This is a genomic window from Filomicrobium insigne (assembly GCF_900104305.1).
Classification (GTDB): domain Bacteria; phylum Pseudomonadota; class Alphaproteobacteria; order Rhizobiales; family Hyphomicrobiaceae; genus Filomicrobium; species Filomicrobium insigne.
Map to the genome: position 1 here is coordinate 1 of NZ_FNJC01000004.1, position 221,243 is coordinate 221,243.

The following is a 221,243-nucleotide window of genomic DNA, read 5'->3' on the forward strand; positions in this document are numbered from 1 at the left end:
ACATCCCGGCTTTCTCGCTGACACTTTACGTGATCGCATTTGCTACTCTGCTGGCCAGACGCCGCTCGACTCTCGATATCTGGATGTGCGTCGTTCTCTTCTCGCTCTGCGTGGAGCTCCTTCTGATCTCCTATTTGGGCGGAGCGGTCAGGTTGAGCGTCGGATGGTGGTCGGGCAGATTCTTCGGTCTCGCCGCGGTGGGGACCGTGCTGTTCGTCCTTCTGGCGGAAACGACCGGCAATTACATGCGGCTGGCGCGTGCTGCGGCGAATGAGCGGCGCGCCCGGCTCAATAGGTTGACATCCATGGAGATCCTATCAGCGTCGTTTTCCCATGAGATCAACCAGCCGTTGTCCAGCATTGTGAACAATGCCAATGCGGGTTTGCGGTGGTTGTCACGGGAGGATCCGCGGATGGACAAGGTGCAAGCGGCGCTCCAGATGATCGCCGACGATGGGCATCGCGCCGGCAAGGTCGTGTCCGGGATCAGGCAAATGTTTCTCAAGAGCGGGCGAGAGCGGGTGCTCGTGGATTTGAGACAGGTTATAGATGATGTCATCATCCGGGGCTGGCAGGAGCGCCTCCTCGTCGATGTGCAGGTCGAACGACATTTCCCGCCGGACGCCAGGTTTGTGGAGTGTAACGCCGTTCAAATGGGTCAAGCCGTTTCCAACATTCTCGACAATGCCGTCGATGCAATGAAAGATGGCGGTGCACGAGTACAGAGGATCACTGTTCGGATTGACGATTCCGAGCCTGGAGAAATAGAAGTTTCATTCGCCGACACCGGGCCCGGAATAGAACCGGACATCGCCGATCGAGTCTTTCTGCCGTTTGTGTCCGGTAAACGTGAAGGGATGGGTATGGGGCTGATGCTCTGCCAATCCGTGATTGAGGCCCACGGGGGACGCATTTGGATCGCATCGAACGGGCCGACTGGCCTGGATCTGCGCTTCACGCTTCCCGTCGGTACTTTCCGTGTGGGGGACGCAATCTCATGAGCCGCGATCCGATCGTCTATGTGCTGGACGACGATGGTGCTGTCCGCACGTCGTTAGAGAGCCTGCTCGAGTCGGCTGGCTACACGGTGCAGACGTTTTCCTCCGCAGACGATTATCTGGCGCGAGACCGGGTCGATGCGCCGAGCTGTCTCATCCTCGATGTTCGTCTCAAAGGAAAGAGCGGGCTTGAAATTCACCGGGAGCTCGTACGTGACGGAGATATGCAGCCGATAATCTTTATCACCGGGCATGGCGATATTCCGATGTCCGTCGCTGCCATGAAGGCTGGTGCCGTCGAGTTTCTCACCAAGCCGTTCCGGGACCAGGACCTTCTCGACGCAGTGTGTTCCGCCATTTCGCAGGATGAACGGCAAAAAGAAGCGGCGCGTCAGATCGAGTCGATTCTTCGGCGCTACAATACGCTCTCGCCGCGAGAGCGGGAGGTCATGGACCTTTTGGCGTCAGGCCTGTTGAGCAAACAGATCGCAGAGCGCCTCGGGCTCAGCCAGGTCACGGTCAAAATGCATCGCGCTCAGATCATGCAGAAGCTGGAAGCCGAAACTCTCGCCGATCTGATCCGGATGTCCGAACGTCTTAAGACGATCCCCACGATCAACTGATCGCTCCGGCATTTCAGCCTTCCTGTGGCCGGTGCTGCTGCGGCGACGCACCTAGCCCTCGGGCTATGTCGACCTATCTCCACGTACGATTGATGCCATCCGGTCCCCGGCGGTAGCGTTCGCTCATGTTTGTAATTGCGACTGCACAGACCGCAGCACGCGGTGCACAGGCTAAACGGCCAAGTATAGGCCGGAGGATACGATCGAAATGGCCTGCCTGCCGAGAGCGCGGCACCAGCAACGGAGATGGCGATGAAAGTTCTCATAGTTCTCACCTCTCACGACAAGCTCGGCGACACGGGCAAGAAGACCGGCTTCTGGCTCGAGGAGCTCGCCGCCCCCTATTACGTCTTCAAGGATACGGGAGCGGACATCACGCTCGCCTCGCCCAAGGGCGGCCAGCCGCCGCTCGATCCGAAGAGCGACGAACCGATGTTCCAGACGGACCTGACGCGGCGCTTCAATGCCGACAAGGAGGCGAACGCCCAGCTGGCTCAGACCGTGCGTCTCGACAGCATCGATCAGAAGGATTTCGACACGGTCTTCTATCCAGGCGGTCATGGTCCGATGTGGGACCTGGCCGAAGACCCGGATTCCATCCGGCTGATCCAGGCCTTCATCGCTTCCGGCAAGACGATTGCGCTCGTCTGCCACGCGCCGGGGGTTCTGCATCGCGTCATGAATTCCGATGGTTCTCCGTTCGTGCAGGGCCGCTACGTCACAGGTTTCACCAACAGCGAGGAGGAGGCTGTGGGTCTTACCAAAGTGGTGCCCTTTCTGGTCGAGGACGAACTCCTGAGCCTGGGCGCGGTGTTCTCCAAGGTTAAGGACTGGGGCGTGCATACGGTCGTGGACGGCCAGCTCATCACCGGACAGAACCCGGCATCTTCGGCCGAGGCAGCGGAGACGCTGGTCGCCGCCTTGAGGCAGAAGCGGGCCAAGGCCGGTTGAATTGTCACTCCCCCCGTCGTGAGCGGTCTCCGGCCGAGGCCGGCGGCCGCTTGCGATCGGATCGAATGACGCTGTGACCCATCTCAGGAGGCCACCATGAAAGTCCTCATCATCGGTGCGGCCGGGGGCGTCGGAGTCCGCGCCGCCGCGCGATTGATCGCTCGCGGCCATCAGGCAACAGGACTGGTCCGCCGCCGCGAGCAAGTGGCATTGCTCTCAAGCCAAGGTATCGGGACGGTCGTTGGCGATGTCGTCAAGGACAGCATAGAAACTCTCGCAGGGCACATCCGCGGCCATGATGCCCTCTTGTTCACGGCAGGCGCAGGCGGACGGGATGGCTCTGAGGCCACTATCGCGGTCGATGGCGACGGCCCGGGAAAGGTCGCGCAAGCCATGCGGCTCGCGGGTGTCTCCCGCTTCTATCTTGTCTCGGTCTTTCCGGAGGCCTGGCGCGAGCGGCGGATGGACGACGACTTCGAGCAGTACATGGTCGAGAAGAAGAAAGCCGAAACTCAGATCGTGCTCACCGAGCTCGACTGGGTCGTCCTTCGGCCATCTGCTCTCACCGACGAGCCTGGTGTCGGAAGAGTCGATCTCGGACTGGCGAAGGTGCACGAGGAAATCCGTCGCGATGACGTTGCAGGCACGCTGGTCGCGTTGATGGAGCGCTCCGAGATCCGCCGTTGCATCCTGGAGGTAACGGGAGGGGATACGCCGATCGCGGAGGCTGTCGATGACCTGCGCACGCGCTAGCCCTTCCATTGCTCGGATAACCGCTTGTTGTGCAACCATGCGAGGCAGCCATGATCAACTTCAAACTGAATGGCAAGGATACGTCGGTCGATGTGGCCGATGATATGCCCGTACTATGGGTTATTAGGGATGTGCTGGGGATGACCGGCACGAAGTTTGGTTGCGGGGTGGGGCTGTGCGGCGCCTGCACCATCCATGTGGATGGCGAGCCGCTCCGCTCGTGCATCGCGCAGGCCGCCGACATTGCGGGCGCCAACATCACGACCATCGAGGCAATCGGTGAGACGCCATCGGGCCAGGCAGTCCAGGAAGCCTGGCTCCACCTGGAGGTCGTCCAATGCGGTTACTGTCAGTCTGGGCAGATCATGTCCGCTGCCGCCCTTATCGCTGCAGTCCCCGAACCGTCCGACACGGACATCGATGAGGGCATGTCAGGCAACATCTGCCGTTGCGGCACGTACGTGCGTGTTCGCGAAGCCATCAAAGAGGCAGCGAAGTCCGCCGCTGCCAAGCGTGCGGAGTGATCCATGACCAAGTTGCTTGAAACCCGTCTTTCCAAGTTATCACGCCGCGCCTTCCTGAAGGCAGGAGCGGCCGCAGGGGGCGGCTTCATGATCGGCTGGGTGCCGCACGCCGCCAAAGCGGGAGGTGACGCGGTCTTCGCGCCCGACGCATTCATCCGCCTGGACAGCACCGGTAAGGTCGCCGTCGTGATGCCCGTCATTGAGATGGGACAGGGCACGTACACATCGCTGCCGATGGTGATCGCCGAGGAGATGGATCTCGACATGGGCAACGTCACATTCGAGCACTCCCCGGCCGGAAACGCATACGGCAACCCCATGCTCGGCGGCGTTCAGATCACTGGCGGCTCCAATTCCATCAGGGGCTTCTACATGCCCTTCCGCCAAGCCGGAGCGACCGCACGACGAATGTTGATGACTGCTGCGGCACAAGAGCTCGGCGTGGAGGAAGGAACGCTAACAACGGAGCCAGGATTCGTCGTCCACGTGCGGAGCGGGCGCAAAACACCATACGGCGAACTCGCTCAGGCGGCGTCCGCGCTTTCGGTTCCGGCCGGCGTGGCGCTCAAGGACCCGTCGACGTTTCGCATCATCGGTAATTCGGTAAAGCGCCTGGATACGGCGAAGAAGGTCAACGGCGCCGCGAAGTTCGGCATCGATGTGCAGATCCCCGGCATGAAGGTCGCGGTCGTTGCCGCATCCCCGGTGTTCGGCGGAACGCTAACGTCGGTGGACGAGGCATCTGCGCTCCAAGTTGCCGGCGTGCGTCAGATAGCAAAACTTGGAAATGCGGTCGCGGTCATCGCCGACCACTATTGGGCGGCACGGCAAGGACTCGACGCTGCAGCGCCTGAGTTCGACGACGGGCCGCATGCATCGGTCTCAACGGCGGATATCGTCGCTGCTCTTGCCAAGGCGTCCGAGAAGCAGGGCGCGGTGGCAAAGAGCGAAGGCGATGCGGCAAGCGTCCTCGCGGCGTCGAGCAGGAAGGCCGAGGCAACGTACGAGCAGCCCTTCTTGGCGCATGCGACGATGGAGCCGATCAACTGCACGGTGCACGTAAAGCCTGACAGCTGCGACATCTGGGTTGGCACGCAGGTGCAAGGTCGCGCCCAGGCCATAGCTGCCGAAGCGCTCGGCATGCAGCCCGAACAGGTGACAATCCACAATCATCTGCTGGGTGGCGGGTTCGGGCGTCGCCTGGAAGTGGACTTCATCCAGCAAGCCGCCTTGATCGCGCGGCAGTCCCCCGATCCCGTGAAGGTCGTCTGGAGCCGCGAAGAAGACATCCAGCACGACATGTATCGCCCCTACTATTACGACAGGATCAGTGCCGCACTGGGCGAGGACGACATGCCGGCCGCTTGGACCCACCGCATCGTTGGGTCATCCATCGTTGCGCGCTATTTTCCCGACTTTATGAAAGACGGAGTCGATCCCGACGCCGTCGATGGTGCCGCCGAGAACGTCTACGGGATTAAGAACTTCTTCGTCGACTACGTGCGAGAGGAGCCGCCCGGCATCCCGACCGCATTCTGGCGCGGCGTCGGGCCGACGCGGAACATCTTCGTGATCGAGAGCTTTCTCGACGAACTCGCAGCGCTCGCCGGCAAGGACCCCATTGCGTATCGCCGCGCCTTGCTCGCCGGTAATTCACGCGCGCTCGGCGTCATCGACAAGGCCGCGGAGATGTCCGATTGGGGCACGCCGCTCGGGCCGCACCGCGGTAGGGGTGTATCCTTCCAGCACGTCTTCGGAACGTTCATGGCACAGGTTGCCGAGGTTACGGTCTCAGAGCGAGGCGAGGTTCACGTCGATCGTGTCCTCGCCGCCGTCGATTGTGGTCTTCCGATAAACCCCGATACGATCGAGGCGCAACTTCAGAGCGGCATCATTTTTGGTATCACGGCCGTTCTCCATGGCGAGATTACACTCCAGGACGGCCGCGTCGAACAGTCGAACTTCCACGACTACGAGATACTTCGCATCGACAAATCGCCGAAAATTGAAGTCGCGGTCATCCAGAGCTCGGAGGCACCTGGTGGTATCGGAGAGCCTGGCACATCGGGCATTATACCAGCCGTTGCGAACGCGGTGTTCGCAGCGACGGGCGTACGCGGGCGCAAGCTGCCCTTTAAGGCCGAGGATTTAAGATCGAGGTGAGTGTTGTGCGGGCCAGCGACGACTTCGGCTCAGCCGGTTGGCCCTCACCGGACTGCTTTATACTACGTTTGACGACCTTTTGAACCTGATCGAGCAATCGTTACTAAGAAAATGCCGGCCGCCGCTCCGCGCATTCTTCAACGCGTGCGCAGAGCGGCCAGGTGCTCTATCCGGTCCGATGCTGCTGGCGCGCCGCCAGATATACATCCAACGCATTTTATTCTGCTCCGACCAGAAGCGAGATCGATTGGCGCGAAGCCTCCCATATTTCGCGTCCGCGTTGTGGCGAAGGTCGACGCTGTCATTGAAGGTCAGCACCCCGAATCTGTGGTCAACGGATGGCTTTGGAAGTCTGTCGAAAAAGCGCAATACGATCCCATGTGCGACGTTGGTGGGGTTTGGCCCCCAAAAAAAGGTTTCAGAGTGACAGCGGACGTCAGGCGCGGCAACGACGATGTCCATTGTAATCGGCCACGGGACTTCCGCTTCCTCGGCATCGCTACTACCGCGGCATAGCCGCAGCGTCCCAGTAGCTGACATCTGCTTCGCTATGATCGTCAACGCGCAACTCATCGCCGACCACGTCTGCGGGCGCCCCCAATCGTCGGAGGCGTGTCAATACCGCGCTATCGCTGCGTCCTCCGCGGCGGTTCAGACGTGAATGCGGGGGGGCGTCGCGGGTAGGCGGGCCTTGGTCTACGGACCCACGCATCGGACACTTAGTTTGACCCGTTGTCCATCTAAGTGTGCGTTTAAGTGCGCTGTCACGCTAAACTGCTTGCTCTGCGAGCGGTGCCACAAGTCCCTGCCGCATGCATAAGTAAACAAGTTCAATATCTGAGCGGACACCGAGCTTGGATTTGATTTCATAATGGTAGTTGGCCACGGTTTTCGGGCTGAGATTGAACGCCGCTGCGATTTCGTCGGTCGATTTCGCCTCCAGGATCATGCGGAGGATCTCGAATGCTCTGGGCGATAGCTCATCCACAACCGACATGCCATCGCTCAAGCTGCTCGCAGCGATGATCTCGTTGATTTCCGCACAGAGTGCCGGACGACCTGAGTAGATACTGCGGATAGCAGATACCAATACATCGGGCGGGCTGCTTTTCGTGACATAGCCGCGCGCGCCAGCACGAAAGGCCTGTTGTGCATAGGTCGCGCTCGCATGCATCGTAAAGATGAGAATGCGAGCGTCACAGTCCAGCTGTCGGATCTGCCGAACCAGATCGATGCCACCGCGCCCGGGCATCGATACGTCGACTACGACCACATCCGGACCATGGCACTTGAACGCCTGATAGCCCGATGCGGCATCTTCCGCTTCAGCGACGACACTGATGCCTTGATGCTTCTCGATCAGCCGGCGATAGCCCTCCCGGACCACGGCATGATCGTCAACCAGCAACACTCGGATCGTCATGAGTTCACGCTCCCTGCTGCAACGTAGAGAACTCAACTTGAAGCCCGAAGCCACCGCTCGGGAGTGGCCCTGCCGTGAATTTCCCGCTCAGCGCAAAGACGCGCTCGCGCATGCCTATCAGGCCCGACCCCGCAAGTGATGTCCTCTCATCGTGCATGGGCCCCGTTCCGTCGTCGATCACCGAAAGCCTGACGCCCTCCTGACCATTCCCGCCGACACGACTCAACAGCACTTTGACCATTCGCGCATTTGCGTGCTTGGACGCGTTTGTGAGGGCCTCTTGAATAATCCGGTAGACGTGAGCGCTGGTCTCGGCCCTGAGGTTTTCGACGTCTCCGTCCGTCTCGATCGAATACTTCGTGCGGCCCAGTGCGCTTCTATTGTGCTGTTCGACAAGCGCTCTCAAACTTTGAATCAACCCGAGATCGTCGATCTCCTGTGGTCGAAGATAAGTGAGCGTGAGGCGCACGGACTTCATCAAGCCGGAAGCCATCTCCTCGAGTTTCTTGGCTTCCTCGACAAGCACAGGCGCATCATTTTGGGCGCTCGTTCGAATGCTCGCCGCCAGCGCGTTGAATGCAGCAAGCTTCTGGGCGATTTCATCGTGCAGCTCACGAGCTATGTGACGCCGCTCTTGCTCCTGCGCGTCGACGAGCCGCCGCGCGAGTTCGGCGCGATCGGAGGTCGCCTTGCTGAGCTCTTCTGAAAGAGTGTTGAAGACCTCGCTGATGCGATCGAGTTCTGCCAAGCGGAACGACGGTAGACGGCACGTAAGATCGCCGCGCCCCAAGCGGTTCAAACCCGCAAGGATCTCCTTCGCCGGGCGCAGGGCGCGGCCGACGACAAGATACGTGACGAGGCAAAGAACTGCTATGAGAGCGGCCGAAAGGCTCAGAAGGGGTGCGATGGTCGACCAGGCATTGGCAGCCATTGCCACCGGATCGTAAGCTACGACGATAGTTCCCCGGTGGGTGCCGCGATAAGTGACCGACCGCGAACCCGTCAGCTGATCGCTTGTCAGGAACTTGTAGAAATTATTGAACCACTTCGGAGCACGGATCGAGGTGGAGTCGAAGCCCGCGCAGCTTGAGCGCTGAACCGATCCATCCGGCCCTTGGAATTCGACACACTGGCCTGGCCTGAGCGCATAACTCGTTACGACATTCCAATCAGGGAAACGCTTGGGAATGTCCGTGGATCTGTCGATGCGGGAAAGCTGCAAATCAAGCTGCCGGCTGGTCAACTCCACCAGATGCTGATTCTGCCGTCCTGCCTCTCGCGCCGTCGTGTAGAGCGCAAGCGCCGACCCCGCGCAAAAACAGGCGAGTGCGACCATCGTGATTTGCCTGACCAGCAGCCACTTCAAATCCATGACGTTCCCCGACCGATGCCTCCTTCGCAAGCTAGAGGACGCCGTCGGGGCTGTGAAGGTCAGCAGGTTTTCCTCGGGAAATTTGCCCAGGAGCCTTCAGGCAAATCACTCTTATTTACCGGCACCCCGCCGCCTACGCTCCGCCATGGACCGACGCCGGGGGTGCGAATGGAAGGCATTTCAGGGGATCAATCAGGTGAGGGGCGCAGAAGCCGCCTGCGTTGGCACGACGTTCTTCTTGCCGTTTCCCTGCTGATCGCAGTGGCTGGAATCACGTCAGTTCTCGCCGATCATCGACAAGAGCTGACGGAAGGTCCTGAGCCGAAACAAGCAGAAAACTTCGGCTGGACAGGCGCATCCAACGCCCTGTCGGAAGGCTTGGAAGCGCTCTGCTCGGCTCAATCCGTGCAGAGCATTACCCCGAATTGAAAAAACAAGGAGCCAACATAATGAAGCGCCTAGTCGCAGCAATTCTGATCGCACTCGCAGGTCCTGCCTACGCCGAAAACACTGCGCACGACGCAAAAGAACTGGTTCCGACCGACATTAAATTCGAGGACAATCCGGCCTTCCCAAAAGGCGCCCAAACAGTGGTGGTGTACGGCGATCCGTCGAAACCCGGAATGTTCATTCTGCGCCTGAAGATGCCCCCTAACTACATCGTGCCACCGCACATTCATCCCGTTTTTGAATCTGTGACAGTACTGAGCGGCACCATGGGAAGCGGCATGGGAAAGACAGTTGAAAAGTCAAAGGGCAAGTTGCTCGGCCCAGGTTCCCTCCTGCTATTGCCCGCGGATCACCCACACTACGTCTGGTCCGAAGAGCAGGAGACGATCATCCAGGTTACAGCCATCGGTCCATTCGACCTGATTTACGTGAATCCGGAAGACGATCCACGAAACAAGTGATCTCCAGTACCCGTCGTCCCGTCGGTCACGATCTTGAATTGGTGGCAAGCTCGCGGGCCAAGTCGATGAAAGCCTTAAAGGCGGCCGAAGGATTGCGGCGTCCCGGATAGTAAAGGCAGAGCCCGTCAAAGGGCTCCGTCCAATCCTCCAATATACGGACGAGGCGTCCTGCCTCGATGTCGGAGCGAACATCCTGTTCCAGGAAAAAGCCGAGGCCGATGCCGTCCAGCACCGCGGTCCGCGCTACACCTACCTCATCCAAAGTGATCGGTCCGCCGACATCGATCTGCGCGGTCTGTCCGCCTCTCGCGAATTGCCAACGATATAGGGCGCCGTTGGGCAGGCGGACACGAATACAACGGTGCTTGAGCAGGTCCGGCGGAACGTGCGGTATGTCATGCTTCTCGAAATAGCCCGGCGAACCGACGACGGCGTACCTCTGTGGACGTCCCAGCGATACCGAAATCATGTCGCTGGGCACAAGGCCGGCCATCCGAACACCGAGATCGAAACCCTCGGCCACGATGTCGATCAATCGGCCTTCCGTGACGATGTCGATATGTACCTCCGGATAGCGGCGAAGGTATTCGAACACCAGCGGCGAAAGTATCTCGCGCGCCGCCGTGGCGAACGCGTTGATGCGGAGCGTCCCCGAGGGGGTTGTCTGCTGCGAGCGCACTGTTTCCATGGCGCCGTGGATGGCCTGCAGCGCCGGGCTCACCTGTTCGACGAACAGCCGGCCGGCGTCGGTCAGCGAAACGCTGCGCGTCGTGCGATTGAACAGGCGAACCCCAATGCTCGCCTCCAACTTGGCGATAGCGTTGCTCAGCGCGGTCGTCGACATGCCGAGTTCCAGCGCGGCGGAGCGAAACGAGCCCCTGCGCGCAATGGCCATGACCGCGTCAAGGTCGTTCAGACCGGGTCGATACATTGTCCTGATTTCCGCAACGTCTCATCCGCATTTGTCCCGCTATTTGAAACGAATGTCTACACTTAGATTGGGTGGAACAGAGACGATCATCGAAGGAAAGGAGCAGCGCCGTGCATTTACCTCCAGCGATCCAAGCCTACTTCGACGCGGACAAAGCCCACGACGGCGAGAGCCTGATTCAAGCCTTCGCACCCGATGCGGTTGTGAGGGATGAAGGCCAGCTTTATGCCGGCCACCAAGCCATTGTCGCGTGGTGGCGGCATGCAAAGGCGAAATATCAGCACACGGCCGAACCAATAGATATGGACCGGAAAAGTGATGTCACCGAAGTTCGCGCAAGGGTGACAGGCCAATTCCCGGGAAGCCCTGCCACACTCAAATTCGCGTTTCGGATTGAAGGCGATCGGGTCGTCGATCTGGAGATAGGCGCATGACCGGGTTCATCACGCTGGAAGGAAAACGCGCCCTCATCACCTCGGGCACAAGAGGCGCGGGGGCCGCGACCGTCAACCTTTTCCGGGAACTCGGAGCAAGGGTGCTGACGACGGCTCGCTCTCGGCCGGAGTCAATGCCGGAGGAACTTTTCGTCGCCGCCGACCTCACCACGAAGGAGGGCTGCAAACTGGTGGCTCAGGTTACGCACGAACAGTTAGGGGGCGTCGATATCATCGTGCATATGCTGGGCGGTTCATCGGCTCCGGGAGGAGGTTTCGCGGCGCTGAGTGATACCGAATGGAACAAGGAACTCCACTTAAATCTGTTTCCTGCCGTTCGTCTGGACCGGCTACTGATCCCGCACCTGATCTCACAGGGAAGCGGGACAGTGATACACGTCTCATCCATTCAGCGGCAACTTCCCCTGCCGGATGCGACCACCGCCTATGCCGCGGCCAAGGCTGCACTGTCCACCTACAGCAAAAGCTTGTCCAAGGAAGTCGCTCCTCGAGGTGTCCGGGTTGTGCGGGTCTCGCCTGGCTGGATCGAAACGGAATCTTCTATCGAACTCGCGAAGCGCCTCGCAATAGAAGCGGGAACGGACATCGAGGGTGGCAAGAAGATCATCATGGACTCCCTCGGCGGCATTCCGATCGGCCGTCCATCGAAGCCCTCCGAGATCGCAAGTCTAGTCGCCTTCCTCGCCTCCGACCGTGCGGCGACAATTACGGGCACCGAGTACGTCATAGACGGAGGAACCGTTCCAACGGTTTAGGCGAAGCCGGGCCGCTCCCTCGGAGCGTCCATTGACCTGCAAATTGAGCCGGCTCCTGGTGAGGTCGTGATGCTGCCGCTCTGGATAAACGCGCTGTCAGAACGCCAGGAGAGCGTTCTCCTTTACCTCCTTCATGACGAAGAAGGTCCGGGTTTGTCTGACACCGGGAAGAGCGATCAGCATCTGTCCATGAAGTTTGTTGAAGTCCTCCATGTCTCGCACACGGACTTTCAACAGGTAGTCGAAGTCTCCCGCCACCAAACTGCAGTCCAGAATGTCTTTCACCTTGAGCACAGCTCCCTCGAAGGCCGCGAAACTCTCAGGAGTCGACCTGTCGAGCACAACGCCGACCATCACGAGAGCGCCCAAGCCCACCATCGCCGGCGCCAGCTGCGCTCGAACCCCCGTGATGAATCCCTCGTCGAACAGACGCTGTGTCCGCCTGTGGCAGGTCGCAGCGCTAACGTTCACCCGCACGGCGAGTTCGGCGTTTGTCAGTCTTCCCTCGGCCTGCAGGGCGCGCAGGATCTTCATGTCTATGCGATCCAGCTGGGGACCGGAAGATTCTTCCATTTTTCACTCACATAATGACGGATAATAATCAATGCTAGCAGATTATGCCTGAAATAACAGAAAAACAAATCCAGTATTCGAGAGCACCTTCCGCTGAATATTGGCTACTTTGTGCAGCGTACAAAGTGACTGAAGGAGGTCGCATCATGCTAACGAAATAGCTTTCGCACTCTCGAGCCAGGGCTACATCTTTTGCGCCTGCCGAGCTCGTGCCGGCTCACACACTTCCCAATCGAAAACATCGAAATAGCTCACAGCGCCTTAGCGGCTTGCTCTGGCGGAGCTTCTGCTCGCGCGCTTCACGCAGCGGTCTCGATATCTCGTTGCCGATGCCCGTCTCACAACTTGCTTTTGACGCTCTCAACCAGAAAGGAACTTTAAGATGACCATGAAGACGAATGGCCTTGTGTTGGCCACGGCCGCTGCTGCAGGGCTTGCGTCGGCGACGCTCGCGCAATCGGCGGAGCGCATCCCCGAGACTCAGGCTGTCCGGAATGTCGTGCTAGTGCACGGCGCCTTCGCCGACGGTTCGGGCTGGCGCGGGGTCTATGACGAGCTGATCCAGCGTGGTTACCGCGTCACCATCGTGCAGAACCCGCTGACCTCGCTGGCCGATGATGTGACCGCTACAAGGCGCATCCTCGACCGCCAGGACGGCCCGACGATACTTGTCGGTCACTCCTACGGCGGTACCGTGATCACGGAGGCTGGCGGCCACCCGAAGGTTAGCGGTCTCGTCTATGTCTCGGCGCTCGCTCCCGATGTCGGCGAGTCGACTGGAGATCAATTTGCCGAAATTCCTGCGCCCTCTGAATTCGTTATCGAGAAACAGGACGACGGCTTCGGCTTCGTGAATCTCGAAAAGTTCAAGATCGGTTTTGCCGGCGACACGAGTGATGCGGACGCAGCATTCCTTCGGGATTCCCAGGTTCCGATCAACATGTCGATCTTCGCCACGAAAGTCACTCACGCCGCCTGGCGGAGCAAGCCGAGTTGGGCGGTGATTGCGACCGAAGATAAAGCGATCGACCCGAAGCTTCTGCGCCAAACGGCTAACCGGATCGGAGCCAAGATCGAGGAAGTGAAGGCCAGCCACGTCCCCTTCCTCACTCAGCCCAAAGCTGTCGCCGATACGATCGATGGCGCGGCGCGCGCGGCCTCGCGCTGAGAGGTCAGCAATGTCTCAACGTCAAAAAGAAACTTCGCATGATCATGAAGTGCTGGACAATCAGGCGCGGCTGCGACGTCAGCTGAGAGCTGACTTCGATTTCATCGTCTGCGGCGCTGGCTCCAGTGGTTCGGTTGTTGCTGGGCGACTGGCCGAAGAGAGAGGAGCACACGTGCTCCTCATCGAGGCTGGCGGCGATGACTTGGCGCCCACGATCATGGATCCTGGCCAATGGCCGATGAATCTGGGCTCTTCCCACGACTGGGCATTTGAAGGCCAGCCATCGCCGCACCTCAACGGCCGCCGGCTGCCGCTCAGCATGGGTAAGGTCCTGGGAGGCGGATCGAGCATAAATGTCATGGTCTGGGCTCGGGGTCACAGATCAGATTGGGAGCACTTTGCCGATGAGGCAGGTGATCCTGCTTGGGGCTACGAATCTGTTCTCGGGTATTACCGCCGCATCGAGGATTGGCAGGGCAAGGCGGACCCCGCTCGCCGCGGGACCGGCGGGCCGGTCTATGTCGCCCAGCCACGCTCACCGAAGCCACTCGCTGAAGCGACGGTTGAAGCCGCCAAACTCGCCGGCGTCACTAGGTTCGAAAGCGCGAACGGCGAGATGATGGAGGGCCCTGGCGGGGCGGCAATAGCTGAGCTGCGCATTCGTGACGGCAAACGGCAATCTATTTTTAGATCCTATACCTATCCCCGCATGCACCAGTCTAACCTGACTGTGTTGACGAACGCCGTTGTCACGCGGGTGATCTTGGAAGGGAAGAAGGCGATCGGCGTCGAGGCTATCGTGGACGGCAGGCCTTTGCGCTTCGGTGCTGCTCGCGAAGTCATTCTCTCGCTCGGGGCAGTTCATACGCTTAAGGTGCTCATGCAGTCTGGTATCGGACCAGAATCTCAACTGAGGCAACACGGGATTGCGGTTGTCCAGGATCTGCCCGGTGTCGGCCAGAACCATCAGGATCATATCGCATTCGGCTGTACCTGGGAGAATCGGAAGCCGCAGGAAGTAGGCGGTGGGGGCTGCGAAGCCGTGCTCTACTGGAAGAGCGACGCACGTTTAGACGCGCCCGATCTCCTGCACTGCCAGCTTGAGTTCGCCGTGCCTTTGCCGCCGGAGGTAGGAATCCAAGTACCTGAGCATGGCTGGTCTATGTTCGCTGGCCTGGCACGGCCGAAAAGTCGTGGCCGGCTGAGGCTGTCAGGCGCTAATCCGGACGATCCGATATTGATCGAGCCGAACGCGCTCAGCGAGCCGGAGGACTTGGCTGCCGCATTTCGGACGATCGAGCTGTGTCGCGAAGTTGGCAACAGCGCGCGCTTGGACTCGCTGGTGAAACGCGAGGTCGCCCCACTTCCGCGTGATCGGCACAGTATGGAGCGGTTCATTCGCAACTCGGCCGTTACATACTGGCATCAGTCCTGCACCGCCAGGATGGGCAGAGATGCGATGGCAGTGGTCGACAGCCAGCTCCGTGTCTACGGCATAGACAATCTTCGCATCGCAGACGCATCGATCATGCCGAGGATCACGGCTGGCAACACCATGGCGCCGTGCGTCGTGATCGGCGAGCGCGCCGCTGACATGATCAGAGCCGCACACAGGATGGCGGGGCTCGACCCCCGTCCAGGTATAGAGATTTAGTTCGCCCCCAATCCTTCGCCTTCGCCCGCGTTGGGACAATTCCGTCCAGACACCTGGATGGATCCCTTCGACGCGGGCGATCCCCGAGTCTTCATGAGCTCACAGCTCCCATCGACGGCGATGTTCTACGCTCATGGAAAGGAAGATGATGCACATGGATTTTGAGAAAGAGCGGAGATTCGCTCATATCGACGGCTCCACGATGTCATATCTTGATATCGGGGCAGGCCAGACAGTCGTATTGGGTCACAGCTATCTATGGTCAGCTGAAATGTGGGAGCCGCAAATTATCGCGCTTTCCAAGCAGTACCGCGTGATCGTGCCGGAGCTTTGGGGACATGGCAAAAGCGGCGAGCTGCCAGCCAACACCCGCAATCTCCGGCAGGTGGCTCAGCGGCATCTCTCACTTCTCGACTGCATCGGCATTGAGAACTTTGCCGTCGCGAGGCTTTCCGTGGGAGACATGCGGGCTGTCGAGCTCGCGCTGCTGGCCCCTCAACGTGTTGCTGGCCTCGCGCTTCTGGGCACCTTCGTCGGAAGTGAGCCCGCGCATTCGAAAGAGCTCTACTTTTCCATGATCGAGACGGTCCAATCGCTGGGGGCAGTGCCGGATCCTGTCATCGATGCCATGCTTCCGATGTTCTTCAGCTCAGACGCTCTGACCCACCGCCAGGATCTGGTTGACGGCTTTCGTAAGCGGCTCCGTGAGGCCGAGCGTCGGAAGCTTCTGGAGAGCATCCTTCCTCTGGGCCGGATGATCTTCGGCCGACGGGATGCACTCGCCGATCTGCGCCAGCTTCGGATACTTTCGCTTGTCATCACCGGCGAACAGGATCTCTCGCGACCACCCGAGGAGGGGCGGCAAATGGCCAGCGCACTCGGGTGCACGTTCGTCGAGATTGCCGGTACGGGCCATATATCTTCTCTCGAAGCGCCCAGCGAGGTGACGGAGTACCTGCTCTCGCTTCTCGGCGAAGCATTCTAGGCTGGCTCAGCCCCTGCTCTCCACGCGATGCCGGCGGCGGTCCGTTCTCAAAGCGTCCACGGCATCGAGAAGCGGCCGTCGGGCAGATGCGCGAGTTCGCATCCCCGAAAATCAGAGCGAGGCATTGGCGAATGGCCGACACAATACGGCAAGCTATTACGACGTCTCATGGCACTATCGCCGTGGAGATGACGCAGCGCGACGGAGGTCGTGCTCATCCATGGCAATTCATCTTGTCGTGGCGTCTTCCGGAACCAGATCCACACTCCTCTCTTCTCGCATTACCGGCTGATCTGTTTTGATTTGCCCGGTCATGGAGAGTCGGATGACGCCACTAACAATACGGGGACGTACTCGCGACTGGGGCTCGACGATGCTTGCGTGGAGCTTCTGGATCGCCTGCACGTGAAGAGGCCGGTAGTCGTAGGCTGGTCCTTGGGCGGCCCGTCGTGATCGAGATGCTTTCCCGTTCAAGCACGATATCCGGGCTGTTCATCTTAGGTGCACCTCCAGTGGGGACGGACATCTTGGAAGGATTCCGCGGCAAGCCCCTCGGCGGCCTGGCTCGCCAAGGCGCGCTCACAGACGAGCAGATATCGCAGTTTGTCCGAGGTGTTTTTGAAAGCGCCGCCGAGCCCTTTATGGAAGACGCGCTGAGAAGGGCCGACAAGGAATTCCGTCCCTCGCTCTTCGCGGGGGCGGATCGAGGTGGTGGCTGCAACGAAAGTGAGGTCGTGAGCTCAACCAAAGTTCCCACGGCCGTCGTCAATCGTGCCGACGATGCGATCATCAATCTCGAATACATTGATCGAGTCCGCTACGCTAATCTCTGGAAGAAGCAATGCTTCGGAATAGTGAACGCGGCGCACGCGCCATTTTTGTAAGCACCAGGTGCGTTAAATGCCCTCTTGCGCCAGTTTTCGGTTGAGCTGGCGGCGTGACGTCACAGAAGTGGTTGTGGGTTAACTGCTCACTGGTGATTTAGCCCGAAGCCAAGTCCGCTTCCGAGGCGATGCTGAAGTGACATGTGTTCAGAACGTCGCAGAGTTTGCTGTCGACCAGCAGTCCGCTTTCTCGGCAAAGCGGACTAAGCCAGCTTAGATTGGTAGCGGACTGGCGTGCGAGGCGACCGTCTAGCTACTCCCCTAGCGTCTCACCCGCGGATCGGTTGTGCATTTACCCGCAAGATGAGTGAACTCGGCCATGTCACGCCACCCATCGGCGGGATCATTCGGCGAGGCTGGGGCAGCAAGGTAATGCCGCTCATAACCCATGCCCGCAACCGTGATCGGGGCACCAGCGTTGAGGGTTCCGCCGACCGTGTAACAAACTCCCGTTGCGGGCAATGCTGTGGCCTATCCACACCCGGAACGTCAGCAGATGAAACGCCGACCGAGCAGCAGACTCTGCACCACTGCAACCGCGCACCTGGTTTCGGCCCCTTTTCTAAGACTTCCCGTATCCCCCCTTAGAGACGGGTATACACCTTGCTATAGGGGGGCATCTGGTATCTCTAATAATATAACCGGCTACAGTGGTTACACAGGTTTCAAGCATTGGAAATAAAGACTTTTTCAGCGCCACCGGTTGTTTCGACAGCCGGTGACACCGGTCGTCAGGACTGCAACCGGGATCAGAATGTGCACCCGACTCCCCTTCCGTTTTTGCGTTAGAAATCACCATCGAAGCGATGAGGATCGGCTGGCGGCGGATCGCCGGGTGCCCACCAAGGCGCTGCATGATTCCCGCGCACCCACGCCTTCGTTACCTTCCCATGCTTGCGCAGCCCGCTATCTCTCTTCTCGAAACCGAGCCCTGCCATCGCAGCTCGCATGTGGGCATGGTGCTGCTTCGTGAGCTTGTTGATGTGCTCTGCACCGTTGATGCCCACCAGACGCCAAACATCGGCGGTCGCAATCTTCAGCGACCCTTCCGGCAGCTGACTGTCGATTGCCTCGGCCCACGGTCCGAAGTCCGTAGCTTCGCGCACGACGCCTTCCGCCGCCGCTTTCAATTCAGGTTCATCGAGCCATAGGTTCTCATTGGGCTCGGTCTGCACCGCCTCGGCCCATAGCTGATCCCGCGTGGTCGCGATTCCTGCGGGGTCCGCCTTGGAAACTTGGACGATCCAGAAGCGGCGGTTACCGGTGGGGTCGGACAGGTAGGCGCTCTCGTTTGTCGTGCCGAACAACACGAATTGCCGAGGCCTCGTTACAGGAAATCGCCCGTAAGCTAGGCGAGCACGATCATGCGTTGTGGTGATGAATGACTTTACGCGGTTGGCATCCTGCTTGCCCATCCCATCTAGCTCCGCCATTTCAACAATCCAGATTCCAGACGTTTTCTCGATGGTCACCTTCGGGTCCGCACCAACCTCGAGCTGATCGGTGAACCATCCGGGATCAGGGCAGAGCGCTTTGATGGCGGACGACTTTCCTAAATCCTGCGCTCCCTGCAAAACCAGCATATGGTCGAACTTGGCTCCTGGCTGCTTTACTCGGCGTACCGCGGCGCAAAGAATTTTCCGACCGATTGCGCGGTTTAGCGGCGTGTCATCTGCGCCGAAGTAGTCGATCAGCCACGCGTCGATTCGAGGCTTACCGTCCCATTTCAGGCTGCACAGATAGTCCAAAACCGGATGATAGGCATAACGTTCACCAATGAGCCCTACGGCATCGACGATTTTGTCTTTCGCTGGTTCCTTCCCGTTGGACCCGTAGGCTACGGTAAATCGGATTTCCGCTAGTCGTTCATCAGACATTGGGGTGACGTCATCCGGCGTGTGAAGCTCCAAATCGCCAGAAAGATCGTTCCGCCGAATTGTCCAATCTCGGTCACGGAGCCAAGCTTCCAGTTCAAAATCGAACCGCTCAACGCCTAAAATTTGCGCCTTGGGTGCGGATGGCACCACCGGCGTCGATTCCCGTTTAGACGGAGTCTCAGAAACATCCCTGACCGGTTCCCTTAACGGCTCAGGCGGCACAGGACTAGCCCGCGGCAAATGCTGCTCAGCGGGCCCGAGAGCCTCGCCATAGTCGTCAAGGGACACTGGCGGCGGCACGTCGTCGAGCCAGTCCGGCATTGCGTGCTCAGCCTCAGAAGTCATCCATCGGCTCCACACAGTCGGAAGCTTCCACACGGTCAACGGTCTGGGCCTTGCCGGAACCATGCTTCACTTCGAGCCGCTCGACATATTCAACTATGCGCCAGAAAAATCCCGCATCATGGGTGTCTCGATCCCCGTTGCAGTAACACCCAGGTTCCCACGGGGCCGCTGGATACGGCTTCATCACGGTCACGTTGCTCAAGCGTGTCCAGGTAACGCGCGCCCAGCGTTTATCAAGGACGACAAGACCCTCATAGACCTTCAACAACATCGCACGTTCGTAAACGGAAAGCTCAACAGTGCTGTACAGACGATCCATACGCTCGGCGAGCTGCTCGAAATCATTTCCGTCGAGCGGTTTTCTCCAATCTCGTCCCGAAACTGATCGGGGAAATTTTGGAGTGAAATTAGACATTCTACCTCGCGGGATTGCGTGAGCGGCATATGCGGTATATAAATCGCAACATCCCCATGTTGCGAAATTCAATTTCGAATTTCCGCCCGGTTGATTTCGATCAGCCAGGCTTTTCTTTTGCCCAGCCGTTTCGGATTTGGGGTCAAGCGACGTCGCGCGCAGCTTTGGCTTTTTCGATGACTTCGAGAATTTCGCTGCGTGGCCAGCGCGACATTGAACCGATTTTAATTGGCTTCCGTACGGTGCCGTCCTTTACGCGACGCCAGAAAGTCGGAAGCGAGACTTCCAGTAGTGCAGCGGCTTCGCGATCTTTGAGCAGAGGATCGGGTGATGCAGTGCGGTCAATAATGCTTTGTTTCGCCTTTTCCATATTGGCGGCAGGCGCAATTGCTGAACTGTTGCGAAGATTTTCTAGGATTTCTGTCGTAGTCATTGTTGTAGCCCTCGATTAGCAATTTCGATGGGCTGAATGGTGACTGATTTGAAATGAGGCTGCGATGATTTTGAGGGGCAAGCGATTTCAGAGATTGCTTGCCTCTTCTCACCTCAGTCGAAGCAGAATAGGCCGCACATGATCTCAGGCATTTCGCTATTTTTTAAACCTCGCTGTAATTGCATGCGAACCTGACGGATAGTCGATGGGCCAATTGTAACGTTATTCGCTAGTGGCACATCAGAGGCTAGCTTTGCAGCTTCTTCGTCTGCTCTGGCAATGATTGAGGTTTTCCCGGAACGTTTGGCCTGTTCGATCAGGCTCAGCGAATGACGCGCGCCAAGGAACTTACGCGTCTCGCCTTCCTTGTCGGGCAGCGCCCGACGATCTCCGGAAATTGCTAATCCAAGGGGCAGGTCAGAAAGTTCCCCGGCTTCCGGTGCTTTGGCCTTCTGCATCATGCGCGCAACGAGGAATGCAACGCGGTGCGACGGCGTGTGACCGCGCCCTACCCAATCGCAATAGGGATCAGTGTTACCATCCTTTAGCCACGCTAAGATTGTGCGGTCACGAGCCTCGCGCAGATCATACCCAGCTCCAACAAAGAAATCGGCAATCACATCCCACGGCTGCTGGAAACCGTCTCCATTCTCGCTCATGCGCCAGCCCCAACCCGCAGAGGCACAACGTTGCTGATAGAGGCCTCCGTCTCGGACGCACCTTCATCCTTGGCGGTCGTCACGTAGTGCCCCCAGCGATCCAGGAGCCGCCGCCGCTCATCGAGGTAGTCGGTTCTTCGATATGCATTGACAACTTCGCTACCGGTTTTGTGCGCGAGACATGCTTCGGCAATTTCATGTGGTGCTTCGGTGCATTCGGCCAGCCACGTCCTTAGAGCACTTCTGAACCCATGCGGCCGGGCTTCCAACCCTCGGCGCTCCATGAACTTCGACATGGTCATGTCCGAGATAACGCCCGTGCGTGCGCTGGGAAACAGATAGCCGTCGCGGGCATGGCGTTTGCTCTTGTCGATAACGGCAAGCGCCCCAGGGCTCAGGGGCACCCGGAAGTCTTCGGCCTTGCCTTTGCGAGATTTCATAAGATCGGCAGGAACGGTCCACACGTCACCGTCAATGTGATCGATGTGCAGGAAGCGAAGAGGTCGAGATCGGACGCCGGTCAAGATCAGGAGACGCAACGCAAGGTGCGTCACCGAGGCATCATCAAGTGAGGCGTAGAAGGTCGGAACGTCTCGCCAAGGCAGCGCTGGGATGTGTTTAGGCTGATACTGAGATGCGCCGATCAGTGCTTTAGCTTTATCGACAACCTGAATGTCGACGTCGAGCCCGAGTGCGGCGGCGTGACGGACGATGATGTTGAGCCTGCCAAGGGCCTTTTCCATTGTCTCCCGCTTCGTATCCCGCAGTGGACGTAGCGTGTTGCGTATGTCCACCTGATCGAGGTCGGCCACCGGCACTTTGCCAAGTTTTGGTAGGACGTGGTGGGTGAGCGGCGACATCCACCGGCCTGCGCTTCCATCGCCCTTGAGCGTGGCTTTGATCGCCTCAAAGCAATCGTCGGCCACGTCCGCTAGGGTGTGCAGGTTCTTTTGTTGCTCGCGGCGCTGGCGTTCCCGTTCCTTGATCGGATCGTGGCCCGACCTCACAACGGCGCGCCACTTCTCGGCTTCATCGCGGGCTTCTTTTAGCGACACATCAGTGAACGACCCAAGCCCCATTTCGCGACGACGGCCATGTACGACGACCCGCAAAACCCATTTGCCAGTCCGACGGTCAGCCTTCACCAACCAGAGACCTAGGCCGTCGGCATACTTGCCCGCAATGGCCTGCTTGACCATCACCGCCGACAACTTGTTCAGCTCACGCGCCATTTCAGCCCCCCCATCAGTCCCCCCTTTTGATTTAGATGATTTGAGGTGGTCTGAAGATCATATGATACGGCATGTGTTTTGTAAACTAATGAATTTGTTGCGTTTTTCGCAACAATAGGTGGCGGATGAGATTATCTGATCTGACGCGCTGATAGGCTGAAATGCAATTATGGTGCATCTCGACCGCACCATTTCTTACTTGCCATATTACATCGCCTGCAAAGCCCTGAACGGTGGCCTGGAAGAGCGTCTTTGCGCTTGCTACCCATGTGCTTTCTATCGAGGGGTACGGGTGCATGCGCCTCCCCCAGTTCTCTGCGATAAAAGTTCCAACGGCCGACATCAGGTTATGACAGGGGTCGGATAAGCTAGGCGGTATGTGGCATGCTTTTCGAAGCCAAGCACCGCCTCGGGCAACCGCTAACGGCAACGAATGACCCCTAGCTGTTTTTTTGCTGAGCCTTGCAAACACGTTCGTACTCGGCCGCCAGGAAGTCGATGAAGCTGCGCACGGAGGGCAGCAGGCCACGCCGCGACGGGAATACGGCGTGCACAATGCCACCTCGCGGCATCCATCCCGGCATGACATCGACGAGCTTGTCCGATGCAATGTGCGTGTCGACCACCATGGTCGGCAGCTTGACGACGCCAACACCTTCCAGGGCAGCATGAAGCAGCTGCGCCATGTCGTCGGTGACGAGACGTGGCTTATGCGTGACGCGCACCGATGCGCCGTCGGCGCCATGTAGCTCCCAAACGTGCTTTGGCAGCATCGGCCCAAGGTCGAGGCTCGGCTGGGCGCTAAGATCAGTCGGTACCAGCGGCAGCGAAAATCCTCTCATCAGCTCAGGACTGGCCACTATGCGTTGCGGGCTCTCGCCGAGGTTTCGCATGACGAGATCGGAGGGCTCGAGCGGAGGAAAGCGCACACGCAATGCGATATCGATGCCCTCACCGATCACATCCACGCGGCGCGATGTAGATTCCAGCTCGATGGCAACGCGCGGGTTTGCCGCCATGTAGCGGGCGATCATCGGGCCAACTTCGAAGCAGACGAGGGCAGGAGGCGCGCTGACGCGGATCAGCCCTTGTGGCCCTGAACGCGAGCGCTCGATCGCCTCCTGGGCGGCTTCCGCCTCGACCAGCATGGCGACGCAATGCCGGTAATACTCCTGGCCGATCTCGGTGACGGTGAGCTTGCGGGTGGAGCGTTGCAGAAGACGTACGCCGAGACGTTGCTCGAGCTCCATGATGCGGCGGCTGAGCTTGGACCTGGGTATTCCGAGCGCACGGGCTGCGCTGGCGTAGCCGCTATGGTCCACCACCTGGACGAAGTAATAGAGGTCGTTGAGGTCCTGCATAAGTCACTGTCCTAAATTTAGGACAGACCGGTCAAGATCCGACGACTTCTCTTCTGACTGTTCCCAAGTATCTTCCTTTCAAACAGGTCAAACCTTTGCTTACCCCTGAAAGGAGGCAGACCATGCGGCAGATCCTCGGAATTTACAGCGCCCCGCGCCAGCATTGGGTCGGCGACGGCTTCCCCGTCCGGTCCATGCTCTCGCATGGTGCGCAAGGCACCCACATCAGCCCATTCATCCTGCTCGACTACGCAGGGCCAACGACGTTTGCGCCAACCACCGAGCGGCGCGGCGTCGGCCAGCACCCGCATAAGGGCTTTGAGACGGTCACAATCGTCTATGAGGGCGAAGTCGAGCACCGCGACTCCACAGGTGCGGGCGGGGTCATCGGTCCCGGCGACGTGCAGTGGATGACGGCAGCTTCGGGCATCCTACACGAGGAGTACCATTCGCCGGCCTTTGCGAAGAAGGGCGGCAACTTCGAGATGGTACAGCTCTGGGTAAACCTGCCAGCCAAGAACAAGACGGCAAAGCCTGGATACCAGAATCTCCTCGATGCCGACATTCCGGTGGTCGATCTGCCGAACGACGCCGGCAAGCTGCGAGTCATCGCGGGCAACTTCGCTAACGCGAAGGGTCCGGCGCGCACGTTCACACCAATCAACATCTGGGATGTGCGTCTCGCCCGCGACAAGACGGTGACGCTCGATGTCCCCGAGGGTCACACGCTTTCCGTCCTCGTGCTTTCCGGCATTGTGGAGGTCGATGGCCGCGAAATCGTGCGCGAAGCGCAGACGGTGATCCTTGGTCGCGATGGTGGCCGCATCACTATCGAAGCAAACGGTGACGCCAAGCTGTTGGTACTCACCGGTGAGCCGATCAAAGAGCCCGTGGTCGCACAGGGCCCGTTCGTCATGAACACGGTCGGCGAGATCAAGCAAGCTATGCTCGATTTCCAGAGCGGCAAGTTCGGCGAGATCCGCAACGCCGAGACGGCATGACCGAGGCGGCTCCGGCTTGATGGCCGGAGCCGCTATTTTACGGCGCCGGTCGCGGCCCCGAACGCCAACCATCCCCCCTAAGTCCAAGGAAACGCCCATCATGACCAAGCCCTATATTCGCCTCGACAAGAGCAACGCCGCCGTACTAATGGTCGATCATCAGGCCGGGCTGCTCTCGCTCGTGCGTGACATCGAGCCTGACAAGTTCAAGAACAATGTGCTGGCGCTCGCTGACGTCGCCGCCTACTTCAAGCTGCCGACTATCCTGACGACAAGCTTCGAGGACGGCCCTAACGGCGCGTTAGTGCCGGAGCTCAAGGAGAAGTTTCCGAAGGCCCCGTTCATCCCACGTCCCGGCCAGATCAATGCCTGGGACAACGAGGACTTCGTTAAGGAGGTGAAGGCGACGGGCAAGAACCAGCTGATCATCGCCGGCGTGGTGACGGAAGTGTGCGTTGCGTTTCCGGCCTTGTCGGCGCTTGAGGAAGGCTACGAGGTGTTCGTCGTCACCGACGCCTCGGGCACCTTCAACGAGATCACACGCCACTCGGCTTGGGACCGCATGTCAGCGGCCGGTGCGCAGCTCATGACTTGGTTCGGCGTCGCCTGCGAGTTGCATCGCGACTGGCGCAACGATGTCGAGGGGCTTGGCACGTTGTTCTCGAACCACATTCCTGATTACCGTAACCTCATCACGACCTATACCGCGGTGAAAGAGAGTAAATAGACCGGGAGAGCACCGCTGCTAAACTCTGGGTAACGGCACTATCGAGTGTCATCGGCCTACAAGCAGTATGTCTGCTTGTAGGCCGTCGCAGACGATCCTGCGGTCTTCGTGGAGCCAATTCGGTGAGGCGGCGGTCACCGGCGCGTTGCCGAACGTCGGCGAGACATGGTTGCGTGAACGGCGAACACCCATCGGCCTGCACTACCATCGCGCTAGAGCTTGGCGTTGATCGTTTCAGAGCAGTGGTCGGTCACATCAGACAGGTTGTCGTCCTTATTGTTCGCTAGCGGCTGACAGCTTGTTGTTCAGTTATGATCCGCAGACGTGGGGCGGGGGCGCCGTTTGTTTTTAGGGCGATGGCGCCGGCAAAGCCAGGAGCCGGGGCTAAGTCGATGAAAGCCCATTTATCCGGAGCCTCTGCGTCATCAGCCATCCAGGTCAGGCCAGCGGGTTCGTTTTCCCGGAATGTTACACTGAAGCTTTTCAAGGGCTGACGCATTCCTTCGCCGAGCGCCTTGATAAACGCTTCCTTTCGCGTCCAGCAGCGAAAAAAAGCATCCTGCCAAGCATCTTCTTCCAACTCGGCTAATCCTGCGATCTCAGGCGCTGAGAAATAGCGTTCAGGTAAGTTGGGACGGACCGCGCGCACGCGCTCGATATCGACACCAACGTCGAACTGCGTTGAGACAGCGATAGCTGCGAGGTGTCTAGAGTGGCTAAGATTGAACGAGATTGATGCGGGATCCCTCAAGTACGGCTTGCCATGCTCTCCGTAGCGAAATTGGATTTGCTGGGGCGAGATTGACGCGTAGCCGCTTAGGATTTCGCGTAGGCGGCCACGGCTGACGACATAGCGATGGCGATCCTGCGGATCGAGGAACCGCGCGCTTCGCTCAAGCTCTTCGGTCGAAAGGTGGGCTGCGAGTTGTGAATGCTCGTTTTGATCAGGGATGTCGCGGGAGAACAGCCAAAGATCAATGAAGCTATCGTCCGCTTGGTGAGCGCTGGGCATTTTGTGTGGCTCTGTCTCATGCCGTACGGAGAGTAACCCGGCGGTGCCGTGGTTCCGTCATGGCGCGACGTTCCGATAAAGCGGATTGCGATCCGGTCGGTTTACGAGCCCCGGCGTTGTGGATTGAGTTGTGGCATTCTTCGCGGGCTTGGGGCGTTCGGTGGATAGCGCACGCACGGGCGTGCTTTGCGGGACCGTTCCTGGTGTGATGACCGTGATGGGAGGCCCTTGGTAAGGCGGTTCAGGCAGTGGTTCGTCTCCGTTTGTTTCACGGAGCGCAGCGACGGCTCCATAAAACGACATAAGGCGCGGGTGGCGGTTTGTTTCGGATAAATTGCCGGATACTTTTGCCGCGAACTTCGAGGTGTTCAGGGAGGCCATTTCGAGTGGATGCCGGGGCCGCATGTGAACGACCTTAAAGCCGCGCTTTTTTAGTCCGGCCATGATATCCGGAAGTGCCTTGGCAGTTGACGCCTTGATGTCGTGGAAGAGGATAATACCGCCATTGGAATGTTCCACGCGACGTAGCGTAACCTCGACTAGCTCCTTCCAGTTTTTGATGAAGCTATCGTCGGAAACAACATCGACGGTAAAGCTCGCTATGCCGCGTTTTTGCAGATATTCGAGCAGCGGTTTGGAATCGCGCAGTCCGGTAAAGCGGAAGAAGGGGGCAATGTCGCGTCCGGCTGCTGTGGCGATCGCGGCAAACCCATCTTCGATCTCGGCGTGCGCCTTTTCCGCCTTCAAACGCGGCAGATTGAAGGGATGGGACCACGTGTGGGCACCGACCGTGTGTCCCTGCTCCAGCACGTCCCGAACAATGTCAGGATAGGCGACGGCCATCTTGCCGACCGAGAAAAATGTCGCGAGCGTGCAGTGGTCGGCCAACGTCTTCAATATCGAAGGGGTGACCCATGGGCTTGGGCCATCGTCAAACGTCAGGACGACTTCCTTAGGTTTGAGGAACTTCGCTTCTTTAGGTTGCTTAGAGATCGCCCCAAATAGCGGGCCGGTGCTTGTGTCGATCTCGACGATACGCTCCACACCGATAGCGTCTGGATTGTTCTCGCAGGTATTCGCGCGCGCCTGTGAAGTCAGTGCGGGGAGCACCGCCAGGCCGGCATATAGTGCGTACAAATGGCATCTTAGCAAACGCATGAAAGTCTCGGTCGTCGGAATGCTATGGCGCTCATGCCACGCTGGCCGATTGGCTTCGCGTTCACAAGCTCGATGATTGCGACAAAGCCGTGGCCGTTCAAGCTAATGGGCACAGCCCTTTAGATCGATTGGACGGACCGAACCAGTTTACAATGAAACGTTAGAGACTTGTTTAAATCCAATATTCACGCCTGTGTTACAGGGCCTCAAATAGAGAAATTATTGAGCAAACACGCGATCTTGCCATGATGGCTCGGGGGTGGATGAGTCGATGTTACGAGAGGTTTTACGTTCGTTTGTTTGTGATGAAGGTTCTTCATAGATCGTTTGGGTGGCTTCCGGCTCATCCTTGATCTTGAATCCTGGCGGAACGTCCCCTCGTTGCTCGGGAAGAGGTGCGTTCAACGGATGTCGCGGCGTTATCACCAGAGGTTCAACGGCCGGCATATCGTCACCTGTGGAGATCGGCCAGACGACTGAACGCTGTGAGAGAGGACGCGAAGCTGCCGATTTCGCGTATTTGCCTAGCTCTTTGGCTGCCAGTTCATCGTATTTGGGAAGGGTTTCAATCGGAGCTTTCGGCACGATGTGGACGACTTTGTAGCCACGCTCTTTCAGTTGGTCGAGAAGGTCAGAGATGCCACCACCGGTTGAACGTTGAATGTCGTGGAAGAGCAGGATGCCTTTCCCCTGCTTTTCAAGCCCTGCCATTATCCGGCTGACAACCGTCTGACCCGAGCGTGTTCGGTAATCATGCGAATCAACGTCGATCGAGAAAATTCCCTGATGGCGTGATTGCAGATGATCAATCATGCGGCGTGGGTCGCTCAGGTACGGGAAACGGAAGAATGGTGCGACCGGCTTGCCAAGAGCCGCTGAGACAGCACTGACGCCGAGTTCGACTTCCTTTTCTCCGCTGGAGAGACTTAGAGCGCCAAGGTTCCGATGGGACCACGTATGCGTCCCAACCGTATGTCCGCGCCGATCTATCTCCTTGACCATGGCTGGGTCATGGACAGCCATACGGCCGACCATGAAGAACGTCGCTTTGGTGCAGTGTGCTTCAAGCGCGTTCAAAACCTTCAAAGTATATCGACGCAGGGGGCCATCGTCGAAGGTCAAGACGACCTCTCCGGGCTTTAGGAAGTCGATATCCTTGTACTGCATGTTGCCGAAACGGCCTGCGGTGCTGGTATCGATCTCGACAATCCGAGAAACACCGAGGGCATGGGGCCGGTCGGCGCAAGCGGGGGCTCGTTCAGCTTTGCTCAGCTCCGCTATTGCACTGGGTGCCGACACCGCCGCTGCGAACAGGCACAACGTGGCGATCATGATCGAACGCATGGATATTCGTCCTCCATCCCCCTGCTCGTCTCTCATCGTCGATGACAGGCGATTGCAGGTGCCGCCGCCACCATAAAACTCCTGCCGCCGAGTCGCCACAGGGCGTCAGCGTCGCAGTTCCAACTCATGCATAGCGTGAGATGATGATCTGAAACGGTAATTTACTGAATCCAGGAAACTCGGTAGAGCGCAGAGAGATTGTGAGTGTTGCAGTGCGGCATCATGGTGCCCTCAGCGTGCGGTTGTGTTATGCGCCAGCCACACTTCTCGATCTCACCATAAAACTTCTGACGTAACACACGTGCATGCCTCAGGCGGTAAAGCGGAGCGGATCATGGACGAGAGCGAAACTGTTGCCGCCGCACCGAAGGCGGATCCCATCGCGGATTTTGTCGATAAATTATCGGCAGCCCTCGATGCGGGAGATACAGAACAAGTCAAAGTCTTGGCATCGGGCCTTCGGACTCCCGACTTGGCCGACGTCATTGAGTTGCTCGCTGACGATGAGCGTGTGCAACTTATCGAGACCCTGGGCAACGACCTTGATTATGAGGTTTTCTCACAGCTCGACGAGGCCGTGCGTGACCAACTTTCCGAAGCGCTTCCGAACACGCTGTTGGCTAAGGCCGTTACAGAACTCGATACAGACGACGCAGCCTATCTGATTGAATCGCTTGAGGAGAGCGATCGGCAGGAAATTTTCGATCAGCTGTCCTTCGACGACCGATCCGCTCTTGAACGCAACTTCGAATATGAGGAAGAGACCGCCGGGCGCTTGATGCAGTCCGATTTCGTGGCTGTCGCCCCGTTCTGGAGTGTAGGTCGGGTCATCGACTACATGCGTGAAACCGACGATCTGCCCGACACATTTTCGGAGATCTTCGTCGTCGATCCGGCATTTCGCGTTCTTGGGTCCGTGGAGCTCTCCCGTCTGTTGCGAACGAAGCGCCAGGTGTTGGTTGAAGAAATCATGAATCCCGACCGGCATGTCGTGCTGGCTACAGAAGATCAGGAGGAGGTTGCGCGCCAGTTCGCCCGCTACGACCTTATGTCGGCTCCTGTCATTGACGAGAATGAACGGCTGGTCGGTGTTGTGACCATCGACGACGTCGTTGACGTTATCCAGGAAGAGGCTGAAGACGACATGCACGCGCTGGGTGGCGTCGGCGATGAATCGATCGCGGACAGTGTGCTATCTACCGTGCGTTCGCGGATACCCTGGCTGATGGTCAATCTTGGTACCGCGATGTTGTCGCCTTTGGTCATTCAGAATTTCGACGCCACGATTGAGCAGATGGTGGCGCTGGCGGTGATGATGCCGGTCGTCTCAGCAATGGGCGGCAACGCTGGCACCCAAACGATGACGGTTACAGTTCGGGCATTGGCGACCAACAAACTTGGGCGTGTTAATGCGCCCAGAGTTATCACCCGTGAAGCTTTGGTCGGGGTGGTTAACGGTCTCGTGCTGTCTTCGATTATGGCGTTGGTTGCGTTTCTTTGGTTTGGGTCCGGCCTTTTGGGCGGAGTGATCGCAGCGGCAATGATCGTAAATCTGTTGGTTGCGGCTCTTGCGGGCATACTTATCCCGCTTACTTTGAGCTGGCTGAAATTCGATCCCGCACCGTCTTCGGGCGTTTTCGTGACGACCTTGACCGACGTCGTCGGCTTTTTCGCGTTTCTCGGGCTTGCCTCGTTGTGGCTATCCTGAAGAAGGTTCCTTCTTCGCTCAGCTCGTCGGTGAATCCAGCTTACGCGTCAGGTTTTCAAATTCGCGGCGGAGTTCCTCGTTCTTGAAGATCTGGTCGAATGTGGGGGCTTCCAGCTTCTGGATGGCTTCGAAGGATGCCGCCGAGTCGCGCATCAATGAGCGCAATTGGAAGCTTGCTTCGACGGTCTCGAAGGTATTGTCCGCGATCCTGAGGTCGTGTGTTGCCCGACTTCGGGCGCGCGCGATCTGTTCGCGCTGCTGTTGGAGGTAGCTTCTGTAAGCGGTTGCTGCCTCCTCAGCGATACGTTGGCTTTCCCTGTTTGCGCGCAGCGCGCGTTCCTGGTCGGGCCGATTGTCGGCCTTCATAAGTTCGCGCGTTTTTCGCTTGGCCGCTGCGATGTCTTTAATGATGGCGTCTAGCTTCGGCATATAAGTGTTGTCGATGCGGTCGATCGTTGAATCCTGTGCGTGAACGAGCATGGCGAACAATGCGGCGTGCATTGCGAAATATTTGCGCGCGGCGTTCATGTTGTCGCCGGAGGCGGTGAGCATTTTCGCCAACTGGCCGTCGATGATCTTGGCCGCGTTGAAGATTGCCACGAGACGCACGAGGTCGCCCGAGAGGACGCTGTCGAGCAGCAGGTCAATCTGATCCTCACCGAGTTCGATGCCGGAAGCCTTCAGGGCTTGGTGGATCTCTACTTTTGCCGCAGTGATCTCGGCTTTGTTCTTTTCGATGCGGGCTTCGGTGGTTTTTATTTCATCGGCCAGGCTGTCCACGGTTTCGCTCAAGACGCCGGGCAGGACGCCATCCTTAGGTGCGGTCAGCTGCCTTTCCTTGAGGGAAACGATCCGGTCCTCCAGTTCGGCGATGTTCCGCCGAAGCTGCTCGACGCGTTTTTGCACGTCGACCACCGGGACATCCGTTACGATCGCGAGCGCTGAATCCATAAGGTTGCGAATTTGCCGTTCGCGGTCCTCGCGCGTTTCTGTCCAAAGCGGAGGGACAATAAATTCGTCTTTTCCCGGAAGCTTGCGGGCGTCGGAGCGTTGTTCGGCCGTGTCGCGCAGGATGGAATCGATGGCGCGCATGAGATCGCGCGCCTGCTGGAAGCTTTTGTCGTTCTCTCTTGGATCTGGGACCGGTTCCGGATTCTGGCTGGCGCTGTTCTGAGCGAGTTCGGCGTCCTTTTTCCCTTTCGGGGGATTATCGCGCGCGATCAGTTCGGCGATGCCGTCGCGCGATGCTGCTTGTGCCATGGCGGTGTTCGGGCATGGGAATAGTGCGACCGCCAGCATCGCTAGGATGGGCGTTGCAAAAGTGGGCCTTGGTGCGCGGATGCTTCGTGCCATGGTGTGACCTCCAACCTAGCAAACACAAGGCCCCAAAAATTCTGGCAATTAGATGGTTATTGCGCAGACGGATCACAATCACCGGGGTGAAACGAAAGAAAAAATAGCGAGGCGGCGGTTGGCTGTGATGTTGATCGCAATGGAATTTAACGATTTACGCTAGCGTTTGCTGAGCGTAGCAGATCCAACAATCCTGAATCTATTTGGCGCGCATCTGTGAGGACAAGCATGTGCGTAATGGATTTCGGCGGACCAGGAGAGAGATTTGAAAATTTCGCCCTGACGACATTGCGCTCAAAAGGCGCTTCGGCGAGTGCTAATCCAAGCTTTATGTCCTTGGCGCTGGGAACCAAGATTGCGAACGTTTCTGGTGCGCCGCAGGAAATGTGGTTGCCGGTAACTTGAATGGATGCGTCCGGTAACGCCTCCCTCAGGGTGCGTAAGACGAAACTGGCAAGTGGCGCGTAGGCCTTCGCCTTTCCAATCAGTGCCGTTATGTCGGAAATCGGGTTCAGCGAACCTGCGGGAGCGGGGGCTTGCGGCGGTGGGGTCCGCGGTGGTGTGGGGCGAGGTGCGCTGGGTGTCGGCACCGGTGGTTCGGTTGGCGTTGGTGCCATCTCGGTTTGGGCCGGTTTTGATGCCGCCGTGTAGACGAGCACCGGACGGAATGGGGCTTTCGGTGCAGGCGTCTTTGGCTTGTCCGCTTTGGGCGGCGGCGGTGCGGTCGTGGCAGGGGCGTCTGAAGTTGACCTTGGCGGTGCAGTCAGGCTCGGCGGGGTTGCATCGAGATAGATGGGGCGCCCTCCGTTGTGATGGATGCGCTCAAGCCAAGACGCCCAGGAAAAGATGAAGCCCTGCTGCCGGAGCCAGTCGATGATCTCGTTGCGATGGGCCAGGTCGGCTTCGCGAATGGCGTGCATCCATTCGGCCAAGTCACGCCCGGTGTCGGCTTTGAGATATTCGAGGAACTCGCGTTCCTTATCTTCGTAGTCAGTACTCATGCATGCGGCTCGAGTGTTTCAAATCCAGCGGCGGGCTTTTGCCATGTACTCACGATACGCTGGCCCAAAGCGAGCCAGGAGATGACGTTCTTCGGGTAAAATGGCCAGCCACGTTATGAGCACGGCAAAGACCAGAGCAACTACCACGAACCAGATGTTCTTGGTTAGCTCCGCCAATCCAAACAGGATCATGACTTCGCCCAGATAGATTGGATTGCGAAAGTACGCGAATGGTCCGTCCGTCACGAGTGCCGAGGTCTGTTTGTGTGGCAGAACGGTTGTCCCGTGCTTGTGCAGGGTGTGGGCTGCCCAAATGGTCAAAGCCATGCCTACCGCGCCGATGGATAGGCCGACGGCACGTGCAGGCCAGTCATCCAGTCCCGGCCAACCCAACGGGACGAATTTTTCCATGAAGTATCCGCCAAGCAATGCGCCGATCAACAGGATCGGCGGCCAAGGGATCGACGATGGCCTATCGGCTGATGGCTGCGCGTTGTCTGACATTGTGCGAATGCCCTTTCAAGGTCGTATGTGGTGACGACACTACGCTAGTGGCGAGGTGTGTACCATCAGACGACATCGTTTCGCCGGGTTTAGCGCGATAACCCCGATAGCTGACAAAGCATAGGCGAGAGAGGTGGTCTCATGTTTTTAAGTTTGCGGTTTAGCGTCGCGGCATTAGCGCTGTGCGGGTTTGCCGGGACTGCGACAGCAGAGACGCATGCGCGTCCGGAGCATGGGTGTTTCAAGGTGCTCGCGGATTCTCTGAATCTGCGCCGCACAGCATTCTCAACTGGTGAGGTTATCGGGGTCGCTCACCGTGACGATATCCTTGTTAAGCGGAAACGCTGGTGCACATGGCGCGGTTTCTGGTGCGGTGTGACGACGGAAGATGGCCTGGAAGGCTACGTCGATAAGAAGTTCATTGAGATGACCCCTTGTCCTGCACGGTTGTCACAGTAGGTTGCCACTGGGCTATCTACTCTGGCCCCGTTAGCTCGGTCGCGGCATGTTCTACTACGCCTCCAAGGTGTTCTGGCTCTTCGCGCAGCCCTCATCCTTGTTTGTTATCCTTATCGCGGTCGGGCTTTGTCTGATCGCTTTCACTTGGCGGCGACGGCTTGGTTTGTGGCTCGCGGGCCTCGGGCTCGCAGCCCTTGTTACGGCAGGCTTTCTCCCTGTCGGGAACTATCTTGTCCTGCCGCTTGAAGAGCGCTTTGCCGGCCAGAGTCTGCCGTCTCCCGGCGCAGAGGTTGCGGGGATCATCATTCTTGGCGGTTTCGAGGACGGTTGGGTAAGCGCTGGTCGCGGCGGGCTTGCGCTCAACGAGGCGGCGGAGCGCCTGACGGAAGGCGTGCGCCTTGCCAAAAGATGGCCAACGGCGCGCGTTGTTTTTAGCGGAGGAGTTGCAGGCCTTCTTGCTGGGGGAGAAGGGGCGGCCGGCCCTGTAGGAACATTCCTGAAGGACGTCGGAATTGAAGATCAGCGAATTGTTCTGGAACCGGATGCGCGGAACACGTGGCAGAATGCTCTCAACACGCGAAAATTAGTCAGACCTTCTCAGAGTGAGACGTGGGTGCTTGTGACGTCGGCGTACCATATGCCGCGCAGCATTGGCGTTTTTCGTCAGGCAGGCTTTGATGTGATCGCTGCACCCGTGGATTTCAGAACGCGTGATCGGCGTGACCTTTGGCGTCTCTTCGAAACCATTCCCGCAGGATTGCAGCGGCTCGATCTGGCGACGCGTGAGTGGATCGGGCTTGTTGCGTATTGGCTGAGCGGCCGCTCAAGCGCGCTTCTGCCCGCACCGTAGGGGCAACACCTGCCTTGCTGCTGCCACGCGTTACTTAGCTTTTGGCTGTTGTGGCTTGGGCGTGTGCTTGACGTCACGTGCGCTCAGTTCGGCTTGAAGATCGAATGTCGGGCATTTCAATTTGGCGAGGCGGGCGTTGAACGCCTCCAGTTTGCGGACGTCGCGTTGATACTGTGCGTCGGGATCGAGCCCTCTTTGGGTTCCGCCGAAGAGCGGCACAGTTATCCCCTGAATTCCCCGTGCGATTTGCGAGCCCTGGGCGCGGTCGGGATAATCGCGGATCTGCAGAATGAGCAGCTGCATCCGGCCATTTATTTTCCGGCAGCCGTAGGCCGCCTCTTCCTTCGTCAAGATGTTTTCGCTGGCGGGGTCGGCAGTGGCGGGAGACAGCTGTGTGCCGCATATGAGAACAGGCGAAAAGATGAGAGCCAGTGGACGGAAGATACGAGTGCGCAGCATTTTTCTGCTCTGATTTGTTGCGGTCATTCTATACAAGCCACAATAAACGGCCAGTTGTGAGGCAACCTGCAAATTTGTGATCGCCGGGCGTGTCGCGCGCTTGTGGGGTATTGTAGAGTTGGCGTGGGAAATGCTGAAAGGGCACTTCATGAGCAAGGTAGCGCAGTTTTTGTCGGCCTTCGTGGTCGGCTTGATGTTTTTTGGTGCGGTGGTGGCGGCGCAGTCTGATGATGTGTGGCCGAAGAATTTTACTTGTAAGTTCGATGCCGGCACACGTGGAAGCTTTGAGGCGGGCAAGTTTACGTCGGCTACGGCATCGCCGCTTTCATTCGAGATTACAGATGTTGATCTTGATGCCCAGAATGCGCATTTGCGCACTTCAGGCAGCGAAGCATCTGGAACCCTAAGGATCGTGCGGGCTATCAATGCAAATCATTTTCTAGAGGTGGTGCCGGAGGGCTTTCTCAACCTGACAACCATCTACGATGACAAGAACCATGATGGAGAGCACCCGGCTGTGCATTCCCGTCACTTGGGGGTTCTCGGTCAGCCTTTGTTCTCGCAGTATACGGGAATCTGTCGCGCAAAGGATTGAGGGGGCCGCAAAAGGCTCAATACGATCAAGGTTCAGGGAATGGCGCTTCATCTCGTAAAACTCTGTGTCGGTGCCGCCTCGATTGAGGATTTGGCAGCTTGGCAGAGCGGGCGGATGGCGGAGATGGCCGCTGCGGGTGAAACGCCTCGGATATTTCATACAACATTCCAGACGCCCAAGCGGGGAGACGAACTGCTCGACGGTGGTTCGCTCTATTGGGTGATCAAGGGGCTTATACAGGCGCGGCAAAAACTGATTGCTCTGGAAGAGGGTGCGAAGGCTGACGGCTCCAGATGCTGTCATCTCATTCTGGATCAGCAGATCGTACCCGTGCGCCCGGTTCCGCGCCGGGCTTTTCAGGGCTGGAGGTATTTGTCGGCGGCTGATGCACCAGTCGATTTGTCGGGTGCCGAAGGCGCTGGAGCAGCGGAGATGTCTGCCAAAATGCGGCGTGAACTTGCGGAACTATGTCTCATCTAGCTTAAGTGATACGTAGCGGCGTCATATTCAGACAACGCGAGCCTACAACGTATGCCGACCTATCCTTTCCTCACTGATCTTGTGCGTGCGCTCCCCGCGACTGTCCCCTTTGTCGGGCCGGAGGCCTTGCAACGGATGCGCGGCCGTCCATTCCGAGCGCGCCTTGGGGCCAATGAAAGCGTGTTCGGCCCCTCGCCAAAGTAGCGGCGATGGAAGCTGCTGCCGCGAGTGCCTTCATGTATGGCGACCCGGAGAACTTTGAATTGCGGGCGGCGATCGCCAAGCATCACGGCGTGAGCATAGAGAATGTCGCGGTCGGCGAAGGGATCGACGGGCTCTTGGGGCTTGCCGTGAAGGTGGCGGTTGCGCCGGGTGAGGTGGTCGTCACTTCGGATGGCGCCTACCCAACCTTCAACTATCATGTTGCGGTTGGCGGTGGGCGCTTGGTGAAGGTGCCGTTTCGAGACGACAAGGAAGATCTTGGCGCGGTGCTGGATGCCGGACGAGCTGAGAACGCCAAGATCCTTTACGTTTCAAATCCCAACAATCCGATGGGGTCCTGGTGGTCGGCGTCTGAAATCGAGGGCATGATTTCGGCTCTGCCTCCGACCGTACTCTACTGTCTTGACGAAGCGTATTGCGATACCGCGCCGCCTGCTGCCGTACCAGACATTGATATTTCGAACCCGCAGGTTTTGCGTTTCCGCACATTTTCAAAGGCCTATGGGCTCGCCGGGGCCCGTGTCGGTTATGCGCTGGGTGAGGCCGGTTTGATTTCCATGTTCGACAAGATCCGCAATCACTACGGCATGTCGCGTTCGGGACAGATTGGTGCGCTGGCGGCTCTTGCGGACCAGGATTACCTAGCCAAGACCGTTGGGCGGATTGCAGCGGGCCGCGACCGGCTCGCGCAGATTGCCAGGGAGAATGGGCTCGCGCCTTTGCCTTCTGCAACGAATTTCGTGACGATGGACTGTGGTCGCGATGGGACCTACGCCACGCGCGTTCTCGACGAAATCATAGCCCGCGATGTTTTTGTGCGGATGCCCGGCGTGGCGCCGCTCAATAGGTGCATTCGCGTGACTGTGGGCACACCTGACGATCTCGACGTGTTTGCGGAGGTCTTGCCGGAGGCTCTGCGCGCGGCCCAGGGGTGAACTGGCTCAGGGCCAACGGTGCAAGCTCCCTTCCGGGAAGGTCCACTCCGGGGTTTTGAGTGGGCCTTTGACGTTCGCTGTGTACCAAGGGGATGAGGTGTCCGCTGGATTAACCAGCACATGCATATCCTGGGCCGGCATATAGCTTTGGATCAGCAGGAAACGCTTCTCTCCGGTTGCTTCGTTCTCGACCATGTCTGCGACAAGCACGGCATGGCCGGGAAAGCCGCCTTTGATGAAGACGTCGCCGACGTCGATCTCAGAGCGCGGCACGGCTTTGAGTTCGCGCTCAAGCGAATAGGTTCCTGCGTAGGCGAAGACTTGAATCATGTAGCGCCGAAAGGATGCGTAGCTCGAGTCCGCCTTTGCTTTGCGCCGCCAGGACTTGCCGCTTTCAGATGGCCGTTCGCCTTTGGCCCAGCGACTAAAGGGAACACGACCGCCACCTGTGTAGTTAAATGCAATGTCCCCCTTTTGTCCGGTGGCCCAAAGCCATTCGGCACGCAGACGCATAATCGCATCCGCGCATTGCTGAAGGTCGCGCTTTCCGACATCGATGTCGATAACGGCCGCGTGCACGTCCTGGCGCCATTTGTGTGCGCCCGTATAGAGCAGCACAGGGCTTCCGGACGGTTTGAGGGGGAGATTGCGCAACCAATCTCCGAAGGAGTTTTCAGGAAGCGGGACGCGGCGAAAACCTGGCGGTGGAGCAATGCGCTGCTGAAGCGTCTCCGTGACCTCGTTGGTTGGCCAGGGGTGCGCCGTGTCAGCATGAGCCTGTGCCAGCCCATTTGCCATAACGGCAAAGAGAAGACCGGCAAGAGTGAACGAAATGCGCGGTATGCGGTTCATTCCGTGAGGAAGACGCGAACAAACCGGCATGATAATGGCGGGGGCACACGTGACTCTTGGGTTCCGCGGCTCGCGCAGTGAACTTTATGTATTTGCTGAAGGTGGAGAACATAGTTTGGCGAGAAAAGCACCTACATCGGATGACGTTGAGCGTGCCGTCGCTGCAAAGCCGAAATTGATCGTGCGGCGGGCAAAAACTGACGATGTGCCTCGGATCGTCGAATTGGGGCGCCGTGTTTATGCGCCGGACCCGTCACTGACGGCACGGATGGTCAAGGGGCAGATCAACAACTTCCCCGAGGGACAGTTCGTTGCCGAGTATGATGGGCGGATTGTCGGTCACTGTGCGACGTTCATCATCTCAGCGGATGTCGGGCTCAAGCCACATACCTGGCGCGAGATAACGGGCAATGGCTACGCGTCACGCCACGATGCCGATGGTGACTATCTTTATGGGATGGAGATCAGTGTCGATCCGGAATTTCGCCGGTTGCGGATTGGCCGGAGGCTCTACGCCGCTCGTCAGAATTTGTGCGAGGAATGGCGTCTAAAGGGCATCATTTTCGGTGGCAGAATGCCTGGCTATGGGCGTCGCCGCCGCCAATACCCCGATCCACACGACTATGTGGAGGCGGTGCGCAACCGGGAGATCCGTGACACGACCATAGGCTTCCAGATCGCCAACGGCTTTGAAGTGATTGGTGTGCTGGAAGACTACGATCCTGAGGACGTGCAGTCGGCGGGCTATGCAACGCACATGGTTTGGCGCAATCCGCGGTATCCGGATGAGCCAGAGGGCAAGGGGCAAAGTGACCGGCTGGCGCCCAGCGAAACTGTGCGGGTTGCGACAGTGCAATTGCAGATGCGCGGGTTGATTGATCGCGAGGAATTTAAAAAGCAGATCGAGTATTTCGTGGACGTCGCTGCGGATTATCGAGCTGATTTTGTCGTGTTTCCCGAAAATGTGACGCTGCAGCTACTGTCGTTAGAGCCTAAGCCGTTACAGCCCAAAGAAGGTGTTGAGCGCATTGCCGACTACACCGATTGGTTTCTTGAGTTCATGAGCGCGTTTGCGGTCAGTTACAACGTCAATATCATTGGTGGAACGCACCCGATCGTCGACAGCGACGGCGAGATCCGCAACGTTTGTTATGTGTTTCTGCGAGATGGTTCGGTTCATCAACGCGACAAGATTCATCCGACGCCAAGTGAAAGCTACTGGTGGAATATCCGCGGCGGAAACCGGGCGGAGGTCATCAACAGCGACTGTGGGCCGATCGGGATCATGATTTGTTATGACAGTGAATTTCCCGAGGTTGCCCGGCATCTTGCCGATCAGGGTGCGATGATCCTGTTCGTGCCGTTCTGTACTGATGAGCGGCGCGCCTATCTCAGGGTCCGCTATTGTTGCCATGCCCGCGCGATCGAGAACCAATGCTACGTGGTGATGTCGGGCGTGGTCGGCAATCTGCCGAATGTCGAGAACATGGACATTCATTACGCCGAAAGCTGCATCCTAACGCCGTGTGATTTTGCGTTTGCCCGCGATGGCATTGCAGCCGATACCGCTGCCAACACGGAAACGATTGCATTTGCGGATCTGTCGATTTCGGATCTGCGCGCGGCCCGAAGCGCCGGCACGGTGCGAAATTTGCAAAACCGGCGGTTCGATCTTTATCGCGTCGCGTGGACAGACGGCGATCGGCGGCGTGCGCCAAAGAGGGGCCGGCAGGAGAAGGTATCAGGGCCTCCCGTTACTCCTCCAAAGCCCTAGCTGTGATCGGTTAGGGCGACGAATTCCGGGTCGTCCTGAGCGCGACGTTCGAACTGCAAGAAGTCGTAGTAGCCGCAGCGCTTGGTATTGGGGTAGTCCCGGCATACCTTGGGGCGTGCTTTGTAGACGGTGCAACACCGCGCCTTGGTGTCGAAGAACTGGCAGATCTTGCCGTAATGGACGTCCTTCTTGCGGCGCATCGCGTACTTGCGGCCGTATGCCTCCTCCGTGAACGCCTTGCGCGCTTCCTCAAAGGTCAAGCCATGGTGCTTGCCGAGGCGTACGACGTCACGTTTTTCAAGTGCGATGAGGGGGTACGAGCAACAATAGCCAGGACATTTGCGGCAATCGTATTGATTGGACATGCGGGGTATCGGACCAAAATCTTGAACGCTTTGGGTAGCTCGACGGGTGTTTCCGGTCCTCAACAGCGGTGCCGGGGGCGCGCCGAGTTCTAAGGTATTGGCATAACTTATGTAGGGGTGACGTTAAAGCGGAGGTTTTGGTCCTTCGTGCCGGGAATGGTGCGGCCAATTGGGCAGCGCCGCCGTCGCAGTGGCTTAAGGTTGTGCACTGCGTTCGCAGTGCAACACTGGGTGTGTCGCATTTGGAATTTCCGCAGCGACGTGTTCCACCCGTCACACTTTCTCCGTTAAGGTCTGGCTCCGCTAGCGTCTGGTTACACCTGAGGTGGCGGCGGCTAGACGCGTCTGTAGGGTGGACGTGATTTTCAGCCTGTTTAGCGGCTGCGACGGCCATTGGGGGTTTTTGCTTGATGTCAGATTTGAGTAGCGCGACGCCTGACGGCGAGACGCCAGTTAATCCCTATAGTCTTCTTGATGCTGTTAATCGGTCCAGCGATACGGCGCATGTGGCGTGGTTGATATTTCTTGGCATCATGACCTACCTCACGATTGCCGTTGCAGGGGTCACGCACACGAATTTGCTGCTTGAGACGCCGGTATCGCTACCGATCTTCAGTGTCGATATTCCGATTGCGCAGTTCTTTCAGTTCGCGCCAGTCATACTGGTTCTCTTTCACCTTGGCGTTGTCTCGCAGCTCTCCCTACTAGCGCGTAAGACGTTGGAGTTTGACCACGCCATTCGACTTCTGGAGACCAGCGACCGGCGGACACATCCGTTGCGCTTGGAATTGCACAACTTCTTCTTCGTTCAGGCGATCGCCGGACCCCACCGTAGCATCGTGATGAGCGCCTTCCTGCATGGCATGAGCTGGTTGACGCTGTGCATCCTTCCCGTCGTGCTCATCATCTACGTTCAGGTCGTGTTCCTGCCCTATCACAGCGAGCTCATCACATGGACACACCGGATCGCGTTGGTTGTTGATGTGACTATGCTCGTACTCATCGGCGTCTTTCTGATGCGGGCGGAAACGTCATTCTTCCGTGCGTTCTGGCGCAATACCGTGGCGCATCCAATGACTTTTGTCGTTACGGCGGTGGTGATCAGCGGTGTGACGCTATTTTCTTTCCTGGTTGCAACGATCCCGGGGGAGTTTCTTGATCGAGTGAGCCGCCCGCTCTTTTATAAGATGGCGCCGGATCGTGATGGGCGACACCCAAGGTACTACAGCGGGTTCATGGCGCCATTCCTCAGCGTCGATCAGGACGGGGCGCTATTCGGTGTCTTTCGCCGTAATCTTGTTGTCACGGATTCCGACCTGGTAAGCGACAAGGACGTCACGCCGGGTGAACGGACGATCACGCTTCGTGGCCGTGACCTTCGTTACGCGCGTTTTGACCGGTCCGATCTGCATCAGGCCGATTTTACCGGAGCGGATCTTTCTCACGCCAGTTTTTACGGTGCGGATTTGCGTAACGCTTGGCTCCAGTGCGCCGAAATCAATGAACTGCGTTTGAGAGGCAATCGCGGGCAAGCCAAATGCGTGAAGGCCATCAACACGGACTTTACGCAAGCTAATATGAGCGGTGCCTTGATGCAGGGCATCGATGGGCGTGGGGCAAAATTTGAAGAAACAACGCTCGTTAGCGCTGAACTGGTGGAAGCGGTACTCACAGGCGCGGACTTTGCGCAGGCGCGGCTCGAGAAGGCTTCTATGGTTGGTGAGGTGATGGCTGATGGCGCTAACTTCGGATTGGCCTCACTCCAAGGGGTTAACCTGAAAGGTGCGCGTCTGATCGGCGCGGATTTCCGTAGTGCGTCGATGCAGGCCGCGATCCTCGATTTCGCGAATATGCAGGGGGCTATGCTGCAAGGTGCGGATCTCGAAGCGGCCAGCCTCTACAAGGTTAAGCTGGAGGGTGCCGACTTCTCGCGCGCAAACGTTGCGGCTGCGGATTTCAACGGTAGCACTGTTTGGATGGCGAAGCCTCCCGAGGCTAACAAGAGCCAACTCGTGGATTTAAGCGACGTAGCCGTGCGTCCGCTTGCCGAGGAGGATCAGCAAGCCCTTCACAGAGCGGTCGAGGATATCGATAGCCGTCGGCTTCGCGAGCAGGTGCAAGGATTGGTCGCGCCCTTGATGGACGAGACCGCGACGAAGGCTTGGGCAAATTCATCGGAACGCCGGCAATGGGATAGCTTGGTTCGGTCCACAGCAGTCGGCTCCGTCCCGCAACCTCGGCCGGTGTCAACCGCATCTATCGGCGTGGAGCCCACGCTCGCGGCTGATAACTACAAGTCGCAGGTTACATCACATCTCAATAGCATTGTTTGTCGAACACGCTGGTCCAACGGTTCCGTGGCGACTGGCGTCGTGATTCGTGCCATTGCCCCGCAGTTTCGAGGGGACATGGTCGCTATTTATGACCGGCTGAATCGTGGAGATTGTGCAGCGTCGAAAGGTGTTCCTGAGGATGTATTCCGCGACCTCACCGTGGCTGCGGATCGGGCCATGGGACGATGAAACGCGGGCTATCTGGTGGGACGCGCGATGCCGAGTGGTGGCGGTTGCGCGCTTAACCGCTCCATACTATATTGGAACATAAAGAGAACAAAAGATTCAGATTCTGATGGAGCCGCGCGCAGCTTGTTGTTGAAAAGGCTGTCGACCGGTGATGCGAGTGTTGGAATGGGCGCTAGGGTGGCCTCGATGACTCGCCAATTTTGTCGTTCTCCCAGAATACTGAGGGGAGCGATCTACACAGGCTCTGTTCGCGTGGCAGTTGGCGTCGACCGGCTATTACGGCCTACGTAAGCGCTGCTGAGCGGCAGAGTTGAAAAGCATAAGGAGCCTATTATGGCTGGTTCAGTGAACAAGGTGATCCTCGTCGGAAATCTCGGGCGCGATCCGGAAATCCGCCGGACGCAGGATGGCAGACCTATCGCTAACCTGCGCGTTGCGACGACTGAAACCTGGCGCGATAAGAATTCCGGCGAGCGGCGTGAGAAAACCGAATGGCATTCGGTTGTTATATTCAACGAAGGCCTGTGCCGGATCGCCGAGCAGTATCTGCGAAAAGGGACGAAGGTTTATATCGAGGGTCAGCTGCAGACACGAAAGTGGCAGGACCAGTCCGGAGCCGATCGCTATTCGACCGAAGTCGTGCTTCAGGGCTTTAACGGCAATCTCACAATGCTGGACGGGCGGAGTGGCGGTGCCAGCAGCGGCATGCAGGAAGGTGGCCAGTCCGACTACGGTGATCCAGGTGGCGGCCGTGGGGGATATGACGAGCCGCGCGGTGGCAGCGGCGGTGGATCATCTGGCGGCTTCGATAAGACGCTCGACGATGAGATTCCATTCTAGAAGATACTCTGTCCTTCCTCTGACGGAACATATATTTAGAGCGCACTCCTTCGGTAAGGAGTGCGCTCTTTGCTTGAAGGGGAATGCCGTTAGGCCTGCCGTCCGAACTACTTCGTCTCGGGGGCTTTTTCTGCCGGTGGTTGAGCAGGGGGAGCCGCGGCCGGGGCTTCTCCTGCTGGTTTTTCAGGAGACTGCTTGTTGGTCTCTGCGGCTTCTTTAGCCTTCTCATAGACTTCGGCTGCGGCTTCTTTAGCCTTGTCATAGGCCTTAGTTGCTGTCTCTTTGGCCTTTTCGTAAGCGGGTCCCGCTTCTTCTTTAGCCTTTTCGTAAGCTTCCTTCGCGGCTTCTGTGCTCTTATCCGTCAGCTCGCGGGCTTTCTCCATTGCGCGCTGAAGAAGAGATTTCTGCGGCTCAGCACGTACAAATGGTGCGACGGCGGTAAGCATTTCCTTGGATACGTTGGGAAGCACGATAACGCGCTTTCCATCGGTCTCACGGAACTCTAAGGCGCTTAGACGTACACCGATGCGTTTGCCGGCGATGCCGAGGAAGCCGCCGGTGCCAATGACAACGCCGTGCACGCGATTCCAGTCGTTCAGGATAATGTCTTCGATATCGCCGATGATCTTGCCTTCGGTGTTCTGGACGACTGCGCCGATCAAAACATCCTTGGCCAAATAGTGGGCTTCCGGCTGAGCTTCAATAAACGTATTTGGCGGAAGCGCGACTGCAGGTTTGTCCTGAGCCAACGCGGGTATGACGAATGCAAAGATGGCGAGAGCGGCAACGGTCGTCTTCAGGGCATTCATACGGGGATTTTCCTTGTCAAACGGAGGCACGGACATCGTTTCGCGATATGGTAGTGAACGACAAATGCTACTAGACCAGCACGCCGAAAGTACGGCTTGTCGGTCCAGCTACAGAATTGCACTGAAGTGCTGTGAATAACATCTGTTTCATGCTCAGGTTAATCGGTTCCGCGCGGGCTTGGAAGCAGGATCTATCGGGAATTCTTGCTCTTAGCTGTGCGAGTTAAAGACGATCAGATGACCGCTTGTCGGCGAAATGCTCTAAAAGGACACTGTGACGGCACCAAGTCATCTGAGTACACATCAATACCGTTCGCTTCCCGATAATCGAGAGACAACCTAAACCTCTGTGGATGTGGAAAAAAACAGCGTGTGGGCATGTGCTTGCAGGCCACATTGCTCTATTGTGGTAGAGTAGGGTATCTAAGCGATACGCAAATTTTATGACGCGCGAGTCGTTGCTAACGAGCACCGCGTGTTCTCTGAACAAAACTCAACTGTTCACTCAACGGATCCCTAAGTGGCGGACAACAGCGACATCCCGAATCAAGGGCCTGACGGTCCGCGCGATATTCGGCCGATTACTATCGTAGAGGAAATGAAGCGCTCGTACCTTGAGTACGCGATGAGCGTTATCGTCTCCCGCGCGCTGCCGGACGTGCGCGATGGGCTCAAGCCCGTTCATCGCCGTATCCTTTACGGCATGCACGAGATGGGCCTTGAATGGAACAAGTCCTATCGTAAGTCGGCGAAGGTCGTCGGCGAAGTGATGGGTAATTATCACCCACATGGCGACAGCGCGATTTATGACGCGCTTGTGCGTTTGGCGCAGGACTTTTCGATGAGCCTGCCGCTCATCGACGGCCAAGGTAACTTCGGCTCGATCGACGGTGATCCGCCGGCTGCGATGCGCTATACGGAGTGCCGTCTCGAGAAGGTCGCCCAATTCCTTCTCGACGACCTCGATAAGGACACGGTCGAATTCCAGGAGAACTACGACGGTTCTGAAGACGAACCGACGGTGCTTCCCGCGAAGTTCCCGAACCTGCTCGTCAATGGCGCCGGCGGCATTGCTGTCGGTATGGCGACGAATATCCCACCCCACAATCTCGGAGAAGTCATCGAGGCTTGCCTCGCCCATCTCGATACGCCGGCCATAACGATCGATGAGCTGTGCCAGATCGTGAAAGGCCCGGATTTTCCGACGGGCGGTCTGATCCTTGGCCGTGGAGGTATCACGTCTGCCTATCACAAGGGCCGCGGTTCGATCATCATGCGCGCGCGTGTTGAGGTCGAGGAGATCCGCAAAGATCGCCAAGCCTTGATCGTTACGGCCATTCCCTATCAGGTCAACAAACGCGTTCTGATCGAGAAGATCGCAGACGCGGTTCGCGAGAAGCGCGTCGAGGGTATCTCTGATATCTGGGACGAAACCAACCGCGAAGGCATGCGGATCGTCATTGAACTGAAGCGCGACGCGGTGGCCGATGTCGTGCTCAATCAGCTCTGGCGCTATTCGGATTTGCAGACGTCGTTCGGTGCCAACATGCTGGCGATCAACGGCGGTCGCCCCGAGCAGCTTAACCTCAAGGACATGATCGAGGCGTTCACGGCGTTCCGCGAGGAAGTCGTTACGCGGCGCACGAAGTTCTTGCTCAACAAGGCGCGTGATCGTGCGCACGTTCTTGTCGGTTTGGCTATCGCTGTGGCCAATATTGATGAGGTCATCAATCTGATCCGGCGCGCGGCCTCACCGGCCGTCGCTAAAGAAGAACTTATGACGCGCGATTGGCCGGCGCGGGATGTGGCGCCGCTGGTTGAATTGATCGCTGATCCTCGCCACCGTGTTCAAGCCGATGGCACCTACAAGCTGTCAGAAGAACAGGCGAAGGCGATTCTCGAATTGCGGCTTGCGCGCCTGACGGCTCTCGGTCGCGATGAGATTGGCGACGAACTCAAAAAGATCGGCGAGGAAATCAAGGAGTATCTTGAGATCCTGTCGTCGCGCGTGCGTATTGTTGAGATCATCAAGGGTGAACTCTCAGACATCCGGGATCAGTTTGCGGTTCCGCGCCGAACCGAGATCGTCGACATTGAGGGTGAGGTCGACGATGAAGACCTCATTCAGCGCGAAGACGTCGTCGTTACCGTTACGCACAAAGGCTACATCAAGCGTGTGCCGCTCACGACGTATCGTGCGCAGCGCCGTGGGGGCAAAGGGCGCTCGGGGCTTTCGACGAAGGACGAGGATTTCGTTACGCAGCTCTTTATGGCGTCAACACATACGCCGGTGCTGTTCTTCTCTTCGCGCGGCATGTGCTACCGAATGAAAGTCTGGCGGTTGCCTGTTGGTACGCCGCAGTCCATCGGCAAAGCGCTCGTAAATCTTCTGCCTCTGGAGCAGGGCGAATGGATTACGTCAATTTTGCCGTTGCCGGAGGATCCTGAAACGTGGGGATCGCTGCAGCTGATGTTTGCGACGCGCAGCGGCAACGTGCGGCGTAACGAACTCGCCGATTTCGAGAACATCAATCGTAACGGCAAGATCGCGATGAAGCTTGAGGAGGGCGACCAGATCGTCCACGTCGGGATTTGTTCGCCAACGGACAACGTGCTGCTGACGACAGCGGGCGGGCAGTGCATCCGTTTCCCCGTTGAAGACGTGCGCGTCTTCAAAGGCCGGGATGCGGTGGGCGTTCGCGGTATCCGGCTCGATGCAGAGGACCGGGTGATTTCGATGGCGATTTTAGCCCCGATGGATGCCACGCCTGCGGAGCGCGCGGCCTATCTTAAGCTCGCTGCCGCGCATCGCCGTGCCGGAGATGCCGACGCCGAAGAAGCTGAAGAGCAGGCGGCGAATGTTGCAGCGGAAGAGGGCGCGGAGACGTTGGAAACTGAGGAGCTATCGGCTCAGCGGTTTGAAGAGATGGCGGCCACAGAACAGTTTGTTCTTACGCTATCCGAACGTGGGTACGGCAAGCGTTCCTCGTCCTATGAGTATCGGACGTCGGGTCGTGGTGGCAAAGGCATCGTGGCCATGGTCGTCAATGAGCGCAACGGGCCGCTCTGTGCATCATTCCCCGTTGAGAATTCCGATCAGATCATTCTTGTGACGGACGCCGGGCAATTGATCCGGACGCTCGTTGACCAGGTTCGGATTGCTGGACGAAACACACAAGGCGTTCGCATTTTCCGCACGGATGCTGATGAGAAAGTGGTTTCTGTCGAGCGCATCCCGGAGGTCGCCAATGGTGACAACGGGGATGGGGACGAAGATGTAACTCCGTCTGATGATGTAGTTGTCGGAGAGGCTGGTCCCATCGAAGAGGCTGGGCCCACTGATGTCGCCAGTGATGGCGATGGTGCCGGTGGTGAAACGGAGAGCTGACCTGCTCTCCGTATTCCGTGGCCGTGTTACCAGAGATCTACGTTCTTGCCTTCTGCGCGCAGTTTCGCGCGGTAGTCGGCAAGCCAGCGTTGAAAATTAGGTTCTGTACGGTAGGCGCCAGATTTGACGTAGACGAAGGTGGCGTGGAAATGGAAGGGCTTCCAGTACCCTAGAAGCCGCCATGCTTCCGCGTCGCTTCCGACCTTGCCGTTCAGCGCGGCGACATCTGCGGGAAAGAAGTTCAACGCAGGCGTGAAGTTGATGCGCCAGTGTTGCGCGAGTTGGCGCTCCTCCAGCTCAGTGCCGTCGAAATCTGTGACGGTACGAGAACCGTAGAGATTGAGCTGCAGCGCCAGGAAGTTCTTCTGAATGTAGTCGGCTATCTCCGGTTTCGAGAGATTTACGCGGTGCATCTCGGCGCAGTATGGGCAGCCTCTCTGTTCCCAGAAGATCACGAGGTTTTTGCCAGCTGCTGCGGCTTCTGCCGCGTCTTCCTTGAGATCCAGGAAAGACTGATGGAACCACGGCTGCACGTGCAAGCCGTCCTCATTGATGGGGGCCTCGGAATTTTCCGCGTGTGCATGCGTGTTCGATGCTGCCAAGGTGATCAAGCCAACGGGCGCGAGCAGGGCGTGGCGGCGGGTAATCGCCATGGCGTGTTCTCCTTAATTCGGATCTTGGGCGGCCCCTTGGCCGCTGTTCGGGATACCCATTATTTCGTCTATGGAGAGGTTCCTATAGCTTGAAAGCGGTTGTTGAACCGGGGTTACCACGGGTAATGAAGAGGTATCCGCACAAACGGCAAGGTAGCTATGACCCGTATAGGTTTTTACTCCGGAAGCTTCGATCCCGTCACCCTCGGCCATACGGACGTGGTGGCACGCGCGGCGGAACTTGTTGATAGGCTCGTTATTGGCATTGGCGTGCATGCGAGCAAGACGCCAATGTTTTCTACGGCGGAACGTGTCGAAATGCTCCGTGAGGAAACGCTCATCATCGCCGATAAGACGGGCGCGGCTATCGACATCATTACCTTCGACAATCTGGCGGTTGAAGCGGCACGCGCCGAGGGGGCGACAGTTTTCTTTCGAGGTCTTCGAGACGGGACAGACTTCGATTACGAAATGCAGATGGCGGGTATGAATGGGGCTATGGCTCCGGATATTCAAACCGTGTTCGTTGCTGCTTCCCCAGCTGTACGGCATATCGCAGCCAATCTCGTGCGGCAGGTCGCGACGATGGGTGGAGACGTAAGTTCCTTCGTTTCGCCGGAGGTTGAACGGCGTCTCCAGGCACGGTTCGCCGGTTCGTGATTGTAGGCGCAGTTGCCTGTATGCCTGATTACGGCCATAACGCGCAGGTTCTCTGCGCCGCCGCGGCTCGTGTCCCACGTGCCGAAGCATCGCCAGAGATGAAGAAATCATAGGAGCTCCTCGTGTTGCGCAGTTTGCTGAGTTTTATCGTGGTCGCTTTCGTGGCGGCTCTCCCTGCTTTCGCCCAAGCGCCCGCAGCAGATCCTGAAAATACGCTGGTGATCGAACTTGCTTCGGGCAAAGTCGTCATCGCCATGCGGCCGGATTTGGCACCGGAGCATGTGGCCCGCGTTAAGCAGCTTGCGCGTGAAGGTTTTTACAATGGGATCGTTTGGCACCGTGTGATCCCAGGCTTTATGGCGCAGACAGGCGATCCGACTGGTACCGGCTCTGGTGGCTCGAAGTATCCTGATCTGCCGGCCGAATTCACAAATACGCCGTTTGAGCGCGGCACGGTTGGGGCGGCGCGCACGTCCGATCCGAATTCGGCCAATAGCCAGTTCTTCATTACCTTCACGCGGACGCCGCATCTAAACGGCCAGTACACGGTTTGGGGCAAAGTGGTTGACGGTATGACGCACGTTGATGCGATCAAGAAGGGAGCAGGCAGCTCCGGTTCCGTCGACAACCCCGACAAGATGGTGAAAGTGTACGTGGCCGCTGATCAAAAATAGCGGTCACCCGTGTGGCGCGTGCGGCATTGGCGCCCACGTTCGCGATTCTGAGCCATAGAGGCATGACGCGGCGGCATTCTGCGCGTAACACGCGCGCATATAAAGAATGCCGCGAAAAAACATAACAAGGAGAGGCTCCATGGCCGAAATCAAAGATCCTGAGAATACGCTTATCATCGAGACCACGAAGGGTAAGGTCGTTATCGAATTGCGTCCTGATCTGGCGCCTCAGCATGTTGAGCGCATCAAGACCCTCGCGCGCGAAGGATTTTATGACGGCATTGCTTTCCACCGCGTCATCGAAGGCTTCATGGCACAGACGGGTTGCCCGAACGGGACCGGAACCGGTGGGTCGAGCTATGGCAACCTGCCGGCGGAGTTTAACTCGGAGCCGCACGTGCGCGGAATCTGCTCTATGGCACGTGCAACGCCACCGAACTCGGCAAACTCGCAGTTCTTCATCTGCTTCGACGATGCTCGTTTCCTCGACGGCCAGTACACCGTTTGGGGCAAGGTGATCGAGGGCATGGAGAACGTCGATCAGATCAAGCGTGGTGAGCCGGTCCGTGATCCCGATCGCATGGTTTCCGTCCGCGTTGCGGCTGACGTCGCTTAAGAGCGTCGGTCACACTACGTTTGATACGTATTTCAATGGCACTTGCTTCGCTTCGTTTTGAGGTGAAGCGGTGCCATTGCCGTTTGAGGGAGCACGGGGCTCTTAGCCTGTTTCTCGCCAATGCGGAGGATATGCCTTGTCATATCCGGGCAGGGCCTCGAAGCGCTGCATCCAGGTGGTGAGATCGGGATAGAGATCGGCAAAATCGCTTAGGCCTAGATTGAGTGGCACGGCTGCCGGACGCGCTGCGAGGCGAAGAAGAAATTTGCAATGCGGGTAAACGGTTAGGTCGGCCGCTGAAAGGGAGTTGCCCGTTAGCCATTGGCTCTTCTGCAGCAGTTCATTCAACCGCTCGAACTCTGTGTGCAGCGTTCCGTGGCGCGCGGTGAGGGCGGCTGCTGACAGGGACTTATTGCGGCTTATGGCTGTGCTCAGGCGATTGATGACCGGTTCGAGGTAGCACACGAATTCGGAACAGATTTGCATGATGTGAGCGGCTTCCACTGCTGTCGCTCCGAACATCGGCGGTTCGGGGAAGAGCCGCTCCAGGTACGTCATCATCGCTAGGGATTCCCCAATGATGACGTTCCCGTGTACGAGGGCTGGCACCTTTCCGCGCGGGTTGAGCGCTAGGTACGCTGCGGACTTCTGCGTTCCGCTTGCCGTATCGATCCGATGGGAGAGGTAGGGGACGCTTTTGAATTCCGCCATAAGCAGGACGCGCCAGCCGAATGGACTGCCGCTGACCCAGTATATCTCGATGGGCGGATCAACCTCCGTCATGAAAACCCTTTCCGGCCGGATCAGAAGCGATGCAGCCGGTTAGGCGCGTACTTTAACGTATGAGCCGGGCGCATCTTCTATTGCGCCGAGGTTCGCACCGGGTTCCCGCGCTGGGACTTCTTCACCGGAATGACGCGTCAGCCACTCAGTCCAGTACGGCCACCAAGAACCGGTGTGTTCCGTGGCGGAGGAGACCCATTCATCCAACGTCTCATCCGTTGGCCGTTTTGAGGTCCAATATTGGTATTTAACCTTCTCGGGTGGGTTGACCACGCCGGCAATGTGACCGGACCCGGCAAGGACGAACTCTACCGGGCCGCCAAGAAGCTTCGCGCCGATAAAGACGGACTGGGCCGGAGCGATGTGGTCCTCCTTCGTACCCAGATCGAAAACCGGAATGCGTATATCGCTGAGGCAGACCTGTGTGCCGGAGATTTCCATCTCGCCGCGGGCCAAGCGGTTTTGATGGTAGAACTCGCGCAGATAGAAGCGATGGTTCGCTGCTGGCATCCGCGTGGAATCCTGGTTCCAGTACAGGAGGTCAAAGGGGAACGGCTGCTTACCGAGCAGGTAGTTGTTTACGACGTAAGGCCATACGAGGTCTTTGGGACGCATCATGTTGAAGACGTTGGCCATGCGCGAACCATCGAGATAGCCGCGCTCAGCCATCATCTCTTCAAGGCTCTTGAGCTGTGCGTCGTCGATAAACAACAAGAGGTCGCCAGCTTTTGTAAAATCGACCTGCGTTGTGAGGAATGTCGCGGACGCGAAAATGTCTTCTCCGCGGGTGCTCAAGTAGGCGAGCGTTGTTGCGAGCAACGTGCCGCCGACGCAGTAACCGAGACCGTTGATGCGTTCTTCGCCCGTTTCTCGGCGAATGACATCCGCGGCCGTCAGCACACCTTCGTGCATATAGTCCTGGAAGTCTTTTTCAGCGAGGCTGCGGTCGGGATTGACCCAGGAGATAACGAAGACGGTGAAGCCCTGGTCAACTGCGAATTTTATGAAGCTTTTCGCGGGCGTGAGGTCGAGAATATAAAATTTGTTGATCCAGGGTGGAACGACGAGCAGAGGGATCTGGCGCACCTGCGGCGTGGACGGAGCGTATTGCAGGAGCTGCATGATGTCGTTCTGGAAAACGACCTTGCCGGGTGTCGTTGCCAAATTGCGTCCGACTTCGAAGGCGGCAAGGTCCGTCTGGCTTATTTTCAGCAGGTCTCCCGATCGCTCCATGTCATGGAACAGATTGTCCATGCCACGGACGAGGTTTTTGGCATTGCTGGAAAAGGTTTCCCGGACGACCTCCGGATTGGTCATCGGGAAGTTCGACGGTGACATCGCGCTGATCAGCTGGCGGAAATGATACTCCGCTCTCTGGCGTTCTCGTTCATCCAAACCCTGTGTGCCCGCAAGAAGGTCTTCCGCCCATTTTGAAGTGATGAGGTAGGATTGCTTCCAGAAATCGAAGTATGGGTTTTCAGACCAATCGGGGTCCGCGAAGCGGTTGTCGCCCTTCTCGGGCTCGACGTAAGGCTCAACCTCGTTGTCACCCAGCATACGACGGAGAGCGTTGTTCCAGATCACGGCATAGGATCGGAACAGCTCAGTCTGGGCCTCGGCGAGTTTGGCTGGGTCCGACGCCCACAGGGCAAAAACCTCGTTAACCGTCTTACCGGCCTCGACGATTTCTGACGCTGTGGAGTATGGGCCGGGCTTTGAGTCCGCGCGATCAAGGTATTGTGAGAGCACGCGTCCGCCCTGCTCCAGCATCTGGAGCATGTTGCGGGCGAATTCCTCAGGGTCTTCGATGGTGTAGGCGGAAACGTCACCGTTCGGCGCGGCAGGCGGTTTTTTCATGGCTTCCGATTGCTTTCGAAGACTTCTTTGTTAGGTGTGTTTTTGAGGATGCTCTTGGGATTTTTTTGGGTTGCCGGAGCGTATGCGGCATTTGCGTACAAGTTGTGAACATCATATAGTTGAATAGGCTTGAATCGCAACGCGTTGCCTGTGTCGAGTCTGGGGGATATCGGGGGACAATTGGCTCACGTTCTTGCCAGAATTGGTCTTGCGCCAAAGTGGCTGGGTGCTGCTGCCATTATTATGGTGGCTGCGGCTGCGGGCGGTTGTGGCCATGCGTCTTTGACGCCGCTTCCTGACCTTGCCAGGCTGCCTTCAGATATGCTCAGCACAGAACAACAAAAAGCGGCCATCAAGGAGATGACCGAGCTGAGTGTTAAGCACGAGACTCAGGCGATCGATGCCATCGAAAAGGCACGCTAAGCCGCTTTTCTGATTCTTGTCCTGTCGTGCCGTTGGTGCATCGTCAAAAAAGTGCGTCCATTGCAGACGACAGTGGCGCATAAAGGTGTGCTACGTATAGACTTGCTGTAAATTTATCACGCGACCCGAGCGCTCTGCCCGAAAGGGCGCGCCAAAACGAAAGACATAACCGGTGATCGAGGAATTTCATCGCATCAAGCGCTTGCCGCCCTACGTGTTTGCTGAAGTCAATCGTCTGAAGGCCAACGCGCGGGCCGCCGGTGCCGATATCGTCGATCTGGGCATGGGCAATCCGGATTTGCCGACGCCGCAGCACATTGTCGACAAGCTGGTCGAAACGGTGAGCAAACCGCGGACCAACCGCTATTCAGCGTCAAAAGGTATTCCAGGATTGCGGCGGGCTCAGGCGGCTTATTATGCGCGCCGCTTCGGGGTGAAGCTTGATCCGGAAACGGAAATCGTCGCAACGCTCGGATCGAAGGAAGGCTTCGCCAACATGGCGCAAGCTATCACGGCCCCGGGTGACGTCATCCTCGTTCCAAACCCGACCTATCCGATCCACGAATTCGGATTCATCATTTCTGGCGCCGCAATCCGCCATGTGCCCGCTGGCACGGGTGAGGATTTCCTGCGCGCTGTCGAGCGTGCCTGCAAGCATTCCGTGCCGCGTCCGCTCGCGTTGGTCCTTTGCTTCCCTTCGAATCCAACGGCAATGGTGGCCGACTTGGATTTCTATAAGGAAGCTGTGGCTCTTGCCCGTAAGCTCGATCTTATCATTTTGTCGGACCTGGCTTATTCGGAAGTCTATTTTGACGATAACCCCCCGCCGTCTGTTTTGCAGGTGCCCGGCGCCAAGGATATCGCGGTCGAATTCACGTCGCTCTCAAAGACCTACAATATGCCCGGTTGGCGTATGGGCTTTGCCGTTGGCAACGAGCGGCTCATCGGTGCTCTCGCCCGGGTCAAATCCTATCTCGACTACGGTGCGTTCACGCCGATCCAAGTGGCGGCTGCGGCTGCATTGAATGGACCGCAGGAGTGCGTCTCCGAAATTCGCGAGACATACAAGCGACGCCGCGATTGTCTGGTCGAGAGCTTCGCTCGGGCCGGCTGGGACGTGCCGCCGCCGCCCGCGACCATGTTTTGCTGGGCTCCTATCCCTGAGCCGTTCCAGCAGCTGAGTTCCGTGGATTTCTCCAAGCTGCTGATCGAAAAGGCTGACGTGGCCGTTTCGCCGGGGCTCGGATTTGGCGAATACGGCGAAGGTTATGTACGTATTGCGCTGGTCGAGAACGAACATCGCATCCGGCAGGCGGCACGCAGCTTGAAAAAGTTCTTCGCCCAAGCGCAGGAAACGATGCATAACGTCATTCCTATTCCACAGAAAGCGACGCGTTAGGTTTCAATCCACCATCATGACAGAGCCTTTGAAACTGGGCATCGCCGGGCTTGGCACCGTCGGTGCAGGCCTCGTGCGGCTCCTTGAAGCCCACGGGGCTCGCCTTGCCGCGGCCTTGTCGCGTCCTATCCGCATTGTGGCTGTCAGTGCACGGTCACGCGGCAAGGGGCGTGGCTGCGATATCCATGAGTTCCGCTGGTTTGATGATCCAGTGGCGCTGGCGACCGATCCTGACATCGACGTTTTCGTCGAGCTGATGGGCGGTGACGAGGGCGTACCTAAGGAGGCGGTTGAGGCTGCGCTTAAGGCCGGCAAGCATGTTGTTACCGCCAACAAGGCGCTCTTAGCGAAGCATGGCGTGGCTTTGGCTGCTCTCGCCGAATCCAACGGCGTTGCGCTCAACTTCGAGGCGGCTGTTGCGGGGGGGATCCCCGTCATCAAATCGCTGCGCGAGTCTCTGCTGCCTAACAGCATCGAGCGCATCTATGGCATTCTAAACGGCACGTGCAACTATATCCTCACCACGATGGAGGAAGAGGGGCGGTCGTTTGCCGACGTGCTGAAGGAAGCCCAGGAAAAGGGGTATGCGGAAGCGGACCCGACGTTCGACATCGGCGGGTTTGATACGGCACACAAGCTGTCATTGCTGACGAGCCTCGCGTTCGGAACTGAGGTCGCCTTTGATCAGATCCACGTCGAAGGGATCGAGAAGATCACGCAGGCCGATATCGAGTCCGCCGACGATCTTGGCTATCGCATCAAGCTCCTGGGTGTCGCGATGCGTACGGCCAGTGGCATCGAGGCACGGGTGCATCCCACGATGGTGCCGAAGCATTCGGCGATCGCGGAGGTATCCGGGGTTACCAACTGCGTTGCGATCGATGGTGATTTCACTGGAAGCATGCTGCTTGTTGGCGCTGGTGCCGGTGCGCACCCGACGGCGGCAGCGGTCGCGAGTGATATCATAGACATCGCGCGCGGGCTGGTGATTGCTCCGTTCATCGTGTCTACGCGTGATCTGAAACCGCATCAACGTGCGCGTCTTGGTGAACATCAGGGTGCCTACTACGTGCGCCTGACGGTCGTCGACGCGCCGGGAACGATGGCCGTTATCGCAAAGCGTATGGGCGATGAGAATGTTTCCCTGGAAAGCGTGGTGCAGCGGAGGGAGCGGCATGTGCTGCCCGGTAGCGGGAAAGCAGGCGTGCCCGGACGACCGGCTCAGGTAACATTGATTACGCACGACACCACGGAAAATGCGATGCGCGCCGCGCTTGAAGCCATTGAGAAAGATGGCAAGGCGACGGAACCGCCGCAGATGATCCGCATTGAGAAGCTTTGAGCTGGGGCCATTGCAAAACGCCCGATCGCGCTGAAATCGAGGAATACCATGGCAGGGACAGCGGCCGGCAAGGGATTAAGCCGGGGTCTTATCATCGACGTTGCACACGTGACGGAGCAGGCGGCAATTGCCGCGGCACGTTTGCGTGGGCGCGGCGACAAAAAGGGGGCCGACGGTGTCGCTGTCGATGCGATGCGTCAGGCCTTGGCGGATATCGATATTGCCGGCACGGTAGTGATCGGCGAAGGCGAGATGGATGAGGCGCCGATGCTGTACATCGGCGAGAAGGTCGGTACCGGGAATGGACCGGCGGTCGATATCGCCGTCGATCCGCTCGAAGGCACGACAATCTGCGCGAAGGCAATGCCGAATGCTCTGGCGGTTCTGGCGATCTCGGAGGCAGGTGGCCTCCTGCATGCTCCGGACATGTACATGGACAAGATCGCGATCGGTCCAGGGTATCCGGAAGGGGTCGTGGATCTTGACGCAACCCCGGCGGAGAACCTCTCAAACCTTGCTAAGGCCAAGGGGGTTCCCATCACCGAAATTACGGCCTGCATTCTGGATCGCGATCGCCATCGGGATCTGATCGCTGCGGTTCGTGCAGCTGGAGCGAGTGTACAACTCATCCCCGACGGAGACATCGCCGGCGTGATCTGGGCGACAGAGCCAGGAGAAACCGGCATCGATATCTACCTCGGCTCCGGAGGGGCTCCTGAGGGTGTGCTCGCGGCAGCGGCGCTACGCTCCAGCGGTGGTCAGATCCAGGGCCGCCTTTTGCCGGCTGACGATGCTGAGCGTGCCCGTGCGGAATCGATGGGCATCAAGGACATCAATCACAAGTTTTCGTTGTCCGAACTGGCGTCTAAGGACGTGATCTTTGCCGCGACAGGTGTGACGGGCGGCTCGCTGCTTGACGGCGTGCGGTTTTCAAACGGAGTCGCGCATACACATACGCTGATCATGCACTCTGGCTCGCGTGTGACGCGACGCATCCGAGCCACGATCCCTTTGGCGTAGCCGCGTCTTTTCCGCTTAGTTGTAGTTTCCCCCAGGCAAGATAGTCCCCGGGCTCGCGGGATATGCTCGAATCGGCGTAGAGCCGAAATTGAGGGGTAAGAGCCATGGGTATTGCGAGCAAGCGGGCGATCCTTGCGGATGCGGGGGAATCAGAAGCTTTCCTGGGTGTGACGGCTTCGGCGCGTGGGTTTACGTGGCGTGAGCGGTTAACGGGACAGGGGCATGCGTTGGCTGCTGCGATCAGCCAGCGTCACGGATTACCCGACCTACTGGGGCGTGTCCTCGCGGCCCGGGGCGTTGCCCTCGATGACGTCGAGACCTTTCTGGATCCGTCTTTAAAAGCATTGATGCCCGATCCGAGCGTTCTGCGCGATATGGATCGCACCGCGGCCCGGATTGCGGAGGCGATCGTCAAAGGCGAGCGCGTTGCAATCTTTGGCGACTACGACGTCGATGGGGCCTGCTCGTCGGCGCTCATGGCCCGATATTTCAAGAGCCATGGTCTATCGGCTCGGATTTATATTCCCGATCGGCTGTTTGAGGGATACGGGCCCAACGTTCAAGCCATTGAAGGGCTGATCAAGGACGGCGCGCAATTGATCGTGACGGTCGATTGCGGAACGACCAGTTTTGAGCCTCTGGCGCACGCGACAAAGCTCGGCGCGGATGTGTTGGTGATCGATCACCACCAGTCTGACGAGACGCTCCCGGATGTTGTCGCTGTCGTGAACCCTAACCGTCAAGATGATGTTTGCGGTCAGGGGCACTTGTGTGCCGCTGGCGTTGTGTTTCTTATTCTGGTGGCGGTCACGCGCGAGCTCCGTCGTCGCGGTCATTATGCGCAGGGCACTGCTGAGCCAGCTTTGCTGGAACTTCTAGATCTGGTGGCGTTGGCCACGGTGTGTGACGTGGTCCCGTTGGTTGGGCTTAACCGCGCTTATGTGACCAAAGGTTTGCAGGTCATGCGCCAGCGGCGGAACCTTGGGCTTCGGGCGTTATTCGATGCTGCCGGGCTCGATCAGGCTCCGACGCCGTATCATCTGGGTTATATTCTCGGTCCCCGCATTAATGCGGGGGGCCGCATCGGCGACTCGGCTCTGGGCGCGCGGTTGTTGAGCCTGGACGATGGTGCTGAGGCGCAGCGTATCGCGGAAACGCTTGACCGTCTTAATCGCGAGCGGAAGGCCATTGAGACCGAAACACTTCAGGAGGCTATGGCTGAGGCTGAGCGCTGTGTTGAAGAGCAGCCCGATCTGCCAGTGATCGTTCTGGGAGCGGAAAATTGGCATAAAGGTATCGTTGGATTGGTTGCGAGCCGGTTGACTGAGCGCTTCCATCGGCCATCGTGTGTCATCTCCTGGACGCGCGATGGCGGGGACGGAGCGGTGACGGGCACAGGGTCGCTGCGTTCCGTCGCTGGTGTTGACATTGGCCGGGCGGTGCGTGCTGCAACGGCTTCCGGTTTACTGCTGAAAGGCGGCGGCCATGCCATGGCGGCAGGATTAACCGTCGCACAGGATAATCTTGAAGCTCTCCGTACCTTTTTCATGGATGAGTTGGCGAAAGGTGCGAAGCAGGCGCGTGAAACGGCAGGTCTCGACCATGATGGGGCGTTGACGCCGCAATCGGCCAACGATCAGATTTTGGCGTTGATCGAGCGCGCTGGGCCGTATGGTCAGGGGAATCCGCAACCCCGCTTTGCCTTTCCTGCGCATCGCGTGAAGTTTGCCAAGGTGGTTGGTGATGCACATGTTCGCGCGATCATCGAAGCGGGAGATGGATCTAGGCTCGATTGCATCGCTTTTCGCGCCGTTGGGCAGCCGCTGGGCGATTTATTGCTCGAAGCTAATGGCGGGTTTCCTATTCACGTCAGCGGGCATTTGCGGCGTGATACGTGGGGCGGGCGCAATCGGATTGAGTTGATGATTGAAGATGCGGCGGACCCGCGCAAACAAAGCTGAACGAAGCGTCGCAGGCTGTAAACTCCGACTTGCATGCCGAGGCAAACGTCAATATACGTTCGCGGACGCGCTCCCTTCGTCTATCGGTTAGGACGCCAGATTTTCAATCTGGAAAGACGGGTTCGACTCCCGTAGGGAGCGCCATTCACTTTTTAAGTATATGATATTCCGAAATGTTTTTGGCGGAAAATCCCCACCGAGGCGCCGGGTGGGGAACTTTTGTTCTCACTTCGTCCTGATCAGCTTGCCCATTGCCTCGCCCGCCATCTTCTTGCGCCGGGCTGCTTTGGTGTAGCGCTCCGCCTCTGCGAGCGTCATCCAGCCGAATATTGCCATTAACTGTGAACTGGTCGCGCCGTTTTCCGCGGCGCTGGCGGCAGCCGCTTTGCGCAGTCCGTGCGCTGAGCAGCCGGTGAGACCCGCCTCATTGCAGCGCTCACGAAACCAGTTGCCGAATCCTGCAGCCGTAAATGGGCGATCGTACGCGGTAACGAGGTACGTCAGATCGCCGGTCGGGCTGGCGTCGATGACCTCTTGCAGCACGTCAAGGATCGGGGTCTCGTGAATGATGGGCTTGCGATTGCGGTTCTTGTATTGCGTGAATCGGTGCCAGCCATCCCGCGCGTGCTGTTTCCCCAACAGGACGACGTCGGAACGGCGAACGCCGGTCCACATAAAAAGTGCCAGGGCAAGCCGGGCCTTGGTGCCTATGGGGTGCCGTTTTTCGAATTGCGCGACCTCCTCCAATGTCCACGTGTGCCACCCCGTGCCGGAGAGGGGCAACTTGGCGAGATCCCGTGCTGGATTGTTCGCGATCAGCTCGTCCTCAAGAGCCCATTTGAAGGCCGCTCGAATTGCTTTGACGCGGTCGCTGGCGGCTCCGGGCAGATCGGCCTTGCGATCGCGCAGGACCTTCAGCACGCGGGTGGTGATGCGCGCCAGGGGAAAGTCCGCGAACGCCTCTTTGGCACCGGGGAAGACCGGCTCCTGAAACGTGGATTCGAGCACGCGCCGGCGTGTGCGCTGGGTGCTCGGATCGAGGAGCCTGAAAGCAGGGGAGCCGAAATAGGACACACACAGCCAACGGTACGTGCCCGGTGTCGGTGTGCGGTTGAGGCTCGTAGGGGGGACCGGCGGGGCCTCCGATGCAGCAAGAAGTTCGTGGTATCGTTTCGAAAACGCCTCAGTTCCCGGACATTCCTGGATGCGAATTTTCGGGGCGCCCTTGCGGCGACGGAAGTAGATCCGCACGTTGCCGTGGCGGTCGACATCCTCGTGCACGTATTTGAGCTTCAGCGTAACCATCGCAGTCACCCTCAGACTGCGGCCTGACCCCAAACGTCATCGGCTTCGGCGGGGCGGCCGTCGACCACTGCATCAGGCAACTCGGCAAAGAACCTGTCAAGCTGCAGGCGGTCCCAAACTGTGCGCGCCCCGATTTGCTTCGCGGGCGGCATGCGGCCGTCCTTGACCATGGCATCGAACGTCGTCGGCGAAATGCCGATATAGGCCGCCGCCTCTGCTCGGGAAAGCCCGCGCGGCGGCAGGCTGGGTGGAAGAGCGTGGCGACGGTCAGACATCTACTCTTCCCCCGTTGATTGAGATGCGTCCCTTGTGGCGCTGAAGCTCGGCTCAAAATCCACGTGGACGTGAAAGATGCCAGCGTATCGCTCGGGCTCAAGGATCACGATCTTGCCGCCGTTTACGAAGCATTCGGAATCTTGCTCGTGGACTGTCCTAGCGACCTCTGCAGCCGTGTCGGCACCGTCGTAACCGTAATCGCTGATTTCCGTCTCATCGCGCGGTAGCGTCCCCATAGCCGTAAGCTCAGCAACGGCTTCATCGTCGAACCACTCGCGCCAAACGACCGTAATTCGCTCACCCATTGCTTTTCTCCGTAGTGAGGGCTGCTTCTTCCAGCTTGGCGACTTCGTCCGGGTGCTCGTCACGCCACTGTTGCCATGTCGGGCACGTCAGCTTGTGCTCGATCCATTCGCGTACGTCGGGCTTTGGTTCGAACGGCTCTCCGCCTGCGGCGCACCGCTCGCAGACTTGGCGCTCTTTTCCCTCAACGCCGAGGTAGAGGTGAGCACAGCAGAAGAACAGGCCGCATCCGTCGTCTCCGCCGTTTGGTTCGCCGCCGCATACATGCGCGAGTCCGCGGTCGATTTCCTCGCTGCAATCGGGGTGATCGCACGTGCAAGGCACGCCGTATCCGATGTCACGCTGCCAATTGCTATCCCAGCCTATTGACCAGCCCATCAAACCACCCCCTTAGCCTTGGAGAGGGCTGCTTCGATCAACTTCACTGGATACGGTATGTGCCCCTGCGCGTGTTCTAGAGCCCGCACAAGCTCTCTTATTAAATCGTCATGAGGGCCGCGAAACGCTGCTATTTCACGGGCATCCTGGTCGGTTCGCGGGTGCGGCTCGGATGAGAGGAAATCGCGGTCGAGACGGACGTAATTTTTGCTGAGGGCCGGGAGGATGAGGATCTCATTCGCCTCATGCTCATCGAGCATGCGGGTCAGGCTGTCGACATAGAGCTGGTGTGGAAGTTTAACCGCCACAGGGATAAAGCACGATTTCTGAACCCCGACGATCACCATGTCGCAGATATCTCCACCTGCACCTAAAGGTGATATCCAGACGATCGGTCCGAAGTGGGTTTGCTTAATCTGAATCAAACGGGCTGGCTTTGTCGGCGCGGTGCTCATGGCTGCTGCACCGTAATCGTCTTGAGGTACGCGTGTAGCTCCGCCGCCCAGGAGTCGTGGTCAATCGATCCGTCCTCGGACGTCACGATGATGTGCCCTGTACTGTAGCCGCCGGAAATCGAACTGGTCGACAACCGTCCGTGGCGCGCGAGTTCACGGGTAAGATGAAGCAATTCGACCTGAAGGGAGTCCCAGTCGTCCGCGTCTATCTTCGCGATCATCACGATGCGGCGCCGAGGCCCATCCCCGAGTGGAAACTCAGCTTTGTCGAGATCGAGGCTGCTCTCCGGCCGGGGGAGCGGGAGGTCGCGAAGCATACGCGCAGCACGATAGATTACGTCCTCGGGGGCGTTGACGTTCTGCATGAGAATTTCAGCGGCGTGGTGTATCCAGTCTTCGCCTGTGTAGCTGTTCGATTCCGCTGTCTTGCTCATCTCATCCTCCGTGGCGCTGGGTTGCGGAAGGTGGGGCGGGGTGCGCGACGGTCAAGAAACGCACGCCCGCCCGTCCGGTACGACGGGGCTTAGGGGGCGGCGACGTCGAACCGGTATTTCAGGACGGCGCGCGCCGTGTGCAGGCCGCTGTCGATGTTGAGATTGGCCGCACCGGGCAGGATCGCGACGTCCACGTCCTCAAGATCGGAATAGCGATACTCCGCCCCTACCACGATGTTCTCGACGAGCTCCACTTCGATGCCGCCGCCGTAAACGACGCCGTCGCGGTCATCGATATCGAAGGATGCGCCGAGCGCTGGGCTCGAGATGTCGCTATATCGCGCACGCGTCCAGCCGATCAGGCCATAGATGAGCGTGCGCTCGGTCGCCATGAAGCCGAGACGGCCGCCGACGGACCACTGGTCCTCGAGGTCCCACTCGATCAGGTCGCCCGGTGCACCGAACGCACCCACCTCGAAATCCGCCGAATGCCACGAGTAATCACCCCAGGCCCCGACGACCCACGCGCCGGTGCGCCAGTCGCACCCGCCGGTGATGCCGCCGGACATGCCGTCGGCGCCGATGCTGTCGACGGTGACCAGGCCGGCGGGGCCGCCCACAGCGTCGAGGGAGAGATCGGATTGCGCGATGGTCTGGCCGAGGGTGACGCCGCCGTAACACGACGTCGCCGCGTGCGCTGGGCCCAGGAGGGCGGCAGTGGAAATGAGCAGCGCACACGCGCCGTAGAGAAAACTTTTCATTGAGGGTTCCTTTCGGTTGGTACGCGTTGGCACTCAGGTTCTGCGCTTACTTCGCACCCTGCCCGGCCGGCTGTGGGATAGGGGAGCCGGACCGGGCAGGGGCGCCCCCGCTGCCGGGCACTCAAGGCGCGGTAGGGTTTCGTCGATCAGATGGGCGGCGCTCGATGCGAGCTGCCGCTGGCGCGGAGTCGCCTTGGCGGGAAGCAGCGCACGGACGGCGGCGTTGGCTTCGCACAAGGCGTCGCGGATCTGTGGGATCGCCTCGAGCACCGCGCGGTGCTCGTCGAGCGTGGTGCGCGCCATGGCAGCGGCGGAGAGCCAGCCGTAGCGCCAGAGAGTCGGTTGCTCAGGGTCGAACGGTTTGCCCGCCCAAAAGGCGTGCTGGCCGTTCATGCAGAGTTCGGCGTCGTCTGAATTATCGCTCACGGCGCTGTTTCCTCGGCTGTCGCCTCGGGCGCCTGCGCGGGCGCGCCGCATTCGCGGCGGGTCGCGGTCGCTCCCGGACAGGCGGATGCCTCTGAGAAGGATCGCTGCAGTCGGCTAGAAGAGCCGGGGAGCAAGGCGACCCGGACGAAGTCCGCCCCCGCGGAGCTGCCCGAACGGCGCACGCCGTTCGGACCAGCAGCGTGAGCGAAACAACCGAGCCTCACCCGACCAGCTCAAGTTTGGGCTTGAGAAGCTTCTTGAGACCGCCGGGTTCGCGGGCGAGCGCTTCGATCTGCACCTCCTCGACTTCGTCGACGAGGGTGGGCGGCAGGCTGACGCCGCGCTTGGCGAGGATCGACAGCGCCGTGTGCGCCAGCGTTGCGAGTTCGACGTTGCTGGCTGTCGTTTCGAGGAATTTGGCCGGATCGGCCGGAATGCCGGTGATGTCCATGTGTGCCCCTGATGTTTGTCGGTCATGTCGTCGCAGTACCGAGTCGCACCATGAGTGGTACATATCGTACCCAACGGCGTCAATACAAAATGTACCCGCCTGTACCGGCGTGTGGAAAAGGTGGAATTCTGACGATTTGATTTTGGGGTTTGCCTAACCGCTGCAAACTGCGCATTTTCAGGGAGGCAGCGATATGTCTTGGATCGGAAAAATGTTTGGGCTGAATAGCGCGGCTCCGCCGAGGGTGAGCGCCACTCAACTTAAGCACGGAAGGGGCTGGACGACGGAAGTTGTCGGGGAGAGCAAATATCAGGACGCGCTCAGCCGATCCTATCGCCGCCACGGTGGGAGGGACCGACATCCCAAGGTCATGGCGGAGCTCGTTCCGGAACTAGACAATCCGTACGATGAGAACGCGGTGATGATTTTTATCGACGGTCAAAAGATAGGATATCTACGACGTGAAAAGGCTGCCGAATATCGCACTGTTCTGGGTGAAAAAACAGGTTCCTGCAGCGCAAAAATTGTCGGCGGGTTTGAGCGGGATGACGGTGGCCGTGCATTCTTCGGCGTCAAGCTCAACATGTCATGGCCGCCGAGCTTTGTAGCACAGGGGAAAGGCTGACGGATCTAGAAATTTCGGACGTGACGCACGAGTCGCGCAAGGACTTTGCCAGGATTGTTCGGGCCTACGCGCTCTGTCGGATAGTCTTCATTCAAAGGGACGAGATCGAATATAAGTTCGCCCGCCTCGTCGCGCCCCCGCACCTGATATTTTCGGAATATTGGTTCGTCGAGTAGGTTTAACTTTGCCAGTACAAAATCACCGGGTTTGACGTCGCCATCGGGGTCGAAAACGACGGCGTCGCCTGGGTGGAAACTAACGCCACCGACAGGTGGTTTGGCAACCATGCTTTCCCCTTGAACAGGAAGCATAAAAACCCTCCTACCCAGTTCCGGGTGAGTGTTGATATCGGCATATGCTGTCGCTATGGCACCCATCGTACCGCTACGGTACGCGAGGTATCTTTCCACTGCAAGCCAGTCGAGGATTGGAATTCGACGTGTGGATATCTTCGTCTGTGAGACCCCGGAATCACTTGCCCAATAAGGGGGATTCTCGCCAGTGAGGAGCCATCCTGCCGTGACGCCGTATGCTTTCGCGTAGTCTTCGGCGTCCCGCTTTTTAAAGCCGCGCTTGCCGTTATCATGGCTTTTGTACGTATTGTAATTCCATCCGAACTGCTCCACCGCCGCTCGAATAGTCTCAAAACCAGCGTGCTCGCGCGCCCGGCGCAAGCGCCGGCTCTGTGCCACGTTTTCTGTCTCTGTGTCGGTCATAGCGTCGATTATATCAGACGTCGCCGCATCCTGCCGCTTGACACGCTTCGGTACGTATTGTACCGAGATAGCATGTTTACATCCTTCCGAGACCTGATTGATGCGTGGCCGAACTTGCGAGAGTTCGGCAGTGACATCGGGGTTGGGGAGAACACTGCAAAGGGGATGCGCCGCCGCGACAGCATTCATTCCGCGTATTGGGACGACGTCGTCACAGGCGCTCGCTGTCGGGATATCGATGGTGTTTCCCTCGAGCTGTTGTCTCAACTGGCGAAGGCGCGTGGACGCCGCGCAGCCTGACAGCAGCGGTCTGAGCGCGTGAGTTTCAATTGCGTATCGGTTGAGTTGTCCCGCGTCCGGAACTTCAGGGGGCGATGGGTGGCTGCCCTAGCATACCAAGGGGAAATGACGTCCCACCGGACGAGGGTCTCTCGCAAGAGGGGATTCATGTCGGGCAATTTCCCCGAGCCACCCGCCTACGTCATTGCGTTCGTTGCGTTCGCGTATCCCAAGCGGAGCCATTCACTTGGGCGTTTCCTCCCTAAACTTTGGCCCGTTGGGTTTAGCAGCGGGCCCTTTTTAGGGCGGCGGACGGTCCGCGTGTTGGCCTCACTACGGGGTTGAACCGCTCAGGGGTCGCTAGCGTTAGGAGATTGCCCCCAATGGGGCTTCCGTCCCTGAAACTAGGCCCGCTGGTGTAGTGGCGGGCCTTCTTTAGGGCGCGTCGGTATCCCGAGGGGAGGCCTGCGAGGGTTTGCGCATGACGCGCAGCGGCCCCGCCCAGGTGATGGCTTGCTCTGGGCACAACAGCAGGCGGACCGGTCCCTCCTAGCGTACTGCGTCGCCGGTCCGAGTATCGCGTTTCTCGATTGAAACAGACGGGGGTCTTATGCTCGCGACGCCGAACCGACTCAAGCGCTGGGTGCGCCGGTTCTTAGCACCGGTTTCCGTCCTGTCGATTCCGGTGCCGATTAGGACGCTTCCGCCGCCGGTTGCGGACCGGTTCGCGCAACCGGTAAGCCCGGTGCGCACCGATCCTCGTCCACCGGTGAAACCGGCCGACAGCGACTCCGAGACGCCGCTCTATGCGCGGGCGGAAAGCTGGGAGGGCGAGCAGGGCTTGCGCTGGCTGCCACCGATAGAGCACGCCAAGCGACTCTTGATTTGGCTGCAGGAGCCGCGCGCGCAGACGCTCACGTTTGCCGAGGTTCACAACGCCTATTTCGAGTTCTGCATGGAGGAGTGGATTGCCCCGATCGGCTGGGTGGCCGTGGCGCGCCACTTCACCGGTATGACCGGCGGCAAACGCTACCGGTCGGCGGTCGATCCGCGCACCGGTCTGCGCGAAGCTCGCGAGCGGATTTATCGAATCCCGGCTTGTCGCGCTCACGCTGCTGATCCTCGCGATGCTCGGGCAGCTCCGCTAGGGCGGCCTACCGGCCGGGTCGCAGTCGCTCCCGAACAGGTGCCCCACGAGCCCATGCGGAGGGTGGCATGAAGGTAACCCCGATCCTGTTTTCAGGTCCGATGGTCTGTGCGCTCCTGCGCGAGATCGAGAAGCCCGGCACCGGAAAGACGCAGACGCGGAGGGTTCTGAAGGCGCGCAGAGACGTCAACTTTGGATGTGAACTGGCGCCATGCGAACTTGCCGGAGAAATTAATCAGGGCAACTTCGATAATAGCCCATACGCACCCGGCGATCTGCTTTGGGTGAGGGAGACGTGGTGCGAGGGGCCCATCGGCCGCGACGGTGTCGTGGAAGATTGGCGGGACTTTTTTTACCGCGCGACGGACCACGACGTGATGGGGGTCGACGACGGCGACGGGTTTTCCGTGCTCAACGCCGACGGGTCTCTCAGGTCGCCTTGGCGTCCTTCAATCCATATGCCTCGTCGCGCGTCCCGCCTGACGTTAGAAGTCACAGACGTTCGGGTCGAGCGCCTGCAGGACATCAGCGAAGAGGATGCACTCGCTGAGGGTGTGTTGAAGGTCAAAGATCACTGCTACGTGGTCCGAGGGTTTGGCTATGACGAGAGCGGGCTTTGCCACTCGCGGGCGACGATCCCGTTCGCTCAACTCTGGGACAGCCTCAACGAGGCGCGCGGCGCCGGTTGGGACGTGAATCCCTGGGTCGTTGCGGTGACGTTCAAAGTGCATCCCGTCAACATCGACGCCCTTCTCGAAAAACTCACGAAATACGCCCCTGTCCGGGAGCAAGGCGACCCGGCGCAAGCGCCGCCCGCGCGGAGCGACTGCGTCGCGTGAGCGAAATGAAAGAGCCCCTGAGGCGGCACCCTCAGAGGCTCGATGGTGTGAGTAAGTCAGTGAGAACGGGGCCGGGATATCCGGTCGACCAGGGAGACTGAAGGACCGCCGGCGTGGAAGCCGTTCGCGCGGTGCGGGCGAACTCATGCCAGCAACCGCCCAACGGTCCCACTGTTCGATGACACGGTCAAGTGGCGCGCTGGGTGCGCGCTGTGGACGAAGGGGGATTTGATGAGCGTTCACCGCGTTCCAGTTTGGACCTGGCGCGACGCCGTTCGCAAGGCGGCGATCCCGCCTTTGACGAAGCTCGTGTGCTGGGCGATTTCCAACTATCTCGCGGACGTCGGTGAGGGCTGCTTTCCGTCGATCGAAACGCTGGTCGCCGACACGGGGCTGTCCAAGCCGTCCGTGATCAAACACGTGCAGTCGGCCATCGCGCACGGGCTGCTGACCGCGACGCCGCGCCGTGGCCAGGATGGCCGCATTCAGCGCACCGTCTACCATCCGCAGTTCCCGGAATATGCCGTGTTGCCGAGCGGTCCCGCGTCGATTTTGGGTGCTAACGAGGTCAACGCCGTTAACCCGGATAAGCCGGGTCAAGGAGCTTTACCTGGATCGCCTGAGGACACGTCCGCCCAGGTCAACGCCGTTAACCCGGACAGTCCAGGTCAAGGCGCTTTACCCGGTCCAGGTCAATCTCAGAGGCCTCACCAGGTAAACGACGTTTACCCTAACTATCCACTAGAACCTTCCACTTCCCCCCCGACCCCCCAAGGGGCCGAGAGAGAGGGGGACGATCGGACTTTGTTTTCGGATCAGACGGCCGACCGATCGGCGGAACCGGATCCGCATCCCATCGACGGCTGGGCGGGCCGATGGACGGCCGCCGCGCAATCCGAAATCGGGCTGCTGTTCGACAACCCCATCGCCGCACACGTCGCGAGCGATTTCCTGGCGCGGCTCGTCGGCGTGCTGTGTCCACCGGCGCATGTCGATGCGGTGGCCTACGTGCGGCAGGTCAAGAACCGGCTGCAGCCGTTTGCGCCGGCCGTGCTGAGCGCCATCGCCGACAAGCTGATCGAAACCCAACACCGCGACCTGCCCGCTACGGCGAAGCTCGTCGAGCTCGCCACCGTCGAAGCGCGTCGGCAGGAGGCGTTCGCAGCACGGGACCAGGTCGTCGCGGCGGCGGCTGCGGCGCCTGTGCGTCACGTGATCCGCCGCGACACCGTGCAGTGGGCGCCCTGGATCGACGAACTGAACGCCCGCGGCCTCGCCGACGCCGCGCAACGGGCCCATGCCGCCGGCGCCATCGTCGTGACGGCGAAACTGCCTCGCGCTGGGGCCGAATTGATCGCAATCGGAACGGAGGGTTAAGCCATGGCTGAACGGAGCGGCACGTGCATCGACTGCGGGGAGCCGTTTCTCGCGCGCGGTGGGAAACGCAAGCGCTGCAACACGTGCGCCGACGAGCATGACCGCGTTCGTCAGCTCGCCCGCAAGAAGGCACAGCGCGAGGCCCGGGCCGCAGCCCGTGCGGCGGTGGCCCAGGAGGTGCGGTCGTGACCGATACGCATCGTCCGCCGATCCGAGTGAAGGCAATTATCGCCTCGGTATCTTCCGAGTTCGGCGTGACGCCGCAGGAGATTGTCGGGCCGCGACAGAACCGCAACTTGATCGCAGCGCGCTGCGCCGTCGCATGTCTCGCCCGTCGCGCTGGGCGATCGTTGCCGCAGATCGGGCGGGTCCTCAACCGGCATCACGCGACGATCCTAAATGCCGAGCGGCGCGCGGCACAGCGGATGACTGTCGATCCCGAGTTTCGCCGCTGCGTCGAGACCATCGATCGCCGGCTGGGCTGCCGCCCGATTTTCGCATCCGAGACACAGGAGGACGCCCACCCATGAGCACGTATGCCCAAGCCCTCACCGCACTCTGGCAGCGCACACGCCTGATGAGCGCCGCGCTCGACGACGTCGACAAGGCCATCGGCCGGTTCGCGGAAGTCTCTGGTGGACCGTCGGCGCCGTATCCCGAACCGTGGCCGACTGGTGGACCGGCGCATGATCCGATCAACGAAGCGCCAGAGCCCCCGCCAACGCCGCCGCCGGTTCCGCCGCAGCCGCAGAGCGAAGAGGAGTTTTCGCTGACGCGGGCGATTGAAGCCGTGCGCCGAAAGCGGGATGCGCGGGAGCGGGTGGGATGAGTTGTTTCGCTCACGCTGCTGTTGGCTCGGCTGCGCCTCGCCGCAGCTCCGCGGGGGCGGCCTCACGGCCGGGTCGCCTTGCTCCCGGACAGGTGATGTCCGCAAGCGGCTCGAGCTTTATTTCTCCGGATCTGTTCGAGGGCGGGCCAACATCTTGGCCGTTCGGCGACCTGGTTCCGCAGGCCTACGATCTCGTGATGATCGATGTTGCTTGGCGGTTTAAGAACTATTCCCAGTTGGGAGAAAGCAAAGGGCCGGAGCCGCATTACCGCACGATGTCGGACGCGGAGATTCTGGCGTTGCCCGTGGCGGACCTGGCGCGAGAAAACTGCGCGCTGTGGATGTGGGCGACGTCGCCCCGCCTCGATTTTGCAATCCGCGTGCTCGACGTGTGGGGCTTCGAGTTCGTGACGGCGGGGGCCTGGAACAAGCGGCGCTGGGGGACCGGCTACGTGCTGCGCTCAGTGTGCGAACCGTTTCTGATCGCCAAGCGCGGCAATCCGAAGATCGATGGCCGTTCGGTGCCGAACCTCATTGAGGAGTCCCGGCGCGAGCACTCGCGCAAACCGGAACGCGCCTATGAGCTTGCCGAAAAGATGATGCCGACGGCGCGCCGTGCCGATGTCTATTCCCGCACCGACCGGCCGGGCTGGGAGGCCTTTGGCGATGAAGCCGGAAAATTCAACGAGGGAGATGACGGGCTATGACCGCATTGCAGGCCTCCAGCCAGGCGCAGCTGCGCCAGTTCATCGAGCAGATCGAGCGGCTCGAGGAAGAAAAGAAGGCGATCGCCGGCGACATCAAAGACAAGTTCATGGAAGCCAAGGCGGTGGGCTTCGATGTGAAAGCCATGCGCAAGGTGATCGCGCTGCGCAAGAAATCGAAGGCCGAGCGCGACGAGGAAGACGCGATCGTAACCGTCTACCTGCACGCCATGGGCATGGCTGGAACGCCGCTTGACGATTGGGCGAACGAGCAGGAGACGCCGGCCGCCGCCGACACGGAAAGCACCATCAGCATCAACGGCGGACCGGCGGTTCCGATGTCCGTGGTCAAGGAGGCGCTCACCGTCGTGAAAGCCGAGAAACGCGCCAAGGGCCGCCTGCGCGGCCAGCGTGTCGATTTGCCGGAGGGTGCCGAGGGATGAGCCTTCCAACGGGGACAGCAGAGCAGGAGATTCGGACAGCAGCGGAACAGCTCGCACGGCGGTATTGGCCGTCGGCGCGCATCGTTCATGAACTCAACGTGGAGAACGGGATTAGCCGTGCCGACATTGCTGTGATTACGGCCGATCGGTTGATCCTCATGGAGCTGAAATCTGAGCGTGACACGCTCGATCGACTCCCAAACCAAATCGAACAATTCACCAAGGTGGCGCATCACGTGATCGTCGTTGCCCATCGCAAGTGGTGCGACTCTGCAGGATGGCAAACGAACAACGAGGGGCAGCCATTCCTTCCGCAAGCCCCAATATTCAGGCCGTCTGCTGGTGCGACGGTGTGGGAGTATTCGGAGGGGAAGTGTAAGGGCAATGCGCCACATGCGGGGTGCTCGTGGCCATGGACTGCCCGCATGCTCAATCTGCTGTGGAACTCTGAATTGCAGCGGGTTTGTTATGTGCTCCGGGTGGCGACGACAAAGCGCCCAACTCGCGGGGCGATGATTGACGATCTCATGCGACTGTGCCGCGCGCCGGAACTTGAACAAGCGGTTCTGGCGCAGCTTCGGACCCGCCAGTTCGCAACAGATGACGCAATCCAAAAGCGGAAGGACGACGCGGCAGAGGCAACCACCTGTCCGGGAGCAAAGCGACCCGGCGCGAGCGCCGCGCCCGCGCAGGCGCACGAGGCGACAGCCGAGGAGACAGCGCCGTGAGCGATAACTGGTACTCCCCGGCTGACGGACTGCCGCCGCTCGGTGTGCGCGTCGAGGTGTTGTGGCGCGGGCGGACATTCAAGGCTGCGCGCATCGCCCGGAAGGGCGGACGCGGTCACGTCTGGATGACGACGACGGAATGGGTCGCGTGGACGGACTGGGTCGACGGTGCGCCCCGGCGGAAACACGACCGGCGTTCGAGCCCGTTGCCGGTGATGCTGCCCGATGACGGCCTGCCCGGCGTGCCGCGCCATGGCGACGACGCGCTGGGTCCGGACCCGGACGCCTGGCGTCCGGAGAATCCTGCGACCTGGAAAATGCCGCTTCCCGAACCGATCCACGGCATTCAAGCCGGGCGCATGTGGTCGAGCAGGACCCGATTCGCCGCAGTGGAGGAGGCGGAGTCCGCCGAGCTGGCCCGCGAGATGGAAGCCGACCGGGAAACCGCGCGGGCGCAAGGCGCGCGGCACGGAGCAGATGGGGAAACCCGGACGCGCTGGTGGCTCGACCCGACCCGCGTGACCTATTCGCCGCCCGGACTGGTTTCCATTGCGGAAGCGGAAGCCCGGGTGTCGCGGGCGATCCTGACGGATGGGCTGACGGGGTTCCGTCATTGGCAGCAAGATGTGCGGACGTCGCGCGCGCTCGCCGACATAACGGCGGACGGGTTGGGCGATGACGATGACATCGCCGATCGCGTGGCGCGCTTCGATCCGTTGCCGCAGGACATCGAGGATTACCTGACCGCCATGGGATGGTTCGCGCAACTGTGCGTGGCCAACCGCAGCTACGGCTACGTGTTCGGTGACTTCACCACCGCGCAGCTCGCTTTGGTGTGGCGGGCGCGGGGGCGAAGCTGGCGGTCGATCGCGGGCGATTTGTGTGTGAGCGATGACACGACGCATCGGAACTTTGCCGAAGGCCTGGTGCGCGTGCATCGCGCCGCCAACGGCCGGCCGGCGGCGGGAACGGTTTCGGTGCATGCGGAACGGGCCGCGCTGGCAGATCGAGACAGGCAAATCGGAAGGAGGGCGGCTTGACAACGGCACAGGAGCTTGCGGCGCATTACGGGCTGGCGACGGCGGACACGCTGCCGCCGCGCCCGAAGTATGAAACCTCACCGGCGCTGGGTCGGCTGGAGCTGACATCCAGACAGCGTGCGATTTTCGACGAGATGCGCCCCGTGGCGCTGTGCGTGGTGGCGTCAGCAGGTCCGGTCTCCGCTCAGCTGCAGGACCCGCTGTCGGGACGCATCACGCGGCGCTTTGGCGGCAATCGCGGGTGCTGGCCGTTGCGGCTGGCGCGAACGACGTCGCCGTCCGACACCGTCACCAGCAACTGGAACAAGGACCCGTTCTCGGAATTTGGCGTCGTCGTCAGGCTGTGGCTGCGCACAGGTGAGCACTACAAGCGCCTCGCCGTGCAGGTGCAAGGGCTTGTCGAACACCTCTCGGACGAGGCGATGGGCGAGCCGCTGCTCAACGGCTGGCTCGACATGGGGCCGGACCTGCATCTGCCAACACTTGAGGGCGAAATCCTGAGCCGGGCCGAACGGCTCCGCTTTTCCGCGCGCACCGACCGCGAGCTGGTGGCGTGGCTGGAGCAGATCCGACGCGAGGAAGATTTGTTGGAAGGGGTTGGGGGATGAGCTTGATCAGGGTTCTACTGGCCGGAATTGGGTTGATGGGCATTGCGAAGGTCTGGGAGAATCTCGGGGATAGCTCCGCCGTCGCGTGGCAACAATTCGCCTTTCTCTGGGGCTATGGCGCCGTGACGTGGGCGCTGGGTGGCCTCGTTGAACGGGTCGGACGTCTCGAGCAAAAGAAGCGAAAGCCATGACGGGATTTGTCATCCTTGCGGCCTGCCTTGCTCTTGCGAACGCCGCAATCGGCCAGATCGACGAGGCCTGCGTGATCTGGCTTGCGGTGATAATTCTGTCGATGTCGACCGGTGCACGCAGTGAACTGTGGGGCGGGTTTTTGAAGGGTTACTATGGTGCCCGTAAATCTCCTGTCCGGGAGCGTCGTGTCGAAGACGTCCACTCACGCGCGTCCGATGCGGACGGCATTCGGGCCATGCGGCTGCGGTTGCGGCGCCTTGGCCGCGACGACGGCGCCTTTTCGGACAGCGATGTGCTCGGCCTGATCAAGGCCGTCGACGCGTTTTTGGCGCATGGGGAGCTGTGCCGCGTGGCGCTGGGGGATGGCCGCCAGATCGAGATCACCTGGCGCACGCAGATCGTAACGACGGATCACAAGGCAAGAGGGAATGGGCGATGAGCGAGGCGTGTCACACGCTGAGTGCCGAGGAGGACTGACGAGGTCTAGAAGGTTCCGGCGAGGTGCGATTGTCTAATTTTGGCCGTTCATGTTCTCTTTCTTCGGACACCGCGCAAAATCGGTTCTCGGTAATCTTTTAAAAATTGCTTGCAGGTCAGGTTCGCTAGATTGATTTTCCGAAGGGGCGAATTGCTATTGCGTAGGGAACGCAATATATCATCATGGATAACTGATTTATTGGGGTCCGAGATCCCAAAGCTGGTGCCGTAAACTTCTGAGGCGTTTGCAGGCTTAACCGAGATTAGGTCCATGTTCATTCGACCGTAGGAGAAGCCCAAGAAAACAACGACTTCTGCGCGCTTAATTAGCTCGCGTGTCCGTACGATCATCTCGTCGTTCTCTCTTTCGGTGAATGTTCGTATTTGACTTGCAATATTGTGGAGGAGGGCGCCGTCTACTTCCTTTCCGTATTCAACTGAGTTTTCGTTGCTTTGCCATGGTAGGTGCCCCACTTGCCCATAGGGGTGTTCAATGCGAAGTTGGCTTACTAAATGAACGGCATCGCTCATTTTAATGTTATAGTAGTTCACTAGTGAAATTTTTAGAAAGTGTTCAATTGCTCGGTCGTAATTGAATGTTACGATGGAAATGTTTTCGAAAATTTTTTCCAAAGAGGTCTTTTTAATTTCTTCGTGAAGCATATTGAAGAATACATAAAGCCATGTGTCTTCGACTTTAGATAGCTCAGTCAGAGGTTGCTGAGATCCTTGCGCTGAGAGATGACTGCTTCGTTCGGCTTTTAGTATACACTGAGCTATAGCAAGCTTGCCCATCCATACAATTTTTGGATCATCTGCATGTGCGTGAAGGAAATTATCAATTGATATTGCTTGAATCATTCCCTGTGAAATTTTGCGTCCGGCTTCGAGGTAAGGATGGATTCGATTTGATTTATCTAGGTTTTGTTTAATCTCGGCGGCTTGGAATATACATTTATCGCCACTAGTAAGGTGGTCGAAGCTGTTTGAGTTGAAATTTAAAGACGATGAAATTCTCTTTGTGAGCTCAGATCCTAATGGCAGATTGATCTCTTTGCTTGCTCCAGCGCCAATTATAAAAACCGTTGGTCTTTCAAACATTTTCACCCTAATTATCTAATTCAAATATATAGCTATATTGAAGCGTTTACGCCGCCAGCAAATCTTGCTTATCCTTACCCGCCTGCACAATGCGCATGTGCGCTGGGTCGTGGCTGTGCACCAGGCCGAAGGCGTCGTCGACGCTGCCTGTGAGCCACGTCGCGAATTCGTCTTCTGACGTCAGCAGCACCGGCATGCGGTCGTGATTGATCTCGCGCGTCAGGGCGTTGGGATCGGTCGTCATGAACGAGACCGTTTCAATCTCAACGGGTTCGCCGTCCTTCTTGATGGGGCCGTTCCAGCGCCGCCAGATGCCGGGGAACGCAAAGAGCGGGCGCTGTTCGTCGCCCTTGAGCGCAAACCACACCCACTTGGCCGGTTTTTCGCCATTGGGATCCGCGTAGGACGTCGCCGGCACCAGGCAGCGCCGGGATTCGAATGACGCGCGCCAGAACGGGCTCGTGCGGATCTTGTCGTCGCGCACGTTGGTCACGAAGCGCGGCGCCTTATCCTTCTGCGGAAACACAAACCCCCACATCATGATCGCAATCTCGCGCGCGCCATCATCCGCGTGGCGCACGACGGGAATTTTGCTCTTCGGCCAGAATGACGATTGCGGATCGAAATCCGGTGCGCGGTTGTGTGAGACCCGAAACCACCGGGCCACCTCGTCGCGCGAGCGAGATTGCGAAAAGCAGTTGCACACAGGGCTTTCTCCTCTCCTCTTGACCGCGATCGGCATCAAGAACAAAATAGGAACATACAACTGGGGTTCAAGCGTAGCGTGAGGCAAAGATGCGGCGACGGCAAGACACGATCAAGATCAACAAATGGACGGTGAACCAGCAATGGCCCTATCGCGTGGCGATCCGCTCGGACCAGGTGCGCGGTGGTGGCTTCGTTCGGGTTGAGGCCTATTGCCGGGAGCGGAACGTCTGCAAGCGCACGTTCCATTATTTTGATACCGACGCGCGGACGGAACGGATGGTTTATTGCTTTGCGGATGCGGCGGAGGCTGCCGCCTTCGCGCAAGAGTTTCAGGGCACGCCGCTGCCGCCGCGTACGATCCCGCGCTGGCCGTCGGATGCGCTCACGGCTGCGGAATGACGGCAGTGTGTGAAACCTGCGGGTCGGATCTCACCACCGGCCGCTCTTGGCGCCTGGTGCTCACGTGCGAGGCCGTGCCGCATTCCGATGGGCGGATGCCGACAGCGCCTTCACTTGGCTCTGAAGTCTACTTTTGCGCGATGCCATGCCTGGAAGGATGGGTCCGGATGCGGCGTCAGGTGCGCGAGCGGAATAGGGGCTGAGGGGAGCTAAACTGCCGGACTGTCGTCGGCCACCTTAGCTTTCAGAGTTCGCAGCTCGTGATTTTACACTTGTCCGCAATTCGACATAGTGCGTCATGCCGGTCACGATATTCGATAAACTTCCGGAACGCTCCTTAACAAGCAAACCTTCGAGATCCGCAAATCCGCTGCCGCGTAAAAGTCTGTGCAATTCCAATTCTTCTTCGGGTGACGCCTTCATCGCCGCCGATATTGTCGCAACAAATTCGACTGCCGTTTGCTCGTCGAGGAGACATTCAAATCTGCCGTTAATCGGAGTGACCTCGTTAACCCGAAGCAACGCCACGGATGCATTTATCTCGGTAATGATCTGATAGCTAGGAGATCCAAATTCTATTGGTTCCATCACCCTCTCCTGCGCGGTTGATTTCGTTGTGCTCGATCCCAACCTGAGACGAGACATCACCCGGACGTTGGTTCGAACCGCTGGCCGACTTCGCTGAAAAAGCGGTGCGTATCAAATCCACGCACTGCTGACATTTCGCATTCAGCGGCAACCTCTAGCACTTCCTGACGTACTTCCATGGGAGCATTCACGCCAGATCTGACGTACGGCTTCATTCGATCGTCGTCGATGAGATCCATCATGCCGTGAATTCGCATCATGATGGATGCACACTTTGGGGAGTCTTCGAACTGTTCCCGGACCGCCAACGCAGCACGGGACAATGCATTGTCTGTCGGAGAATAACGCACGATCTCTCCGGTATCATCGTTTCTGAAGTTAACGCCGTAGTTGCTTGGATTCACATATGGTCCCTTCTTGGCCGAAGCAGCCATTGCGACCATGAAAGCGAACTTGAACTCATCCGGAGCCACCGGCGGAATCAATCGTTCCATTTTTTTTGCTCCAAAATTGTTGGGAGCGAAAAGCTAGGTGATTCGGCACCGACGCCCCTTGCCGGGGAGCCATCGCACAAGCGATTTGCCCGCTTTCCACAGCGATTCACCCTTGCTCACTCTTGCGTGTCATCGGCAACGCGGTGAAAGCGTGGCGGCTGCAACGTCTTAATGCAAGATTTGAGACAAACGCCATAAACCTAAGAAATGCGGCTCGTTTGCACGGTTGAAATCGTCGTGAAAGGGTCGCAAACCTGCAAATGTGGGTGCAAGGCAGCGTGCGCTGGGTGCAATGGCGAGGAAGGGTGGGAGACGGATCGGAAGCGACTGAAACGGTGCGATTTCCCGATTACGGAAAGATGGAAATCTGGCTCGGCAACGGGTTGGCGCTGATACAACATAGGTCGTAGTAAAAAGCCCCGATACCGAGATCCGGCACGGGGCTTGAGGAGAGTGGACTAACTGAGGCGACGAATGGCCAACTCACGTCCACGGCGTTCCACGGTGAGAAGGCCCTGACGGCGAAGATCGCGAACCCGGCGTGACGCTGTTGCTTCGGAGAGCCCGAGTTGGCGGGCAAGCGCCTTGTTGGAGATCGCCTTCCCTGCAGGGAGAGCCGCGATCACGGGATGCACTGGAGTGATGTCTCGCATCACCTGAGCCGTCTGTTGCGACTGAGGCGCTGGGACCGCCAGCACGCTCGACCACAACAGGAAGCCGAGCGCCGGGAAGAACTGCCCGAAGAAGAACAGCGACACGGGCAGTGTGATGGGCTGGTACGTGGCCACCTGCCCAGGGGTCAGAAATGGAAACAGGGCCGCCACACGGCTGCCCATGCTGTCCTCGACCTTCTCGGCGCCGAGGCCGGCGAGCGTGGCTTCCAGCTCTCCGATTTCGTTGGTGGCCGATTTGATCTCGCCCTTTGCGGTTATGCACTTCGGCCAGCCCTCGTCTTTGGAGACGCCGGCCTTGTACCCCTTGCACTCGTCAGCTTCCGCTTGTGTCGCGGCCTTTAGACGTGCGCGCTGGGTGGTGATCGCAGCCGCGACGCGGTCAATCTGCACGTTGTGGCTGCGCTGGGCGTGGATGGCGTTGTCGCGCTGAGAGCCTGCCCGATCGAGCGTGGCCGAAAGCGAAAACGCGGCGGCACAGATCCAGGCGAACAGCAGGCCGCAGGAGATGAGCCGGGCTCGGAGGCGCCAGGCGGCAGCAGCGCCGCCCAAGGCCCCGAAGCTTGCAACCGCAATGGCGACCGTGGCCGCCATCAGCGAATTCCAGTTTGTGAGATCCGCCAAGTCGGCAGGATTGCGCACCGTGTCACCGGCGATGAATTCGACGTTCGACCAGACGTCGACCGTGGTGGCGCCGAGGCCGATGGCAATTGCCAGGGCCCCGGCGAAGATGGTAGTACATTTCATGGTTCTAAACCTTCTCCATTGGGTTGGGATCGCCAAGGGGCCGGAGGCTGTGACAGCAGCTTTCCGGCCCGCTTTGTTCAGGCGGCCGTGCGAGCGAACAAGGCAGCGTTTTTGGCGCGGGCCCGCATCAAACTGTGATGACGGCTCCAGATGGCGGCGAATGCCTTTGTCTTTGACCGCGCCGTCTGTTTCGCGAACTCGCGGGCGAGGCGTTTTGCTTCGGGCGCCTTCATGTCGGCGTCGGCCTTCATGGCGGTGAACGCTTTGACGAACGCGTTCTCGTTGCCGAACGCGGCTTCGAGCTGGTTGAGGTGCCGTGCGACGACGGCCAGGTTGACGGTTGTCATCGGTTTTTCCTTTCTGGGTTGAGATGTGAGCCGAGGCTCGTCAGTGCCGGCGATACCGGCAGACGCCGCGGCTTAGCGGCGTTTCGCCTTGATGTTGCTCTCAGCCCGGCGCTGGGTGGCATAGCTTCGCCATTCCCTCGCTTGGGGCTGGTTTCGGATGGGTGGAGGTCCTTGTCGTTCGGCGCTTCGAGCGGGCTGTTCTGCCTTCTGTCTTGTTCGTGTCGTCTCGCCGTTCGTCCGGGCCACCTCATCGTCTTGATGCTTATAATATAACTAAGTTATATGTTCCAGGCAAGGGGCTATCCACAGGAAAATATAACTAAGTTGCATTTTTGTGCGGGCTGGCATATAAGCGACGGCATGACAGGAGATGAAGCCATACGCATCGTGCGCAATAGCGGCGTGTCGCAAGCGGAGTTTGCGCGCCTAATCGGCATGTCGCCCATGGGCGTGCAGAAATGGGCGAGTGGCGGCAAGCCGAGCGGGCCTGCGGCGGCGATCCTCCGTATCGTGCGAGAGCGGCCGGATTTCATCGAGACGCTGCGCAAAACGCAGGAGTGACAATCCACCGGTAAAGCGCCCGTTGGAATTGACTTGCAGTGCTTAGGCGCCCTCAATCCGTGCACGGAGGTGGCGCATGCGAGTCGCGCAGCACTGTTCGGCGGCAACTTCCGACCGCTTGAGATTCAGTCACAAGGAGAACGATATGTCCAAGCGTCTGGTAGAGAAGCGCCGCCGCGGGATAGTGGGCTGGTTCTTCTTAGCGATTTTCTGGATCTGGAACGCGCTTATGGTGGCGTGGCTGGTCGCGAGTTTGCGGGCACCTATTGCGGAATACGACACTTTAGCGACGCAGGCGGAACGCGATGGCACCGCAGCCGGCATCGGGGTCGCGTTCGTCATCATCCTAATGGTGTGGGCGTTAGGCGGTGTGGTTTTCGGTTTACTGGCTTATTTCACTCGCGGCCGCCGTGAACTCATTGAAATGGAGGCGTGAGGCAAGATTTAAGTCGGTATATCTGCGGTCTGCCGATGTTCGTTAATTTTCATTCTTGACGAATCGCAAATTCAGGCTCAAGAATCACCATGCTCGCGAGACGCGCGCCCGGTTCGAAACAATCGCACCGGGCGTTTTGCGTTTTATGGTGCGGAAACAGGGTGTTGGTGACGCCAGGGAGCAGCAGCCGAGTTTGCTGTTGGTCCCGCTTCCGCCCGCTGCTGCGATGAATTCCAGAAACAATCGAGATCCTTGCCCATGTGTGTGCGCACCGTCGAAGACGTGCAGCATCCGACGTTTGGTGCCGGCGAGATCCCGTGTCTGTTCTGTAAATTCGAATTGCCGTTGAGATGGTTCGGCCGGCGCGTCACGTTCAGGGGTGGCCTGCCCATCGTGCAGTGCTACTGCCCTATGTGTGAACGCACCTGGCGTCGGGTTGAGTGCTGAGGATGGCGCGTACAGATCGCCGATCACCCGAGGCTGTTGCCTACCGTCGGATGTACAAAGACAAGCGGTGGCGTGGCAAAGGCGGCATCCGTGAGCGCAGATTGGCCCAAGAGCCGTTGTGCCGGGATTGCCGAAAGCGCGGCCACCTGACACCGGCCACCGTTGTCGACCATCTCAAAGAGCACAAGGGCGATCCCCTGCTGTTCTTCGATTACGACAACACACAATCGCTCTGCAGCCCCTGCCACGACGGCGCGAAGCAGAGCGAGGAGAAGCGTGGTTTTTCTTCCGCTGTTGGTCCTGATGGCTGGCCCATCGATGCACGTCACCCGGCCATGGCCAATGCGCCAAGGGCGGGGGGTGGTCGAAAAGTCAAAGCAACTTCCGCTGGGACCGGCGCCGGGTTCAAAAAAAGCAAAAAACCAAATTAACATTCGAAAAGGCTCAATCTGGTCATGGCAACGCGGGGGGCAAAGCCGAAGCCGGCGCACCTTCGGCTGATCGATGGCACGCACCGCAACACACGGCACGGCGCGAAGGCGAAAGCCGCTACAACCGTTGAGATTGCAACCGAGTCCTTCGGGAAGCTTACGCGACCCAAAGGCATGAAGGGCGAGCCACTTAAGGCCTGGAAGAAATTCATCGAACCGGCGGCCTGGCTCGACGGTTCACGCGAGCCCGCCGCCATCGCGTTTTGCGAACTGTGGGGTGAGTTCCGCGAGGCACCGCGTGCATTTCCGGCCGCGAAGCATGGCCAATTGCGCGCCTACATGAGCGAGCTGGGCCTCACCGACGAACGGAACCGCAGTGCGGAAAAAGACGCAGACGAAGCGGACGAGTTCTTCGACGACTAAGCCCGCGGATCGTGTCACGGCCTATGCCAAGGCGGTCCTCTCGGGAAAGGTAATTGCCGGCCCGCATGTCCGCAATGCATGCCGTCGACACCTTGACGATTTGAAACGCAAGGACATCCAATTCGACTGTGTGTCCGCCGATCGTGCTTTGCGGTTTTTCGAGACAAAGCTGAGGCTTAGCGAAGGGCAGTTCGAGGGACGACCGTTCCAGGCGCACCCGAGCCAAGCATTCATTATCGGCTCGGTCTTCGGTTGGAAAAAGCGCGACGGGACACGTCGCTTTCGCCGCGCGTACATCGAGCAGGGCAAGGGCAATGGTAAGTCGCCCCTCGCCGGTGGGATCGGGCTCTATTGCCTGACTGCCGACGGCGAAGCCGGAGCGGAGATCTACTCAGCCGGTGCAACTAAGGACCAGGCGGGAATCCTGTTCCGCGACGCGGCCAAAATGGTGCGGCGCTCTCCCGACCTCGCCAAGCGGCTCAAGATCGCCGGGCCCGAGGGCAAAGAGTACAACATCAGTTATCTGGCGAAGGGTTCATTTTTTCGCCCCGTCTCGCGGGAAACCAAGCGCACGGGTTCGGGGCCGCGTCCCCACGCTGCACTCGTCGACGAGCTCCACGAACACGCAGACGCCGGCATCATCGAGATCCTTGAGCGTGGCTTCAAATTCCGTCGGCAACCATTGCTGCTGATGATCACCAACAGCGGCAGCGACCGGAACTCGGCGTGTTGGGTCGAACACGAACATGCGGTCCGCGTCGCAGCCGGAAACCGCGATGCCAAGGACGACGACGCCCACTATCTCGGTGAAATCATCGACGATACGACGTTTTCTTTCGTGTGTTCGCTCGATCCGGGTGACGATCCGCTGAACGATCCGACGTGTTGGCCAAAGGCCAATCCGCTGCTGAACGTGACCATCACTGAGGAGTATCTCGCCGGCGTCGTCGCACAAGCGAAGGATATCCCGGCGAAGCTCAACGGAATTCTTCGGCTCCATTTCTGCGTATGGACCGACGCGCAAACGGCTTGGATGACGCGCGCGGCGCTCGAGCCGGTGATCGCGGAATTTGATCCCGCGGACCACTATGGAAAATATGTTTCCGTCGGTGTCGACCTCTCGCAGAACAAGGACATCACGGCACTTGCCTTCGCCGTGCAGACGGGGACAGTTACCGAAGGCATTCACACAGGCAAACCCATATTCGATGCTTGGGTGCAGGCCTTTACACCAGGCGACACCGTTCAAGCGCGCGAACTTCGGGACAAGGCGCCTTATAGCCATTGGGTCAGAGAGGGGTTCCTTAACGCTCCGAAGGGCTCGAGCATCAGTTACCGCCATGTTGCGCAAGCGTTGGCGGAGGTTGCTCATGACTACACCGTTCAGTGTGTCGCCTATGACCGTTATGCGTTCAAGCGCGGTCTCGAGCCCGAGTGCGACGAACTCGGCCTAAGCATTGAGTACGTCGAGCACCCGCAGGGCGGCACCAAGAAGGGCAAGCCCAACGAGGCAATGATCGACGCGGCGAAAATGGCCGGTCGTGATCCTGAAGGGCTTTGGATGCCGATGAGCGTGCGTCAGCTTGAGGACCTCATCACTGAGGGACGGATTCGTATTCACGCAAACCCGGTTCTGATTTCCGCGATGGTCAGTGCGGTCACCGACGAGGATCGTTGGGGCAATTACTGGCTCGCGAAGGAAAGAGCCGTCAACAAGATCGACTGCGCCGTCGCGCTCGCAATGGCGATCGGTGCCGCGCATGCATATGAGGGTGCTCCTGTGAAACTCGACGACTTCCTGGCGAAGCCGGTGATGGTGATCTGATGGGCCTCTTGACGTGGGCAACCTCGCGCATGGGGCTGACGGACAGCGCCAAGTGGTCAGCCTTCTTCGGCCGTGAAAGCCATGCGGGAACAACCGTCACGGCGCAAAAGGCGCTGCAGCTCGCTGCCGTTTGGGCGTGCGTTAAGGCCACGGCGCAAGCGGTCTCCTCGCTACCGCTCAAGATCTATGAGAAGACCACGGACGGCGATCGAAAGTTGGTCACGGACCACGATCTGGTGAACGTATTGGAGTATTCGCCGAATGAAGACCAGACGCCGCTCGAGTTTTGGGAGGCCATGGTCTCATGGCTCCTCGTCAGCGGGAACGCGTACGCGGAGAAGGTAAAAACGGGGAACCGATTGAGTGCCCTGCGGCTTCTGCCGTCCGATAAGGTGAGCCTCGAGCGCGACGCCGACAACGTTCTGCGGTACCGGTACAGCGACGGATCTCATTCAGAACTGCTTTCACGGGATTCCGTGTTTCACCTCAAAGGGTTCGGGTTTGGCGGTGACCTTGGGCTCTCCGCGATCTCTTATGGTGTTCAGACGTTCGGCACTGCCATTGCGACAGAAGAGACAGCGGCAAAGACATTTGCCAATGGCCTGCAGGCGTCCGGCGTCCTATCGAGCGACCAGATCCTGAAAGAGCCTCAGCGCAACCAGCTTCAGAAGATTATGGAAGAATTTGTCGGTTCACGGAATGCCGGTAAGCTGATGGTGCTCGAGGCCGGACTGAAGTATCAGGCGCTCAGCCTCAACCCAGAAGATGCGCAGATGCTCGAGAGCCGCAGGTTCGACATCGAGCAGATCTGCCGTTGGTTCGGTGTGCCACCGATCGTAATCGGTCACGCCGCTGCCGGCGTGACGACGTGGGGCAGCGGGATAGAGCACATCCTGCTGGCGTGGCTCACCCTTGGGATCGATCCGCTTTGCGATCGCATTGAACAGCGCATCCGGAAACAGCTTTTCAATGAAACCGAACGCAAGCGTTTCTATGCGGAATTCAACCGCGAAGCACTCCTGCAGATGGATTCAACTGCTAAGTCCACGTTCCTTTCGCAGATGGTGAACAACGGGCTCATGACCCGCAACGAGGGCCGCGCGAAACTCAATTTGCCTCGCAAGGACGGCGGCGACGCCCTCACTATCCAGACCGCACTTGCGCCTCTCTCTGACACTGGCACACCTCTTCCAAAGCCCAACGGAGCCATCCTGCAATGACCCTGCGCCGTCTCCCCGAAGCGCGTGTCAATCGCACGCGGACCGCATCGGAACTTCGCGCCGAAATCCCTGTCCGCGCCCTCGATCGCTGGAACCCCGGCATCCGTGCGGCGATGGATGATGTTGATCCGTCGATATCGATTTTCGACGTCATCGGCCAGGACTTCTGGACCGGCGAAGGCGTGACCGCAAAACGCATTTCCGCAGCGCTGCGGTCGATCGGCGATCGTGACGTGACGGTTAACATCAACTCGCCCGGTGGAGACTATTTCGAAGGACTCGCGATTTACAACTTGCTGCGCCAGCATCAAGCGCGCGTCACCGTCAACGTGGTGGGGTTAGCCGCGTCTGCGGCTTCCGTTATTGCCATGGCCGGCGACGAGGTTCGGATCGCGCGCGCCGGGTTCATGATGATCCACAACACGCAATGGATTGCGATTGGTGACCGTCACGCCATGCGCGAAGTCGCTGACACAATGGAACCGTTCGACCAGGCCGCGGTGGACATTTATGCCGCGCGTACGGGTCTTGCCGATGCCGACATCGCTGAAATGATGGACGCAGAGACCTGGATGGGCGGACGAAAGGCTGTTGAAAACGGCTTTGCGGACGGGCTCCTCGCGGCCGACGAAGTTATCGACGAGGACGAGCCCGAAGATCGCGCTCACCTGACGGCGCATCGGCTCGAGACACTGATGGCGCGGATGGGTGTTCCCCGCGGCGAGCGACGCAAGATGATCAAGGATTTACGCGGCACGCCTCGCGCTGCCGGGACCGGTACGCCGCGCGCTGCCGAAGCTGACACGCCCCGCGCTGTCAGAGAGGAGGAGGCCGTTTCGGATCTCCTGGTGCAGTTGCGGCGCGTCTAGCCGCGTCAACCGTCTCTCGAACATAGGAAATTCGAACATGTCTGATCGTACCGAAGAGCTGCTCAAGCAGGTCGAAAAGGAGATCGGGCGCATCGGCGATGACGTCAAACGTGTCGCTGAAGACGCGCTCAAGCAAAGCAAGGATGCCGGCACAGTCTCCGCTGAGGCGAAAGCACGTGCTGATGAACTTCTAGTAAAACAGAAACTGCTCGACGAGGGACAGCAGAAGCTACTGAAGAAGCTCGAGGACCTCGAAACCCGCAACCATGACGTTGAGCAGAAGCTGGCCGGTCGTCGGGGGGGCGGTGGTGGTGACAAGCCAAAGTCACCTGGTCAACAAGTTGCTGACTCTGACGGCCTGAAAACGTTTGTTGCAAATGGTGCAAAGGGAACGGTCAAGGTCCCTGTTACGATGGCCATCACCTCAGACTCGGGTTCTCCCGGATCAGCGGGTGCGCTCATCTGGTCAGATCGCGAGCGTGAGATTGTACGCATTCCCCGCCGTACGATGACGATTCGTCAGTTGCTGACGCAGGGTCGCACAGGGTCCAGTTCTGTCGAATATGCCAAGCAGATCGTTCGTGACAATCAGGCGGCGCCTGTCGCCGAAGGGGCGCAGAAGCCGGAATCCAATTACATTTGGGATCGCGCCGACGCCTTGGTGCGAACCGTAGCGCATTGGATACATGTCTCGCGTCAGGCTCTCGAAGATGCGGACCAGCTGCAAACCGAAATCGATGGCGAACTTCGCTACGGTCTCGATCTTGTGGAGGAAGCCCAACTCTTGAAGGGCTCCGGTGCGGGGCAGGATCTGCCTGGCCTCATCACCCAGGCCACAGCATATCAGCCGGCGTTCACACCCGCTGCGGAGCAACGTATCGACGTGCTGCGTTTGGCGTTGCTACAAGCATCGCTCAATGAGTTTCCTGCTGACGGCATCGTGCTCAATGATATCGATTGGGCGGCGATCGAACTTCTGAAGGATGGCGAAAACCGCTACCTGTGGGCCAATCCTCGCGGCATTAATGCGCCTGGTCTGTGGGGGCGTCCGATCGTTCAAACTCAGTCGATGGACGTGGACGAGTTCCTCGTCGGCGCGTTTATGACGGCCGCTACGATCTATGATCGCATGGATGCTGAAGTGGTTATCAGCGATCAGGATCGCGACAACTTCATCAAGAACATGCTGACCATTCGAGCGGAGAAACGCCTCGCTTTGGCCGTTAAGCGTCCGGCTGCTCTTGTGACGGGTGAGTTCGGCGCAGTCACCGGGTAATTCCGCAAAACGAAGTCAATAGCGCAATCGGGCGGCTAATAGAGTCGCCCGATTTTTATGGGGAACCCAAAATGCAAATCCGCGCGCTAAGAGGTCTTCAGGTGGGCAGCAAATCTGTTCGTCGCGGAGATGTCATTGAGGTGCACTCACACATCGGTCAGCAACTTGTGTCGAACGGACTGGCTGCAGATATGAAGTTTGCAGGTCCCGTTCGCAGTGCTGGATCACAAGAGTCTTCGGAGGCGGGCGCGAGCGCACCCGCTCACCCTTCGCAGTCGTCCCCAACTGGTGGCCAGACTGGCGCGGAGGAACCGCAATCATCATCGCCGCCGGGCCATCAGCAACAGGCGTCGACCTTAGCGGCGTCAGAGGCAAAGCCCACGTCGTCGTCATCAACAACAGCGTCGCCCTCGCGCCGTGGGCGGACGTCCTCTACGCGTGCGACCGCATCTGGTGGCACGAAAACAAAGGACGATGGGAAACCTTCGAAGGTCTCAAAATAACTCAGGACCGTCACGTCGCCGATCGGGGGTGGGCCGAGCGCGTCTGGCTGACTGAGGGAGTCGACGAAATTCTGATGGATCAACCCGCCACTCTCGGCTGGGGCGGAAACTCAGGCTTTCACGCTCTGAATTTGGCCGTGCAGTTCGGCGCGAAACGCGTTGTGCTCGTTGGCTACGACATGCGGATTGATCGCGGCGTGCATTGGCATGGGCGACACATCCGAATGGGCAATCCAACAGAGTCCGCGATCCGACGTTGGCGCCAATGTTTGGATGCGGTTGCGCCCCGTCTCGCGTCTCTCGGGGTCGACGTGCTGAACGCGTCACCGATTTCCGCCCTCACCGCCTACCGGAAATGCTCTCTTGAAGAGGCACTCGCATGAGCGATCAGCGTGACTATGCGGTTGTTGTCCCTGTCGTCGCCGCGAGCTATTTGCCGGTGACGGTCGCGCGTGCAAAGGAACGCCTGCACATCGATGCATCGGACGACGATGCGGATCTCGACCGGACTATTCGCGCCGCGATCAAGGCTGTCGAAAGTGACACCGGGCAAGTGTTGGCGGCCGCAACCTTCCGGCTCCAGCGGCCCGTGCTTGGCAATCCGATCAGACTGCCGCTCTATCCGATCCGTGACGTTGAGAGCATCACATATCTCGATCTCGACGAGGTTGAGCAAACCGTATCTCCGAGTGATTGGTACTGGCTGCCGTCGGCCTCCGGAGCGGACGTGTACTTCGTTGATAGCTACGCCGCGCCGCAGGTTGCCAAGCGACCGGATGCCGTCCGTGTGACGTTCGAAGCGGGTTACGACGATCCTAATTCCGCCAGTGAAGCGGATCCGCGTCTCGTCTTCGATGAGCGCGCAGAACTCGCCGTGCTTTCGCATGTCGGCACGTCCTACGCCCACCGTGAAAGCGTTGTGGTGGGTTCGACACCTGCCGACATGACCCCCGTCTATCGGGCTCTCGTTCAGCAACTGAGGATTTTCCGGTGAGCAAGACTCTCAAACGGCAACGCCGTCACGAACTGGCGAAGTATCAGCGCGCCTATGAAGCGGCTAACTACAAGATGAAGTCGGAACGTCGTCAGGACGCTGTGAACGACATTGCCGCGTTGCCGATCCGTGGCGCCCTGCTCGACGTTGGGTGCGGGCGCGGCGAAATGCTCGCCGAAGCCGAGGACCTGGGGTTTTCTCCTGTTCAGGGAACTGAGACGGTTCCAGCACTCATCGATGGGCAGCGCGTTGTGGCCGCTCGTGTCGACGCTCTCCCGTTTCCGGACAAGGCCTTTGACGTAACAACGATGTTCGATGTGATCGAGCATCTCATTCCTGGCGACGATGAACGTGCGTGCCGAGAGCTGGCGCGCGTCGCGAAGCACCACATCGTGCTGACGGCGAACAACAAGCGCAGTCGCAACAAAGCGGGCGATGAACTGCACATCAACCGCCGCCCCTATGACGAGTGGGATCGCCTCTTCCGGAAATGGTTTGAAGGGCACGCGGTCACCTGGATCAAGGGTGAGCGTCATTACATTTCGGAAGCCTGGCGGATCGACCTCGCATGAAGTCGCGCGCTCCCCTCGCAGTCGTCGTTGCGCGCAAACCGCATCACGGAAACCCGGAGTCCTTTCACCAGGCGTTCGCTGACGGCCTGCAGCGTCACGGCTGGCGGGTCTCGCTGCAGCGTCACCCGTCGGCATGTGACTTGCTCGTTTTGTGGGGTGTGCGCAATCGCCCGGCCATTGCGCAGCAGAATCGCGCCCGCGGCGACGTCTGCATCCTTGAGCGGGGCTATTTGGGCGACCGCTTCAAGTGGACAAGCGTGTCGTTTGGTGGTGGCTTGAATGGCCACGCGGAGTTTCGCGGCGTTCGTGTGGATGACCCAAGCCGGTTTGAAACCCATTTCGGGCACATGCTGCAGCCGTGGAGGAAATCGACAAGCCGACGGGCGCTTTTAGTCGGTCAGGTGTACGGCGACATGAGTCTCGCCGGTGTGAACATTGACGACTGGTATCGCGACACAGCGAAGGGGCTCCGCGCCCGGGGGTGGGAGGTCTATTTCAGACCGCATCCGGTGGCGCTCAAGAAAGGGCAGCCCGGACGCGTTCAAGGCGTTCCGAACTTCGACGGAACGCTGGCCGAGGCGCTCGCCTTCGCGGACCTGGTCGTGACGTTTAATTCCAATACAGGCGTGGAGGCGGTCCTTTCGGGATGTCCACTCGTCGCCTTCAATCAGGGCGCAATGGCGTGGCCTGTGGCCGGGCATTCGCTCGATGAGATCGTGACGCCGGATCGCACAGCGTGGGCGCATGGATTGGCTTGGAAGCAGTGGACCATTGACGAACTTCGATCGGGGTTCTGCTGGGATGTGGTGAGCCATGGCGCGCTTGTCTGCGGGTAACCTCGACCGCCGCATCACAATCGAGCGGGCTGTGATGACGACCGGCGGATTTAACGAGCGCGTGCCGACCTGGTCGCCTCTCGCGACCGTTTGGGCGCATCGCCGTGATGCAAGCGCCGGCGAGGCCTACCGCGCGCAGGAAGTCGGGGCCCAACTCACGACGCGGTTCACGATCCGCTATTCGTCAACGGTGTCTGACGTGAACCCCAAAGATCGCATCAACTACGACGGGCGCGTCTACAACATCACGGCCGTGCGTGAACCTGAGGGCACGCGCAACGAATGGATTGAAATCGACGCGGTGGCACGGAGCGACTGATGGCAACGCTTACTGTGACTCTCAAGGTCCGGGTGGCGTGGTGGGTACGCCCCTACCTGTGGGCAGCCACGCTTTTCGCGATGTCAGTGGCACCGTTCTTGGACGTCGACGACGACCGGTTGGAATCCTTCAAAGAACGGCAGGTCACGTTCATAGCGAAGCATGGCATCCGCTATTTCATTGACGGACGGCGGTATTACCCAGCGGACAGGAGCGACGCAGCATGAGCCGACCGATCCGCGTGAAGGTCGACGGGCTGCGCGAGATCGCGAACGCACTGCAGACGCAGCTGCCTGTGGCGACGTCGAAGAATGTCATGCTGCGGGTTCTGAAGAAGCGCGCCAAACCGATCGCTGCTACAGCCGAAGCGCACGTCGCGGTTAAAACTGGTGATCTCAAAAAGTCGATTACGGTCAGCACAAGGCTGACCAAACGGCAGCGGCGACAGCATAAAAAAATGCATCGCGACGAAGTGGACGTGTTCGTTGGTCCCGGCTCCGATCCGGCGGGGCATCTCCAGGAATTCGGCTCATCAAAACACCCCGCGCAGCCGTTCATGCGGCCCGCATGGGATGCGCACGAAAGCACGCTGCTTGAGGGGATCGGCGAGGATATGTGGGCGGAGATAGAAAAGGCTTCCGCCCGCTTGGCGCGCAAGGCTGCGAAGGCGGCAAAGGGGTAGCCGATGGAAGAGGCGATGATTGCCCGGCTGCTCGCCGATCCCGGCGTGGCGGCATACGCCAGCACGCGCATATATCCAGTGTCTCGTCCGCAAGGAGATCTGCTCCCCGCCGTCACCCTCCAACGGATCGACGGTGGCCCGACGTATTCCGACGATGGCGAGACCGGACTCGGCAATGCGCGCGTGCAAATCGACACGTGGGCAGCCACCTACGAAGTCGCCAAAACACTATCCCGCGCCGTCACCGCATCGCTGTCAGCGTTCCACGGCATCGTTGGCGGGATCGACTTTCAAACGATCCTGCTGAACGACGCACGCGACTTCCGCGAGGCCGGCGGCAACCAGGTCGAATATTTGTTCCGCGTCTCACTCGATTTCAATGTCTGGTGGCGCACCTAGCGCCGAATAAAGGAGGCCATCATGCCTGCAAACGTCGGCCGAACTCAGTTCGTCTACTGGGGAGACGACAGCCCCCAGGAGCTCGTCGCGGGAGTTCGGGAGAAGGGGATCACGCTCAATGGCGAGCTTATAGACGTCACCAATGACGACTCGTCCGGATGGCGTGAGCTGCTCAACGTGGCAGGGGTCCGCAGCGTCGATATTCCAGTCAGCGGAGTTCTAAAGACTAGTCGATTGACGGACGACTGGTTTGCCGGAAATCGCATTCAGAACTTGACGTTTGAGTTTTCCGATGGCCGCACCCTGACCGGCAAGTTTGGCCTCGCTGAATACGAGGAGACCGGCGAGCATGAAGGGGAGATTACGTTCGAGGTGACATTCCAGTCGACCGGCGTGGTCATCTATACACCGGCGGCCTGAGCATGAGCATCTTTGAGCCCATTCAACTGGCCTGGGAAGACCGGGAATATGAGGTGCCGTCCGACCGCGTTATGGGGGCGATCCAGCGTATCGAAGACGTTGTGACGCTGCAGGAACTGCTCGCCTACGGGGAACGCGGTGTCGCTCCGCAGGCGAAGGTGGCGGCGGCTTACGCGGCGGTCCTTCGCTACGCCGGCTGCCCGGTCTCGGACGATCAGGTTTATTTGGGGATGTTCGGTTCGGGCGCGACGCAGCAGGCCATGGTCAATTCGATCAATGGTCTGTTGACGATGATGATTCCGCCGAGCCTGCGCTCTGGGAAAACGAAGGCGCCCCCTGAGGGAAATGGGTCCGCCCCGGCTCGGCCGGGGCGCGGGCGGCGTTCGTCGCGGCGGCGTTCAAAGCGGCGGTCGGGGCGGGTTGGTTAAAGCCCGCTGAGTTCTGGGCTCTGCATCCCCGCGAGTTCTGGTGGTTGTTTGAGGCCCACACGCCGCCCCCGACCTTCGGAAAGAAGCACAAGACCACAGCCGACGAGTTCGATTCCATCATTCAGGATCTGAGAGCCCATGGCCAAAAGCGCAGAAGTCGGCGCGCTCCGCGTGCGCCTGACGATGGATGCCGGTGAATTCACCCGCGGCACGAAGAACGCCCAGACGGCCATTGGACGTCTCGGCCGCGGCCTGGCGTCGGCGGCCGCTGTCGCCGCCAAGGCGGGCGCGGCGATCGCGGCGGCCGTCACCGCTGCCGGTGTCGCCGTGGCGGCCGCCGTGCGCGGCAACATCGCGGAGATCGACCGCATCGGAAAGATGGCCCAATCCGTCGGGATCGCGGTCGATGAATTGTCACGGCTGAAGCATGCCGCAGAACTGTCAGGCACGAGTTTAGAGGGGCTCGCGACGGGCGTTAAACGCCTCAGCGCCAACATGCAGGAGATCGCCGCCGGCGAGGTTTCCAGTGCTGCCGCGCGATCATTGAAAGCGCTCGGGATCTCAGCAACGGACTCGAGCGGCGCTCTGAAGTCGGCGACGGCCATCTTGACCGAGGTGGCAGGCCGTTTTCAGGGTATCGAAGACGGCGCCGGAAAGACAGCATTGGCCATGGCCTTGTTCGGCAAGAGCGGGGCCGATCTCATTCCGATGCTGAATGCCGGTTCTGAAGGGCTCCGCGCCATGATGCGCGAGGCCGATGAGCTTGGCATCGTTTTCGATACCAAGACGGCCGCTGCCGCCGCTCAATTCCAGGACACATTGCATCGTCTGAAGCGCGTCAAGGATGGCATTGTGACGACGGTCTCGGCACGTATGCTTCCCACGCTTCAGACGTTAGCAAGCCACCTGCTGACCCTCGCGAAGGATACAAAGACGCTCGATTTTGCCGCAGACGCCCTCGCCTTCACGCTCAAATCTCTGGTCTCTATCGGTATCCTTATCGGCGCTGCGTTCAAAAATCTCGCGACTGTTGTCGTCTCGGTCGCAAAGGCGGTCATGGCGAGCGCCGAGGGCGAATTCAGTCAAGCCTATGCGATCCTCAAGGATGGCGTCGTCGATGTCCTCGAAACGACGCGAGGTTCATTGGTTACGCTCCGTGATCTCTGGCTGGAAACGGGCCAGATTATGGAGCAAACCGCGGTCAACATGCCGGCGAAAGTCGCGGCGCCGATCATTCAATCAACCCAGGACGTGGCCGCGGCGCAGCGTGACCTGAATATGGCTATGCGCGAAGGACAGGCGATCACCGAGAGCTTCAGGCAGCCCTATGAAATTCTCGCTGCAGAACAATCCCGGCTCAACGAACTTTTCCGACGCGGAGCCATTGACGCCACGACGTTGGGGAAGGCTGGCGCTCAAGCCGCTTGGGCGATGCAGAACGCCTACGCATCTGCAGCTTCCGGCATCGGCACCGCGCTAACGAATGTGTTCAACCAATCGAAGGGCGTGGCTATCGCGTCCGCGTTGATCAATACTTATGAAGCCTTCACGCGCGCGCTGGCCAACCCGCCAGGACCGCCGTTTTCTTATGCGCAGGCCGCGGCTGCACTCGCGAACGGATTTGCCCAGGTTCAGAACATCCGCTCAACGAGCAAATCCGGCTCAGGTGGCGGAAGTGGCGGAAGCTCGGGCGGTGGTGGCGCAGGTCGGGCGCCGGCGTCTACCCCGACGCCCGCACAGGGTCGCTCGCTGACCATTCAGGGGTTTGATCCGTCGGCGCTCTATTCTGGATCGGCCGTCAAGGGCATTATCGATGAGATCAACGCGGCCGTAGCGGACGGTGCGGTGCTGATCTCCACCGAGACGCGGGCGAGGGCGACGGCATGATCGTCATCAGCCGCGACCTGGTGCTCGCGCCGCCGGCGATGCCCGCGGACGTCAATGCCGATAATCCGCTCATCGGGTGGCAGAACATCGTCAGCGTGGACACGGTCTCCGCGACCCAGGAGGATCCGGACTTTCCCGTCGCTAATCTGGCGAACCCGAGCACGGCCCCGCGTCAGGCCTGGCGCGGCGTCGATCTCGACCCCTTCACAATTGAGCTGACGATCGAAACTACCGAGGAGATCGATTACGTCGCGCTGGCCGGGCACAACTTGGCGGGCCGGACGGTCACCGTGGAGGGTACGATCGGCGACGAGGTGGGCAGTCCGCCGGAGCAAGAGTGGTTCGAGCTGGTGCAAGAAACCATGCTCATCTCGAACGAGCCCATGCTGTTCCGGTTCGTACCGCAGTCGCTCTCTGGCCTGCGCCTGGTCGTCTCTGCGGGGCTCGCCGTGCCGCGCCTAGCGGTCATGTACTGCGGCGCACTTCTCGTGCTGCAGCGGCGCATCTACGTGGGGCATCAGCCGGGCCCGCTCAATCGGAAAACCGACCGATCCGTCGGCGTGTCCGAGAAGGGCAATTTCCTCGGCCGTGTGATCCGCAGCCAATCGACGGCCACGGCGATTGAACAACGCAATCTCACGCCGGAGTGGTATCGGGAGACCTTCGAACCGTTCGCGAAATTCGCAGACCAGAACCCTTTTTTCTGGGCCTGGCGGCCGGGATCCTACCCGCGCGAAGTGGGGTTTGTGTGGACGGTCGGGGATATCTCGCCAGCCAATGAACAGCCGAATGGGATGATGGGCGTCTCGATCGACGTCGAGGGGATATTCGAGTGACGACCGGCAAGGCGCTGACCGTCGTCGAGCTCGACGTCGACATCTACCGGCTTACGCAGTGTGAAACCGAACGCGTCGGCGTGGCCCCGTCGCGCTTCACCAGCCAGTGGGGTTCGAACGCGACCGCCGAGATCGTCACTGACGATGCCATGCCCACCGGTAAGGCTTTGGCGCTCGAGAACACCGGCGCGCAGGATCTCATCGCCTGGCAATGGACGCGGCCGCCCGCAATGAGCCAGGCGGAGGTGCGGGCGCTGTTTCGCGTCCCCAGCCGAGGCTCCCCGGAAGTCTTCGGCACGCCCGGCATCGTCATGCGAGGCTCCGGGACAGAGGGCACCGAAGGCGGCTATCTGGTCGCGTTCATCGGCGACGGCACCGAGATTGGCATTTATCGGATCATTGCTGGAACGCCGACCGAACTCGCGACCGCCGACTTCGCATGGGACGTCGAGCAAAGCCTCTGGCTGCTCGTCAATATCGTCGACATCGCCGGCGGCGCGTCGATCCGGGTGAAAGTGTGGAAGGGTGAACTTGCCGCCGCGCCGTCGCTGTTCACATTCTCCTACGATGACACGGCATCCGCGATCACCACGGCCGGATGGTGCGGGCCGACGATCGGCGCTGCGGGGGAGCTGGTCCACGTCGGGCATTTCATGGCGCGTAGCCTTTTCAAAACACAGGTGGAGACGCTGCGCTACGCCATGTCGACGGACTACCTGCCGGCGGACCTCAACGCGCAGGCCGACATTCAGTCCGTATCTCTGTCGCCGGGCACGGTCGCGATCGGCGAGTCCATGGGCACGCGCGGGCGGCTCACCGTGCAATTCAAGGATCACCCGTCGGCGGACGACGGCGAGGGTTATCGCAGCGGCACCTATTGGGGCAAGTTTCGGGCGCGGTATCCGCATCTTGAGAACAGCGCCATCCGGTTGAAGCGCGGGCTCCTCAGTCAGGCCTTCGCGGACTGGGAAACCAAGCACTACATCGTGCAAAGTTTCGACGGGCCGACACCAGGAGGCGCTTTTGCGGTCACGGCGCAGGACCCGCTCAAACTCGCCGATGGCGACCGGGCGCAATGCCCGATGTTGTCCAACGGATTCCTGGTTTCTGGGATTAACAGCTCGACGACGTCGGCAACGCTAGCGCCGGCCGGCATCGGCGATGCCGAGTATGCGGCGTCGGGGTATGTGGCGCTGGGCGGCAAGGAGATCTGTGCGTTCACGCGATCCGGGGATGCCCTCACGCTGACGCGCGGGCAGTTTGGCACGTCAGCTCAGGACCACAGTGCCGACGACCGCGTGCAGCAATGCGCCTACTACAACGCGGCCAAGGCCAGCGCGATTCTCGCGGATCTGCTGACGACCTATGCCGGCGTTCCCTCAAGCTTCATTCCGAGCGCGGCGTGGGAGGTGGAGGACGATAATTTCCTGCAGCTGCTTTATACGCGCGTCATCGCCGAGCCGACGCGGCTCGATACGCTGATCAACCAACTCATTCAGCAGGCGGGATTGTCGATTGCGTGGGATGACGAGCAACAGCAAATCCTGTTTCAGGTGCTGCGCGGCATCACCCTCGATGCGGAAACCATAGACGAGGGCGAAATCCTTCAAGGCACGCTCAAAACCAAGGAGCAGCCGGAGAGCCGCATCAGCCAGGTGTGGGTCTCTTACGGAGTGCTCAACCCGCTAGAGCCGCTCGACGATCCCAACAACTACCGGTCAACCCGTGCGACGGTCGACGGCGAAGCCGAAGCCAATTATGGCGCGAGCCGCATCAAGAAGATTTATGCTCCGTGGGTGCCGAGTTTTGCTGCGCAGACGGCGGAGCGGATCGGCGACCTGCACCTTGGCCGGTTTGTGCGTCCGCCGCGCAAAATCTCATTTGATCTTTGGCGGCATGGCGCGCGCGACGTGCAAGTCCTGCGCGGGTATCGTGTGCGCTGGGACAGCAATCAGGATGAGGCCGGGAACGTCGTTTCCGCAGGCGCTCCGGTCCAAGTCATCCGACGGCTAACCTCCTCAGACCGGCTCTCTGTCGAGTGCGAGGAAATGCTGTTCCAGAGTTTCGACGCAGGCGACCTCACGAACTGCGTTATCACGATCGATTCCAACATCACGAACGTGCATCTGCCCTCCCTGCATAATTCCATATACCCGCCGTTGACCGATCAAGATGTCATCGACGGCGTCAATCTCACTGTCGTTATCGCGGCGAATGTCATCGTCGGCTCGACATCCACATCCGCCGCCGCTCTTGATGTGGGGACGGCGGCGGATTGGCCCGCCGGGTTGCCGATTACCGTTGAGATTAACGGACGCGCACAGGGCAAAGGCGGGAATGGCGGTATCGGCAGGGGTGAAACGCAGGGGGGCGTGAACGGGCAAGCCGGTGGGCCAGGCCTGTTTACACGCGTTCCTATCGCTATTGAATTTGGTGATGCCGGTCAGATTTTTGGTGGCGGCGGTGGTGGCGGCGGCGGCCGCACAGCCAACGATGGGGCGTTTACCGCTGGCGGCGGCGGCGGCGGCGCAGGAACGCTCCCTGGTATTGGAGGGAACAGCAAGGGGACAGGCAAGGCCGCGGATGGAACGTCAGAGAGTGGCGGGGCCGGACGCAACACGCCGTACGGTGATGGTGGCGATGGCGGCGATCCCGGACAATCCGGACAGAACGGCACGAAGAATATTCCGTTTGGTGGCGCCCCTGGCATTGGAGGCGCTCCCGGAGCGGCGATCGACGGCGATAGCTTCGTGACGATATCCATTGGCCCCGGCGACATTCGCGGGCCGCAGATTAATTGAGGACGTAACTCATGGCGGAAGCAATCTGGCAAGCTACGATCGTCGACGATGCTGGGAACGTCCAAGATGGTGCGACCGTTTCTGTGCATCGTATGGAAGCCGGATTTCCGCTGGCGCTCATCCACAGCGACCGCGCCGGTACTGAAGTTAAGGGGAATCCGTTCTCTGTCGGGTCTGATGGGTTTGCGGCGTTCCACGCTCCGGGAGGTGTGTATCGCATCACGGCAACCAAGGGCGCGTTTTCAAAGACCTGGGACTATGTCGCCATCGGGCGCGGCAGCGAGATTGATCCGGGCAGCAGTGCGCTTCTGGACACGGCATCGGACACTGAGGTCAACGAGAAAGCGCCTGATCGTGTGATGACCTCAGACGTTCTGTTCAGCCCCCTTGTTCCGGCGACGGTGACAAGCAGTGCGACACCGGGGATTGATTTGGCCCTTGGACGCAAGTTTCGGCTGACGTTCGACGAGTCCTTCGTTTTGCAACTGCCCACACACTGTGCGGTCGGTGACGAATTCGTCGTCCATTTCACAGAGGGATCGGGATCGGGGGTCACCGCAGGCTTTGCGGCAGGGTATGTGGGTTCTGACGAGGAACTCCCGACGATCAACACGGGCGCTGGGGATCGCACACGAGTGCACTGCGAGGTGACCGCTGTGAGCGGAACGACGGCGACGGAAGTTCTTGTCGTGGCGGCTGGCGGATTGTGGGGGGCTCCATAATGGTGCTCCCGTTTTCGCCAAGTCTGCTTGGAGTCATTGGGAAAAAAAAGATATTCAGCCGCGAATACATTACCAGCGCTAGCTACAATTCTGGCGGCGCGGCGCATACGTTTAATGGCGTAAACATCGGATCTCCAGCATCTGACCGTCTCGTGGCGGTGTGCGCCATTTATGCCTGGAACCAGAACACAAATTTCACGACAATCTCTATTGGTGGTGTGGACGGAGACATTGTTGGTCAGAATGATGGCTCCAATGTTGGTATGGCGATAGCCTATCGGCGCGTGACGGGATCAATTACGACCGCGGACATAGTTGTGAATTACTCCGGAACTCCGGCGCGCTCCGAGATTCACGTGTTTCGCATTAGTGGTCAGACGAGTGATGTACCGTATGACTTTCACTTCCCGGCCGGCGGCGGCGCGTCGAATCGATCGGCCACACTGGATCTTCCTGCCAAGGGTGGTCTTATCGCGGCGGCTTATGATGCTGGTAGCGGATCGTGGACAAACGCAACTGAGGACGCTCAGCTTTCTGAAAGTTCGTGTGCCTCGTCCGTGTCGGACACCCTTCAGTCTGGTCTGACCGTTACCTGTAGCGGCAATGTGCGGGCTATTGGCGCTGTATCTTGGGCTTAGACGGTGCACTCCAACCTTCCGCCGTGGTAAGTTAAGAGATGGCTTAATTCCCTTGGGGGGCGGCGATGATCGTGAGTCACTCTCATAGATACATCTTCATGCACTGCCGAAAGACCGCAGGAACCTCGGTTACGGTCGCGCTGGCTAAGCACCTAGGCCCCAGAGACATCCAAATCGGAGCTTGGCGAGAGGCAAGGGCAGCAGGAGTACCGTTTAACAGGCGTTTTTGGCTCGATCTCGCAACCCCTCGCAGTGCTGCCCGCATCATGAAAACTATTGTGAAATACCAACGGCTGGAGATTAAAGATCTCAGCATAATTCACAAAGCACGGCACGCGGCGAGATTTGGTCGAGATGCGCCACACGCTAGTGCGGAGATCGTCAAGGCGCAGTTTCCCGCCGAGTGGGACAAGTATCTCAAATTTTGCTTTGTGCGAAACCCCTATGCGCAGGCGGTATCTTCTTGGAAGTTCCACACGCTCCGGTCTGGCAACCAGTACTCATTCACTCGATATCTAGAGATGGCTGAACTTGGGGATGATGAAGATCTCTTGCCCGACGCCGTAACCAATTGGCCGATATATACGATCGACGACAAGATCGCAGTTGATTTCGTCGGTCGGTATGAGACGCTGGATCGAGACATGACGACGATCATGGATCGCTTGGGGTTGGTAAAAGAGCAAATGCCGGTCACGAAGAAGTTTGCGGCGACCTCCGACTATCGAGACTTTTACACGGAAGACGACCGCAAGCGCGCATTCAGATTGTTTGAGAAGGAAATCGAAACCTTCGGATATACCTTCTAAGCACAAGCCTAAACGGCCGTCTCGCGATAGATGGGCGGCCGGTTCACACTGGGCAGTTTAGTGTCTAGTCGCGACTCTCAGTCGATCGCCAATACCGCCACGCGCAAACCGACATCGCAAGCGCTGTAGTTACGCCTGAGGCAACGCCAACCGCTGCAACCAAGGCGAGATCCGTTACCGTCATTGGCAATCCGGCAGCAACAAACATAATACCTCCGACAAGCACCATCGACGCCACCGCAATAATTGCGCCGGCGATGATTGCAAAAATTGGGTCTAGCTCGTCCTGAAGCATGACCTCACCTCCCTTTTCTAGAAGCTAATTACTAGCCGAGTGCGCAATCAATCACGCGCAGCGAATATTCCGTGCAAGGGCGATTACGCCAGCGTTATTCCACACAATTCGGAGACTTATCATGCTGACAGCGCTGATTTCGGCGTTGACCGGACTCGTGTCCGGCATCGTACCGGACGTCCTCAAAGAGGTCCGCGACTCCCGCGACCACGTGCGGGAAATGGATTTGATCCGCCTGCAGCACGACCTGCAGATGGCGCGCCTTCAGGCGGAAGCCGGGTCGAAACTCGAGGCGGCCGAGACCGGTATCGTCGCGGAGGAAATCCGTGCGTTCCGCGAAAGCCTGACGGCCATCGTCGAGAGCCAGGGGCGGCCGACCGGCATCGCGTGGATTGACGGCCTTAACGCGGTGCTCCGCCCTCTGACGGCTGGCGTCTTGATCGTGCTTCTTGTGTTCGTGGCGCTGGGCTTTTCCAGCGTGATCGACCACGCCGCGTTCTCCGCCCTGTTCATTGAAGCTGTGCAGGCGGTGTTGGGCTTCTTGTTCGGCTACCGCTCGTCGCGGAAGTGTCCGACGCCGGCGGCGCGCTAAAGCGCACGCGCTGCTATTCGCGCTGTCGCGCGGCAGCTCCGCGGGGGCGGACTTCGTCCGGGTCGCAGTCGCTCCCGGACAGGAGATAGCCGCGGGCGACGATATCCCTCCTGACAATATAGAGTTGAACGCATGGCTATCCCGCGCGAGGCGCTCGACCTCATCAAAGAGTTTGAGGGGTATCTCAAACAGCTCGGTGACGGCTCGGGGCGCGTGAAGCCGTACCTCTGCCCCGCCCGTGTGGCGACGATCGGCTACGGGTCGACCTTTTACGAGGACCACCGCAAGGTGCAGCTCAGCGATCCACCGATCACTCGGCCCCGCGCGGAGGCGTTGCTCGCCTTTGAAGTCGGGCAGATCTGCGAACCCGCCGTCGACCGTTACGTCCGTGTCCCCCTCCACCCGCTGGCGCGTGGGGCGTTAGTGTCCTTCGCGTTCAACTGCGGCACGGGGGCGCTGAAGTCATCGACGTTGCTTAAGCGGGTCAATGCTGGGCGCTGGGATGACGTGCCGCGCGAATTCAGTAAATGGCGCATGGGCGGCGGCGTTGTTCTGCGCGGCCTGGTGCGTCGCCGCGCGGCGGAAGCGGAGATGTTCATGACCGGCGTCAGATTAGGCCCGCAGGCCGCTGCACCACCCCTGCCGACACGCCCGCCCGGCACTTCGCCCACCTGGTGGGGGCGGTTCTGGACGTGGATCACAGGCTAATTCGAACCCGAGACGGGAGCTCACGATGATGAGGGCCGCGCATGCTGAATGGTTACACCCACGACCCGATGGCGCTGGGCGTTCTGCTGGGCCGCCTGGACGCCGAGAGCAGCCGCCAAACAGAAATTCTCCTCGCGTCGTACGAGGAGACGCGGGCGCTCCGGGCGGACCTGCGCGATCTGCCCGCCCGCATTGCCGCGCAGCTCCCGAAACAACGGCCGCGGATCCACATCGGGCGATGGCTCAAGGCGGCTCTGGGTATGCTCATCCTCGCCCTCGCCGTCGCCGGAAAGATCACATGGAGCGAGGCGCTGCCCATCCTTCGTGGTGCGCTCGGGTTCTGAACTTCGCCTCATGGGATCTCGGCGATGAGATCCTCGCCGCCTGTCTCGTCGTGACGCTGATCGTTATCATTATCTGAGTTTGGTCAGCGCGCCCGCGTCTCCCGGCGCCCTCACGCCTGATCGAAAGCCCCCGTCACCGGTGCGCTCCCGGTGGCGGGGGCGCTCTTTTTTGCGGCTGTTCAATTAGTCGAGACGTTTCCTCGAATATCGACGCCGACCATTATCGTGTTGCCGTCTTTCATAGCCGTGCCACGCCAGATTCCACTCTCGTCCTTCATCAACTCGGAAATATTAGTGTATCCCTGCTGAGCGAGATGTGTGCGGGCTTGCTTTTCCGTGAACAGATTGCCGCGCTCCGCTCCCTTCGCGTCAGTCGTTGCAGGATGATTGGAGGGTGTCCGGTCAGAGGTGCCTTCTTCAGTCTGGCCGGCGTCTGTTCCAGCTGCACCGCTGCGGCTCGCGCCCTGACTTCGGTCAGGCGTCTTATTGCCCGGTGTGCGATCCGACGTTTTGTCTTCGCCTGAGTTCTGAGCCAGCAGTCCGCGCGTTTCCGCTAATACTGATGTTAGGCCAACCGCACCGACGGCCAATATCGAAGCGCCCACAATTATAGCTTTGAACATATTTTTTCTCCTCGGGAATACGATGGATTCCCATCTCGAAGTAAACACTCCGAGCTATCGGTTAGTTCCAGCGTATCTTTTCGGAAGGGCTGCGGGTCAATTCGTCCGAACTTCAGGAGTTTCGAAACTGGGGCTATGGCACCTCAAGTGCGAACCCGCGACTGCGACGTTCGTCTCAGGCATTCTCGACCTTGCGTTCTTTCACGGTGCAGTGCAGGCTTTTCCGAGGTACGCAATACGGAAGGTGCTAGCATTAACCCGGTGGGCAGATGATCCCACACTTGTCCACGCCTTGAGTACAGTGATCGGCAGCGGTCAGGTCATGTCCCAGCATCGATCGATGCATCGGAGGAATGCCGAAGATGCCAAAGAAGTCAAAACAGCAGATTGACGCCGAAGCCGATGTGCAAGGCTTCAAGAACGAGCTTGGTCCCTTCGTAGTTGCCGCTGAGACGACACGCATGGCCATGGTTTTTGCCGATGCGAAGCACCCCGACAATCCCATAACTTTCGCCAACGATAGCTTTCTCTCCTTGACCGGCTATGCGCGCGCAGAGGTACTTGGTCAAAGCTTCAATTTTATTTTGGCGCATGCTGCTGACGCGGAGGCGTTGCAGAAAATCGACCATCAATTCCTGGCCGCATCCGACGCTGGTGCCGAGATTCGATACCGCCGCAAGGATGGCAGTGAGTTCTGGGCGGCTCTCTTCGTTAGTCCGGTCCGGTTAGAGGACGGAGAAATTGTTCAATACTTTGCATCGTTCGTCGACCTCACGGCACTCAAAGTCGAGCAAGCGCATTCGAGGGCTCTCATCGACGAGTTGAACCATCGCGTGAAGAATACCCTCGCCATGGTGCAGTCGATCGTCTGGCAGGCAACGCGGACGGCGACCGATCCAAGTGTTATCCGAGAAGCAATCGAGTCCCGATTAATGGCACTTTCACGGTCGCATGATCTGCTGACAAGAGCGAATTGGGAGGGTGCAGGGCTCGTCGATCTGCTACACGACGCATTGGAGCCGTTTAGGGTTGACGGCAGAGCCGATCGTATCGCGATCGAGGGCGAGAACATTCGCTTCCCGCCAGAATCAGCGCTAGCGCTTGGAATTTCTTTCAATGAGCTTGCAACCAACGCAGTAAAGTACGGAGCGCTGTCGAACTCTACAGGATCCATCCATGTGGGATGGAAATTGGAATCCACCGGTCAGGGCCGCCGGCTAGTTCTGCAATGGCGGGAAAAGTGTGGACCGCCGGTGAGCCCCTCCTTACGCAAGGGGTTTGGCTCGCGTGTGATTGAGCATGGTTTGGACGCATTCGGCGCCACTGTGGAACTCGATTTCCGACCAGCCGGCTTGCTATGTACAATGAGTATTCCAGTTCCCGAAGGGGCCCCCCATGAATAGCATCTTAACGGGCCGTCGTATTCTCCTCGTCGAGGATGAAACGCTCATCAGCCTAATGATTGAGGACATGCTAGTGGAACTCGGATGTGGGGCTGTGACGAGCGCCGCCACCGCGAACGCTGCGGTCGGTCTGGTAAGTCGGCAAGCGTTTGACGCCGCTCTGGTGGATATGAACCTGAATGGCACAAGTAGCCGGCCGGTGGTCGAGGCGCTCGCTGCGCGGGGGATTCCGTTCGCTATCGCTACCGGAAACAGCGTCGACGATATGTGGGGCGATTTTCGCGACCGCGCCGTCCTACGGAAACCATTTGGGAGTGACGACTTGTCCGACGTACTAGCTCGCCTGCTTCGAACCGAGCGGCAGTCCAGTATCCAATAGCTGTTAAGCGCGGCCGCGTCTCCCGGCGCCCTCACGCCTGATCGAAAGCCCCCGCCACCGGTGCGCTCCCGGTGGCGGGGGCGCTCTTTTTTGTTTGTGGTGGGGAACTTTTCGGCGGGAAGCCCTGGAACACAGTGGTAAAAATCGGTTCCCCACTCCGGTCTAACTTATTGATAAACCTCAATTGAGTAGGTCCCGTAGGGAGCGCCAAGCCGACATTCATAGACGTCCATATCCGTCCAAGTTCGGCTCGATTCTTCCCCTAAATTCAGGCCTCATTTCATTCACAGGAATTCACCTGAGTTCGCTGGCATTCGCGAATTTTGTTGGTATTCTTGTTGTCAGGTGGGTCGCGAATACCAACACTCGGGGGTATCGATGCCGCTGACTGATTCTACTATCCGCAACTCGAAGCCGCACGCCAAGCCTTATAAGGTCTCGGACGGTGGCGGCCTCCACCTGTTGGTGCAGACCAACGGTTCGAAGCTCTGGCGCCTCGCCTATCGCTTCGCGGGCAAGCAAAAGACTTTGGCGCTGGGTAGTTATCCGACTGTTTCGCTGCAGAAAGCCCGTGAGGGGCGCGACGCCGCTAAACGGCTCTTATCCGATGGCATTGACCCCAGCGTTCAAAAACGGCGTCAGCGGCTTGCTGAAAGAGTTTCTGCGAACGCCACGTTTAAAGCCGTTGCGATCGAGTTCGTTAGCAACCGGCGCCATGTTCTCACGCCGCGCTATGCGGATGAGCTGCTGCGGCGGCTTGAGGCCGATATCTTTTCAGCGCTAGGCCACCGGCCAATCGCCGATATTGATGCTCCCGAGTTGTTGGCTGTGCTGCGCAAGGTCGAAAAGCGTGGTGCGTTGGAGCAAGTCCGCAAGCTACGCCAGACCATCGGGCAAGTGTTCCGCTATGCGATGGTCACCGGCAGGGCCAAGAATGATCCCTCTATCGCTCTTAAAGGAGCGCTTAAACCCAAAGGGCGTGTGCGCAATCACACGCCTATGCCGCGCGACGAGCTGCCGACGTTTCTTCGATCGCTCGACAGTTATGACGGAGATCCCAGAACAGCCATCGCGCTACGTCTAATTGTTCTGACAATGGTGCGAACCGGCGAATTGCGCACTGCCCGTTGGCCGGAATTTGAACATCTCGATGCGCCCGAGCCGCTTTGGCGGGTTCCGGCTGATCGCATGAAGATGAAGACGGAGCATCTTGTTCCGCTGTCGCGGCAAGCTGTTGCCACCTTGAATGAGTTGCGTGAGTTGCCCGGTACTGGTGACGGATATCTGTTCCCGTCGCCGTCGCGTGAAGGCTTCATGTCGAACAACACCATGCTCTATGCGCTCTATCGCATGGGCTACCACGGCCGCGCCACCGTGCACGGATTCCGCGGTGTGGCGTCGACCATTCTGAACGAGATGGGCTTTCCATCAGATTGGATTGAGCGTCAGCTTGCCCATGATGAGCGAGATGACGTGCGCGGTGCGTACAACTCTGCACAGTATCTCTCTGGACGACGCCAAATGCTGCAGCACTGGGGCGATTTCCTCGAGGAAGTGAAATCGTGCGGCAAGGTCACCTTGTTGGCACGGGAGGCGGCGTAATGGATGGTATGGACGCCACTGAAAAAACAGTGAGTAGGGTCCTTCGTCGTGCGAGCGGGGTATGGCGCGCAATGTCCGTTCCGATACAGCCTCCAAACTATGAAGAAGTCAAACTGTCCGCTGCGGGCGTCGATCGCATCATTGCAGCGGTTGAGGGAACGGGTCGAGTGCGTGCGCCGCGCGAACTAGATCGGGAAAAGTTGCGCAAGGCGCTCAGTCGTTGTTGGTATCACCACGCAGAAAACAGGTTCTTCAAAGCTACCCGTGATGAGGCTGAAGCGGATCGCAGGCGAATTGACGACATCGTCAAGACCTTAGAGCGCTTGCTGCAACTGCTTGACGCTTCGCACGAACCTGACACTTCACACGTAATTTGCTGGCTTGCTTGGAACGGCGATAGTGAAGTGCCGCGGGTGGTTCACATTGAAAACCTGGAGGGGTTTAAGCACCTATTCGGGTGGACACATTTCTTTTTCAAGCATGCGCCGCCGGAGTCGGTTGAAAAACTGGCATGGCTCGCTAGCAACGTGGAAAGCTTACAACGGCTTAAAGTTGCCGCCACGCTTAGCAGCCATGAAATGCAAAAAATAGCTGAGATCACAAGCAAAGTGTCTTTGAAGGACATCTTGGCGAGTTCGTTTCCGGAAATTTATCTTGAATATTTTGAACGGGAACCTGGTAGTGGGCGCCTGAAGGACGGCTGCGCTAACAGTCCATACATTCGGTTTGCTCTAGCTGTTGGTGAGGCGTTTGGCGAGGACCTAAAGGCCGAAACGATCATCAAATATCTCCAGCATTGGAAAAAAAATAGAAGTAAATAATTTTTTCTACAACGTCACAGTTTCCGAAAAATCGTTCATTTCTAGCCCTCATGACCATAACCGTTCATGAGGGCAACCATGGAAAGCATCCAACAGAAACTAGCCTACACACCTCAGAGTCTTTCGCAATTCGCGGACGTGGGCAAAACCCGTATTTTTGAAGCGCTCAAGCGAGGCGACTTAAAAGCTCGCAAATTCGGACGAAAAAATCTGATTTTGCACGAAGACGCCGTTGCTTGGCTCAAGTCACTGCCGGAGGCGTGACGGGATGAAAAGGCGCTGCGATCATTGTGGAAATACGTTCGAAACTGCGGGCATCGCTGACACGGTTCTAGTGACTATTGCAACCGTTGCGATCTTCTTTCTTTTTTGGATATTCACGTACAGCGAAGAAGCTTGCGCGGCAGGCGGGATGGAGCTGAGGTGTCATATTCACCAGTGGGAGGATTTGACGTGATTGTCCCTCCGGCTCACGTGATCTATCCGAAATCCCCGATTATGGTCGGCAAGGTCATTTTTCTTACCTCTACCGGCGCTGGCCAATGGCAAGTCCCAAACGATTGGAACGATGCTGACAATGATATCCACTGCATTGCAGCTGGCGGAGGTGGCAATAACAGTGCTGCTAACGGCGTCGACGGCGGCGGAGGTGGGGCGTACGCGTCTGTTTCCAATATTTCCCTAACGCCTGGTGCGATGATCGACTACCACGTTGGTCCTGGGACTGGCGGCACCGGCAGCGGCGGACACACGTGGTTTAACGGCACAAGTTTAAGCAATTGCAGCGTTGGGGCGGACAGCGGGAACGGTGGTTCACAGAACCGCGCCGGCGGATCCGCATCAGCGAGCGTTGGAACAATTAGGTTCTCCGGTGGCTCGGGTGGTTTTGGATTTAGCGGCAGCGGCGGTGGAGGCGGTGCCGCGGGTGGGCCGAATGGAAACGGCGGTAATGGTCAAAGCGGGGCAAGTGGGAGTCGCGGTGGCGCTACGGCAGGCGGGATAAGCGGCGGCTTTCCCGGTGGGCCCAAGGCTGGAAACATGGAGGTTTCGTGGCTCGCAACTGGTGGGGGCGACGAGACGGCCGGTCCCGGGTCGGGAGGTGCCGGCGGCTGGCAGGGTCCTCCGGGTGGTAACGGCGGCTTTTATGGCGGCGGCGGTGGTGGTGGTGGCGCTAGTCAGGGCGGTGGTGGCGCCGGTCGCCAGGGTATCATCGTAATTCGGTACGTGCCCTTAAAAGAATGAGTTCAGCGAAAATGACTGAAATAGAAAAACGCCGCCCGTGCGAGGGGCGGCGACAATTAGAACTCAAATATCCGATGGCGCTGAATGTAGCGCGTTTGACTGGAATTTTCAATGTCCAGATCGCCATCACTCACAAAATGTGTGGTGGCGATGGCAAACCAACCCCCAGATAACGACCCCCTTGCGGGCATGACCGCGAAGCGGATTTGGTTCGATTGCATTTGGCTCAGCGAAGAGCGGACCGCAGTCAAACTGATGTTGCTCTGCATCGGTCGCTTCTTCGACGACAACGCACAATCATCGTCGATGAGCTATACGCAGGTCGCCCGCGAGTGCAGCTTGACCGACAGGGGTGCCAAAAAAATCGCAGGCGAGGTCCGCGACCGCTGGCTTAGAATCGAGGTCAACGCGGGATATCACGTTCCTGGAAAAGGGCGCACGAATCGTTACAGCGGCATCGCCCCAAATGCGCTTGTCGAGAAACTGCGGGACCGCGAAAGAACCAAAAGCGGGGTGAACCATATTCACCCCGGTCCTGATTTCGACGTGAACCACGTTCACCCCGAAGCCGAGCGGGGTGAACGAAATGACATAGCGGGGTGTTCTCAGTTCACCCGTACTCAGAATAACTCAGATAGTAAGTTAGTAGTTGATGGCGCGATCAGGTTTGAGATTTCTGATTCAGAGCTGGAAACATTCAACGGCATCTGCAGCGCTTGGAGAAAAGAACCCGATCTAGTTGCAAAGCGAATCGATAGGTCGAAAACCGACGAGGCGTTTTTCAAAGCGATAGCGCCCTACGGAACAACCGACCCTGACATTCTACAGATCGCCGTTTCGAATGCCATGCTGGCTCTCGATGGTGCGTGCGAGAACGCCAACAGCAATAACTGGCGCAGCGCCGTCAATTGGTTCTCAAGGGCGCTTCCGAGCAAAATCACCGACGCGCAGCTCGATCAAGCCAAGGCGCAGGCCCGCGCACGCTCAGAAAAAGAAATCCAGACCGAGCTTCACAACCAGCGTAGGGCCGGCCTCAACGGCTCCGGCCGCAGAAAGTCGCGTGAGCGACCCAGCATGGATGACATCCTTCAACAAGCATTCAGGACTGACGAACATGACTAACCAACTCATCGTTAGAGAGGGTCGGCATATCGCGACCACCGACAGCAGGCCGCAACTGCCCAAAGCCATTCAGGAGGGCATCCGTGATCTTCGCCTCGCGTTCCCTGCGGGTCCTTCACAAACCTCAGCCGATGCGGTGCGCAGCGTACAGCTTTATGCGGAAGCGTGTGCTGGCTTTGAGGCCGATGTTGTTGAGTACGCCTTGCAGCATCTCCGCTATCACAACATCAACAACCCATGGCCCGTGACCGTGCAAGATCTCAACGAAGTCTGCCGTTTGACGCGCAGTAGTTGGAAGTGGCGTACCGCCGCCCACTATGGGGCCGGCAATAAGGAGGGATGGGAGTCTGAGGTTTTTGGTTCGAGCTACACGTGGGGCGGACACCGAGAGGAGCCAAAAACGAGCTACGAGCGACACAGAGCAGTCATGCGCAGTCTGAATGATCACGGACCGCCTCCTGGCGAACCGGGCTGCTATGTGGGCTCTGATCTCGTCCTAAAGCTGCTGAATGAGGCGCTGCGGAATGACGGTGAGATTCCTGAGTGGAACATCACCAAGCTGGCCGAAGCGTCAGCAGAGAAATGGGACCGTTTCCCGAAGGAAATCCTCACAGCTAACGAGCGAGCTGTGATTGAGGCAAAGCGCTTGCGGCACTCAGAAATAATGGCGAGGCTCCACGCTAGCGTCAGGGGCACCATAGAGTGATGACGCAGATAATACTGCGTAGAAACTGTGTGATGACGGCTTTTTTCAAGGGCGCAACTTAATGAAGGTACGACCTAACCCGACTGCCTCTGTGGTGGCTTTAGAGGAATGCCGTCCTCGGCAGCTTCCTGCCTTAAGGGGGAATCGTCCTGCCGCAAATGGGCAGCCTCCTGCCTCATCAATTCCACATCATGCGTGTTTGACCGCGGCTGACCTCCCAATGGTTTTAAAGCTTGCCCGAGCTGGAATGGGGTGGAGTCAAGTTGATCTGGCTAAGGTTGCCAGGCTGTCACCAAGAACGCTTCGGGGCATCGAGAACGGCGAAGTTGATCCGCGGTGCAGCACATTCGAAAAACTCCGGAATGTCCTCAAGCATCATCACGTCGCAATCTGGAAGGACGATAATGGCAGGCTGGGTGTTGTGGTGGGGCGCAGTTAAGCATCCAGTGCCCTGGCTCAACCCTCCCGTAGCGAAGCTTGTTCATTCATAATCGTTCATAAGTATTCATGCGTCCATTCATCTGAATGATTATTGATTGTTATTGTTTTTTCTTTCAATTTTTACTGTTTCTGCTACAATAGTTGCATTATTCAAAGTAACTTTGAGGGGCAATGAACATTCCGATCAGATACGCTGCGCAAGAGCTCGGCGTGGATCCTCGCACAGCTCTCAGCATTCTTGCGGCGCATGGCGTGGACGTTCATCGGATTGGACCTCGAACAAGAGTGGTCGACGCCGCAGAGGTCATCGAGCTCAAGGCGCGGCTAGCTCGATCCATGAAACAGTGTTCCTAGCGTACTGCCGAAGATCCTGAGCAGAGAGCTCGGCTCTCGATCGTTGGTAGGAGCGGCTCGTGGGCGTGAGTGCGTGAAAGACCTCGGGCGGGTCGAGTGTTCCCAGCTGCCGGTGGGGTGTGTGTGCCGGCAGATTTCTCAACTGAGGGAACGGAAGATGGGAAGAAAGCGACTTGTGAACCATGTTGAGACGCCTGCGCCGACTGAGATGACGGCGCGCGAGAAGTTGGCTGATCTTGCGAAACGTCGTCGCGAAAATGAGTTCCTTGTCCCTCCACCAATTCCATTATCGGTTTTGAACAGGGCGCGAGCCCGTCGTCCCTATAGCCACATCCTGGGACCGCCTCCGGAAGAGCACGCCAACAACAAGCTGTTGGAGCACATGCAGCAGTGGCTCCGCGACATCGCCGATGCTGGCGGATTTATTTCGGACCTCCGCAAGGCTTGGGGAGCGTGGCAGCCCCAACTTGGGGCAGTGAACGCCAAGCATCAGATGTTCAACCACCTGGACAAATTAGAACGGGACGCGCGCCGCCGAGAATGCGATCTCCGCAATGAGGCAGAGTGGGAGCGCAAGCGTGATCCGCAAACTAAAGCAGAAGCGAAGGCTGCAGCTGATCGCATTCGTCAGCAATACATCGCCCGTGCTGAGAAAGTTATGGAGGCGGCAAGACAAGGCCATTGGATTGGGGATCGAGCATGAGTGAATACGGACGGAACGTTCTTGGCCGCGTGACGGCTCGTATGGCCCGCTGCGATGAGGATGCCCGACATTGGCGCACGCACCAACGGTGCCTGACGGACAAGGAAATTGCACGGCTGGACAAGGTTGATCCTTGGCAGGCGGCCGTCGAGCGTTGTGTTCAGCGCGAGCGCAGTGACTTCGAAAAGTATGCCCTGATGGAACGCGAGCACGACCTCGAACACATCGACGATGTGACAGTCGGCCCTGCGCTTCAAGATGGCCCTGACGACTGGAGCAACCCGAGATGATGGACAGCGATTTTAATAGCGGTGACGCCACCTTCGACAATGATGTTGGCGTGTCGGAAGACCTGATCGAGACATGTGGCGGCGGCATTCCTGACGATGGCGAGCTGGCCGATGATGCAAGCAACGAACCGTCTGGCGATTTCGACGATGGTGCTGATGACAAGCCCGAAACTCGGATAGCTGCCGCACAGCGCCAAGCGGATGAATGGCTAGAACAAGCTGAGCAAGCACGTTTCGATCATGCGCTGGATCATCAGCTTAGTGGCATTCCCGACGTTGCCGAAGATCCGATTGGGCACTTTCAGGCAAAGTTCCAAGCGCTGGAAAACCAACAGCAGCAACAGCAATTCTGGGGGACCGTCATCGAGTCTGAAAAGGCCATTCGCGAGACCACGCCCGACTATGACGACGCCTGCCAGCATCTCGAATCCAGCCGTGTCCGAGAGCTCGAGCGATCCTTGCCCGATGATGATGCACGCAGCTGGGTTGCCGCGCGTCAAGCTGGCTTCAACACTCCGGCTGATCTGCGTCGAGCTCAGCTGGATCAGGATCGCGTTGGCGTCGCCCAGCTCGCCATTCAACGCGGCATGAGCCCCGCACAGCTCTATTACGAACTAGCCGCGGATCGCGGCTACCAGCCTAAAAGGCAGACCCGCACGACTTCACCGGGCGGACGGCGCTCGGCGTCAGCGGACCTACCGACCCCGGACTTCACGACCCCGGATGAAGACCTCGTTGCTTGGGATGCCGAATGGAGCAAATACGAAAAAGCAGCGCGGGCGGCCGGATGACCAAAGCGAAGACACCAGCTAAGCGCGTGAGCCAGGCCTCTCGCAAGAAGGTCTCTGGCGAAGTGCCGCGCGTCGGGCATCTGGACTCGTTGGCCGGCGTGTTGCGTGAGCTTGGCTGTGTCTACCGCGAAGCGCGAACCGGGAAGTTGCCTTTGGATAAGGCGACAAAACTGGCCTACGTCCTCAAAGAGATGAGGGCTGCGCTTGAGGCCATCACGATCGAACGAATCGAAGAACGACTGGCCGAGCTTGAAAGCATGAAAATCATCAACGGACACGCGAACTCTGGCGACCAGAGCGCAACTCGAAAGACTTTCGGCGCGCATTGATGGTCGTCCGAAGTTCACGTCTGCGTTTCGCGTTTAAAGAAATCGGTGCCTGCGGCTTGGTTTTGTTCGTGAAATCGGCCGCGGGCATCAGTTGGGAAAACAGAGACTAGACATGGCCAACGCCAAACTCGCAAAGCTTGCGCAGCGGATCGAGAAGCTCGCGGAAGCGCACAACCCGCCGGTGAAGGTGGCCGTCTTTGCCGGCGAGAGCACGCGGCAAGCGCTGGACCGTCACCTTGAGCTTCGGCCCGATCACCGTGATCGACAGTATCGCTTCGAGTGGCGTGATCGTGAACGTAATGAGGTCGATGAAATGTGCGCCACAGCTGATCCGGGCGAGCTGGCTGCGGTCCTCAAGCAGATCTGGGAGAGGCCCGGAGACATGCTGGGAAGAGCACTCCCCTGATGTCTCGGTCCGACGAAATCACGGACGAGGACTGGGCGAACGAAGTGAGGATACTGGAACAGGAACGACGTAAGCGCTTCAGGAAGCAATGTCTCGATTGGATCAGGTCTGAGTTTCACAGGACGGGTGAACTCCCATCGTGGAGCAGAGTACATGCCGTTCTCAAACTTTCTCGCGCGACAGCTTTTAGATACCGAAGTCGCGTGATGGCGGAACTAGAAGAGAAACAGTGAAGGACATTTGATGGCTCGCTGGCAGGAAGCTCCGATTGTTAACTTGGACGTGACGCCGACCACGACGCCGCGCTGGCAGCAAGCGTGCCGATCTGGTTGTGATCGGAAAGCGGGGGGAAGCAGCGGACTTTGCCAAGCTGCACCTGGGCTCAAATCTTGAGCGCGTCGTTCGCACGAGCCACCGTCCGGTGCTCGTTGCTTCGCGGGAATTCAGGCCGATCCAGCGCATCCTCATCGCGTTCGACGGTGGCCCAAGCGTGAGTAAGGCTATCGATTATCTCGCGCGTGCTCGCTCGCAGTTCCAAGGCCTGGAGATGCACTTATTATTCGCGGGGCTTCCTACGGATGAAGGTGCAAAGCGGCTGGATCAGGCTGCGACCCTGTTGGGCAACTCCGGGTACTCAGTGGAAGCAAGTATCGAACCTGGACAGCCTGAAACGACAATCGCTGCGTCGGTTCAGAACCGTCAGATCGATCTACTCGTGATGGGCGCTTACGGTCATTCGCGCATACGGAGCTTCATCATTGGCAGTACGACGACAGAAATGATCCGTTCCTGTGCCATTCCCGTGGTGCTGTTTCGATAGGGTCCGAATGGCCGAACCCATTTGCTGGAGCCGCGCCGGCGAGGGATCTCGTTGAATCTCGGCAATGGACCGTCGTGGGGACGCATACCTTGTTTTTCGCCCGCGTCGTGGTGGCCGACACGGCGGATCGCGATCCACTTGTCTACCACACCGGAAGCTTTAACCGGTTGGCTAAAGGCTGCGCTTCGGCATGGTCGGGAGGGCTACCTTTGCCACTCCCCCAAAAACGTCGCTTATTTTTCGATGTCGATATCTTTTGTCTCTTTCCCGAGCAGCAAAGAGATCAAGGTCAGCCCTGCCATCGCGGACAGATAGATGCCGACCCAGAACGGGCTCCCGCCTCCTGTGCTCCAAAGGGCAACCGCGATGAACGGGGCCACGGCCGCTCCTAAAATCGATGAGACATTGTAGGAAATGCCAGAGCCTGTGTAGCGAATGTTTGCAGGAAAGAGCTCTGGTAAAAGAGCGCCCATCGGTCCGAATGTCATACCCATCAACGTGAAGCCGAGGATGAGCCAGGCCATGACGCCGACAGTGCCGGCAGCGAGCATCGGCGTCCAGACGAGACCAAACACGATGATGGCGAGTGTGACCCATATAAGCGTTTTGCGGCGACCCAATTTATCGGCGAACGGACCAGAGATGAGCGTGAAGATGCCGAAGAACACCACGCCAATGATCATCATCAGAACAAAGGTTGTGTAGTCGTAGCCGAGACCCGGAAGTGGGGCGTTCGTCGCAGCGCGCCCGTAGCTCAGCGAAAACGTCGTCATAAGATAGAAGAGGACGTAGGTCGCGAGCATGTAGAATGTGCCGAGGACGAGTTCCTTCCAGTGGGTGCGGAAGACCGTAGCGAGAGGGATTTTTTGAACGTTGCCGGTGCGTACAGTTTTCTCGAAAGCGGTGCTCTCAACGAGGCTTAGACGAACCCAAAGGCCAACTATGACCATTACCGCAGAGAAGAGGAAGGGAATGCGCCAGCCCCATTCGAGAAACGCGGCGGAAGGCTTCGATGGGTCGTCGGATGGCAGCGCCGCAGCAATGAGGAGGAACAGCCCGTTGGCGATAATGAAACCGATCGGGGCTCCGAGTTGCGGGAACGTTCCGTATATTGCGCGTTTCTTTGGTGGTGCGTTTTCCGTTGCGACGAGCGCCGCGCCGCTCCATTCACCGCCAAGGGCAAAACCTTGAGCAAGACGCATTACGACTAGCAGAGCTGGGGCGAGCCAACCGGCCGTTTCATATGTTGGCAGTAGCCCGATCAGAAACGTTGCGATGCCCATCGTAAGGAGTGCACCAACGAGCGTGTTCTTGCGTCCGCGCTTATCGCCGAGATGGCCGAAGAAAATGGCGCCGAGCGGCCGGGCGATCATCGCTGCTCCGAAGATGGCGAAGGATGCCAACAGAGCGGTTGTTTCATTCCCTGGCGGGAAGAACAGGTGCGGGAAAACCAGAACGGCCGCCGTCGCATAGACGTAGAAATCGTAAAATTCAATGGTCGTGCCGACCAGGCTGGCGACGATGACGCGAGAGCGCGGGTTTGCTGGAGCGACGCCAGAAAGGGCGGCGGGAGTTGTTACGGTCATTAAGGAAAGAGCTCCGAAGCGAATGACGGGGCGCGGCAAGAATTAGGCGTAGCTACACCAAGCTAGATTCTCGCGCCACAACGAATTCGCGGAATTCGAACATCGTTGACGGTGGGGTGGCCGAGGGTTCGTTATTCGATCGCCATATTGGGCATATGAGCGGCTCAATGTGCTGTATTGTCACTGAAACCGATGCTGATGCGACATTGCGGCGGACCGCCAAGATGGTTGCTTATATTCCACGGGGGTAGAGAAAAGTTTACTGACGCCTGCCTGTGATGGGCAACATGGCCAGTTGATGCTAGCGGATCCGAAGAAAAGTGGCTATGCATCCAGGCTAAACCCTCCGCAGCTTATATACCCTCCTGTTCCTACAGAGGATCGAAGTGCTGCGCCTCACGAGATACAACTTAGATCATGACATTTCCGTCGACCCATACGGCGCTCTCAGGAGCGCTCGCCACCCGTGGCTATTCTGTTCCAACTGATGTGCAACTCGCGGTTTTGGACGCAAATGCGTCGGAGCGAGACTTGCTGGTGTCCGCGCAGACCGGATCGGGCAAGACCGTCGCCTTCGGGCTGGCGATGGCTTCGACGTTGCTGGGATCACAGGAGCGGTTCGGACGTGCAAGCCAGCCCTCGGCATTGATCATTGCCCCGACGCGGGAACTGGCTTTGCAAGTGCAGAGAGAGCTGAGCTGGCTGTACGCTGAGACGGGTGCACGCGTGCTAGCGTGCGTCGGAGGTATGGACGCGCGTTCTGAAGCGCGTCAGCTTGCTGGGGGTTCTCATATCGTCGTCGGTACGCCTGGGCGCTTGCGCGATCATTTGGAGCGCGGCCGCCTTGATCTCGGACAGCTCAAGGTGGCTGTGCTCGATGAAGCTGATGAGATGCTCGATCTTGGCTTCCGTGAAGATCTGGAGTTCATTCTGGACGCAACGCCTGAGAGCCGTCGCACACTGCTCTTCTCTGCAACGATGCCGCGCGAGATCGCAGCGTTGGCGCGGCGTTATCAGAAGGATGCCGTCAGGATCGAAACGCAGCGGCGCGACGTACAGCATGCCGATATCGCCTACCAGGCTATCCGCGTGGCGCCGACGGATGTTGAAAATGCCGTGGTCAATGTCTTGCGCTTGCATGAAGTGCGCGCCGCAATTGTCTTTTGTGCAACTCGTGAAGCTGTGAAGCGGCTGCATGCGCGACTTTTGGAGCGCGGCTTTTCTGCTGTTGCCTTGTCGGGTGAGCTGAGCCAGGGCGAGCGCAGCCAAGCGCTGCAAGCGTTACGCGATGGCCGGGCGCGGGTTCTCGTTGCGACCGATGTTGCCGCTCGCGGGCTCGATCTCCCGGACCTTTCCCTCGTGATTCATGCTGAGCTTCCGCATGACGCAGAGACCTTGCTACACCGTTCAGGACGTACGGGGCGTGCCGGGCGGAAGGGGCTCTGCATTTTGCTCGTGCCATTTAATCGACGACGCAAAGCGCAGGTGTTGCTTAGCGGGGCGAAGCTGGACGTTGCGTGGTTGCCCGCGCCTACACCTGACGAGATCAGAGCACGTGACCAGGAGAGGTTCCTCGCGGATCCAATTTTTGCGGACGTAGTGCGTGAGGATGAAGTCGCGATCGTACGCAATCTACAGGCGTCGCGTTCCGCGGACGAGATTGCTCTTGCTCTTATACGGCTCCATCTAGCCCGCTTGCCTGCGCCGGAAGATTTGCTGCCAGATGCAGGTCCACCTCCCCGATCGGATCGCCGGAGCAATGGGGATGGACGGAGAGCTGGTTGGTCCAATGGTGATGCCACGGCCGCGCCTGATAATGGCAAGCGACCATCACGTGGCCCCAATTCAGGATCGCGCGATATGATTTGGTTCCGGCTAAACATCGGACGCGAGCGGAATGCCGATCCGAAATGGCTTATTCCATTGATTTGTGAAGCTGGCGGCATCAGTAAGTCCGAGATTGGCTCGATCAAAATTTTTGATCGTGATACGCGTTTTGAGATTACTGCTCGGATTGCAGACAAGTTCGCCGATACGGTGCGTGTCAATAAGTCGAAGAAAGGCGCTATTACTCGTGTCGAGCGGGAAGGTTTTGGAGCACGTCCTCGCTCATCTAAACCGGCAGATCGCGGTGCGAAGAAAAAACACCGTGGCGCTGCTTCTGGCGCGAAGGCTTAAGTGTGTTGTGCTTACCGATCTTCTTAGGCGTTAGGACCTCAGAACGCCTATTGGCGTGATGCGTTATTTCGGTGAGGTCTGTAAATGGCCCATGTACATCCAGTGGGTGTGATCGAGGTGCGGGTCAACGAGATTTCGCAGCTTTTTGACACGCTTGACCCTCTACCCTTCCGCGACCGTGACCTTGATCCACACGCGGAAGAGTACATTGTTGGCTGGGCACGAGAATTTCCCCGGCGGCGAGCTTTTACGATCATCGTGCATGCACCGAAGCATGAGCTCGGGAATAAATACGCCCAACAACTAGAGGCGGCATTGCGCAGCTACTTCAATTATCGCGCGGATGTCGTTGAGGGCGAACTTAAAGAACTTTTTAAAGTCGGCCGTAAGTCTCTCCTTATCGGAATGGCTGTGTTGGCCACATGTACTGTGGCCGCGCAAGCAATTCCGGAAATTGTTGGGCCGGGAAGTATCAGCCGTTTTTTTGGCGAAGGGCTTGTCATTCTGGGGTGGGTGGCAAACTGGAAGCCAATGGAAATTTTTCTTTATGAATGGTGGCCTTTGGGGCGCCGTAGGGATCTCTATCGTCGCCTGGGGCAGGCGTGTGTAGAGGTAAAGGCTTTTGACGCTTGAAGAGTAGCTTATGCAGGGTTGCGCTAAGGCGCTGCCGCTTGGCTCGTCGCCCTCGACAAGCCTGTACGGTACCTGCCGGGTATTTTCTAATGATGAGGGTGCCTTACAGTCAGTATCTCCGGCAACGCTGAGCTCGTATTGCCGCCAGGTTATCGGTGACGGTGATTTTCATGGGCTGCCGGTCGTTTGGTATGTCATTCTGAACCTTGTTGCGGCGTTCGCGTGAAGGTTAAGGACATGCGGCTCGGTTTGACGCGCCCCTCCCGACATTGGGCGCGCTCCTGATTTTGGTTCTGGTCGCAGTCGCAACAGGTTCTCTTGTTTCGGCACAAACGAATTTCGCGGCTCGAGTCGTTATCGGCTGGGATGCGGGTGTTGTTGTTTAATTGGGACTCGTCTGGGGGAAGATGGCAACCGCCACCGAGCAGGATATTCGTGCCCGGGCGGGGATGGAAGATGAGAGTTTCTGGGGAGTAACGATGTTACTCGTCGCAGCGGCGTGCGCCAGCCTCCTCGCCATTGTGATTGTAATTGGTACTTCGGCATCGTTGGAGCCCCTAATGCGCAGGCTCTACTTGGGACTAGCGGCCTTAACGATTTGTCTCTCGTGGCTGTTGGTGCAGACCGTATATGCGGTTCACTATGCCCATATGTATTACAGCGCACACGGGAAAGGTGACAAAGCTGGATTAGGATTTCCCCATGACGATCCCCCACTCTATGCTGATTTTGCTTATTTTTTCCTTTGTTATTGGAATGACGTGCCAAGTCGCTGATGTCGCCACGACAAACCGTGAAATACGCCGCGTGGTTCTTATCCATGGGGTTATTTTTTTTCTTCTTCAATGCCATTCTTATCGCTCTTGGCGTGAACATCGCTGGGAGTTTTTTGTAAGGGGGCTCGCAGGGTCAACGAGAGTTCCTATATCCCTCTGGTCCGGGAGGCGGATACGAAGGTGATTAGGTGACGAGTTTATCGGCACGGATTTCTGCCTCGCAGCGTACGGATCGAGACCTTCGGTCGTGGCAGTTGGGCTTTGGGGCGATTGGTATCGTTTACGGTGATATCGGCACGAGCCCACTCTACGCTTTTCGCGAGGCATTGAAGGAATCGCCACCCGGAGAAGCGACCATTCTTGGATTGCTTTCACTGATTTTCTGGGCGTTGACCCTTATCGTTTCTCTTAAATACCTGATCATTATTCTCAGGGCCGATAACCATGGCGAAGGTGGGATCCTCGCATTGGTCGCGCTGCTAATGCATTCCAGGCCGGAGAAAGATCGTATCGGATTGCTTATTGTCGCCCTGGGCATTCTTGGCGCCGCACTCTTATACGGCGACGGCGCGATCACACCGGCCATCTCTGTCTTAAGTGCCGTGGAAGGATTGGCGACGACTGGCCATGGTCTTGAGTTCATGGTGCTGCCCACCTCGGTGGTCATTCTCGTTTTGCTGTTTGCCCTTCAAAAGCGCGGAACATATCGGCTCGCGTCCTGGTTCGCCCCGATCATGTTCGTGTGGTTTGTCATGATCGCGATCCTGGGCGTGACCAGTATCGTGCAGACCCCGCATGTTCTTGCAGCGCTTGATCCACGCTACGCACTTGCGTTTCTCTTCACCAACGGCGTCATTGGTTTTATCGTCTTAGGAGCGGTTTTTCTCGTCGTGACTGGGGCCGAAGCTCTTTACGCAGATATGGGGCATTTCGGGGCCCGTCCCATCCGCTTGGCATGGTTTGCGATTGCAGGGCCTTGCTTGCTGCTGAACTACTTCGGGCAGGGTGCTGCCGTTCTTGCGGACCCGGGGCGTGCCCCCGATCGATTCTATGCTCTAGCCCCTACTTGGGGGCTCTATCCACTTATCGGACTGGCCACATTGGCCACGATCGTCGCCTCGCAAGCAATGATTTCGGGAGTGTTTTCTCTCACCAGTTAGGCCGTGCAATTGGGATTCATGCCGCGCATCCGCATCGTGCACACCTCATCCAGCGAGTCCGGGCAGATCTATGTTCCGTTGGTCAACGGAGTGTTGGGAGTTGCTACGGTGCTGCTCGCCATAGGTTTCGGCTCCTCTTCGCACCTCGCTGCTGCTTACGGGATCGCGGTGTCGACCACCATGGTCATTACGACCATCCTGCTGTTCTTCGTCATGCGCGACTGCTGGCGGATTCAGGCACCGGTTGCGTTTGCCGTGACAGCATTTTTTATGGTGGTCGATCTCGTCTTCTTTGGTGCGAACCTTTTGAAAGTTGAGCAGGGCGGCTGGTTGCCTTTGGCGATCGCGGCAGCATTGTTTGTCGTGATGGTGTCCTGGCGCAGGGGGCGACAACATCTCTTCACTCGCCTCGGTGTAGATGAAGAGCCCATCAAGGATTTTGTTGCGCGAGCGGATAAGCAGGGGCTGCACCGGATACCCGGCACCGCTGTTTTCTTGAGCCCGTTGCAGGTCGATACACCCTATCTCTTGCGGCGGCTTGCTGACCGAACCGGAGTGCTTCGGGAAAACGTATTGATCGTTACGGTGTTGACCACGGATTTGCCGCGTGTCCCCGCAGCTCAGCGGCTCACGATGCGAGAAATAGCGCCCGGTTTTTATCGCGTCCTCGTGCACTACGGATTCATGCAAACGCCGCATGTGCCCGTCGCGCTCCGTCTGGCTCAAGAGGCTGGCTACAATATCGATGTTGAAGATGCCGTCTTTTTCCTTGGCCGGGTCACTCTTGTGCCAGCGGAGAAGGTGGCGGGCATGCCGATGTGGATGAAGAAGTTGTTCTCACTGATGAGCCACAATGCGCAGACGGCCGCGGATTTTTATAATCTGCCTCCCGATCAGGTTATCGAGCTCGGCATACAACTTGAGATCTGAATGATTGCGCTAGTTCGACGCCCTTCCGCATTCCGTTTTCCGGTTGGTTACGGCACGGCTCTCCCGGGTCGGGGGAGTGGGGAGACATGTATTGTCAGCTCAGCGATCTGCCGCTCTCAAACGGCGTGGTCTATGATCGGCTGGACGAGACGTTCGCGTAAAGCTTCGGCAGCGCCTCACCTTTAAGGTCAACCTGAGAGTGCGGCGTTTGCATAGATACACTTTATTGGAAGGCGCGACCTAATGCTGCGAGGCTTGCTCTAGCGTGACGGAGATCACGCTGGAGGAGATAAGCAATGAAGACAGAAGAAATCAGCCGAATTCTCAATGAGACTAACCTGTTTGCCGGAACGGCTCCGGCGACGCTCGCGCGTATTGGCGAGATTGCGATCCTAAAGGAATGTAAGGCGGGGGACGTCGTCTATGATTCCGGCGGACAGGCTCTTGATATGTTTGTTTTAGTTCGTGGGCTTGTGAGCTTTGCGATGGGCGCGAACGTGGGCCATGCCAACGTCGAAAGCGTCATGAAGCGGCACATGATTTTCGGGTGGGCTGCATTGATCCCAGAGCACCCCAAGCGGCTTGGGACTGCCAAGTGTCTCGAACCTTCGACGCTTCTGTCTATCAACGGTGACCAAGTGATGGAACTCTTGCGCGATGAAGATCCAAAATCCGGGTTCATGATCATGACCCGGTTGTGCTCGATGATAGCGAACAGTTTTATCGAGACGCGTTGAGATAGTCGCAAACGGGAGTGGCTCAGACAGTCTTCGTGCATCCAGAACTTGGTCATCGACGTTCATTGCTCACTATGATCGTTGCCGGTTGCTGTGAAACTCGGAGATCCGCATGTCTGAGCCATTTACACCGCTAGATTTTTTTCGGATGTTTTTGGGAGAGGGTGATCTCGGCAGCGCACTCTTCCTGATCGAAATCATTCTCAGGACCATGGTGATGTATGCCTATACGATCGTTTTGACACGGCTCGTCGGGCAAGGAAGTGTCGGACAGATCGGTCCTTTCGAATTCGTCTTGGTGATTGCCGTAGGGTCGGCGGCGGGTGACCCGATGTTTTATCCAAACGTTCCGCTTCTTCACGGGCTTTTGGTCATCTCTGTCGTGATCGTATTGCACCGCGCTACCCAGTGGATTTTGGCGCGTCATGCGTGCGCCGAAGCTTATCTTGAGGGGACGCCCCTTCTCGTTGTTTCCGGCGGTCGCGTCGTCGAGGAAGCGCTGGGTTCAGGGAGCCTAACGAGGCGCGAGCTAACCTCCATGCTTCGCACGAAGGGCGTGCGAAACATTGGTGCCGTCGAATGCGCCTACTTTGAGCCGTCCGGCAAGCTTAGTGTCTTTCTGTACTCCGAAGGAGCAGGATACGAAGGCGAGTATATTGTTCCTATTCCGAAGCAGGCGTAGTCGGTGGCCGTGTATGGTTGCTGGCAGGGCGTTTGGGTCCAGACCTCATAGGTTTTTCAAGGCGGTTGCGAGATAGCTGCCTGATGTCGATTTCCGCATCATTAGCGGTTGCTCGGTCTTGATGTTCTGCCGGACTTCCTCTTCGGCTTCGTCGAAGTTAGAGGGGAGCAGGATGGGGCGTTGTTTCTTCTCATTGGTTCGGGAATTGAGAGTGCGGCCGACGTGGCTTTTGAGGTTCTCGCGTGCTTGCTCATCGAGTTCGATACCGAGGTTCGCGCACAGACGTTCGAAGCAATCTAGATTGTTAAGTGTCGCTGTGTCGGCATCCACACATGTAAGGCCGTGAGATTGGCAGAGACGCCGATAATGAGCTTGCCGCGCTTCGGTCTCTAGGGCGTGCCAATAGCAAAGCTGGTAGTCGGAAAAGCTGTCGGGTTCGGGCAGCCTGTGAAAGACAGGGTCGCTTGGTGAAAGGTACCACTTGAGCGCGCGCTTGGTGCGGCCGGGAAATCGTTGAGCGCCAGCATGGATTTGGCGATGAGGCGCGTGTTGCGCGTTAGGATGATCAGCTTGGGCCTCGCCCCGAGGTCGAGCAACGGTTCCAGGAAGCCTTTTCCGAAAACGTGACTTGTGTCCACGTGGACGGGCTGCGGGTGGTCGCTAATCGCCGGTATTTTGGCAAATAACCAGAAATCGCGCGCAAGTGCGGGGTTCCTTTGAACCCATCGCATCAGCAGGTGAAATGAGGGCTTTTCTTCGTGAGCGGCATGCACGTGGGGGACGCAGTCAAACAGTGACGTAAGTGACCGCGTTCCGGTGCGCCCGTTCGTGAGGCAAAAGATCAACGACTTGGCCTCAAACACCCCTTGCGCAAGTTCTTCAGCGCAATTGGTTTGCCCGAGCGCCTTCTGGCCTAGGAAGCGGCCGTGGTAGCCCATGGCTCGTAGGGTATTGCGCATCTGACCAAGCTTATCACGCGACTAAAGGTCAGAATGCGGCGGGCGTTTTGTGAGGAACGCTTTGCTCCTAGGTGGATTAGTCAATCCAAAGTGGCTGAGACGGGCGAGGCAAGGAGAGAGAAGCCATGCCGCGAACCCACAAGAGCGGCAGTTCAGCTGGTTCGGCGAAGCGATGGTCTGCTGAGGTCACACACTCAAGCAATGCGCTCGATCTGGAAGAAGGCGTGTTTACCAAACGTGATCCGCACGAGATCGCGCTATCACTCATGCGTTCGGCTGAAAATAGCACGCGCCGCAAGGGCACTGCATATCAGTCGGCTATGTCGATGCTCACGTTTGAGATTAATCGCGCAGGGAAATCGCTGAGTGCTGAGCGTAGGCAGACCCTTGAAGCCGCTAAAGGCGAATTGCGCAAGGTTTTCGGCCGCGCTTGAGTTGCCGTTTTATGAGAAAAGTGGCTCGCCTCGGCGAGCCACGCTTATTGTATCAGGGCGCTAATTGTTCGTTGATCCGTGCTGTTACTTCCATGTGACCTGCGCGCCGACGCGACCACCGACGACGTGGTCGCCGCGTCCGTTTTCAAAGCCGACACCGACGCCACCGAAGATAGCAACGCGATCATCAGGGGTGAACACACCGTACCCAACCACGCCCATTGCGCTTAAAGCCAACGCTTCTGCACCCTCATAGAAGCCCGCGCTCATCGCGACGCCAATGTTTTCGCCGGACACGAGATCAGGATTTTCCATCGCAATTGCCATCGCGATACCGGCTTCCGTCTCATCGAGGCGTTTGAAGATGCTGCCACCATCGGTCGCGAGATTACCGGCCGCGTCAGACGTCACGACTTCGAGCGGGCCGGACTGCCGGTTTTTGCTCAGGTTCGAGGTGATGCCTGGCGTCGTGTAGGTTTGGCTCGACGTACCAAACATCATCTGGTTGTTATTCGTCGTGCTCGCACCCGTGCCGACAGCCGTAGAGTTGACGTGGCCGGCGTTGACCGTTGCTCCATTGCCAAACGCGTTGGAGTTATTCGCTTGGACATTGGCGTTTTGGCCGACGGCTGTGTCGCCCGGTCCGGCCGCGAACGCACCATTACCAATAGCAATCGAGGAGTTTCCTACGGCCTGAGCGTTGGTCCCCATGGCAATTGTATTGGAGGCGGCAATGTTGTTTCCGGAATTCGTGCCAAAGGCGATGTTGTTGTCACCCGTGACGTTGTTGCCGGACAGAGCACCACTGGCCTGATTGTTTGCTCCGGAGACGAAATTGCCGGATGCAAAGCCGCTCGACTGATTGTTGAAGCCGCTCACTCCGTTGCCGACTGCAAGTCCACTGGCTTGATGATTGACGCCAACGACGCCGTTGCCTGAGAGCACGCCGCTTGCTTGGTGACCTACACCGGCAACGAGATTGCCGACAGCGAGGCCGTCGGCCTGATTGGCGATGCCAAGTACGCCATTACCTGAGAAAGCGCCGCTGGCTTGGTTGTCATTGCCGATGATCAGATTGCCTGTGTCGGTTCCACTGGCTTGGTTGCCATCTCCCACGACGACGTTTCCGGAGCCGTTGCCACTGGCCTGGTTATCGTTGCCAATGACCACGTTGCCTGATTCTGTTCCGTTTGCCTGGTTACCATCACCGATAACGACGTTACCCGAGGCTGTCCCGCTGGCTTGGTTGCCGTCACCGAAAACGGCGTTTCCAGAGAGAATTCCTCGCGCTTGGTTGCCGATTCCGGCGATGAGGTTTCCAGATCCGAAACCGCTTGCTTGGTTGGCGTCTCCGAAGACCGCATTGCCGGACAGTGCGCCACTAGCCTGGTTATCATCGCCGACGACAAGGTTGCCGGATCCGGTTCCGCTTGCTTGGTTGCCTTCGCCGAAGACAAGATTTCCGACGCCCTGGCCACTCGCCTGGTTATTGCTGCCGATCACGACGTTGCCCGACGCAAAGCCGCTGGATTGATTGTCGTCACCAAAGACGCCGTTGCCCGTCAGCGTACCGCTCGTCTGGTTGTTGTTGCCTTGGACAATGTTTCCAGCGGCAATACCGCTGGCCTGATTGCCAACACCCTCGACACCATTCCCGGCAAGAATTCCTGCGGCTTGGTTGCCTACGCCGGCAACAAAGTTGCCAGACGCTATGCCGGCAGCTTGGTTGCCAAGGCCTTCGACGACGTTCCCCGTTCCTGTGCCCGAAGCCAGATTGCTATTGCCGGTTACGTCGTTGCCCGACAAGGTTCCGTTGGCTTGGTTGTTATTGCCCGTCACGCCGTTGCCCGAGGCGGTTCCGCTCGCCTGGTTATTTTCGCCCTCGACAAAATTCCCGACAATCAGGCCCGCCGCCTGATTGTTGTTTCCGGTCACAAAGTTTCCGGAAAGAGTGCCGAAGGCTATATTGTTGTCCCCACTAATTACGTTGCCGGACAGCACGCCCATTGCGATGTTGTTGCTGCTTCCGACGAAATTTCCTGAGCCGAAGCCGATCGCGGTATTCCCATCGCCGGAAACGTCATTCCCGGAGAGCGTTCCAAGCGCGGAATTGAAGTTTCCTTCGACGAGGTTGCCGGAAGCATTGCCGAAAGCGTTGTTGCTCGAACCGCTGACGCCATTCCCCGACAGGTTGCCGACAACGTTGTTGTAGCTTGCGCCATCGCCGTAGCCGTTGCCCGACAAATCGCCGATGACGGTGTTGTTGTTGACGCCGTCCCCGCCAAGGTTGCCGGATCCGTTGCCGATGATTGTATTGTTGTCGAAGTCGGCTCCGTTTCCGCTCCCCGACGCGTTCCCGATAATGGTGTTGTTGGCGAAGTTGTTGCCGTTGGCAGAACCCGACAGATCACCAAATATCGTATTGTTGGTGACATTGCCGGCGTTGCCGCTTCCGGATCCAGTGCCAACGATAAAGTTATCGCTGACAACGACGGTCCCCCCGACACCGTTAAGGCTGCCGGAGCCGTCGCCAAAGATTACGTTGTTGTGGAGCGTGGCGTTGCCCGTCCCGTTTCCGCTCAGGGAGCCATTGCCGACAACGAAGTTGTTCTGAATGTCGGCGAAACCTCCTACCAGGGCTGCACCGTTTAAGCTGCCGGAGCCATCACCAAAAAAGAAATTGTTCAAAATTGTTGCTTGGCCGCCCGCGCCAGTGCCATTGCCTGAGGCCGTCCCGTCGCCATTTATTACGTTACCTTGACAATTCAGAGTGGCTGGTAAGAGGCCGCCATTAAGTATTCCAGATCCGGCTCCATTGATGCTGTTGGAGCCGCCGGGGCAGCTTGCTGCTTGAGCCGTATTTGATGCGGCAATAGCAGCTAAGCCCAGTGTCAAGATGCTTGCCGAGGAAAGTAGGCGCCCCCGCCAGGGCTTGTGTTTGGATTTGCTTTGAAAATGTGCGCCGTTAAAAAGCGCAGAATTAAATGTCTGATTTTTGTCAATTGTCATGGTTCGACACCCGGTAAAACGCCAGCACTAACCGCGCGCACAAAGCACGTTAAAATTTACCGCAATCGAGAGTAATCGGACGCAGCATCAGCCACGTACCGAATTTCCCTCAAGTGCCCCCGCATTGAATTTATTTGTCGCGGCCGTTCAAAATGGGAACGTACCTAGACAATACCGAGCATTTGCTCGTTACATCTGAAAATAAGAAGAAGGAAGCAATGTTGCTTCACTTGTCTGACGCCTTCTTTCGGGAAGTCTTTAAATCCCGTTTTTCCGAATTATTCTTCAGCGTCGAAAATAAATAACGTCTGTCGATTTTAAACACGCGATTACCCTCCGCAGACATGTGCGCACTACAGCCAAAACCCCTATTTCCAGCAAGAGGAAAGTGGGAGTGTTGTCATGTCTGATGTTGATGTGTGTTTTGCGGGCAACGCAATGATGTAAAGTTTTGATGCGAGAATGAACGCGTTGTTGGAGCCAGTCCAGCGGTGGTTCAGGGGATTGCCAATCAACTGCGAGCTATTTTTTCTCTTTGGGATTCTTGATGTTTTTGGGGGGCGGCGATGTCTTGCCTTGCGGCGGTGCGGCTACGGCATCTGCAGCCTTGGGTGCGTCCGGTGGCCGAACGTCTACGGATATCCCGAAGAGCTGCCAACGGTTGTCGAGCCGCTGAAAAAGCATATCAAAGAGCACACGTTCTGGTTCGGAGGGCATAAATCCCGAGAGCCGCAGCATTCCAGCTTCGTCGATTTTGGGCTGCCGGATTAGCTTGGGTTCCAAGAATAGGATTGGTGACAGGTCGAGATTGCGTTTGCGCAATGCCGCAAAAATTTCGGCAAGCTGGGCTGAGGTATTTGCGCGCTGGAATGAGGGTGCCGCGAGGTCCCGTAGGACCGAGTAATTGCCGGTTTGATTCGCTTGATTGAGCGCAATGAGCGTTGTTCGGATCAGCAGATTGAGCAAATAGGCATTCGGCATCGAGTCTTGGCCGGTGGCCGTCGCCTCCGGCGGAACCGATTTCCTTTCAGCGTTTGCGAAACCACCGCCGGACACAGCACACACAATAAGGATAAGAGGTGCGAGGACCCGTGCTGCTGCTCGTTCACACCTCATGAATTACCTTCTCGTTTCTGCTGCCCATGCTGATGCATGTGCTCCAAGCCTCGTCTCTGACCTTTCGAAATTGATACGCGGCCTAATCGTGTGTCAAACGGAGGCGGTTTGACTTTTTTGGGGCGTAGTTAAAGGGTTTGTTCAATTTCCGAGACAACCTGACCAGTTATTTTTGCCCCTGGTGGAACCATTGGTGCATCGTGTGCATTATGCCATGTCGAATTGGGGGTGTGCGCTAGGTAATGGGCTCGGGATCTGCAAAATCGATGAAGACGGCGGACCGGACGAGATGGCGAACTTCCGTGCTGGAAATGTTCGCGGCAGGTTCTTGGCTGGATCTGCTACCTATCGGTATTTATGTCTGTGACAAAGATGGCTGCGTTCTGCAGTTTAACGCTCACGCGGCTCGGTTGTGGGGGCGCAAGCCCGCATTAAAAGATCCTTCTGAACGGTTCTCCGGCTCCTACCGGCTCTTCCGTACCGAGGATGGTAGCCGTATGACGCCTGAGGATACGCCGATGGCGGAGGTTCTGCGTACGGGGGTCGGCGTCAGAGATAAGACCGTCGAGATAGAGCGGCCGGACGGTACGAGGATTACGGTTCTCGCCAATATCGAGCCCGTGTTTGACGATGACGGCAATCTCGAAGGCGCGATCAACAGCTTTCAGGATATTAGCGAACTTAAGCGTGCCTTGGAGCGAGTTGAGCTTAGCGAGAAGAAATTACACGCTGTGTTCGATGCGCTTCCGGCGGCAGTTTATACGACCGACACAGATGGCAAGCTGACATTTTATAATAAGGCTTCCGTTGAGATGGTCGGACGTGAGCCGCGATTGGGCGAAGATCAATGGTGCTGCTCATCGAAGCTTTTTAGTCCCGACGGCTCCGCCATGTCGCATGACGAATACCCAATGGCTGTGGCGCTTCATGAGAAGCGGCCATTGACGGAGGCTGAGGTGATTATCGAGAGGCCTGATGGCGAGCAGGTGCCTATTCTCGCGTATACGACGCCGATTTTTGATGCTGTCGGACGTTTGACGGGTGGCGTGAACGTGCTCGTCGATATTACTGAGAGAAAAAAGGCTCAAGAAGCTCAGAGTTTTCTAATCGATGAGCTCAATCACCGCGTGAAGAACACTTTGGCCACGGTGCAATCGATTGCGGGGCAATCATTTAAAAGCGCGACGTCTCCTGCGGATTTCGTGGAAAAATTCAGCGGTAGAGTTCAGTCGCTCGCGAACACGCATACGATTCTAACGCAGGAAACGTGGCGGGGAGCGGAGTTGGGTCGGCTGATAGGTGGTCAGGTGATCCTGCATGAAGCCGACAGAGCGCGCGTGGACACCTCCGGTCCAAGCGTGACGCTGGCGGCGCAGCCGGCTTTGCATCTGGCTCTTCTTCTCCATGAATTAGCTGCTAATGCGCGCAGATACGGTGCATTATCGGTGTCAGAAGGCCGTCTGGATCTGACATGGCGTGTTGACGGCGACGCTAGTCCGATACTCATTCTAGATTGGCAGGAGTCCGGTGGCCCGCCAGTCGTTACGCCGGCTACTCGGGGATTTGGATCCACACTTATTGAAAGTGGTCTGGCTGCTTATGGCGGCATGGCCGAATTGCGGTTCGAAGCCGAAGGCTTCGGTTGCAGGATAAGCCTACCCCTGACAGGTTTATCGGTTCCGGCTAGGAAGGACGTGGAAATTGATAATGGTTTCAGCAGAAGTATCGCGGCGGTTGCCGTCGGACAGAGTGAGGTAAGTGACATGGCCGGAACGCGTGTTCTGGTGGTGGAAGACGAGCCGCTCGTAGCGATCGATATTGAAGACTGCCTCAAGGAGGCTGGTTGTTCTGTCTTGGGTCCGGCAGCCAATGCCGAACAGGCTATGCGGCTGATTAAAAATGAGACTTTTGACATTGCGCTCATGGACGCAAATCTTGCGGGGACGCGTGTTGATGAGTTGGCTCAAACCTTGAAAGCGCGCGGTATCCCGTTCGCGTTTGTATCAGGGTATGGCCGTGAGGGTCTGCCTGCCGGATTTCAGGAGGCCTTGCTGGTGTCTAAGCCGTTTAACAGCCGTCAGCTGATTGGAGCTGTTGAGAGCCTTCGAGAGAGGCTTGCAGAAGGCACCGAAAGGCCTGCTTGACCCCCGGGCGCAATCTCGGAAAATTTCACAACCGAGCATATCTGAACTCGGAATATCCGAGCGCGTGCCGGTCTTATATTGCGCTCTGCGGATAACAATTTCATCCTTTATCATCACAGGTTTGCGATGGTCGCGCCCTGACGATTGCGCAGCTTCGCCATCGCTGCATTATTGCGAGCAAGCCACCGGCGCTTTGCGCCTATCAGACAATGGCGTCGCATTGGTTGCCGATGTGCGGAGGCAAAATCTCTGGGGCTGCTTAGAGGTTGATGGCCGCGTATCGCGATGCCCTTCGAAGGGAAAAAACGATATGGCAAAGATCAATGTCAACGGCAGTGTTTTGGACGTCGCGGCGGACCCCGCGACACCTCTCTTGTGGGTTCTGCGTGAACAGTTGGGGTTGACCGGCACCAAATTCGGCTGCGGCATAGCGCAATGCGGGGCTTGCACGGTGCATATCAATGGTGAGGCGCAGCGTTCCTGCGTGCTACCGTTGGAGAGCATTTCTGAGAGCGACACGATTGTGACGATCGAGGGGCTTTCGGAAGATGGATCACATCCTGTCCAACAAGCTTGGCTACAACTCGACGTTCCGCAGTGCGGGTATTGCCAGGCTGGCATGATCATGGCCGTTGCGGCTCTCCTCGAGAAAAACCCCAAGCCATCAGATGAAGAAATCGATGCTGAGATAACGAACATCTGCCGGTGCGGCACCTATAGGCGCGTTCGCAAAGGCATTCATCTTGCTGCAGCAGCCAAAGCCTAAGGAGCGCGACGATGACCGTATCTCTCGATATTACGCGGCGCGGCTTCGTTGCTGGCGCGGGTGCTGTCGCAGGCCTGACACTGGGCTTTTCGATTCCGTTTGGACGGGAGGCGGCTGAGGCGAAGGCAGCGATCGACGAGATCAACGCCTGGGTTGTGGTCAAGCCGGACGACCAAGTGATTATTCGTATTGCGCGTTCGGAAATGGGCCAAGGCACGTTGACGGGTTTGGCTCAGCTGGTTGCCGAAGAGCTTGAGTGCGACTGGTCGAAGGTGACGACGGAATATCCAAGTCCGGCGACAAATCTTGAGCGGGGCCGTATCTGGCAAAGTTTCTCAACGGGGGGCAGCCGCGGTATCCGCGAGTCCCATGACTACGTCCGCCAAGGTGGCGCGGCGGCGCGTGAAATGCTGATCGCCGCGGCCGCCAAGGACTGGGGTGTTTCCGCGAGCGACTGCACAGCGGTCAACAGCGTGATCACGCACAAGGCCTCAAACCGTTCAACCACTTACGGCAAGGTCGCCGTGGCAGCATCAAAGCTTGAACCTCCGAAAGAAGTTCAGCTCAAAGATCCGAAAGACTGGAAGCTGGCGGGTAAGCCCGTGAAGCGCCTCGATACCGCGGATAAGCTCACCGGGAAACAGATTTACGGCGTTGATCTGAAGCTGCCTGGTATGTTGAACGCGAGCATCAAGGCTTGCCCGGTATTTGGCGGCAAGCTTGCTTCCTTTGACGACAGCAAAGTTAAATCGATGCCGGGTGTGAGGGGTGTCGTCGCGGTGGGCGAGGATGCCGTGGCCGTTGTTGCCGAGACGTGGTGGCAGGCAAATTCCGCCCTGCAGGCCCTGCCCATTGTCTGGGATGAGGGTGAAAATAAAGGCGTCACCAGCGAGACGATCCGTGAGTTCGTTGCCGAGGGCCTTGATGCGAAGGATGCCTTTGTCGGCAACGAAGCCGGCGACATTGACGGGGCTCTCAAAGGAGCCGCCAAGACAGTTGAAGCGACTTATACGTATCCGTTTCAGCACCATGCGACGATGGAGCCTATGAACGCTACTGCCAAGTGGACAGAGGAGCGTTGCGAAGTCTGGTGTCCGACGCAGAACGGTGAAGCTGCGCTCGCGGCATGTGCGGAAGCTGCGGGGCTCTCGCCTGCGCAGTGCGACGTTTATAAGATCCACCTTGGCGGCGGGTTTGGTCGCCGTGGTGCGTTTCATGACTACGTCCGGCAGGCCGTGATGATCGCCATGGAGTTTCCGGGTACGCCGGTCAAGCTGATCTGGACGCGTGAGGAGGACATGGCGCATGGCATGTATCATCCTTACACCCAGTGCAAATTGACGGCCGCGCTTGATGAGAATGGCGACGTCACGGGATTGAGAGTGCGGATCGCCGGCCAGTCGATTTTGGCCAGCGTGATGCCGCAACGCATGAAGAACGGTGCCGATATGGTGACGTTCCAGACGCTGCTGCCAGGTGGGGAGCATTCGATCAGCTATTCATTCCCGAACTTGCTGGTCGATCACGCGATGCGCAATCCGCCCGTTCCGCCGGGTTTCTGGCGAGGGGTCAATGCCAATCAGAACGCCATTTATATGGAATGTTTCCTGGATGAGGTGGCGCACGCGACAGGCCAAGACCCGCTAGAATTCCGGCTCAAACTGATGGGTGATTATCCCAAGAACGCGGCTGTTCTAAAAGCAGCGGCCGAAGGCGCGGGCTGGGGTAAGCCGGCTCCGGAAGGTGTGTACCGCGGTCTTGCCCAGTGCACGGCGTTTGCCAGCCATATTGCTGCGTGCGCTGAGGTCTCGGTCGGCGATGATGGCAAGGTCAAGATCCATCGGATTGTGGCGGCGACGGATAGCGGCCATGCCGTTAATCCGCAGCAGATTGAGGCACAGGTGGAAGGTTCGTTCGTCTACGGTCTGTCAGCCATGCTCTACGGCGAATGCACGGTGAAGGGCGGGCGCGTAGAGCAGCAGAACTTTGATACCTATCGAGTGATGACGATTTCCGAGATGCCGGAGGTTGAAACCATCGTGATGCCTTCGGGCGGGTTCTGGGGTGGAGTGGGCGAACCGACGATCGCCGTTGCCGCACCAGCGGTCCTCAATGCGATCTTTGCGGCAACCGGAAAACGGATTCGCACGCTGCCGCTAAAGCATCATAGCCTTGCGAAGGCTTAGGCCGTGTGCGGTGGTGAAGTCTCGTCTGACATGCCTATGGCTGGCGGCTGCGCTTGTGGCCGCTACGCCGGTTTTTGGTCATGAGGTCGTCTCTTATGAGATTGTGGGTGATGCGGTGCCTATGGCGCTGGGCGGGCGCGTTGGCGATCGGCAACGCGGAAAGGTAATCGTGCTTGATCGCAGGCGTGGAAACTGTCTGATTTGTCATACGTTTCCAGTTGCGAATGAACCATTCCAAGGCGATCTCGGACCTGCCCTGGGAGACGTCGGAAAGAGATTGAGCGAGGGGCAGATACGGTTGCGTTTGATTGATCCGCTGCGGCTCAATCCAAAGAGCTTGATGCCTGCCTACTATAAGGTGGATGGATTGCGCGAAGTAGCTCCGGAGTATCAGGGGAAGCCCGCACTGGAAGCGCAGGAAATTGAAGACGTGACCGCGTACCTCGTGAGCCTTAAGGGACAACAATGACGACGCGTAGACATCTGCTGATCGGAGGTGGCGCGGGGCTCGTCAGTTTGGCAATCGCGCCTTTGCCGGTTGGGGCGACGGAGGTTTTATTCGACGAGGCGCTTCAGTCTCTGACGAACGGGGCGGAGGTCAAAGCGGGGCGGGTGACTTTGACGATCCCGGGCATCGCGGAAAATGGTCTGTCCGTTTACACGACCGTCGCCGTTGATAGCCCGATGACGGAAGCAGATCATGTGCGGGCGATCCACATTCTGTCACCGAGAAATCCAATTGCTTTGATCAGCAGTTTCCATCTTGGTCCCCGCGCGGGACGTCCGAAAGTCTCGACGAGTATACGCCTTGCGGGATCGCAGGAGGTGGCGGCAGTGGCGGAGATGAGTGATGGCAGTTTTTGGAAAGACAGCAAGAAGGTGATCGTTACGATCGCGGCTTGCATTGATGGTGGTTGAGGAACGCCTATGGCACGCGCACCAGTTCGCATTTCCATGCCGGACGAGGCAAAGAAGGGCGAGATCGTCGATATCAAGGCGATCCTGCGCCATCCAATGGAGACCGGCTATCGCGTTGATAATGTGGGCAAGAAGATCCCGCGAAACATCGTGACGGATATGACCGTCACTTACGGTGGCGTCGAAGTGATGCGATGGAAATTGCAGCCTGGTGTGGCTGCCAACCCCTTCATTGGTTTCTCGACAGTCGCGATCGAAACGGGTGAATTGGTGTTTACCTGGACGGACGATACGGGACAGGTTTTCCGTGAGAGCCGGATGCTGACGGTGACGTAATGCAGTGTTCCCGCTTCCTTGTGTCGGGGTTCTGCGGGGTGGCTGGTCTCATGGGGGTCCTGCTGCCGGTGCTGGCTGCTGATCAGACGGTGCGGCCGGGCAGCTTCTATATGTCGAAAAATCTGCAGGCTCTTCAGGCGGATGACATTGCAAATCCAGGAATGCTCTGGGTCAGCGATGGCGAGAGCTTGTGGAAGCAGCCGGTCGGTCGCACGCAAAAATCCTGCGCGTCCTGTCATGATGCTGCGGACGTAACGATGAAGGGCGTTGCCGCACGGTATCCGGCTGTCGATGCCGAGAGCGGCGAGCTCTTCAATTTGGAAAAGCGCATCAATACCTGTCGTACGCGCCATCAGGGCGCGGAGGCGTTGGCCTATGAAACAGACGAGCTTCTCGCGTTGACGGCTTACGTCGCGCATCAATCACGGGGCGAGCGGGTGAAGGTTCATATCGATGGCCCCGCCGCACCTTTTTACGAGGCTGGGCGCAAGCGTTTCTACACGCGGGTCGGGCAGCTCAACTTGTCCTGTGCCCAATGTCACGAGGCGAATGCCGGACGGCGATTGCGGGGCGATACAATCAGTGATGGTGTGGGCAGCGGTTGGCCGGCCTATCGATTGGAGTGGCAGACACTTGGCTCACTTCACCGACGGCTCCGTGCCTGTTCATTGGGGGTGCGCGCGCGACAATTTGATTTTGGATCGCCGGAATATCTGAGCCTCGAGCTTTATCTTGCCAAACGGGCTGAGGGGGTTCGGGTTGAGGCGCCCGCCGTACGCCGGTAGCAGCTTCAAAGGAGAGGCGATTGAAAAAATCAGCCTACGTTTGCTGTACGGCAGGCTGCGCAGGTTCCCCGTAGTTCAAGCGTCATTTGCGATATGTCAAAGCCGTTCTTTCTGGCCCAGCTTTTCAATTGCGCGGTTACGCCCGCGTCATCAAACTCAATGACCTGACGGCAGTTTTGACAGATCGCAAACGCAGTTGCTTCATGGTGCTCGGGGTGGCTGCACGAGACGTAGGCGTTCAGGCTTTCCAAGCGATGTGCTCGGCCTTCATCGATCAAGCGCTCTAGCGATCGGTATACGGTTTGTGGCGCGAGAACGGCTTCGGGGCGCAACATTTCGATGATGTCATACGCGCTCACGGGGCCGGGTGCTTCACGCAAAGCCTCAAGCAGCATCTTATCTTGTTCGGCGGCGGGGCGGCGTTTGGCGGATTTGGTGGACATCGACGCGAGAGGCCTCACAGTTTCTTCGAACTTATCGATGTAATTGTCCCACCTTGGGGGCCGGTCGGCAAGGTGGATGCGCTGGGAGAGGCTGGCGCCATACAGCTAATGTTAGGTGATGCAACTTTGAAGTGATTGCCAAGCTTAGATGCCAATGGCCCGGTAGGCTTCGGCGGTGTGCTTTATCGCGATGATATAGGCGGCACGGCGCATGTCGCAGACATCTTTCCCTGAATGGCAAAGATCGGAAAGCTGTCGATAGGTGGACTGCATTATCTCATCGAGCCCGCTGCGCACCAGATCGATTTCCCGGGCTCCGTCCAGGAATGGCCGGGCAATATCACTTGGAAATTTGGCGCCTGTCATTGTTTCCAATGAACTGGCCAAGAGGCGGTTGCTAACCTCGTCGTGGCGTCGTTCCATCAGGCCGAAGGGCATATGCGTAAGATTTCTGACCCATTCAAAGTAACTGACGATTACACCCCCTGAATTCACGAAAAGGTCGGGCAGGATGACGATGCCGCGGTTTCTCAGAATGCTGTCCGCCTCGAAGGTGACGGGGCCGTTGGCGGCTTCAACAATCAGTTTTGCCTGGATGCGAAGTGCGTTGTATTCGTCAATTACCCGTTCCGTGGCGGCGGGAATGAGAATGTCGCAGTCGTGTTCGAGTGCCCGAGAGCCGTCTGAGATATATTCCGCGCCGGGGAAGCCCTTGACGCCGCCTGTCTGCCCCATGTGCTGTTTCACGGCTTCGACGGGTAGCCCCTCCGAGTTGAGAAGTGCGCCGTCCCGTTCGATGATCGCTATGATACGGCAGCCGTCTTCTTCGCTGAGAAATTTGGCGGCGTGGTAGCCCACGTTGCCCAAGCCTTGAATGATAATGGATTTGTCGCGCAGTTCCGGCGTCAGTTTTGTCCAGGCAACGTCTCTAGGGCTTCGGAAGAACGCGCGTATGGCGTACTGAACCCCGCGGCCCGTTGCTTCTATCCGACCTTCTATGCCGCCAGCGGCGAGAGGTTTGCCCGTAACGCAAGCAAATGCGTTTATGTCGTTTGGGGCCCACCGTCGGTATTCATCGGCCATCCAAACCATAGTCAGCTCGTTGGTACCGACATCGGGCGCTGGTACATTTTGGCTGGGGCTTAGGAAGTTGTGGCGCACAAGCTCTTGGGTGAAGCGGCGCGTGATCTTCTCCAGTTCTTCGCGTTCCCATTGGCTGGGATCGATGAGCAGACCACCCTTTGAGCCGCCGAAGGGGAGGCCCGTGAGCGCGCATTTGTAGGTCATTAATGCGGCGAGGGCTTCCACGTCCTGTTGATCGACGCTGAGGGCATAACGGATGCCGCCTTTGGCTGGGGTGACGTGCGTACTGTGAACCGCGCGCCAGCCGATAAAGGTTTCCATGCGGCCGCGAAGCCGAACGCCGAAGCGTGTCACATAGGTCGCGTTACAGACGCGAATTTTTTCCGCAAGGCCATCTTCCATAGGCACGTGCTGCGCGGCTTCGTTAAATTGGCGGTTGACGTCGTCGAGGAACTGGTTGCCGGCCATGGCAGTTGGATCCCTCCTTGCCTCGTGCGGAGCTGGCTCGTACCCCGTTGTGGTTGGCTATGTGTGGGTACCGCACGCGGATGTCAGTTTCAAAAGCAGATCGTTAGAGGCTAATCTGGTTGCGTGGACATGGTTCCCGCTTTTTTGATCTGTTGAGTCGAGGAGACGTCGGGTCCTGGAGCGGTAATGCGGAGGCGATGTGAGATCGTTATTGGCTCTCGGTGGCCGTTGGGGCTTTCAGCTGCTCGCCATTTTCTTCCTTGTCGCTGGGATTGTTGGCTTGCAGGAGGGAGTTCACGCGGCTGATTTCAGCGCGCGTCAGGTGGCTCAGAAGCTCTTTGAGGCGAAGCCTGGCCAACGGGTTGATTTCTCAGATAGAAACCTCACGCTGACTGATCTTTCGCATCTTGATTTCAAGGCTGCGCTCCTGACCGGCGCTGATCTGTATGGTGCAGATCTTACGGATGCCAAGCTTGTGGGGGCCGACCTATCTGAAACGCGGCTTGATCGTGCTACGATTATCCGGACGGATTTTTCAGATGCGAATTTGACGGATGCGACGCTATTGCGTCCGACGACGTTCGCGACCGATACTTTTGATACTGACGATGTCGCACGTTTCAGGCGCGCACGCTTAGTGCGTCTCCGTGTGCATGCGCGGCTGGACGGTGCGGATTTCCGTAGCGCCGATTTGACAGAAGCTGATTTTTCACCGCTCGACCTGCGCAGTGGAACGATCTCGACCAAGGCGAGCAGCCAGCTGCCGGGAGCGGATTTTTCAGGTGCAGTTCTTAAAGGGGTAAACTTGTCAGGCTCCAACCTTGCCTTTGCAAAGTTTCGCGGAGTTGACGCGCGCGATGCGGATTTTCATGGTGCTGATCTAACGGGTGCGGATTTCACCGGGGCAAACCTAGCGGGAGTTGATTTTACTGGAGCTAATCTCACGGAAGCAAATTTCGAGGGCGTCCGTGGGCTGCAAACTGCGAAGGGTGTCAAAGGCGCCCAGTCAGTCAAAAAGGAAACGCCGTGAGACACCAGTCATTGCCCGGGGCGATACCATCCGTTGTGGGGCACCTTCTGCGGAGGGGCGTCGCCATTTTTTTTACCGTCATTCTATCGGTAGGGATTGTCAAAAGTCCTGCGGACGCGCAGCCGTATGCGGATGGCGTTGATACTGCTCTTGTCATTTCTGTCGATGTTTCCAATTCCGTCGACGATCACCGTTATCGTCTCCAGATGGAAGGTATTGCTGCCGCGCTCGAAGATGCCGGGGTTATTCGCACAATTCTCAACGGTCCCCGTAGCAGCATCCTAGTGACGTTGGTGACTTGGTCTGATCGCCCCAACGTCGCCATGCCCTGGATGCGGATCGGCAGCGAGGAGGACGCTAAGGCCGTTGCGCAGAAGGTCCGTCAGCTTCCCCGTTTCACGGGCGAGTTTACTTGTCTGGGAACTATGTTGCGCTTCCTCAACGATAAAATCCTGCCGCAAGTGCCCGTGAATGCCCTGCGAACGGTGGTCGATGTCTCGGGGGATGGGGCAGATAATTGTAATGCGCGTGAGCCTGTCACGGCAGTGCGAGACGAGATCGCGAGTTTCGGCACGACGATCAATGGTTTGCCCATCCTGGAGGGCAGCGAAGCCGTGACGTTGGAAGACTGGTATCGTGACAATGTGAAAGCTGGGCCGGGGTCCTTTATTCTCCCGGCTGACGGCTTTGAGGATTTTGGCCGTGCGATCCGGCAGAAATTCATCGTTGAGATCAGCGGAATCGAGAATTCTCATCGCCCTCCGCTGTCGCTTGCGTCGCGCGGAAGGCGGGATATCGCGCGTTGACGGGGAGCTGCATGCACTCCCGTTGCGTCAGCTTGCCGTCAAAAGAATTTCGCCGCGTCCGATGCTGGCCATATCGCCTGCAAAACGACGAACCGATCCAGTGATCGGGGAAGGCGCCAGATCTCCCAGCTTTTCCCGCAGATAGCGGTTCGTAATGTTGAGGATGCCAAGTTCGTGCAGGCCGCAATCAACAAACGTTGGTCGCATCTGATCAACGCTTGGGGCGATCAATGTGCCGCGACGCATCTGAACACCCGCGTCGGTTCCAAAGCCTGATGCGGACCACACTGTGCCGCCCATCATGCGTTCGCCCGCAGCACTCCCGATCTTACCTGACGCGACAATAGTGCCGCGCCGCATGCGGGCTCCAGCCGAATTTCCTATCTGACCTTTGACAACAACAATACCGCCGCTCATGCCGTCGCGTTCTCCGCGAAGCGGTGCGCCGAGATTGTCGCCCACCGAACCGTTGACGACGATGAGGCCATCAGCGAGGCTCGAAGCGAGAAATGCGCCTGCGTTGCCGCGAATCTCAAGGCGTCCGCCGCGCATCTGGCGTCCGGCATAAAATCCGACATCGCCTTCAACGATGATGGTGCCATCCTCGTTTTCGGCGCCGATGAAGTCGCAACGCGGGGTTGCGCCTTCGATGATAAGCGTATCCGTGCCTGCGCCTTCCACTTTGAAGCATTCGCCAAGACTTAGCTTCTCTGGGCCAGCCTCGATATGAAGCCGCGACACTTCCGTAGCTGAGAGTCCGGCGAGTTTTGCTGGCGTAATGCCGGACAGATTCAGACGGCCGGTCGGCGATATGGTCAGCTGAAGCTTCAGCGCACTCATGGCAGACAGTCCTTCAGGTGATAGTGGTGTTGACCAAGGTTGCCGCCGTAGTTTCCGGCGCTGACACGGGTTACTTGGTTTTCTGGGCCGGTTTCGAGCACCGCTTTCAGGCCGACTTTCATCGCTTCGGCCACAGACTCAGATGTTAGTCCGTCGATAACGATTTCGAGGACGGCACGGTCTTCTGGACCAAGTTGTGAGTTGGTGGCGCCGCGGAGCGTTGGACAGAACGCATCGTTGGTAGAGGCCACAGCGCCTTTATACTTGGAGCCGACCTTGGAGCCGGAGCGGACGATCCCGCCAGGAAACGGCATGATGACGTCCCGGACATCATTCATCGCTTCGATCGCTGCTTCGCACGTCCTGAGCACGCCAGGCCGGTCGCGACCGATGACGAGCAGGTTGCCGCCACCGACGGCGTCCGTCGTGACGCCTGTCGTATCTTCGATAATGAATTCGCCATCCATGACCGGCACGCGCCAGAAACGGCGGTCGCCAAGTTTCCGCGCGGTTTGCCAACCATCGCCGAAGAATCGTGGTCCCGAACTCAACGGGATGCGTCGCTCTGCCTCAAGGCCGTTGAAGCAGGCGGAGCCCGGACTCGTCAGGACGCATTGGCCGACTCGGTTCTTCAGCTGGCCCTCAATACTTTCCGGCGCGAAGCCGAAGACAAGAACGCGTACGCCGGGGCGCCCGTCCGGTGTTTCTTCGGCCGGGACTTCATAATCGATGCCGCATTCTGCACCGCAGCCGATGACGGACGTGCCGAAGCCCGTCATTGTGATGGCTGCTTGGCGCGCCCACTTCATTGTATCGGCGGTAATGATGATGCCGGTGGCGCTCATGCCGAAGGCCTCGGCGAACGTATCGTCGATGGCGATTCCGTTAATGTTCATGGGCTGCGAATCTTTCGAGTTCACCGCGGACAAGGCACTACCTCAAATCGACTTAGTTTGCGCATTAAGAGCCTCTGACGATTTGGCATGGCGTAGGTTGGCCGGGATCGCAAGTCCCCCGCCGTCAGCAATGTTGACAGTCACACCAAGCCGGACTTGTCACCCTCACTAGGTTAAGGAGCATGTCTTGTCAGCATGGTATTGGCGATCTCTATACGCGGATCGGCGCAGACAAAAGCACGGTCACTCCCGAAGCACAACCTCAGGACGGAATAACGGCCAACTAAATTGGAGGCCGGGTTCGCAGGTGGGTTTGCACCGCACTCTCAGTGCCGTTAATGTCCCGCAGCGTTATCAAGCACAATGCTAATTTTGTTTAAATTCCAGATGTGATTACAACGGAGGATACGAATGCTGCGATGTCTTGCTTTGCTGCTGGCGCTGACGCCCGCCGTGCTTGCACTTCCGGCGGCTGCCCACGGCCCGACGCGGCAGAAAGTTACCGAGACCGTAGAAATCAATGCGCCGGCGGACAAAGTTTGGGCCGTCATCGGGAACTTTCAGGACATGAGCTGGCATCCGGCAGTCACAAAGACCGAAGGCGAGGGCGGAAACGCGGAGGGCGCAAAGCGTACGCTCACTTTGGACGGCGGCGGGCTCATCCATGAAAGCCTTCTGAACTATGATGCCGACAAGAAGTCGCTCAAGTACCAAATCACTGACGTCGACGTGAAGGTTCTGCCGGTGAACAATTATTCTTCCTGGCTGAGTGTCGAAGAGGCAGATGGCGGGAAGTCAGTCGTTACGTGGAAGGGTGCGTTCTATCGTGGCTACATGAACAATGACCCGCCGCCGGAGCTCAACGACGAGGCTGCGGTCAAGGCCGTAAAAGGGGTCTACCGGGGTGGTCTCGACAACCTGAAGAAGCTTCTTGAGGCGGGCGGTTAAAGCGCTGCAAGTATATGTTTGAGCGTACACAACACCGCGTTTGCCGGTACGCGACGGCTTTGCTGCGATTTTCTGTGACGCAGCGGCTGTTGTGCGCGGGCTTGGTCGGGACACTCGCACTGGGCGGGATGCTGATCCTCGCCCAGGGCTTGCTCGGCCAAGCGGCTGCCGCTGATGGTGGGACCGCTGAGGCAAGCCGTGAGGCTTTCGTTACCGCTCAGGTCGCTGACAAAGTTGCGGTTGTCGACTTGGCGACGTTTAAGAGTGTCGCTGAGATCGAAGTTTCCGGTAAGCCTGCCGGCATAGCAATGTCGCCGGATGGGCGGTGGGTTTATATTACGACCCCTGAAGCTAAAGAGCTCGTCGTGATCGACGCGGACAAGCGTGCGGTTACACGGCGCGTGAAGTTGGGAGATGGACCGCTCGGCATTGCGGTGCATCCCGTCGATGGACGTATCATTGTCGCGGACTGGTATGATCATCAACTTACGGTCGTTGATCCGGCAACCTTTGATGTGGTCGGTACGGTTGAAACCGGGGAGTCCCCTTCGGGGGTCGCGGTTACACCGGATGGCGGTTATATCGTCAGTGCCGACCGAGACAGCGATGAAGTGTCAATCATCGATGCGCAGACACTCAAGAGAGTTGCCGCCGTCAAAGTAGGACAGCGGCCGTTCGGGATTACCATCGACGCATCCGGTGAACGTGCGTATACGGCCAACGTCAAAAGCAACGATCTGAGCGTCGTTGATCTAACGTCGCGTAAGGTTATCGGTACCGTTCCTGTCGGACAGCGTCCTTACGATGTTGCTCTTGCCAAGGGGCGCGCTTTTGTTACCGACCAGTATGGCGGAACGGTCAGCGTTGTCGATCTTCAATCCTTCAAGGTCATCAAGACGATTGCCGTTGGAGAATACCCCGAGGGCATCGCAACGGACCGTGATGGCCGCCACGTTTATGTTGCCTGCTGGGAAGCGAATACGCTTGAGCGTATCGATGCCGTTACGCTTGAGGTAACGAAAACGGTTGAGGTCAATGACGGCCCCCGCGCTTTTGGGCTGTTTCTACGTTAAAGCGCTAATGTGGGCTTTAACTGTAATTACGCAGAACCAAATACTTCTTGTATTGATGATGTGATCCTCGCAAAACAGTGAAAGTCGATTGATGCAACCTTCTTTAAATATGGCGAAGGTGCAGATGTCTCGGGAGGACAAATGACGACACGACACATGTATGTTCGCGGTTCGGTGCTTTGTGCGGCTGCCGGTGCGATGCTCATGTTGGGCGTTGCCAATGGTTTTGCCCCGTCGCAAGCGGTCGCCGCCGAGGATAAAGAAGGCGTTCGCGACATCCTGTTTGACACGCCTCAGCTCAATCTCGTTTCTGCCGGAGAAACGTTGAAATACAATTTCTCTCGAGACGCGTCGGAGCCCAAACTGCTTGGGCCAAATTTCACGGATGAAATTAAAGTCGATGTCGCGAAGGCCAGCGAGGATGGTAAGCGTGATGTGGACGTGCAGATATTTTCGGGCGACCGGGGCCGTGATGTCCGGCATTTGTCGGGAATGACGGCAAACCCCGTTCTGGTTTTCTATTTAGATCGGGCTGTTTCGAACTTTGCCCTTTTGGGTGGTGGAAGCAAAGGCTATCTCAAGAACCGCTTTCGCCTCGCGCTGCGGACCACAGCTAAAATCGAACCTGCGAAGCTTCAATACAATGGGAAGACTGTCGACGGTCACCATGTCTGGGTGACTCCGTACGCCAACGACCCGAGCAAAGAGAAAATGTCGGGCTATGAGAAGGCGCGTTTCGATGTCTTTGTGAGCGACGAGGTGCCCGGCTACCTTGTAGAGCTGAAGTCTCATTTCGAAAGTCCGCAACCCGGCGCTCCGAAGCTCAATGAGCGAATAGTGCTTGATGGAGTGGGAGTCGAAAAATGATTAAATTTCACAAGCTTTTAGTGGGCGCAGGGATGTGTGCCCTCGTATCTATTGGTTTGGCGAGCCACGTTGGGGCTGTCTCTCTTCCTGAGAATGATTATCCGACGTCGACGCGAGCAGACTACGTGTTTGCCTGCATGCAGGTGAACGGGCAGACGCGAGAGAACCTAATGAAGTGTTCGTGCTCGATCGACACGATCGCGGAATTGCTTCCCTACAAAGACTACGAGGAAGCGGAGACGGTGATGTCGGTTCGCCAGAAGGGTGGCGAGAACGTCTCGATGTTTCTGTCCTACAAGCCTCTGGTCGAGAAGGTGAACAATATGAAGCGCGCGCAGGTTGAAGCTGAGTTGCGTTGCTTCTAATCGCTCGCTACCGCACCTGATCATTCCGGTGTTTTAACAAGAAAGCCGGCAGGAAAAAAATCCTGCCGGCTTTCTTGTAACTAATGTTGACGTCGGGGCGTATCAAGAGCCCTTTGCTTCTGTCTGGGTTGTGAAAACCTTGCCGTCGGTATCTCGTGCGGTGACGGACAACGGCCCGTCTGCGCTGGCTGCATAGGTGAAGCGGATGTTGGGGTTTTCCGACAGGGAAATCCCCCCCTCCATCTCGAAGATCAGTTTGTCGCCCTTACGTACAACCATGTGGTCGAGGTACTTGGCTGGAATATAGAGTCCGGTCAGCTGGTTCATTTGCATTCCGGAGTAGTTGGGATGGCGCACCATGACCTGAGCTTCGCGGGCAAGCTTGGTGGTGTCATCCGGCTTGAAGCTGCGTAACTTCATTTTGCCGATGTTGGCGAGCGCGGCATCCATGTCTTTGAGTGCTGGCGCCGAGCAACCGCCTGCCGCCTTCACGAACTTCGTCGTCATGTGAAGTTTGCCATCCTGCGTTTCGATGATGGCGCGTACATTCGAGTACATGTCGACGCGGACGCGCGTGGAGATCTTGCGTTCTCCCAGTCCTGCGCCTTCACCAAACTTGAAACTCGCGACGACCGGAGCTGGGTTCTTGTCGATGACAAGGGTCAACGACTTCACATCTGGCGCGATCGTTGCCGGCATCGTGATGGTCAAAGGGACGATGGCGGCGTCTTCTGCCCGATAAGGCGCGTCGAGTTTGACGGTTCCGTCTTCTTCAGAGATGGAACGGTCGCTGCCGTACAGTTCCTTCTTAATGCTCGGCCACAGGTTCTCATCGTCGGCTCTGACTGCCGGAGATAAGACCATAAAGGACAGGGCTAGCGCCGTAACCACCCCGAGGTGCAGTCCCTTGGTAAGCCACATCTCAAATTCCTCCATAGGATTCTATTTATTGCGCGTGCACGGTGGTTTTTGAGTGCCTTCGCTATTCCCACTCTAATTCGGCGAACGCGGCTGAAACGTTACGGGCATGATAGTCGTCAAACTGTTGCCATGCATCTTTTTCGCTGAAGCCGGCAGTCTTCGTGGCGGAAGCAAGAGTGCCTCCGCTTGCGATTATCTCCCGGATATCCGTTACGACCTTTTGCAGGTAACGCTCCTCGGGCGCTATTGAGTCGGGCCAAGACACGGACGCGGGACCGTGTCCAGGAACAGCGCGGGCGGCGCCTACCTTGCGCAGTTTTTCGATGACCTGCAGCCATCCCAGGATCGAGCCGTCGAGGGCTGGAATGTGTTCGACGAACAGCAAATCCCCCAGCAGAAGCGTTTGTGTCCGCTCGTCCAGGATCAACAAATCGTTATCGGTATGGGCCGTTGGCTGGGGATCAAGGCTTAACTGACGGCCGCCCAGGTCGATCGTTTCAAGCGACTGAATACTGCGTGTGGGCAGGATGACTTCCGTGCCTTCGAAGGCTGCGTCTCCCAATAGGTTCTTCGCCGCCGCGAGATAGTTCTCCGCGCGTGCTGCGAGGGCCCGGCTCATTTTGTAATGCGCAACGAATTCTGGATTGTCAGTCTTGAAGGCCGCGTTTCCGAGCACATGATCGGGATGCATGTGGGTATTGATCACGTAGCGGATCGGCCGATCTGTTTTTTCTTTGATCGCAGCGCGAAGTGATTGACCGAAACGATAGCTGCCACCCGTATCGATGACCGCGACTGCCTCCTCGCCGATAATGAATGCTGCGTTTGAAATTCCGCCGAGGTTGTTCGCACTGGTCAGTTCATGTCGTCCCTGATGGACGAAAAGGCCCGGTGCGATTTCGGACACCCCGAGTGGCTTTATGGCCTCTGACGCCGCGTGTGCGTTTTGCCAAGACATCGCTAATAGTGGCGAGATCAGTCCCAGGCATACGGTCGCGCACAGGACGTCACGGCGCGAGATATTTCCACCGCGTACCGACCTTCGCGGTCGTCTCGGCCTTAGATTGCTCGTCATTGTCAGCGCTTTTTGCAGAGTTTCCCGGCCATTGTTGCCGTCCTTATATTTAGTCATTCCCGCACCGATGTTCTTATCGGTTTCATCTATCCGTGAACGGTCCGACCAGCATCTCCGACGTTCATCACGCGTAAAAAACGGCTGTCGGTTATTCATGTGTTTGCATCGTCGAACGCGGCAAATGATTGCTATAATTCAATTAATTAGGTCAGTTTTGCTGACCTTTTGCGACCCCGGATTTTGTCTTTACGGATGGTCTTGCGGAGTGCGACAAAAAGTGCATAGATGCCACACACGGTAGCAGACGTTTTCAGGGTCGGGAAAAAAAGTCCCAACTCATTCGAAAACCTTGACGGCCAAGACCGGGAAAAGCCGGCATTTCGTCAATCCGGGTTGTGACACGCTGACGCTGCTGCCGCTTGCAAGCGTGGCAAGATCTCACAAGGAGGAAGCGCAATGCGCAAAAGTGCACTTACCGGTGCATTGCTCGTGACGATTTTCGCGTCGCCAGCCCTGGCGAACGACAGCGTTACGAAGCTGACGGCTGATCCTAACAACTGGGCCATTCAGACCGGTGACTATACCAACCAGCGCTATTCGAAGCTGGACCAGATCAACCGTGACAACGTTAAAGACCTTAAGGTCGCATGGACGTTCTCTACGGGTGTTCTGCGCGGTCACGAAGGTTCGCCGCTCGTTATTGGCGATACCATGTGGCTTCATACGCCGTTTCCCAACAACGTCTTTGCCCTCGACCTGAACGAGCCTGGCAAGATCATCTGGACGTACAAGCCGAAGCAGGACCCGTCCGTTATTCCGGTCATGTGCTGTGACACGGTTAACCGCGGTCTCGCCTATGCAGACGGCATGATCTTCTTGCATCAGGCCGACACGACGGTTGTGGCGCTCGACGCCAAGACCGGCAAGGAAGTCTGGAAAGCTGTGAATGGTGACCCGAAGAAGGGTGAAACCAACACGGCGACCGTTCTTCCGGTGAAGGACAAGCTCGTTGTCGGTATTTCCGGCGGTGAATTCGGTGTTGCAGGTCACGTTACGGCCTACGACATCAAAACCGGCAAGCGGGTATGGCGTGCTTACTCTTCGGGACCGGACGACCAAATCCTGTTCGATCCGCAGAAGACGATGTCGCTTGGCAAGCCTGTCGGCAAGGACTCTTCTCTGAAGACCTGGCAAGGCGATCAGTGGAAGATCGGCGGCGGCACGACTTGGGGTTGGTATTCTTACGATCCTGATCTCGACCTGATCTACTACGGTTCGGGTAACCCCTCGACGTGGAACCCTGCACAGCGTCCGGGCGACAACAAGTGGTCAATGACCATCTTCGCTCGTAACCCTGACACGGGTGTTGCGAAGTGGGCCTATCAGATGACCCCGTTCGACGAGTGGGACTACGACGGTATCAACGAGATGATTCTCGCTGACATCGACGTGAAGGGCGAAAAGCGCAAAGTGCTCGTGCACTTCGACCGTAACGGCCTGGGTTACACCCTTGATCGTGGCACGGGCGAACTGCTTGTCGCTGAGAAGTTTGACCCAGCCGTCAACTGGACGACGGGCGTCGAGTTCGACAAGTCTAAGCCCAACTATGGTCGTCCGTATGTTGTCGACAAGTACTCGACCGCTAAGAACGGCGAAGACGTGAACACGAAGGGCGTTTGCCCGGCTGCTCTCGGCTCGAAGGATATGCAGCCAGCAACCTTCTCGCCACGTACGGGTCTGTTCTATGTGCCGACGAACCACGTCTGCATGGACTACGAACCATTCCGTGTTTCGTACACGGCTGGTCAGCCCTATGTTGGCGCGACGCTGTCGATGTATCCGGCTCCGAACAGCCACGGCGGTATGGGTAACTTTATCGCTTGGGACGCGGGCAAGGGTGAGATCGTATGGTCGCAACCTGAGCCATTCTCGGTCTGGTCTGGCGCTCTTGCCACGGCCGGCGGCGTTGTCTTCTACGGTACCCTTGAAGGTTACCTGAAGGCCGTCGACGAGAAGGACGGCAAGGAACTGTTCAAGTTCCGTACGCCTTCCGGCATCATTGGCAACGTTATGACCTACTCTCACAAGGGTAAGCAGTACGTTGGCATCTTGTCGGGTATTGGTGGTTGGGCCGGTATCGGTCTGGCTGCTGGTCTGACGAACCCGACCGATGGTCTGGGTGCCGTTGGTGGCTATGCCGGCCTGAGCAACTACACCGCTCTCGGTGGCACGCTCACGGTCTTCTCGCTGCCATAAGCGAGGCCTGATCGGCTTAGGGCCGGCGCGAGAACCTCTCGCGCCGGCCTTTTTTGGTGAGGCGGATTAGGTCGTGATGTCGCGGAACCCAAACGCGCGCTCCGAGTACTTCTGCTAACGAAAGTTTTATATGCGGTCAGGCTTGTCATTCAGATGGCCACCGGGCACACAGTCTTTCGCATAGCCTTGGCGATACACAGGCTAGGTACGGACGTGGAGAAGAAAGGGAAATTCGTGAAGAGCATATGGACTGGCTTCGCAGTTATCGCTTTGGCAGCTGGAGTTGCGAGCTTCGGGTTCTCATCCGTGAGCGCTGAAGATGCCAAGCAGAGCGGACCTTACGTTGATGCCGAAGGCTACCGGATGGCCGGAGAAGGGGCCACTTTCGAAGGCGGTAAATGGATGCTGCCATCGGGCGCGCCGACTTATCGTATCGATAAGGACGGTAAGATGGACTTTCTCACCTATCGCGGCTTTCAGCGCTACCATTCCGAGTGTCACGTCTGCCATGGACCTGAAGGCGTCGGCTCGACCTACGCGCCGGCACTAATGGATTCGCTCAAGACGATGGATTACTTCGACTTCCTCGGTGTTGTTGCGAGTGGTCGGACTGTCCATACGCCCGGCGGCGGAGAAAGCGTGATGCCCGCACTCGGCGATAATAAGAACGTCATGTGCTATATTGACGGTATCTATACTTATTTGAAAGGGCGCGCAGATGGTGTCATTCCTCGCGGTCGGCCGGCGGGTAAGGAAGACAAGCCGCAAGAACTTGGCGACGCGGAAAATGCTTGCCTTGCGGGCTAGTTCCATTGGTCTGATTGTTGCGCTTGGCGTAATTCTCCTCGGCGGCGCAGCCGCCGAGGCAGCAGAGGGCGAGCGCGTTGATCTGGTCAACCGCCAAGTCTTGCGTGTCTGCGCCGACCCCGCGAACATGCCGTTCTCAAACCAGGATCCTAAAAATCCTGGTTTCGAAAATAAGATCGCTGACATTGTTGCGGCGGAGCTTGGAATTCCGGTGGAGTATACGTGGTTCCCGCAGTCTACGGGCTTCATCCGGCGTACGCTGTTCGCGAAAGCTTGTGACGTCGTGATGGGCTACGCGCAGGGTGATGAAATGGTTCTCAATACGAACCATTACTATCGCTCAGCGTATGCGCTGGTATTCCGGAAAGGCCAAGGGCTTGATGGGATCAGCACGTTGTCTGACCCCCGGCTGCTGGGCAAGCGATTGGGTGTTGTGGCTGGTAGCCCACCGGCAACGATCATCAGCCGTCTTGGCATGATGGGCAACGTGAAGCCGTATCAGTTGTTCGTTGATCGGCGTTACATGTCTCCATCGGAATTGATGGTCGCCGATATTCGCTCCGGTGAAATTGCTGCCGGTGTGCTGTGGGGGCCTAATGCGGGTTATTTCTCAAAGCGTGGTGGCGAAGAACTGGAAGTCGTTCCGCTCCTGAAAGAGGGCAACAGTCCGCGCATGACGTATCGGATCACGATGGGTGTGCGACAGGGCGAAGATACCTGGAAGCATGAGTTGAACGAGATCATTGCGAAGCGGCAAGGTGATATCGATCAGGTGCTTCTAGACTACGGCGTTCCTATTATCGACGAGCAAGATCAGTTGATCACCAAGGCCCGTAAATAGCGAACTTTACCGTGGTGGGACTCGGGACGATGAGAATTGCGGAAGGCGACAAGCGCACGATGGCTTGTTGCCTTTTTCGCGTTTACGCGGCGGCTGATTTGATGACTTTGATGGCGCCGCACTTTGGTACGGCGAGGTAGGTTGAAGTGGTGGCACATATCGTGGGTTTGGTGGGAAGCGGTTGTGGTGCTAGATCGTTTTCTCTTCTCGTTCGCTATGTGCTTTTGGTTCAGGTGATCGGGCTTTTTGTATTGTCCGGTGTATCGGACGTCTTTGCGGCCGGTGGCAAAAGCGTTGAGCCACTGGTCACGGAGCCTGACACTTATCGCACAGACAACTATCGGGCTCCGGTGCCGGCGACGTTGAAGGGGGCTCAGGTTGTTGATGTCGGTGCTGCGGAAGACCTTTGGAACGCCAAGGCGGCAGTATTCATTGACGTTTATCCACAACCTCCCAAGCCGCCTAATCTTCCAGAAGGCACGATCTGGCGGACACCGTCGCATGAGAGTATCGCGGGCGCGCATTGGCTTGCCAATGTCGGTTACGGTGTGCTGTCGCCTGAGTACGAGGGCTATTTCCGCGCGGGGCTGGAGCGCCTTACTGAGGGAGACCGCTCGCGCCCGGTTGTTTTCTTCTGTCTCCGTGATTGCTGGATGTCGTGGAATGCCGCGCGACGGGCCCTCTCGTGGGGTTACCGCAACGTGATCTGGTTTCCCGATGGTACGGATGGTTGGAAAGAACTGGGCCTTCCCGCGGCTCAGATCAAGCCGGTGTCATAAGCTCTGTCGCCCAGTGCAGCAAAAGACTACTCGTTCATGTGACTGCGAATGGCGCGGGCAACTGCGAAGGCGCGCTGTTCAATTAGTACGGGAATTTCACAAGCAAGAGGCAGGTTGTCCTGTCGCTCTTTAAAGACCCGTGCATTCCAATCGTAGTGATTTTGCAGCGTGTCGATTTCCTGTGAAATCTTTTCGCCTTTTGCTGCGCGATCATGGAGTGCGGCGAGTTCCTTGCCTTGATCCTCAAGCCGTTTGGCGCGTGCGCGCTGGCGCCGTTGAAATGTCTCGATACCATTCACGACTGAACTGCGGACGACGTTCGTTTCGTGAAGCACCCCGGCGAACAACAGTGTCAACTTCTTATCCCGTTCGGCTTCGGGGACCTTCTCGGCATAGTTTTTGATTGCTTCTTCAACCGAGTCCATCTCGATACGCCGGCTAATCACGTAGGATACGAGCTCAGCGATCTCTTTGTCGTCGCGCCAGTTCTTGATCTCCTCAACCGGGGGGCCGTCCCATATTTGAGCTGATGTCAGGGTATCGATCTTACGTTGGACACACGGCCAGTCAGAGCCCGGCTCGGGCGTTTTTGTGTTTGCGGCGGGCACTTCTGTCTGCCTCGCGGGCGTTGGGCTTCCATCTTGCATCTGGCCGGGAGGGCCCGCCCACGCAGTCGCTGCTGCCATTATGCCGGTTGTTGCTAAAAACGTGGCGATGACCGCTGCCATTCGAACGCTCGTGCACTTCGTAGCACGGTGAGGCTGCGGGAGGACGATATTTGAGGTTCGGAGCATTGGTTTCATTTCTCTGGCGTTTAGCTGCGGGCTCCTGGTCCCCGTCGCGCAATCAATCCCTTGGACGGATTGTAGGCATAGATCGCGCAGGCAAGGAAGAGGATGGTGCAGCCGGCGACGACGTAAAACGACGTTGGATCCAATTGGCCGTAGAAGGCGAAGCGGATGAGCTCGACTGCATGGGTGAAGGGGTTGAAGCGGCAGATCTCGTAAAGCAGCGGGCTCGATTCTCGGATGCGCCACAGCGGATAGAGTGCGGATGAGGCGAAGAACATCGGGAAGATGACGAAGTTCATCACGCCTGCGAAGTTTTCAAGCTGACGTATGACCGACGACAGGAACAGTCCGAAAGCTCCGAGCATCAGTCCAGACAAAATGATGGCTGGGAGGACTGTGATGTATCCATTGTACGGAGCGGGTATCTCGAAGCCGACGAATTGGCCGCCGATCGTGAGGCCGACTGGCAGTGCTGCGGCATCCGGTTGAATCTCCCAAAAATAGGCGATTGCGAGGAAGGTATAGACCTGCAGCAGGGCGACGGAAACGCCGCCGATCAGCTTAGAGAAAAGCAGGAACCAACGCGGGTATGGGCTTACGAGAAGGGTGCGCATCGCGCCTGTCTCGCGGTCGTAGACCATCGACAGAGATGACTGCATAGCATTGAACAACAAAATCATCCCAAGCAGTCCTGGCGCAACATACGTCTCGTAGAGTACGTACGTCTGATAGGGCGGGATAATCGAGACGCCGAGTACTTGGCGAAAGCCAGCAGCGAAGATGAAGAGCCAAACGAGCGGGCGCACCAACGCGGAAAGAAATCGCTCGCGTTGGTGGAGGAAGCGGAGAACTTCCCGCCAGACGATCCCACGGAAGCAAGCGAAAAATCCGCTGAATGTGAGATGTGATGGCATTGGTTTATGCGGGACCGATGCTGAGGTTTCGGCCATGGTGTCTATGCTCATGCCGCCTCCGCACGCGTTGTTTCGGTTAGGTTCCGGAATGCGGATGCCGGATCGTTCGCCTGACCTGCCTCAAGGAGGCCGGGAACCGAGCCGGAGTAGAGAACCCGGCCTTTGTGCATAACTATAATTTTGTCGGTCTTGTCGATCTCATCAATGAGGTGCGTGGCCCAGAGCACGCCGATGCCGTGTTCATTGACTAGGCGGCGTACGATGCTGATCACGCTCTGGCGGGAGTCAATATCCAGACCGACTGTGGGCTCGTCTAGTAGCAGAAGGCCCGGATCATGCAGCATGGAGCGTGCAATTTCGACACGGCGGGCTTGACCGCCGGAAAGGTTGCGCACCTTTTCCTTGGCGCGTTCATCGAGACCTACCGTTTTCAAAGCCTCATGAGCGCGTCGTTTGCTTTCGCGCCGGCCAAAACCATGTAACGCAGCGTGGTAAGTCAGGTTCTGTAAGAGGGTCAGGTCGGAATCGAGAGTGCGGCTCTGAAAGACGACGCCGAGACGCTGCAAAGCCGCGCTGGGCCGCCGCCGGACATCATTTCCTAGAATGTGGATCTCTCCCGACGTGTTGTCGTAAAGGCGGGTGATCAGGGAAAACAGCGTCGATTTGCCGGCGCCATTGAGGCCGAGCAGGATCGTGAAGCTTCCTGGCGCAACGTCTAGGGAGACGTCGTTGAGTGCACGCGTATCGCCGAAACTATGCGATACGTTGCGCACGCGCAGCGCCTCGCCTGTGCTGGAAGATCCTTTCTGGGATGTCAGAGCGTCAACCATTTTGCGGCGCAGCATTGTTGATCATCACTATTCCTCGGTGACTGTCGGCATAACTGGGAGTCTTTGCTCCCTGTACTCACGTCTTTACGGTTCGGCAATTCAAACCCGGTGAGTTCTAGACGCAGACTTTTCCGTTTTGTCCAATTCCTTTTGGGAAATTTCCCCCTTTCGAAAATGATGAGGGGGAAATTTCTAACATCAATGATTGGCTACTACGACGCCCCACGGATAACGCCCGACCGTTATCGATTTAATCACGCGAAGCTTTTGCACGTCGATAACCGACACATCGTTTGACGTGCCATTGGTCGTGAACAAAAGTTTTTCATCCGGAGTAAGAGCGAGGTTCCAGACGCGCTGGCCAACGAGCAAATATTTTTCGACTTCGTAGGTTTGGGCATTGATGACGGCGACGCGATTTGATGGACCCAATGCGACAAATGCCAGTTTTCCGTCTTTTGTGAAGCGAATTCCAACAGGTTGAATCGCGTCGTCATTAATTCCAGGTATCTCGAAAGTGATCTTGTGGACGGCTTCTTTTTTCGCAGGGTCGATAACCGTAACGGTGCCGCCGATTTCTGCGGAAACCCAAAGTTGCTTGCCGTCAGAAGTGAACTGCGCGACTCGAGGCCGGTTGTCGACGAGGATATTGGCGACGATTTCATGCGTCTTGGTGTCGATGAAATGCGCCATGTTGGTCGTTTCTGACGTATTCACGACGATCTTGCCATCGGGGCTCACGGCCATGCCTTCCGGTTCCACGCCTACGGGGATCTCGGCAAGAATTTTATCGGTATCGATGTCGACCACGGTGACGAGGTTATCGTCCTCGTTGGCGATGTAGAGCGGGTTGCCGGATGGATGCAAATCGAACAACTCGGGGTCCGGACCGGACGGAAGGTTTTTGATGAACTCGTAGGTGTTGGCGTCATAGACCTCGATGCGATGGTCATCACTTGTGCAGATCAGAAGCCACGTATCGTTCTTCGCGAGTATGATGCCGCGGGGACGCTGACCGACCTTGATCTCATGGATCACTTTTAACGTTTCGCTGTCTATTACGGAGACCGTGTTGTCCTTTTCGTTGCTGACAAACACTTTGTAGGCGGCGGCAGGGAAAGGTGCCAAGACCAAAGCGGCGAGCACCGTGAGGCTTGCGATGATGGATCTATGCTGTCTCACTGACGATTCCTGTCGTTTCCTGATTTCAGTTTTGGCTTGTTGACGTGGACATGGCTGCTTCCACGATTCAGCGGTTGGTGAATGCCGTACACTTTGTTTCCGGACGATCGATGCCGAGCGTGTCGAGTTCTGTCACCTGATGGAGAAACCCGGGCTGCGGGGATACGGATACATGAATTTTATCCGTGGCGACGAATAACGGTTGCCGTAGCTGAGCGTTCCAAGGGCGGTAAGTGAGCTTTTGGCCCTTGAATGCCGCGAGTTCGAACCGGTCAGAAAGCATGTAGCCAATCAATGTTTTGGGGTTGCCGGTGTTTGTGCGCGTGGCGGCTTCGCCGATGGACCGTACGGCCATCCAGGCGGCGTAATCTAGCGGGCGCATAACGCGACCTGACTTACGCTGGAAGCGATTTTGAAATTGCGTTGCGCCCCAAAGTTCCGACGCGGGATGCCAAGAGGTCGGATAGAGACCTTGTGTTCCTGCTACGGGGCGGGCGATCCAGGTTCGATATGGGAAATAGTCCCCAAACTGTTTGCTCTCATCAGCAACGATAAGGACGTCGTAGTCGGGAAGATCCTGTGTGAAGGAAGGGATCTGTTGCTGAACCTGTTCGTAGCCGCCGTCGGCGCGGCGACTCCCGGCTTCATACTTGAACGTTCGGTCTTCGAGAATTTTGAGACCGAAGCGTTTGGCAGAATGACGAATTGAAGCGGCGAACAACTGGTCGTTGGGCTGTGGTCCGGAAATCAAAACGAGATTACGCCAGCGTTTCCACGCTAAGTATTGAATGAGCGCGTCCGTCAGCATGGCCCGCGAAGGTGCTGTATGTTTGACGTTGAGGCGGCAGTCCTCCTGGCGCAACCGATCATCAGTCGCGCCCGCGTTGAAGATGACCGCGTTGTAATTTTTCAACGCATCTGAGAGCGCCAGCAGGGTGTCTGGTGTGACATCGACGACGAAGAAGCCGAGACCCTGCTCGGCTTTCTGCGTAGCAATCTTGATCAGCTCATCCCGCGTGGTTGCGGGATTCTCTTCCATGCGAAAACTCTGCTTGAGGAAACGGCCGGTTGTGTTGTTGTCGTCAACGGCCAGCTGGGCTCCGGCTATCCCGTCATCATCGGGTCGGAAATCCAGCAGTGATAGCGGTGGGAGCCGATCCCGCTTTTCGCGCAGATAGGCAATCGGAATTTCGATTACGCCATCTTGTTTAGAGTCGGATTTATTCTGATTTTGTGTAGGTGCTTCTTGAGAGAATACAGGTTTTGAATTGAACGTTGAGCTCATAATCGCAACGGCAACTGCACAAAGGAAAATGGGTAAGGATTTCCGTCGGCCTGTTACAATGTTGCGATTAAGCAAATTGCTCATGAGAACTCCTCCCGAAATTCTTTTCTTGTCGCGATCATTTTAGGGTGTTCGCAACGCATGCCGGAAGAGCGTAGCTGCTTGAGCTCGTTCTTGCACCTCTCCAGCCAATCGTATTTTTCTTTAGCGGCTCGATAAGCTTAGCCTATCGAGGATACGGCTTTTCGTAACATAGTTACGCTTCCATCTAAGGCAAGGCGACGAAAATACAGCGTTCACGCATATGTGAGGGTTGTGGTAGGCGGGTGGGGTGTGCATGCGTACCCAGATCTGCGAGCAAACATTGTGCAGTTTATTTACCAGAGGCGCTTGGTAAAGAATAGTCAGTGAACGATGCGTCCCGAGGGGTAAGGAAATGATCCTGCGTACGGTTGCAATTTATCTAATGCTCATTGGGTTTGCGCAGGCAAGTTTTGCATCCGGCGCGACCAAAACCGCGATCTTCCCCTTTGAAATGGTCATCGAACAACAGATGGGCGGCGTTGGCTTGCCCCCGGTACCCAACGAGGCGGAGCGGGCACGGCTTGAGCTCATTACGGACGAACTCAAGCGTTTGCTGAAGGAAACGGGTAAGTATGAACCTCTGGACCTTAGCTCTGTGAATAGCGATATCGAGGAACAGACACCTTTCAATAGATGCGATGGCTGCGAAGTCGAGGTTGCAAAGAAGGCTGGTGCAGAATTGTCGGTGCTGGGTGTGGTGCACGAGGCGACCGCTGTGTTGCTGAATGTGAGCATTTTCGTCCGCAATGTCGACGACGGGACTTTGCGGAACTCGATGGCGGTCAGTATTCACGAAAATGACGACAAGGGCTGGCTCCGCGCTGTCCGGTGGCTGGTGAAAAATCGACTGTCAGATCAGGAGCCGCAGAAATGATTGATCGAAGACAGCTGATGATAGGGGCCGCGGCGGTGACCGTTGTCGGTGTGCCTGCGCTTCCGGCTGCGGCATCCGGTCGATTGAAAATTGGATCCCTGAAATTTGGTTCGCTGAGCTGGCTGTTGGAGACAATCAAGCGCCGTGGTCTCGACAAAGCGAATGGCCTAGAAATGTCGGTGCTGGACCTTGCGGGGACTGGTGCCGCTCGCATTGCCTTGCTCTCGGGTGAAACGGACGTCGTCGTCAGTGATTGGCCATGGGCGATGCGGCAGCGCTCTGGGGGCGCGCCGCTCAAATTTGCGCCCTACTCCTCGGCGTTGGGGGCCGTAATGGTAGGTGCCGATAGCGGCATCAAGTCGATTGCGGATCTCAAGGGCAAGCGGTTGGGTGTTGCTGGCACGGCGATCGACAAGAGCTGGATTTTGTTGCGTGCTTATTCTCACAAAACGTTGGGCGAAGATATTGCGCAGTTTGCAGAGCCGGTCTTTGGAGCCCCCCCTCTGATTACTGAACAAATGCGTCAGGGCCGGGTCGACGCGGCCTTAAACTTCTGGACGTTCTCGGCACGTCTCGAAGGTGAGGGGTATAAAGAACTCATCACGATGGCAGACATCCTGCGCGGGCTCGGTATTGATCCGCCGCCACCACTTGTCGGTTTCGTATGGAGCGAGGAGACGACTGCTGGAAAGGATGCTGAACTCGCAGCCTTCCTCAAGGTCGTCGAGGAAGGAAATCGCATTCTTGCGACCTCCGATGAGGATTGGGAGCCGCTTAAGCCTTTGATGCGTATTTCAAGCCAGGGTGAGTTTGAAGCTTTGCGCAAATCTTATCGAGACGGCATCCCGCAGCCATGGTCTTCAGAAGCAACGAGATCTGCTGATAAGCTGCTGAAATTGCTTCTTGAATACGGTGAAGGTACGCTTGTAGGAAGCGATACGAAATTCGACGCGAAGCTGTTCTATGGTGCTTGACGCTGGAACTACAAAAGCTGGACGTGTGGGCCGCGGTATCGTCGGTTCGGTGTTGTCTGGGCGCTTTGGGTGGTCGCTTGGCTCGTTCTTGGTTCTGTTGGCGGTCTGGTTTGTGGCGGCCGCTTTCGCGAACAGTCGAGTCTTTCCAGGCCCGCTAGATGTCGCGCATACGCTTGTGCGGGAACTGGCCAGCGGAGAGCTGGCCTACCACGTCGGTGTAACGCTGGCGCGCGTCGCCGTATCGTTCGTGCTTGCCATGTTTATCGGATGTTCGATTGGCATCGCGCTTGGGCGGACAAAACGTGCCGATAGGTTTTTCGATACGTGGTTGATCTTTTTCCTAAACCTGCCGGCGTTGGTGACCATCATCCTTTGTTACGTCTGGTTTGGACTGACGGAGGTTGCGGCCATTCTTGCCGTTACGATCAACAAGATTCCGAACGTCGCCGTAACGGTGCGGGAGGGAGCGCGCTCCCTGTCGCGAGATCTTGAAGAGATGGCAGAGATTTATCGTTTCGGCTGGTGGAAGACGCTGCGTCACGTGACATTGCCGCAGCTCGCGCCGTTTTTTGCTGCCGCAGCACGAGGCGGCCTAGCGCTCGTGTGGAAGATCGTGCTTGTCGTTGAACTTCTCGGACGCCCGAACGGTGTTGGTCATCAGCTCAATATTGCTTTCCAGCTGTTTGATGTGTCGATGATCCTCGCCTACGCGATAGCGTTCATTATTGTCGTGCAGATTATTGAAATTGGGGTGCTGCAGCCGATCGAGGCGAGGGTCAATCAATGGCGCCGGTAGATCGTCCGCTAGAAGTCAACATTGTCGAGAAGGATTTTCCCGCGGTCGGACAACGCGCACGGTTACCCGTTCTGCGTAATATCAAGTTGAGCATCGCACGTGGGTCTTTTGTCTCGATTACAGGGCCATCAGGGTGTGGCAAGTCCACGTTGCTCAATATTATCGCGGGCTTGGATAAGGACTTCACGGGTTCGGTGAATACCCAAGAAGGTGACCTGCGGCTGTCTTATATGTTCCAAACGCCGCGCCTTCTGCCGTGGCGCACCGTGGAGGAAAATATCCGCCTTGTTCTTCCAGACGGTGAGAGCCATGACCAGCGGGTGACTGAGCTTATCGACAGGGTCGGATTGAGCGATGCGGCCACAGCTTACCCCGAGCGGCTTTCAGTAGGGATGCAGCGACGCGCTGCTTTGGCGCGGGCGTTTGTGCTGGAGCCCGATCTGCTCTTGATGGACGAACCGTTCGTTTCGCTTGACGATCCCACGGCAGAAGCCTTGCGCCAGCTTCTGATCGAGCTATGGTCGCGGCGGCCGACCACGGTTCTGTTCGTGACCCATGATCGCTTTGAAGCGGTGATGTTGGGTACGCGCTTAATCCGGGTTGACGGCCGCCCGGCGACCGTGGTGCAGGATATCCCTGTTAATTTGACAGTGTCCGAGCGCCGTGATCGAGATTCCATACTGGCTGAGCGCGTGCGCGTGTTCCAGGATGCCTAAATGCAAATAATTCCTCCGAGGCGGGCGGCTGACTGCGGCCGCGTCTCGATGCTTGCAAGTGTTGTTGACGCACGCGAAGCGACCCTCTGCCTGGAGGGTGGTGTCGACGTTATCGACTGCAAGGACCCGTCACGGGGTGCTCTCGGGGCGGTGACACCTGAAGCCGCGCGCGCAATTGTTGAGACCGTTGGTGGCCGGGTGCCGGTTAGCGCCACTATCGGAGACCACCCTTGCGAAGTTGGTCCAATCGTCGAGGCCACGTTGCAGGCTGCAGCGACTGGCGTGGACTACGTGAAGACTGGGTTTCTGCCCGGTGGGGATGCAGCAGAGGTCGTGCGTGCGCTTGGAGGGCTGCGGGGCGAAACCGGCAAAGCTCAGATCGTAGGCGTTCTATTTGCGGATGCCTCTCCGGATTTTGAGCTTGTGGCAGAGATGGCTGCGGCCGGTTTCGCAGGCGTCGTTCTTGATACCGCAAATAAGTCTGATGGGGCGCTGCCTGATGTTCTCGCCGTCGATCAATTGGAGCATTTTGTTGAGATTGCGCGCGCACATGAGATGTTTTGTGGACTTGCAGGGAGCCTTCGTACGCGGCATATCCCGGCTTTAGTCCGGCTGGCTCCGGATCTCATTGGTTTTCGTGGGGCTTTGTGTCGCGAGAATGCGCGCACGGGCTCATTGGACTTGCGGGCAGTGGCGGAAATACGTGATGCCATTGCTAAAGCGGAAAAAATCGAGACTGATCTTATGATGAGTAAGGCTGAAGAACTGGCACGCGAGGAACGCGCCTCATGAACAAGACGACCGGGGCGGCTACGATTATGCAGATGAGTGAAACGGATCCCGTTCAGTGCGACCGCATATTCGTGCGAGATCTTGTGCTGGATTGTGAGCTTGGCGTCTATGCCGAGGAAAAAGGTATCACGCAGAAGGTCGGGTTTTCGATTGTTGCGGCGGTATCTCCGGACGTTGGCTCACGAACCGACGAAATCGCGGAAGTGCCTTCGTATGATGATTTAACCAACGCTGTTAAATCCGTTATGGCAGAAGGCCACATTAATCTCGTTGAGACTATCGCTGAACGTATAGCGGCGCGTATTCTTGAGGATCGCCGTATTGTGTCCGTGCGCGTGCGCATCGAGAAGTTGGAGCGTGGTCCGGCAGCCGTCGGCGTTGAAATCGTACGTCCGCGGGGATCATCCTGTTAGAGTAGTTCGCGGGTGAGCCAAGAACCTATCGTCGTCAAAATCGGTGGCAGTCTGGCGCGGTCAGCTGACGTCTTGGAGCGCGTTCTGGCTATTGTGGCGCGCTCCCCGAGAGGTGTTGCCGTGGTTCCTGGCGGCGGCGTCTTTGCTGACGCCGTGAGGCAGGCGCAAACGATGTTTGGTTTTGATGACCTCGTGGCGCATCAGATGGCGATCCTCGGCATGCATCAAACGGGTTTGATGTTTGCGGCGTTGGCGCCAGCATTGGATACGAGCGAGAACCTCGCAGAGATCGCAGACAAAGTGCCCAGTGGTGAAAAGCTTGTGTGGCTGCCGCTGAATGACTGCGAAAACGATGCTGCGCTACCGGCAACCTGGGATACGACGTCGGATGCCATCGCGGCACGGCTGGCTGAGCGTCTTGGCCGCTTGAAGGTCATTTTCCTTAAGTCTCGCTCGGGTGGGGAGCTGTCCTCAGTTCATGCTCTTGCCGAGGAGAGGATTATCGATCCTATCGCTGCGCGGATTATAGAGAATGCAGGTCTCGATTTTGAAGTGATCGCTGCCGACGAGGAGACGCGTCTTTGCGAAATTCTGGGTGTGAGCATGCAAGTCGACGTGCCGCCGGCGCCGTGTTAGGGGGCTTTTCATGACACGAACAGAAATCAAGACACCGCGTTTCGCATGGGCCCTCACGGGGTCGGGACATTTCTTCAAGGAAAGTCTCGATATTATGACACGTCTCCCGAACCTTGACGTTTTCCTGTCGCAGGCTGCGGAAGAAGTGCTCAGCATGTACAAGCAGCAACTGAATTTGCCCGAAGGCACACGGATATTCAAAGATCGGACGGCGAGTGCTGCTCCCGTGGGTAATTTCTATTACGGTGTCTACCACACGCTGATCGTGGCGCCTGCGACGTCCAACACTGTGGCCAAGTGCGTCTATGGCATCTCTGATAACCTGGCGACGAATGTTTTCGCTCAGGCAGGCAAGTGCCGTGTTCCGGCGATTGTCTTTGCCTGTGACACCGCGCCGGAACTCGACACGGAAGCTCCGAAAGGGATGGTGAAGGTCTATCCGCGGCGCATTGATCTGGAAAATACCGCTAAGCTGAAGACCTTTGATGACACTGTCGTCGTCGAAAGTTTGGCTGAACTCGAACAGGCTGTCGACGAGCGGCTAATATGTCTGAAAAGCTTGTCTTCCTAACCGGGCATCTCGCTGAAGATCGGCTTCGGGAAACCGTTGACGATCTGGCGCTTGCGCATGCGGACGGCCATTGGCGGGTGATCAATATCGGCATCAAGGTTGCGGCCCTGATGACGGAAAAGATTATCAAGAACCGTCTGAAGGAGCCGCTGGCGGCAGACCGGGTTATTGTGCCTGGACGCTCACGCATGGACCTTGAGAGCCTTTCGGCGCACTACGGCATTCCCTTTCAACGCGGCCCCGATGAAGTGATTGATCTGCCCGCCTTCTTCGGGAGGGGTGGTAAGCCTCCAGATCTCAGCCAGCACGATCTCAAGATTTTTGCCGAGATTATCGAAGCGCCGATGCTTACCGTCGATCAGATTGTGGCGCGGGCGCGCGTTCACGCTGCGGCGGGTGCCGATATCATAGATATTGGTTGTCAGCCCGACACGCCTTTTCCGCATCTGGAAGATACGGTTCGTGCATTGGCTTCAGAGGGCTTCAAGGTCAGTGTCGATTCTGGTGATTTCGACGAACTCCGCCGGGGCGCGCAAGCCGGGGCGGATTTTGTGCTCAGCCTCGATGAAACTACGTTGGACGTGATTGCCGGGACGTCTGCTGTTCCGGTGCTTGTTCCGAAGCCGCACGGTGATCTGCCTTCTCTCATTCGGGCGATCGATAAGGCCGAGGAGATGGGGCTTACCTACATGGCTGACCCCATCCTCGACCCGATAAACTTCGGGTTCACGACTTCACTCGAACGCTACGCGGAGCTGCGTCGGCAGCGGCCTGATGCGCCGATGCTTATGGGAACCGGCAATCTAACGGAATTGACGGACGTTGATAGCCAGGGACTGACGGCGCTTCTCGTTGGGATTTGCTCGGAGTTGGCGATCACGAATGTGCTTGTCGTGCAGGTTTCACCGCATACGCGGCGTACGGTGCAAGAGCATGATGCATCACGACGGTTGATGTACCGGGCGCATAAGGATCAGAGCCTTCCGAAGGGGTATGACGCCGGATTGCTATCGTTGCACGAGTTGCGGCCATTTCCCTATACCCCGGGTGAGATTGAGGAGCTTGCGAAGAGCCTTCGTGACCGCAATTTCCGGATCGAAGCCAGTGCCGATGGGGTCCACATCTTCAATCGTGACGGACATCATGTTGCTATCGATCCCTTTGAGTTGTTCCCCAAGCTCAATGTCAAAGATGACGGGGCCCATGCGTTTTATCTCGGCTATGAGCTGGCGAAGGCGGAAATCGCATGGCAACTCGGTAAGCGCTATGTGCAAGATCAACCCCTGCGCTGGGGTGTGGCGGCGGATGCTAAAGCAGAAGACTTGACACACCACGCGCCGGAGGGTGCAACCTTGGCGTCTAAGAAGCAGAAGCCGGTTTCCGAAGCTGGCAATAATTCGGAGGAGACGCTCGATGCCGCTGATCGTAGAGGCGATCGTGACGACGCGGAGCCTGGCCGGTGACATCCACATTGCGCCGCTTGGAGTGATTGCGGATGGCGAGCAGTGGATCATCGCTCCCTTTGCCCCGTCACGGACACTAGACAATCTTCGAGAGAACCCCGTTGCCGTCGTCAATCACGTTGATGACGTGCGCATCTTCGCGGGATGTTTGACTGGACGACGTAACTGGCAAGTGCGGCGTGCGGACAAAGTGGATGGCGCGGTGCTGCGCGCGGCACTGTCACACTGGGAATTGAAGGTCGACAGGGTCGAGGAAGACGCGTTGCGTCCACGGTTTTACTGCAACGTGCTTGATCGCGCACAGCATGGTCCCTGGGGAGGGTTCAACCGAGCCCAGGCGGCCGTGATTGAATGCGCAGTTCTTGTCTCCCGGCTCAAGATGTTGCCCGCAGATAAGATTGAAAACGAGCTCGCTTATCTCCAGATCGCCATTTCCAAGACCGCTGGCCCACGTGAAGAGGAAGCCTGGGGGTGGCTGATGGAGAAGGTCGATGCTTGGCGTGCGGAACGCGGCGCGGCGTGAGGGCTTGCTTGGAGGCGAGTAGCTCGCTCTGCGGACCCTTAAACATGCTCTGCTCCAACTGGCCTCGCCCGAGTTCGGGATGACGTCTCGCGCGTTGCAAGGGCGTTCTCTCACTGCTGTTCGACGGAATCGTGGAGCCTTGGATACCGGGGACAAGCCCCGGTAAGACGGGGTGTTTTTTGTTTGGGTTTCTCCAATCGCCGATGCTGCGCGGCATACCCGGTCATTGCTCAGGATTGGATCCCGGTGGCAAGCACCGGGATGACGGTTGAGAGTGTTGTGAAGGTTCCGCTCGCCTCCCTAGGAGAGATGGCTCATCCACCTTTCCCTGTGTGGTAACGCGTATAGGTCCGCGGCCGCGGCGGGCGAGCGTCGTAAGCACTTACTCCCCCCGTAGCAAAGCAACGGCGACGGCTGGTGCGTTGCAATCAACGGCAGCTTGTAAGTTGGCTGGTGTTCCGACTAACTGCGAAAATGTTTGGCAGGGACGTTGAAGCCTGCGGGATATCTCGGTGGCTACCGAAGTGTCTAATCCCGTTGCTACGATGATGTCGGCGCGAGGCACTCCGGAGAGAACCTGCGCGCACCCCTCTTGAATTGATCGGAGCTGCAACTCGACCACATGCTGGGCCGCCTGTTGCCACGTCGCCAAGTCGGCGTCGGCGGGCTCGCGACAGAACATGCGAGCGAAGCGGGCCACGCTTTCGGCTTGCGACTTTCCACGTCCGTCGGCTGTGGCGTGAACGTCGAGGCCGTCTGGCAGGCACCCCAATACGCGGCGGACATCAGCCATCGTGGCGAGGTATTCGCGTGCGAGAGACTGCCATCGCCCGGCAAATGGTGCACGCGTGCAAACAGCCATGACTGAGGTGCGCGTCAGGCCAGTGTAGACGAGTTCGCCCGACGTTAAGCGATCCGGGTCGGTCAGACCGCGTGGGGTTGGTGCGCCAGCGACGATTGGAATGAGATCGGTCGTCGTCGAGCCCATATCGATCAGGAGGGCGTTTGCGGACTGCCCCGTCGCCGCAAGACGTTGACCTGCGAGTGTTGCTGTCGCGAGGAAGTTGGTGGATGCGACGTCGAAGAAATTGGTCTTTGCATCGTTCGCTGTGTCAAAGAACTTTTGGCCTCCCCAGAAACGTGCTGCGGTGCCAAACTTTTCTGTCAGGCGATCCACCAGGGTTTGAACGCCTTGCTCGCGGGTTTCGAAAAGATCGGAGAGTTCGCCTGTCATGGTGATTGCGAAAGCGTCGGCGCGGCCTGTCAGTTCTTCAGCTTCGCGAAGGGCAGTATCGAGATGGTCAAGGCCCTGCCATAAAGGGCACAGGTATTGCCGTGCGGCGATGGGCGTCGCGTCCTCGACGAGGCTTACCTTGAGGTGGGCGCCACCAACATCGAGCCCCGCAACGATGGTCATTCGTTTCTCCTTCGGTAGATTGGAGCGCCCAATCTAGCAGCGCATGAGAAAGGAACGCGATGCGCGTTATTCCGGTGATCGACATTCGCAATGGGTGTGTCGTACGTGCGGCTGGTGGGGACCGCAGCAGATATCAACCAATTGAAACGCCGCTCGCGCGGACGAGCGAGCCCCTCGACTTGGCGCGCGGCCTGCTGGGGCTCACGAGCGAATTACGCTGGCTGTATATCGCGGATCTCGACGGGATCGAAGGGCGTGGGCGAAATATGGATACCGTGTTTGCGCTGCGGGAGGCCTTGCCGGATATCACGTTGTTTGTCGATGACGGCTCGGCAACGGTAGAAGCCTTGGAGACTTATAGCGCCGACCGGGGTATCTGGCCTGTCATCGGTTCTGAAACGTTGGCAAATGTCTCGGCGCTGGAGCGGATACGTTCGCAATTGCCGCGAGATGGGTTTGTCCTGTCGTTGGACTGGCGGGGCGATACGCCATTGGGACCCTCAGAGATTTTTCAAGATTCATGGCTTTGGCCGGATGACGTCATTGTGATGACGTTAGCGCGGGTTGGAAGCGGGTTAGGGCCGGATGTTGCCCGGCTTCGTCAGATCAAAACAATTGCGGGGAGCCGGAGAGTTTATGCCGCAGGCGGGGTTCGTCATGCCCAAGACCTTTACGATCTTGAAGGGCTTGCCAGCGGGGCGTTGGTCGCATCTGCGCTGCATGACGGTGTGATCAGCCGCAGTGACCTTGAGCGCATTCTGAAAACTTCCGAGCCTTCAGAAATGAAATAACCGGCGACTCCATTTGGGGGTAGGAGCCGCCGGCTAAGGCATCATTTTAGTGTAGGACGTGGAAATGCCTCGTGGGCATTCCCACCTGCCAGCAATCTCTTCTCAGCCGTTCCAACGGCCTGAAAGCAGCTTGCCCAATCGCTGAAGCAGACCCCCCTTCATGGGAGGGGCTTTATCGTCCTGCCCAGGATGGTTTCCGCTTCAATTGGCGCCGAAGGGGTGTACTGCGCTGTCACGCTGAGCCGTGACTTCAGCAGCGGTCGGCTTGCCGGCAACGGCGCGCTCGATCGCTTCCTTCGTGGCGCGATAGTTGTAATCCTGGATCTTGGCGTCGTCGGCAGCTTCCCAGTGAATGAACACGCCAACGCAGATGTAGAGATCGTCGGCTTGGTCAGCGGGGATCGTGCCTTCGGCAACGCAGTCCTGAACAGCCTTAGCAACGCCGTGCTGAGCAGGGCCGAACATCTGAACGGCCTGACGGGCGTCCTTGATGGTGACCTTGTTGAACATAACGGTGTTGGGCTTGCAGGGCAGGTTCGGCGCGATCACTGCGAGCAGCGACGTGAAGCCGTCCTTGTTGTTCGTGAGGCTGTTGCAGAAAGCCGCTTCGGCAGCTGAGCCGCGAGGACCGATGAGTAGATCGATGTGCGCGACTTCGTTACCGTCACCGACGAGCGACTCGCCAACCAGAACCTTGTCGATTTTGGCCATAGCTGGAATTCCTCCCAAAGCTGGAAACAAGAAAATCCCGGTGGACGCTTGGTCCGACCGAGCGTTGTTGGCCTCAGCCGAGCTGAGCCATCCCTGATGCAGCGAACGAGGACACTAGATCCTCGAACCGGTTGGCCGGATAGCGGCGCGCCTGAGCCCCGCCCGTAGATACCGCAGAGAGTCGCCGAAAGACAAGCCTCTTCCTACCTGCTTGGTGATGCAAGGAGGGCAAGGAGTTTCTCGGTAAAGATTGTCGCAACCACGAAATCTGCAGTTGTTCCCGGATTAATGCCCTCGGCCTTCAGCTGGGCGTCGAAGTTCAGCAAATCCGGCAGGGACATTGTGCGTGCGACAGGCTGCCAGCTGGGTGCCAGCGCACGTGCAGCATTTTGTACGTGAAGTGCCGTTTCAGGGCCAAATTTACGCGCGATATGCGTGTCTGGAAATCGCGATAGATAGTGCATGTGCAGCGTGGTTACTGCGAGTTCAGGCGTTTCGGCAAAACGCAACGCGGTCTCGTAAAGCGGTAGACCGATTTCAAATATATCAGCGTATGCTGTCACGTAGGCACGGGCGATGCGATCGCGGTCGGCGGCGATTTTCATCGCTTGCAATAGGGTTATCTCGGCGGGGGCCGTTACGTCGGCCTGTTCGGAATGGCCAAGGCCGCCCGGGTTCGCACGTGCGATGGCTTTGAAGGTCTCAGCGGCGTCATTCTGACTCAAGTCTGCGAGTACATTCGCAAGACGATCGCGGAGAGCTTCGCCGTCGACGGGTTCACTGGTCGTGTAGGCGAGCGGGGCACAAAGCAGGACAATGCCCAGATTGGTATTGCACCCCACAGTCGAGAAACTCGCTTCGACAGCGCGGCGAATTCGCGTGCCCACAGGCAGGCCAGGCGTCGTTATATGGGGCGCTGCAGCTTCCGCGGCTCGCTCGAAATCACTTGGTTGCATGCCATGCCCACTTGCGTGGACATGCACGTTTCCGGGTTTCAATGCGGATAATTCGAGACGGCATGCGGCCACGAACGCCTGTGCGACGTCGTGTGCTGCAAGCAGCCGCGTCATTTGATGAGCGTCGGCATGACGGCGGCGAGGAAATCATCCGCGAGGCATTGGGCGACGTCGACATCAGTCACGCCTTGCAAGCCTTTCCATGCTGGATTGGAATTGATCTCAAGGAGGAAGAGCTTGTCGTTCTCAGTCCGCATGATGTCTACACCGGCGTAGTCCGCACCGACTGCGGCGGCAGCTGCGATCGCGAGTTCAGCGGTCCTGACATCTGGCTTTAGCGCAGTAGGTTCGGCACCTTGGTGTACGTTCGTTACCCATTGAGTGCTGCGCCGAGTCATGCCCGCTACCAAGCGTCCGCCAGAGACAAAGAGACGCCAATCTTCGAAGCTGTCTGGCCTGTGTGGCGGGAGGTATTCCTGTAGATGGTAAACGCCATTGACCGTTGCGGCGTCAGGCAGGTCCGACCAGCTTTCGAGGCGACGGACGCCATTGCCCTGCGAACCAAAAAGCGGTTTTGACACCAGTGGCGGTGCGAGCCCGTGACAATAGCGCTCACGCTGAATGGCTTCGAACGTACGCGTCGTCGGGATAGGAAGCCCGGCGCGCTGGAAGAAAAAGGTGGTCGTCGATTTATCTACGGATCGTTCTATCGCGCGGGCGTCGTTCCAAACTCTCACGCCGCTTTCGCGCAGGGCATGCAGGATGCCGAGGCGGAACGTTATCTCTTCAAGGCTGCCCGTTGAGATGGCCCTGACGAATGCACCCTTGGGTAAAGTGCCGTCAAAGCCTGGAATGCGCAGGCCCGTGGAGGACACCGTATCGAACGCACAACGGCGTAACGTTGTCGTGACAGTTCGTGCGCCGCGTAACTCGAGTGCACGTGCCAAGCGTCCCGCATGCCAATCACCTCCGTTCTCTTCGACGAAGATGACGACATCAGGTGCGTTTTCGGAAACCGGCGGCGCGTCAGGCGAAGCTGGCGTCGACGATATCGGAGGCGAGCTTTCCAGCATTGAACGAACGGCCTGTTTGAACGTTTGAGACGGTGACCAGCGCTGGGCTGAATAGGAGCGGGTCTATTTTGTAGAAATCTCCACCCACCTCGGCAAAGGTTTCCGCGAACGGCTTTCCGTAAGAGCGCGATTGGCTCGAGGGCAATGCGTTGGCGAGCTGTTCGGCGTCTTCGTCGGTGCCCCGCACGAAGAGCTGGATATGGCCGCCATAAATGATGGCGTCGTTGGTGCGCCCCATGGCCTTGATGAAATCAGGTGATGGAGGGGCAATTGGCGTCGCACCATAGCCGTCGAGGATATCGTCCAGCGGGAAGTGCAACTCGTGCGCCTTATGGAGCGCGACTTCCAGGACACGAGCGGCGATCTGCACGGAGCCTGCGAGTGAACTCGTCGGCGCGTATAAGATCGTTAGGTTTGATGGTAAGATTTTGCACGCGTCGGCTACGAGTTTGGCAACGGTTGGGGGGGGCGCCTTGTCGCCTTCGATGACGAGACATGCACGCGGATGGTTATCCGCGTAGTTCAATTCCTCGAAGAGTTTCTCAACGCGTGAAAGTGCGCGCGCTGGACCGGAACCGAGCGCGAAAAATCCCGTTACTTCGTCCTGAATCGTCCAGCCAGCGTATTGGCTTGCGAGGCAAGAGACGACTGGATTGGACGCGTGGACGACGACACCAAGCGGCCATTTCGGCAAAGGCGAGGATCCGGTGAGGGTTACGGTGCCAAGACCACCCATGCAGATTTCGCCGAGCAAGCGGCCTAGTTCCAAGCTGCCAATCGTTTCCGCACCACAGTCGATCAGGCGTTCGCCGATCTCGCCAATTCGTACTTGCGCACGCAAAGCCGCAGCGCGCCTTACGATGTCGTCAGCAATCTGCACTCCGTTGGCATTTACGCTGACTGCTGCCGCGTTACTTGCATTCATCTGGGCGTTTCCCTTGGTTTTCGGAGGATTGATATAGCACGTCCGCGATTTCGCGGGTGCGAACGCGACAAACTTGTTCTGCGGTATCTGGATCTTCGGCGAGGGCGCGGACGGTGACGACCGGTGCGTGTGGCGGGATGACCCGTCCGGGAGGCGGGCGGTCACTCACCCATTCCGGCCAAGCAACGTCAGGAACGGTTAGCTCTCCACGATCTGCGTAGACATAAGCTGCAGCTTGAGGGTGGGGGCGCCATTCGCGTGACAGAAGCTCAACGGCTTCGTTTTCCGTAAAGGCTGCGAGGTGAGCTTTGAACAAAGTACCAGAGGCATCGTCGAGGATATCGAGCGACGCGCCGGGACGTGGATTTACTTCGATGAGATGGGGTTCGTCGCCGACGACAATGAAGTCAAATGAGACCAATCCCTTTAATGCAAGCGCGGGGGCGAGGCTGACGCAAGCGTCCACAATACGTGCCTCGATATCCTCGTCGAGTTCGACATGGCCGGTGATGCCGCCAAAGCGGAAGGGATGGCGATCAGAGGGGCTTAGCCACGAACGCGTGAAGGCGAAGGCTTGCCCATCGCTGCCGATGAGTGAGGTCGCCGAGATCAACTCGCCGGAAACTTCGCGTTGGTAGTAGCGATTGGGGCGAACTTTCCGCCGAGCATCATAGCGGAAGATATGAGTTCCTCCACTTCCACCGATACGCTTTGACAGCCACGGCTCTGTGGCTGGGGCCGGTGGATCGAGTCGCGTTTCTGGATGCACGATGCCGAGGTCGCGCAGGAGCGGAAATAGAACGACTGGGTCTTTGCTGCGGCTGACGACACTTGCATCGCAGGCGCAGAGACGGAATTCTCGAGAGAGCGCTGCAATAACCTCCGGCTCGCATTCGAAACCTGCGCCCAGGACGATGAGCGGATTGCTTGTTGGGCCGACGCCTGCCTTGCTCATTATGGCATGCAGTGCGTCACTTAGGCTTCGCTCATCGAAACCACACGTGAAGGCTGAAGGCAGCTTTTCGACGGCACCGGATAGTGCGAGGGTATCGTCGTCCGCGAAGCAGTCAACGACGAGCGGGCAATAACCAGCTCGCTGGGCGGACGCAGCGAGCATCCGCCCAGACAAGGCGACAATCAGGATCGTTTCGGTGGTCAACCGACCAACGTGCGTGCGAGCGCGAAGGCGTCGCGGAAATCCAACAGCAAGGGCTTGTCGGAGCTGATCATGCGCTTAAAGAGGCCGGACTCGGTTTTGTACTTAATGTCGCCGATGGCCAGGGGGCCAACCCCGAGGGTCGTTGAGCAGCCTGGTAGGAGCTCACCATTCATGAACAGCTCCATCCCTTCAATGCCGGGGGGGGGCACCGCGTTGACGTCCGCTGTTACAAGCAACTTGCGGGCATTCTTTAGTTCGCTGTTGCCGAGCACCTGAACACCAGCGGCGGCGGCGGCGAATACAATTTCAGCTTCAGCGACAATGGCTGCCTTTTGGTCGGGTGTCTCGCCCGGCACGGGTTCGAGGTCAACGCCGAAGCGTTCCTTGGCAGCGTTAGACGTGGCAATAACGCGATCGATGCCGCGGTGAGCGACCATCTTCACGTCCGCGCCTTCGAGAGCTGCGATTACCGCAGATGCGAAGCCCACGACGCCGGTGGCACCGAAGATGGCGACCTTGGTGCCCTTCCAGTCGCGTTGGAACTTGTCCTTCATGACCTTTTCAACGCACGCGACCATCGCTGCTGCGGTCGTGAAGGAGCCGGCTGGATCGGCGAAGGCCGACAGCTCGAACGGCGGAACCATCGCTTCCTTGGTAGCCTTGAGCATGTCGAGGGCGAGGAGTGCGTCCTTGCCGCCGATGAATACGCCCGTGCGCACACCGGACGCGGGCGGACGGGAGAAAATGGCGTCCTGAACGAGGCCCGTAACCTCTTCCAACGTGACATTCAAATAAGGGGTGATGACCTTATAACCAGCATCGGCGGCCATATTCACATCAAAAGGGCTCATGTGCTTTTGCGGCGCAAACATATGCAGAATCGGGGTCGGCTCGCTCACGGGACGGTCCTCTTGGTTTCAAGTGGCGTTTGAGACTTAGAACTGGATCGACGCACCGTGGTTCCGCCCACGGACGATGTCGATCTCCAGATCCAGCCGTTTAGCGTCATCGATTAAAGATTGATAGAGACTATCCGCCACAGCCTGAGACGGGACGAATGCAAACCCTGTCGGGCCCCATGAACTCTGGCCTATTCCAACCGCACCGAGATCAGCCATTTTCTTGACGATGCTTTCGACGGCTGGGCTCGCCCATATCCCCCCCTGAGCGACGGCAAACTGGCGACCGACAACTTCCTGTATCTTACTGAGCGCACTACCAAAATTTGCGATGTCTTGTTCGATTAAAGCAGGCAGAAGCTGCATCATCATCAGCCGGCAGAGCGCGCCACTTTCTTCGGGCGTCATGCCATCGAGATTGGCGAAAGCCTCTGTTTCTGTATCGCCGTGGACGCCTGCTCGCTCGGGGTCCTTGACGAGCATAATGCGCCAGTCAGCGGGAAAATCTCCACGGAATACCACTGGCGGCGGAGTAGAAGACCGCCCACGCCCTCCATCTACAACGAATCCGCCCGCCTCGAAAGCTGCCATTCCGATTGCGGAGCGTGCGCCTCGCCCGATTACTTCGGCTAATTCGACGGCAGTTATGTGCTGTTGCTCTAGTGTTTTGAGAGCGACGCCAATAGCGAGCGCCAGCTGTGTGCCTGAGCCGAGACCGGCGTGCGCTGGGATGGCGCGGGCGACATCCAGATGATAGTTACCGTCAATATTGAGCGCGGCCTTAAAGTGCTTGAGAGCGCGCGCGCTGCGGTGCTGTTCAACGCCCTCCGCTGCGTCGTAGTTGGCACGCCGCAATGTCAATTCCGTTACGGGAGTGTCGAGGGCAAGTCCGATCGAGCCGAACTGGCGACCTAGTCCTCCGTTCAGATCGAGAAAACCCAGGTGCAGCCGGGCCGGGGCGACGATGTGTACGCTATCGACCCGAGATTTCAGGGTCTTTGCGATTGACTTGCTGCCTTCAGCGATTGCAGACATGTGTCTGTGGTCCATAGCTCGCATTAGATTGATGCGTCTTTTACAATGTCCACGAAAGGCCGAGAGAGGGCAACATGAACGCGCGTGAACAGGCGATGGAAGACACCGAGGTTGTCGAGTGGCTCGGCGCCAATCTTGCGAAGTGGAAACTCGAAGGTGGTTGGATTCGCCGCACTTATAAGACGGCGAGCTGGAAGGGGACTTTGATGGTCATTAATACCGTCGGTCACCTGGCGGAAGCTGCCTGGCACCACCCTGATATAACCGCCTCTTATGCTTGGGTCGAGGTGCGTCTGCAAACCCATACGGCTAAGGGCATTACGATGAAAGATCTTGAACTTGCTCGCAAGATCGAAGACGTCGTCGAGTGGCAACCAGCTAAGGAAGGCGGCGCCCTTGAAGGCACGCCGACGGGCGATCTGCGATTTGCATACATTAAGTATGACTAACGCGGGTGTTCGACTTCTGGTTTGTATTCCACACAAGAGTGACGCGTTAGATGTGCGGCTGACTACGGGATATCCGCGTTGGGCCCACGTGCGTTTTAACGCATTCTTTTGATCCGGTAACGGAGTTGCCATGAATAGGGATGATGGGCACGCGCCGGCTTTTGACGCCATTGTCGCGTTAGGTTCGAACATCGGCGACAAGGTCGGCAATATTGAGCGTGCTCTTAGTCTCATCGCTAAAAGTGGTGATGTGCAACTTGTTAAGCGCTCGCGCAATTATCGTACTCCGCCGTGGGGGAAGACCGACCAAGATTGGTTCGTCAATGCATGTGTCAGTGTGACGACGGAACTTTCTCCTCACGGTCTTTTGCGGCGGTGTCTTGAGGTCGAAACTCAGATGGGGCGCGAACGCTCCGAAAAATGGGGTCCGCGTGTCATCGATCTCGATGTTCTTGTCTATCGCGGTGTCGAGATGTCCGACAAAGAACTTGTGTTGCCGCATCCGCATATCACCCAGCGTGCGTTCGTGCTGGCGCCGTTAGCAGACGTCGCTGCAGACATGGAACTTAATGGGCGCACTATTGAGGAATGGCTGCATGACATCGATGCGGAGGGTGTGACGCCGCTCGCTTGAAGGCAAGAGGACAATTCTTCTGCGCAGTGTCTTCCAATTAGAAAACGCCACGCCCGATTTTGCGAGCATGGCGTTGCAATCTGTATGGGGTTCGTAAGCTGAAGCTTACTTCGCTTCAGAACCATCCGCGTTGAACGACTTGAGATATGCAATCAGGTTTGCACGATCGGTGTCGTCCTTGAGACCCGCGAACACCATCTTGGTTCCGGGAACCTTATCTTTGGGCTTCGCCAGGAATTCACTCAGAGATGCTTCGTCCCAAGTGATGCCGGAATCCTTCATCGCGGCGGAATAGTTGAAGCCTTCGATGGAGCCTGCTTTGCGGCCGACGACACCATTGAGTTCTGGGCCAACGCGGTTAACGGCCTTCTCACCAATTGTGTGGCACGCGCGGCACTTCTTGAAGACGTTCTTGCCTTCCTCGGCATCTTGAGCTGCGGCCACGGTTGGTAGCGCGACGACAAGAGCCAGTGCAAGTATTCTGCTAAGCATTGAAGTGGTTCTCCCTTGGTCGGTTATTCTGATGCCGCTCGGACGGTTATCGATACCGTGTATCAACATAGTGGCAAGCGCTTTTTGAACGGTGCGTGAACATGGCGCATGAGTGACGTTGCGACGTGCGTGAGGGAGAGCGTTTTCTTCGGCGCTGCAGCAAAACTGCAAGTTGCTTCAGTGTGCAGCGCCAGGAATGACAGTAAACCGCATATTAGCCGCGTGTGGGCTCGGTCGTGGGTTTACCCATGCGGCGATAGATGAACTCGGGTGGCTCAACGTGAGATTCTTGCGTTGCCACTTCTGCCCACTCTTTGTGAAGTGGTGAGAGTGAACATGCCGGATCGGTGTTAGCTGGATCGCCGGTGAGCGCGAAGGCTTGGCAACGGCAGCCGCCGAAGTCGATTTCCTTACGCGGGCAGGAGCGGCATGGTTCTTTCATCCAGTCCGTGCCGCGGAATTTTTGGAATGCTTGACCTTGCAGCCAGATGTCGGCGAGCGGTCTGTCGCGAACATTGTCGAATTCTAAACCGGGAAGTGATTCCGCTGCGTGGCAGGGTAAGACGCGTCCTGATGGTGTAACGTTCATGATGCCACGCCCCCAACCGCCCATGCAGGGCTTAGGATATTTTGCGTAGTAATCGGGGACGACGAAGTCGATGACGAGAATGCCCTTCAGGCGCTCCTTTGCCTCATCGACGATCTGGGCCGTCTTCATGAAAGCTTCGCGGGTCGGCATCAACGCGGCGCGGTTCTTCAGCGCCCAGGCGTAGTATTGAATATGGGCAACTTCCAACCTGCCAGCGCCGACTTCGACGGCATAGTCGATGATGCGCGGTAAGCTGTCGATGTTCTGACGGTGGAGGGGAGCGTTGATGGTCAACGGCATATCTAGCTCGCGGACCCACTTGGCGACTTCGTGCTTCTTTTCCGCGCCGCCTTTGTAGGCTGCGATGCGGTTCGCGTTTTCTGGATCGACGTCCTGAATCGAGAGCTGAACGTGGTCCAGTCCCAGGTCTCGAAGTTTCTGCAGCCGCTCTTTCGTCAGCAAAACCCCAGCCGTAATCAGGTTTGTATAGAGGCCGACTTCTGCAGCGGTCGCGACGATATCTTCGAGGTCACGGCGTGCGGTTGGTTCGCCACCCGACAAGTGGATTTGAAGAACGCCAAGCTCAGCGGCTTGACGCATCACGTTTTGCCAGTCCTCTGTCGAAAGCTCGGTATTGGCGCGTTCAAGCTCGACCGGGTTGGAGCAATATGGACACTGCAGCGGGCAACGGTGAGTTAACTCGGCTAATAGACCGATCGGGGCGCGCGCGCAGTTCGTACTTTCATTGACGGGCGTCGCTTCGGCAACGGTTCCTGGCGCCATTTCATTCATGATTTTAAAACTCCTTTGTCAGCCAGGTCCTGCAGCATGGCAATAACATCGGTAAGGATGACATCGACTGGGGCCTGATAGTCCGCTGCCAATTTTTGTGCGATCTCGCTTACGGAGCGTTCGCCATCGCACAGCTTGAGGACCTCGACGGAGATCTCATCGGGTTCAAAAACCCGTTCGGGTGCAAGTATGAGCCACTTGCCGCGTCCCTGGTCGTGACGCAGCTTAATATGCCGGGGCAGCCGCAGTCGGCTGTCTTGTGTAACAACGAGGCGTGAGGGTTGTGCAGCCTCAGTCATTTGCTTCTCCTGGACGGAAAGCTCCGGGTGGGATGTTGCCCGGCTCAACGTAGGCATGATGCAAGGCGTCCAGCTGGACCCACAGTACGTTACATTTGAAGCGCACGGCTTCGACGCAAGCATCCTGTTCAGGGCGGGTTTTGGCGTTCCGCTTGATGTAGTCGAGTGCGAAGTCCGCATCGCGCGGTGCTTGATTAAGGCGGCGCTTGAAGTACGCCATGACATTGTCGTCAATGAAATCGTAGTTCTCGAGCATTCCGGCAATACGCTCCTTATGAATTTTAGGAGCAAACAGCTCAGTCAGCGATGAGGCGACGGCGACGACAAGGGGTTGCTCGCGGACAAACTGGACATAAGCTTCAACGGCAAAGCGTGTCGCGGGCAAGGCGCCCTGCATGCTCGTTACGTATTCACGATCAAGACCCAAGCCGTCTGTTAGAACGAGCCAGCGCTCGATGCCGCCCGGTTCATCGCCGAGGCCATCGTGGTCATGGATGCGGTGCAGCCACTCGCGGCGTAGTTCGCGATCATGGACGCGTGAGATCAAGGCTGCATCCTTACGCGGAACGGCTGATTGATAGCAGTAGCGATTCAGTGCCCATGCTTGCACCTGGCCCTTGCTGAGGTGGCCGCCGTGTAGCAATTGATGAAACGGGTGCTTGTCGTGATACCGCTCAGCACCAACCGCTCGGATTGCGGCATCGAATTCATCAATCGTCATGAGGTCCGTAACTGGAGCCTCGGAAAAACGCCGCTCACTCATAGTCGTACCTCCATGCCGTCATGGCTTACCTCCCATCCGGCTGCTTCGGCTGCCTGCCGCTCTTCGGAATTATCGTTGAGGATGGGGTTCGAGTTGTTGATGTGGATGAATATCTTCCGATCAACATTCAAGTTCTTGAAAGATGATATGGAACCTTCCGGGCCGGATATTGAGATGTGGCCCATGCGCTTGCCGGTTTTTTGCGACAGCTTTTGGCGGATCATTTCCTCGTCGTCGAATAGCGTGCCGTCGAAGAAGACCAACGGTGCGCCCTCGAGGCGTTTTGCGAGAGCCGCGTCGATGGTGGCGCAGCCTGGAATATAGAGAAATCTCTTGCCGGTAGCGGTTTCTGTTATTTCAAGGCCGATGGTGTCGCCCTTTTGGGTGCCGAAATCTGGCCCGCGGCTTTCATCCTCTAAAAAGAGTGCGACCTTGCCGGGTACATCGAAGGCTTCGACGGTGAGGCCGAGATCGCAGTCCGCCCCCTTTACCGCAACCCGCTCGTCAGAAGGAAGGTCGGAGCGGGTAACGAAGTCCTTCGAGAGGACATTGAAAATGCTGTTGGCCGCGAGCGTCGAGAGCACCCGGTGCGAGCCATAAAGGGCCAACGGTTGTTGTTCGCGCAGATTGATGAGGCCAGCGATATGGTCGACGTCGGCGTTTGTGACGACGACAGCTTTAATCGGTGTATTGCGCAGGCTGCCGCTGCGGACGGCGCCAAGTTCCGGAGTTTCATTGATTTGCTGGCGCAGATCTGGAGAGGCGTTGAGCAAAAGCCAGTCCGTACCATTCGCACTTACGGCCAGTGACGATTGGGTGCGGGGGGAGAACCCCGGCTCACCGGCGCGGGCGCTGGCGCAATTTGAGCAGTTGCAATTCCATTGCGGAAAACCGCCGCCGGCGGCTGACCCCAACACCTTTATGATCATGTGTGAACTCATAGTCAGTTTCCCCGCAATCACAGTTCCCGTTCCATAGCGGATCAGGGAAGGCGGAACGTCGCGAGCTGCTTTCCTAATAGAAGCATGGTGCGTTAAGCGGCCTACAGGGCGCTGACCTAATTATCTATTCAGTGACCACAGCCGCAGCTGTATGCCGTTGCGCCGTAACGCTGAAGCTCTGCCTGTTTGCAGGGGTAGAAAAAAGAAACGGCGGCCGATGCCTCGACCGCCGTGCCTACATGACATGCATGTCGGGCAAATCAGAACGTCATTAGATGACGTCGATCTCTGCCGGCAGGTAGCTCGTTACTTCGAGACCAACTTCCTGCTCGCGAACCTGTGGCTTGTTCCAAACCTTCATGATTTCCTCCGTTAGTTTGAGTGCCAAATTTCTTGGCGCGCTCCGTTGGCGCCTGACTACCAATAAACATCGGGAAGCGACTATTTCAAGAGCAAAACGCGCGATTATGGCCCAATTCTAAGTATTTCTTCTTATTTTCACGATCAGATGGGGCGGAACGCAAGCAATTCCGATACTCTATAACCGTAACAGAATAACATGTCAGGTGTTATGATCTAACATTTCTAAATGTTCCTCTTGTGATCCGGGTTATTTTGGTAGCTCTGGGAAATAAAAGCATGTGTAATGTTATTTCATTTTATTTTTGCGGGATGCGGGTGTCCGAGCCAGTTGAGAGCGCCGCGGGCAGCTTTGACCGCGGTGGCAAACACGCCCTGGAGAAGATAGCCGCCCGTTGGTGCGTGCCAGTCCAGCATCTCGCCGGCACAAAAGACGCCAGGCCGATCGCGCAGCATCATGTTCTCATCGATAGCGTCCCAGGCCACGCCGCCGCTTGTTGAAATGGCGCGACCCAACGGAGACAGCTCCGTGACTTCAAGCTTGATTTTTTTTAAGTGTGCCGCGAGTTCTTGCGGGTCCTCCGGTAATCTGCCATCCGGCTCCCGAGCCAACGCTACGGCTGCGGTGGTCAGGCCGGTCTTGCGACGCAGGAATGTTGCCATGGATTGCCGGCTGCGAGACGTACTCAGTCGTTCGGTCAGCTGTTGAAGGTCAAGATCGGGACGAAGATCGAGATCCAGGACTATCGGGGCGTGGTGCGCGTTAAGTCCGTCTCGGATCAGCTCATTGAGCGCATATACGCATCCCCCTTCGAGGCCGGTGCGCGTGATGACTGCTTCGCCGCGTACTGTCCGACCTGCGTAGCTTAGCGCAATACGTTTGAGCGGCTGCCCCGCGAAGCCGTCAATGAGATGCTTGGACCAGGCGATGCAGACACCAGCGTTGAATGGGCCAATGGGGGTGATGCCGATCCCTGCGTGTGCGAGCGTTTCGGTCCACGTGCCATCGGAACCTAGGCGTGGCCAACTGGCGCCGCCCAGGGCGAGGATCGTGGCGTCGGCTCTGATAAGTAAATTGTCGGCGTCGGGACGTGCAAATATTTGGTGCCCTGTATCGTCCCATCCGAGCCAGCGGTGGCGCAAATTGAGTTCAACACCAAGGTCCGTCAGCCGCTGAAGCCAAGCCCGCAATAATGGGGAAGCCTTCAAGGTTTGCGGGAAAACTCTTCCGCTTGTGCCGACAAACGTCGGCTGGCCGAGATCTTCGGCCCATGCGCGCAGGGCTTCGGGGGGGAAGCTTTCGACAATGTCGGAAAGCGGCGTGTTTGCAGGGCCATACCGGTTCAGAAAGTCCGGCAATGGCTCGGAGTGCGTCAGGTTAAGTCCGCCCCGCCCAGCCATTAGGAACTTGCGGCCGGGTGCTGCCATATGGTCGAAGATATGGGTTCTGAGACCTGCGGATGCGACCGTTTCAGCAGCCATCAGGCCAGCCGGACCGGCGCCGACAATTATAATTGTCGGCGCGACATGAGAGTTCTCGGTTTGCTTGCTGGAGTGTGCCGGCGTGAACTCGCCGTTCTTTTCGCTCACCAGTGACCGGTGTTTGGCATGGAGGCCCAAGGCTCTTGCTGGGGCAGTGCATCGCCTTTTTGCAAGAACTCAATCGAGACGTTGTCAGGCGAGCGGATGAAAGCCATGCGTCCATCGCGCGGCGGACGGTTTATTGTGACGCCAGCGTCGGCAATGTGTTGGCACGTGGCATAGATGTCATCAACCTCGAACGCGAGATGGCCGAAGTTGCGGCCTTCGCCGTAGGGTTCTGGATCCCAGTTATATGTGAGCTCCAGGACGGGGGCTTTTTCGGCGGCCGCACGTTGGCGATCTTCGGGAGCTGCGAGGAAGATCAACGTGAACCGGCCCGCCTCATTCTCCATGCGGTGCATTTCTCGCATGCCGAGTATGTTGCAGTAGAAGTTGAGGCTCTCGTCGATGTCGGAAATCCGGACCATCGTATGCAGATAGCGCATGATGTCTCCTTGTCAGGTTCTGATCGCGCGAAATCCGTAGTCGCTGCCGGGCGCGACCCGCTTGTAAACGGTTATCGCATGTGCTGTCCGGTTGGGACAGGGGCGGAGTTTCAAGGATGCGCAAGGTCCGGGCAAGAAATGCCAGGCAAGAAGCTTCGTTTGGGCAGAATCTTAGGGCTCAGGCGAACCATCGCGACCGATTCGCTGCGCCCGCGGGCACAATTTCGTCGAAATTTGATTACCAAACCGCCCCAGAAAAGATCGTGCAAAACTTATTTTGTTGAAGAATCGTGACAGCCGAAAGGCTCTTTGCTGACAGATATTTAACCATAAAAAGTTGAGGCAAATTAGGGGGGTGCTCCCCTGTTTGCTGGGGATGACGGCTTGCCAGGGGACTACCTTTGGCGTTCGGAGATGGTATGTTCCGCTCAACCGCGGATCACTGGTTTGAGGGCAGAGGGCAGCCCGACGATACGGCCTCCGCGGTCTAGTTAAATGTTAGCATTATCGTAGGCCATGTCACATGGCAGCGGGGGTACACTATGAGCGATTCAAAGCGACCTTCCGGTCCGTTTTCTGAGGACTTTATCACGTATGAGAGCGTGGAAGCCCTGGAAGAAGCCGGTCTGGAGGTGTTCGAAGTTGCTGGCTCAATAAAGTGGTTCGATGCGTCCAAGGGTTACGGGTTCATTGTACCGGATAATGGGCTGGGGGACGTGCTGTTGCACGTTACGTGTTTGCGAGCCGGCGGTTTTCAGACCGCTTACGAAGGGGCTCGGGTTCATTGCCAGGTTATGAAGCGGCCCAAGGGCATGCAGGCTTTCCGCATTCTGTCCATGGACGAAAGTACGGCGATTCACCCATCCCAGCTTCCGCAGCGCACGCACGTTATCGTGACGCCAGAGAGCGATTGGGAGAGGGCGATCTGCAAGTGGTTTAATCGCGTACGCGGATTTGGCTTTTTAACGCGTGGCGAGGGCACGCCTGATATCTTCTGCCACATGGAGACGCTGCGTCGGTTCGGTTTTACTGAGCTGCGTCCAGGGCAAGTGGTACAGGTTCGTTATGGCTATGGTGAGAAGGGCTGCATGGCGGCGGAACTCAAGCCGGATGGCCAGCAGACGATGGGCTTTCCGGTCCAGCATTAAAGCCAGCGATTTGACATTTTACCGTACACTCTCAGGCAGGGCTGCGAACTTCGCGGCCCTGTTGTCGTTGTCGGTTGCCATTTTGGCGGCCTGTGGCTTCTTTGGGATGACGGAGAGCATCGCAGGCGGACAAATGCCACGCGAGACGCTGACGATTCAAAGTGGAGAAAAAACTCATACCTTCGAGGTGGAGGTTGCTCGGTCGCCGCAAGAGAAGTCGCGGGGGCTAATGTACCGGACCGAGCTCCCTGTTGGGACAGGGATGCTCTTTCCCTATGAAGAGCCCACTGAAATTCAGATGTGGATGCGCAACACATACATATCTCTCGATATGGTCTTTATTCGAGCGGATGGGCGCGTTCATCGCGTCGCGGCTTATACGGAGCCGATGTCGGACGACATCGTTAGTTCGCACGGGGATGCGACAGGCGTTCTAGAGATTGGTGGGGGCGAAGCCTCGCGATTGGGAATCAAGGCGGGTGATCTTGTGCGACACGCCCATTTTGGAACCGCTTCATCGCGTTAATCAGCGTCTTGGGCCACCGTGTCACATCAGATTTATGAGGCTCAGTTGTTCTGCACGCTTGACCTGAGCGGCAAGAGGCGGCACAGACAGTCAGCCAGTTACGAACTTGGCATGTCGGGGCATAGCTCAGCCTGGTAGAGCACCTGCTTTGGGAGCAGGGGGTCCGGAGTTCGAATCCCCGTGCCCCGACCATTTCCTTTTCAAATACCTAGAAATTACCTCATGTGGGTTGCGCGTCCGGGTGGCTGCGGCTATTCGATGAACGGACGTGTTTTCGCTTCATTTGCGGGAAATCAGCATGGTTGTGCGCATCTACAAGCCTGCCAAGACGGCTATGCAATCGGGCCGCGCGCGGACGATGGAATGGGTCGTTGAATACGAGCCAGAGTCTCCGCGTGAGGTGGAACCTCTGATGGGGTGGACATCTTCGGCTGACATGCATTCTCAAGTCCGGTTGGAGTTTGCCAGCAAGGAAGATGCGATCGCCTATGCTGAGCGCCACGGGCTGGCTTATCGTCTTATTGATCCGAAGGACCGCAAGCCTGTGCGCAAGTCGTATGCCGATAATTTCAAGTTCGGCCGGATCGGTTCCTGGACGCATTAATGCGTCCTCTACGACAGCTGTGGTAGTCATGTGCCGTCGGTCAATTGTGGTCCCGTAGCTCAGCTGGATAGAGCAACTGCCTTCTAAGCAGTAGGTCGCAGGTTCGAATCCTGCCGGGATCGCCAATGAATTCATTGGCTAATTTAGTGACCGATTTTAGGGGCGCTGGGCCCAGGCTACCAACGGGCCACCAGGGCGAAGCGCCTTCCTTCCGTAACAATCCGTACTCTTACCGTGGTTTGCAGGTCGAAATGTAGGTTTGCGGCCTGCGGCGTTGCATGCGTGCTGTGCCTGGGGTTGTGTTCCCCCTCTTTGGAGGTCTAGCAGGCCAAGACAATTTAGAGAACGCTTCGCGTCCTTGAGGGCCAGCGTTGAACAGCGAGCCCCTCCGGTTGTCACGGAGCGGGTAGGTCAAAGCGTCTGCAACTACGTATCCGGGAAAAGCTGCTGGTGCCGCTGGCAGTGATCAAGTTGGCGGAGGGCGGTTCAACCAACAGATTCTGCGAGGGACAAGTTCAGAGGGGTGCGGCCAACAGGATCGCGGCGCTCAAGTTGCGCTTCACCGTCGACATCTGGGAAGCGATCGTGGCGTCTGCCCGAGGCGTGAAGGCGTTGGTGATTGATGGTCCGATTTTGCCGGGTTTCGGCGGTGCTCAACTACCGCTTCGGCATTCGTCTTGGCGGGCAAGAAGAAGTTGAACGGCACCACTATAGCTTCGGATTGCGGCTCGCGGACATCGGGAAGGCCCTGATGCCGCTCCGGAGCAGTGTCATCGCTCAACCGAATGGTTGACTTTCCGATAGGGCAGGGATATTCAACCAATGGGTTGAGGGAAAATGTTGCAAGCCCGCGGCCCTAAGGACACCAATTTAATATTGGATGAGGAAACAAAGATGGCAAAGGGCCAACTAGGGCTAGCGCTGACCTTGGTCAGTATGTTTGCGACAACTGCTATCGCCAATGATGACGTCGCAAAAAATACGAGCGATCCAAAACAATGGGCGATGCAATCCGGTGATTATTACAATCAACGGTATTCCAAGCTGGATCAAATCAACACGACTAATGTCAAAGATCTCAAGGTCGCCTGGACTTTCTCGACGGGCGTGTTGCGGGGCCACGAAGGTTCGCCGCTCGTGATTGACAATGTCATGTACGTGCATACCCCGTTCCCAAACAACGTCTATGCGTTGGATTTGAACAGCGAGGGGAAGATTCTCTGGTCTTATGCCCCTAAGCAAGACCCCGCAGTGGTCGCAATAATGTGCTGCGACACAGTGAATAGAGGTGTCGCTTACGCGGATGGAACGATCTTTCTTCATCAGGCCGACACTGCTGTCGTAGCTCTCGATGCGAAAACGGGGAAAGAAATCTGGAAGGCAGTGAATGGCGATCCCAAAAAGGGTGAGTCGGGGACTGCTGCACCGCTTGTCGTCAAGAACGCAGTGATCGTTGGTAATTCTGGCGCTGAATTTGGTGTGCGCGGTCACCTGACGGCTTATGACATCAAGAATGGGAAACGCCTTTGGCGTGCCTACGCCACAGGTCCGGACGATGAAATTCTGTTTGACCCCGAGAGGACAACATCCCTGGGTAAGCCGGTTGGCCGGGATTCGTCCCTCAAAACCTGGAACGGCGATCAGTGGAAGATCGGCGGAGGAACAGCGTGGGGTTGGTTCTCATACGATCCCGAACTCAATCTGATCTATTATGGGACGGCAAATCCGTCGACTTGGAATCCTGCACAGCGTGCTGGTCCGGATGGGAAGCCCATCGACCAAAAATGGACGATGGCGATAATCGCTAGAAATCCGGAAACTGGTGTTGCGGCGTGGGCCTATCAAATGACACCGTTTGACGAATGGGATTACGACGGTGTCAACGAAATGATACTTGCGGACATTCCGGTAAATGGAGAGGTTGTTCCGGCGCTAGTCCACTTTGATCGAAATGGCTTAGCTTATACGATCAATCGAAAGACGGGAATTCCGCTCGTTGCTGAGAAATTCGATCCGGTTGTCAACTGGACGTCTGGTGTGGACTTGGATCCCAAGAGCTCAACATATGGGCGTCCGAAGGTCGTCGCCAAGTATTCAACATTCCAAAACGGTGAAGATGTAAACGTGAAGGGAATTTGTCCGGCTGCGCTTGGAACAAAGGACCAACAGCCGGCGGCATTCTCTCCAAAGAGTGGTCTCTTCTACGTGCCGACCAATCACGTCTGCATGGACTACGAGCCGTTCCGGGTGAGCTACACTGCGGGTCAGCCTTACGTTGGCGCGACGGTGTCGATGTACACTGCTCCCAACAGTCATGGCGGCATGGGTAACTTCATTGCTTGGGATGCTGGGAAGGGAGAGATCAAGTGGTCGGTCCCTGAACAGTTCTCGGTTTGGTCTGGCGCGCTTGCTACTGCTGGTGACGTTGTTTTCTACGGCACTCTTGAAGGATACCTGAAGGCTGTCAGTGCTGTAGACGGCAAGGAACTATTTAAGTTCAAGACCGCATCCGGCATCGTTGGTAACGTGTTCACCTACGAGCACAAAGGCAATCAGTTTGTTGGTGTCTACTCGGGCGTCGGCGGTTGGGCCGGCATCGGTTTGGCTGCCGGTTTGACTAATCCCAATGATGGTCTGGGTGCAGTCGGCGGTTACGCTGGCCTCAAGCAATACACAAACCTGGGCGGCAGCCTGACGGTATTCTCGCTCCCTTAGCGCTTCCTCCTAAAATCGCGGTTGCGAGATTTGACTAGTCCGGCGCAATGCGTCGGACTATTTTTATGTCTTAAGAAATTTGGAATTGCAATTACGAGCAACAAAGATTTTTACGAATCTGTTTGCGAAAACTTGTCTTAAAAGACCGGCGCTTCTGAGGTTTAAACCGTGATCAATCTCGGCTCAAAGCTTTGTCGAGATCCGTTTCAACGCCCGCTTCATCTTCGGACACTACATCTGAGAACGCAGCGAGATACTTCCAATCCGTTCGAGGAACTGGATGCTTGCCATCTGGTACGAAAGGCGACTCCTCAACGAGAGCCATTTTATGAATATACCGAGGGCAATTGGGAAATACCGCATCGATTGCAATGCGTACGATTGACCGCGCGCCCGGGTACCGACTAAAAAGCTTATCGTTTTCCGTGAATATCTGAGCGCGTCCGTTCACCCGTAATCGCGCTTGCTTTTCAAAATCGACGAATAGCAAGCCGACTCGGCCATTCTCGCTAATATTGCCAACAGAAATTAGCATTCCATTCCCGTCAAAGTCTGGAAATGCTAATGTCTTATTGTCGATGATGTTAACAAAGCCTCGGGCTCCGCCCTTATAGGAGCAGCTAGGCTGTCCATCCGCATCGGTCGTGGCTAGGAAAAACATATTCTGTCGAGCGATAAACACGGCGTCCACGACATTTAATTCGTGTTTTACCGTGAGCGCCTGAAGGCGATCGGCTAGCTTTCGAGTGCCATTACGATCCTGGAGACGACGGTGCTCATCAGTAAAAAACTCTCTGCTAGGGTTGTCGGCTTCTTGCTGATCAATAGGAAGGTGGAGCCTGGAAGTTGGTTCCAATTTTTCCAAGCACCTGCTCCAGTTGATACGGTAGAGCTCGGCGGCCTCGCGGTCAGCGAGCTTTTCGTGGCTGAGCGTCAGTTCAGTGACATCGGAACTTCTACGCCGAAGATCTGCAATCACTAAGGACGTGGCGCCTCGCAGTGCTGAAACGGGCCCATCATATGTCCAGGTAATAGATACTCGTTTGTTCTCAATGATCTCGATATACGTGCCGGTTATAGAATATGCGCTGCCGTCGCCATGGAGGCCGTCGATACGGTATTGCCCCCCTGGTCGGAGGTCTGCAGTGACGGCTGTGACGCTATCAGCTCCTGGAGCCAACCATTGCGCAATTAGCCTCGGCTCGGTCCATGCAGCAAAAACGGCTTCTGAAGAGGATTGAATTTTTCGAACCAGAGTTACCGCGACATTCTTCTGACGGTTTCGCGCGCTAGTTCTCATCTTTTTTACCCTCTCGACGCAGTACTTCTTCGAGTGCATCCAGTCGTTGATTCCAGAAGCGTTCGTATCCAGAGAGCCAAGTGTAGGCCTCGTTCAACGCATCTGCGTTTAAAGTGCAAATGTGATTGCGGCCCCTTACCTCCCGGTAGACTATACCTGCCCGTTCAAGGGACTTCACATGCTTGGAGATTGCTGACAGCGACATTGAGAATGGAGGAACCAATTCTGTGATGCTGTAGGGCCTGACCGCAAGCAGGCTGACTATCTCCCGACGGGTCGGATCGGATAGAGCATGGAAGACGCAGTTGAGGCGATCGGTTTCATCATACATTGCTTAAATGATCATGTCGGCGGGGCCAGCTGCAGTGTCTTGATTACGGCGTTATGGGGGCGTCGAAGAGCGACGCGCCAATTACATATCGTAGGGCAATTTGACTAGAAGAGCCAGAGGTCGGGAGCTTTGTTCGTTGCGCGGTTGATCCTCAGCACATTTAAGATTCATGCTGCTGGCAGTTCGCCAAAACGTTGCTTTAGTCGATCAGCAAGAAAATTTACGAACGCTCGGACTTTAGCGGAGAGATTGTGACGCGCCGGATAAACGGCGTAGATGTCAGCGTCTGGTTGGGAGTAGCGAGGCAGCACAAGCCGAAGCCGATCCGCCTCCACGTGGCGCAAGATGTCCCACTCCGACCGCAGCATCACTCCATGCCCATCGAGCACCCACTTCAACGCGATCTCGCCGTCATTGCTGCTGAGCGCTCCTCTTACCTTGATGGTCGCTAAACGGTCGTTTCGCTGTAATTTCCAAAGGTCGTAGGTTTCGTTGTCCTGTCGCAGAACAATGCAGTTGTGGTGCTCAAGGTCCTCGAGGCGCTGAGGTGCACCGTGCTGTTCGAGATAACTCGGCGCAGCGCACATCAGCCGCCGATTGCACTGGAGCTTGCGCGCAATCAAACGCGAATTTGGCTGACTTCCGAAGCGTATTCCGAGATCAAACCGTTCCTCCACGAGATTGAATGGCGCATCGCTGAGGACGAGCTGTATTTCCACGAGCGGGTGGCACTTCGAGAATTCCGAGACGATCGTGGCAACGTGCTCACGTCCGAATCCGAACGTCGCGTTGATGCGCAGCAGGCCTTTCGGGGTCGCGCTCGCGTCGGTCAACGACTCGTTCAGATCATCGATGTCTCGAAGAATCTGGATCGCACGCTCGTAATAGGCTTCGCCTTCGCCCGTCATACTGACGCGCCGCGTGGTGCGATTGAGAAGACGGACGCCAAGCCGGTCTTCCAGTTTAGCGAGCCGCTTGCTGACCGCAGGCGGCGAGACGCCGAGTTCCAGCGCCGCCGCAGCGAAGCTGCCCTTGCGCGCGAGGAGAATGAAAAAGGCTAGGTCGGTCTCGGCCGTCATTCGTAACTCCAGGTTCATAATCAAGTGAACCGAATGAAATTATCATCTTTTTAGGCTGCATTATTGTTAATCGCATCGCGCGCATCAGGGCGCGGACAACGGGCGAGGGATCGGCGATGTACGCCGGCAGAGACCCGTAAAAGTCGGAGGAAACGTCGGACTTGGCGAAGGTCACTTCAGGACGTTCTGGAGGCCAACAAGATCCGATTCAGATGATCATGTCCGGCCGTACCGCGGCTGAACTGTGCCAGCACTTGGAGTCGGTCTCACGGAACCGGACAGCTGCTCGGCCGAACGGTCAATCATGTCTTCAAGGAGGAACCCCATGAAAACTCCAACAAGAGCGATTGCTACGGCGATTGCCTTCGCAACCCTAGGCGTCGGTTCGGTGCTGGCTGCGGACTTTCCGAGCAAGCCGATCGACTACATCATTCCGTTCAATGCTGGCGGCGAGTCCGATATTTCGGCGCGTTTTCAGCAATCTGTTTGGGAAAAGCATGCCGGCAAGCCGGTGGTGATCCAATATATGGCGGGTGCGGGAGGTGCGCAGGCCTGGTCGAAGCTGAACGGCATGGAATCCGACGGCCATACGATCATGGGCATCAACCTGCCACATACGGTGTTGCAGCCCATGATCAAGGATGTCGGCTACAAGACCGACGACCTGACGCCGGTTCATTATTTCCACTACACGCCAAACGCGATTTTCGTTCCGAAGGACAGCAAGTTCAAAACGCTCAAGGACCTCGTCGAATTCGCGAAGGCTAACCCCGGCGTCGTAACATTCGCAGGTTCCGGGTCTAACTCCGCAAACCACCTCGCGGCCGCGCAATTCAACGAACTGGCCGGAGTAAAGACGACCTATATTCCCTTCAGTGGCACTGGGCCGGCCATCACCGCGCTCGTTGGAAGCCAGACGTTGGCAGGCTTCAACTATGCACCGTCGGGTATCAAGCAAGGTGATGCCATCCGGATGCTTGCGGTCGCTTCCGAAGAACGCATGCCGGCTTTCCCCGACGTGCCGACGTTCAAGGAACTGGGCTATGACCTCGTTGGTGGAGCCTACCGTGGCGTCTCGGTGCCCAAAGGGGCATCCGACGAGATCCGAAAAAAGGTGTCCGATCTCGTCGCGGCAATCAATGCTGATCCGGAATTTCGCGAGAAAATGGAAGCCGGCGGATTTGTTCTGACCGATGTCACTTACGACAAGGTCGGGGCGTTCGTCGAAGGCAAGAAGGCAGAATATGCCAAAGCGGCCGAACTGCTCGGTTTGAAGAAGAAGTAATCCGCACTTCAAGCACCGAGAGGGAAGGACGCCACCGCCATGGAACTCCTGGGGTACCTCATCGATTCGCTTACGCCGTTCAATCTCCTTCTGGCGCTGGGCGGGGTAATTCTGGGAACAGTCGTCGGCGCTTTGCCGGGGCTGTCGGCAACCATGGCGGTGGCCGTCCTTGTGCCTTTCACCTTCACGATGAATCCGGCGAGCGCACTGATTGCTCTTGGCGCCATCTACACAGGGGCGATCTATGGGGGCGCGTTCGCCGCGATCCTCGTCAACACGCCGGGTACGCCGTCGGCGATCGCCACGACCTTTGATGGTTATCCAATGGCCAAGCGCGGCGACGGTGGGCTTGCCATAAGCATCGCGACTATCGCCTCCGTTGCCGGCGGCATCGTCGGGGCGCTGAGTTTACTGCTCCTGGCTCCGCCACTCGCCCAAGTCGCTCTCAAGTTCGGCCCGCCGGAATACTTCTGGCTTGCCGTATTCGGGCTCACGCTGATCTCGGTGCTTTCGGTCGGAAATACGATCAAGGGATTGATCGGCGCGAGTATCGGCCTTCTGATGTCCATGATCGGTGTCGCGGTCGTTGGCGGCGATGTGCGCTACACGCTGGATACCCAGATCCTCCTCGGTGGGATCGACATTACTTCCGGTTTGATCGGGCTGTTCTGTATTCCGGTGATCATCGACTTGGTGGCAACGCGTGATCCGCATTTGAAGGTTTCGGATGGTGATGGCGGAATTCGCTTGGGAGAAGCGTTCCGAACTACGCTCCGGGAGAAGTTCAACCTGATCCGTAGTTCTGTCATCGGAACCGTCATTGGAATTCTGCCAGGCGCCGGAGGGTCAATTGCTGGACTCGTCGCATATACCGAAGCGCGCCGCAGTTCGAAACAATCTTCGGAATACGGGACAGGGCATCCGGGAGGGATCATTGCGACGGAATCCGCCAACAACGCCACCGTCGGCGGCGGCTTCATCCCCACGCTGGTGCTGGGTATTCCCGGTACACCTCCTGATGCGATCATTCTCGGAGCGCTTCTCGTTCAAGGCATCAAGATCGGCCCGACGCTTTTCAATGATCAGGCTGGGACCGTTTACACGTTCATCTTCGGACTATTGATTGCGACGCTTCTGATGCTGCCGGTCGGTCTTTTGATCGGGCGTTATGCCTATCGTTCCATCATCTCTATTCCCAAGGCTCTGCTCACTCCGACGATCGCGTTTCTTGTCATCATCGGCAGCTTCGCGATCCATAGCGATATCAGCGACACCTACATGATGATTGTGCTTGGCGTGATCGCCTGGGTGCTGGAACGCTTCGGCTTCGCGGCGTCACCGATCGTGTTGGGCTTGATTCTCGGAAAGATTGCAGAGCAGGGATTCGTACAAAGTTATCTCATTGGCAGTGCGTCTGAGAATGTCTTCGGCATGTTCTTCGGCAGGCCCATCAGCATTGCGTTGATCGTAGCGGCAGCCCTTACCTTGTTCTATCCGCTGATCGCGGACCATATCATGCCGAAGAAAGCCATGGAGATTGACCTCCCGAGATCAGCGGAAGAAGACGCACGTCCAGTCAAGCCTCTAAAATACCGCGATTATCCGGGCATGACGATTGCTGGATTGCTCATCGTCATCGGTGTCCTGGCAATCATGGGCACGGCTGACATGAGCCCCCTGGGCTCGGTGTTTCCGACCACCATTTCCGCAGCAATGATCGCCTTCTGTTTGGTTCTCATCGCAGTGAACTTGCTGCGACCCGCTGCGCCAGCTGACGGTCTGCCGGATGATCGACCGGTCGCCTCGAAACCATCGACGTGGCGGCGCGTTGCGGTGACCCTCGCACTGGCCGCGTGGGCTGTCGCCATCGACCAGATCGGCTTCATCGTGGCAAGCCTCGTCGGATTCGTAGTTGTTACCTTCATCTCAAATCACGACAGGATCGGCGTCTTGCGCTGGCTTGCATACCTGATCGTGGCCTGTGGGATTGTCGCGGGATTTTACCTGCTGATGTCGGAGGTGCTTCTGATCCGGCTTCCCAAGGACGTGCTGTTCTGAGGTGTGGCTCTATCGACAAATCTGCAAGATCAGTATCGGAGAAGAAAATGCGCACGTACAAAATTGCTGCGATTCCAGGCGATGGCATCGGGACAGAAGTCGTCTCGGCGGGAATCGAAGTCCTTAATGCGCTGGCAATGCGCGACGGCAATTTTGAGTTCTCTTTCGACCATTTCGACTGGGGTGGAGAGCTCTATAAGAAGACCGGTCGCATGATGCCGGAGGATGGCCGAGACCAGATCCGTGACCATGACGCGATCCTTTTCGGGTCGGCCGGTCACCCAGAGATTCCCGACCACATCACGCTGTGGGGCTTGAGACTCAACATCTGCCAACCCTTCGACCAGTACGCCAACGTGCGCCCTACCCGCATTCTGCCGGGGATCAAATCTCCGCTGCGCGGCGTCACTGAGAAGGAGCTCGACTGGGTCATCATCCGCGAGAACTCAGAGGGCGAATATGCTGGTGTCGGCGGCCGGGTGCATCAAGGTTCGCCGCTGGAAGCGGCGACGGATGTCGCGATGTTTACGCGCCCTGGGGTGGAGAGGATTATCCGCTTCGGTTTCAAGCTGGCACAATCACGTCCAGCGAAACATCTCACCGTCGTTACAAAGTCCAACGCGCAGCGCCACGCTATGGTCATGTGGGACGAGATTGCCGCTGAGGTCGCCAAGGAGTTTCCGGGCGTTACTTGGGACAAGATGCTGGTCGACGCGATGACCGTGCGCATGGTGATGCAGCCAGAATCACTCGACACGATCGTGGCGACCAACCTACACGCCGACATCCTGTCGGATCTTGCCGCCGCACTTGCTGGCTCGCTCGGCATTGCGCCGACGGCGAACCTAAATCCCGAACGGAACTTCCCTTCCATGTTCGAGCCCATCCATGGATCGGCGTTCGACATCACGGGTAAAGGTGTTGCCAACCCTATTGGGACTTTCTGGACGGCGGTCATGATGTGCGAACATCTCGGCGAGAACGATGCCGCGAACCGCCTGATGAAAGCCGTTGAACGCGTAACGGCGGACGAGCGTTTCCACACCCCAGACCTCGGCGGTAAGGCCCGGACCGCAGACGTTACGGCGGCGGTGATCGACGCGATCCAGGGGGAAAACGCCTGACATCCGGATCTACAATCGAGGCGGCCATGAAGACACCACGAACGCTCTACGACAAGATCATCGATGCACATACAGTGAGAACGCTCGATGATAAGGGGCTCATTCTGCTCTACGTCGACCGAACGATTCTCAACGAATACACCAGTCCTCAGGCTTTCACCGGTCTGCGGAAAGCCGGCCGCAAAGTATGGAATCCCAAGGCCGCTTTGATGGTCGTCGACCACGTTAATTCAACGGCTGCCCATCGCACAGATCGTATGCCGGATGCCGGGGGCCAGCGACAGGTGGAATACTTTGCTGAGAATGCCCGAGACTTCGGCATCGAGCTATTCGACATTCTGGATAAACGGCAAGGGATCGAGCATGTCGTCGCCCCCGAACAGGGGCTTGTCATGCCCGGCATGGTGGTCGCCGCCGGAGACAGTCATACTACTACCTACGGCGCGCTCGGCGCGGTTGCATTCGGCATCGGCACCTCCGACATTGAGCATTATCTGGCGACCCAGACCCTCGTCTATCGTCGTCTAAAGACCATGCGCGTGTCGGTGACTGGTCCCCCGGCGGTCGGCATTACCAGCAAAGATATCGTTATGGAGGTCATCCGGCGCATCGGTGCAGATGGAGCGACGGGCTACGCCGTGGAATTTGCTGGCGATACCCTTTACGCGATGAGCGTTGAGGCCCGGATGACGGTCTGTACCATGATCGTTGAAGCAGGAGCGCGTGGCGCTGTGATGGCCCCTGATGAAAAGGTCATCGCGTACATCCGCGGGCGTCCCAGAGCGCCGCGAGGAGCGATGTGGGAATCCGCAGTCGAGAGTTGGCATCTGCTGAAGTCCGATGCAGATGCGCGGTTCGATCGGGAGCTGAAAATCGACGCTGCTGACGTTGCCCCCATGGTGACGTGGGGCACGAGCCCTGATCAGGCCGCAACCATAACGGATGTCGTACCGCACCCGGAAACGCAGGTCGATGTGACGAGACGTAAGGCGGATTTGCGCGCGCTCGAATACATGGGCCTGATGCCAGGAACTCCGATCGCTTCCATTCCCATAAGTCACGCCTTCATTGGCTCTTGTACCAACTCGAGGATCGAGGATTTGCGTGATGCGGCCCAAGTTCTAGATGGGCGGAAGGTGGCTCAGAACGTGCGTGCGATTGTCGTGCCGGGTTCGACCCAGGTCCGTACTCAGGCGGAAACTGAGGGAATTTCGCAGAAGTTTATCGATGCCGGGTTTGAATGGCGACAATCGGGATGTTCGATGTGTCTTGCCATGAACGACGACGTGCTGAAACCCGGCGACCGCTGTGCTTCTTCCACAAATCGTAATTTCGAAGGACGTCAGGGGGCCGGCGCGAGGACGCACCTGATGAGCCCCGCGATGGTCGCTGCCGCTGCCGTCGAGGGGCACATCACCGACGTTCGAAAATTCAGAAGCGGAGCATAAACTATGGAGCCCTTTCACACTGTAACGGGGCCAGCAGCTCCGCTTTTGGCGCCAAACATCGACACCGATATTATCATGCCGAAGACGTTCTTGAAGGGGGTGGATCGCGAAGGGCTCGACGTCGGTGCGTTCAATTTGCTTCGCTTCGCGGACGGCAAACCAAACCCGGATTTTGTTCTGAACAAGCCCGGCTACGAAGGATGCCGGTTCCTTGTTGTGGGGCCTAACTTCGGGTGCGGCTCGAGCCGCGAGCATGCTGTGTGGGGATTGTCGCAGCTTGGCATCCGAGCGCTTATCGGAACAACGTTCGCTGGCATTTTTAATGACAATTGCAAAAACAATGGCCTCCTGACGATTGTCCTACCTCCGGAAACCGTTGCAATGCTCGCTCACTATGCAAGCAATCCCGAGCGGAACACGTTCACCATCGATCTCGCACAGCAAACGATCTTTCTCGATGCCACCAGCGAGGAGATTATGTTCGACATCGATGCTACGCGGAAGGACATGCTGATCAAAGGCCTGGATCCGGTGGGCGTAACGCTCGAACACGCGGACGAGATTCGAGCATTCGAAGCGCTCCACAAGGAGAATCAGCCCTGGTTCTTTTAAAAAAATCGAACGATTTGCTCTTGATCACCGCCTGATGAAGGGGGCCACGTTGGCCGATGAGAAAAATGCATCGGAATCGCCGAGCTCGAACCGTGGCGTTCGCCGAGTGCCTGGGAATGCAATCTCGATGTGAGAGCGAATTGTCTTGAGCACGATAAGGATCTCAGAGGTCGATTTATTGCGCGCGGGCAATGGACGCATCGTAGATGCGGACATAGCTGACGAGCCCCATTTCGTCCGTCTTTTGTCCCACGTCGAGGCGGCCTACGATGCGAATTGGACCGTCAATGTATTCGGTCGAGTTTGAGAGAAAGACGGGCATGAAAGCAGCCCAGTCAAAGCTCGACGTGTGAAAGGGACAGAGAGCGGTCGGCTCACGGATCAGCATGAAATGCATGCCATCACGCGGAAGGATGCCGTCCATGAATCCGAGAATTTCAACTGTATTGCCGTGAAGAGCCTGGATGGATTCGGAGAGGTTAAACTCAGGCTTCATCCCCGGGCCGACCTGATACGTCTCGCCGACGAAAAAGTCGGTAAATTTAACACGTGTCATCGCAGCCGATGATTTGCTCGTCATGGTCGCTCCCATCATTAGGGCAGATACGAAAAATACGATGATTTGGTTTTTCATAGTGCCTCATGTCATGGCTGCGAGGCCTTTGGCGACGTCCTCGCGCAAGGCCAAAAGCGCTGGGATGAATCCGGCGAGCAATCCGAGTGCCATAGCGACAGCGATAGCCGAGATCTCTGCCAAGCCGGCTTGGCCAATGGTCAACAGGTAGCCGTTGGATTGTTCCAGTTGCCACGCTATGGCGACGGCCATTAACCGACCGAATGCGACACCGATGACGGCGCCAAGGCCGGCGATGAATAGTCCCTCAATGGCCATGACGCCCAACACAGTTGCGCGCGAAGCTCCAATGGCCCGCAACGTGGCGATCTGTCGGCGTCGTTCGACCGCTGCAGCAAAGAGAGAGATCATAATACCGAGGCAAGCTATGAGCGCTGCGAGCCATGCGATGGATGTGACGAGCGATTGTCCTCGTTGCAGGTAGCCGAGCACTTGGGTCGCTGTGCGCCCCGGAAAGATCGGCTGTACATCCATGCGCTGTGCCATGAGAGCATTGAGGCGCGCCACGTCGGCATACCCGCGGCCTTCGATGAGCACGGCTGTAATCTGACGGCCTTCATGATCGTGTGCGTCTGACGACGCGTCGTGAAACTGGCCGTGAATTCGCCAACTGGTATCTAGCGTTGTGAAAATCGCACGATCTGTCGGTGCGCGTGTTTCTTCGAGAAGGCCCACCACGGTATAAGGTTGCGCTTTGTGATGGTCGGAGAGATCTTCCGGCAATTCGACGAAACCGTGCGCGGCTGTGAACGTGTCGCCTATTGTGAGCCCGGTCGCTCGCGCGACGGCCGCTCCAAGGGAGGCTTCAAACGCGTGTTCCGGCCATCTGCCTTTTAGGAGGGTTTGTTGAGAACTGCGCCGGTTTCGTCTGATAAGATGGAGATAATCGGGTGTCGTTCCGACGATCAAATGGCTTTTGAAGCTGTCTCCGAAGTTGAACGGAACAGCGAGCGTTACGCCTTGATCGGCGTGCACCTGTTCATAGATCTCAATGGGGATGTTGCCTGTTGGGGCTTCGGCAAAGAACAGCGTCGATAGGACAGCCTGTATCTGGCTCCCTTTCGCGGCAAGCAATAACTGATATCCTCCCGCTGTTTCGCTCGCGCTTTGCCGTGCGGCTTTGGACAGCGTGGTGGTGGCGACGACAATCGAGATGCCGAGAGCAACGGCCAGCGCCGTAAGCCCGTTGAGCAAAGGGCGGGCACGCAGGTAGCTCAACGCCAACCAGACAGAGGTCATGAACTCACCTCCATGGCTCTGTTGATGGCTGACATTGTGAGCGTGTGATCGAGTTCCGTCAGCACCGCGGGATCATGGGTGGCGACCACCAAGGTTGCGCTGTTTTCTTTGGCAACCGCGATCAACAACCGCACGATGCTTAATCCTAGTCCCGGCTCAAGGCTGGCTGTTGGTTCGTCTGCAAGCAGCAGACGAGGATGCCCGGCAATGGCACGCGCAATCCCAACCCGCTGCATTTGTCCGAACGAAAGCTGATTCGGCTTTTGTCGGGCCTTAGTGCCAAGTCCCACGCGATCCAGAAGCTCTTGTGCTCGTGCGCGGCGGAGCGAGGCGGGCATCGAGCCCGAAAGCCGCATCGGAAGTTCAACGTTTCCAAGAGCACTCAACGCAGGAATGAGATTGAAGCCTTGGAAAACGTAACCAATTTTCTTGGCCCGGAATCTATCCAGCGCGCCTTGCCCTAGCCCCGTCAGTTCCTCTCCATCCACGCGGATGCTGCCGACAGTGGGTCTAAGAAGGCCGGCACACAGATTTAGCAGCGTGCTCTTTCCGCAGCCGGAGGGACCGGACAACCCGATCGAGAGGCCTGCAGGCAGAGCCAGCTCATCGATATCAAGAACCGTGAACGACATCTCACCTGTCCGGTAACTTATCTTGAGCCCAGACATCTCAACGATCGGTGCTGGACCTCCGTTTTGAGAGAGGTCCAGCACGCGGGTTTGCGCTGTATCTGGCACAGGATTGCCTACTGCAACGCTTCTGACAGCACGCGTCCTTCGCAGCCATTTGGCGGGCGAACGTTGAGGATGAAGGCCAGCGTACGCGCCAGATCAACGGTTTCCGAGTCGCCGTACTTTCCAGCCTTTATCCATTTCGGGCCGTACATGACGAGCGGCACGTTGGTGTCGTAGGACCAGGGCGATCCGTGGGTTGAAGCGTAGGCCGTAGGCTTGGCGAACAAATACCAGTTGGGCTTGTTCATGATGACGATGTCGCCGCTGATCTGCTGGTGCCAAGCGAGCGTTACTTGCTTGGCAAGCTTCGTGTTCGGCATACGGCCTTCTTCGAGTTGCGTGCGGGTGAATACAGCCTCCACGCCTGGATAGCTGCGCAGAAATCTCTGTGCCGTATTCTCGACAGCCTCGCGGTCAAGGTTCTTGCTGTCGACCAGGTCGTAGTCGAGGTAGAGGTTCGGATTCCACCAGGTCATGATGTACTTGCCCTCTCCATACTTCTCGGAGAGCGCAGTGTTGGTGGCTTCGATCAACTTCTCTGGATCGATGCGACCAGCATCGAGATTCCTACTTGCGCTGAATTCCGGAATGTTCATGAAGCCGTGGTCTGCGGACAGCGTGATAATCACGTTGTCTAGACCCACTTCCTGGTCAAGGAATTCGAATAGCTCGGCGAAGACGCGATCTAGACGAACGGTCTGATCGTGTGACTGCCGGCTCTCCGGACCGAACAGGTGGTTGGCATAGTCGTGGCTGGTCCAGCTCAATGCGAGCAAATCAGGAACGCCGGCGGGGTTGTTGCCGAGGTTCTCTCCCTTGATCGCGGCCTTGGCGAAATCCAGCATGAGGTTGTCACCGTATGGCGACCAGATCATCGCGTCGTAGTAGCTCTTGCTGGGTTCGTTCGCTCCGCCGCTGATCGGATGGGGAAACTTCGTGCCGAGCCCTTTGTAATTCGTCGACCATGGCCGGTCATCGGGAGCTGACCTTGCGTAGGCTTCTTCCGGCAACAGGAGTGTCCACTGCTGGCCGAAGTATTTGTCCTGCGGCTTATCCTTGTAATAGGCTTTCCACCACTCTGGATAATCCGGCATATAGTAATTTGAGGTGATGAAGCGGCCGGTTTTTGTGCTGTGCATGTATGCCGTGCCGTTTTGACCGGCGAGGCCAATCGCGCTGCGGTCCTTGCCTGCGATTGCGATCACTTTCGATTGGCTATTTGCGTATTTCAGTTCGTCACCGACTGCCGTCACTTTGATGTTGAACGGAGATGTTCCTGCGTGCTTGGACGTTTCTTCGTCCAGGTATTTGTAGCGGTTATCTTGTGTCGAATAGACCCGCTCCCGTGTCTTTCGGTCAATCCAATCATTCCCAATTACGCCGTGCTTGTAGGGGTGCGCACACGACAACAGCGTCGCGTGCCCCACGCCGGTATAGGTGGTGGCGTGGCTATAGTGGTTGTTGCCGTACCACGCGCCCTTGTCGAGAAGCAGCCGAAAACCGTCCTTGCCGTATTGATCGTAATATTTGACGAGCTGCTCCTGCGGAAATCCGTCGACCGCCATGAAAACGATTAGCTTTGGCGGAGCCTCGCCAGCAGTTTCAGTAGCATAGGCTTTGGTGGTTCCGGTCGTGCAAAGTAACAAAGCACTTGCGCCTAAACCCAGAAGAATATCGGTAAATTTCATTGAGCACTTTCCTCCCGACATGCGTTGCTTGCGACGGTTTTTGCGAGCGCGCTATTTTGATTGTTGGCGTCAGCGCATAGCGGACTGAGTGTTATTTCCCGCCCTTTTGCTGGCGCTTGGAACTCGGCCGAATTGTCCTTGCTTGCTTGAGGACTGCGCAGCGTCATTGAGCAACACGTGCGCAGTGACGTGGTTGCCGTCTGCATGTTTTCAGTTCGGTGCGGGGGGTGTCTAACCGGCATGCGAGATAGTGCGGCCTATCTCGAATGGCAGGGGTCTAAGACGTTCGCCTAACCAAAAGGCATATGTCTTTTGGCTAGCATCCCAGAGGTCATCGTCTTCTTTCGCCGTTCCGGAGGCGTCTTGCAATGCAACATGCTTTTTGTGTGCAATGGTGCGTGCGCAGGCTTAAGCTTGGCGCGCACTAAGGCCCGCATTGCGGGGGCGCACGTGTCCGATATGATCTCTTATCTTCTGGAGTACATCGCTGCCTGTGCAGATTCCAGGGGCTCTACGCCATGAACATCCTCGTTGCCGACGATCATCCTCTCTACCGTGAGGCCCTTGCCTCTATATTGGATGGCCTTGGACCGAATATCCGTATTTTTCAGGCCGAAACGTTCGACGAAGTGATCGACTGTGTCTCGACCATCAACGTTGATCTCGATCTGATTTTGCTCGACCTGTACATGGGGAGCGGTGATTGGCATTCGGTCGTCGAGAAGCTCCACGTTTGCCGTCCAACTACCCCTGTCATCGTTATTTCCGGGTCCGACTCGCGAGTGGATGCCGAGCGCGCGATGAAGGCAGGGTGTTACGGTTACATCCCAAAATCGATGAAGAAGGATGAGATGCTTAGCGCCATCAGGCTCATCCTGACAGGACGGGTCTGCATTCAGCCGCGCAATGACGGACGCCCAACCAACCAATCCGATCCTCCAGCGATTAAGCCCGATTCAGAAGACGCTCGTATTGCGCTGCTCACCAGCAGACAGCGAGATGTGTTGGCCGAGATCGGAACCGGAAAATCCAATAAGCTCATTGCTCGTTCGCTCGGGATGACCGAGGGAACCGTAAAGCTGCACGTCGCGGCTATATTGAAATGTCTTGGGACGGAAAACAGAACGCAGGCCGCCCTCGTCGCTCATCAACTCAACGCGGCTCCGCATGGATCGGAAAGCAAATGAGTGATGCACGCTCCCATTTTGAAAACTGGTGATGGGGCGTAGGCCCATGCAAAGAGGCGATGTCGCTGAAGGTGTTCCGTTTGGTCGTATTCCACGTGGCTGGATACGCAAACTGAAGCATTTTTTCGGGATACTGCTTCTGTTTGCGCAGATCGATGTGGTTAGCGCCGGCGATATCTCTGGTCTGCCTCATTATCGGTTCGGCGTTACACCATGGCAGCATGGTCAGTCCAACGACGATATTCGTGTGCTTTACAAGCCATTGCTTGAATGGCTTGGGCAAAGGGTAGGTGCTGAATTCGTGATCGTCGGTGCTGCTGGCTATGGCGAGACCATTGAGCTTCTGGCCAATGAATCCATTGATCTCGCGGCAATATCACCAGTGCCCTTTGTCCTAGCTAAGCAGCGAAACCCGCGTGTCGCGATGCTTGTGACTGAACTCAGTTGGGACTTCGGAAACCAGAAAAAGAGCCCGTCATATGAAGGGTTTATTATCACGCGCTCTGATCGAGATGACATAACGGGTCTGGAGTCTTTACGGGGCAGCCGCTTCGGGTTTGTCCGGAAGCAATCGACGAGCGGATATGTCTATCCGGTGGCCTACTTCATCCGCCACGGCATCGACTATAAGGCCTTCTTTAGCCGGGTGTACTTTCTGGGCAGCCAGCCGAGAGTCACCGATGCCGTTGCCAGCGGCAGCATCGATGCCGGCGCCACGTGGGACTACAATCTTAAGCAGGCCATCAGCAAGCACGGTCCGATCTTCAAGATCGTGGCCAAGACAGGAACGATCCCCAATCTTGGAATTGCCGCCAACACGACTGTGCCAGAGGCAATGCAGAACAAGATTCGCAACGCGTTGCTCGTGGCAAATGAAGTACTTTTCCGAGGGCTCCCGGCTGCGGGATACGTTGTCAAGGACGACTCCTATTACGATCCCGTCCGCGATGTCGTTCAGCTTGTAGCAAGAGCGCCTGGCTTGATTGGTGAGGAGAAGTAGAGCGTGAGATGCTGAATTCACCGATGGAAGCTTCATATTTGCGAAGCCCGACCGGCCAAGCTTCGGTGAGACGGCGCAAGCCAGCAATCGGTCTTGCCGCTAAGGTGCTCGCGCCCATAACGGGGCTCACTCTTCTCGCTGCCACCCTGGGGGGACTGATCCTCAACGAGGAGTACAAGGTTTATCAATCAAGCGTCGCTCAGAAGAAAGCAGAGCTGACTTGGCGCGTACGCACACTCTATGAAGGGAACCGCTCCAAGCTGCTGGATGTCGCGAAGTTACTGGCGAACAACCCAAGTGTGCAAAATGGCCTGTTGATCGGAGATCAGTACAACCCGCTGAACACGATCATGAATTTTCTCGGTCATTCCAGCATCGACATCATCAACCTCTACGATCTCGACGGTCGTGCGTTCGCCCGCGCACAGTCACCGAGTTACTTTGGCGACTATGATGAATTTGCGCCTATCGTCCGTGAGATCGTAGCGGGTATGGCCAGTGAAGAGCCCAAGACGGTTTCAGGTATAGCGCCATATAAGGACGGATTGGCGCTTGTCGCGATCCGTGTCACGCAGGGCGTGAGTGGGGCAACAGGTGTCGTTGTCGTAGGTCAACGACTGTCACCGCAATTCCTGCAGTCCTTCGCTCCTGCCAACCACACGTCTGCCGCGCTATATCAAAGCGGCAAATCCTTCATGTGGACGGATGACGTCAGCGCTTTCCCCGCGGATGAGGGCGCTCATACCGCTTACACAGAACGTGCTGTTGCCGGGGGGGCGCCATATCGTATTGAACTCGTGACGAACGATCTTGCGCTTTTCGGCCCGTTCTGGGGTGCGCGTGCCAGTATTCTTTCAATTGCAGCCATTGCTGCGGCCGCTTCCGTCATTGTCACATTTATTTTCATGTTCATGACGGTCGTGCGCCCCGTCCGACATTTGATCGCTGTTGCCGAGAAACAAGTCTCGGGAGATCTGACTGCGCGCGTGCATTTGCGTAGTCAGGATGAGCTTGGACGGTTGGGGGATATCTTAAATCTTTTAACCGGAAACCTGAGGGCCTCTCTGGCGGAACGCGACCGGACCAACGAACAACTTGAGGCGCGTGTGGAGAGGCGCACCGAGCAGCTGCAGCGCGAGCTTGTCGAACGCGAGCGCGCTCAGGCTGAACTCGTTCGAGCTAAAGAGGAGGCGGAAGCGGCGAATGCGTCGAAGTCGCGTTTTCTTGCCGCCGCGAGTCATGATCTTCGCCAGCCGGTGCATGCGATGACCCTATTTGTCTCGAACTTGGTGCAACAGGTTGAATCGCCCAAAGCCAAGCAGACGGTCATCAACGTCAATGCTTGCGTCGAGACGCTTTGCGAAATGTTTGAAAATATTCTCGATGTTTCAAAGTTGGCATCTGGCGTCATCAAACCGGAGACCGAAGAATTTCCCGTCTCGCGATTGCTCGACCGTCTACAACGTGAATTCGAGGGGCTCGCCGCGGAAAAGGGCGTAGATCTTAAATCGATCCGTTCGACGCTCCTGGTGAGGAGCGATCCAGCTCTCCTTTATCGCATACTCAGCAATTTGCTTTCCAACGCGATCAAGAACACGAAAGAGGGGCGCGTCCTGATCGGGTGTCGTTCGCGAGGTGATTCCGTCGAGATACAGATCTGGGATACCGGAATAGGCATTCCTCAATCCGAGATCGTGCACATTTTCGAAGAGTTCTACCGAGGCGCCAACAAGCCGGACCATAGGGGTGGAGTTGGTTTCGGCTCCGGACTGGGCCTTGGACTTTCAATCGTGGAACACACCGCCAGGCTCCTCAATCATGCCGTGCACGTTGCTTCAGTACCCAACAAGCACACGCGATTTTCCATCACGCTTCCGCGCGCGGCCGGCACGCCTCCGGCCCGTCAAAACCCGACGGCAAATAAACATCTTGATGTGGCTGGAGCTTTGGTGCTCGTCGTCGATGACGACGTTCTTGCTCTCAAGGCAGTCCAATCGACGTTGGAAGATTGGGGATGCACGGTCATCACCGCTCAAACATCGGACGACGCATTGGCCATCCTTGCAGCAGGTGATCCACTACAGGCGATCATCGTCGATTACCTGCTACAGAATGATGACACCGGAGTGAATTTGTTACGCAAAATGGAGGATGAACTGGGTCTCCGTATTCCGGCGATCATTCTGTCTGGAGTCTCAAGCCGACTCCTGGAGCAAGAGGCCGAACGAAACGGCTACAAACTTCTCTACAAACCCACTCAGCCCTTGCGCCTTCGACAAGCCCTGGCGTCATCGGTTCTTGCCGGACATACGGTCGCCGATATGCCCGTGCGCAGAGCCGTTGACTGAGACGCTACCCTTTTTGGCAACCTAACTACGCCTTAGTGACCGTGGGTGACCGAGGTCAGATGAGCGCTAATGCGCTTTAGGTCTCTGAGGAGGTCTAGATGCAAGGAGCTCGTCCGAACGCTTTCGGTGCGGCCTTCGCGTAGACGTTCGAGATGGGAGCTTTCGGAGAAGCGACTGTATTGCTTCACCTCCACGTCAACGTCTCGAAGTTTCTGCGCTATCGAACGGTCTGAGGAGACGAGAAGACCGCGCGCTAACTTCAGTTCCTCGATGACCAATCCATAGAGGTTTGAAATTTCGTCGAGCCCTTCGTCCGACAATGTGAGACGCCTTTTGTTTTTGCGGCGGATCGCGTGCGCGATATTGGTGCTTACGATATCGCCGATGTGCTCCATGTTTATTACGAACAGCGAAATCTCGTAGCGCTTCCGTTCTTCTTCGTCCGTCAATTCCTCACGACCGAGCCGAGCCAAGTAAAGCTTTATCTCATTTTGCAGTTGGTCGATTTGATCATCCATTTTGACCATTTCAGCTCTGCGGTTCTCATCGCCTGAGTTGAAGGCCTTCAGGCCAGTTTGAAGCATAGCTTCGATCATCTCCGCGACAGTCAGAGCCTCTTGTGCCGCGCACGCCAGGGCCAAAGGAGGCACCGATAGTGACGCGTTATCAAGGTGCCGAGCGGTGCTTGTCTCTGTCGGATCGACTGGGAGGAGCCAAGCGAGTCCGCGGCCAATCAACTGCACGAGAGGTAGTGTCACGACAGCGAGGAGCAAATTGAAGATGACATGGAAATTTATGATGGCTTGGCCAGCAGAGCCGGAAATCGGGTTAAGCCACGACAAGAGCGGATGAATAAACGGCAGCATTGCGAGGCCTCCCATGCCGCGCACCAAAAGATTGCCGAGTGTCACCCGTTGTGCCGCTGGCCCGAGAGGGAGCGATGTCAGGAAGGGAGGCAACGCGCCGCCAACGTTTGCACCGAGTACCATCCAGGCTGCCAGGTCCGTAGACAGCACCCCAGTCGCATTCAAGGACATCAGCACAAGCACTGTCGCGAGACTTGAAGCGAAGATGGCAGCAATTGCTGCGCCCAGAACGAGCGCGAGGAAGGGCGCGCGCTCAAGTAGTGACATAACCAAAGCCAGAGCCGGGGAATGACCCATCGGCTCAGTCGCGCTGGCAAGTAGTCGGAGGGACAGCAACATTAGGCCCAAACCGATCGCAGTACGTCCGAGCGCCCGGCGGCGCGAATTATCCGTTGAAAGGAAGGCGGTAACCCCGATTATGAGCAGTACGGACGCAAGCCAGTGAAGATTTAAAGCTAAAATCTTTGCGGCGATGCTCGTGCTTACATTAGCGCCGAGCATTACTGCTTGAGCCATCGCCGTGGTGATGAGTTCCTTGCCTGCAAAGGCAGCGACAATCATTGCAGTCGCTGTACTGCTCTGCATCGCAAAGGTCGTGGCAAGTCCTGTTGCAAACGCAAACACGGTGTTACCCGTGCTACGGGCAAGCCCATGGTGAAGCCTCGCTCCAAACGCTCGCGAAATTCCGGTCCGCACCATTCGGACGCCCCATATCAGCAGGGCGCACGCTCCCAATATGTCTAACAGAACCAGTTCAGGCATGGCTTAGCCTCCACCGGCAGCCAATATATAACTAACTTGAACTGAGGAGTAATGAATATGTTCCCTTTTAAAGCGGAACGGCGCGCGTTTACACACGGGTCTCAGTGGATTTTGTGTCTGCAGAGTGTCAATCGGCCTGTGGCAGGTGCGCGGGCTATGCCGTCGCGCTACACCTCATAAATGTCGTAGAGAATTGGTGTCCGTGAACTCAGAACAGGTCAGCCTTATTTATGCTAACGAAGGTGGATGATAGAATTCAGCGCGGAGTTCTCGCGTTGCGAGTTACCGCACGGGTGTCTCTCTGTACGCCGCATATTCGAACGCGCCTCTGACCTGACGTTGGGTGCGCAAATCCACCATGCTCCTCCTCCTATTCTTTGGTTGATTGCTATGTCGTATCCTGAGCCTGCGGGCCCGCCTGCTCGCAAGTTTTATGATGTCGTCAAGTTCGCGATCTCTCGCGTTTGGCACTCGCCGTATATTCTGTTGGCCCTTGCCGTGCTCTTTTGGTCCGGAAATTTCATCGTCGGTCGGGCGACTACCGGCATCGTGCCGCCTATTGCTCTTGCATTCTGGCGTTGGACGCTTGGGCTTATACTTGTCGTCGCTGTTGGCGCGCCACAAATTCGACGCGACTGGCCTATGCTCAAGAAGCACTGGCCTATCCTGCTGCTGCTCGGTGGTTTCGGTATCGCCGCCTTTAATACGCTGGTTTACGTTGGTTTGCAGACGACGACGGCCGTCAACGCGTTGCTTCTGCAGTCGGCGATGCCCGTCATCATTCTGGCCGCCGTATTTCTCCTTTACGGAGAGCGGGCCAGCGTCCGGCAGGCGTTGGGCGTATTGATTTCGATCTGCGGCGTCGCAGTTATCGCGGCAAGGGGAGATTGGGGCGCGCTAGCGGCTCTGTCGCTCAATTCGGGCGATGTGTGGGTGCTTGCGGCGGTCGCCGCCTACGCGATGTATTCGGCGCTGCTGCGTAAGCGCCCCGCCGTCCATCCGCTGAGCTTTCTCGCGGCGACATTTGCGATTGGGGCAGCCATGCTGCTGCCACTTTACGTTTACGAGCACCTGACGGTTGCACGGGTAGAGCCTGTTTGGGCAGCTTCCCTCGCCGTTGCGTACGTAGCGGTTTTTCCCGGCTTCCTGTCTTACTTATTTTTCAACCGCGGCGTGGAGTTGGCAGGCGCCAATATGGCCGGGCACTTCGTGCATCTCATGCCGATCTTCGGCAGCGGCCTCGCCATCCTTCTGCTTGGAGAGCGTTTTGCTTCCTTCCATCTCGTCGGCGCCACGCTTATTGGTATCGGATTGGGGCTGGCCACCATACGACGCTCATAGTTTCCTGCGGATTGCAGCTAGGCTCAAGCGCGCCGCCATCTTGACGTCCGACAAAACCTGCTCAGTTTCCGTGTTCGTGCAGTGACGTAAACGGGGGAACCCTGCGCTTCTGAGCGCAGGGCGCAATGAGTTGTGAGGGAAGGCAGTGAACAGGCGTTCGTTGCCCGTATCCTGCAACCGCTCATCAACGGGTATCTTCTGAGATTTTTTCCCAGAAGTCGCTTTCGCAGGCTTTCGCGTATTGGTTTGCGGAGATGCTGCCGTCCTTTGTATCACCGACAGTGATACCTCTAATATTCATATCGTCTCTGAATTTCCTGGCTTCGTCGCCTTTCAGATAACCGTCCGAGTTCAAATCATATGCGTTCCAGGTTTTGTCGCAGTCTTCTTCAGCGTAGACAGGATGGAATGTCAGAGCTGCTAGGGTGGCCGCAAGGATAAATGTCCTCATTTTATGAACTCCGAAAAATACAAAAAAGGTCAGGGCAATGAGTTCGTGAAACGGGGGAGGGTTCACGAACGTGCTAATGATGTAGTTCATACAACGCGTTGTCACCATAGCTTCAACCAAGTTATTCCGGTAATTGCTTGAAGCGGTTAACGCGCCGTTTTCTTCGCGGTGGGCGTTTGACCTTACGTCTCGCACGAAGATCGGGGACGCCAACTGGTGTGATTGGCGAGGGCGTGCAACAGTTGCCCAAGTTTAGCGGTTTATGTTGGGTCGGATACTTGATGTACTCAGTTTGCGGTGCTCAACGGGCGCGCGTGAGCGCTTAGATGCGGAAGGTGCGACGTCACTGTAGCGACACCAAATTCGGTCGAGGCACGATATCTGCCGGAATTGACTGTCCGAGCCGTGATGACTGGCATGGTGATCGGCGCGCTTCTCACGCCGTGCAATGTCTATAGTGGTTTGAAAATCGGCTGGACATTCAACATGTCCGTCGCTGCGGGGTTGATTGGTTTCGCATTTTGGACCGCTGCTGAACGGTCCGGTTTTGGACGCCCGTGGGGGCTTCGCGAAAATAACATCAACCAGACGGCGGCTTCGGCTGCAGCTTCGATTATTGCTGCGGGTCTCGCAGCTCCTATTCCTGCCCTCGCGCTTCTCACGGGACAGACGCTCTCGTTTTATGTGCTTAGCTTCTGGTTGATTGTCGTGAGCCTTCTTGGGATCGTCGTTGCTGCCGGGCTTCGCAATCAGCTTCTTTTGCGCGAACGTTTGCCGTTTCCTTCCGGTGTCGTTACGGCCGAGACGATGGGGGAGATTCACAAGGGCGGAGAGGAAGCTCATGCCCGATTGCGATTGCTGTCATTCACTGCTGCTCTGAGCGCGAGCCTAAAGCTGCTTGTTACGTGGCTGAATGTTGGTCCGTTGGCGCCGGGCTTACAAGCAACGATGACCACGGAGAGTGGCAGGAACATTTCTGTCTCGGCGTCTAACCTCGGCCTAGCGCTTGACCCATCGCTGTTGATGGTGGGGTTTGGCGCCATTGCCGGGCTTCGCATCGGTGTTTCGATGCTTCTCGGTGCGGTGATTGCGTGGGGAGGTCTCGCCCCGTTGGCTCTGAGCTACGGCTGGGTCCAACCTGCCGATGGTGATGCGGTGTGGTTTGCTCCGCTCGTTGAGTGGCTTTTGTGGCCTGGTGCGACGTTGATGGTGACAGCGTCCCTGACCGCATTCGGCCTCTCGATGATACGGATGGCCTTGCAGCAGCGGGCGCAACGTATGGACGATTTCGCGGTCCAGGAACGGCCGATCAATATGCGTGTATTGTTGGCCGCGTTTGTTGTGGTGCTGGGATTGTCGGTGACGGCCCAGAGCACAATATTTTCCATCGGCTTGTTCGAGGCCGTCATTGCTGTCCTTCTGAGTTATGTTTTGGCGGTTGTGGCGGCACGCGTTTCGGGGGAAACCGCCATCACGCCGATCGGGGCGCTGGGAAAGATCACTCAGCTCACGTTCGGCGCGATTTCTCCAGGGAATGTTACAGCGAACCTCATGACAGCCAACGTCACGGGTGGGGCAGCGGGGCAATGCGCCGATCTCATGCATGATCTGCGTACGGGCCAACTCATTGGGGCGACACCTTCATTTCAGATTGTCGCTCAAATTTTTGGAGTGTTGGCCGGAGCGTTTGTGGCCGCGCTCACATACCTTGTGTTGATCCCAGATCCACAGGCTCAACTTATTACGGCAGAGTGGCCAGCGCCCGCGGTCGCGACTTGGAAGGCTGTTGCGGAGGTTCTCGGCGAAGGCCTTGAGGCGATGCCGCCTGGCGCGATTTCAGCGATTGTCATTGCGGCGATTGTCGGTATTGGCCTCGCTGTGGCCGAGGCTTTCGCCTCAGAAACTTGGCAACGCGTTATCCCGAGCGCTTCCGCGATTGGACTCGCATTTGTTATCCCGGCATGGAATGCGTTTTCGTTGTTTTTGGGTGCTGCAGCCGCTGCCGTTATTGCGCGGCTTTATCCCGAGTGGTCTAAGCGGCGCATCGTTGTTGTCGCGGCTGGATTTATCGTCGGCGAGAGCCTTGCCGGCGTTATAGGGGCTTTGGTGAGCCTCGCGGGATGATATGCAAGTTCCGGTGGCACTTGCTTCCATTCCTCTGAGAATTCTGTCCCGAGACAAGTTTTTCGTCGACGTATATTCATCGTGCATTTGCTGCGTTAGGGTGCAATGCAAAGCCTTCATAATTTAAAAAACGGGAAACGATGGAGAGAACGCCAATGAGCCGTCTTTTCGGGCCACAGCATCGCGCGCTTCAAGACGAATTCCAAAGCCGCCAATTGGCCGACCGTATTGAGCTGGTTGCAGCCAGGACAGAAATGGACGATCTGACGAAGGCTTTCATTGAAAGCCGTGACATGTTTTTCCTGTCAACGCTTGACCACGGCGGACGACCTACCGTGTCTTACAAAGGGGGCGATCCTGGTTTGGTCAGGGTGATTGATCCCACGACCGTTGTCTTTCCTAACTACGACGGCAACGGCATGTATTATTCGATGGGCAATCTGAACATGAACCCAGAGATCGGTATGCTGTTTATTGCGTTCGACAAACCGAACCGTTTGCGTCTGCAGGGGCGGGCGGAGCTCGTCCGTAGCGGACCGCTTCTGGAGATGTTCAATGAAGCCGATCTGGCTGTCCGCGTTTCCATTTCCGAGATCTGGACCAATTGTCCACGCTACGTGCATCGCTACGAGAAGGTGAAGTCTTCGCGTTATGTGCCGCGTGATGGCGTTGAGACCCCGCTGTGTGGATGGAAGCGGATCGACGAGATCCAGGACGTGTTGCGTCCTGCTGAGACTGCGGCGGTTGAAAAAGAGGGACAAATCACGGCCGAGGATTGGATGGAACGCGTGATCAAAGGTGATGAGAGCGCGTAAAGGGCTTGCGATGTCCGGCTGACACGTTTCAGTGGGATTAAGCTGTGACGTGGAGGAACGCGGTGGTTCAGTTGCGCGGACCTAACTCCGCGATATCGTCGGGTTCCAAGATTTCCGGTTGCAGCCCGATTGTGCGGTTGATCCATACGGTTACGAACCACAGTGCGATGCCAATGCCAATAAGAACGGCGGCAATGAGGTATTGATCTGGGTTGCGACCGGTCCACGGCCCGATGAGGAAGCCGCAGGACAACATGCCAAGTATGGGCACTATCGTTGGAGCCCGGAAATGTCGGTGGTCTACGTTCTCCTTGCGGAGGATTAGTACGGCTACGTTGACGACGGTGAATACACACAGAAGCAGGAGTGCTGTGGTTCCGCCGAGTGCTGGTATTTCACCGACAAACGTAATAAGGGCGAAGGCCAGTAGCGTTGTGAAGGCGATGGCGACATAGGGTGTTCGGCGCTCTGCGTGGACTTTTCCCAGAACGGGAGGCAACACGTGTTCCCGGCTCATGCCGTAGATGAGGCGGCTCGCCATCATCATGTTGATCAACGCGGTATTGGCGACCGCGAACATGGTGATCAGACCGAAGATCTCGATAGGAAAGCTGGGCGCTCCCGCTTGCACGACCTGCAAGAGCGGTGTCTCGCCCTGACTTAGTTGCTCGGGTGGAACGAGCGTAATCGCAGATATGGATACGAGGACGTAGATAATTGCTGTGAGGAGTAATCCCATCAGCAGAATTCTGGGAAATATGTGGCTCGGGTCCTTGGTTTCCTCGGCCATGTTGACGGAATCTTCGAAACCGACCATGGCGAAGAATGCCAGCGTGGTGGCGGCGATTACCGGCCAAATAAAGCTGCCGTCTTCGGAGGTTTTGAACTCCATGGCACGGGAGACATCTCCCTGGCCCGCTCCGATCGCCCACAAGCCGATTGTGATGATGATGAGCAGTCCTGTGAGTTCTATGACTGTCAGTGCAACATTGACCTTTAAACTCTCACCCACACCACGGAAGTTGATGAGGGCGATAGCCAGCATAAATGCCAGCCCAACTAGCGTGATACCGGCTCCCTGATCGAGGCCTAATCCAAATGCGTTCGAGAGGTTGGCGGCGAAAGCACGTGATGCTGTCGATGCAGAGGTTATGCCGGAGCACGTGACGGCAAAGGCTACGATAAACGTGACGAAGTGGATGCCGAATGCGCGGTGAGCGTATAGTGCAGCCCCGGCCGCCCGCGGATACTTCGTGACGAGTTCGAGATAGCTAAACGCGGTGAGCAGCGCGACGGCGAAGGCAACGAGAAACGGGAGCCAAACAACGCCGCCGACGTGTTCGGCAATTTGTCCTGTAAGGGCATAGATGCCTGTGCCGAGAATGTCGCCAATGATGAACAATAAGAGCAACCACGGCCCCATCACCCGCTTTAATGTGGGGCCCGCTGCTTCAGCGGAGTGGCCGGCTGGCTTGGCGAGGTCCGTCATGAGCTATCCCTCAAAACCATCTCTCGTGCCCGGATCGCCCGGCTGCCGCGAACCGGTTGTCTGGGGTAATAGTCTAAATTGCTAGAGTAATTCTCCGCCGGTCAAGCGGTTGCATGCTTCGTTGAGCAAACGATGTTGGATGATCTGTGAGAAGGGCTTGTTCGGGCAGCTAGGACTGTCGGGCCGCATTAAATCTCGCGAAGCCTGCTTCGAGATCGGTTTTGAGATCGTCGACGTCTTCCAGACCAATGTGGAAGCGCAGGGCCTGCCCATCATATTCCCACTTCGTAGCAGTGCGATACGATCTCGGGTCGAAAGGAAGGATGAGGCTTTCATAGCCGCCCCAGGAATACCCCATTCCGAAAAATTCGAGGCTATCAACGAAGGCTGCCACGGCTTCCCTAGGTGCGGGGCTTAGCACTGCGGAAAAGAGGCCGGAGGCACCGGTAAAATCGCGTTTCCAAATCGCGTGACCGGGATCGTTCGGGAGACCTGGATGCAGAACGCGTTCGATCTCGGGGCGTGCCTCCAGCCATGAGGCGATCTCAAGAGCCGAACGAAAGTGCCGTTCGAGGCGCAAGGGGAGTGTGCGCAAGCCGCGCAGACCAAGGTAGGTTTCTTCCGAACCGGGGCAAACGCCAAGCGCGCCGTGCATGCGCAGTACTTGAGGCTTGGCGCGTGTATTGGTGGTTATCGCACCGAGCATCGCGTCGGCATGCCCGACGATGTATTTGGTTGCGGCTTGTATCGATACGTCCGCACCGTGGGCCAACGCGTCGAAATAGAGTGGGCTCGCCCAGGTGTTGTCGGTTACGTGCCAAAGGTTGTGCGTGCGCGCTATTTCGGAGATTGCCGGGATGTCCTGAACCTCGAAGGTTTGCGATCCTGGGCTTTCCGTGAAAACGACGCGGGTCTGCGGGGTGATGAGCGCAGCAAGGTCGGATCCAATGCACGGATCGTAGTAGGTTGTTGTCACTCCCAGGCGGGCCAGAACCGTGTCACAGAAATGGCGCGTGGGTTGGTAGACACTATCCGTTATAAGGACGTGGTCACCGGCTTCGACAAAAGCCAACAGACTGGTGGTGACAGCCTGAAGCCCCGACGCGGTAAGAAAGGTCGCATCCCCGCCTTCAAGCTTGCAGATAGCCTCTTGAAGTGCGGACACTGTCGGCGTGCCACGGCGACCGTAGGTGTAAGGCTGATCGCGCGCCATCAAAGCATCCAGCGTTGGAAAGACCACGGTGGAGCCCCGATACACGGGCGGATTCACAAAGCCGTAGCTGGCAGATGGATCGCGTCCGGAATGTACTGCCTCGGTTGACGATTTGTGACGCGTGGATGCAGGTTTGGTTGGTTTTGACATGGGCTCTTCGATCATGAGGTATGTCCAGCCAGTGAACCAGCACGCGTCAAAGGTCAAGGCTTGACCTTAGCTGGGCAACGGTAGAAGACGTTGACGGGGGAGAGCCCGTGAGGTGCGGGCTTGGGACGTTTGGTTTGAGGTGCGAAGCAATTCTGCATTTTCACCCGAGGGTCCGAATTGAAGTTTGAACCGGCTCACCTTAGTGCGCGGGGGGCGCATTGAGGGGATGCGGAGACGTTTGAGTGCACGTGCCACGGGTAGGTGCTGTTCGCGTCTGTCGTAGCGCCGGTGATGTTCTGGGGAACTTGCATTTGACAAGTTGGGTATTGGCTCAGTTGTCCCGCGCCTTTTACGCGGCCTTGACGTTGGGAGTGCTTGCGGCTTCGCCAGGCGCTGTGGTGAACGCGGCGACGACGCTCGATGCCGTCAAGGCGCGTGGTCACGTTGTCTGCGGCGTGCGCGCTGATGTGGTTGGATTTTCGCAAGTCGACGCCCGCGGCAGATGGTCTGGGTTAGAGGTTGATTTCTGTCGCGCGCTTGCTGCCGCGGCGCTGGGCTCGAAGGATGCCATCGAATTTTGGGCTGTTTCCAATTCTGAGCGCTATCGTCTGTTGTCCCGAGGGGAGATAGATGTGCTGGCGGGCGGTGCTGATTTTACGCTGAGCCGGGACACGGAACTGGGTGTACGCTTTGTCGATACGCTCTTTCATGACGGCACCATGTTTATGGTGCGCCGCTCGCAAAATATCTTCAGCGCTCTTGAGTTATCAGGTGCATCCGTCTGTGTGCTTGAAGGAGCTCGCGGGAAAGCAGAGGTCGCTGAATTTTTCGAGATGCGCGGCATGCGCTATCAACCCGTTGCTTCAAGCAGTTGGACGGATGTCGTCAACGCTTACCTTTCTGGTTCGTGCAACGCGATTGCTGGCGAAATGTCCATCTTGGCTGCGGCTCGGATGAAGTTTCCAGTCCCACAAGAGCACGCGATCCTGCCAGACTCCATTTCCAAGGAGCCGATTGGGCCAGCGGTGCGACAGGGAGATGAAAGATGGTTCAGTATCGTGCGCTGGACCTTAATGGCATTGATCCGCGCGGAAGAATTGGGCGTTACAAGCAAGAACGCAGAAGCTAAGCTTTCCAGTACGCGCCCAAGCGTGCGACGTTTGCTGGGGGTGAACTTCAATTTCGGCCAGGCGATGGGGCTTAACGCGGACTGGGCCTATCAAGCTATCCTGCAGGTCGGAAACTACGGGGAATTGTTTGAGCGTAATCTCGGGAGCCGGTCGCCTCTGCGTTTGGAGCGTGGACTTAACAAGCTCTGGGCAGAGGGCGGTCTTATGTATGCTATGCCGTTGAGGTAGGCGTTTGGGAGACGAGGGATGAACCCTCTTGTGTCGATCGACGGGCCCGTCGGATGGGCAATTGTCGCATCGCCGCTCGCCGTATTGGCGATCATTGCGCTCACCTCCCTATGGGCAGGTTGGAGCGGACGAAAGGACGCTTCTATCGATTTTGATTCACACGAACGACACGCTGTCGCGCCGTTGACCTCGCCCGTTGCGGAGACAGTTAAGCGGGTTGCGGACTTTGCTCCTAAGCCGGGCGCAGCTTCCGCAGGGACAGACGCTGTCGTGTCTGAGCCCGAGGCGTCCGATGTGGCGGGTGTGGGCGGCGCAGCTGTTGATCATGCCGCGCCTCAGCGTAACCAAGTTCAAGCTGATATTGCCGCGGCTGAGCGCGTCGGTGATCCGGGGCCGTTGGCAGCGCTTTATCTCTCCCTCGCTCTGTTGGATCGGGAGGCAGGAGATGAAGCGGGTGCAGCGGCTTCTTTGCGGCAATCAGTCGTTTTTGCAAGCCAAGCCAACAATCCAGGGGTCCACGCCCGGGCACGTTTGGAGCTTGGCGATATTGCGCACCGTGCCGGGGATCTGACCATGGCGTGTGAGCATTGGCAAATGGCGCGCAGCCTTTTTGAGCTTGCCGAGTTGGCCGATGAGAAGGTGGACGTGGATGCGCGCATGCAGCGGAATGGCTGCCCTACAGATTGGGTCCTGACTGACTTCTGAGAGGGTGCTGTGGGCCCTAGGGTAAGCTGGTAGAGCGGCTTTCCGGTTACTGCATCAGGACTTCGATGCGCGCCATCTGTCCATCTTCGACCTGAAATTGTTGCTCGAAGATACGGCCGGCGTGATTTGCCGTAACTTTATAGGTTCCAGGCGCAAGGATATGGGTTGGAAGAGCGCCGACGCTGCGCTTGATGACTTCGCCTTCCGGGGTTGCGATCGTCCATTGTGTGGCAGGCTGAGCTTCGCCGCCTGGACGCGTTACCAGACCTAGCGTCACCTTTGCTGCGGCGTGGGATAGGGTGGCTTCCGTCAGTTTTCCCGCCTCCACGGTCACATCTGTTGCGATAACGGCGTTGCTGTCTCCGTACGTCGAAATAATGTGATAAATGCCGGCATTGAGACGGATGATGACGTTGGGTGTTGCTCCGCTCATGACGAGGTTTCGTTCGCCAAGCTGGTTTCGTTCGCCCTCATATATATCGAAGGACACAGTATTTTCCGTGGCGTTTTTGTCGGCGACGCGCGCTTGAACTCGCAGTCCACCTGCGTTGATGATGAACCTCTCAGTGGCGGTATCGCCTCCTTTGAAGGTCAGATTCCGAGTTAAATTCGCTCGACCGAAGGCTGCGTTTACGATGTACTTTCCAGGTTTGAGCTGAAGCGACGGTCTGGCGGTGCGGTGCGTTTCAATCAGTTTCGGAGACACTTGCCAGTCGCCCGGGTCTTCGAATATGCGCCACGTTACGCCTTTGTCGATGTACTGCCCGTCGGCCGTTAACATCGCGACGAAGCGGACCTGTGCGACGTTATCTAAAGCATCGTTTTCGTCGTTCGAGGCTTCCGCCGGCGCCGGTGCGCTGCGCTTGATGATCGTTGTGTTTGTCGAAGATTGATCGGCCGGATCTGGTTGGTCGACGCTGATACCTGCGCCCCATTCATTGGGCTGCTCCATGGAAGGAGCGTTTTGCGCCAACGCCTGTGAACTGGCGGCGATGGCGCTGATAACGGCAGCGCCGCCCCACTTGCGGGCGGTGAGGAGGATGTGGCGGAGAGAGTTCGTCATAACGGTGGTCCGGGTTCGTCCGCGGATAAGCTGTTGCGGCTATAATAGTGCATACAGGCGGAAATCGGGACGCGGCAACTTTCGACAGTGGGGTCTTTGTTATTGCTCACTTAGTTTCGCGATAAGCGATTGGCCGTTGGCCAGTTCCACTGTGCCCTTCAATGTGCGGTCCCGGAGTTCGCAGCGTACCTCGTAGCGGCCCGGTGCCAAAAGCGCGCGTGGCGTATGTTGACTAGTGCGCCAGACGATCTGGCCGGAGACTGAGCGGATTTCCCAGAAACGGTTTGTTGCTACGACTCCGGCGCCTTCAGCTATACGGAGCCGCAACTCGGCAGCTTGTGCCGCCAATGTGACGGATTTGTTCGTTCCGGGGGCGAGTTCGATGTCCTGCGTTACACTGACGTTGCGTGCGCCAATTTCAGCGACAATCCGGTAGCGTCCGGGCGGAAGGGTGAACTGTGGTGTCCGTTCCCAGCTCATTGCGACCTCTTGTGCGTAAGGTCCCTGCGAGAGAACTCGGTATACGATTGGGAATTCGCCGTTGCTAGGTTCCAGCGAGACATTTGCGACAACCTGCAAGCGTGCAGCATCTAAGATAATTGCGCGCTCCACAGTGCTCCCTGCACCAACGGCGATCTGGTCATACTTCTCGTAGAGACCGGAGCGGACCTTGACGTAATACGTCCCTGCCGGAACGGCCAGGATCGGTGAACTGGCCGCCGTGCGCAGCACCTCGCGACGGCCGCCGGGTGTATTGGGGTCATCGACGGATAAGTAATACGTCAAGTTGTCCGTTACCGGGGCCCCGCTGGCAGAAACCGCGCTTAGATGAAGCTGGCCTGCGCTTAGGTCCAGATTCACCGCTTCTATCTCGGCAGTTTTAATGGCGATGTCCCGTGTCACCCGACTTAATCCGCTCTCTGCCGTGATGCGATAATAGCCTGCGGGCAGCACAAATTCGCTCGATGGAGAAGGAATGACCATCAGCGGAGATGTTTTTGCTGCGCCGTTTGCTGCCGGCTCTGAGAGCCCCGCGACGCTTACGAGCACTGGAATCTTGGAAGTTTGATTGTTGCCAATTCGGGTTGCGACACGGGCGATACCTGCGGAAAAGCTGATCGTTACAGCTGTTGGTCCCTTTTCAGCGACTTCAGCGGTTTGGGTTGCCTTTGCCCGACCGAGGGCGGCTTCTACGATATATTTGCCTGCTGGTAACGGCACCGCGAATTGCGTTTCCAAAATGTCGAGAACGGGCTTCGATTTGTCATCTTCGCGAAAAATGCGCCAGTGGACGGGCTTGTCGACAGCTTGCGTGTCACCCAAAGTGGCTGAGACGACCAAATGCGGCGGGGCATCGGCGGGTATTTCCGGCAGCTTTTGCTTGGGTGTTTCTGGCTCTGCCCCCTTGCGTCGTGCGGGCGAGGGCGCGGGAACTCCGCTCGTCATAGCTAACGCTATGGCCTGATCAATCGCGCCACGCACTTCGGACAACGAGCGTACCGGGAAAACTTTGCCGCCCGTTGCTTCTGGAATACATGAAACTGCCGCCGTTTCGGTCGCATCGAGACCGAGAGAGACGAGATGAATGGGCATGCCGGGGTGGGCCGCCGCAATTCTTTGTGCAATCGTACAAGTATCCTGGCGGCAGTTGTCCGGACCGTCGTGTATCACGACCAGACTGGCACGGCGTCCAGGTTCAACTTCCTCTGCAGCACGCGACAGGGCATCGGCCAGAGGGCCCTTGCCACGCGGATTGAGACTGTTGATAGGTGCGATTGTCCGGTCTCTCGGACGAACGTCGGGCGGCAAAACCACATCGACCCCGTTACAGCCCCGGCCGAAGGTAACGAGCCCGGTTCGGGCGTTGAGATCCAGGGCCGGCAGCGCTTGGAGGAGAGCGTCACGTGCAGCGGCGTATTTGGCCTGCGATCCGCCAGGCAGCTGTCCCCACATTGATCCGGAACTGTCGAAAAGGATGATCAGCGTCGGGCCCGCGTCCGTTGTCTCGGCTGCGGTGACGGTTTGCCGAGCTGCAAATACTGCCAGAAGCAGCATGAGCAGGATGGAACGCCCTAGGGCTATGGAGAATCGCGCAGGTCTCATGGCGGAGATTGTAGCGGTTCGCGTTTGCGGAAGCGAGACAGCCCATTTAGGAGAGCATGCTCAAGGTAGAGCTTTGTCGCATCGATACGTTCAAGGACAAATACACAATGACGATAACACCGGATGCCGAGTTGCTGAATTTTTTGCGGACGCGCCGTTCAGCGAAGCCGGCAATGTTGATGGAACCCGGCCCCAGTGATGCGCAGCTTACGCAGATTCTGGAAATTGGCGCGCGGGTGCCGGATCACAAGAAATTGGCACCATGGCGTTTTATCGTTTTTGCCGGTGGTGCGCGCGGACAGGCGGGAGATGTGTTCGCGCAAGCATGTGTCGCGGAAGAAAGCGAGCCGCCGAGCGAAACTCGTATTATCTTTGAGCGGCAGCGCTTTGAACGGGCGCCCGTCGTGATTGCCGTCGTGTCCCGAGCCCAGAATATACCTGCTGTGCCGGAATGGGAGCAGGTTCTGTCGGCTGGAGCTTCCGCCTACAACTTATGCCTTGCCGCAAATGCCATGGGATTTGCGACAGCATGGATTACGGAGTGGGTTGCTTACAGCCCCATGGTCCGTGAGGCTTTTGGCATCGGGGCGGATGAGCGGATCGCCGGCTTCGTCTATATCGGCACCGCACAAGAGCGTCAGGCAGATCGTGATCGCCCGCTGCTGAGCGAACACGTTACGTACTGGCGCGCCTGATGGTGAGATGGGACGGGCCTCGTCGGGAATGAGCGAGGCCTCCTGTCGTCAATATCGGAATTGTTCAGCCAGAATTCGTTCGTCGAGGTCGTGGCCGGGATCGAACATCATCAGCAACTCGACATGATGCGCTTGTTCGATCTCGACGCGTTGGACGTCGCGAGTTTCGAAATGGTCGGCGACCGCACTGACCGGGCGTTTGTTTGGCTCAACAACTTCGATGACGATACGGGCGCTATTGGGCAGAAGGGCCCCGCGCCAGCGACGCGGTCGGAACGGACTGATCGGCGTTAACGCCAGCAAAGGCGCATTGATCGGCAAGATCGGGCCATAGGCTGACAGGTTGTAGGCTGTCGATCCGGCTGGCGTTGCAATCAGTACGCCATCACAGATCAATTCCTGCATGCGTACTTTACCGTCGACCGAAATGCGCAACTTGGCGGCCTGGTGTGTTTGACGGAAGAGGGAGACCTCATTGATTGCTAAGCTTTTGTGAGCTTTGCCGTTGCAATCGTAGGCGTGCATTGCGAGTGGGTGAATGCGTGAAATGCGCGCCGTGCGCAGCCGATCGGGAAGGTCGTCTTCCTGATATTCGTTCATCAGGAAACCAACCGAACCGCGATTCATACCGTAGATTGGAATGCGGCTGTTCATGTAGCGGTGCAGCGTTTGTAGCATCAAGCCGTCGCCTCCGAGGGCGACGATGGCGTCTGCGTCAGTCGGCGGCGAGTTGCCGTAGCGGTGAGCGAGCCGACGTAACGCATCGCGGGCCTCCGGCACACCAGAGGCGACGAAGGCAATACGTTCGAAGGTTTTGGCAGATTTGGACATCAGTCTGCTCGCGTAGGCCCCGATCAGATGGTTAAAAGAGGCAAGGAGGCTCGGTTGAGATGAGCGAGGTTGAAAAGATGGTCATGATCTACTCGACCTTTCCCGATACGGCTACCGCGAAGGACGTTGGCGGAAAGCTCGTCGATCATGGACTAGCGGCCTGCGTCAACATAATACCGCAGATGACGTCCATTTATCGTTGGGAGGGGACGCTTACGACCGATTCCGAAGCGATTATGCTGATAAAAACACGGGCAGCATTGGCGGCGAAGGTGATTGCGGCTGTTGAGGTCGAGCATCCTTATGACACCCCCGCACTCCTGGTGTTCGAAGTCACGCATGGTGCACAGGGATATTTGGATTGGCTTGCGTCGCAGACGCAAGCCTAGTTGATGCTTGTTGCTGGGAAACCACACGCGAGTTTTAGAAAACGTCGCCGAAGGCTTGACGCATCAGCCGCTTTTGGCGGGTCTCCTTACTATAGCGCCGTCGGCTCGAGTGTTTTTTCGTGACGGTCACCGGCCGCTCGATCTCCACCGGCTGGTCGACGGGGTCTGCTACTGCGACTGCTGTCGCGGTACGTAGCTCAGGCCCACTGTCTTTTGGTGCCGGCATGATCTGGGGGAGTGCTGCACCACCGTCTGCGACTCCCTGCGTGACTGTTCCGCTGATTGGTCCTCCGACTGACATACGACCAGGAGGAGCTTCACGTGCTTCTGAGACGGATACCAGAGGTGGCAAATTGTTATAGCCGCTTGTCTCCACGTCGGCCTGCCATCCTGTTGTTGTCGAACGCTGCGCTAAACGTGGCGGGGCGAAAAGATTCGGACTGCTGTGCGACGTGTCCTGAGCGAATACCGTGTTGGGGACGCACTGGCCGTTCGCATTTTCAACCAGACCAGGGTCGCAACCTTCAGCGCATGTGTTTGCTGGATGGGCCTTTAACAGCGCGAGAAGTATTTCGTTGGGTTCTTCGATCGGGAGGGACGCGTTCACCTTGCGGACGAAGGCTTGCATGGCTCGTTTCGATGCTGGGCCCCAATCGCCGTCGAGATAGCCGTAATAACATCCGACACGCTTTAGTTCTTCTTGTACTTCGACAATACGCGTGAAACGCGCGTGCGGCGATGAATGGATTGCGTATGTCGTGCCGGTTTCTATCAATGTCGCCGGCGTAGTGGCCGCGATTCCTGTTGCGGGGCGGACAAGATTGCGGCGTGCGACCACAGTCGGTGGACCGTTATTTTCTGCAGAGATTACGCCGTGCTCTGCTGCGTCGTTCGAGCTTTGCGCAAACAAGGGCGAAGACGGCGAAAAGGAGCGCAGTTGGCGTTGAGCAGGCGCGCCCGTGCTGGAGGAGACGGGCGTTATAATTCTCGAGAGCTGACCGAGACGGACGTGGTCTTCCATCGCGTCAGGGAAAAATGAGTAGGCGCCAATGCCTAGCCCCGCTGCCAGCAAGAATAACCCAAACAGACTACGCATAACTAAGAACCCTGTACTGTGCGCCCGGTCGCTCCAGGTGAACGTGCGCGCGCCGTCGCGGTTCCGAATCCAACCGCTGCCTAAACCTCCTCAAATTCCCCGGACGTGATCCGCTTCAGAATAGTGCGTTCCCTGCCTGTTCGCTAGTCCTGATTGACTGGGCGGGGCGCAGATTGGGTCACGAATTGCTGAGCGATTGAGGCAGATGAAATTGCAGGCGGGGGGATTGCGTACCGAGATCAGCCCTCTTGTTGCATGCTTGCTACATTGGGGCCTTGTGGGCAGTGTGCTTCACCAAGTGTGGATGAATGGTGAGTCTTTTGGTGCTCTGTTGTTGATAGTTTGCTGGTGGGCCAGAGAATTGCGAAATTGGTGAATTTTGCGTGGTCGTTTGGCTCGCCATCTACGAAGCTGATTCTCTTAACAATAAGCTACGAATCGCGTAGTCCTCGGCGGAGAGGGGCATTCGTATTGCGTTAATTTCAAGTATCTCCCGCTCAGTTGAAAAACGTTCCACAGGTTGAATCAAGCGGCGATCGCTCCTGTGGATTGATGATCAAGAGAGGGAGTGTCCAGGTTCTAGTGCGTCTGCAAAGTCACGCTTCGATCTGCCTGCCGGTCACTATTTGGGGATGGTGCCGGGCGCTCACGGAAAGATCTGATGCGCGGTGATGTTTTTGACGCCGGTTCCGCGTGTTTCTGGATTGCCTGCAAGCCTCTTCTGCAGGACGCGTGCACGAGGCTGGATAGTTATTGTTTCGCGTCACACGCCAGCCCTACTGAGGGAAAGAGGGCTATGAGGCATGCTCTAGGGGTATTAGGAATTCTTGCCGCCGGTGTATTGTTGGCGGTATCAGCCGCCATGAATTGGCGGTTTGGCTTGAGTCTCGGTAGGACCGAGCTTGATGGCCAGATATATGGAGCGGCCAGCGCCGCCGCAGACTGTCTAAAGGCGCTGGTGCCATTTTTTCTGTTCGCCGCAATAAAAAACAAGGCGTGGAGCCAGGCGGCCGCGTCGCTCGTCGTGTGGACTGTCGTCACGGCGTATTCGCTCACTTCGGCGTTTGGTCATGCTGCTCTTAACCGCTTCGATGTTGCGGGTGAGCGCGCTCACGAGAAAACGCTGTATGAAAATTTGAGCGCTGATCTCGCGCGTGCCAAGGAGCAGCTCGGCTGGGTGCCGCAGCATCGCCCCGCTGGAACGATTCAGGCCGAGATTGATGCTGCGAAGAATGAGCGACGTTGGGCTTCGACCAGTGGCTGTACGGATGTTACGGCTTCTAAGAGTCGAACCTTCTGTGAGGGCTATCACGCTCTTGTCTCGGAGTTGGCTTCAGCCGAGCAGGCATCTGTGCTTGAGACTCGCATTGCTGAAGTGCAAACCCAGCTTGGGAAGGTA

At 57.8% G+C, this 221,243-nt stretch carries 238 protein-coding genes, 3 tRNA genes, 1 other RNA gene and 4 pseudogenes (1 of these 246 running past the window's edge); 156 read left to right on the top strand and 90 right to left on the bottom strand.

Annotation, left to right across the window (positions count from 1 at the left end; genetic code table 11):
- The 6 genes from BLS30_RS13460 to BLS30_RS13485 form a co-directional block, all read left to right on the top strand.
- Positions 1–1,001: ATP-binding protein (locus BLS30_RS13460; RefSeq protein WP_244512439.1), on the top strand; the 1,001-nt coding region annotated here is incomplete at its 5' end.
- Positions 998–1,621 (top strand): response regulator transcription factor, encoded by a 624-nt coding sequence (locus BLS30_RS13465; RefSeq protein WP_090229495.1) that lies wholly within the window; start codon positions 998–1,000, stop codon positions 1,619–1,621. The genes BLS30_RS13460 and BLS30_RS13465, both read left to right, overlap by 4 nt.
- 252 nt (positions 1,622–1,873) lie before the next feature.
- Positions 1,874–2,572 carry a type 1 glutamine amidotransferase domain-containing protein gene (locus BLS30_RS13470; RefSeq protein WP_090230228.1) on the top strand — a complete coding sequence of 233 codons (699 nt, stop codon included), beginning with the start codon at positions 1,874–1,876 and terminating at the stop codon, positions 2,570–2,572.
- Between the two features lie 96 nt (positions 2,573–2,668).
- Complete coding sequence (locus BLS30_RS13475) at positions 2,669–3,325, top strand: NAD(P)H-binding protein (protein WP_090229498.1); 657 nt, start codon at positions 2,669–2,671, stop codon at positions 3,323–3,325.
- 50 nt (positions 3,326–3,375) lie between these two features.
- On the top strand, positions 3,376–3,849 hold the full coding sequence (locus tag BLS30_RS13480; RefSeq protein WP_090229501.1) for a (2Fe-2S)-binding protein: 474 nt from the start codon (positions 3,376–3,378) through the stop codon (positions 3,847–3,849).
- A gap of 3 nt (positions 3,850–3,852) precedes the next feature.
- On the top strand, positions 3,853–6,012 hold the full coding sequence (locus BLS30_RS13485; protein ID WP_090229503.1) for a xanthine dehydrogenase family protein molybdopterin-binding subunit: 2,160 nt from the start codon (positions 3,853–3,855) through the stop codon (positions 6,010–6,012).
- A gap of 769 nt (positions 6,013–6,781) precedes the next feature.
- Here BLS30_RS13485 and BLS30_RS13495 read toward each other — a convergent pair.
- Both BLS30_RS13495 and BLS30_RS13500 read right to left on the bottom strand, forming a co-directional pair.
- On the bottom strand, positions 6,782–7,435 hold the full coding sequence (locus BLS30_RS13495; RefSeq protein WP_090229509.1) for a response regulator: 654 nt from the start codon (positions 7,433–7,435) through the stop codon (positions 6,782–6,784).
- A gap of 4 nt (positions 7,436–7,439) precedes the next feature.
- A complete protein-coding gene (locus BLS30_RS13500; protein WP_090229511.1) occupies positions 7,440–8,807 on the bottom strand; it encodes a sensor histidine kinase in 1,368 nt (455 codons plus the stop codon).
- A gap of 168 nt (positions 8,808–8,975) precedes the next feature.
- Between BLS30_RS13500 and BLS30_RS13505 the strand changes: the two genes are divergently transcribed.
- Positions 8,976–9,236 carry a hypothetical protein gene (locus BLS30_RS13505; RefSeq protein WP_090229514.1) on the top strand — a complete coding sequence of 87 codons (261 nt, stop codon included), beginning with the start codon at positions 8,976–8,978 and terminating at the stop codon, positions 9,234–9,236.
- A 20-nt stretch (positions 9,237–9,256) separates the two neighbouring features.
- Positions 9,257–9,718, top strand: coding sequence for a cupin domain-containing protein (locus BLS30_RS13510; RefSeq protein WP_090229517.1), 462 nt, complete (start codon positions 9,257–9,259; stop codon positions 9,716–9,718).
- A gap of 25 nt (positions 9,719–9,743) precedes the next feature.
- Here the strand turns inward: BLS30_RS13510 and BLS30_RS13515 are convergent, their stop codons facing one another.
- Positions 9,744–10,649 (bottom strand): LysR family transcriptional regulator, encoded by a 906-nt coding sequence (locus BLS30_RS13515; RefSeq protein ID WP_090229519.1) that lies wholly within the window; start codon positions 10,647–10,649, stop codon positions 9,744–9,746.
- A 110-nt stretch (positions 10,650–10,759) separates the two neighbouring features.
- On the opposite strand from BLS30_RS13515, the gene BLS30_RS13520 reads away from it, so the two are divergent.
- Together BLS30_RS13520 and BLS30_RS13525 are read left to right on the top strand one after the other, a co-directional pair.
- Positions 10,760–11,083, top strand: coding sequence for a nuclear transport factor 2 family protein (locus BLS30_RS13520; RefSeq protein ID WP_090229522.1), 324 nt, complete (start codon positions 10,760–10,762; stop codon positions 11,081–11,083).
- Positions 11,080–11,859: an SDR family oxidoreductase gene (locus BLS30_RS13525; protein ID WP_090229524.1), complete on the top strand. Its 780-nt coding sequence runs from the start codon at positions 11,080–11,082 to the stop codon at positions 11,857–11,859. Before BLS30_RS13520 ends, BLS30_RS13525 begins: the two co-directional genes overlap by 4 nt.
- 96 nt (positions 11,860–11,955) lie before the next feature.
- Here the strand turns inward: BLS30_RS13525 and BLS30_RS13530 are convergent, their stop codons facing one another.
- Positions 11,956–12,432 (bottom strand): Lrp/AsnC family transcriptional regulator, encoded by a 477-nt coding sequence (locus BLS30_RS13530; protein WP_090229527.1) that lies wholly within the window; start codon positions 12,430–12,432, stop codon positions 11,956–11,958.
- 382 nt (positions 12,433–12,814) lie between these two features.
- Between BLS30_RS13530 and BLS30_RS13535 the strand changes: the two genes are divergently transcribed.
- From BLS30_RS13535 to BLS30_RS13555, 5 genes are all read left to right on the top strand, one after another.
- Entirely contained in the window at positions 12,815–13,600 is a 786-nt protein-coding gene (locus BLS30_RS13535) for an alpha/beta hydrolase (RefSeq protein ID WP_090229529.1), read from the top strand.
- Positions 13,601–13,610: 10 nt separating this feature from the next.
- Positions 13,611–15,254, top strand: coding sequence for a GMC family oxidoreductase (locus BLS30_RS13540; protein WP_090229532.1), 1,644 nt, complete (start codon positions 13,611–13,613; stop codon positions 15,252–15,254).
- Positions 15,255–15,408: 154 nt separating this feature from the next.
- Positions 15,409–16,239: an alpha/beta fold hydrolase gene (locus BLS30_RS13545; protein WP_170832477.1), complete on the top strand. Its 831-nt coding sequence runs from the start codon at positions 15,409–15,411 to the stop codon at positions 16,237–16,239.
- 210 nt (positions 16,240–16,449) lie between these two features.
- Positions 16,450–16,692, top strand: coding sequence for an alpha/beta fold hydrolase (locus BLS30_RS18520; protein ID WP_090229537.1), 243 nt, complete (start codon positions 16,450–16,452; stop codon positions 16,690–16,692).
- On the top strand, positions 16,689–17,123 hold the full coding sequence (locus BLS30_RS13555; RefSeq protein WP_090229540.1) for a hypothetical protein: 435 nt from the start codon (positions 16,689–16,691) through the stop codon (positions 17,121–17,123). The genes BLS30_RS18520 and BLS30_RS13555 overlap by 4 nt, the downstream gene beginning before the upstream one ends.
- Before the next feature lie 785 nt (positions 17,124–17,908).
- Here BLS30_RS13555 and BLS30_RS13560 read toward each other — a convergent pair.
- From BLS30_RS13560 to BLS30_RS13585, 6 genes are all read right to left on the bottom strand, one after another.
- Positions 17,909–19,345 carry a virulence-associated E family protein gene (locus tag BLS30_RS13560; protein WP_170832478.1) on the bottom strand — a complete coding sequence of 479 codons (1,437 nt, stop codon included), beginning with the start codon at positions 19,343–19,345 and terminating at the stop codon, positions 17,909–17,911.
- A complete protein-coding gene (locus BLS30_RS18045) occupies positions 19,335–19,760 on the bottom strand; it encodes a M2 family metallopeptidase (RefSeq protein ID WP_139165352.1) in 426 nt (141 codons plus the stop codon). The genes BLS30_RS13560 and BLS30_RS18045 overlap by 11 nt, the downstream gene beginning before the upstream one ends.
- A 142-nt stretch (positions 19,761–19,902) precedes the next feature.
- Positions 19,903–20,130 carry a helix-turn-helix transcriptional regulator gene (locus BLS30_RS13570; protein WP_090230230.1) on the bottom strand — a complete coding sequence of 76 codons (228 nt, stop codon included), beginning with the start codon at positions 20,128–20,130 and terminating at the stop codon, positions 19,903–19,905.
- A 176-nt stretch (positions 20,131–20,306) separates the two neighbouring features.
- Entirely contained in the window at positions 20,307–20,852 is a 546-nt protein-coding gene (locus BLS30_RS13575) for an SPFH domain-containing protein (RefSeq protein WP_090229547.1), read from the bottom strand.
- Entirely contained in the window at positions 20,849–22,084 is a 1,236-nt protein-coding gene (locus BLS30_RS13580) for a tyrosine-type recombinase/integrase (RefSeq protein WP_090229549.1), read from the bottom strand. The genes BLS30_RS13575 and BLS30_RS13580 overlap by 4 nt, the downstream gene beginning before the upstream one ends.
- 440 nt (positions 22,085–22,524) lie before the next feature.
- Positions 22,525–23,445, bottom strand: coding sequence for a LysR substrate-binding domain-containing protein (locus tag BLS30_RS13585; protein WP_090229552.1), 921 nt, complete (start codon positions 23,443–23,445; stop codon positions 22,525–22,527).
- 122 nt (positions 23,446–23,567) lie between these two features.
- Between BLS30_RS13585 and BLS30_RS13590 the strand changes: the two genes are divergently transcribed.
- Positions 23,568–24,446: a pirin family protein gene (locus BLS30_RS13590; RefSeq protein ID WP_090229554.1), complete on the top strand. Its 879-nt coding sequence runs from the start codon at positions 23,568–23,570 to the stop codon at positions 24,444–24,446.
- Between the two features lie 100 nt (positions 24,447–24,546).
- Entirely contained in the window at positions 24,547–25,173 is a 627-nt protein-coding gene (gene ycaC / locus BLS30_RS13595; RefSeq protein WP_046476288.1) for an isochorismate family cysteine hydrolase YcaC, read from the top strand.
- Positions 25,174–25,456: 283 nt separating this feature from the next.
- Here ycaC and BLS30_RS13600 read toward each other — a convergent pair whose 3' ends face one another.
- From BLS30_RS13600 to BLS30_RS13610, 3 genes are all read right to left on the bottom strand, one after another.
- Positions 25,457–26,185 (bottom strand): 4'-phosphopantetheinyl transferase family protein, encoded by a 729-nt coding sequence (locus tag BLS30_RS13600; RefSeq protein ID WP_046476290.1) that lies wholly within the window; start codon positions 26,183–26,185, stop codon positions 25,457–25,459.
- 57 nt (positions 26,186–26,242) lie between these two features.
- A complete protein-coding gene (locus BLS30_RS13605) occupies positions 26,243–27,343 on the bottom strand; it encodes a polysaccharide deacetylase family protein (protein ID WP_052743622.1) in 1,101 nt (366 codons plus the stop codon).
- 219 nt (positions 27,344–27,562) lie between these two features.
- Positions 27,563–28,687 (bottom strand): polysaccharide deacetylase family protein, encoded by a 1,125-nt coding sequence (locus tag BLS30_RS13610; protein WP_052743623.1) that lies wholly within the window; start codon positions 28,685–28,687, stop codon positions 27,563–27,565.
- Between the two features lie 334 nt (positions 28,688–29,021).
- Here BLS30_RS13610 and mgtE point away from each other — a divergent pair, with 334 nt between their 5' ends.
- Complete coding sequence (mgtE, locus tag BLS30_RS13615) at positions 29,022–30,395, top strand: magnesium transporter (protein WP_046476293.1); 1,374 nt, start codon at positions 29,022–29,024, stop codon at positions 30,393–30,395.
- 18 nt (positions 30,396–30,413) lie between these two features.
- On the opposite strand, the gene BLS30_RS13620 is transcribed toward mgtE, so the two are convergent.
- The 3 genes from BLS30_RS13620 to BLS30_RS13630 all read right to left on the bottom strand — a co-directional run bounded on the left by BLS30_RS13620 (position 30,414) and on the right by BLS30_RS13630 (position 33,253).
- Complete coding sequence (locus tag BLS30_RS13620; RefSeq protein WP_244464980.1) at positions 30,414–31,748, bottom strand: hypothetical protein; 1,335 nt, start codon at positions 31,746–31,748, stop codon at positions 30,414–30,416.
- Positions 31,749–31,894: 146 nt separating this feature from the next.
- A complete protein-coding gene (locus tag BLS30_RS18235; protein WP_210184039.1) occupies positions 31,895–32,749 on the bottom strand; it encodes a DUF5655 domain-containing protein in 855 nt (284 codons plus the stop codon).
- An 18-nt stretch (positions 32,750–32,767) separates the two neighbouring features.
- The gene (locus BLS30_RS13630; RefSeq protein WP_090229557.1) at positions 32,768–33,253 is read right to left on the bottom strand and encodes a methyltransferase family protein; all 486 of its coding nucleotides are present in this window, start codon (positions 33,251–33,253) and stop codon (positions 32,768–32,770) included.
- A gap of 141 nt (positions 33,254–33,394) precedes the next feature.
- Between BLS30_RS13630 and BLS30_RS13635 the strand changes: the two genes are divergently transcribed.
- Both BLS30_RS13635 and BLS30_RS13640 read left to right on the top strand, forming a co-directional pair.
- Positions 33,395–33,712, top strand: a complete 318-nt coding sequence (locus tag BLS30_RS13635; RefSeq protein ID WP_090229559.1) for an SH3 domain-containing protein — start codon at positions 33,395–33,397, stop codon at positions 33,710–33,712.
- A gap of 46 nt (positions 33,713–33,758) precedes the next feature.
- Entirely contained in the window at positions 33,759–34,562 is an 804-nt protein-coding gene (locus BLS30_RS13640) for a YdcF family protein (RefSeq protein WP_090229562.1), read from the top strand.
- A gap of 30 nt (positions 34,563–34,592) precedes the next feature.
- Here the strand turns inward: BLS30_RS13640 and BLS30_RS13645 are convergent, their stop codons facing one another.
- A complete protein-coding gene (locus BLS30_RS13645) occupies positions 34,593–35,021 on the bottom strand; it encodes a hypothetical protein (protein ID WP_090229564.1) in 429 nt (142 codons plus the stop codon).
- 148 nt (positions 35,022–35,169) lie between these two features.
- Between BLS30_RS13645 and BLS30_RS13650 the strand changes: the two genes are divergently transcribed.
- The 3 genes and pseudogenes from BLS30_RS13650 (at position 35,170) to BLS30_RS13660 (ending at position 37,253) form a co-directional block, all read left to right on the top strand.
- Positions 35,170–35,616, top strand: coding sequence for a hypothetical protein (locus BLS30_RS13650; protein ID WP_244512440.1), 447 nt, complete (start codon positions 35,170–35,172; stop codon positions 35,614–35,616).
- 39 nt (positions 35,617–35,655) lie between these two features.
- On the top strand, positions 35,656–36,096 hold the full coding sequence (locus BLS30_RS13655; protein ID WP_090229567.1) for a DUF1489 family protein: 441 nt from the start codon (positions 35,656–35,658) through the stop codon (positions 36,094–36,096).
- A 51-nt stretch (positions 36,097–36,147) separates the two neighbouring features.
- Positions 36,148–37,253: pseudogene (locus BLS30_RS13660) on the top strand (pyridoxal phosphate-dependent aminotransferase).
- Positions 37,254–37,259: 6 nt separating this feature from the next.
- Here the strand turns inward: BLS30_RS13660 and BLS30_RS13665 are convergent.
- Positions 37,260–38,105, bottom strand: coding sequence for a DUF4846 domain-containing protein (locus tag BLS30_RS13665; RefSeq protein WP_090230237.1), 846 nt, complete (start codon positions 38,103–38,105; stop codon positions 37,260–37,262).
- Between the two features lie 49 nt (positions 38,106–38,154).
- Between BLS30_RS13665 and BLS30_RS13670 the strand changes: the two genes are divergently transcribed.
- The gene (locus BLS30_RS13670) at positions 38,155–39,879 is read left to right on the top strand and encodes a bifunctional GNAT family N-acetyltransferase/carbon-nitrogen hydrolase family protein (RefSeq protein ID WP_244512441.1); all 1,725 of its coding nucleotides are present in this window, start codon (positions 38,155–38,157) and stop codon (positions 39,877–39,879) included.
- Here BLS30_RS13670 and BLS30_RS13675 read toward each other — a convergent pair.
- Positions 39,876–40,244: a YkgJ family cysteine cluster protein gene (locus tag BLS30_RS13675; RefSeq protein WP_046476317.1), complete on the bottom strand. Its 369-nt coding sequence runs from the start codon at positions 40,242–40,244 to the stop codon at positions 39,876–39,878. The two genes, BLS30_RS13670 and BLS30_RS13675, sit on opposite strands and share 4 nt — an antisense overlap.
- Before the next feature lie 410 nt (positions 40,245–40,654).
- Between BLS30_RS13675 and BLS30_RS13680 the strand changes: the two genes are divergently transcribed.
- Together BLS30_RS13680 and BLS30_RS13685 are read left to right on the top strand one after the other, a co-directional pair.
- On the top strand, positions 40,655–42,766 hold the full coding sequence (locus BLS30_RS13680; RefSeq protein WP_046476320.1) for a pentapeptide repeat-containing protein: 2,112 nt from the start codon (positions 40,655–40,657) through the stop codon (positions 42,764–42,766).
- 333 nt (positions 42,767–43,099) lie between these two features.
- Positions 43,100–43,606: a single-stranded DNA-binding protein gene (locus BLS30_RS13685; protein WP_046476322.1), complete on the top strand. Its 507-nt coding sequence runs from the start codon at positions 43,100–43,102 to the stop codon at positions 43,604–43,606.
- Positions 43,607–43,713: 107 nt separating this feature from the next.
- Here the strand turns inward: BLS30_RS13685 and BLS30_RS13690 are convergent, their stop codons facing one another.
- The gene (locus BLS30_RS13690; protein ID WP_052743625.1) at positions 43,714–44,415 is read right to left on the bottom strand and encodes a PRC-barrel domain-containing protein; all 702 of its coding nucleotides are present in this window, start codon (positions 44,413–44,415) and stop codon (positions 43,714–43,716) included.
- A 520-nt stretch (positions 44,416–44,935) separates the two neighbouring features.
- Between BLS30_RS13690 and gyrA the strand changes: the two genes are divergently transcribed.
- A complete protein-coding gene (gene gyrA / locus BLS30_RS13695) occupies positions 44,936–47,803 on the top strand; it encodes a DNA gyrase subunit A (RefSeq protein ID WP_210184040.1) in 2,868 nt (955 codons plus the stop codon).
- Between the two features lie 26 nt (positions 47,804–47,829).
- Here gyrA and BLS30_RS13700 read toward each other — a convergent pair whose 3' ends face one another.
- Positions 47,830–48,456 (bottom strand): thioredoxin family protein, encoded by a 627-nt coding sequence (locus BLS30_RS13700; protein WP_090229569.1) that lies wholly within the window; start codon positions 48,454–48,456, stop codon positions 47,830–47,832.
- Between the two features lie 159 nt (positions 48,457–48,615).
- Between BLS30_RS13700 and coaD the strand changes: the two genes are divergently transcribed.
- From coaD to BLS30_RS13715, 3 genes are all read left to right on the top strand, one after another.
- Positions 48,616–49,116, top strand: a complete 501-nt coding sequence (gene coaD, locus BLS30_RS13705) for a pantetheine-phosphate adenylyltransferase (RefSeq protein WP_090229572.1) — start codon at positions 48,616–48,618, stop codon at positions 49,114–49,116.
- Between the two features lie 137 nt (positions 49,117–49,253).
- Positions 49,254–49,790: a peptidylprolyl isomerase gene (locus BLS30_RS13710; protein WP_425284173.1), complete on the top strand. Its 537-nt coding sequence runs from the start codon at positions 49,254–49,256 to the stop codon at positions 49,788–49,790.
- A 139-nt stretch (positions 49,791–49,929) separates the two neighbouring features.
- On the top strand, positions 49,930–50,406 hold the full coding sequence (locus BLS30_RS13715; RefSeq protein WP_170832479.1) for a peptidylprolyl isomerase: 477 nt from the start codon (positions 49,930–49,932) through the stop codon (positions 50,404–50,406).
- A gap of 102 nt (positions 50,407–50,508) precedes the next feature.
- Here BLS30_RS13715 and BLS30_RS13720 read toward each other — a convergent pair whose 3' ends face one another.
- On the bottom strand, positions 50,509–51,189 hold the full coding sequence (locus tag BLS30_RS13720) for a glutathione S-transferase family protein (RefSeq protein WP_090229574.1): 681 nt from the start codon (positions 51,187–51,189) through the stop codon (positions 50,509–50,511).
- 39 nt (positions 51,190–51,228) lie between these two features.
- Positions 51,229–53,046 carry a PHA/PHB synthase family protein gene (locus BLS30_RS13725; protein WP_046476335.1) on the bottom strand — a complete coding sequence of 606 codons (1,818 nt, stop codon included), beginning with the start codon at positions 53,044–53,046 and terminating at the stop codon, positions 51,229–51,231.
- Positions 53,047–53,196: 150 nt separating this feature from the next.
- Between BLS30_RS13725 and BLS30_RS13730 the strand changes: the two genes are divergently transcribed.
- The 6 genes from BLS30_RS13730 to BLS30_RS13755 all read left to right on the top strand — a co-directional run bounded on the left by BLS30_RS13730 (position 53,197) and on the right by BLS30_RS13755 (position 59,335).
- Complete coding sequence (locus tag BLS30_RS13730; protein WP_046476336.1) at positions 53,197–53,469, top strand: hypothetical protein; 273 nt, start codon at positions 53,197–53,199, stop codon at positions 53,467–53,469.
- Positions 53,470–53,641: 172 nt separating this feature from the next.
- A complete protein-coding gene (locus BLS30_RS13735) occupies positions 53,642–54,868 on the top strand; it encodes an LL-diaminopimelate aminotransferase (RefSeq protein WP_170832480.1) in 1,227 nt (408 codons plus the stop codon).
- 16 nt (positions 54,869–54,884) lie between these two features.
- On the top strand, positions 54,885–56,210 hold the full coding sequence (locus BLS30_RS13740) for a homoserine dehydrogenase (protein WP_046476339.1): 1,326 nt from the start codon (positions 54,885–54,887) through the stop codon (positions 56,208–56,210).
- Between the two features lie 48 nt (positions 56,211–56,258).
- Positions 56,259–57,230, top strand: coding sequence for a class II fructose-bisphosphatase (gene glpX / locus BLS30_RS13745; RefSeq protein WP_046476341.1), 972 nt, complete (start codon positions 56,259–56,261; stop codon positions 57,228–57,230).
- Positions 57,231–57,334: 104 nt separating this feature from the next.
- Positions 57,335–59,191 (top strand): single-stranded-DNA-specific exonuclease RecJ, encoded by a 1,857-nt coding sequence (recJ, locus tag BLS30_RS13750; protein WP_090229577.1) that lies wholly within the window; start codon positions 57,335–57,337, stop codon positions 59,189–59,191.
- A gap of 69 nt (positions 59,192–59,260) precedes the next feature.
- Positions 59,261–59,335: transfer RNA gene (locus BLS30_RS13755), tRNA-Glu, on the top strand.
- Positions 59,336–59,416: 81 nt separating this feature from the next.
- On the opposite strand, the gene BLS30_RS13760 is transcribed toward BLS30_RS13755, so the two are convergent.
- The 9 genes from BLS30_RS13760 to BLS30_RS13805 form a co-directional block, all read right to left on the bottom strand.
- Positions 59,417–60,496: a tyrosine-type recombinase/integrase gene (locus BLS30_RS13760; protein ID WP_090229579.1), complete on the bottom strand. Its 1,080-nt coding sequence runs from the start codon at positions 60,494–60,496 to the stop codon at positions 59,417–59,419.
- An 11-nt stretch (positions 60,497–60,507) separates the two neighbouring features.
- Positions 60,508–60,771, bottom strand: a complete 264-nt coding sequence (locus BLS30_RS13765; RefSeq protein ID WP_090229582.1) for a helix-turn-helix transcriptional regulator — start codon at positions 60,769–60,771, stop codon at positions 60,508–60,510.
- A complete protein-coding gene (locus tag BLS30_RS13770; RefSeq protein ID WP_090229585.1) occupies positions 60,772–61,077 on the bottom strand; it encodes a hypothetical protein in 306 nt (101 codons plus the stop codon).
- On the bottom strand, positions 61,070–61,453 hold the full coding sequence (locus tag BLS30_RS13775) for a hypothetical protein (RefSeq protein WP_090229587.1): 384 nt from the start codon (positions 61,451–61,453) through the stop codon (positions 61,070–61,072). The genes BLS30_RS13770 and BLS30_RS13775 overlap by 8 nt, the downstream gene beginning before the upstream one ends.
- Positions 61,453–61,908, bottom strand: coding sequence for a hypothetical protein (locus tag BLS30_RS13780; RefSeq protein ID WP_139165353.1), 456 nt, complete (start codon positions 61,906–61,908; stop codon positions 61,453–61,455). The genes BLS30_RS13775 and BLS30_RS13780 overlap by 1 nt, the downstream gene beginning before the upstream one ends.
- A complete protein-coding gene (locus BLS30_RS13785; protein WP_090229593.1) occupies positions 61,905–62,342 on the bottom strand; it encodes a hypothetical protein in 438 nt (145 codons plus the stop codon). The genes BLS30_RS13780 and BLS30_RS13785 overlap by 4 nt, the downstream gene beginning before the upstream one ends.
- An 89-nt stretch (positions 62,343–62,431) precedes the next feature.
- Positions 62,432–63,103, bottom strand: a complete 672-nt coding sequence (locus tag BLS30_RS13790) for an outer membrane protein (protein WP_090229596.1) — start codon at positions 63,101–63,103, stop codon at positions 62,432–62,434.
- Positions 63,104–63,136: 33 nt separating this feature from the next.
- A complete protein-coding gene (locus BLS30_RS13795) occupies positions 63,137–63,529 on the bottom strand; it encodes a hypothetical protein (RefSeq protein WP_090229597.1) in 393 nt (130 codons plus the stop codon).
- A 220-nt stretch (positions 63,530–63,749) separates the two neighbouring features.
- Positions 63,750–63,980 (bottom strand): hypothetical protein, encoded by a 231-nt coding sequence (locus BLS30_RS13805; RefSeq protein ID WP_090229602.1) that lies wholly within the window; start codon positions 63,978–63,980, stop codon positions 63,750–63,752.
- Between the two features lie 193 nt (positions 63,981–64,173).
- Between BLS30_RS13805 and BLS30_RS13810 the strand changes: the two genes are divergently transcribed.
- A complete protein-coding gene (locus BLS30_RS13810) occupies positions 64,174–64,605 on the top strand; it encodes an HIRAN domain-containing protein (RefSeq protein WP_090229605.1) in 432 nt (143 codons plus the stop codon).
- Between the two features lie 5 nt (positions 64,606–64,610).
- Here the strand turns inward: BLS30_RS13810 and BLS30_RS13815 are convergent, their stop codons facing one another.
- Positions 64,611–65,321 (bottom strand): S24 family peptidase, encoded by a 711-nt coding sequence (locus tag BLS30_RS13815; RefSeq protein WP_090229608.1) that lies wholly within the window; start codon positions 65,319–65,321, stop codon positions 64,611–64,613.
- Between the two features lie 72 nt (positions 65,322–65,393).
- On the opposite strand from BLS30_RS13815, the gene BLS30_RS18170 reads away from it, so the two are divergent.
- The 14 genes and pseudogenes from BLS30_RS18170 (at position 65,394) to BLS30_RS13885 (ending at position 73,946) form a co-directional block, all read left to right on the top strand.
- On the top strand, positions 65,394–65,621 hold the full coding sequence (locus tag BLS30_RS18170) for a hypothetical protein (protein ID WP_090229610.1): 228 nt from the start codon (positions 65,394–65,396) through the stop codon (positions 65,619–65,621).
- A 622-nt stretch (positions 65,622–66,243) separates the two neighbouring features.
- A complete protein-coding gene (locus tag BLS30_RS13825) occupies positions 66,244–66,819 on the top strand; it encodes a hypothetical protein (RefSeq protein WP_139165355.1) in 576 nt (191 codons plus the stop codon).
- A complete protein-coding gene (locus BLS30_RS13830; protein ID WP_210184041.1) occupies positions 66,816–67,586 on the top strand; it encodes a hypothetical protein in 771 nt (256 codons plus the stop codon). The genes BLS30_RS13825 and BLS30_RS13830 overlap by 4 nt, the downstream gene beginning before the upstream one ends.
- Before the next feature lie 231 nt (positions 67,587–67,817).
- Entirely contained in the window at positions 67,818–68,963 is a 1,146-nt protein-coding gene (locus tag BLS30_RS13835) for a helix-turn-helix domain-containing protein (RefSeq protein ID WP_090229615.1), read from the top strand.
- A gap of 3 nt (positions 68,964–68,966) precedes the next feature.
- Positions 68,967–69,152, top strand: a complete 186-nt coding sequence (locus BLS30_RS13840) for a hypothetical protein (RefSeq protein ID WP_090229618.1) — start codon at positions 68,967–68,969, stop codon at positions 69,150–69,152.
- Complete coding sequence (locus tag BLS30_RS13845; RefSeq protein ID WP_090229620.1) at positions 69,149–69,493, top strand: helix-turn-helix domain-containing protein; 345 nt, start codon at positions 69,149–69,151, stop codon at positions 69,491–69,493. Before BLS30_RS13840 ends, BLS30_RS13845 begins: the two co-directional genes overlap by 4 nt.
- Positions 69,490–69,792, top strand: a complete 303-nt coding sequence (locus tag BLS30_RS13850; RefSeq protein WP_090229623.1) for a hypothetical protein — start codon at positions 69,490–69,492, stop codon at positions 69,790–69,792. Before BLS30_RS13845 ends, BLS30_RS13850 begins: the two co-directional genes overlap by 4 nt.
- Complete coding sequence (locus tag BLS30_RS13855) at positions 69,789–70,499, top strand: MT-A70 family methyltransferase (RefSeq protein WP_342027548.1); 711 nt, start codon at positions 69,789–69,791, stop codon at positions 70,497–70,499. The genes BLS30_RS13850 and BLS30_RS13855 overlap by 4 nt, the downstream gene beginning before the upstream one ends.
- Positions 70,496–70,747: pseudogene (locus BLS30_RS18340) on the top strand (DUF2312 domain-containing protein); the annotation flags it as partial. The gene BLS30_RS13855 and the pseudogene BLS30_RS18340, both read left to right, overlap by 4 nt.
- 188 nt (positions 70,748–70,935) lie before the next feature.
- Positions 70,936–71,667 carry a hypothetical protein gene (locus BLS30_RS13865; protein WP_090229629.1) on the top strand — a complete coding sequence of 244 codons (732 nt, stop codon included), beginning with the start codon at positions 70,936–70,938 and terminating at the stop codon, positions 71,665–71,667.
- On the top strand, positions 71,664–72,707 hold the full coding sequence (locus BLS30_RS13870) for a hypothetical protein (RefSeq protein WP_090229632.1): 1,044 nt from the start codon (positions 71,664–71,666) through the stop codon (positions 72,705–72,707). The genes BLS30_RS13865 and BLS30_RS13870 overlap by 4 nt, the downstream gene beginning before the upstream one ends.
- The gene (locus tag BLS30_RS13875) at positions 72,704–73,315 is read left to right on the top strand and encodes a hypothetical protein (protein ID WP_090229634.1); all 612 of its coding nucleotides are present in this window, start codon (positions 72,704–72,706) and stop codon (positions 73,313–73,315) included. Before BLS30_RS13870 ends, BLS30_RS13875 begins: the two co-directional genes overlap by 4 nt.
- Positions 73,312–73,506: a hypothetical protein gene (locus tag BLS30_RS13880; RefSeq protein WP_090229637.1), complete on the top strand. Its 195-nt coding sequence runs from the start codon at positions 73,312–73,314 to the stop codon at positions 73,504–73,506. The genes BLS30_RS13875 and BLS30_RS13880 overlap by 4 nt, the downstream gene beginning before the upstream one ends.
- Complete coding sequence (locus tag BLS30_RS13885; RefSeq protein ID WP_090229640.1) at positions 73,503–73,946, top strand: hypothetical protein; 444 nt, start codon at positions 73,503–73,505, stop codon at positions 73,944–73,946. Before BLS30_RS13880 ends, BLS30_RS13885 begins: the two co-directional genes overlap by 4 nt.
- A gap of 86 nt (positions 73,947–74,032) precedes the next feature.
- On the opposite strand, the gene BLS30_RS13890 is transcribed toward BLS30_RS13885, so the two are convergent.
- The gene (locus BLS30_RS13890) at positions 74,033–75,091 is read right to left on the bottom strand and encodes a hypothetical protein (protein ID WP_139165356.1); all 1,059 of its coding nucleotides are present in this window, start codon (positions 75,089–75,091) and stop codon (positions 74,033–74,035) included.
- Positions 75,092–75,131: 40 nt separating this feature from the next.
- On the bottom strand, positions 75,132–75,827 hold the full coding sequence (locus tag BLS30_RS13895) for an SOS response-associated peptidase (protein ID WP_090229646.1): 696 nt from the start codon (positions 75,825–75,827) through the stop codon (positions 75,132–75,134).
- Between the two features lie 53 nt (positions 75,828–75,880).
- Here BLS30_RS13895 and BLS30_RS13900 point away from each other — a divergent pair, with 53 nt between their 5' ends.
- Positions 75,881–76,192, top strand: a complete 312-nt coding sequence (locus BLS30_RS13900) for a hypothetical protein (protein ID WP_090229649.1) — start codon at positions 75,881–75,883, stop codon at positions 76,190–76,192.
- Between the two features lie 237 nt (positions 76,193–76,429).
- Here the strand turns inward: BLS30_RS13900 and BLS30_RS13905 are convergent, their stop codons facing one another.
- The 5 genes from BLS30_RS13905 to BLS30_RS13925 form a co-directional block, all read right to left on the bottom strand.
- Positions 76,430–76,780, bottom strand: coding sequence for a hypothetical protein (locus BLS30_RS13905; protein WP_090229652.1), 351 nt, complete (start codon positions 76,778–76,780; stop codon positions 76,430–76,432).
- Positions 76,781–76,836: 56 nt separating this feature from the next.
- Positions 76,837–77,274, bottom strand: a complete 438-nt coding sequence (locus tag BLS30_RS13910) for a hypothetical protein (protein WP_090229655.1) — start codon at positions 77,272–77,274, stop codon at positions 76,837–76,839.
- A gap of 458 nt (positions 77,275–77,732) precedes the next feature.
- A complete protein-coding gene (locus BLS30_RS13915; RefSeq protein ID WP_090229658.1) occupies positions 77,733–78,692 on the bottom strand; it encodes a helix-turn-helix transcriptional regulator in 960 nt (319 codons plus the stop codon).
- Between the two features lie 77 nt (positions 78,693–78,769).
- Complete coding sequence (locus tag BLS30_RS13920) at positions 78,770–79,039, bottom strand: hypothetical protein (RefSeq protein WP_090229660.1); 270 nt, start codon at positions 79,037–79,039, stop codon at positions 78,770–78,772.
- Between the two features lie 29 nt (positions 79,040–79,068).
- Positions 79,069–79,128: hammerhead ribozyme type II (locus tag BLS30_RS13925), an RNA gene on the bottom strand.
- Positions 79,129–79,399: 271 nt separating this feature from the next.
- Between BLS30_RS13925 and BLS30_RS13930 the strand changes: the two genes are divergently transcribed.
- The 8 genes from BLS30_RS13930 (at position 79,400) to BLS30_RS13965 (ending at position 86,527) form a co-directional block, all read left to right on the top strand.
- Positions 79,400–79,600: a helix-turn-helix domain-containing protein gene (locus BLS30_RS13930; RefSeq protein WP_139165357.1), complete on the top strand. Its 201-nt coding sequence runs from the start codon at positions 79,400–79,402 to the stop codon at positions 79,598–79,600.
- 145 nt (positions 79,601–79,745) lie between these two features.
- Positions 79,746–80,036, top strand: a complete 291-nt coding sequence (locus tag BLS30_RS13935) for a hypothetical protein (protein ID WP_139165358.1) — start codon at positions 79,746–79,748, stop codon at positions 80,034–80,036.
- A gap of 449 nt (positions 80,037–80,485) precedes the next feature.
- Complete coding sequence (locus BLS30_RS13940) at positions 80,486–80,914, top strand: HNH endonuclease signature motif containing protein (protein ID WP_090229667.1); 429 nt, start codon at positions 80,486–80,488, stop codon at positions 80,912–80,914.
- A gap of 24 nt (positions 80,915–80,938) precedes the next feature.
- The gene (locus BLS30_RS13945; RefSeq protein ID WP_090229669.1) at positions 80,939–81,337 is read left to right on the top strand and encodes a hypothetical protein; all 399 of its coding nucleotides are present in this window, start codon (positions 80,939–80,941) and stop codon (positions 81,335–81,337) included.
- On the top strand, positions 81,291–83,162 hold the full coding sequence (locus BLS30_RS13950) for a terminase large subunit (protein ID WP_210184042.1): 1,872 nt from the start codon (positions 81,291–81,293) through the stop codon (positions 83,160–83,162). The genes BLS30_RS13945 and BLS30_RS13950 overlap by 47 nt, the downstream gene beginning before the upstream one ends.
- Entirely contained in the window at positions 83,162–84,382 is a 1,221-nt protein-coding gene (locus BLS30_RS13955) for a phage portal protein (protein WP_090229671.1), read from the top strand. Before BLS30_RS13950 ends, BLS30_RS13955 begins: the two co-directional genes overlap by 1 nt.
- Positions 84,379–85,251, top strand: a complete 873-nt coding sequence (locus tag BLS30_RS13960) for a head maturation protease, ClpP-related (protein WP_090229673.1) — start codon at positions 84,379–84,381, stop codon at positions 85,249–85,251. Before BLS30_RS13955 ends, BLS30_RS13960 begins: the two co-directional genes overlap by 4 nt.
- 37 nt (positions 85,252–85,288) lie before the next feature.
- A complete protein-coding gene (locus tag BLS30_RS13965; protein WP_090229676.1) occupies positions 85,289–86,527 on the top strand; it encodes a phage major capsid protein in 1,239 nt (412 codons plus the stop codon).
- A 337-nt stretch (positions 86,528–86,864) separates the two neighbouring features.
- Here the strand turns inward: BLS30_RS13965 and BLS30_RS13970 are convergent, their stop codons facing one another.
- Positions 86,865–87,113 (bottom strand): hypothetical protein, encoded by a 249-nt coding sequence (locus BLS30_RS13970; RefSeq protein ID WP_090229679.1) that lies wholly within the window; start codon positions 87,111–87,113, stop codon positions 86,865–86,867.
- On the opposite strand from BLS30_RS13970, the gene BLS30_RS13975 reads away from it, so the two are divergent.
- The 16 genes from BLS30_RS13975 to BLS30_RS14050 all read left to right on the top strand — a co-directional run bounded on the left by BLS30_RS13975 (position 87,105) and on the right by BLS30_RS14050 (position 99,373).
- A complete protein-coding gene (locus BLS30_RS13975) occupies positions 87,105–87,413 on the top strand; it encodes a hypothetical protein (RefSeq protein ID WP_090229681.1) in 309 nt (102 codons plus the stop codon). The genes BLS30_RS13970 and BLS30_RS13975 overlap by 9 nt on opposite strands.
- A complete protein-coding gene (locus BLS30_RS13980) occupies positions 87,410–88,024 on the top strand; it encodes a head-tail connector protein (RefSeq protein ID WP_090229684.1) in 615 nt (204 codons plus the stop codon). The genes BLS30_RS13975 and BLS30_RS13980 overlap by 4 nt, the downstream gene beginning before the upstream one ends.
- Positions 88,021–88,596 (top strand): class I SAM-dependent methyltransferase, encoded by a 576-nt coding sequence (locus BLS30_RS13985; protein WP_090229687.1) that lies wholly within the window; start codon positions 88,021–88,023, stop codon positions 88,594–88,596. Before BLS30_RS13980 ends, BLS30_RS13985 begins: the two co-directional genes overlap by 4 nt.
- Complete coding sequence (locus BLS30_RS13990; RefSeq protein ID WP_090229689.1) at positions 88,593–89,432, top strand: hypothetical protein; 840 nt, start codon at positions 88,593–88,595, stop codon at positions 89,430–89,432. Before BLS30_RS13985 ends, BLS30_RS13990 begins: the two co-directional genes overlap by 4 nt.
- Positions 89,410–89,751, top strand: a complete 342-nt coding sequence (locus BLS30_RS13995; RefSeq protein WP_210184043.1) for a phage head closure protein — start codon at positions 89,410–89,412, stop codon at positions 89,749–89,751. Before BLS30_RS13990 ends, BLS30_RS13995 begins: the two co-directional genes overlap by 23 nt.
- Positions 89,751–89,978, top strand: a complete 228-nt coding sequence (locus BLS30_RS14000; protein ID WP_090229692.1) for a hypothetical protein — start codon at positions 89,751–89,753, stop codon at positions 89,976–89,978. Before BLS30_RS13995 ends, BLS30_RS14000 begins: the two co-directional genes overlap by 1 nt.
- On the top strand, positions 89,975–90,433 hold the full coding sequence (locus tag BLS30_RS14005) for an HK97-gp10 family putative phage morphogenesis protein (protein WP_090229694.1): 459 nt from the start codon (positions 89,975–89,977) through the stop codon (positions 90,431–90,433). The genes BLS30_RS14000 and BLS30_RS14005 overlap by 4 nt, the downstream gene beginning before the upstream one ends.
- 3 nt (positions 90,434–90,436) lie before the next feature.
- On the top strand, positions 90,437–90,832 hold the full coding sequence (locus BLS30_RS14010; protein WP_090229697.1) for a DUF3168 domain-containing protein: 396 nt from the start codon (positions 90,437–90,439) through the stop codon (positions 90,830–90,832).
- Positions 90,833–90,853: 21 nt separating this feature from the next.
- Positions 90,854–91,252 carry a phage tail tube protein gene (locus tag BLS30_RS14015; protein WP_090229700.1) on the top strand — a complete coding sequence of 133 codons (399 nt, stop codon included), beginning with the start codon at positions 90,854–90,856 and terminating at the stop codon, positions 91,250–91,252.
- 2 nt (positions 91,253–91,254) lie between these two features.
- Entirely contained in the window at positions 91,255–91,680 is a 426-nt protein-coding gene (locus BLS30_RS14020) for a hypothetical protein (protein ID WP_090229703.1), read from the top strand.
- A gap of 138 nt (positions 91,681–91,818) precedes the next feature.
- Positions 91,819–93,567, top strand: coding sequence for a hypothetical protein (locus BLS30_RS14025; protein WP_090229706.1), 1,749 nt, complete (start codon positions 91,819–91,821; stop codon positions 93,565–93,567).
- Entirely contained in the window at positions 93,564–94,403 is an 840-nt protein-coding gene (locus BLS30_RS14030; RefSeq protein ID WP_090229708.1) for a hypothetical protein, read from the top strand. Before BLS30_RS14025 ends, BLS30_RS14030 begins: the two co-directional genes overlap by 4 nt.
- Positions 94,400–97,204: a hypothetical protein gene (locus BLS30_RS14035; protein WP_090229711.1), complete on the top strand. Its 2,805-nt coding sequence runs from the start codon at positions 94,400–94,402 to the stop codon at positions 97,202–97,204. Before BLS30_RS14030 ends, BLS30_RS14035 begins: the two co-directional genes overlap by 4 nt.
- 11 nt (positions 97,205–97,215) lie before the next feature.
- On the top strand, positions 97,216–97,926 hold the full coding sequence (locus BLS30_RS14040) for a hypothetical protein (protein ID WP_090229714.1): 711 nt from the start codon (positions 97,216–97,218) through the stop codon (positions 97,924–97,926).
- Entirely contained in the window at positions 97,926–98,564 is a 639-nt protein-coding gene (locus BLS30_RS14045) for a hypothetical protein (RefSeq protein ID WP_090229716.1), read from the top strand. The genes BLS30_RS14040 and BLS30_RS14045 overlap by 1 nt, the downstream gene beginning before the upstream one ends.
- A 65-nt stretch (positions 98,565–98,629) precedes the next feature.
- Complete coding sequence (locus BLS30_RS14050) at positions 98,630–99,373, top strand: sulfotransferase family 2 domain-containing protein (RefSeq protein WP_090229719.1); 744 nt, start codon at positions 98,630–98,632, stop codon at positions 99,371–99,373.
- Between the two features lie 64 nt (positions 99,374–99,437).
- On the opposite strand, the gene BLS30_RS14055 is transcribed toward BLS30_RS14050, so the two are convergent.
- Complete coding sequence (locus BLS30_RS14055; protein ID WP_090229722.1) at positions 99,438–99,668, bottom strand: hypothetical protein; 231 nt, start codon at positions 99,666–99,668, stop codon at positions 99,438–99,440.
- 121 nt (positions 99,669–99,789) lie between these two features.
- Between BLS30_RS14055 and BLS30_RS14060 the strand changes: the two genes are divergently transcribed.
- The 3 genes from BLS30_RS14060 (at position 99,790) to BLS30_RS14070 (ending at position 101,312) form a co-directional block, all read left to right on the top strand.
- Entirely contained in the window at positions 99,790–100,260 is a 471-nt protein-coding gene (locus tag BLS30_RS14060) for a hypothetical protein (RefSeq protein WP_090229726.1), read from the top strand.
- A gap of 132 nt (positions 100,261–100,392) precedes the next feature.
- Complete coding sequence (locus BLS30_RS14065) at positions 100,393–100,968, top strand: lysozyme (RefSeq protein WP_090229729.1); 576 nt, start codon at positions 100,393–100,395, stop codon at positions 100,966–100,968.
- A gap of 41 nt (positions 100,969–101,009) precedes the next feature.
- On the top strand, positions 101,010–101,312 hold the full coding sequence (locus BLS30_RS14070; RefSeq protein ID WP_090229732.1) for a hypothetical protein: 303 nt from the start codon (positions 101,010–101,012) through the stop codon (positions 101,310–101,312).
- Positions 101,313–101,491: 179 nt separating this feature from the next.
- On the opposite strand, the gene BLS30_RS14075 is transcribed toward BLS30_RS14070, so the two are convergent.
- Positions 101,492–101,935 (bottom strand): hypothetical protein, encoded by a 444-nt coding sequence (locus tag BLS30_RS14075; RefSeq protein WP_090229735.1) that lies wholly within the window; start codon positions 101,933–101,935, stop codon positions 101,492–101,494.
- Between the two features lie 362 nt (positions 101,936–102,297).
- On the opposite strand from BLS30_RS14075, the gene BLS30_RS14080 reads away from it, so the two are divergent.
- From BLS30_RS14080 to BLS30_RS14165, 15 genes and pseudogenes are all read left to right on the top strand, one after another.
- Positions 102,298–103,338 carry an HWE histidine kinase domain-containing protein gene (locus tag BLS30_RS14080; protein WP_244512442.1) on the top strand — a complete coding sequence of 347 codons (1,041 nt, stop codon included), beginning with the start codon at positions 102,298–102,300 and terminating at the stop codon, positions 103,336–103,338.
- Positions 103,331–103,717 (top strand): response regulator, encoded by a 387-nt coding sequence (locus tag BLS30_RS14085; protein WP_090229741.1) that lies wholly within the window; start codon positions 103,331–103,333, stop codon positions 103,715–103,717. The genes BLS30_RS14080 and BLS30_RS14085 overlap by 8 nt, the downstream gene beginning before the upstream one ends.
- A 378-nt stretch (positions 103,718–104,095) precedes the next feature.
- A complete protein-coding gene (locus BLS30_RS14090; protein ID WP_090229743.1) occupies positions 104,096–105,319 on the top strand; it encodes a tyrosine-type recombinase/integrase in 1,224 nt (407 codons plus the stop codon).
- Complete coding sequence (locus tag BLS30_RS14095) at positions 105,319–106,140, top strand: hypothetical protein (RefSeq protein WP_139165359.1); 822 nt, start codon at positions 105,319–105,321, stop codon at positions 106,138–106,140. The genes BLS30_RS14090 and BLS30_RS14095 overlap by 1 nt, the downstream gene beginning before the upstream one ends.
- Before the next feature lie 453 nt (positions 106,141–106,593).
- Complete coding sequence (locus BLS30_RS14110; protein ID WP_090229754.1) at positions 106,594–107,382, top strand: hypothetical protein; 789 nt, start codon at positions 106,594–106,596, stop codon at positions 107,380–107,382.
- Positions 107,383–107,526: 144 nt separating this feature from the next.
- The gene (locus tag BLS30_RS14115) at positions 107,527–108,504 is read left to right on the top strand and encodes a hypothetical protein (RefSeq protein ID WP_139165360.1); all 978 of its coding nucleotides are present in this window, start codon (positions 107,527–107,529) and stop codon (positions 108,502–108,504) included.
- A complete protein-coding gene (locus BLS30_RS14120) occupies positions 108,497–109,210 on the top strand; it encodes a hypothetical protein (RefSeq protein WP_090229759.1) in 714 nt (237 codons plus the stop codon). Before BLS30_RS14115 ends, BLS30_RS14120 begins: the two co-directional genes overlap by 8 nt.
- Before the next feature lie 220 nt (positions 109,211–109,430).
- Positions 109,431–109,649: a helix-turn-helix domain-containing protein gene (locus tag BLS30_RS18525; RefSeq protein ID WP_425284166.1), complete on the top strand. Its 219-nt coding sequence runs from the start codon at positions 109,431–109,433 to the stop codon at positions 109,647–109,649.
- Positions 109,650–110,162: 513 nt separating this feature from the next.
- Complete coding sequence (locus BLS30_RS14135; protein WP_139165361.1) at positions 110,163–110,708, top strand: hypothetical protein; 546 nt, start codon at positions 110,163–110,165, stop codon at positions 110,706–110,708.
- The gene (locus BLS30_RS14140; protein ID WP_090229769.1) at positions 110,705–110,998 is read left to right on the top strand and encodes a hypothetical protein; all 294 of its coding nucleotides are present in this window, start codon (positions 110,705–110,707) and stop codon (positions 110,996–110,998) included. Before BLS30_RS14135 ends, BLS30_RS14140 begins: the two co-directional genes overlap by 4 nt.
- Positions 110,995–111,789: a hypothetical protein gene (locus BLS30_RS14145; protein ID WP_090229772.1), complete on the top strand. Its 795-nt coding sequence runs from the start codon at positions 110,995–110,997 to the stop codon at positions 111,787–111,789. Before BLS30_RS14140 ends, BLS30_RS14145 begins: the two co-directional genes overlap by 4 nt.
- Positions 111,786–112,118 (top strand): hypothetical protein, encoded by a 333-nt coding sequence (locus BLS30_RS14150; protein WP_090229775.1) that lies wholly within the window; start codon positions 111,786–111,788, stop codon positions 112,116–112,118. Before BLS30_RS14145 ends, BLS30_RS14150 begins: the two co-directional genes overlap by 4 nt.
- Before the next feature lie 112 nt (positions 112,119–112,230).
- Positions 112,231–112,524 (top strand): hypothetical protein, encoded by a 294-nt coding sequence (locus BLS30_RS14155; protein ID WP_090229777.1) that lies wholly within the window; start codon positions 112,231–112,233, stop codon positions 112,522–112,524.
- A 316-nt stretch (positions 112,525–112,840) separates the two neighbouring features.
- Positions 112,841–112,942 (top strand): annotated as a pseudogene (locus BLS30_RS18470) (universal stress protein); the annotation flags it as partial.
- Positions 112,943–112,945: 3 nt separating this feature from the next.
- On the top strand, positions 112,946–113,344 hold the full coding sequence (locus tag BLS30_RS14165) for a universal stress protein (protein WP_342027554.1): 399 nt from the start codon (positions 112,946–112,948) through the stop codon (positions 113,342–113,344).
- A 233-nt stretch (positions 113,345–113,577) separates the two neighbouring features.
- Here BLS30_RS14165 and BLS30_RS14170 read toward each other — a convergent pair whose 3' ends face one another.
- Positions 113,578–114,930 carry an MFS transporter gene (locus tag BLS30_RS14170; protein ID WP_046476363.1) on the bottom strand — a complete coding sequence of 451 codons (1,353 nt, stop codon included), beginning with the start codon at positions 114,928–114,930 and terminating at the stop codon, positions 113,578–113,580.
- A gap of 417 nt (positions 114,931–115,347) precedes the next feature.
- On the opposite strand from BLS30_RS14170, the gene BLS30_RS14175 reads away from it, so the two are divergent.
- The 8 genes and pseudogenes from BLS30_RS14175 to BLS30_RS14210 all read left to right on the top strand — a co-directional run bounded on the left by BLS30_RS14175 (position 115,348) and on the right by BLS30_RS14210 (position 122,026).
- Positions 115,348–117,108, top strand: coding sequence for a DEAD/DEAH box helicase (locus BLS30_RS14175; RefSeq protein WP_082100972.1), 1,761 nt, complete (start codon positions 115,348–115,350; stop codon positions 117,106–117,108).
- Positions 117,109–117,192: 84 nt separating this feature from the next.
- A complete protein-coding gene (locus tag BLS30_RS14180) occupies positions 117,193–117,741 on the top strand; it encodes a hypothetical protein (RefSeq protein WP_046476367.1) in 549 nt (182 codons plus the stop codon).
- Between the two features lie 386 nt (positions 117,742–118,127).
- The gene (locus BLS30_RS14190; protein WP_090229785.1) at positions 118,128–118,517 is read left to right on the top strand and encodes a DUF1345 domain-containing protein; all 390 of its coding nucleotides are present in this window, start codon (positions 118,128–118,130) and stop codon (positions 118,515–118,517) included.
- On the top strand, positions 118,498–118,701 hold the full coding sequence (locus BLS30_RS18530; protein ID WP_170832483.1) for a hypothetical protein: 204 nt from the start codon (positions 118,498–118,500) through the stop codon (positions 118,699–118,701). Before BLS30_RS14190 ends, BLS30_RS18530 begins: the two co-directional genes overlap by 20 nt.
- Positions 118,702–118,705: 4 nt before the next feature.
- A pseudogene (locus tag BLS30_RS14200) lies at positions 118,706–120,112 on the top strand (potassium transporter Kup); the annotation flags it as partial.
- A gap of 39 nt (positions 120,113–120,151) precedes the next feature.
- Entirely contained in the window at positions 120,152–120,607 is a 456-nt protein-coding gene (locus BLS30_RS18535; protein WP_425284174.1) for a KUP/HAK/KT family potassium transporter, read from the top strand.
- Between the two features lie 296 nt (positions 120,608–120,903).
- Positions 120,904–121,344: a cyclic nucleotide-binding domain-containing protein gene (locus BLS30_RS14205; RefSeq protein ID WP_046476373.1), complete on the top strand. Its 441-nt coding sequence runs from the start codon at positions 120,904–120,906 to the stop codon at positions 121,342–121,344.
- 112 nt (positions 121,345–121,456) lie between these two features.
- On the top strand, positions 121,457–122,026 hold the full coding sequence (locus BLS30_RS14210; protein WP_052743629.1) for a DUF421 domain-containing protein: 570 nt from the start codon (positions 121,457–121,459) through the stop codon (positions 122,024–122,026).
- 45 nt (positions 122,027–122,071) lie between these two features.
- On the opposite strand, the gene BLS30_RS14215 is transcribed toward BLS30_RS14210, so the two are convergent.
- Entirely contained in the window at positions 122,072–122,356 is a 285-nt protein-coding gene (locus tag BLS30_RS14215) for a hypothetical protein (RefSeq protein ID WP_090229792.1), read from the bottom strand.
- 59 nt (positions 122,357–122,415) lie between these two features.
- Complete coding sequence (locus BLS30_RS14220) at positions 122,416–122,985, bottom strand: hypothetical protein (RefSeq protein WP_139165363.1); 570 nt, start codon at positions 122,983–122,985, stop codon at positions 122,416–122,418.
- A 125-nt stretch (positions 122,986–123,110) separates the two neighbouring features.
- Here BLS30_RS14220 and BLS30_RS14225 point away from each other — a divergent pair, with 125 nt between their 5' ends.
- A complete protein-coding gene (locus tag BLS30_RS14225; protein WP_046476376.1) occupies positions 123,111–123,419 on the top strand; it encodes a DUF3175 domain-containing protein in 309 nt (102 codons plus the stop codon).
- Between the two features lie 84 nt (positions 123,420–123,503).
- Here BLS30_RS14225 and BLS30_RS14230 read toward each other — a convergent pair whose 3' ends face one another.
- Both BLS30_RS14230 and BLS30_RS14235 read right to left on the bottom strand, forming a co-directional pair.
- Positions 123,504–126,107, bottom strand: coding sequence for a beta strand repeat-containing protein (locus BLS30_RS14230; protein ID WP_210184044.1), 2,604 nt, complete (start codon positions 126,105–126,107; stop codon positions 123,504–123,506).
- A gap of 843 nt (positions 126,108–126,950) precedes the next feature.
- A complete protein-coding gene (locus BLS30_RS14235) occupies positions 126,951–127,544 on the bottom strand; it encodes a hypothetical protein (RefSeq protein WP_046476380.1) in 594 nt (197 codons plus the stop codon).
- 266 nt (positions 127,545–127,810) lie between these two features.
- On the opposite strand from BLS30_RS14235, the gene BLS30_RS14240 reads away from it, so the two are divergent.
- The 7 genes from BLS30_RS14240 (at position 127,811) to soxA (ending at position 134,679) form a co-directional block, all read left to right on the top strand.
- Entirely contained in the window at positions 127,811–129,688 is a 1,878-nt protein-coding gene (locus BLS30_RS14240; RefSeq protein WP_170832484.1) for an HWE histidine kinase domain-containing protein, read from the top strand.
- A 310-nt stretch (positions 129,689–129,998) separates the two neighbouring features.
- Positions 129,999–130,454 carry a (2Fe-2S)-binding protein gene (locus BLS30_RS14245; protein ID WP_090230255.1) on the top strand — a complete coding sequence of 152 codons (456 nt, stop codon included), beginning with the start codon at positions 129,999–130,001 and terminating at the stop codon, positions 130,452–130,454.
- A gap of 11 nt (positions 130,455–130,465) precedes the next feature.
- Positions 130,466–132,640 (top strand): xanthine dehydrogenase family protein molybdopterin-binding subunit, encoded by a 2,175-nt coding sequence (locus BLS30_RS14250; protein ID WP_090229804.1) that lies wholly within the window; start codon positions 130,466–130,468, stop codon positions 132,638–132,640.
- Positions 132,641–132,650: 10 nt separating this feature from the next.
- A complete protein-coding gene (gene soxX / locus BLS30_RS14255) occupies positions 132,651–133,109 on the top strand; it encodes a sulfur oxidation c-type cytochrome SoxX (protein WP_244512443.1) in 459 nt (152 codons plus the stop codon).
- Entirely contained in the window at positions 133,106–133,558 is a 453-nt protein-coding gene (locus BLS30_RS14260; RefSeq protein ID WP_090229806.1) for a thiosulfate oxidation carrier protein SoxY, read from the top strand. Before soxX ends, BLS30_RS14260 begins: the two co-directional genes overlap by 4 nt.
- 9 nt (positions 133,559–133,567) lie before the next feature.
- On the top strand, positions 133,568–133,894 hold the full coding sequence (soxZ, locus tag BLS30_RS14265) for a thiosulfate oxidation carrier complex protein SoxZ (protein WP_090229808.1): 327 nt from the start codon (positions 133,568–133,570) through the stop codon (positions 133,892–133,894).
- Positions 133,894–134,679: a sulfur oxidation c-type cytochrome SoxA gene (gene soxA / locus BLS30_RS14270; protein WP_090229810.1), complete on the top strand. Its 786-nt coding sequence runs from the start codon at positions 133,894–133,896 to the stop codon at positions 134,677–134,679. The genes soxZ and soxA overlap by 1 nt, the downstream gene beginning before the upstream one ends.
- A gap of 29 nt (positions 134,680–134,708) precedes the next feature.
- On the opposite strand, the gene BLS30_RS14275 is transcribed toward soxA, so the two are convergent.
- Both BLS30_RS14275 and BLS30_RS14280 read right to left on the bottom strand, forming a co-directional pair.
- Positions 134,709–135,122 carry a Fur family transcriptional regulator gene (locus BLS30_RS14275; RefSeq protein WP_046476389.1) on the bottom strand — a complete coding sequence of 138 codons (414 nt, stop codon included), beginning with the start codon at positions 135,120–135,122 and terminating at the stop codon, positions 134,709–134,711.
- Positions 135,123–135,266: 144 nt separating this feature from the next.
- A complete protein-coding gene (locus tag BLS30_RS14280; protein ID WP_090229813.1) occupies positions 135,267–136,673 on the bottom strand; it encodes a Glu/Leu/Phe/Val family dehydrogenase in 1,407 nt (468 codons plus the stop codon).
- A 199-nt stretch (positions 136,674–136,872) separates the two neighbouring features.
- On the opposite strand from BLS30_RS14280, the gene BLS30_RS14285 reads away from it, so the two are divergent.
- A complete protein-coding gene (locus BLS30_RS14285; protein WP_090229815.1) occupies positions 136,873–137,703 on the top strand; it encodes a pentapeptide repeat-containing protein in 831 nt (276 codons plus the stop codon).
- The gene (locus BLS30_RS14290) at positions 137,700–138,509 is read left to right on the top strand and encodes a DUF1194 domain-containing protein (RefSeq protein WP_244512444.1); all 810 of its coding nucleotides are present in this window, start codon (positions 137,700–137,702) and stop codon (positions 138,507–138,509) included. Before BLS30_RS14285 ends, BLS30_RS14290 begins: the two co-directional genes overlap by 4 nt.
- A 27-nt stretch (positions 138,510–138,536) precedes the next feature.
- Here the strand turns inward: BLS30_RS14290 and BLS30_RS14295 are convergent, their stop codons facing one another.
- Together BLS30_RS14295 and fhcD are read right to left on the bottom strand one after the other, a co-directional pair.
- The gene (locus BLS30_RS14295; RefSeq protein ID WP_090229818.1) at positions 138,537–139,349 is read right to left on the bottom strand and encodes a formylmethanofuran dehydrogenase subunit C; all 813 of its coding nucleotides are present in this window, start codon (positions 139,347–139,349) and stop codon (positions 138,537–138,539) included.
- On the bottom strand, positions 139,346–140,245 hold the full coding sequence (gene fhcD / locus BLS30_RS14300; protein ID WP_090229820.1) for a formylmethanofuran--tetrahydromethanopterin N-formyltransferase: 900 nt from the start codon (positions 140,243–140,245) through the stop codon (positions 139,346–139,348). Before fhcD ends, BLS30_RS14295 begins: the two co-directional genes overlap by 4 nt.
- 411 nt (positions 140,246–140,656) lie before the next feature.
- Here fhcD and BLS30_RS14305 point away from each other — a divergent pair, with 411 nt between their 5' ends.
- From BLS30_RS14305 to BLS30_RS14320, 4 genes are all read left to right on the top strand, one after another.
- Entirely contained in the window at positions 140,657–141,193 is a 537-nt protein-coding gene (locus BLS30_RS14305) for an SRPBCC family protein (protein WP_046476402.1), read from the top strand.
- Between the two features lie 128 nt (positions 141,194–141,321).
- Positions 141,322–142,266 carry a YVTN family beta-propeller repeat protein gene (locus BLS30_RS14310; RefSeq protein ID WP_090230262.1) on the top strand — a complete coding sequence of 315 codons (945 nt, stop codon included), beginning with the start codon at positions 141,322–141,324 and terminating at the stop codon, positions 142,264–142,266.
- Between the two features lie 141 nt (positions 142,267–142,407).
- Positions 142,408–143,133 (top strand): hypothetical protein, encoded by a 726-nt coding sequence (locus BLS30_RS14315; protein WP_139165365.1) that lies wholly within the window; start codon positions 142,408–142,410, stop codon positions 143,131–143,133.
- Positions 143,130–143,498 carry a hypothetical protein gene (locus BLS30_RS14320; protein ID WP_244464988.1) on the top strand — a complete coding sequence of 123 codons (369 nt, stop codon included), beginning with the start codon at positions 143,130–143,132 and terminating at the stop codon, positions 143,496–143,498. Before BLS30_RS14315 ends, BLS30_RS14320 begins: the two co-directional genes overlap by 4 nt.
- A gap of 102 nt (positions 143,499–143,600) precedes the next feature.
- Here the strand turns inward: BLS30_RS14320 and BLS30_RS14325 are convergent, their stop codons facing one another.
- Positions 143,601–144,419 (bottom strand): quinoprotein dehydrogenase-associated SoxYZ-like carrier, encoded by an 819-nt coding sequence (locus BLS30_RS14325; protein WP_244512447.1) that lies wholly within the window; start codon positions 144,417–144,419, stop codon positions 143,601–143,603.
- A 61-nt stretch (positions 144,420–144,480) separates the two neighbouring features.
- The gene (locus BLS30_RS14330) at positions 144,481–145,551 is read right to left on the bottom strand and encodes a quinoprotein relay system zinc metallohydrolase 2 (RefSeq protein WP_170832485.1); all 1,071 of its coding nucleotides are present in this window, start codon (positions 145,549–145,551) and stop codon (positions 144,481–144,483) included.
- 399 nt (positions 145,552–145,950) lie between these two features.
- Here BLS30_RS14330 and BLS30_RS14335 point away from each other — a divergent pair, with 399 nt between their 5' ends.
- From BLS30_RS14335 to BLS30_RS14350, 4 genes are all read left to right on the top strand, one after another.
- Positions 145,951–147,750 carry a methanol/ethanol family PQQ-dependent dehydrogenase gene (locus BLS30_RS14335; protein WP_046476414.1) on the top strand — a complete coding sequence of 600 codons (1,800 nt, stop codon included), beginning with the start codon at positions 145,951–145,953 and terminating at the stop codon, positions 147,748–147,750.
- Between the two features lie 234 nt (positions 147,751–147,984).
- Positions 147,985–148,557 carry a c-type cytochrome, methanol metabolism-related gene (locus tag BLS30_RS14340; RefSeq protein ID WP_244466790.1) on the top strand — a complete coding sequence of 191 codons (573 nt, stop codon included), beginning with the start codon at positions 147,985–147,987 and terminating at the stop codon, positions 148,555–148,557.
- On the top strand, positions 148,538–149,398 hold the full coding sequence (locus BLS30_RS14345; protein WP_046476417.1) for a substrate-binding domain-containing protein: 861 nt from the start codon (positions 148,538–148,540) through the stop codon (positions 149,396–149,398). The genes BLS30_RS14340 and BLS30_RS14345 overlap by 20 nt, the downstream gene beginning before the upstream one ends.
- A 233-nt stretch (positions 149,399–149,631) precedes the next feature.
- Positions 149,632–150,177 (top strand): PQQ-dependent catabolism-associated CXXCW motif protein, encoded by a 546-nt coding sequence (locus BLS30_RS14350; protein ID WP_425284175.1) that lies wholly within the window; start codon positions 149,632–149,634, stop codon positions 150,175–150,177.
- 26 nt (positions 150,178–150,203) lie between these two features.
- Here the strand turns inward: BLS30_RS14350 and BLS30_RS14355 are convergent, their stop codons facing one another.
- The 5 genes from BLS30_RS14355 to BLS30_RS14375 form a co-directional block, all read right to left on the bottom strand.
- Positions 150,204–150,905 carry a hypothetical protein gene (locus BLS30_RS14355; protein WP_090229830.1) on the bottom strand — a complete coding sequence of 234 codons (702 nt, stop codon included), beginning with the start codon at positions 150,903–150,905 and terminating at the stop codon, positions 150,204–150,206.
- 86 nt (positions 150,906–150,991) lie between these two features.
- Complete coding sequence (locus BLS30_RS14360; protein ID WP_090230267.1) at positions 150,992–151,882, bottom strand: ABC transporter permease; 891 nt, start codon at positions 151,880–151,882, stop codon at positions 150,992–150,994.
- A gap of 47 nt (positions 151,883–151,929) precedes the next feature.
- Positions 151,930–152,712: an ABC transporter ATP-binding protein gene (locus BLS30_RS14365; protein ID WP_090230270.1), complete on the bottom strand. Its 783-nt coding sequence runs from the start codon at positions 152,710–152,712 to the stop codon at positions 151,930–151,932.
- Between the two features lie 198 nt (positions 152,713–152,910).
- Positions 152,911–153,894 (bottom strand): YVTN family beta-propeller repeat protein, encoded by a 984-nt coding sequence (locus BLS30_RS14370; protein WP_046476420.1) that lies wholly within the window; start codon positions 153,892–153,894, stop codon positions 152,911–152,913.
- Between the two features lie 67 nt (positions 153,895–153,961).
- Positions 153,962–155,263, bottom strand: coding sequence for an ABC transporter substrate-binding protein (locus BLS30_RS14375; RefSeq protein WP_244512449.1), 1,302 nt, complete (start codon positions 155,261–155,263; stop codon positions 153,962–153,964).
- Positions 155,264–155,615: 352 nt separating this feature from the next.
- Between BLS30_RS14375 and BLS30_RS14380 the strand changes: the two genes are divergently transcribed.
- Genes BLS30_RS14380 through BLS30_RS14425 form a run of 10 tightly spaced genes read left to right on the top strand, consistent with a single transcriptional unit; the run spans position 155,616 to position 163,021 of the window.
- Positions 155,616–156,137: a DUF3280 domain-containing protein gene (locus BLS30_RS14380; protein ID WP_046476423.1), complete on the top strand. Its 522-nt coding sequence runs from the start codon at positions 155,616–155,618 to the stop codon at positions 156,135–156,137.
- Positions 156,134–157,111, top strand: a complete 978-nt coding sequence (locus BLS30_RS14385) for an ABC transporter substrate-binding protein (RefSeq protein WP_090229833.1) — start codon at positions 156,134–156,136, stop codon at positions 157,109–157,111. Before BLS30_RS14380 ends, BLS30_RS14385 begins: the two co-directional genes overlap by 4 nt.
- The gene (locus BLS30_RS14390; RefSeq protein WP_082100990.1) at positions 157,101–157,907 is read left to right on the top strand and encodes an ABC transporter permease; all 807 of its coding nucleotides are present in this window, start codon (positions 157,101–157,103) and stop codon (positions 157,905–157,907) included. The genes BLS30_RS14385 and BLS30_RS14390 overlap by 11 nt, the downstream gene beginning before the upstream one ends.
- Positions 157,895–158,623 carry an ABC transporter ATP-binding protein gene (locus tag BLS30_RS14395; RefSeq protein ID WP_090229836.1) on the top strand — a complete coding sequence of 243 codons (729 nt, stop codon included), beginning with the start codon at positions 157,895–157,897 and terminating at the stop codon, positions 158,621–158,623. The genes BLS30_RS14390 and BLS30_RS14395 overlap by 13 nt, the downstream gene beginning before the upstream one ends.
- Positions 158,624–159,415 carry a (5-formylfuran-3-yl)methyl phosphate synthase gene (locus BLS30_RS14400; protein ID WP_210184045.1) on the top strand — a complete coding sequence of 264 codons (792 nt, stop codon included), beginning with the start codon at positions 158,624–158,626 and terminating at the stop codon, positions 159,413–159,415.
- The gene (locus tag BLS30_RS14405; protein ID WP_052743637.1) at positions 159,412–159,828 is read left to right on the top strand and encodes a dihydroneopterin aldolase; all 417 of its coding nucleotides are present in this window, start codon (positions 159,412–159,414) and stop codon (positions 159,826–159,828) included. Before BLS30_RS14400 ends, BLS30_RS14405 begins: the two co-directional genes overlap by 4 nt.
- A 12-nt stretch (positions 159,829–159,840) precedes the next feature.
- The gene (locus BLS30_RS14410; RefSeq protein ID WP_090229839.1) at positions 159,841–160,464 is read left to right on the top strand and encodes an amino acid kinase family protein; all 624 of its coding nucleotides are present in this window, start codon (positions 159,841–159,843) and stop codon (positions 160,462–160,464) included.
- 10 nt (positions 160,465–160,474) lie between these two features.
- Entirely contained in the window at positions 160,475–161,035 is a 561-nt protein-coding gene (locus tag BLS30_RS14415) for a flavoprotein (RefSeq protein WP_046476430.1), read from the top strand.
- Complete coding sequence (locus BLS30_RS14420) at positions 161,011–162,498, top strand: DUF6513 domain-containing protein (protein ID WP_210184046.1); 1,488 nt, start codon at positions 161,011–161,013, stop codon at positions 162,496–162,498. Before BLS30_RS14415 ends, BLS30_RS14420 begins: the two co-directional genes overlap by 25 nt.
- A complete protein-coding gene (locus BLS30_RS14425; RefSeq protein ID WP_046476435.1) occupies positions 162,449–163,021 on the top strand; it encodes a DUF447 domain-containing protein in 573 nt (190 codons plus the stop codon). Before BLS30_RS14420 ends, BLS30_RS14425 begins: the two co-directional genes overlap by 50 nt.
- Positions 163,022–163,403: 382 nt before the next feature.
- Here the strand turns inward: BLS30_RS14425 and BLS30_RS14430 are convergent, their stop codons facing one another.
- Positions 163,404–164,438, bottom strand: a complete 1,035-nt coding sequence (locus BLS30_RS14430; RefSeq protein ID WP_046476437.1) for a hydantoinase/oxoprolinase family protein — start codon at positions 164,436–164,438, stop codon at positions 163,404–163,406.
- Between the two features lie 59 nt (positions 164,439–164,497).
- Here BLS30_RS14430 and BLS30_RS14435 point away from each other — a divergent pair, with 59 nt between their 5' ends.
- The gene (locus tag BLS30_RS14435) at positions 164,498–165,229 is read left to right on the top strand and encodes a HisA/HisF-related TIM barrel protein (protein WP_090229841.1); all 732 of its coding nucleotides are present in this window, start codon (positions 164,498–164,500) and stop codon (positions 165,227–165,229) included.
- A 201-nt stretch (positions 165,230–165,430) separates the two neighbouring features.
- Here BLS30_RS14435 and fae read toward each other — a convergent pair whose 3' ends face one another.
- From fae to BLS30_RS14470, 7 genes are all read right to left on the bottom strand, one after another.
- Complete coding sequence (gene fae / locus BLS30_RS14440) at positions 165,431–165,940, bottom strand: formaldehyde-activating enzyme (RefSeq protein ID WP_046476441.1); 510 nt, start codon at positions 165,938–165,940, stop codon at positions 165,431–165,433.
- 203 nt (positions 165,941–166,143) lie between these two features.
- Entirely contained in the window at positions 166,144–167,010 is an 867-nt protein-coding gene (locus BLS30_RS14445; protein WP_046476443.1) for a triphosphoribosyl-dephospho-CoA synthase, read from the bottom strand.
- Positions 167,007–167,969, bottom strand: a complete 963-nt coding sequence (locus tag BLS30_RS14450) for an ATP-grasp domain-containing protein (protein ID WP_082100991.1) — start codon at positions 167,967–167,969, stop codon at positions 167,007–167,009. Before BLS30_RS14450 ends, BLS30_RS14445 begins: the two co-directional genes overlap by 4 nt.
- Entirely contained in the window at positions 167,923–168,894 is a 972-nt protein-coding gene (mch, locus tag BLS30_RS14455; RefSeq protein WP_046476445.1) for a methenyltetrahydromethanopterin cyclohydrolase, read from the bottom strand. The genes BLS30_RS14450 and mch overlap by 47 nt, the downstream gene beginning before the upstream one ends.
- Complete coding sequence (locus tag BLS30_RS14460) at positions 168,881–170,053, bottom strand: ATP-grasp domain-containing protein (protein ID WP_090229844.1); 1,173 nt, start codon at positions 170,051–170,053, stop codon at positions 168,881–168,883. The genes mch and BLS30_RS14460 overlap by 14 nt, the downstream gene beginning before the upstream one ends.
- The gene (locus tag BLS30_RS14465) at positions 170,050–170,952 is read right to left on the bottom strand and encodes an NAD(P)-dependent methylenetetrahydromethanopterin dehydrogenase (protein ID WP_090229847.1); all 903 of its coding nucleotides are present in this window, start codon (positions 170,950–170,952) and stop codon (positions 170,050–170,052) included. Before BLS30_RS14465 ends, BLS30_RS14460 begins: the two co-directional genes overlap by 4 nt.
- Positions 170,953–170,988: 36 nt before the next feature.
- A complete protein-coding gene (locus BLS30_RS14470) occupies positions 170,989–171,987 on the bottom strand; it encodes a beta-ribofuranosylaminobenzene 5'-phosphate synthase family protein (protein ID WP_090229849.1) in 999 nt (332 codons plus the stop codon).
- Between the two features lie 74 nt (positions 171,988–172,061).
- Here BLS30_RS14470 and BLS30_RS14475 point away from each other — a divergent pair, with 74 nt between their 5' ends.
- Complete coding sequence (locus BLS30_RS14475) at positions 172,062–172,436, top strand: 4a-hydroxytetrahydrobiopterin dehydratase (protein ID WP_046476450.1); 375 nt, start codon at positions 172,062–172,064, stop codon at positions 172,434–172,436.
- A 130-nt stretch (positions 172,437–172,566) separates the two neighbouring features.
- A complete protein-coding gene (gene folK / locus BLS30_RS14480) occupies positions 172,567–173,070 on the top strand; it encodes a 2-amino-4-hydroxy-6-hydroxymethyldihydropteridine diphosphokinase (RefSeq protein WP_046476452.1) in 504 nt (167 codons plus the stop codon).
- A 105-nt stretch (positions 173,071–173,175) separates the two neighbouring features.
- Here folK and BLS30_RS14485 read toward each other — a convergent pair whose 3' ends face one another.
- The 8 genes from BLS30_RS14485 to gloA all read right to left on the bottom strand — a co-directional run bounded on the left by BLS30_RS14485 (position 173,176) and on the right by gloA (position 179,333).
- Complete coding sequence (locus BLS30_RS14485; protein ID WP_046476455.1) at positions 173,176–173,562, bottom strand: c-type cytochrome; 387 nt, start codon at positions 173,560–173,562, stop codon at positions 173,176–173,178.
- Positions 173,563–173,776: 214 nt separating this feature from the next.
- Positions 173,777–174,943 carry a pyrroloquinoline quinone biosynthesis protein PqqE gene (pqqE, locus tag BLS30_RS14490; RefSeq protein ID WP_046476458.1) on the bottom strand — a complete coding sequence of 389 codons (1,167 nt, stop codon included), beginning with the start codon at positions 174,941–174,943 and terminating at the stop codon, positions 173,777–173,779.
- Complete coding sequence (gene pqqD / locus BLS30_RS18180) at positions 174,940–175,242, bottom strand: pyrroloquinoline quinone biosynthesis peptide chaperone PqqD (RefSeq protein WP_046476461.1); 303 nt, start codon at positions 175,240–175,242, stop codon at positions 174,940–174,942. Before pqqD ends, pqqE begins: the two co-directional genes overlap by 4 nt.
- Positions 175,235–176,005, bottom strand: a complete 771-nt coding sequence (gene pqqC, locus BLS30_RS14495) for a pyrroloquinoline-quinone synthase PqqC (protein WP_046476464.1) — start codon at positions 176,003–176,005, stop codon at positions 175,235–175,237. The genes pqqD and pqqC overlap by 8 nt, the downstream gene beginning before the upstream one ends.
- A complete protein-coding gene (pqqB, locus tag BLS30_RS14500; protein ID WP_046476467.1) occupies positions 176,002–176,934 on the bottom strand; it encodes a pyrroloquinoline quinone biosynthesis protein PqqB in 933 nt (310 codons plus the stop codon). The genes pqqC and pqqB overlap by 4 nt, the downstream gene beginning before the upstream one ends.
- Before the next feature lie 283 nt (positions 176,935–177,217).
- Positions 177,218–177,307, bottom strand: coding sequence for a pyrroloquinoline quinone precursor peptide PqqA (gene pqqA / locus BLS30_RS14505; RefSeq protein WP_046476472.1), 90 nt, complete (start codon positions 177,305–177,307; stop codon positions 177,218–177,220).
- 293 nt (positions 177,308–177,600) lie between these two features.
- Positions 177,601–178,896, bottom strand: coding sequence for a TIGR03862 family flavoprotein (locus tag BLS30_RS14510; protein WP_244512450.1), 1,296 nt, complete (start codon positions 178,894–178,896; stop codon positions 177,601–177,603).
- Complete coding sequence (gloA, locus tag BLS30_RS14515; RefSeq protein WP_090229852.1) at positions 178,893–179,333, bottom strand: lactoylglutathione lyase; 441 nt, start codon at positions 179,331–179,333, stop codon at positions 178,893–178,895. Before gloA ends, BLS30_RS14510 begins: the two co-directional genes overlap by 4 nt.
- Before the next feature lie 542 nt (positions 179,334–179,875).
- Between gloA and BLS30_RS14520 the strand changes: the two genes are divergently transcribed.
- The 7 genes from BLS30_RS14520 to BLS30_RS14550 all read left to right on the top strand — a co-directional run bounded on the left by BLS30_RS14520 (position 179,876) and on the right by BLS30_RS14550 (position 184,326).
- Positions 179,876–180,481 carry a cold-shock protein gene (locus BLS30_RS14520; protein WP_046476478.1) on the top strand — a complete coding sequence of 202 codons (606 nt, stop codon included), beginning with the start codon at positions 179,876–179,878 and terminating at the stop codon, positions 180,479–180,481.
- Positions 180,444–181,007 (top strand): DUF192 domain-containing protein, encoded by a 564-nt coding sequence (locus BLS30_RS14525; protein ID WP_244512452.1) that lies wholly within the window; start codon positions 180,444–180,446, stop codon positions 181,005–181,007. Before BLS30_RS14520 ends, BLS30_RS14525 begins: the two co-directional genes overlap by 38 nt.
- Positions 181,008–181,122: 115 nt before the next feature.
- Positions 181,123–181,199 (top strand) — tRNA-Pro (locus BLS30_RS14530).
- A 106-nt stretch (positions 181,200–181,305) separates the two neighbouring features.
- Positions 181,306–181,611 (top strand): ETC complex I subunit, encoded by a 306-nt coding sequence (locus BLS30_RS14535; protein WP_090230281.1) that lies wholly within the window; start codon positions 181,306–181,308, stop codon positions 181,609–181,611.
- Positions 181,612–181,659: 48 nt separating this feature from the next.
- Positions 181,660–181,736 (top strand) — tRNA-Arg (locus tag BLS30_RS14540).
- A 497-nt stretch (positions 181,737–182,233) separates the two neighbouring features.
- Entirely contained in the window at positions 182,234–182,404 is a 171-nt protein-coding gene (locus BLS30_RS18185; protein WP_160298726.1) for a hypothetical protein, read from the top strand.
- 101 nt (positions 182,405–182,505) lie between these two features.
- On the top strand, positions 182,506–184,326 hold the full coding sequence (locus BLS30_RS14550; protein WP_046480287.1) for a methanol/ethanol family PQQ-dependent dehydrogenase: 1,821 nt from the start codon (positions 182,506–182,508) through the stop codon (positions 184,324–184,326).
- A gap of 172 nt (positions 184,327–184,498) precedes the next feature.
- Here the strand turns inward: BLS30_RS14550 and BLS30_RS14555 are convergent, their stop codons facing one another.
- The 3 genes from BLS30_RS14555 to BLS30_RS14565 all read right to left on the bottom strand — a co-directional run bounded on the left by BLS30_RS14555 (position 184,499) and on the right by BLS30_RS14565 (position 187,036).
- Complete coding sequence (locus tag BLS30_RS14555; RefSeq protein ID WP_090229855.1) at positions 184,499–185,665, bottom strand: SRPBCC domain-containing protein; 1,167 nt, start codon at positions 185,663–185,665, stop codon at positions 184,499–184,501.
- On the bottom strand, positions 185,616–185,957 hold the full coding sequence (locus tag BLS30_RS14560) for an ArsR/SmtB family transcription factor (protein ID WP_046478318.1): 342 nt from the start codon (positions 185,955–185,957) through the stop codon (positions 185,616–185,618). The genes BLS30_RS14555 and BLS30_RS14560 overlap by 50 nt, the downstream gene beginning before the upstream one ends.
- 167 nt (positions 185,958–186,124) lie before the next feature.
- Complete coding sequence (locus BLS30_RS14565; protein ID WP_046478319.1) at positions 186,125–187,036, bottom strand: LysR family transcriptional regulator; 912 nt, start codon at positions 187,034–187,036, stop codon at positions 186,125–186,127.
- Between the two features lie 325 nt (positions 187,037–187,361).
- Here BLS30_RS14565 and BLS30_RS14570 point away from each other — a divergent pair, with 325 nt between their 5' ends.
- From BLS30_RS14570 to leuD, 5 genes are read left to right on the top strand one after another with little or no spacing between them, the layout of a single operon-like run.
- Positions 187,362–188,321 (top strand): tripartite tricarboxylate transporter substrate binding protein, encoded by a 960-nt coding sequence (locus BLS30_RS14570; protein WP_046478320.1) that lies wholly within the window; start codon positions 187,362–187,364, stop codon positions 188,319–188,321.
- A gap of 39 nt (positions 188,322–188,360) precedes the next feature.
- A complete protein-coding gene (locus BLS30_RS14575; RefSeq protein WP_046478321.1) occupies positions 188,361–190,379 on the top strand; it encodes a tripartite tricarboxylate transporter permease in 2,019 nt (672 codons plus the stop codon).
- A 47-nt stretch (positions 190,380–190,426) separates the two neighbouring features.
- Complete coding sequence (locus BLS30_RS14580) at positions 190,427–191,503, top strand: tartrate dehydrogenase (protein ID WP_046478322.1); 1,077 nt, start codon at positions 190,427–190,429, stop codon at positions 191,501–191,503.
- 26 nt (positions 191,504–191,529) lie between these two features.
- The gene (gene leuC / locus BLS30_RS14585; protein ID WP_090229857.1) at positions 191,530–192,951 is read left to right on the top strand and encodes a 3-isopropylmalate dehydratase large subunit; all 1,422 of its coding nucleotides are present in this window, start codon (positions 191,530–191,532) and stop codon (positions 192,949–192,951) included.
- A gap of 3 nt (positions 192,952–192,954) precedes the next feature.
- Complete coding sequence (gene leuD / locus BLS30_RS14590; RefSeq protein WP_090229859.1) at positions 192,955–193,563, top strand: 3-isopropylmalate dehydratase small subunit; 609 nt, start codon at positions 192,955–192,957, stop codon at positions 193,561–193,563.
- A gap of 175 nt (positions 193,564–193,738) precedes the next feature.
- Here leuD and BLS30_RS14595 read toward each other — a convergent pair whose 3' ends face one another.
- The 4 genes from BLS30_RS14595 to BLS30_RS14610 are packed head-to-tail and all read right to left on the bottom strand — an operon-like array spanning position 193,739 to position 197,858.
- The gene (locus BLS30_RS14595) at positions 193,739–194,143 is read right to left on the bottom strand and encodes a hypothetical protein (protein ID WP_139165366.1); all 405 of its coding nucleotides are present in this window, start codon (positions 194,141–194,143) and stop codon (positions 193,739–193,741) included.
- A 60-nt stretch (positions 194,144–194,203) separates the two neighbouring features.
- A complete protein-coding gene (locus tag BLS30_RS14600) occupies positions 194,204–195,436 on the bottom strand; it encodes an ABC transporter permease (RefSeq protein ID WP_046478325.1) in 1,233 nt (410 codons plus the stop codon).
- Positions 195,433–196,173, bottom strand: coding sequence for an ABC transporter ATP-binding protein (locus BLS30_RS14605; RefSeq protein ID WP_090229862.1), 741 nt, complete (start codon positions 196,171–196,173; stop codon positions 195,433–195,435). Before BLS30_RS14605 ends, BLS30_RS14600 begins: the two co-directional genes overlap by 4 nt.
- 8 nt (positions 196,174–196,181) lie before the next feature.
- Positions 196,182–197,858 carry an alkaline phosphatase family protein gene (locus BLS30_RS14610; protein ID WP_052744015.1) on the bottom strand — a complete coding sequence of 559 codons (1,677 nt, stop codon included), beginning with the start codon at positions 197,856–197,858 and terminating at the stop codon, positions 196,182–196,184.
- 518 nt (positions 197,859–198,376) lie between these two features.
- On the opposite strand from BLS30_RS14610, the gene BLS30_RS14615 reads away from it, so the two are divergent.
- The 3 genes from BLS30_RS14615 to BLS30_RS14625 are packed head-to-tail and all read left to right on the top strand — an operon-like array spanning position 198,377 to position 202,393.
- Positions 198,377–199,045: a response regulator gene (locus BLS30_RS14615; protein ID WP_046478326.1), complete on the top strand. Its 669-nt coding sequence runs from the start codon at positions 198,377–198,379 to the stop codon at positions 199,043–199,045.
- A 46-nt stretch (positions 199,046–199,091) separates the two neighbouring features.
- The gene (locus BLS30_RS14620; RefSeq protein ID WP_170832487.1) at positions 199,092–200,045 is read left to right on the top strand and encodes a phosphate/phosphite/phosphonate ABC transporter substrate-binding protein; all 954 of its coding nucleotides are present in this window, start codon (positions 199,092–199,094) and stop codon (positions 200,043–200,045) included.
- 8 nt (positions 200,046–200,053) lie between these two features.
- On the top strand, positions 200,054–202,393 hold the full coding sequence (locus BLS30_RS14625) for an ATP-binding protein (RefSeq protein WP_090229866.1): 2,340 nt from the start codon (positions 200,054–200,056) through the stop codon (positions 202,391–202,393).
- Between the two features lie 32 nt (positions 202,394–202,425).
- Here the strand turns inward: BLS30_RS14625 and BLS30_RS14630 are convergent, their stop codons facing one another.
- Complete coding sequence (locus BLS30_RS14630; RefSeq protein WP_090229869.1) at positions 202,426–204,021, bottom strand: Na/Pi cotransporter family protein; 1,596 nt, start codon at positions 204,019–204,021, stop codon at positions 202,426–202,428.
- Positions 204,022–204,267: 246 nt separating this feature from the next.
- Here BLS30_RS14630 and BLS30_RS14635 point away from each other — a divergent pair, with 246 nt between their 5' ends.
- On the top strand, positions 204,268–205,362 hold the full coding sequence (locus BLS30_RS14635; RefSeq protein ID WP_197540858.1) for a DMT family transporter: 1,095 nt from the start codon (positions 204,268–204,270) through the stop codon (positions 205,360–205,362).
- Positions 205,363–205,546: 184 nt separating this feature from the next.
- Here the strand turns inward: BLS30_RS14635 and BLS30_RS14640 are convergent, their stop codons facing one another.
- Positions 205,547–205,813, bottom strand: coding sequence for a hypothetical protein (locus BLS30_RS14640; RefSeq protein ID WP_152024988.1), 267 nt, complete (start codon positions 205,811–205,813; stop codon positions 205,547–205,549).
- Positions 205,814–206,203: 390 nt separating this feature from the next.
- On the opposite strand from BLS30_RS14640, the gene BLS30_RS14645 reads away from it, so the two are divergent.
- Complete coding sequence (locus BLS30_RS14645) at positions 206,204–207,937, top strand: OPT family oligopeptide transporter (protein ID WP_280140643.1); 1,734 nt, start codon at positions 206,204–206,206, stop codon at positions 207,935–207,937.
- A gap of 155 nt (positions 207,938–208,092) precedes the next feature.
- Entirely contained in the window at positions 208,093–208,752 is a 660-nt protein-coding gene (locus tag BLS30_RS14650; protein ID WP_090229874.1) for a pyridoxamine 5'-phosphate oxidase family protein, read from the top strand.
- Between the two features lie 67 nt (positions 208,753–208,819).
- On the opposite strand, the gene BLS30_RS14655 is transcribed toward BLS30_RS14650, so the two are convergent.
- Positions 208,820–210,241, bottom strand: a complete 1,422-nt coding sequence (locus BLS30_RS14655; RefSeq protein WP_244512454.1) for an APC family permease — start codon at positions 210,239–210,241, stop codon at positions 208,820–208,822.
- A 169-nt stretch (positions 210,242–210,410) separates the two neighbouring features.
- Positions 210,411–211,604 carry a cystathionine beta-lyase gene (gene metC, locus BLS30_RS14660; protein WP_090230284.1) on the bottom strand — a complete coding sequence of 398 codons (1,194 nt, stop codon included), beginning with the start codon at positions 211,602–211,604 and terminating at the stop codon, positions 210,411–210,413.
- Between the two features lie 311 nt (positions 211,605–211,915).
- Between metC and BLS30_RS14665 the strand changes: the two genes are divergently transcribed.
- Both BLS30_RS14665 and BLS30_RS14670 read left to right on the top strand, forming a co-directional pair.
- On the top strand, positions 211,916–212,962 hold the full coding sequence (locus BLS30_RS14665; RefSeq protein ID WP_244512456.1) for an amino acid ABC transporter substrate-binding protein: 1,047 nt from the start codon (positions 211,916–211,918) through the stop codon (positions 212,960–212,962).
- A gap of 18 nt (positions 212,963–212,980) precedes the next feature.
- Entirely contained in the window at positions 212,981–213,667 is a 687-nt protein-coding gene (locus BLS30_RS14670) for a hypothetical protein (protein ID WP_090229877.1), read from the top strand.
- A gap of 46 nt (positions 213,668–213,713) precedes the next feature.
- Here the strand turns inward: BLS30_RS14670 and BLS30_RS14675 are convergent, their stop codons facing one another.
- Both BLS30_RS14675 and BLS30_RS14680 read right to left on the bottom strand, forming a co-directional pair.
- On the bottom strand, positions 213,714–214,730 hold the full coding sequence (locus BLS30_RS14675) for a hypothetical protein (protein WP_052744011.1): 1,017 nt from the start codon (positions 214,728–214,730) through the stop codon (positions 213,714–213,716).
- 99 nt (positions 214,731–214,829) lie between these two features.
- Positions 214,830–216,833: a vWA domain-containing protein gene (locus BLS30_RS14680; RefSeq protein ID WP_090229880.1), complete on the bottom strand. Its 2,004-nt coding sequence runs from the start codon at positions 216,831–216,833 to the stop codon at positions 214,830–214,832.
- Between the two features lie 107 nt (positions 216,834–216,940).
- Here BLS30_RS14680 and BLS30_RS14685 point away from each other — a divergent pair, with 107 nt between their 5' ends.
- Entirely contained in the window at positions 216,941–217,528 is a 588-nt protein-coding gene (locus BLS30_RS14685; RefSeq protein WP_046480298.1) for a nitroreductase family protein, read from the top strand.
- A 48-nt stretch (positions 217,529–217,576) separates the two neighbouring features.
- Here BLS30_RS14685 and BLS30_RS14690 read toward each other — a convergent pair whose 3' ends face one another.
- Positions 217,577–218,359 carry an NAD kinase gene (locus BLS30_RS14690; protein ID WP_046478334.1) on the bottom strand — a complete coding sequence of 261 codons (783 nt, stop codon included), beginning with the start codon at positions 218,357–218,359 and terminating at the stop codon, positions 217,577–217,579.
- Between the two features lie 59 nt (positions 218,360–218,418).
- Here BLS30_RS14690 and cutA point away from each other — a divergent pair, with 59 nt between their 5' ends.
- A complete protein-coding gene (gene cutA / locus BLS30_RS14695) occupies positions 218,419–218,748 on the top strand; it encodes a divalent-cation tolerance protein CutA (protein ID WP_090229882.1) in 330 nt (109 codons plus the stop codon).
- A gap of 34 nt (positions 218,749–218,782) precedes the next feature.
- On the opposite strand, the gene BLS30_RS14700 is transcribed toward cutA, so the two are convergent.
- Complete coding sequence (locus tag BLS30_RS14700; RefSeq protein WP_090229885.1) at positions 218,783–219,844, bottom strand: trypsin inhibitor-like cysteine-rich domain-containing protein; 1,062 nt, start codon at positions 219,842–219,844, stop codon at positions 218,783–218,785.
- Positions 219,845–220,640: 796 nt separating this feature from the next.
- Here BLS30_RS14700 and BLS30_RS14705 point away from each other — a divergent pair.
- On the top strand, positions 220,641–221,243 hold the 5' end (the start) of the coding sequence (locus tag BLS30_RS14705; RefSeq protein ID WP_090229889.1) for a hypothetical protein. It continues 618 nt past the right edge of the window; only the first 603 of its 1,221 coding nucleotides appear in the window; it begins with the start codon at positions 220,641–220,643; the stop codon falls past the right edge of the window.

What these genes read in the sequence shown, in the direction of transcription:
- soxZ (WP_090229808.1), top strand. Translation starts at nt 133,568, where the DNA reads ATGGCACGCGCACCAGTTCGCATTTCCATGCCGGACGAGGCAAAGAAG.
- BLS30_RS14615 (WP_046478326.1), top strand. Translation starts at nt 198,377, where the DNA reads ATGAACATCCTCGTTGCCGACGATCATCCTCTCTACCGTGAGGCCCTT.
- BLS30_RS13995 (WP_210184043.1), top strand. Translation starts at nt 89,410, where the DNA reads ATGGCGCGCTTGTCTGCGGGTAACCTCGACCGCCGCATCACAATCGAG.
- fae (WP_046476441.1), bottom strand. Translation starts at nt 165,940, where the DNA reads ATGGCCAAAATCGACAAGGTTCTGGTTGGCGAGTCGCTCGTCGGTGAC.
- BLS30_RS14560 (WP_046478318.1), bottom strand. Translation starts at nt 185,957, where the DNA reads ATGTATGATGAAACCGATCGCCTCAACTGCGTCTTCCATGCTCTATCC.
- BLS30_RS14435 (WP_090229841.1), top strand. Translation starts at nt 164,498, where the DNA reads ATGCGCGTTATTCCGGTGATCGACATTCGCAATGGGTGTGTCGTACGT.
- BLS30_RS13960 (WP_090229673.1), top strand. Translation starts at nt 84,379, where the DNA reads ATGACCCTGCGCCGTCTCCCCGAAGCGCGTGTCAATCGCACGCGGACC.
- leuD (WP_090229859.1), top strand. Translation starts at nt 192,955, where the DNA reads ATGGAGCCCTTTCACACTGTAACGGGGCCAGCAGCTCCGCTTTTGGCG.
- BLS30_RS13930 (WP_139165357.1), top strand. Translation starts at nt 79,400, where the DNA reads ATGACAGGAGATGAAGCCATACGCATCGTGCGCAATAGCGGCGTGTCG.
- BLS30_RS14170 (WP_046476363.1), bottom strand. Translation starts at nt 114,930, where the DNA reads ATGACCGTAACAACTCCCGCCGCCCTTTCTGGCGTCGCTCCAGCAAAC.
- BLS30_RS14075 (WP_090229735.1), bottom strand. Translation starts at nt 101,935, where the DNA reads ATGTTCAAAGCTATAATTGTGGGCGCTTCGATATTGGCCGTCGGTGCG.
- BLS30_RS13885 (WP_090229640.1), top strand. Translation starts at nt 73,503, where the DNA reads ATGACGGGATTTGTCATCCTTGCGGCCTGCCTTGCTCTTGCGAACGCC.
- BLS30_RS14425 (WP_046476435.1), top strand. Translation starts at nt 162,449, where the DNA reads ATGCCGCTGATCGTAGAGGCGATCGTGACGACGCGGAGCCTGGCCGGT.
- BLS30_RS14135 (WP_139165361.1), top strand. Translation starts at nt 110,163, where the DNA reads ATGGGAAGAAAGCGACTTGTGAACCATGTTGAGACGCCTGCGCCGACT.
- BLS30_RS13835 (WP_090229615.1), top strand. Translation starts at nt 67,818, where the DNA reads ATGAGCGTTCACCGCGTTCCAGTTTGGACCTGGCGCGACGCCGTTCGC.
- BLS30_RS14015 (WP_090229700.1), top strand. Translation starts at nt 90,854, where the DNA reads ATGCCTGCAAACGTCGGCCGAACTCAGTTCGTCTACTGGGGAGACGAC.
- BLS30_RS13715 (WP_170832479.1), top strand. Translation starts at nt 49,930, where the DNA reads ATGGCCGAAATCAAAGATCCTGAGAATACGCTTATCATCGAGACCACG.
- BLS30_RS13865 (WP_090229629.1), top strand. Translation starts at nt 70,936, where the DNA reads ATGAGCCTTCCAACGGGGACAGCAGAGCAGGAGATTCGGACAGCAGCG.
- BLS30_RS14520 (WP_046476478.1), top strand. Translation starts at nt 179,876, where the DNA reads ATGAGCGATTCAAAGCGACCTTCCGGTCCGTTTTCTGAGGACTTTATC.
- BLS30_RS13465 (WP_090229495.1), top strand. Translation starts at nt 998, where the DNA reads ATGAGCCGCGATCCGATCGTCTATGTGCTGGACGACGATGGTGCTGTC.
- BLS30_RS13955 (WP_090229671.1), top strand. Translation starts at nt 83,162, where the DNA reads ATGGGCCTCTTGACGTGGGCAACCTCGCGCATGGGGCTGACGGACAGC.
- BLS30_RS18525 (WP_425284166.1), top strand. Translation starts at nt 109,431, where the DNA reads ATGGTTTTAAAGCTTGCCCGAGCTGGAATGGGGTGGAGTCAAGTTGAT.
- leuC (WP_090229857.1), top strand. Translation starts at nt 191,530, where the DNA reads ATGAAGACACCACGAACGCTCTACGACAAGATCATCGATGCACATACA.
- BLS30_RS14335 (WP_046476414.1), top strand. Translation starts at nt 145,951, where the DNA reads ATGCGCAAAAGTGCACTTACCGGTGCATTGCTCGTGACGATTTTCGCG.
- BLS30_RS14690 (WP_046478334.1), bottom strand. Translation starts at nt 218,359, where the DNA reads ATGTCCAAATCTGCCAAAACCTTCGAACGTATTGCCTTCGTCGCCTCT.
- BLS30_RS14555 (WP_090229855.1), bottom strand. Translation starts at nt 185,665, where the DNA reads ATGCACTCGAAGAAGTACTGCGTCGAGAGGGTAAAAAAGATGAGAACT.
- BLS30_RS13935 (WP_139165358.1), top strand. Translation starts at nt 79,746, where the DNA reads ATGTCCAAGCGTCTGGTAGAGAAGCGCCGCCGCGGGATAGTGGGCTGG.
- folK (WP_046476452.1), top strand. Translation starts at nt 172,567, where the DNA reads ATGAATAGGGATGATGGGCACGCGCCGGCTTTTGACGCCATTGTCGCG.
- BLS30_RS18185 (WP_160298726.1), top strand. Translation starts at nt 182,234, where the DNA reads ATGGTCCGATTTTGCCGGGTTTCGGCGGTGCTCAACTACCGCTTCGGC.
- BLS30_RS13650 (WP_244512440.1), top strand. Translation starts at nt 35,170, where the DNA reads ATGAGCAAGGTAGCGCAGTTTTTGTCGGCCTTCGTGGTCGGCTTGATG.
- BLS30_RS14025 (WP_090229706.1), top strand. Translation starts at nt 91,819, where the DNA reads ATGGCCAAAAGCGCAGAAGTCGGCGCGCTCCGCGTGCGCCTGACGATG.
- BLS30_RS13580 (WP_090229549.1), bottom strand. Translation starts at nt 22,084, where the DNA reads ATGGCGCGTGAGCTGAACAAGTTGTCGGCGGTGATGGTCAAGCAGGCC.
- BLS30_RS14030 (WP_090229708.1), top strand. Translation starts at nt 93,564, where the DNA reads ATGATCGTCATCAGCCGCGACCTGGTGCTCGCGCCGCCGGCGATGCCC.
- BLS30_RS14640 (WP_152024988.1), bottom strand. Translation starts at nt 205,813, where the DNA reads ATGAGGACATTTATCCTTGCGGCCACCCTAGCAGCTCTGACATTCCAT.
- BLS30_RS13990 (WP_090229689.1), top strand. Translation starts at nt 88,593, where the DNA reads ATGAAGTCGCGCGCTCCCCTCGCAGTCGTCGTTGCGCGCAAACCGCAT.
- BLS30_RS13540 (WP_090229532.1), top strand. Translation starts at nt 13,611, where the DNA reads ATGTCTCAACGTCAAAAAGAAACTTCGCATGATCATGAAGTGCTGGAC.
- BLS30_RS14065 (WP_090229729.1), top strand. Translation starts at nt 100,393, where the DNA reads ATGGCTATCCCGCGCGAGGCGCTCGACCTCATCAAAGAGTTTGAGGGG.
- BLS30_RS14385 (WP_090229833.1), top strand. Translation starts at nt 156,134, where the DNA reads ATGATTGATCGAAGACAGCTGATGATAGGGGCCGCGGCGGTGACCGTT.
- BLS30_RS13610 (WP_052743623.1), bottom strand. Translation starts at nt 28,687, where the DNA reads ATGCGTTCGATCATGATCGCCACGTTGTGCCTGTTCGCAGCGGCGGTG.
- BLS30_RS14405 (WP_052743637.1), top strand. Translation starts at nt 159,412, where the DNA reads ATGAACAAGACGACCGGGGCGGCTACGATTATGCAGATGAGTGAAACG.
- BLS30_RS13685 (WP_046476322.1), top strand. Translation starts at nt 43,100, where the DNA reads ATGGCTGGTTCAGTGAACAAGGTGATCCTCGTCGGAAATCTCGGGCGC.
- BLS30_RS14470 (WP_090229849.1), bottom strand. Translation starts at nt 171,987, where the DNA reads ATGTCTGCAATCGCTGAAGGCAGCAAGTCAATCGCAAAGACCCTGAAA.
- BLS30_RS14245 (WP_090230255.1), top strand. Translation starts at nt 129,999, where the DNA reads ATGGCAAAGATCAATGTCAACGGCAGTGTTTTGGACGTCGCGGCGGAC.
- BLS30_RS14055 (WP_090229722.1), bottom strand. Translation starts at nt 99,668, where the DNA reads ATGCTTCAGGACGAGCTAGACCCAATTTTTGCAATCATCGCCGGCGCA.
- BLS30_RS14575 (WP_046478321.1), top strand. Translation starts at nt 188,361, where the DNA reads ATGGAACTCCTGGGGTACCTCATCGATTCGCTTACGCCGTTCAATCTC.
- metC (WP_090230284.1), bottom strand. Translation starts at nt 211,604, where the DNA reads ATGTCAAAACCAACCAAACCTGCATCCACGCGTCACAAATCGTCAACC.
- BLS30_RS13810 (WP_090229605.1), top strand. Translation starts at nt 64,174, where the DNA reads ATGTCTTGGATCGGAAAAATGTTTGGGCTGAATAGCGCGGCTCCGCCG.
- BLS30_RS13770 (WP_090229585.1), bottom strand. Translation starts at nt 61,077, where the DNA reads ATGGGTGAGCGAATTACGGTCGTTTGGCGCGAGTGGTTCGACGATGAA.
- BLS30_RS13480 (WP_090229501.1), top strand. Translation starts at nt 3,376, where the DNA reads ATGATCAACTTCAAACTGAATGGCAAGGATACGTCGGTCGATGTGGCC.
- pqqD (WP_046476461.1), bottom strand. Translation starts at nt 175,242, where the DNA reads ATGACTGAGGCTGCACAACCCTCACGCCTCGTTGTTACACAAGACAGC.
- BLS30_RS14400 (WP_210184045.1), top strand. Translation starts at nt 158,624, where the DNA reads ATGCAAATAATTCCTCCGAGGCGGGCGGCTGACTGCGGCCGCGTCTCG.
- BLS30_RS18530 (WP_170832483.1), top strand. Translation starts at nt 118,498, where the DNA reads ATGACGTGCCAAGTCGCTGATGTCGCCACGACAAACCGTGAAATACGC.
- BLS30_RS14450 (WP_082100991.1), bottom strand. Translation starts at nt 167,969, where the DNA reads ATGCTGGAAAGCTCGCCTCCGATATCGTCGACGCCAGCTTCGCCTGAC.
- BLS30_RS14395 (WP_090229836.1), top strand. Translation starts at nt 157,895, where the DNA reads ATGGCGCCGGTAGATCGTCCGCTAGAAGTCAACATTGTCGAGAAGGAT.
- BLS30_RS13500 (WP_090229511.1), bottom strand. Translation starts at nt 8,807, where the DNA reads ATGGATTTGAAGTGGCTGCTGGTCAGGCAAATCACGATGGTCGCACTC.
- mch (WP_046476445.1), bottom strand. Translation starts at nt 168,894, where the DNA reads ATGAATGCAAGTAACGCGGCAGCAGTCAGCGTAAATGCCAACGGAGTG.
- BLS30_RS13840 (WP_090229618.1), top strand. Translation starts at nt 68,967, where the DNA reads ATGGCTGAACGGAGCGGCACGTGCATCGACTGCGGGGAGCCGTTTCTC.
- BLS30_RS14535 (WP_090230281.1), top strand. Translation starts at nt 181,306, where the DNA reads ATGGTTGTGCGCATCTACAAGCCTGCCAAGACGGCTATGCAATCGGGC.
- coaD (WP_090229572.1), top strand. Translation starts at nt 48,616, where the DNA reads ATGACCCGTATAGGTTTTTACTCCGGAAGCTTCGATCCCGTCACCCTC.
- BLS30_RS14090 (WP_090229743.1), top strand. Translation starts at nt 104,096, where the DNA reads ATGCCGCTGACTGATTCTACTATCCGCAACTCGAAGCCGCACGCCAAG.
- BLS30_RS14275 (WP_046476389.1), bottom strand. Translation starts at nt 135,122, where the DNA reads ATGTCCACCAAATCCGCCAAACGCCGCCCCGCCGCCGAACAAGATAAG.
- BLS30_RS13805 (WP_090229602.1), bottom strand. Translation starts at nt 63,980, where the DNA reads ATGGACATCACCGGCATTCCGGCCGATCCGGCCAAATTCCTCGAAACG.
- BLS30_RS14420 (WP_210184046.1), top strand. Translation starts at nt 161,011, where the DNA reads ATGTCTGAAAAGCTTGTCTTCCTAACCGGGCATCTCGCTGAAGATCGG.
- pqqB (WP_046476467.1), bottom strand. Translation starts at nt 176,934, where the DNA reads ATGATCATAAAGGTGTTGGGGTCAGCCGCCGGCGGCGGTTTTCCGCAA.
- BLS30_RS13560 (WP_170832478.1), bottom strand. Translation starts at nt 19,345, where the DNA reads ATGACTTCTGAGGCTGAGCACGCAATGCCGGACTGGCTCGACGACGTG.
- BLS30_RS13740 (WP_046476339.1), top strand. Translation starts at nt 54,885, where the DNA reads ATGACAGAGCCTTTGAAACTGGGCATCGCCGGGCTTGGCACCGTCGGT.
- BLS30_RS14305 (WP_046476402.1), top strand. Translation starts at nt 140,657, where the DNA reads ATGCTGCGATGTCTTGCTTTGCTGCTGGCGCTGACGCCCGCCGTGCTT.
- BLS30_RS18235 (WP_210184039.1), bottom strand. Translation starts at nt 32,749, where the DNA reads ATGAGTACTGACTACGAAGATAAGGAACGCGAGTTCCTCGAATATCTC.
- mgtE (WP_046476293.1), top strand. Translation starts at nt 29,022, where the DNA reads ATGGACGAGAGCGAAACTGTTGCCGCCGCACCGAAGGCGGATCCCATC.
- BLS30_RS14525 (WP_244512452.1), top strand. Translation starts at nt 180,444, where the DNA reads ATGGCCAGCAGACGATGGGCTTTCCGGTCCAGCATTAAAGCCAGCGAT.
- BLS30_RS14205 (WP_046476373.1), top strand. Translation starts at nt 120,904, where the DNA reads ATGAAGACAGAAGAAATCAGCCGAATTCTCAATGAGACTAACCTGTTT.
- BLS30_RS13575 (WP_090229547.1), bottom strand. Translation starts at nt 20,852, where the DNA reads ATGAGCGAGAATGGAGACGGTTTCCAGCAGCCGTGGGATGTGATTGCC.
- BLS30_RS14000 (WP_090229692.1), top strand. Translation starts at nt 89,751, where the DNA reads ATGGCAACGCTTACTGTGACTCTCAAGGTCCGGGTGGCGTGGTGGGTA.
- BLS30_RS14050 (WP_090229719.1), top strand. Translation starts at nt 98,630, where the DNA reads ATGATCGTGAGTCACTCTCATAGATACATCTTCATGCACTGCCGAAAG.
- BLS30_RS13780 (WP_139165353.1), bottom strand. Translation starts at nt 61,908, where the DNA reads ATGAGCACCGCGCCGACAAAGCCAGCCCGTTTGATTCAGATTAAGCAA.
- BLS30_RS14210 (WP_052743629.1), top strand. Translation starts at nt 121,457, where the DNA reads ATGTCTGAGCCATTTACACCGCTAGATTTTTTTCGGATGTTTTTGGGA.
- BLS30_RS13585 (WP_090229552.1), bottom strand. Translation starts at nt 23,445, where the DNA reads ATGCAGGACCTCAACGACCTCTATTACTTCGTCCAGGTGGTGGACCAT.
- BLS30_RS13570 (WP_090230230.1), bottom strand. Translation starts at nt 20,130, where the DNA reads ATGGAAAAGGCGAAACAAAGCATTATTGACCGCACTGCATCACCCGAT.
- BLS30_RS14680 (WP_090229880.1), bottom strand. Translation starts at nt 216,833, where the DNA reads ATGAGACCTGCGCGATTCTCCATAGCCCTAGGGCGTTCCATCCTGCTC.
- BLS30_RS13910 (WP_090229655.1), bottom strand. Translation starts at nt 77,274, where the DNA reads ATGGAACGATTGATTCCGCCGGTGGCTCCGGATGAGTTCAAGTTCGCT.
- BLS30_RS14430 (WP_046476437.1), bottom strand. Translation starts at nt 164,438, where the DNA reads ATGACCATCGTTGCGGGGCTCGATGTTGGTGGCGCCCACCTCAAGGTA.
- BLS30_RS14360 (WP_090230267.1), bottom strand. Translation starts at nt 151,882, where the DNA reads ATGCCATCACATCTCACATTCAGCGGATTTTTCGCTTGCTTCCGTGGG.
- BLS30_RS13470 (WP_090230228.1), top strand. Translation starts at nt 1,874, where the DNA reads ATGAAAGTTCTCATAGTTCTCACCTCTCACGACAAGCTCGGCGACACG.
- BLS30_RS14020 (WP_090229703.1), top strand. Translation starts at nt 91,255, where the DNA reads ATGAGCATCTTTGAGCCCATTCAACTGGCCTGGGAAGACCGGGAATAT.
- BLS30_RS14475 (WP_046476450.1), top strand. Translation starts at nt 172,062, where the DNA reads ATGAACGCGCGTGAACAGGCGATGGAAGACACCGAGGTTGTCGAGTGG.
- BLS30_RS14595 (WP_139165366.1), bottom strand. Translation starts at nt 194,143, where the DNA reads ATGACGAGCAAATCATCGGCTGCGATGACACGTGTTAAATTTACCGAC.
- BLS30_RS14260 (WP_090229806.1), top strand. Translation starts at nt 133,106, where the DNA reads ATGACGACGCGTAGACATCTGCTGATCGGAGGTGGCGCGGGGCTCGTC.
- BLS30_RS14600 (WP_046478325.1), bottom strand. Translation starts at nt 195,436, where the DNA reads ATGACCTCTGTCTGGTTGGCGTTGAGCTACCTGCGTGCCCGCCCTTTG.
- BLS30_RS13645 (WP_090229564.1), bottom strand. Translation starts at nt 35,021, where the DNA reads ATGCTGCGCACTCGTATCTTCCGTCCACTGGCTCTCATCTTTTCGCCT.
- BLS30_RS13895 (WP_090229646.1), bottom strand. Translation starts at nt 75,827, where the DNA reads ATGCCGATCGCGGTCAAGAGGAGAGGAGAAAGCCCTGTGTGCAACTGC.
- BLS30_RS13880 (WP_090229637.1), top strand. Translation starts at nt 73,312, where the DNA reads ATGAGCTTGATCAGGGTTCTACTGGCCGGAATTGGGTTGATGGGCATT.
- soxA (WP_090229810.1), top strand. Translation starts at nt 133,894, where the DNA reads ATGCAGTGTTCCCGCTTCCTTGTGTCGGGGTTCTGCGGGGTGGCTGGT.
- BLS30_RS13485 (WP_090229503.1), top strand. Translation starts at nt 3,853, where the DNA reads ATGACCAAGTTGCTTGAAACCCGTCTTTCCAAGTTATCACGCCGCGCC.
- BLS30_RS13920 (WP_090229660.1), bottom strand. Translation starts at nt 79,039, where the DNA reads ATGACAACCGTCAACCTGGCCGTCGTCGCACGGCACCTCAACCAGCTC.
- BLS30_RS14085 (WP_090229741.1), top strand. Translation starts at nt 103,331, where the DNA reads ATGAATAGCATCTTAACGGGCCGTCGTATTCTCCTCGTCGAGGATGAA.
- BLS30_RS14655 (WP_244512454.1), bottom strand. Translation starts at nt 210,241, where the DNA reads ATGACGGACCTCGCCAAGCCAGCCGGCCACTCCGCTGAAGCAGCGGGC.
- BLS30_RS13535 (WP_090229529.1), top strand. Translation starts at nt 12,815, where the DNA reads ATGACCATGAAGACGAATGGCCTTGTGTTGGCCACGGCCGCTGCTGCA.
- BLS30_RS13680 (WP_046476320.1), top strand. Translation starts at nt 40,655, where the DNA reads ATGTCAGATTTGAGTAGCGCGACGCCTGACGGCGAGACGCCAGTTAAT.
- BLS30_RS13630 (WP_090229557.1), bottom strand. Translation starts at nt 33,253, where the DNA reads ATGTCAGACAACGCGCAGCCATCAGCCGATAGGCCATCGTCGATCCCT.
- BLS30_RS14485 (WP_046476455.1), bottom strand. Translation starts at nt 173,562, where the DNA reads ATGCTTAGCAGAATACTTGCACTGGCTCTTGTCGTCGCGCTACCAACC.
- BLS30_RS13905 (WP_090229652.1), bottom strand. Translation starts at nt 76,780, where the DNA reads ATGGAACCAATAGAATTTGGATCTCCTAGCTATCAGATCATTACCGAG.
- BLS30_RS14375 (WP_244512449.1), bottom strand. Translation starts at nt 155,263, where the DNA reads ATGAGCAATTTGCTTAATCGCAACATTGTAACAGGCCGACGGAAATCC.
- BLS30_RS14620 (WP_170832487.1), top strand. Translation starts at nt 199,092, where the DNA reads ATGCAAAGAGGCGATGTCGCTGAAGGTGTTCCGTTTGGTCGTATTCCA.
- BLS30_RS13510 (WP_090229517.1), top strand. Translation starts at nt 9,257, where the DNA reads ATGAAGCGCCTAGTCGCAGCAATTCTGATCGCACTCGCAGGTCCTGCC.
- BLS30_RS13915 (WP_090229658.1), bottom strand. Translation starts at nt 78,692, where the DNA reads ATGAAATGTACTACCATCTTCGCCGGGGCCCTGGCAATTGCCATCGGC.
- BLS30_RS13505 (WP_090229514.1), top strand. Translation starts at nt 8,976, where the DNA reads ATGGAAGGCATTTCAGGGGATCAATCAGGTGAGGGGCGCAGAAGCCGC.
- BLS30_RS14145 (WP_090229772.1), top strand. Translation starts at nt 110,995, where the DNA reads ATGATGGACAGCGATTTTAATAGCGGTGACGCCACCTTCGACAATGAT.
- gloA (WP_090229852.1), bottom strand. Translation starts at nt 179,333, where the DNA reads ATGCGCTATCTGCATACGATGGTCCGGATTTCCGACATCGACGAGAGC.
- BLS30_RS14095 (WP_139165359.1), top strand. Translation starts at nt 105,319, where the DNA reads ATGGATGGTATGGACGCCACTGAAAAAACAGTGAGTAGGGTCCTTCGT.
- BLS30_RS13620 (WP_244464980.1), bottom strand. Translation starts at nt 31,748, where the DNA reads ATGGCACGAAGCATCCGCGCACCAAGGCCCACTTTTGCAACGCCCATC.
- BLS30_RS14235 (WP_046476380.1), bottom strand. Translation starts at nt 127,544, where the DNA reads ATGAGGTGTGAACGAGCAGCAGCACGGGTCCTCGCACCTCTTATCCTT.
- BLS30_RS14675 (WP_052744011.1), bottom strand. Translation starts at nt 214,730, where the DNA reads ATGACGAACTCTCTCCGCCACATCCTCCTCACCGCCCGCAAGTGGGGC.
- BLS30_RS14250 (WP_090229804.1), top strand. Translation starts at nt 130,466, where the DNA reads ATGACCGTATCTCTCGATATTACGCGGCGCGGCTTCGTTGCTGGCGCG.
- BLS30_RS14240 (WP_170832484.1), top strand. Translation starts at nt 127,811, where the DNA reads ATGAAGACGGCGGACCGGACGAGATGGCGAACTTCCGTGCTGGAAATG.
- BLS30_RS13965 (WP_090229676.1), top strand. Translation starts at nt 85,289, where the DNA reads ATGTCTGATCGTACCGAAGAGCTGCTCAAGCAGGTCGAAAAGGAGATC.
- BLS30_RS14380 (WP_046476423.1), top strand. Translation starts at nt 155,616, where the DNA reads ATGATCCTGCGTACGGTTGCAATTTATCTAATGCTCATTGGGTTTGCG.
- BLS30_RS13495 (WP_090229509.1), bottom strand. Translation starts at nt 7,435, where the DNA reads ATGACGATCCGAGTGTTGCTGGTTGACGATCATGCCGTGGTCCGGGAG.
- BLS30_RS13975 (WP_090229681.1), top strand. Translation starts at nt 87,105, where the DNA reads ATGGATCAACCCGCCACTCTCGGCTGGGGCGGAAACTCAGGCTTTCAC.
- BLS30_RS14120 (WP_090229759.1), top strand. Translation starts at nt 108,497, where the DNA reads ATGACTAACCAACTCATCGTTAGAGAGGGTCGGCATATCGCGACCACC.
- BLS30_RS13765 (WP_090229582.1), bottom strand. Translation starts at nt 60,771, where the DNA reads ATGTCTGACCGTCGCCACGCTCTTCCACCCAGCCTGCCGCCGCGCGGG.
- BLS30_RS13590 (WP_090229554.1), top strand. Translation starts at nt 23,568, where the DNA reads ATGCGGCAGATCCTCGGAATTTACAGCGCCCCGCGCCAGCATTGGGTC.
- BLS30_RS14045 (WP_090229716.1), top strand. Translation starts at nt 97,926, where the DNA reads ATGGTGCTCCCGTTTTCGCCAAGTCTGCTTGGAGTCATTGGGAAAAAA.
- BLS30_RS13665 (WP_090230237.1), bottom strand. Translation starts at nt 38,105, where the DNA reads ATGAACCGCATACCGCGCATTTCGTTCACTCTTGCCGGTCTTCTCTTT.
- BLS30_RS13655 (WP_090229567.1), top strand. Translation starts at nt 35,656, where the DNA reads ATGGCGCTTCATCTCGTAAAACTCTGTGTCGGTGCCGCCTCGATTGAG.
- BLS30_RS18045 (WP_139165352.1), bottom strand. Translation starts at nt 19,760, where the DNA reads ATGTCTAATTTCACTCCAAAATTTCCCCGATCAGTTTCGGGACGAGAT.
- BLS30_RS13690 (WP_052743625.1), bottom strand. Translation starts at nt 44,415, where the DNA reads ATGAATGCCCTGAAGACGACCGTTGCCGCTCTCGCCATCTTTGCATTC.
- pqqC (WP_046476464.1), bottom strand. Translation starts at nt 176,005, where the DNA reads ATGAGTGAGCGGCGTTTTTCCGAGGCTCCAGTTACGGACCTCATGACG.
- BLS30_RS14580 (WP_046478322.1), top strand. Translation starts at nt 190,427, where the DNA reads ATGCGCACGTACAAAATTGCTGCGATTCCAGGCGATGGCATCGGGACA.
- BLS30_RS13945 (WP_090229669.1), top strand. Translation starts at nt 80,939, where the DNA reads ATGGCAACGCGGGGGGCAAAGCCGAAGCCGGCGCACCTTCGGCTGATC.
- BLS30_RS14280 (WP_090229813.1), bottom strand. Translation starts at nt 136,673, where the DNA reads ATGGCCGGCAACCAGTTCCTCGACGACGTCAACCGCCAATTTAACGAA.
- BLS30_RS13725 (WP_046476335.1), bottom strand. Translation starts at nt 53,046, where the DNA reads ATGAAAAAACCGCCTGCCGCGCCGAACGGTGACGTTTCCGCCTACACC.
- BLS30_RS13855 (WP_342027548.1), top strand. Translation starts at nt 69,789, where the DNA reads ATGAGTTGTTTCGCTCACGCTGCTGTTGGCTCGGCTGCGCCTCGCCGC.
- BLS30_RS14295 (WP_090229818.1), bottom strand. Translation starts at nt 139,349, where the DNA reads ATGAGTGCGCTGAAGCTTCAGCTGACCATATCGCCGACCGGCCGTCTG.
- BLS30_RS14070 (WP_090229732.1), top strand. Translation starts at nt 101,010, where the DNA reads ATGCTGAATGGTTACACCCACGACCCGATGGCGCTGGGCGTTCTGCTG.
- BLS30_RS13850 (WP_090229623.1), top strand. Translation starts at nt 69,490, where the DNA reads ATGAGCACGTATGCCCAAGCCCTCACCGCACTCTGGCAGCGCACACGC.
- BLS30_RS13815 (WP_090229608.1), bottom strand. Translation starts at nt 65,321, where the DNA reads ATGACCGACACAGAGACAGAAAACGTGGCACAGAGCCGGCGCTTGCGC.
- BLS30_RS14220 (WP_139165363.1), bottom strand. Translation starts at nt 122,985, where the DNA reads ATGCGCAATACCCTACGAGCCATGGGCTACCACGGCCGCTTCCTAGGC.
- BLS30_RS13700 (WP_090229569.1), bottom strand. Translation starts at nt 48,456, where the DNA reads ATGGCGATTACCCGCCGCCACGCCCTGCTCGCGCCCGTTGGCTTGATC.
- recJ (WP_090229577.1), top strand. Translation starts at nt 57,335, where the DNA reads ATGGGTATTGCGAGCAAGCGGGCGATCCTTGCGGATGCGGGGGAATCA.
- ycaC (WP_046476288.1), top strand. Translation starts at nt 24,547, where the DNA reads ATGACCAAGCCCTATATTCGCCTCGACAAGAGCAACGCCGCCGTACTA.
- BLS30_RS13525 (WP_090229524.1), top strand. Translation starts at nt 11,080, where the DNA reads ATGACCGGGTTCATCACGCTGGAAGGAAAACGCGCCCTCATCACCTCG.
- BLS30_RS14060 (WP_090229726.1), top strand. Translation starts at nt 99,790, where the DNA reads ATGCTGACAGCGCTGATTTCGGCGTTGACCGGACTCGTGTCCGGCATC.
- BLS30_RS13980 (WP_090229684.1), top strand. Translation starts at nt 87,410, where the DNA reads ATGAGCGATCAGCGTGACTATGCGGTTGTTGTCCCTGTCGTCGCCGCG.
- BLS30_RS14700 (WP_090229885.1), bottom strand. Translation starts at nt 219,844, where the DNA reads ATGCGTAGTCTGTTTGGGTTATTCTTGCTGGCAGCGGGGCTAGGCATT.
- BLS30_RS14630 (WP_090229869.1), bottom strand. Translation starts at nt 204,021, where the DNA reads ATGCCTGAACTGGTTCTGTTAGACATATTGGGAGCGTGCGCCCTGCTG.
- BLS30_RS14650 (WP_090229874.1), top strand. Translation starts at nt 208,093, where the DNA reads ATGAGCCGTCTTTTCGGGCCACAGCATCGCGCGCTTCAAGACGAATTC.
- BLS30_RS13760 (WP_090229579.1), bottom strand. Translation starts at nt 60,496, where the DNA reads ATGGTTACGCTGAAGCTCAAATACGTGCACGAGGATGTCGACCGCCAC.
- BLS30_RS13940 (WP_090229667.1), top strand. Translation starts at nt 80,486, where the DNA reads ATGGCGCGTACAGATCGCCGATCACCCGAGGCTGTTGCCTACCGTCGG.
- BLS30_RS14670 (WP_090229877.1), top strand. Translation starts at nt 212,981, where the DNA reads ATGAACCCTCTTGTGTCGATCGACGGGCCCGTCGGATGGGCAATTGTC.
- BLS30_RS14635 (WP_197540858.1), top strand. Translation starts at nt 204,268, where the DNA reads ATGATAGAATTCAGCGCGGAGTTCTCGCGTTGCGAGTTACCGCACGGG.
- BLS30_RS13900 (WP_090229649.1), top strand. Translation starts at nt 75,881, where the DNA reads ATGCGGCGACGGCAAGACACGATCAAGATCAACAAATGGACGGTGAAC.
- BLS30_RS18170 (WP_090229610.1), top strand. Translation starts at nt 65,394, where the DNA reads ATGTTTACATCCTTCCGAGACCTGATTGATGCGTGGCCGAACTTGCGA.
- BLS30_RS14155 (WP_090229777.1), top strand. Translation starts at nt 112,231, where the DNA reads ATGGCCAACGCCAAACTCGCAAAGCTTGCGCAGCGGATCGAGAAGCTC.
- BLS30_RS14225 (WP_046476376.1), top strand. Translation starts at nt 123,111, where the DNA reads ATGCCGCGAACCCACAAGAGCGGCAGTTCAGCTGGTTCGGCGAAGCGA.
- BLS30_RS13790 (WP_090229596.1), bottom strand. Translation starts at nt 63,103, where the DNA reads ATGAAAAGTTTTCTCTACGGCGCGTGTGCGCTGCTCATTTCCACTGCC.
- BLS30_RS14355 (WP_090229830.1), bottom strand. Translation starts at nt 150,905, where the DNA reads ATGGCAGCGGTCATCGCCACGTTTTTAGCAACAACCGGCATAATGGCA.
- BLS30_RS14140 (WP_090229769.1), top strand. Translation starts at nt 110,705, where the DNA reads ATGAGTGAATACGGACGGAACGTTCTTGGCCGCGTGACGGCTCGTATG.
- BLS30_RS14565 (WP_046478319.1), bottom strand. Translation starts at nt 187,036, where the DNA reads ATGACGGCCGAGACCGACCTAGCCTTTTTCATTCTCCTCGCGCGCAAG.
- BLS30_RS14310 (WP_090230262.1), top strand. Translation starts at nt 141,322, where the DNA reads ATGCTGATCCTCGCCCAGGGCTTGCTCGGCCAAGCGGCTGCCGCTGAT.
- BLS30_RS14345 (WP_046476417.1), top strand. Translation starts at nt 148,538, where the DNA reads ATGCTTGCCTTGCGGGCTAGTTCCATTGGTCTGATTGTTGCGCTTGGC.
- BLS30_RS14365 (WP_090230270.1), bottom strand. Translation starts at nt 152,712, where the DNA reads ATGGTTGACGCTCTGACATCCCAGAAAGGATCTTCCAGCACAGGCGAG.
- BLS30_RS14005 (WP_090229694.1), top strand. Translation starts at nt 89,975, where the DNA reads ATGAGCCGACCGATCCGCGTGAAGGTCGACGGGCTGCGCGAGATCGCG.
- BLS30_RS13785 (WP_090229593.1), bottom strand. Translation starts at nt 62,342, where the DNA reads ATGAGCAAGACAGCGGAATCGAACAGCTACACAGGCGAAGACTGGATA.
- BLS30_RS14445 (WP_046476443.1), bottom strand. Translation starts at nt 167,010, where the DNA reads ATGACGCGGCTGCTTGCAGCACACGACGTCGCACAGGCGTTCGTGGCC.
- BLS30_RS14570 (WP_046478320.1), top strand. Translation starts at nt 187,362, where the DNA reads ATGAAAACTCCAACAAGAGCGATTGCTACGGCGATTGCCTTCGCAACC.
- BLS30_RS13600 (WP_046476290.1), bottom strand. Translation starts at nt 26,185, where the DNA reads ATGCCCAGCGCTCACCAAGCGGACGATAGCTTCATTGATCTTTGGCTG.
- BLS30_RS13720 (WP_090229574.1), bottom strand. Translation starts at nt 51,189, where the DNA reads ATGACGGAGGTTGATCCGCCCATCGAGATATACTGGGTCAGCGGCAGT.
- glpX (WP_046476341.1), top strand. Translation starts at nt 56,259, where the DNA reads ATGGCAGGGACAGCGGCCGGCAAGGGATTAAGCCGGGGTCTTATCATC.
- BLS30_RS14315 (WP_139165365.1), top strand. Translation starts at nt 142,408, where the DNA reads ATGACGACACGACACATGTATGTTCGCGGTTCGGTGCTTTGTGCGGCT.
- BLS30_RS14320 (WP_244464988.1), top strand. Translation starts at nt 143,130, where the DNA reads ATGATTAAATTTCACAAGCTTTTAGTGGGCGCAGGGATGTGTGCCCTC.
- BLS30_RS14180 (WP_046476367.1), top strand. Translation starts at nt 117,193, where the DNA reads ATGGCCCATGTACATCCAGTGGGTGTGATCGAGGTGCGGGTCAACGAG.
- BLS30_RS14610 (WP_052744015.1), bottom strand. Translation starts at nt 197,858, where the DNA reads ATGAAATTTACCGATATTCTTCTGGGTTTAGGCGCAAGTGCTTTGTTA.
- BLS30_RS14625 (WP_090229866.1), top strand. Translation starts at nt 200,054, where the DNA reads ATGCTGAATTCACCGATGGAAGCTTCATATTTGCGAAGCCCGACCGGC.
- BLS30_RS13675 (WP_046476317.1), bottom strand. Translation starts at nt 40,244, where the DNA reads ATGTCCAATCAATACGATTGCCGCAAATGTCCTGGCTATTGTTGCTCG.
- BLS30_RS14010 (WP_090229697.1), top strand. Translation starts at nt 90,437, where the DNA reads ATGGAAGAGGCGATGATTGCCCGGCTGCTCGCCGATCCCGGCGTGGCG.
- BLS30_RS14040 (WP_090229714.1), top strand. Translation starts at nt 97,216, where the DNA reads ATGGCGGAAGCAATCTGGCAAGCTACGATCGTCGACGATGCTGGGAAC.
- cutA (WP_090229882.1), top strand. Translation starts at nt 218,419, where the DNA reads ATGAGCGAGGTTGAAAAGATGGTCATGATCTACTCGACCTTTCCCGAT.
- pqqA (WP_046476472.1), bottom strand. Translation starts at nt 177,307, where the DNA reads ATGAAGGTTTGGAACAAGCCACAGGTTCGCGAGCAGGAAGTTGGTCTC.
- BLS30_RS14550 (WP_046480287.1), top strand. Translation starts at nt 182,506, where the DNA reads ATGGCAAAGGGCCAACTAGGGCTAGCGCTGACCTTGGTCAGTATGTTT.
- BLS30_RS13775 (WP_090229587.1), bottom strand. Translation starts at nt 61,453, where the DNA reads ATGGGCTGGTCAATAGGCTGGGATAGCAATTGGCAGCGTGACATCGGA.
- BLS30_RS14390 (WP_082100990.1), top strand. Translation starts at nt 157,101, where the DNA reads ATGGTGCTTGACGCTGGAACTACAAAAGCTGGACGTGTGGGCCGCGGT.
- fhcD (WP_090229820.1), bottom strand. Translation starts at nt 140,245, where the DNA reads ATGAACATTAACGGAATCGCCATCGACGATACGTTCGCCGAGGCCTTC.
- BLS30_RS14685 (WP_046480298.1), top strand. Translation starts at nt 216,941, where the DNA reads ATGACGATAACACCGGATGCCGAGTTGCTGAATTTTTTGCGGACGCGC.
- BLS30_RS13830 (WP_210184041.1), top strand. Translation starts at nt 66,816, where the DNA reads ATGAAGGTAACCCCGATCCTGTTTTCAGGTCCGATGGTCTGTGCGCTC.
- BLS30_RS14080 (WP_244512442.1), top strand. Translation starts at nt 102,298, where the DNA reads ATGCCAAAGAAGTCAAAACAGCAGATTGACGCCGAAGCCGATGTGCAA.
- BLS30_RS14330 (WP_170832485.1), bottom strand. Translation starts at nt 145,551, where the DNA reads ATGACTAAATATAAGGACGGCAACAATGGCCGGGAAACTCTGCAAAAA.
- BLS30_RS13515 (WP_090229519.1), bottom strand. Translation starts at nt 10,649, where the DNA reads ATGTATCGACCCGGTCTGAACGACCTTGACGCGGTCATGGCCATTGCG.
- BLS30_RS13530 (WP_090229527.1), bottom strand. Translation starts at nt 12,432, where the DNA reads ATGGAAGAATCTTCCGGTCCCCAGCTGGATCGCATAGACATGAAGATC.
- BLS30_RS14325 (WP_244512447.1), bottom strand. Translation starts at nt 144,419, where the DNA reads ATGTGGCTTACCAAGGGACTGCACCTCGGGGTGGTTACGGCGCTAGCC.
- BLS30_RS13640 (WP_090229562.1), top strand. Translation starts at nt 33,759, where the DNA reads ATGTTCTACTACGCCTCCAAGGTGTTCTGGCTCTTCGCGCAGCCCTCA.
- BLS30_RS13475 (WP_090229498.1), top strand. Translation starts at nt 2,669, where the DNA reads ATGAAAGTCCTCATCATCGGTGCGGCCGGGGGCGTCGGAGTCCGCGCC.
- BLS30_RS13635 (WP_090229559.1), top strand. Translation starts at nt 33,395, where the DNA reads ATGTTTTTAAGTTTGCGGTTTAGCGTCGCGGCATTAGCGCTGTGCGGG.
- pqqE (WP_046476458.1), bottom strand. Translation starts at nt 174,943, where the DNA reads ATGAATGAAATGGCGCCAGGAACCGTTGCCGAAGCGACGCCCGTCAAT.
- BLS30_RS14175 (WP_082100972.1), top strand. Translation starts at nt 115,348, where the DNA reads ATGACATTTCCGTCGACCCATACGGCGCTCTCAGGAGCGCTCGCCACC.
- BLS30_RS14415 (WP_046476430.1), top strand. Translation starts at nt 160,475, where the DNA reads ATGACACGAACAGAAATCAAGACACCGCGTTTCGCATGGGCCCTCACG.
- BLS30_RS14150 (WP_090229775.1), top strand. Translation starts at nt 111,786, where the DNA reads ATGACCAAAGCGAAGACACCAGCTAAGCGCGTGAGCCAGGCCTCTCGC.
- BLS30_RS13545 (WP_170832477.1), top strand. Translation starts at nt 15,409, where the DNA reads ATGGATTTTGAGAAAGAGCGGAGATTCGCTCATATCGACGGCTCCACG.
- BLS30_RS13605 (WP_052743622.1), bottom strand. Translation starts at nt 27,343, where the DNA reads ATGCGTTTGCTAAGATGCCATTTGTACGCACTATATGCCGGCCTGGCG.